The following is a 224,358-nucleotide window of genomic DNA, read 5'->3' as shown; positions in this document are numbered from 1 at the left end:
TTTTTCTGATCCGCGCCGGAAGCATATTTCTGAGCCATCTCAAGGGTCTTGTGCCCCGTCACCGATTGGATGTCGCGGATATCGACACCCGCATCGGCCATCTCCTTGGCTGCCGTGTAGCGCCACCCGTGGGGCACCAACCTGTCATCCCCATCCTTGACGCCAATCGCTTCGCGCACGTTCTCTACGGCCTTCTGCACCTGCCGCTTGCCAAGCGGTTCGGTCGCGTTCTTGGCAAGAATGTGCTTTCCGCGCCGGGGAAGCCCAGCAAGATAGGCCTGCAATCGCGCCGGGCAGTAAACGTCGATCTTAGCGCCCGTCTTTTGCTGAACGACCGACATATATTCACCGTCAAAATCATCCCACTTCATCGCTACGCAATCCCCGAGCCGCTGGCCCGTGCCGATCGCAAGTTCATAGATTGTCCGAGCGACCGACAGACCATGATCTTCACAGTGCTGCTCATATGCTTCCAACGTGGCTGCAGGCCACGCTTTATAAGAGCCGCCCTTGAGCTTGCGGATGTTTGCCACTGGATTGCGGTCAACCCACTCAAGATCCATTGCCCGCTGCAGGAGGATCGACAGCACAGCGATCCGCTCGTTAGCCTTTGACCAAGTGTCTTTAAGCTCATCTCGCACACGCAGCGCATCGGCTCGCTTGAAGTGCCGCACATCCTTTGAACCATTTTTCTCACGGATATCTTCGCAATGACGGCGATAGTTCTTCTTTGTGTCATCGCCCAATTCCTTAAACTCGGCACTGGAATAGTAACTGACGATCAGCGCTTCCCACGTAGTTTTGACGATCCGCTTGCTCTTCCCGTTACGAATAGCCCAGTATTTCAGGGCGAATTCCTCGGTATCTGGGTCGTCAGGCAACCTCTCCCGGAACTTGCCCTTGCGAAAATAGATGTAGGTTCTGCCCTTGACGGTCTTGATTTCGAGATAAGGAAGATTGGGGCGCTTCATACCACAAACGCCTCCGGCTCAATTTTGCTGTCCGTCAGGACCGCCTCGATCTCGGCCACCACCCAGAGGGTGTGCTTTCCTAGCTGGATCGGCGGTGGGAGTGCGCCTTGTTCGACGAGAAACAGGAACTCCCTAACAGTCATCGACAACATCCGCGCCGCGCCTTTCGCCTCTACGGCGAGCCTGTCGAGTTTGACCATAACTGACCTCACTCGGTTTTGGCAGCGGACTTGTCGAGGACAGGCTTTCGTTGCTGCGGCTCGACCATGCGGGCGTTCAGAAACTCATCCATCGCCCCGTCTGGCACGAAGTACAGTCCACCAATCTTCACATGACGAAGTTGCCTCGTTGAGATCAGCGACCGGACACGGCGTTCAGGCCAGCCGAGGCGTTGCGCCAGCTCCTTTGGGGTCTCCAGATTATTTTGCATGGCGAATCCTCGAAAAATCGTAGACTATTTACAGAAATCGAGACGAATCCAATTGGAAATGTATCGCCTCGAATTTAAGGTACACAATTCGATACTGGATGCAAGTCTAATGACAATTGCGAAGCGACTCGCCCATTTCCGAAAAAGCCTTGGCAAAACACAGATCCCCTTTGCGGAGGAACTCGGCGTCTCGCAATCGGCGTACAAAAACTATGAACGCGAGGCGACCGAACTGCCGATCAGCCTCGCGGTCAAACTGTGCCAGGACTACGACCTGTCGGCGGAATGGCTGCTGCTTGGGCGGGCGGGCATGACCACCAAGATGACGGACGACATCATCGAAAGTGCCGTTGTGGTGACGCGTGAATTCCTGACCGAACACGGGTTGGACGTGCCGCCGGAAAAAGAGGCGAAGATTGTCCGATACCTGGTTCGCAAGATGTCCGAGACGGGCAAGCTGAACCCGGCGGAATGTGAAGAAATTATCAGATTGGCAATTTGAAGAGAGGCTTATGCCCACACCGGAAGAAATAAGACAAGTCATGCGCGAGGCTCTTGAACGGCAGCGCGCACAGGTGCTTGCAACGATGTCGGCCAGTGATCAGCGCCTTGTGAACATTGCACCCAAGCCAGAGTTGGAAAATGCACGGGCCAAGGCGCGGTCGGCATTCCGCAACGCGTTGTTTTGGCCCATGGCGCAGGCCAGCGCGGCAGGTGCCGTTATGGGCTACGCCTTCGTCCTCGCCGCACTGGCCAGCTTGAGCGGCCATGCCCCCAATCCACTAACAGCCCTCGTCGCGTCCGTCAGCGGGCTTGTCGCCCTGCTGTCGCTGGCGCAATTTGCATATCTGATCCACAATCGATAACGACCCGGCGCAGCCACGCCCAAGAATGAAAGAGCAGACCTCATGCCCACCCTACGCTGGTTGACCCGAGACGACGATGTGCGCGCCGCTGAGAAGGTGCCTTACCGCCTGTTGGAGGAGGCCGCTGAGCTGGGCTATGGTGACCGGGATGCGGGCAATATGCTGATCCAGGGCGATAACCTTGAGGCGTTGAAGGCGCTTTTGCCCTATTACGCGGGTCAGGTGAAATGCATCTATATCGACCCGCCCTATAACACCGGATCGGCCTTCGAGCATTACGACGACAATCTGGAGCATTCGCAATGGTTGGCCATGATGTGGCCCCGGCTGGAGCTGCTGAGGGAGTTGCTGGCCGAGGATGGCTCGATCTGGGTGAGCATTGATGACCGGGAAGGGCATTACCTTAAGGTCATCATGGATGAGGTGTTCGGGCGTGGGAATTTTGTAGCTAATGTCATCTGGCAAAAGAAGTATGCACCTGCAAACGACGCAATTTGGCTAAGCGACAACCACGATCATTTGATGGGTTTTGCGAAATCTAAGGCGATTTGGCGACCTAATAAACTCGCGAGAAGCGAGAAATCGAACGCAGCCTACAAAAATCCGGATGACGATCCAAGAGGCCCATGGAAGGCGGGCGACTATACCTGTGCGAAATCGTCCGAGGAACGTCCCAACTTATATTATCCTGTCACCAATCCTTTTACTGGTGAAGAGATTTGGCCCAAAACTACGCGTGTCTGGGGCTATGGCAAAGACGAATATGAGCGTCACGCAAAAGAGAATCGTCTATGGTGGGGCAAGACCGGCAAGAACAAGGTGCCTGCTTACAAGCGCTTTTTGTCAGACGTCGAAGATGACGGCGCTGTGCCCCAAACCATTTGGCTTTGGGGTGATGTGGGGCATACCCAAGATGGACGAAAAGAGCAGATTGCGCTGAATGCGAAGCCATTCGGGACACCTAAGCCCGAGAGGCTTCTGGAACGCATCATGGAGATGACTACCAGCCCGGGCGACCTCGTGCTCGACAGCTTCCTTGGCTCCGGCACCACTGCCGCCGTCGCCCAGAAAATGAACCGCCGCTATATCGGGATCGAGATGGGGGATCATGCCGTCACCCATTGCGCGCCGCGTCTGCAAAAGGTGATCGACGGCGAGCAGGGCGGGATTTCCAAGGTCCAGAACTGGCAAGGCGGCGGTGGCTTCCGTTTCTACCGCCTCGGCCCTCCGGTCTTTACCGAAGATGGTCAGATCCAGCCCGATATCCGCTTTCCCGTGCTGGCCGCCCATATCTGGTTCGCCGAAACCGGCAGTCCGTGGTCAGAGCCGAAGCCCCTCAGCCCCTTCCTTGGGGCGCAGGAGGGCCGGGGCTATGCCCTGCTCTACAACGGTATTCTTGGCGACAAATCGGTTTCGGGCGGCAACGTCCTGACCCGCAAGACGCTGGCCGTGATCCGCGCGGCACAGGGCGATTTTACCGGCCCGCTGACCGTCTATGGCGAGCGCACGGCGCTGTCCGAGGCGACCTTGAAAGCCGAACAGATCGAATTCAAACAAACCCCATATGATGTGAAGGCCCGCAGATGAAGCTCAAGCAGTATCAAAAGGAGTCCCTGAAAACGCTGCGCCGGTTCTTTGAGGAGGCCCGCATCACCGGCCCGAAACCGGCCTATGAGGCATTGACGGCAGAACCGGAGCTGGCGAAACGGCTCAAGGGCTACGCGGCGGGTTACAAGCCGATCAAGGCCCTGCCAGAGGTGCCCTATGTCTGTCTGCGTCTGCCTACGGGCGGCGGCAAGACGATCCTCGCGGCGCATTCCATTACCGTGGCGAAGGATGCCTGGGTGGAAAAGGATTTCCCACTGGTGCTGTGGCTGGTGCCGACGAACACGATCCGTATCCAGACCGCAGAAGCACTGAAAAACCCGCGCCACCCGTACCGGCAGGTGCTGGATGAGGCCTTCGAGGGCCGCGTGCGGGTGTTCGACATTGGTGATTTCACCCAGATCACGCCGCATGACCTGCGCTCGAACCTCTGTGTCGTGGTCGGCACGATCCAGACGCTTCGGGTGACCAACACGGATGGGCGCAAAGTTTATGCCCATCACGAGATGCTGGAGGGGCATTTCAGCACCGTGTCGCCCAACACGCCGGGGCTTGAGCGGACTGAGGTCGACGGGACGGGGGGCATCCGGTTCAGCTTTGCCAACCTGATGCATCTGCACCGCCCGCTCGTGATCATGGACGAGGCGCACAAGGCGGGCACGAACCTCAGCCAGGATGTCTATGAGCGCATCAACCCGAGCGCGTGCATCGAATTCACCGCAACGCCTAAGGGGTTCAACAACATCCTTCATTCCGTGACAGCGCAGGAGTTGAAGGATGAAGAGATGATCAAGATGCCGGTGGTGCTGGACGAGGCGGAAACCTGGCAGGGGGCGGTAAACTCAGCCATTTTGAAACGCGCCGAGTTGCAGGAGTACGCCGATCTGGACCGGGAGGGCTATATCCGGCCCATCGTACTGTTTCAGGCCCAGAAGAAGGGCGAAGAGGTCACGGTCGATGTGCTGAAACAGCATCTGATCGACAATGAGAATATTGATCCGGTCAAGATCGCCGTGGCGACCGGCGCGCAACGTGATCTGGACGGGATCGACCTGTTCAAGCCCGATTGCCCGATTGAATATGTCATTACCATCGAGGCTCTGAAAGAAGGCTGGGATTGTTCCTTTGCCTATGTGTTCTGCTCGCTGGCCAATATCCGCAGCTCGACCGATGCCGAACAGCTTCTGGGCCGGGTGCTACGGATGCCCTATGCCACGAAACGCAAGGAACCGGCGCTGAACAAGTCCTACGCCAAGCTGGTGTCGAAGCATTTCTCCGAGGCCGCTGTCAGTCTGCGCGACAAGCTGGTCGATATGGGGTTCGAAGAGGGCGAAGCGGAAGACAATATCGAGGCAGAGCAGCCGGGGCTTGATGACGGGCTGTTCGGACGGCAAACCCGGCCGCGTCCGACGATGACGGTGGAGCTGGACGCCTCCGAGGCGGAGCGCAAGGAGATCGGAGGTGTCGCGCCAGGCAAGATCACGGTGTCGGCGGGAGATGACGGCAAGACCCGGATCGAGTTCACCGGCGTGCCCAAGCCCAAGGATGAAAAGCGACTGTTCAAGACGGCCCCTGAGCGCCTGCATGGCGTGCTGCGTGAGAAACTGGATGCGTTCAAGGCGCAGCACGCCGACGATCTGGCTCCCGCCCATCTTGGTGAAGAATTCACCGTGCCGCGCCTGATGGCGCATGTGCAGGGTGAGCTGGTCTTTGGCGATACCGATATCCTGATGGAATATCACGATTGGTCGCTGGCCAATTACCCGGCGCGACTGACCAAGGCAGAGTTCGATATTGTCGAGACGACCAACACCTTCGAGATCGATCTAGACGGCAACCACCTGTCAATCTCGGCGGCGGACAGTTCCGAGCAGCTTTCCCTGGACATCGACGTAGACGACTGGACGCCGAACTCGCTGGTGCGCTGGCTGGACGGTAAGGTGCGCGACCCATGGATCGGACAGGCGGAGCTTCTGGCCTGGCTGAACGATGTCGTCACCCATCTAAACCGCGACCGTGATATCCCCCTATCGCAGCTGATGCGCTGCAAGTTCATCCTGGCGCGCAAGTTGAACGAGAAGATCAGGGGGTTCCGCCAGATGGAGCGCGACAAGGTTTACCAGATGAACCTGTTCGGCCCCGAGGCGCGTGTCGAGGTGTCGTTCGATGACGGCATCCGCTTCTTCGACGAGATGTATTTCGACGTGCCGAAGTATCGGGGCATGTACAAGTTCAACCGGCACTTCATGGGACCGGACGAAGTGCCGACCTTCGACAGCAAGGATGGCGGCGAAGAGGTCAAATGCGCCTTGGCGCTAGATGCCTTGCCGGGCCTGAAATACTGGACCCGCAACGTCAGCAGGCATCCAAACTCGTTCTCGCTGCCGACCTCAACCGACAAGTTCTACCCGGATTTCGTGGCCGTCATGGAGGATGGCCATCTCTTGGTGGTCGAATACAAGGGCAAGCAGTTGTCTCCGGAAGAAAGCCGCGACAGCCGCGAGAAGGAGCTGATCGGCCAGCAGTGGGCCAAGGCGTCAGGGGGCAAGGCTGTCTTCGTTATGGCGACGATGGAACGCGGCGATCCGAAGGAGGTACGGGTGCAAGTGATGGCGGCTTTAGGGAGATAGGGCGGAATGCGGACATTCGCCGCGTCTTGACTGAAAGTCTCCATTCGGAAGCAAAGCGGGCGTTCAGCGCCCCGTTCCCTTATTTATGTGAAAGCGCTGATAGGCACCGGCCGCCGAGCAGCAAAGTTAGTGGCATTTATTCACCTCGTACCAAGCATCAACTGTAGCTTTCAGTGTCTTGAGGAGGGGAAAAGCTATTCTGCTATTGGTACACATTGAACAGGCCTCCGATGGCGAATGCTATAACCAAAAACGCGAGCATGCGCTGGATATACAACACTGAAATCACCCAGGCACTGGTTTGAGTGCGCGCTCTGTAGGGGCGGTCGCCGCTGGTCGCCGGAGAATTAAATACTTCGTCGAGCACTAGCGTTGGAACTGTTCTGTCCAGACTATAAAACACGCATTTGTTGAGTGCTTCCCACAATTTGGGTCGATGCAGTTTTCCATCTTGTTTTCTAAGCATCAGAATCTGGTCCAGCAGTAAGACTGCGAAACCGGCCAGCCAAAGGCCAAGCAAGTAGAACACCGCTCGATAGGTCTCATAACCGTACCGTGTAAGCGCGCGACCCAAACCGTAAATGACTTTTGTTGCTCTTTCGTTCGTGGCAGCTCGATAGTGATCGTTTTGTTCGATCGCGATTTTTCGCGACAGGTCGAATAATCCCAGTCGTTGCAGGGAGTTTCGGACGATAGCGTAGGTTTCCGCGTTATACTCCGCGGTTGAGTAAAACTCCGGGGATTGGCGCAGCGCGGGGAGAAGACTGTCAAATAAGAAGGCATCGTAGAGCTTCGCGTCCCTTGAATTTTGTTTTATAATCTCTTCCAGATTTACAGGGATCAAGGCACCATCCCTCATACCGGTAGAAGACTCATCTTGGGCGCTGGCAATTTGGAAGAAGCCAATATCAGCTCCCGTTACATCCAAGAATGGGCGCTTTCCCGCTCCGTTTTTTCCAAAATAGTCCTTCGGTAAAAGAATTGAGCCGATCGTCGCTTGGCGGAAATTGAGATAGGCATTTTCCGAAATTTTACTGAGGGCGTGTACCATGGTTAAGCTGCCGATCTTGGCGCGATTCAATATCAATTGATGGCTGATTTCTACATTGATTTGTGCGATTTCTATTTGGCTTTCTTCTAGATGAAGAACGCCAAATCGATTTTCTAGGTTTGCACAGTGTTCCGCAGATTTTGAAACGGAACGGGTATTGCTTTCGGCATCGCTTTCTTCTTGCTGATCGCCCTTTTCATTCGCGCTATCCATGTCCTCGGCGCCGGTCGACGTTTGAGGTTTATAGTGCGTGTAAAGTTTGGGGGAGTGTAGGCCACCGAAGTACGCACCTTTAGCATTTACGCGATCCAACCAAACAACTTCGTCGTTGCGAACGTCCGTCATGTAGACCGGACCTGACACCTTTACGCATGTAAATCTCAGGTGACCCGTTTGAGCATTGGAAAAATCAAGAAATTCTGTCTCAAGGTCACCTAGGTTTAATTGAAGTTGTGAGCGCAGATGCGGCGCCTCGATGCGCGCGATTTTGGCGATTTCACCGTCCTCACCGCCAAGCTGAATTGCATCGATGTTAGCGTACCAAAAAGATAGAGTCTCATCGATGTTGAAATTGTCTAGAAATAATTGTGAAGCTTTAGCTCCCCACAAGTTCATAGTGCCGGATATGTGGCCACGGTTGATCCTAATGACGCTTGACGTTGTTTTTCTCAGGCGGATGTCGTGAAATCCGGTGATGTCCGAGAGGCTGATTTCTTCCTCCACGTCCGCATCATACATGTTTAGAATTGGAAAGCTGCTATCATCTTCTTCGGTCCTTTCCGGTCTTACTCCGGTAATTTTCTCAAGATCGAATCCTCGAGCTTTTGCGGAGGACAAATAGACAGCTTGCCCGACCCGTGTGTTCGATATTTCCACATCGTACTCGGTCTTCGAGCCCTCCAAGTCCAAAGAGCAAATGGAGCTGTCTCGCATCGTGAACCATTCGAAATGTGCGTTTTCGATGGATAATCTAGCGCCCAACTGTTGGCCTGTTTGCGCGTCCTCTCCTGCACATAAGGATTGGTCTTGGGTTGGATCGCCGAACGAGTGAGGGTCGAAATCTGAAAGTTTTTTGATAAGATACTGCTGAATGCCCGTGACACCTCGGATGTAAACCGTGCTTGCTTTGAGGTTGTCTGAATTCAGAAAACCCATTTGGGTCTCGGTCACGCTGAAGTTCATAGGCGATGCCTTGTTCTCATCGACATCAAACCGTTCTGAATTCAAGTCATGAACTATCGATCTAGATACTTCAATCTCATTGAAGTTGCTTGGTAGAAAGAAAATTGAGCCACTAACAACACCATGGATTTCAATGGACGGAATAACTATCCCACTTTCCGTTAGATCGATGTTTATGGCCAAATTTTTAAAACTAAGAGTTTTGGGGGCGGTTCCGTAGAGTGCCGAATATTGTGCCAAAACTCGCGATAAAAATTCGTCATTGGCATAAAGCCCTATCGTGGGTGTGCTTTCCAATAATTGGACTAGCAGCTTTTCCGCGCCTAACGGTTCTACGTTACGACATTCAAACTCATGTCCCGAATCCGGCCTATCGCACACATATTCATACACGGCCCTATTCGGATCAACTCGCTGGGGGAGACCGAGGTAGTTCTGATCAGAATCGGTCTGATCCTCTAGCCGTTCAGCGTCGCTGAAGTGGTAGATACCGGCGGGTATGCCCATTTCCAAATATTCGGCTGTTGGAAGTTGTGAAATCCAGTTTTGAGCAAAAGTTCTAAATTTTGAAAGCTGTTCGGGAGCTTGCAAAATCTCTGATACCGCGCCGAACTGGTTGCCCGAGATCTCCAGGCGGGAAGACTCGAATAGATACCCATCTCTTTTGAGTAAATCACAACTATCAACCGCAAATGAGAAAATTGACTTCGCTTCCGCATAGTGCTTAACCATCGAGCCAAGTGCCTTTAGAGCAGGATGGTCGCCTTCTTCCACGCTGTCCCATATGTTTGAAATGGGGCTGAATACGGCCGGGATATCACTTGAATTTAACGTCCATCGGCTACCGTTATACACTCGACCCATGACCGCACCAGCAACCAATGCAAGATCCTCTTCAGCAGCTTCGAATTCTCCCGTTAAGACGTCACAGTACTCATTCAAATAAGCAGGGTTGTTCGGCTTCGGATCGATTTCTTCCAGCTTTGAAAAGATATTCAAGTATAGCGCTCGGCTGAAATGGTAAGCACCGAAATTCTGTGAATTATTGGGTGTGGATTGTTCGGCTGAAAGATATTCAAGTTCTTCTACGGGCCAATTCCACTCATCGGCTGAAACTTGAACGGCCACAAGCAAAGCAGACAGAATCCCAAAGAGTAGGCGATAGAGTTTTTTCGAATGTCTCAAAGTACTGATCCAACAATTGTAATGTTTGGATTTTGCCCCCACTCTCGATTCTGTAAAAGTGAAAATGTTGGACTTTGTGACGTGCTGCCGAAAGTGTGCCTCTGAAAGTGGTCCACCAACTAGAATAGATCATCCCTCAAATTGAGGTACCCCTAGTTTCCCAATAACCTGCCTGCTTCAGTTTCTGCTGGCTAATCTCGAAGTCAATTAGCAAAAGCATGCCGACGTGGACGAGCGAACGCTTCTCTGACGCCGCGTTGCAGTGAGAAACTTGAGCCCGAAAGGCGGCTTAGGGTATCAAATTCGACGAAAAATAAGGGCGAATTCCGGCCATTCGCTGCAAGCGCAAGATTTTCATCCGCACTCCCACAAAGCAGACTTTACTCTCACCGGGCGCATTGCACCAAATCAACTCAAACGCTTACTCTGGGCTGAACAGAGTCCCAAGCCCAATGAGGTCACCATGCCGGTTGATGAAACTGCAATACGCCAATGGGCCGGCCGCCACGAATGCCGTAGCAACCTACCAATACTTATTCGTCGCCTGATTGGAGAGACCGCGAAATCCCTTGTCTCGATGCGCTTTCCCGGAAACGAGGCGGTCGATTTGCCTGGGCTTGACGGTCAAGTTGAATGTGAAGCCGCTACTGTTTGGGTGCCGGAAGGTAGAAGCGTATGGGAAATGGGTTGTAATGTAGACCCTCGAAGTAAAGCCGATGGTGATTATCTAAAGAGAACTGACTCAACGCCGAAAGACCAGCGAGAGAATAGCGCATTCGTCTTCGTGACGCCGAGGAGGTGGAACGGAAAAGAAGACTGGCTTGAAGAGCGTCGTGGTGAAGGCGCTTGGGCGACCGTTGAGGCGTTCGACGCCATAGACCTTGAAACTTGGCTGGAAGAAGCGCCTGCGACGGCCCGTTGGCTGGGTGAAAAGCTGGGTGTCACCTGGCCTGGGCTGAAGACACCTCACGAATGGTGGAATAGTTGGGCGACAGCTTCGGTGCCGCCATTGTCCATCAAGCTTGTTTCTTCTAGGCGACACAACGAGCAGAGCGTGTTGTTGCAGAAGCTTCGTGACCGAGAGCCGATAGTCCCGGTTCAAGCTGACGATAGACGGGAGGCCGTTGCATTTGTCGTTGCGACGATGATCGAAGCCGATGCCCTCGATCTCCTCGATAAGACAGTTATTGCCACATCTCGCGATGTCAGAATTCCTACGAGCGCAAACCACCTTATTGTCGTTGCGGATGTCGAAGATGGGGAGGAGCTAGACTTTGGTGATCGACGAAATTTGACGATTGTCCGTGCCTATTCCAAGGGGCGTTTAGACGTCAGGGAGGCGTTGCTGCTTTCGCACGTGCCCTCAGAAACCTTTCGCGCTGAACTTGAGAGCATGGGGCTATCGCGTGATGACGCGGACAACCTCTCCATCAAAGTTGGCCATTCTGTTCCTGTATTGCGGCGTCAGCTCTCCGATGATCCTGAGGTTCGGCGGCCTAGTTGGGTTAGAGATCGCGCAGCGGCAAAAAGTGTTCTCCCGTTTGCAGTGGCAGGCTCTTGGGTCGAGCGCGAGAACCTGGATGATAGCACAATTTTACAGCTATTAGGTGATTTTCGGGATGGTGAAGTAGATACAGTTCGAGACGAACTGCTCGCTCTGAACGACGCACCAATTGCGCGCTATGGGCATGTGAATGTCGTTGTATCACAAATCGACGCGCTTTTTGCCGTAGGGCATTACATAAGTAGAGACGATTTGGACCGCTTCTTTCAACTCTTGCCGGAGTTGCTGGGCGATAGAGACCCCGCCTTAGACCTACCTCAAGATCAGTGGTACATGGCCAATGTTTTGGGGCACGCGCGAAGTTTTTCGGGAGCCCTGCTTTCCGGTCTCGGCGACGCGTTGTGCATTCTATCCGTTCATGGTGCAGAAATCTGCGGTGACAGGTTGGAAGTTGATCTCGCATACCGTGCTGGGGAAGTCGTTAGGTCCCTAATGCAAGGTGCAGATGAAGAACGTTGGCTTTCCATCCGGGGGCATTTGCGTGCATTGGCGGAGGCATCGCCATCTGCGTTCCTAGATTGCCTCGAAGCTGAGCTTAGAGAGCCGGAACCGGCCATACGCGCCATTATGGGAACCACTGAAGGCATCGTAAGCGGTGAGTGCTTACGGACAAATTTGCTTTGGGCGCTTGAGCTTTTGGCCTGGCATCCAGTTCACTTTTCACGTGTTGCAAAGATAGTCTTTGGGCTTCGCCGTTTGGAGGTGGAAGACAATGTTTCGAACTCGCCGAAATTAACGGCCCGTGCGCTGTTCAGAGCTTGGTTGCCTGCCACCGCTCTTAGCGCCACGGAAAGGACGACTGTCTTACGGCGCTTGTCTGCACAGTTCCGCCACCCTGTGATGGACGTCTGCATCTCTCTTCTTCCAGGAGGTGGTCCAAATTTCGCGTCACGCACCGCGAGGCCGCAATGGCGAGCATTGGATGCAGAAGTGCCGTCACCGACAGATGCGGATGTCCGCGCATCGGCGGTTGAAGCCAGCCGCCTGCTACTGGACATGGCTCCCTTTGATCAGGTGGAACTTGAACGGCTGTTGGAAATTGCGACACGTCTTCATCCTGATGACCTGACTCGGTTAGTAGTCGAAGTCGAGAACTGGTCAAAGACAGCAACCGATGAGGACAAAGCCGATCTTCGGCACAACCTTCGTCGGCGCGATGTTCTTCGCGCATATCAGGACGGAAAAGAAGACGAACAATTAGCAGCAGCGCTTAGACGTATGGAAGAGGTGTTGACCCCTCAGTCGCCGACTGCTCGCCACCGTTGGCTGTTTGAAAGCTCCCACGTTGAGTGGCGCGCTCTGGTGGAAGACGATGAAAATGGGCGCTTGTCATGGCAGGAGAAAAACGAACTTGTCGAAGAACGCCGCAGAAACTCTATCGCTGAAATAAGGGAGCAATTGGGAGATCAAGCCGTTCTTCCGTTTGCGCTTAGCGTGAAGCAACCCGACCTGGTAGCTCTAGTCTTGGTACCGCAAGATGCGGCAATGGAAACGTCGACCCACTGGGTCTCGGCTGCGCTGCGCACCGAGGAAAATGATCAGTCCAATGCTTTCCTGCGGCAACTGCTTTCGAGTGCAGGGTGGGTCGACCTTGCCGCCGTGGCCGATAGCCTGAAGGAACAAGGAGCTCTTGAAGGTAAAGCGGTCCGCCAGAGGTTTGCGGAACACCTTCCGGGGCGTTCAGTCGGCTGGAAAGTCGCGGAAAGCCTCGGGGATGATGTTGCGGCTGCCTTCTGGAATTCGGCATCAATTCGTATCTGGAGTGACACCCCATCCGACGAAGTAGAATACGCCGTTACAAAGCTTCTCGAATACCAGAGGCCGAGATCCGCATTCTCAGCCGTTTGTTTGTGGAAACACAAAATCTCAGCCACCCATTGGGTGGATGCCCTGCAAGCAATTGCTCGCGGAGAGGAGCTGGATGGGCCGCTTCCAAGCTCTTACGAGTTAGATGAAGTATTTAAGTTCCTTCATGAAGACGAAGCTATAACTAATGCTCAAATCGCCAACCTAGAACTGCCCTTCGTCAAACTTTTGTGCCCACACGGCCATCGAGATAACGAACGAACGCTGGCATTGCACCGAGAGCTTGCTCGTGACCCCAATCTCTTTGCTGAGCTACTTTGCTGGCGTTACCGTCGTCGGGATGGTGCAGATGAACCGGAGCGAGAAGAGCTTTCTGCAGAGAAAAAAGAGTTCTTAGCCGACTTAGCATACCATTCGCTTCAGGGGTGGAATGCTGTTCCTGGTACCGACGAGGATGGTGAAGTTTCATCTGATCAATTCAACGCCTGGATGGAAAGTGCATTTCAACTTGCTAGAGATGCTGACCGCAAGGAATTCGCCGAAACCCATCTAGGAGCCCTGCTCGCGCGGATGGCGAGGAGACGGCCCTGGGACGACTGGTTGCCAGATGTCATCTTGGACTGCCTAGATGGCTCTGAATCTGCTGGACTAAGGGAGCGGTTCTGTATGGGGGTTCGCAATGCGCGTGGTGTAACGATGCGCAGCCCGTATGATGGCGGAGCGCAAGAACGCAGGCTTGCCGAGCGTTATCGAGAGCTTGCTGCTAGATATGGAAACTCCCACCCCCGTTTGTCGGAAAGCCTCATATCAATTGCTGAAGGGTATGAATGGGATGCCCGTCGAGAAGACGAGCAGGCCGCTGTGGGTGAGCGCTGGCACCCTTGATATGGATGTACGCTTTCGAGAGTAGCGCTGCAGCATTTTGATGCTAGGGTAATGGTCTAGTTTGGGCCGAAGTAGCCTTCGCTCAGGGATTATCACCAGAGCAAGGTTACGATAGTTTTGCGATCAGCAAGTTTGAGGGATGATACTGATAAGATGACCGAATTGACCTTTGATCGAAATCAAGCCGAAGAGGCCATCGACCGTGTGAAAGCCGAAGGGCTAGCTTGGCTGTATGAAAATTATCCCAAGCCAAATGGGCAGATGCGAAAGTCCAGTACCGGCTTCTTAATGCATGAAGGTGTGGCTTACCCTGTGAAGCCATTAGGTCGTCTTGCTAATGAGCTCGCCGGAAATCCCATGACCGATAACCCTATCACAAACGTTTTTCGAAAGTACTTCGAGAAACTTGGGTTTCAACTGATCGAAAATGCGAGCAACGAGGCTGAGATCGCAGCAGAGCGGCAACGCAGACTAGCCGAAGTCTGGCAGCGGCCACGGCAAGCTAAGTTTCGACGTGAGGTATTCGAGATGTTTGGTGCGCGTTGTCTGATTTCTGGATGCGAGACCTTGGCAGTATTGGAGGCCGCGCACATAATACCTGTATCTTGCGGTGGTGGGGATGAGGCTTGGAATGGTATCCCTCTCCGCGCAGACCTACATCGACTATTTGACGCTGGAAGCATTATTCTTGATGCTGAAAACTGGAGGATCAGCATCGAAGAAACTGCGCGCAAGGACTACGGCATTTACAACGGAAATAGTTTCTCTGAGCTCATCTCAAAGATTGAATTGAAGCCAGAGGTTGCAACGGCACTAAAGAAGCGGATGAGCTTGAAATCTGCGGTAAAGTGAACGGCTGCTTTGCGTAAGCTGCAATGCTGCATTTTGGGCTATGGGCAATGGCGGCTATGGGCCGTTCACGTCATCCCGCACTGAACAGTTCCGCCACAGGCACCTCGAGCGCCTCGGCGATCCTCAGGATCGTCTTAAGACCCGGATTCCGTTCCCCGCGTTCAATCCCGCTGATATAGGTTCGGTCAAGCTCCACGGTCAGGGCAAAGCCTTCCTGTGAATAGCCCTGTGCCTTGCGCAGCTCGCGCAGGCGCTTCCCGAAATCCTCGACTGTATCATGCACCCAGTTCCGCACGCGCAACATCGTCTAGGATCATACGACCATCGCATCCAATCGCTCTCACGATCTGGACGAATTCGACGACCTCCACCTTCCGTTCACCGTTCTCGTATTTGGCTACGAAGGACTGAGGCCGTTCGAGGCGGTCTGCTAACTCGGTCTGTGTCAGCCCTGCGTTCAGTCGTGCCTGTTTCAGCGCCGCCATGAGGGCCAAGTGGCCCGGACTGCGCAAGGTTCTTCCCATCATTTGAACTCCGAATAAATCCGGAATTCGGATAATCCCGCTTGAGAATTATCCCATTTTGGGTTATTTTCTGATTGCCCGCGCAGGCTGATGCGGGTTGCATATTTCTGTGGAGAATTTGAAGACGTGAAGAGATTTGTAGTCGCCGCCCTCACCGTATTCCTGCCCCTTTCCGTCCACGCCCAAGATCACCTGACCGAAACGCTCACCCCTGAGCCGCGCCCTTACCCCTACGCCATCCTCGATATTCAGCCGGGTGCGGAGGCGATGGAGGCGGCCAGCATGTTCGGCGAGAGGATGATGCTGGTCCTCGTGCCCGAACAGGTCGCTCTGCGGGTCGAGAATGGCGAGGGGCGCGCCTTTGCCCTGACCTTCGACCAGAAGCTGGTAACGCAAGGCGTGGGGCTGCACACCCGCATGGGCCGCGATCCCTATACCGAGATCACCGCCACGCTGGCGACCGAGGCCATGGGAGGGCGGGTGCTGCAAATCCGGCGCACGATGCGCGAGCCGAATGAGAACCTGCCAGAGCCTGCCGCGCTGATCGCGCAGTTGGAGGAGCGCTACGGCCCGCCGTCGCAACGCACGGCTTATGGTGCGACCTGGGCGTGGGGAGATGAGGGCTTTATTCCCGATCTTGACGGTCAGCCGCTGCACGAGATCACGACAGTTGACCGCTTTGGTTCCCGCAAGACGACGCAGTATCGGCCCTGTTCAGGCGGTTTCAGTGGCGATGCCGAGTACCGTTTCCGCCAGCACCGCGAAACGCAGATCATGCCGGGGTGCACAGCGCTGTTCTCGGTCGGCTTCAACGGTGGCGCGCAGAATTCGACAATCAGCTTTTCGCTGACCGATTTCGACCTGATCCGCCAGCATGTGGCCGAGGTGGACCGTCAGATCATGGAAGCGCTGACGGACGACACGCCGGTCGCGCCCGCCGATATGGATCTGTGACACCATGACCGACACTGCATCTGAGACCCAGACCTGCCCGTTTTGCTACACCGAGATGGACGTTCGGGCAGATGTTTGCCCCAACTGTCTGGCCACCAAGGACACGACACCCGAATGGGCCAAGCGCCTGAAAGTCTACTGGTCGGCGGCTGTCGTCATATTCATAGGGCTTGCGCTGACGTTCATAGACGGCAAGAGCATGAACTGGTGGGGGATGCCTTTTGTGGGCGTGGGCGTCTTCTTCCTGCTCAAGGCCCGCAAGGTAGACGTCTCGGATGTGATTTGGCACCGCAAGGAATAGGATAGCCCTCTTATGGAAACTCACTGGACCGACAGCCCAGATCACAAAGCCGACCGTAAGGAACTGGCCGACCTTTGCGACCGCCTCCGCACTCCGGCAGAAGACGCACGGCTTGCCGAGTTGAAGGCACGGGTGCGAAACTGGGCGCAGCTCAATCAGGCCGCAGAGGAGTTCGTGAACGGCGCGCCATGAACGGCTGTGCTCGCGCTTAGAACTCCATCTGTTGCCACTTAGGACCGATATGTCGAAAGCAAACCTCAGCAAACCATTCCGGGTGAAATGCACGCTCTGCGGCACCATTGCGGAAAGCTGGCACTACGCGGACAAAGCACCGAAAGGGGCGACGAAGGGCATGGCATCTTGTAAGTGCGGCAACATCACCGTCGATAACCTGGGCTATAAGAACCTCGGACGGGTTTTCGAGAAGCAACCAGGCACAGCAGAAGGCGTGGAGTGATCCGCTATTCTCCGCATCTGGTGCGGAGAATAGGCCCCATAATCTCCGCAACCTGCCCAAGAGGATTACAAGTCGAAACTGGCGACCCGTGCCCGAATGCCATTTGCGAGAACCTCGGCCAGCGCGGAGGGGAAGCCCTTGGGCAGCGTGGCCTGCGCTTCTGCCAGCGCCCCCTCCACACGCCCCGAAACCTCTGCCAACACCTCCTCCGCCAGCGCTACGCCGAACCCTGCCGCCTTGGCGGCTTGCAGAAAGTGACGCGGCACCACCTCATTGATCCGATAATGCCCCTCCACCGCCATAGCGAGGCGCATCCGGTTCTGGCGGATTTGACCGTCATCAACGGCCTTCTCAGCGCTCAGCACATCGTAGAGCGGCGTCATGCGGAAGCCGCCAGGACGCAGTGCGATGCTGAAATTCTTGGCGTGGCCGTCCGTCGCGCCCAAAAGCCAGAACAGCACCTGTGCGCGGAAGAAGGCGCGTTGATCGGCCAGCGCGTCATCGCTGCCTGCCAGCAGGCCGATGCCCTCGGTGATCCCCGGCCCGCCGTCCATCTGGTATTTCTGGCTGGGCGGTACCGAAAGCGCCTGACAAAAATCCTCCTGCGGCAGGCGGATCAAGCGCCCGTCAGCGGTCCAGCGCCGGTCAAACCGTGTCACCACAAGGCTGCGCACATCCTCGAAATCGACGATCTCGACCTCGGCCACATCCGCCCCCATGGCGCGGCAGAAGCTCATACAGAAGAATTCGTTTTCAACGCTATCCGACAGGTTGATCCCGTTCGGCATCACGCCAAGCTGGGTTTTCAGGATATGGGTTGTGGGCGTCAGGCCCGAGGGCCGGACCCATTCGCCGTTGTGGTGTAGCAGCGCAGTTTTCTCCTGCGCGCCCGCGATGGAAATGCGGAAATCGTCGTCCTCGTCGAGTCCAAGCGGGGCGCTCGCCAGATTGCGCAGCAGGGTGGCGATCTGGGCGTCCGTCACCGGCTCCCCCTCCAGCCCGACTGCCTCGGGCACCTCACCTGAGACGAATTGCAACGCCCCCACACAGTCGCGCCCAATCTTCTCCAGCATGTTCCAGGCATCGGTGCCGCCCGCGCGCACCCGCGCAGCCACGCGCTCGCGGATCGCCTGATTGTCGGGCAGAAGGTTTTCCAGATAGGCGATGACCGGCGCACCCTGATGTGCCTCTTCGCGCAGGGGCAGCGACAGCGAGATCGGCATGGCATGTTCCCACTCCAGCCAACCCGGATCATAGGCAAAGCTGATCGCGCCGGAGCTGGCAAGGCGCAGATGCCCCACCAGACGTCCGTTCAAAAGCACCTGCATCGTGCCGCTCCGTCCGCGTTTTGCCATCAGAAGATGTCCTCAATCTCGACCGCGCCGCCGCGTTCGACTAGTCGGAACTCCAGCCCGAGCGCGGCCATGACTGCCAAGAGCGTTGAAAGCTTGGTGCCCGCATCGCCGTTTTCCAGCGACGAAATCGTCGCCACGCGCAGATTGGTGCGCGCGCTGATATCGCCCTGCGTCCAGCCACGCGCCTTGCGCGCGCGCCGGATCGCTTCACCGATCTGTTCGGCAGTTCTGGCTGAGAGGTCCATGATGCGGCTCCTTTTACGGCAGAGCGTAAATCAAAGAGAATTACGCTTCAACGTAAATTTATGATATTTACGCTAGACCGTAATTTCATATTCAGGTAAATAGAGACAGCGATAGCGATACTTAACATCCGCTAGTCCTCCTGCACCACGCGAAACATCCGCCCATTGTAGCGAGCAAGATCCGACAGGCCGGGGGCGCTCCAGCGCGCGATGGTTTCGCCCTGCGGCACCACGATCACCACACGGTTGCGGTAGGGGACCAAATCGAATCCTATTTGCCGTCGCAGGTCTGCAAAGTGTTCCAGATCGGCGCGCGCTGCATCGCGGTCGGCACCGAGCTGCGCCAAATCGGCACCAATTGCCTCGATCTCGGCGGTCAGCACGGTCTCACGGCTAGCCAACCGATCTTCGAGAGCTTGCAAAGCAGCTTCGCCTTCGGCCCGCGCCTCGGCAATCTCCCCGGTGTTCTCGGTACGGATACGGACTGCCTCGGTTCGCGCTTCATCGACCATACGGCTTGCAAGCGCCCCAGCGAGTGCCAAGACCAAAGCTCCGACGAGGGCGACCAAAACGACACCAACAGTCACTCGGCGGCGAAGGGTCGCGATCCTTCGGCTTGCAGCTTCGACAGCCTCCGAAAGGGTTTGCCGGGCAGCGTCCAGTTCCGCGAGCTTGCTTCGGGCCTCGGTCAACCCCTCATTCAGCTGCGCAAAATCATCCGCAGCCGTGGCGCGGGCCTCCGCTTTTTGCCGCCGTATCCTCGCAAGACGCTCATCAAGTTCATTCATGGCTGATGACTCGGCTCTTGGCGAAACGCTGCTTTCACCGGCTCTGCAATTTGCTCAGATACCTCCTTCTCTTCGGGAGGCGACAGCCGTTCGCAGAGCTGTGTCCACGCATCATGCAGAACCTGCATCGTGTCTTTGACCAACTCAATAAGATTGAGCTTCTTCGCCCGCTCCCGAAGATCATCATCGCGGGTGATCCAGACTCTCGGGTCGGCGGGATCTGGACGCACAGAACCATCAAGCACCCCAAGAAATAGCTCCAGAACAACGTGCGCGGCCTCTTTCGCCGCATTGAGCAGCGCGTCAGCCCGATCTTGGTTGAGCTGCGCCTGTGCATCACGCAGGCGGCGGGCTTCCCGTTCCGCCTCCTGCCGGGCGCGGTGAAGGTCGGCGCGTTCCGCTTCGCGCTGTTGCCGATGCAGGGCCTCAAGCTCCTCCTGCTTTTGGTGAAGGCGTTGCTGAATACGCGCTTCGGCATTCTCTGCATCCCACGCGGCCTGCTGGCGCAGACGCTGCGCCTCTACACGATCCGCTTCCGCCTCTTCCAGCGACTGATCCGCCAGGTCGAGCTTTTCCGCGATCTCCTCCACCTTGGCGTCCAGTGACCGCTCCAAATCATCTTCCGCATCGAAAACATCTTCCAGCCGCTCGTCGATCTGTTGACTGATGCGCGCAGTCAGCTTTGCTGCATCTTTCCGCGCCTTCCATTGCTGCCGACTAAGACGTTCGCGTTTCGGCCCAGTTCTCGTTAGACCAGCTGGCAAGCCGACTTTCGCATAATAGCCATCCTGCAAGTCACGCCCTGTTTCTTTGTAGGCGCGATTGCCCAGCTTCACCGCTTCCTTCGCGCTCTGACCATTGACCTTCGCCAACGCCTCAGTCTCTTCCTTGGCCTTCCAAGCAGGGTTCAACCGCCGCGCCATGCAATCCGGATCGTCCAGAGGCAGGATGAATGCGTGAAGATGGGGGTGTTCCTCGTCTACATGTTCAACGACGGAAACCAATCGCTCGCCGAACTGGTCGCGTAGCCACTTCAAGTTCAGGTCGATCCACCGCTCATATGCCATGCGATCGGGCGAACCTTCTGCTACCTGTCCGGTCAGAAGCGGATACGACGCGACCGCCGTCAACAGCGTGTGTCGGTCTTTTCGAATGCCGCGATTGGCAGTCTTTCCGTTCGCCAGTTTGACTTCGATGATGCGGGACTGGACCATCGCGTCGTGCTTTTCTTGCACCTCATCCGGCGCCACGCCAAAGATGATTTTGGGAGACCTCGGACTATCGACATGTGTTGAATATTCTGGTTGCCGGGCAGCCTCACCAAGTATCTGAAGCACCGACTGACCAGCGGGATTTGCTTTCCGCGAATAGGATTGGATGTGGAGAAACTGAGGCCCAGACATCGTCAAAAAACCTCGTTCGAAGAAACATAATATGGACCGACTATTGAGTTGATAAACAACTCGTCGGGCAAGGCGCTGCGCCCCTGCACCCAGCTAGCGGCTATGCCGCCGGTCCCACCGGGACCGAAGCCGCCTGTGACGGCTGCAAATCTATTCCTTCGCCAGCCATATGAGGGGCGCTTCGGAAGAGATTTGCGAAGGAGACTATGGGAGATAGCTGCTAAGCGATCTTCACCAGCCACCGATGTGCACCATTTCCCCGTCGATTCCGCCCAGAGGTTCGCGGCGCGGACGAAGGACTTGAAGTAGCCTTTACTCATGCTGCGGACCTCGATTGGGGCTGTCCAAAGCCGGTAGCCAGAAGGTTTGCCCGAAACACAGGCCAATCCGCACGTCGCCATGGTGGCTGAGCACAAGGCAAGAGATATCCTCTCTGACCTTCCCGTTTGATCTCCTCGACCAGCCGATTCAGGTCGCGCCCAAACATTTTACTGCAAAACTCTCGCCAGCATTTCCCAGCCCATGAAGACTGCGCAACGAACACGGGAGATGCGGGGCCGCGCGGCGGGGCGGATGGCTTGCCATCCCGCCGATCCGGCCCGCCCGCGCTTTTTTGTTCAAAGGATTGTTCTTTATAGGAAGGCTCGCCCATGACCCCTTTTTCGGGCACATATGACCCCTTTTCCTGCGCCTGAAGGCTCGGCTGTGAACCCTTTTTCCGGTGACGGAACGGAATGATTTTGCAGGGGGATTTCAGCAGGTAGCGGGTGAAGTTTCCGGCCCCACGCCCCTCGGTACGATCTAGCCAGCCCAAAGCGACCAACTCGCGGATCGCCCGCTTGATTGTCGCAATGGACAGCTTCAGATACTCCGCCAGCGTTGTCAGCGCGGGACAAATCTTGCCCGTCTCGTCATTGGCGAATTCAATCGCCAAGGCGGCTGCGACATTTTTCGTCGATGCGGCCACCTCTGGCAGTTGGAGCACAGCCTTGAGCCATTCGTAACGGTTGAGGTCAGCCATGGCACCCTCCCGTCATAGCAAAGGTTGCAGGGGCAGCCCGAGGCGTGATAACCTCATAGGCACACAGGATGCTTTTCCAAGAGCATTGAACCCCGATTGCGCCTGCCAGCGCGTCGGGGTTTTTCTTTGATCCATCCCCAAGCTGGCGTTTCGCAGGTTCACAAGGCGTTCTGCCTATGTCCTGCGAAACTTTTTCGCTAAGTGTTTGAATGTCCGAATTATTCTTCAAATTTAGGTTCTGGCGCCGCAAGGCGTGGGGGTTCAAGTCCCTCCACCCGCACCATCTTTAATTGGCCTACCGCGCGGAGCGCTACTTGAGGCCAGTTCCGGTTTGAGAATTTTCCTCTCACCTGCACCAATGGCTCTTTGCGAAAGCAAAGATGCCGACGTCCTCGGAATATGAGCATGCGGCATTCGTTTCGGAGAAACGATGAGAGCATTTGGGGCTAAGCTTTGCCTCTCCCCTCCACCGGCAGCTCTTGCACAAGAAGATGCGGGGTGTTTTCTTTCCACATCTCAGGCCTCGCCCAAAGAGAGGCGTAAATACAGGCGGAATAGCCTTGCACGATAGGGATTCTGCCCCTAGAAGAGCGTCTGATTTATCAGGTCGCGGTCCAGCGGCCAAAAGAGACGTAAGAACGTAAAAAGGACGCCAAGATGCAGGTCACCGAGACCCTGAACGAAGGTCTGAAGCGCGGCTATCAGATCACCATCACCGCCGCTGAGCTCGACGAGAAAGTCAACACCAAGCTCAAGGAAGCCCAACCCGAAGTCGAAATGAAGGGTTTCCGCAAAGGCAAAGTGCCGATGGCGCTCCTGAAAAAACAATTCGGCCAGCGTGTTCTTGGCGAAGCCATGCAGGAAGCTGTCGATGGCGCGATGAACGATCACTTCGAAGCCTCTGGCGACAAACCGGCGATGCAGCCGAATGTCACCATGGAAGGCGGCGAAGAGTGGAAAGAGGGCGACGATGTCATCGTCACCATGACCTACGAAGCCCTGCCGCAGATCCCGGAATCCGACCTCTCCACCGTGACGCTCGAGAAACTCGTCGTCAAAGCGGGCGAAGATGAGATCGAAGACGCTCTGAAAAACCTCGCGGCCACCGCGCAGAACTTCGAAGACAAAGACGGCGAAGCGGCCGATGGCGACCAAGTCGTGATCGACTTCCTCGGCAAGGTCGACGGCGAAGCCTTCGACGGCGGTGCTGCTGAAGACTACCCGCTGGTGCTGGGCTCCGGCTCCTTCATCCCGGGCTTCGAAGAGCAGCTCGTGGGCCTGAAAGCGGGCGACGAGAAGGACGTCGAAGTGAAATTCCCCGAGGAATACGGCGCAGAGAACCTGGCTGGCAAAGACGCCGTCTTCGAATGCAAAGTCAAAGCGGTCAAAGCCCCGGCTGACTCCGCCATCGACGACGAGCTGGCCAAGAAATTCGGCGCCGAAGATCTCGCCTCCCTGAAAGGTCAGATCGCGGAACGTCTCGAGGCCGAATACGCCGGTGCCGCCCGCGCAGTGATGAAGCGTGGCCTGCTGGACCAGCTCGACGCTGTCGTGTCCTTCGACCTGCCGCCGTCCCTGGTGGAAGCCGAAGCGAAACAGATCGCGCACCAGCTGTGGCACGAGGAAAACCCGGACGTGCACGGTCACGATCACCCGGAAATCGAGGTGAGCGATGAGCACAACACGCTGGCCGAACGCCGCGTGCGCCTTGGCCTTCTGCTCGCCGACATCGGTCAGAAGCAAGAGATCCAGGTGACCGACGCCGAGTTCACCCAAGCGGTCATGACGCAGGCGCGTCAATACCCGGGCCAGGAGCGTCAGTTCTTTGAATTCGTTCAGCAAAACCCGCAGATGCGTCAGCAGATTCAGGCTCCGCTGTTTGAGGACAAAGTGGTCGATTATATCGCCGAAAACGCTCAACTGACCGAGAAAGAAGTCTCGAAAGAAGAGCTGGAAAAAGCCGTCGAGAGCCTCGACGACGAATAAGGCCCGAAGGCGGGCCAGCCCATTTTGGGGTGGCCTGCAAGAGAGGCATCTCGCGATTTGAGCGAGGGACAGAGGGCCGCTTCGGAAACGAGGCGGCCTTTTTATTGCTGTGAGGTCTTGAAAAATAAAATTATCTTACCGATCTAAATTGACATCACATTTTTTGATTTTATTTCGGGGGGAATAATGGGAAGAAGACCGCGATATGGCAGCAATATCCCTTTAGCGCGACGCCTATTAGAAGAGGTTGCTTCTGACTTGCGCGCAGAGGGAGAGGATACTTACGCTGATCGTATCGATGATATTGTAGATGCGTATATGACTCGTCGAAGTTCTTCTCGACGAACAAGTCCCCGACATCCCGCTCCTCGACCAGATCAAGTTGAAGCTGTTCTGCGATTGGCCCAGCACACACGTTTGTCTCAGCAAGAAATAGCGGATGCTGTGGACCTCAATCCGGGACGTGTATCTGAAATTTTAGGTGGTTTGAGAGGGATGAATGGAGATGTTCTCTAGGCTTAACTCCTGAGCCCCGTCTCGTACAAAAGCCCCTGTTTCTTGGCCTCATAATAATACCCACGCGCGTACCAGCCCATGGCGCTGTCGATGTCGCCGCCGGACACAAGGTAGGCGCCGCGCAGGTATTTGCCGGCGTATTCGAGGTTCACATTCGGGTCCAAGAGCTCTTCGGCCGCACCTCGGTGGCCCATGGTGCGGGCGGTTTGCGGCAGGATTTGCAGCAGACCCCAATAGGGGCCGTTGCGCGCCCAGGGGCGGTGGGTGCTTTCACGCACCGCCTGACGGTGGATCAACTCGCGCGGAATCTCGTAATGGTCGGCCCATTTGTTGATCAGCGCCCGCAGTTCCGGCGTCTCATTGGGGTAGAGCGGCGGGTCGAAAGGGCGGTTGCGCGAGACTTCGGCTTTGTTGCCACAGGCGGCGAGGGCGAGGGGGGCAAGCAGGAAAAAACGACGCGTCACCGACGGCATAGGAAGGCTCCAAAAAATTTTGCTCAAATCACCATGGATCACCGGGCAGGCCAAGCAAATAGCGCGCCCGGTGATCTGGTTTGGCGGAAATACGCTCAATTCGGCAAGGGTTAAAGCGTTCCGCCAAAAACCTGAGACCCAGATTTTGGCGGAGCGCTGTGCAAAATATACGCGTTGCACGCGCCTCGCCTTTATTTGATGTCTCACGTTAAAGGCGTGACGCTTTAGCCGACGACTTTGTAGCCGCGGCCCTGAAGGCAGCGGATGACCACGTCGCGGCGGGCATCGCCGACCTTTTCCTGAACGCTCAAGGCGCCGACCAAAGCGCCAGCCGCGGCGCCGCCAAGCGCGCCTTCAAGCTCATTGTCATTGCTGTCATCGACTGCGCCCAACACACCGCCGATGGCTGCGCCCCCGATGGCGGCGCCGGTGATGTCGTCGGCTTTGTAGTTGGCGGCGATGGATTTGCACTGCGCCAGATCGGTTTCATAGCCTGCGGGTTTTGGGCCGTCGAAGAGGTAAGGCTCGTTCATCGGGCGGTCGCAGGCCGCGAGCAGGCCAAGGGTGATGGCGAAGAGCGGGAGGGTTTTGTGGAAGGTCATGTCATATCCTTTTGAGTCGCTTCTTTGGCTGGGGATAAAACGCGACTTGTTATGAATCAAGAAAAATGTTTTATGAAAAACATAAAACTATTTTCGCATCGCGAAATGATCTCATCTGTGGTAGATCATCGCGGACAGTCAGGAGAGAGAGATGCAGAGTTTTGCGCGCGTGATGATGTTGGCCTGCGCCCTGGTGACGGGGGCGGCGCTTTTGGGAGTGACGGTGTCGGTGCTCTTTGGCGATCCGGCGCCTTTGTTCGATATTCTTGGGCTGCCGGTGGAGATCGCGCCACCGCCCATGCCGATCCTGATCGGGGCGTTTGTCTTATTCGCAGTTCTGGCGCTCTGCCTGTTGTCGGCGCTTTGGGCGATGCATCGGGTGCTGGCGGCGGCGCGTCATCGGGATTTTGACGGGCTGACCGGGGCGCTGAGCCGTACGGGGCGTGATTTGATCGGCTTTTGGGCCGTTTTTGCCATATTGTCCTATGTCTATCCGTTTGCGATGGTCTGGAACGTGCCACAGGCGGAGCGTCCGGAGATCGAGTGGTTCCCGATTGATTTGGATGCGATCATCTTGGTGATCGGCATCGTTCTGATCGCGCTGGCCGGGGCGTTTCGTCAGGCGGCGGAGATCGAGCGGGAAAACAAAGAATTCTTTTGAGGGCAGGGTGAGATGGCGATTGAGATCACGCTCGACATGATGTTGGTGAAGCGCAAACTGTCGTCACGCGAGGTGGCGCAGGCGATCGGGCTGTCCGAGACCAACCTGTCGCTGTTCAAATCCGGCAAGGTGAAAGGTGTGCGATTTCAGTCGCTTGATGCGCTGTGCAAGGTGCTGGACTGTCAGCCCGGCGATATTCTGCGCTATGTGCCGGATGATGAGGGGGCGTGAGTGCCCGCGTTTTCCGAGCGACATTGGACAAAGAAAAAGCCCCGCTGAGCGGGGCTTTTTGAATTTTGCAACGGAAAGAAGATTACTCTTCTTCGGCCTCTGCTTCGACAGCTTCGGCCAGATCGTCGTCGTCGGACGCGGCGGAGCCGATGTCGTCGAACAGTTCAGCGATCTCGAATTCGGCCTGGGCTTCGGCTTCGGCGGCGAGCTCCTGAATGGATTTGCCTTCGGCCTGAAGTTCGGCTTCCTCGGTGGAGCGGGCGACGTTCAGGATGATCGTGGCTTCGACTTCCGGGTGCAGGATGACGTGCAGCTCGTGCAGGCCAAGCTCTTTGATCGGGGCTTTCAGAGCGACCTGTTTGCGGTCGACGGTGAAGCCGTTCTCGGTGGCGGCGTCTGCGGCGTCACGGGGCGTGACGGAGCCGTAGAGAGCACCAGCGTCGGAGGCGGAGCGAATCACGACGAACTTTTGACCGTCGAGGGTCGCAGCCAGAGCTTCGGCCTCTTTCTTGGTCTCGAGGTTACGGGCCTCGAGCTGCGCTTTTTGCGCTTCGAAAGCTTTGATGTTTGCCTGAGAGGCACGCAGCGCTTTTTCCTGCGGCAGCAGGAAGTTGCGGGCGTAGCCGTCTTTGACGGACACAACATCGCCCATTTGGCCGAGTTTGGCCACGCGTTCGAGAAGGATAACTTGCATGTGCTTACTCCTTACTTCACGGCGTAGGGCAGCAGGGCGAGGAAGCGAGCGCGTTTGATGGCACGGGCCAGCTCACGCTGTTTCTTCGCAGAGACTGCGGTGATGCGGGACGGGACGATTTTGCCGCGCTCGGAGATGTAGCGCTGCAGAAGACGGGTGTCTTTGTAATCGATCGCGGGTGCATTGTCGCCGGAGAACGGGCAGACTTTGCGGCGGCGGAAAAACGGTTTAGCGGCCATAGGTTAGGTCCTTTCCAAACAAGATCAGTTGCGACGCGGACGGCGCTCTTCGCGGTCGTCACGTTTCTGCATTTGCACGGAGGGGCCTTCCTCGTGGGCGTCGACCTTGATGGTCAGGACGCGCATCACGTCGTCATGCAGACGCATCAGGCGTTCCATTTCCTGCACGGCTTCCGACGGGGCGTCGGTGCGCAGGTAGGCGTAGTGGCCCTTGCGGTTTTTGTTGATCTTGTAGGCCATCGTTTTGACGCCCCAGTACTCGTGCTCGACGAGTTTCCCGCCGTTGTCGGCGAGGACGGTGCCAAAATGTTCGATGAGACCTTCGGCCTGCGCGTTGGAAAGGTCCTGACGCGCAATGAAGACATGCTCGTAAAGCGGCATGGGTGCTCCAATCATGTTCAAGCGCATTTCATAGGACGGGCATTTGACCTTCCGCGGCCCGACCACGAGAGACTGCGCGGTTCATAAGTGTCTTGCGAAAGGATGTGCCCTTATACGCATTTGAGCCTTTGGTTCAAGGACAAACTCGGGCTTTCTCGGTGGGCTGACGCAAGGGGAAGGGCGCGTCGCAAGAAATCACCGTATGTGGGCCACATTCCCGCCCATATTAACCAACATTACAACCTTTGGATGAGATGACGACAAGGGATGAAGGCAATGACACCGTCTTCAGATTTGGCTTCCGGACAGAAGCAAGACGCGGGCGCGCAACGCCAGATCACACAGGACAAAGGTACCATCTATCGCCGCGAAACGGCATGGGGCTATAGCCTGTCGCAGCAGGACGGGCTTTGCACCGTGCGGGCGCGTGCGGAGCTTGGCCTGCGTGTGTTGTCGTTTCTGGCCTTTTTGGCGATGGCCGGTCTTTGGCTTTGGCCCGGGGCGAGTTTCGCGCTTGGGCTTTTGGGCATCAAGATGGGGCTGTCGATTTTCCTTGGCGTCTTCGGGTTAACCCTTGGCTATCTGGCGGAGCGGGGCCTTTATCGCGAAGTTCAGGTTGATCTGCAGCGCCATCAGCTTCGGGTCGTCTGGTTGAACCGGCGTGATGACGCGCGGCTGAATACGGTGATCGGCTTTGACGAGATCGGATCGGTGTTCGTGCGGCGCAGCCCGGTGCCGGGGCGGACGACACATCTGGATGTGCGGTTTGGCGCGCAAGGCGAGATCGAGACTCTGTTCGAGGGCCAGGAAGAGGTGCTGCGCGAGCTCTGGTACGATCTGAATACGGATTTGCGCGCCGAGCCCTCGGTGTCTGTGACGCCGGTCAAGACCGCGGAGATGCGCCGCCGTCCTTTGTCGCGCAATGCGGCTGTCAAACCGCTGCCCCGCGCGCTGCGCTGATCTTGCGACCTATCGCATGTGGCGCTCCCACTCTGCGGAGGCGGCAGGTAAAGTGACCTTGGGTCCATGATGGGTCCCAGTCTGGCTCATGTCGGGCTTGCCGCCTGCGCGCGAGACCGTTAGACCCGTCTGCAACATTGAGACAGCTGGAGGGGCGAGCATGACGCGCGCATTCGTTTTCCCGGGGCAGGGCGCCCAAACCATCGGCATGGGCAAGGCTCTGGCCGAGGCCTATCCTGCGGCGAAAGCCGTGTTCGACGAGGTGGATGAGGCCTTGGGCGAAAGCCTGTCCTCGCTGATCTGGGAGGGCGAGATCGAGACGCTGACGCTCACCCAAAACGCCCAGCCAGCGCTGATGGCGACCTCTTTGGCGGCGATGCGGGCGCTGGAGGCCGAAGGCTTTGCGGTGACCGATGCGGCGTTCGTCGCAGGGCACTCCTTGGGTGAATATTCCGCTTTGGCGGCGGCGGGCGCGATCTCTGTGGCGGACACCGCCCGGCTTTTGCGCACCCGTGGCGAAGCGATGCAAAAAGCTGTGCCGGTGGGTGTCGGCGCCATGGCGGCTTTGCTGGGCCTGGATTTCGCGACCGTGAAAGAGGTGGCGGAAGAGGCGGCTCAAGGTGAGGTGTGCCAAGCCGCGAATGACAACGATCCGGGGCAGGTTGTGGTCTCTGGTCACAAGGCCGCCGTCGAACGCGCCGTCGAGATCGCCAAGGAAAAGGGCGCGAAACGTGCCGTGCTTTTGCCGGTGTCTGCGCCCTTCCACTGCGCGCTGATGGGGCCTGCGGCGGATGTGATGGCCGAGGCCTTGGACGATGTGGAGATTAACACGCCCGCCGTGCCTTTGGTGGCCAATGTGCGGGCCTCTGCCGTGACCGATCCGGCTTTGATCCGTGCCTTGTTGGTCGAACAGGTGACCGGGTCGGTGCGCTGGCGCGAATCCGTGGCCTATATGGTGGCGGAAGGTGTCACCGAGATGTGGGAAATTGGCGCGGGCAAGGCTCTGTCGGGCATGGTGCGGCGGATTGAAAAATCCATCGCTTGCAGTGCGGTGGGCACGCCTGAGGACATCGCGAAGCTGAAAGGGTAAGGGCTCTGCCCTCACCGCGCCCATGGGCGCGGTTCACCCGGGATATTTATGGACAAAAGAAGTGGTAAGCTTCGGAGGAATTGGAAATGTTTGATCTGACTGGTAAAAATGCGCTGATCACAGGCGCGTCCGGCGGCATCGGCGGCGCGATTGCCAAGGCGCTTTATGATGCGGGTGCGACTGTGGCGCTGTCTGGGACGCGCGTGGAGCCTCTGGAGGCGCTGGCTGCGGAGCTGGGGGAGCGCGCGCATGTGCTGCCGTGCAACCTGTCCGACAAGGAAGCCGTCGAGGCGCTGCCGAAACAGGCCGCTGAAGTGATGGGCTCGGTCGATATTCTGGTGAACAACGCGGGTATCACGCGCGACAACCTGTTCATGCGGATGTCCGATGACGAGTGGGAGAGCGTGCTGAACGTGAACCTGACTTCGACGATGCGGCTCTGTAAAGGCGTGCTGCGCGGGATGATGAAGGCGCGTTGGGGACGGATCGTGAATATTTCCTCGATCGTCGGCGCGACCGGCAACCCGGGGCAGGGCAACTATGCCGCCTCGAAAGCGGGCATGGTCGGCATGTCGAAATCGCTGGCCTATGAGGTCGCAACGCGCGGCATCACGGTGAACTGCGTGGCGCCGGGGTTCATTGCGACGGCGATGACCGACAAGCTGACGATTGATCAGAAAGAGAAGATCAACGCCCAGATCCCGAGCGCACGTATGGGCACGCCGGAAGAGATCGCGGCGGCTGTGGTGTATCTGGCCTCGCAAGAGGCGGGCTACACGACCGGCACGACGCTGCATGTGAATGGCGGGATGGCTATGCTCTGAGCGCATAAGGCCTTTTCGGACGTGGCGTCACAAAACATTTGCCACCGGGGAGGATTGTGCTATGAGCAGCGCAGATTGAGCACGGGCGATTTCACGCCGGTGGGCATGTGGGAGTTTAGGGTTGAAACGATCCTGTGGCGCCTGCATGTAGAAAGAGTGGTCCGAGCGGCCAGAGCTGAAAGCGGGCAACGGGCCCCAAACTGTGAGGAAAGAACATGAGCGACATCGCAGATCGCGTGAAAAAGATCGTTGTCGAGCACCTCGACGTTGAAGAAGACAAAGTGACGGAAACCGCGTCCTTCATCGACGATCTGGGCGCAGACAGCCTCGACACCGTCGAGCTGGTCATGGCATTCGAAGAAGAGTTCGGCATCGAGATCCCGGATGACGCAGCCGAGACCATCCAGACCTTCGGCGACGCGGTGAAGTTCATCACCGAAGCCTCCTGATCCGACCCTTATGGGGTTAGGGTGCCCACCAGCGCCCGATCAGAGACAGAATTTCAAACGGCGCGGTCCTTCGGGCGGCGCCGTTTTCTTTTGGCCGTTTCTTTGCCTGTCAGGCGGCCGCTTCGGGCGGCTCCTGCCTGGCCGTTTCAATATCCTCCCGGTCCGGGTCCGGTTCATCCGGCTCAAAAGCCTCTTCGTCGGAGCGCGCAGTGTCCTGTTGCACTGCGTCCTGTTGCAATGCGGGTTTGGAGCCCTCGGGGGCATAGGATGAGAGCGGAATGTCCAGACCCATTTGTCGCGCTTCTTCGCGTTCGGCGGCGATTTGTGCGGCGTAGGGGCCTAGGAGCGACCGCATTTCCAACTCGGACAGGCTTCGGTCGAACTTCACGCCGACAAAGTGATTGTTGCGCCAGATCACCTTGGCTTTGCGCTCGACCGGGCCGCAAGTGAGTTTGATTTTCTGTCGAATGGACAGGTTGAGATCGGTTTCGATTTTCGCACCGATCTGACTGATGTCGAGATATTCGCCGATGACGGGCACGATTCCATCGAAAACGATCACGGGCAAACTGCAGGGGTAGCGAATGGCGCGGCGCTGCACGATGCCATAGCGCATCCAGACCCAAGAGGTGATGGCGGTGATAAAGGTGAAAATCCCAAGGACGAAAGCGACGTTGCCCGAGGGGCTGAGGGCCACGGTGTCTCTTTCCTGAGCCGGAAAGGTCTGAGGGCGGAATTCGTCGAAATTCGTTGGATCAACGGGCTCAGGCGTGTGTTCTGCCTCTTCCTCCGGGGTGAGCAGGGAAATCATTTCGTCGACGCCGCCCGTTAGACGCGCCATGAAACTTTGTTCATCTTCTTCTGCGGCATTGAGGTGGTCGGGGGCAGTCGGATCGCAAGGTACGGCGGTGAGGTAGCGTTCGAGATTGCTTGCCTGAGCGCTAAAACGCGGATCCGAACCATAGCGTTCGGCCATTTCGGGCCAGTTTCCGGCATGTAAATCAAGGAGATGGCGGCGCGAGGAGATATAGTCCATCAGCGCTTTTTCGTTCTGACCCAGATCGGCCTCGCGGATTTGTTTCAAAAGTCGGTCGCGGTCGTAACGCTCCATTTCGGTGCGAAATTGCCGGGCGGCTTCGTGTTCGGAGGCGCTGCCAAGTGCGGCGACATAGGAATTGGCGCTGTCATTGAGCGAGGTGAGCCAGTCTTCGAGCCCGCAGGACGGATCGGCCCGGGCCATGTTCGGAAGGGCCACGCAAATCGCACCGACCAGTGCCGCAAAACAGAGGCGTAAGATGCCGAACAGGGGGAGGTGACGCGGTGGCATTGGTCTTTCAGTCGGTTGCAAGTCCCACTTGATTACCGCACAAGCCTCAATATCTGGTTACCATCCGCCGAATTGGTGGCAAAGCTCGTCTCGGACTTCCATCGCCGGGCGGAGCCGTGTAAGAAAACGCAGACGAAAAATGAGGGGGCACGGATGCGCCGAGTAGTTGTCACTGGACTTGGAATGGTTTCGCCGCTGGCGTGCGGTGTGGAGGAAACATGGAGCCGTCTTTTGGACGGCCAATCGGCGGCTGGCACGATCCAGCGGTTTGACGCGAGCCATTTGGCGACCGATTACGCCTGTGAGGTGAAATTCGGCGACGGGACCGACGGGACGTTCAATCCCGAGGACTGGATGTCGAACAAAGAGCGCAAGAAAGTGGATGATTTCATCCTCTTCGGCATTGCGGCGGCGGAACAGGCGCTGACGGATGCGGATTGGAAACCGGAAGATGAGGAAGATCGTCTGCGCACCGGGGTTTTGATCGGGTCCGGTATCGGCGGTCTGTCTTCGATTGCAGATGCGGCGGTGCTTTTGAAAGAAAAAGGCCCGCGTCGGATTTCTCCGTTCTTTATTCCGGGCTCGTTGATCAACCTGATCTCCGGTCAGGTGTCGATCCGCTACGGCTTTAAGGGCCCGAACCACGCCGTTGTGACGGCCTGTTCGACGGGGGCACACGCGATTGGCGATGCTTCGCGTCTCATCGGCTATGGCGATGCCGACGTGATGGTCGCGGGCGGTGCGGAAGCGGCGATTTGCGAGTTGGGCATTGCGGGCTTCAACGCCTGTAAAGCCTTGTCCACAAAGCGTAAAGACGATCCGAGCCACGCCTCGAGGCCCTATGATGACGACCGCGATGGCTTCGTCATGGGCGAGGGCGCAGGTGTTGTCGTGCTCGAGGAATACGAACACGCCAAGGCGCGCGGCGCGAAGATTTACGCCGAGGTCGTGGGCTATGGCCTGTCGGGCGATGCCTATCACATCACGGCGCCGTCCGAGGATGGCGATGGCGGTTTCCGCGCGATGCAGGCCGCTCTGGCGCGTGCTGGGATCGAGCCGTCGGACATCGACTACATCAACGCGCATGGCACCTCGACCATGGCCGACACGATCGAACTGGCCGCCGTCGAACGCCTCTTGGGTGATGCGGCACCGAAAGCCACGATGTCGTCCACGAAATCCTCCATCGGCCACCTTTTGGGCGCGGCTGGGGCGGTTGAGGCGATCTTCTGCGTGCTGGCGATCCGCGATCAGGTGGCGCCGCCGACGATCAACCTCGATAACCCCGCCGTGGAACCGAAACTCGATCTGGCCCCCAACGCCAAACGCGAGCGCGAGATCAATGTGGCGCTGTCGAACTCCTTCGGCTTTGGCGGCACCAACGCCTCTCTGGTTCTGAAAAAGGTGGACGGCTGAGATGTGGCGATCCATCGCCTCCAACGCGCTGACCCTCTTCATCGTCGCCCTCGTCGCATTGGCGGGGGTGATTGCTTGGGGCAAGCGCGAATTTGTTGCACAAGGTCCGCTCGATCAGGCGATCTGTTTGCGCGTGCCGTCGGGCTCGACCATGCGGCGTGTGTCGGAAAATCTGTCCGATCAAGGCGCGATTTCCAGCCCGCATATTTTCCGCATCGGTGCCGAGTATAGCGAGAAATCTCAAGAGCTTAAGGCCGGGTCTTTCCTCGTTGAGGAAGGCGCTTCCATGGCGGAGATCATCGATCAGATCACCCGTGGCGGCGCGTCGACCTGTGGCACCGAAGTGGTCTATCGCATCGGTGTGAACCGTGCCGAAATTCAGGTGCGCGAGCTGGATCCGCAGACCGGCAGCTATGTCGAGACCGCCGAATTCGACCCCATCGCAGAGAGCGACGAGGTGCAGGAGGTTCCGGCGGAATACAGCAAGGTGCGCGCCGAAGCGGACACGCGCTACCGCGTGTTGGTGGCCGAGGGCACGACCGTGTGGCGCGTCGTCGAAAGCCTCAAGGCGGCGGATTTCATGACCGGCTCTGTCGAGGCGGACGAGATGCCCGCAGAGGGCATGTTGGCGCCCGACAGCTATGAAGTGCGCGAAGGTTCTGACGTGGACGATCTGATCGCCCGCATGGAAGCGGCGCAGCAGCAGCGGATCGACACGGTCTGGGCGACGCGGGTCGAGGGCCTGCCGTTTGACACGCCGGAAGAGATGTTGACCATGGCCTCGATCATTGAAAAGGAAACCGGGCTGGCGGAAGAACGCCGTCAGGTGGCTTCTGTGTTCGAGAACCGTCTGCGTCGTGGTATGCGGCTTCAGACGGACCCGACGGTGATTTACGGCGTGACCAATGGCGTCGGCGTTCTGGGCCGTGGTTTGCGTCAGTCTGAGCTGCAATCGAACAGCCCTTACAACACCTATGTGATCGAGGGTATGCCGCCGGGTCCGATTGCGAACCCGGGGCTTGAGGCGATGCAGGCAGCGGTGAACCCGGATGAGACACCCTATCTGTTCTTTGTGGCGGATGGCACGGGCGGGCATGCCTTTGCCGAGACCCTGGTGGAGCATAACGCCAATGTCGCCAAATGGCGCGAGATCGAAGCCGAACGCGCAAGCCAGTAAGGCATTGATATGATATGGAAAGGGCGCGGCGAGGCTGCGCCCTTTTGCTTTTTAAAGCGTTTCTCAAAAACTTGAGGTACTCAATTTTTGAGAAGCGGAGCAATATCAATTCAGTGTGGCAACGTTTTTCGCTCAAACTGATTCAGATTAAACGAAAAACGCTTTAAGGACGAGACGATGGACACCATTGCCATTATTGCCATGACGCTTTTGATGGCGGGGGTGTTGAGCTGGCCACGGCTGGCGGGTGCGCCTCTTTGGAAAGCGACAATGACGCCCTTGGCCTCGATCATCGGGTCGGGGTTTCTGGTGCTGGGGCCTATTCTGGCGGAGGCTTATGGCGCCTGGACGCCGCTGGCAATGGCGCTTTTGTGTCTCGTGGCCTATGCAATCGGCGCTGCGGTGCGGTTCAATATCGCGGCTATGGAAGGGCGCGGACATGACGCGCTGAGCGGTCGGCTCGAACATCTGGCCTCTTGGGTCTTGTCCTTCGCCTATGTGATTTCGGTGGCCTATTACCTCAACCTTTTGGGCGCCTTTGCCGTCAGTCTGACGCCATGGGACACGGCATTCGCCGCACGTCTGGTGACGACTGCGGTGTTTGGTGTGATCCTGATCACCGGCTGGACCAAAGGGTTTTCGGCGCTGGAGCGTTTGGAGCAGGTGTCTGTCGGGCTGAAACTGTCGATCATTGCCGGGCTTTTGGTCGGCTTGGCGTGGTTTTTCGCGGAGAAATCCAGCGGCAATACGTTGATCGTCACACCCGCGAGCCTGACGGGATGGCCTGCGCTGAGCCTGTTGTTCGGGCTCCTGGTCACGGTACAAGGGTTCGAGACTTCGCGCTATCTGGGCGAGGAATATGACGCCAAGACCCGCATCCGCTCGATGCGCATCGCGCAATGGGTCTCGACGGCGATCTACATGACCTACGTGCTGCTCATGGCCTATGTGTTTCGCCCGGAACAGATCTTGACCTCTGAAACGGCGATCATCGACATGATGCGTATCGTCGCACCCGTGTTGCCGATGATGCTGGTGCTCGCGGCCCTGGCTGCGCAATTCTCGGCGGCTGTGGCGGACACTTCCGGTGCGGGCGGGCTGGTCGAGGAACTGACCAAAGGCCGCGTGCCGGTGAAGATCGGCTATGCCGGGCTGGTCGCTTTGGGCCTCTTGATCACCTGGGGCCTCGACGTGTTCCAGATCATCTCTTGGGCGTCCAAGGCCTTTGCCGCCTATTACACGGTGCAGGGCGCCATCGCGGTGGTGCTGGCACGCCGTGCTGGCAAATCAGCCATCCACATCGCTTTTTTCGCCGCCGTGACCGGAATCGCGGCGATGGTGACCCTGTTCGGCACAGCCGTCGAATAGGTTTCCTTTGTGGGAAAAATACTCCCGCCGGAGGCGCTACAGCAGGCCTTCGGTCTGGATATGCACCACGGCGCCGCAATGTTTGCAGTGGGTCGCATCCGCGTCATGCAGCATGAGCCCGCAGCTTTCGCATTCGTAGCGCACTTTGGTGGGGCGAAAGAGCACTTGGGCGAGGCGCAGGAACAGTGTGACACCAAAGAACATCACGGCGATGGAGACCAGTCGCCCTGTGGTGCCGGGCAGGGTGATGTCACCAAACCCGGTGGTGGTCAGCGTCGTGACGGTGAAATAGAGCGCATCCGCGTAGTTGCGGATATGTTCGTTGTGGCCGTGCTCCAACGCGTAGATCAGCCCGGTGGTGACAAAAATAAAGACCAGAAGGTTGATCGCGGCGACGATGACCTCTTCGTGTTTGCGGAAGAGTTTGAAGTCCTGCCGCAGCCGGTTCATCAGCTGATAGGTGTGTAAGAGCCTGAGCGTGCGCAGGATGCGCAGGAAACCGAGACCTTCGCCCGCGAGCGGCGCCAGAAAGGAGACCATGGCGATGACATCGGCGATGGTCGCGGGGCGGGTCAGGTAATGGAGCTTGCGGTCCGAGACGTAGACCCGCGCGGAAAAATCCAGAAGGATCAGAAAGCCGAAGACCAGATCGGTGATCTCGACCCAGAGCGGGTGGGCGAAGAAAGAGGTGACGATGACGAAGAGGACGGTCACCAGATCGAAGGCCAAAAGCGCGTAGCGAAAGACATGCGCGTGATCGCTATCGCCCTCATAGAGCGCGTGGAGCTTGGCGTGAAGGGCGCTGGCCATGATTTTCCTCATCCCTGTTCCTTTTGGTGATGCGCAAAATTCACCGCGATTTCAAGAGGGAACGGCGCTCAGCCCCGGTTGCAAAAGGTTAACGCACTCTGAAACCCGCTGCCCGTGCGCAGGCTTTAACCAATTTTACGGGTTTTGCCGCAGGGTGGTCTGGCTGGAAAGCGTGGGGGATGAGGCGAAAGGGACCTGAGGGGGTCCTGGACGGGTCATCAAAGTGCTGAGGGGCACCGAAAACCTCGCGTTTCTCGTGCGGAGAACACTCAAGCATGAGAGGCGAAGACAATGAAAGTGACTTCATCTGTGGGGGATGAACACGGGCTCGACAATCTGGTGAAGATTGCCGACCAAAGCGTGCTCCGGGCGATCGGGGCCGTCAACGAGGCCATTATCGGGGTGCAGGCCGGAGATCCGGAGGCGGCGAAGGACATCGCCAAGCACATGGCGGATCTCAACAAGGCGCTGAACACCTCATTCGACGAAAGGAAACGTCTCGATGAGCACAAACGCAAAAGCGGAGAGCTCGGCGGCGGAGAGATCGACTTTGACGCCGCCAAATCTGAGATCCTTGATCGGCTGGCTCGCCTCAGAGCCACCAGAGACACAGCGTGAGTTTCTGGACACATTGGGGGAGGGGGCGCTTACGGCGCTCCCTTACCTGTTCGAGGCCTGGGCGCTGGATCATCAATTGCCGCCGGAAGGCGACTGGCGCACATGGGTGATCATGGGCGGGCGCGGCGCGGGCAAGACGCGGGCGGGGTCTGAATGGGTCCGGTCGATGGTCGAGGGCAGCCGGGCGACGCAACCGGGTCGCGCGAAACGGGTGGCTTTGATCGGCGAGACCTATGATCAGGCGCGCGAGGTGATGGTGTTTGGCGACAGTGGCATTTTGGCCTGTTCGTCGCCAGACAGGCGTCCGACATGGGTGGCCACGCGGCGGACATTGGTGTGGCCCAACGGCGCGGAGGCCACCGTGTTTTCCGGCAATGACCCGGAGGCTTTGCGCGGCCCGCAATTCGACGCGGCCTGGGTCGATGAACTGGCGAAATGGCGCAAGCCGCAGGAGGCCTGGGACATGCTGCAATTCGGGCTGCGGCTCGGGGATGACCCGCGCGCGGTGGTGACGACCACGCCGAGGAATGTGGCGATTTTGAAAGCGCTTCTGGAGCGCAGTTCTACTGTGACAACCCATGCGCCGACCGAGGCGAACGCAGCCAATCTGGCGGCGTCCTTCCTCGAAGAGGTGAAGACGCGTTACGCGGGCACACGTCTGGGGCGGCAGGAATTGGATGGTGTGCTCTTGGACGAAGAAGAGGGCGCGCTGTGGTCTTTGGCGCGGATCGAGGCTGCACGGGTGCAAGACGTGCCGGTGCTGGATCGCATCGTCGTGGCGGTGGACCCGCCGGTGACGGGGCACAAGGGCTCGGATGAGTGCGGGATTGTCGTGGTCGGCGCGGTGACCAAGGGCGATCCGAAAGATTGGTGCGCCTATGTGTTGGAGGACGCGACGGTGTCGGCCTCGTCGCCCACGGTCTGGGCCGAGGCGGCGATCAACGCGCTGAAGACTTGGGAGGCGGATAAGATCGTGGCGGAGGTGAACCAGGGCGGCGATCTGGTGGAAACCGTGATCCGACAGATCGACCCTCTGGTGCCCTATAAATCGGTACGGGCCACGCGTGGCAAAGCGGCGCGGGCGGAGCCGGTGGCCGCACTCTACGATCAGGGGCGGGTATCCCCGGTCAATCCGTGGTCTATGGTATCACCGGGCGCGTTCTCTCCGACATCACCGGCACCGGGCTCACGGGCTTTTCGCTGGGTGTGGCGGCCTCTTCGAACCGCTACGGGTCAGGTCTTTCGCTCTCACAAGGCAGCTGGCTGCGCGGTCTCACCGGCACGCCTTTGACCTATTACGCCTCCGAGGACCTGATCCTCACCGGCGAGGGCGGTGATTTCGACGCGGGCGGGGTGATCCGCCTCGCCATCCATTGCGTGCAATTCTCGCTGCCCTCCGAATAACCTTCTCTCGATCACAACCAATCACATCCCCCGCTGTGCAACACTGGCGGGGGCTTTTGCATGTTCACACTCTTGCGCTTTTGAATTCGGAACTATCTATAGTAAGCTCTGAAAAAAGAGGACAAGCGCATGGCCAAGACCCGCACCACCTTGAAAGAACTCGATCCCGTCTGGAGCCAGGTTGTCTCCGAGGCGCGGCAAGCCGTCGAGGCCGAGCCTCTCTTGGGTGGGTTGGTCCATGCCTGTATCCTGCATCACGAGACTTTGGAGGATGCGCTGGCCTACCGGATCGCGCAGAAACTTGCCTCTCCCGAGATGTCCGAACAGCTCATCCGCGAGATCGCCGACGACGCCTATTCGGGCGATCCGATGCTCTCCGAGGCCGCGCGTGCCGACATCGCCGCCGTTTACGACCGCGACCCGGCCTGCCATCGCTATATCCAGCCTTTGCTCTATTTCAAAGGCTTCCAGGCGATCCAGGCGCATCGCGTCTCCAATTGGCTCTGGCGCGAAGGGCGTCGCGATCTGGCCTATTTCTTTCAGATGCGCATGTCCGAGCAATTCTCCGTCGACATTCACCCCGCCTGCCGCATCGGCAAGGGGCTGTTCCTCGATCACGCCCATGCGCTGGTCTTTGGCGAAACGGCCGTGATCGGCGACAATGTCTCGATCCTGCATTCCGTGACGCTTGGCGGCACCGGCAAAGAGGACGAGGACCGTCACCCGAAAATTGGCGACGGCGTCCTGATCGGTGCGGGCGCCAAGGTGCTGGGCAATATCAAGATCGGCGACTGCTCGCGCGTGGCCGCTGGCTCCGTGGTGCTGGCCGATGTGCCGCATTGCACGACCGTTGCGGGGGTCCCCGCCAAAGTCGTGGGCGAGGCGGGCTGTTCCCAGCCATCGATTTCAATGAACCAACTGATCGGCGCGCGCGGCGAAAAGGCCTGACCCGTGCTCTTCGGGTTTAATGTGACGGCGTTCCGCGCTCAAGGGGCGCGCAGATCAGCCGGGCTTTCGGTGGCAAGAGATCGGCCAGAACCTTGCGGCTTTTGATCTCGATCCCAACCAGTTCCATTCCGATCCGTTCGCAATGGACGGCACTGAATTCCGCAAGCTGATACCGCCCTTGCTCATCGCTGTGCCACATCGGCCCCTCGAATAGACGCTGCCCCTCTGCGCCTGCTTTGGACCGCATGAGCGGCCCCATCGGATTGGGCGAGACCGCCACAAGCCCTGCGTAACAAAGACCGGCTCCGAAAACAGCGCCCAGTACAAATTTCAACATCCAATGACCCCTTAAGCAAAAGGCCCCGCGCATGCAGGGCCTTTCGTATCTCTATGATATAGCTTGCGATTACGCCAGCATCGCCACCGGATTTTCCAGATTTTCGACAATGGCTTTGAGCAGTTCTGCCCCAAGCGCGCCGTCGATCACGCGGTGATCCACAGACATGGTAACGGACATCACGGTTGCGACCTTGATCTCGCCATCCTCGCCGATCACCGGTTTCTTGACCCCGGTGCCGACCGCCAGAATACCGGCGTGTGGCGGGTTCACGATGGCGTCGAAATTGTCGATGCCGAACATGCCGAGGTTGGAAATCGCGAAAGAGCCGCCCTGATACTCATGCGGCGCAAGCTTGCGGTCGCGGGCACGATGCGCGAGGTCTTTCATCTCTTTCGACAGAGCCGAGAGTGACTTCATGTCGGCGTCTTTCAGCACCGGCGTGAACAGCCCGCCCTCGATCGCGACCGCGACGGCCACGTCAGAGGCTTTCATCTGCAACACGCGATCACCGGCCCACACGGCATTGGCCGTCGGGACCTCTTGCAGCGCGTTGGCCACGGCCTTGATGATGAAATCATTGACCGACAGCTTCACACCCTTGCCGGTGAGCTGGTGGTTCAGCTCGGCGCGGAATTTCATCAGCGCATCGAGCTGAATGTCGCGGCGCAGGTAGAAATGCGGGATGGTTTGCTTGGCTTCCGTGAGACGCGCGGCGATGGTTTTGCGCATGCCGTCGAGTTTGATTTCCTCGTACTCGCGGCCCTCGTACATCTTCGCGACCATATCCGCAGACGGGCCAGCAGGCGCCGCTGCGGCGGCAGCCGGGGATGGAGCGGCCGCTTTCGGCGCTTCGGCTTTCGGCGCGGCTGTGGCGTTTTCCACATCTGCTTTCACGATGCGGCCTTTCGGACCGGAGCCCGCAATCGCAGACAGATCGAGACCTTTCTGAGCGGCGATGCGACGCGCCAGCGGCGAGGCAAAGATACGCTCGCCAGAGGCCGCTTTGGGTGCTGCCGGGGCAGGGGCCGCAGCCGCTGCGGGCGCCGGAGCCGCCGCTTCGGCTTTCGGCGCTTCTTCCGCCGCCGGAGCGGGCGCAGAGGAACCGACGTTCTCGGCGGCAGAGGCGTCTTCGCCTTCTTCCAAAAGCACCGCAATCGGCGCGTTCACTTTCACGCCCTCGGTGCCCTCCGCCACGAGGATTTTCCCCATGACACCTTCGTCCACGGCTTCGAATTCCATCGTCGCCTTGTCGGTCTCGATCTCTGCGATCACATCGCCGGAGGAAATCTCATCCCCCTCTTTCACGAGCCATTTCGCCAGCGTCCCTTCCTCCATCGTCGGAGACAGCGCGGGCATCAAAAGTTCAATAGCCATAACGGGTTCTCCTTAGCGGTAGGTGACTTCTTTGCAGGCGGCCACGACGTCGTCGGTGGTCACCAGCGCGAGTTTTTCGAGGTTGGCGGCGTAGGGCATCGGCACGTCTTTACCGGCACAGTTGATCACCGGCGCGTCGAGATAGTCAAACGCCCGCTGCATGATCACAGACGAGATGTGGTTGCCGATGGATCCGACCGGCCACCCCTCTTCGACGGTCACACAGCGGTTGGTCTTCATCACGGAGGCCAACACGGTGTCATAGTCGATCGGGCGGAGCGTCCGCAGGTCGATGACCTCGGCGGAGATGCCTTCCTCAGAGAGCTTATCCGCGGCTTCCAAAGCATAGGTCATGCCGATGCCGAAGGAGACGATGGTCACATCCGTGCCTTCGCGCCAGACGCGCGCCTTGCCGAAGGGGATGGTGAAATCTTCGAGATCCGGCACCTCAAAGGATTTGCCGTAGAGAATCTCGTTCTCGAGGAAGATCACCGGGTTCGGGTCGCGGATCGCGGTTTTCATCAGGCCTTTATAGTCGGCAGCCGAGTAGGGCATGACCACTTTCAGACCGGGGATCATCGCGTACCAGGCGGCGTAGTCTTGGGAGTGCTGCGCACCCACGCGGGCGGCGGCGCCGTTCGGACCCCGGAACACCATCGGAGCACCCATCTGACCGCCGGACATGTAAAGCGTCTTGGCGGCGGAGTTGATCAGGTGGTCGATGGCCTGCATCGCGAAGTTGAAGGTCATGAATTCGACGATGGGTTTCAGCCCGCCGAACGCAGCCCCCGTGGCAATGCCCGCAAAGCCGTGCTCGGTGATCGGCGTGTCGATCACGCGTTTCGAACCAAACTCGTCCAGCATGCCTTGGGAGATTTTGTAAGCGCCTTGGTATTCGGCGACCTCTTCCCCCATGAGGAAGACGGTCTCGTCGCGGCGCATCTCTTCGGCCATGGCGTCGCGCAGTGCTTCGCGCACGGTCTGGGTCTTCATCGGTGTGCCTTCCGGGAAATCCGGGGAGGCTTTGGAGACCACTTCGACCGGAGCCGCAGGTTTGGCGGCGGCGGGGGCGCTGTCATGTGTGGCGTCTGCCTCAGCAGGCGTGTCCTCTTTGGGGGCAGGGGCCGCGATGTCGTCCGCGCTCTCGCCCTCTTCCACGAGCACCGCGATCACCTCGTTGACCTTCACACCCTCGGTGCCTTCGGCCACGAGGATCTTGCCAACGATCCCTTCGTCCACGGCTTCGAATTCCATCGTCGCCTTGTCGGTTTCAATTTCCGCGATGATGTCGCCGGAGGAGACGGTGTCGCCCTCTTTGACGAGCCATTTCGCGAGCGTGCCTTCTTCCATCGTCGGAGAAAGGGCGGGCATCAAAAGTTCGGTTGCCATTGTGTCGTTCTCCCCGGATCAGGCGGTGTGCTGCGGAATTTCGTCCGCGTAGATGTCGGTCCAAAGCTCGTCGAGCGCCGGTTCCGGGCTTTCTTTCGCGAATTCTGCGGAGGCGTTGACGACGGACTTGATGTCCTTGTCGATGGCCTTCAGATCGTCCTCGGTCGCGTGGTTGCCGGTCAAAAGGATCGACCGCACGGCCTCGATCGGGTCGCGTTCCTCGCGCATTTTCTGCACTTCTTCGCGGGTCCGGTATTTCGCCGGGTCGGACATGGAGTGACCCCGGTAGCGGTAGGTTTTAACCTCAAGGATATACGGCCCTTTGCCCGCGCGGCAGTGGGCCACGGCGCGCTCACCGGCCTCTTTCACGGCCAGAACGTCCATGCCGTCCACTTCCTCGCCTTCGATCCCATAAGCCGCGCCGCGTTCCCACAAGGACGGCGATTTGGTCGAACGGGCCACCGAGGTGCCCATGGCGTATTGGTTGTTTTCGATGACGAAAATCACCGGCAGGTCCCAAAGCTCGGCCATGTTGTAGGTCTCATAGACCTGGCCCTGGTTGGCCGCGCCATCGCCGAAATAGGCGAAGGTCACATTGTCATTGCCTTTGTATTTATCGGAAAACGCCAGACCGGCGCCGATTGGCACCTGTGCGCCGACGATGCCGTGACCGCCGTAGAAATGCTTCTCTTTCGAGAACATATGCATCGAGCCGCCCTTGCCTTTGGAATAGCCGCCCTCGCGGCCCGTCAGCTCGGCCATCACGCCGTTCGGGTCCATGCCGCAGGCGAGCATATGCCCGTGATCGCGATAAGAGGTCACGCGTTTGTCACCCTCTTTCGCGGCGGCTTCGAGACCGACCACAACGGCCTCCTGACCGATATAAAGGTGACAGAACCCGCCGATGAGGCCCATGCCATAAAGCTGGCCGGCTTTTTCCTCGAAACGACGGATCAAAAGCATGTCTTTGTAATAGGCAAGAAGCTCGTCTTTAGAGACGTTGGCTTGGCTTGCTGGTTTGGATGGTGATTTCCGGGGTGCCATGCGGCCTCCTCCTCCAAGGTTCGCAGCGAATAGTTTAGCGTTAAACTATATGATAAAGGAGGTGAGCCGTGATTGCACGGATTTTCTGATATGCACTGTGGGAGGCAGCTATGCGTTTTGGGAATGGCGGGTGCCTTTGTGATTCAAATTGCACCAACCTTGGTCATTTCCGCTTTTGCGCGACGTCTTGGGGCGATAGTTCTTCTTGGAAGGAAACTGTTTTTTGAATGCCGATTTGATATCTGTGTCCGCGACGCTGGGGCAATCATGATTGGGGGTAAGGAATGACAATTGTTGAGGCCGTGAAGGTCGGGTTTCGGAAATATTTCGTCTTCTCGGGGCGTGCCACGCGCGAAGAGTTTTGGAAATTCATCCTTGGTCTTTTTCTTATCTCTATTGTGGTCTCTGTCGCCGATGTAATCATTTTTGGACCGGTGACCGAGACTAGTCTCGTCGTAAGCACGTCATCGAAAGGGATGTCCCAGAGTTTTCAGACGAAGACGCTATATGGTGCTGGCCCGATTTCAAACTTGTTCGGCCCTGTGGTGCTCATCCCATGGCTTGCGGCCATAAGCAGGCGGCTGCATGATACTGGTCGCGCCGCTTGGCACCTTGCTTTGATCGCTGGAGTGATGATTGCTTTGACGAGCATCACGTTCTTCGGGTTCCTTACCGATGTGCCGATCCCGGACGAGATCCTGGCGGCAAATCTGGGGCTCTCTGAAACGGTGCGTGTTCCGCAGCCGCCGGGTATTCTCATCATTTTCTTAATGCTCGGGTGCTTCGGTGCCGTCATCCTCGGTATCGTCTGGCTCGCCCGAGATGGGGAGCGCAAAGACAATCGTTATGGCCCAAGCCCTGTAGAGGGCGGGGCCTGAGGACGCCTCAGGGTGTCACCTGCAATACCCCAACTGCGCCTCATAACGCGCCGCCCGTGTCGCCACCCCATCCGCCACGTTCAACAACCACGTCTTGCCGTTATGCGAGCCGCGCCGGTAGCCCGTGCGGCCTTCGTGATAGGCCAGATAGCTGTTGCGGGCGTCGGAATTCGAAATCCCCAATGCGGCGTTGTTGGTCGAGACATACCAGCCAATGAAATCGGTGGCGTCGCGGATGTTGCTGCGGCTGGCACCGGCGCGGCCCGGGCCGTTGCGGTAGTCGTCCCACGTGCCGTCGAGCGCCTGCGCATAGCCCCGCGCGGAGCTGGCCCGACCTTTCGGGATGATGAACAAGACATAGCGTTTCGGCGGGCGGGCGGTCGCGCGGAAGGTGGATTCCTGATAGATCAGAGCCATTTGCACATGCACTGGCACACCCCATTTGCGCGCGGAGGCCTCAAGCGCCCGTTGGTAATGCGGGCGCTCGCGGAAGATCGCACAGGCATCCTCGGGGTTCGCGGGCGCGCCGCCACGGCCGCCGCCACAGGCGGACAACGCCACAAGCCCGGCGCCGCCCAAAATCATCCGGCGGCGGGTCATATAGGATAGGGTGTCATTGACGCTTTGTGTCATCTTTTGCCTTTCGGGCAGGGGATGGTGTCAGCGGATCACAATTTCATCGGCGCGCAGATAGCCTAAAACATCGCGCGCTTGCTCATCCAAAAGGTCCAGATCGAGATAGCTGTCGGACAGGCGCAGCGTCTTGTTGCGCATCACGGCCAGCTCTTCGTCCAGTTTGCCGCTCACCGCTTGCAACTCGGACAATTCTGCCTCGATCTGCAAGCGGCGAAACAGCCCGTATTCCCCTTGCACGGAGGCAAAGGTGAAATAGCCACCGAGGGTGACCATCACGCCGACGTACAGAAGCACGGTCAGCGACGGGCGTTTGCGCGGATGAGCCATGATAGGCTTCTTACCTTTTTGTATGAAAGATGCCCGACCGGGGTCAGGTCACCTGAACTGCCTCACGGGGCGTTCTCTTTGGCGGAACCCCTCCGTGCTCTTCTTATGCCACAGGCGATTCGGCCTGTGAATCCCAAAAACGAATCATCTGCAAAAAAATGCTGAAACGGAATGTGCGCGGCCCTTGCGCACGTTCTCGTTAATGCGTTTTTCGTTTGATCTGACTCAGATTGAGCGAAAAACGTTGCCACGCTGAATGGATAGTGCTGCGTTTCTCAAAAATTGCGTGCCTCAAGTTTTTTGAGAAACGCTTTATTCTGCGGGCATCGGCTGCGCTGCAACTTCTGCCTTTCGCGCAGGCGTTTGACGTTGCGCGGTCTTCTGAATGTCGCCCATCCAGGCCACGGCAATGAGGATCAGCGCGCCCAAGGGCATGAGCGCCCATCCGAGCCAATCGGCCCCCGCGTAATAGCCCATGATCACATGGTTGAAGAGCGCGAGCACCGTACCTGCCGCGAACACCAAAAGGCCCTGACGCCCTAAGAGCCGCAAGAATGACAGCGCTTTCGACCCGGTCAGACGCGTCACCCAAGGCAGGCAGGACAACACATAGGCCAGCGCCAGAGCATGGGTCATGCGGGGCAGGGCGAGGAAAGTCTTGTCATGCGACACCATGTTGAACGGCAGGCCGGCCTTGCCCAGAACCGCCATCTGATGGTTCATGAACGGCCCGAACCCCGGCACATAGCGCCAGGCCAGCACCACAGCGAGCCAACCGGTCGCGAGCCAAAAGAGCCACGGCGTTTTCGGCACGAACCGCTCGCCCCGACGCAGGAAAATCCCGGTCAAAAGCCCGACGACAAAGATGAATTGCCAAGCGACAGGGTTGAAAAACCAGCCGCCCGGATTGGGATAATTCGGCAGGTTGATCCGCCAAATCCCCGCCGCCAGCCAGAGCGCGGCCGAGAGCCCCAAGAGCAGCATCGGCCGCCAGAGCCCCAAGAGGATCATCAAGGGGCCACAGAACAACAGCACCGAATAGGCGGGCAGGATGTTCACATAGCCCAGCTGATGCCCCAGCAACGGAATGCCGATCAACGCCTCGGCGGTGTTGTTGAACACTTGCCTAAGGTTGATCTTGGTCAGCAACTCATCCACACCGAACCAGGTGGCGCCCGCGGCAAAGATCGCGATGGCCAGAGAGGTCAACAGGATTTGCACGAGATAAAGCGTCCATGAGCGTTTCCACATCGGTGCCACGGCCTGCCACAGGCCTTTGTCGTGACGGGCTTGAAACCGGCCGGTGTAGGCCAGGCCAGCGGCGACGCCCGACATGATGAAAAACGCCTCCGCCGCATCGGAAAAGCCGATGTTGCGCACGGTGAGATATTCAAAGGGATTGTGCGGCGAATGATCGACGAAGATCATCAAGAGCGCCAGCCCGCGAAACGCGTCGATCCGCGGATCGCGCGGGCGTTTCACCGGCTGGGCCAACTCATTCGGCACCGCGATGTCATGCCGGGACATGGGTCGCCTCCGGGCTTGCCACATCTGCGCGCGGCTCCGCCTGCCAACGGCCAAGGATCTCGCGATAGCTGCGGATCACCGGGGCGGGGCGGCGCTCTTCGGGCACCAGAAACAGGGCATGTGTGAGCGGACGCGAGGTCCATGCGATCAGGAAAGGTGCTGCCAGCATCGGCAAGCAGACCGGCAGGAGCCAAAGCGTCAGATCGGGCGCCACACGGGCCACCAAAGCCAGCGCCGCGCCGCCTGTAAGCATGATCCAAAGCCCGGCGCGGAAGCCTTCCATCAAGCTCAAAGCGCCTTCGCCGCGTTGGTTGGCGGGCCAGCCGCCATCGCGGCCGGAGAGCACCTGAAGCACCGCCTTGGTCTGATACATCAGCATCAAAGGCGCAATCAGCGAGGACAGCAAAATCTCGGCCACAACGGAAAAGCCCGCACGAACAGAGCCGCCAAACCGCGCGGTGCGCCGCGTGCCCGAGGCCTCATAGAGAATGGCGAATTTCGGCAGGATCAAAAGCCCCATGATGCCGACGATCAGCGCGGTGATTTCCTTGGTCCGGTCGTCCGGGAAGACCGGAAACAGCATATGTGGCTCCGGGAAATAATTCGGCACGGGGGCCAGGATCGTCGCCACCACGGAGGTGATCAGAAAGGCGGCCCAGAGCACGGAGACGAGATAGGCAAAAATGCCCTGCAAGAACACGAACCGCGACCAACCGGCGATGCCGGGAGACAGCAGAAGTCGCGAATGTTGCAGGTTGCCCTGACACCAGCGGCGGTCGCGTTTGGCGTAGGACAGGATGTTCTCCGGGCCTTCCTCGAAGGAACCGCTGATGGTGTGATCGACTTGCACGCGCCAGCCACCGCGCGCCAAAAGGGCGGCCTCGACATAGTCATGGCTCAGGATATGGCCACCGAAGGGCGGCGGACCGGCCAGTTCCGGTAGGGCGCAGCTTTCGGCAAAGGCATTGACCCGCACCATGGCGTTATGGCCCCAAAATGGGCCTGTGTTGCCCTGAAGACGCTCAAGGCCACGGGTGAAGATCGGGCTGTGAAAGCTTGCGGCGAATTGCATGGCGCGGCCAAAGAACGACCGCGCGCCGATGATTTTCGGCAGGGTTTGCAAGAGGCCAAGCTTCGGGTCGGCCTGCATCTTGGCGGCCATCTCGCGCACGGCGCGGCCCTCCATCAGGCTATCGGCATCGAGGATCAGCGCGAAATCATAGGCGCCGCCGGAGCGCCGGATGAACTCTTCGATATTGCCCGCTTTGCGGCCCCGGTTGTCGTCGCGTCGACGATAGAAAATCCGACCCTCGCCATGTGTCTCGCGGATCAGACGCAGATAGGTCTGACGCTCCAAAAGTGCGGAGTCTTCGTTGCGGGTGTCGGACAGGATTGCGATGTCGGAGGCCAAGCCTTCGGCTTGGATCGAACGATCCATCGCCGCGATGCGGGCAAAGGTCGTCACCGGGTCCTCGTTGCAGATCGGCACCAAGACGACGAGACGCGGGGCAGGGGATTGCAGCTCCGGCGCAGGGCGGCGTTTGCCAACGCGCGGCGCGAGGCCGACGAAAGACAGCGTCGCCCCCCAGGCGAGCCAGGCGGTGGTGACAAAGATCAACACCCCGCGCACCACGTCCCAGACATCGACGCCGTCCTGAATGGCGGCATCGGCCAAAAGCGTCGAGGCCACAAGTGCCGCCAAGAGGGCGAAACTCAGGGCCAGCGTGCGGATCAGCTTGGTGCGGGCATCAGCGGGCAGGGCCCTGCGCGCGGCCTTGCGAGGCGAAGATGACATGATCTGCTCTCTCGGCCTCAAACGGCTTTGCCGGGCAGGATCAGGCGCAGAAGGCGCGGCCATTCGGCCCGCCGGCTGTCGCGTTCAAGCACCTGGCGCGGCATCTCAAGCGGCGCCTCGGGCGGCAACCAGTCCTGTGCCGCATCGAGATGTGCGTCGGTGTTCATATCTTTGCCCATATCCAATTCGGTCTGTTGAGAAGATCGCGTCAAAGTCAGTCCCTCATCCATTGGTAAAGCCAGGTTTCTGTTAATGTCTGTCCATAACCCGTCAGGGCGGCTTTAAGTTCCGCAACATTTCCGGGCTCGGTTTTCGCCTCGATCACCAGACGCCAGATATCGGTGCCGCTGACCTTGCTGACAATGGCCTGCGTGATCTCGCCGCGGCCGCTGCTGACCTGCGGGACCAACACGGCATCGGCGGGCAGCGAGGACAGAATGCCACCCTCGAAATCAATCACGAATTTGCGGGTGTCGCTTTTTTGTTCGACGCCGGCCACGCCGCCTTCGCCCACACGGGTGCGCAGGATCCGGGCGCGATCGACGCTGCGATCGCCGATCGGCGACATGCCCCAATGCAGGCGGTAAGCGTACTCAAGGGCCGCACCCTTTTCCATTTTGCCCTCGGGCACCCAGAAGGCGACGATATTGTCATTGCCCTCAAGTTTCGACGGAATCTCCACCAGACGCACGGTGCCCTTGCCCCAGTCGCCAATCGGTTCGACCATCAAGGACGGGCGGCGTTCGTAATGCGCCTGCGCGTCGAGGTAATCGTCGAAATCCCGGCTGCGCTGGATAAGACCGAAAGACAGCGGGTTCTCTGCGCCCAGATAAGAACTCGCCAAACGCGGCGGGTTGTTCAAAGCGCGCAGGAAGGTCTCGCCACCGCGCGTGTTGAGCACGAGATATTCGCTGTCATGCACCGAGGCGCGGAAATCGTCGAAGCCGCGCGGATCGGCGCCGCCGAAGAGATACATCGAGGTCAGAGGCGCAATGCCGATCTGGTCGGTTTTCTCGCGCAGGAACAGCCGCGCGGTGACCTCCATCTCCGTGTCCTCACCGGGGGTGATGACGAAACGGTAGGCACCGGTCACGGATTTGCTGTCCAGCGCGGCATAAACCGTGATCGTATTGGCGCCCGGCATCGGGCGTTCGATCCAGAAATCGGTAAAGCGCGGGAATTCCTCGCCGCCCTGCATGGCGGTGTTGACCGCGAGGCCCCGCGCCGAGAGGCCATAGACCGTGCCGCGACCCAAGGCGCGGAAATAGCTTGCGCCCAGGAATGCGATCAGCTCGTCGAAGACATCGGCGCGGTTGAGGGGGTTGTGCAGACGAAAGCCCGCAACCCCCGGCATCGGCGTGTCCTCGGGGATTTTCTCGCTGACATTGCCGCCATATTCGAAATCATGGGTGGTGAAGTCCATCGGCTGGGCACGGCCCTCCTTGATCTCGAAAATATGCACCGGCTCTTTGAACAGCCATCCGAGGTGGAAAGCGTGCAGGCGGAATTCCTGACCCTCGTCCTGCCAGCGGGCATGGTCGGGGCGGAAGCGGATGCGTTGGTAGGCGTCGTAATCGAGACCTGCGAGTGCGCCCTCGATCTTTTCCGCCTCTTGCCAATTCTCACCGGCCGCTTTGCGCATTTCCTCAGAGAGCGCGTCAAAGCTAAAGGGCGGGAACTCGGGGGCGGCGGGTTCTGCGGGGGCAGGCTCCACAACAGGGGCCTCTGTCGGGGTTTCGGTTGCGGGGGCTTCGGCCTCTTGCGCCATCAGCCAAGAGGGCATCACCGCGGAGAGGGCAACAGAGCCGGCCATGGCCGAGAGGAACCGGCGGCGGCGCAGATTGTCAGGGGGCGTTTCAAGGGTTGCGGCGGAACCGGCGGGAATCGTCAAACTGGCACTCCGTGATGTCAGGGTCTGGAGGGTAAATAAGGCGTCAATTTTGCTGTGCAGCAGAAAATGCCAATCATAGGGTGTCTCTGGCGGAATACTGCTTAATGCGGGCGGAATTCCTCCTAATCTCAACGCCTTTTGACCTTTTTTGTCCATCGCGCAAGTGGGATTCTGCGCGCAGGATGCGGATTTACGCTGATGAAACGGCGAAGTGATTTCGCAAATGCAGCATATATGTTCGTAAAAGTGTTACATGGTTTTTCCGACCGGGTTCCAGTGAGCAAATGCACATATCTTTCCCACCCCTTTCGGGCTTGTGGTGGGATTTCCATGGCGCGACTCACCTTGGCCTCGCGGCTGAATACACGCGAAAAGGGCGCCCCCGATGAGGGACGCCCTAAACTTTGGAGTGACGCGCGGATCAGCCGGCGATGGAGGCCGCGTGGATGCTGTCCACGGCGGCTTTCAGCGTGGCGTCGAATTCCGCGTCGCTTTGTTTGGCGTTCAGGCCTTCCGACAGAGCACGCGAGAAAGACGCGATCATGCCGGTGTTTTTCGACAGAATGTCATTGGCTTCATCGCGACCATACCCGCCGGACAGAGCCACGACTTTCAACACACGCGGGTGATCGACCAGCGGTTTGTAGAAGTTGGCCTCACTCGGCAGGGAGAGTTTCAGCATGACCTGTTTGCTCTCGTCCATGGCGTCGAGATGCTTGAGGATTTCTTCGCGCAGGAGGACTTCGGCTTCGGCCTTGTCGGCGATGGTGATGGTCACTTCCGGCTCAAGGATCGGCATGAGGCCCGCTTTGATCACCTGTTCGCCGATTTCGAATTGCTGGTCGACGACGGCTTTGATGCCTTCCGGATTGGCGGCGTTGATCACCGAACGCTCTTTGGTGCCGAAGACCTTGAGCTTGGCGGCGCGGGCCAGAAGATCGTCGAGACCCGGCATGGGTTTCATCAGCTGAACGCCATTGGCCTCAGCTTCCAGACCCTTGTCGATCTTGAGAAACGGCACCACGCCTTTGTCTTCCCAGAGGAACAAAGAGGTCGGTTTGCCGCCGACTTCACGGTCCATGGTCATCTCAAAAAGGATCGCGCCGATCACCTTGTCGCCCGTGAAGGACGGCGATTGGATGATGCGCGAACGCATGGCGTGCACCATGTCGAACATTTCTTCGTCGCCGGAATATTCGCTTTCCTCGACGCCGTAGAGTTTGAGCGCCTTGGGCGTGGAGCCCCCCGATTGGTCAAGTGCTGCGATAAAGCCTTGGCCTTCGCCCATTTTGGCGGTCATTTCTTGAATAGACATCTCATTCCTCTTCTTGGCCTCTTTTGGACTCAAATCCCCCTCGGTCCCGAGGGCTTTCAGTTCTCACCCACCGAGTTACCTTGCCCGGCGGACTGTCGCAATCTTGGTGGCGCTAACGTTCTGGACTCTCTTACAGGTAGCGCTCACAGGTCTTGTCGGATGGCAGGCTACGCCGCTTTTCCCGGCAGCGTCTTGATGCAGCGCAAATCGCCTCACGGGGGGGGCAGAAATGAAAAGGCCCGCCAGATCCGGCGGGCCTTGAACGCTTAGCCGAGGGCCACAACCCCGGGCAATTCCTTGCCCTCCATCCATTCGAGGAAAGCGCCGCCTGCGGTCGAGATATAGGTGAAATCCGCGCCATGGCCCGAGGCGTTGATCGAGGCCACCGTGTCGCCGCCGCCCGCCACGGACACCAAAGCGCCTGCCTTGGTCTGTTCTGCGATCTTCTCGATCATCGCGAAGGTGCCTTTGCCAAAGGGCTCAAGCTCGAACACTCCGAGCGGGCCGTTCATGATCAAGGTCTTGGCGCCTGCGATGATCTCGCTGATGCGTTCGACCGATTTCGGCCCCGCATCGAAAATCATCGCATCCGCCGGGCATTCCGTCACCGGCACAACCTCGTTTTCGGCATTGGCTTTGAACTCGCGGGCGATGACGACATCGACCGGCAGCACGATCTCGCATCCGGCCTCATCGGCCTTCTTGATGATCTCGCGCGCGGTGTCGGCCAGATCATGCTCACAAAGCGATTTGCCCACATCGACGCCCTCGGCGGCCAAAAACGTGTTCGCCATGCCGCCGCCGATCACCAGGTAGTCGACCTTGCGCACCAGATTGCCCAGAAGATCGAGCTTGGTCGAGACTTTCGCGCCACCGACCACGGCCACGACCGGGCGTTCGGGGGTGGAAAGCGCGGCTTCGAGCGCGGAAAGCTCGGCTTGCATCAATCGACCGGCGCAGGAAGGCAGGAGTTTCGCGACACCCTCGGTCGAGCCATGCGCACGGTGCGCCGCAGAAAAGGCGTCGTTGACATAGACATCCCCCAGAGCGGCGAGAGAGGCGGCGAATTGGCCGTCGTTCTTGGTTTCGCCCTCATGGAAGCGGGTGTTTTCCAACAGCAAGACTTCGCCTTCGCCAAGCTCCGCCACACCCTCTTTTGCCGGACCGCCGATGCAGTCGCTCGCAAATTTCACCGGCACGCCCAGCACGTCGGAGACGGCGTCCTTGATCAGTCCAAGGCTCATCTCCGGCACAACCTGACCTTTCGGACGTCCGAAATGCGCCAAAAGCACAGGCTTGCCGCCTTTTTCCAGAATATCGTCGATCGTCGGTTTGATCCGCTCGATCCGGGTGGCGTCGGTCACCTTGCCGTCGGCCACGGGCACGTTGATGTCCACACGGGTCAGCACGACCTTGCCGGCGAGATCCATATCATCGAGGGTTTTCCAAGCCATAGCAATCGATCCTTTCGGGGGAGGGTTTGGCATCTGACACTTGTTTGAACCCTGATCACCGCTTCGTCAACCGCCGTGAGCCGTGCGGGCACAGATGGGCGGGCTTGCGACGAGTTCGGCCTTTCCCTTGTCCCCCGCGCAGATTAAACTGCGCAAAATTTCGACCGTCTCATGCACGGTTTTCTATTCGGAGGAGCCACTCATGGCCGACATCAAAGACCCTGAAAACACGATCATCGTCACGCTGGACAGCGGCGAGGTGGTCATAGAGCTTCTGCCCGACATCGCGCCCAAACATTGCGAGCGGATGAAAGAACTGGCGCGCTCCGGCGCCTATGACGGCGTGGTCTTCCACCGTGTGATCGACGGGTTCATGGCGCAGACGGGTGACGTGAAATTCGGCAACCAGAACAAAGACTTCGAGCTGCGTCGTGCGGGCACTGGCGGTTCCGATCTGCCGGATCTTCCGGCCGAGTTCTCCGGCATTCCGCATGATCGCGGCACCATCGGGGCGGCGCGGGCGCAAAACCCGAACTCCGCCAACTCGCAGTTCTTCATCAACTTCTCCGACAACCACTTCCTCAACCGTCAGTACACGGTCTATGGCCGCGTGATCTCCGGCATGGAATTTGTCGACAAGATCACCCGTGGCGAGCCGCCGATGTATCCTGATGCGATGATCTCCATGAAGGTGGCCGCCGATGCTTAAGTCGCTCACCCTGATCGCCGCTTTGGTGGCGGGTCCGGCCTTCGCGACCGGTCTCGACATCACCGTCTCGGGCGAGGCCAATGGTGTCGTCCATATCGACCTCTTCGACGATGTCGCTCCGGGCCACGTCGCGCAGATCACGAAACTCGCCTCTGAGGGCGCCTATGACAATGTCGTGTTCCACCGCGTGATCGATGGCTTCATGGCGCAGACTGGCGACGTGCAATATGGCAAGATGGGTGCGGCCGATTTCTCGATGCAGATGGCCGGGCGTGGAGGCTCCACCTATCCCGATCTGAAGGCAGAGTTCTCCGACCAGTCCTTTGATGCCGGCGTCGTCGGCATGGCCCGCAGCCAGAACCCGAACTCCGCCAATGCGCAGTTCTTCATCATGTTCGCGCCGGCGCCGCATCTCGACGGTCAATACACCGTGGTCGGCAAGGTGACGTCGGGCATGGATGTGGTCAATCAGATCAAACGCGGCACTGGCCCGAACGGCGCCGTCATCGGTGAGCCGGATGTGATGACCTCCGTCACCGTGACCGACTGATATGGCATAAAGCGTTTTTCGTTTAGTCTGTTTCAGATTGAGCGAAAAACGTTGCCGCACTGAATTGATATTGCTGCGTTTCTCAAAAATTGAGTGCCTCAAGTTTTTGAGAAACGCTTTAATGAATAGGAAAGGGCGCTCATCAGCGCCCTTTTTCATGTCTGCATATCGGATTTAAAACTCGAAGCGCACCGCCGCAGAGGCCAATCCATCCCCCGCGCCATAGCCGCCCGACAGGTCCAAAGAGGTCGATCCGCGCAGGTAAATATTCGCCCCCAAAAGCGCCACGCCGTCCTCGGGCTCTTCAAACGGGACAGAGACCAATTCTGTCAGGGACAGCCGATCCGTCACTTGGTGGCGATAGGCCAGTTCTACCGCGGCGGGGGCGTCATTGGCCTCATTGTAGGACAACGTGCCGGACATCTCTCCCGCGCCCAATTCATAGCGGCCTTGCAGTTTCGCATTGGCATCATTGGTGTCGCCATCGACATATTCCAGCGCCACCTCGACCTGCCACGCGCCGCTCTGCCAGCCGCCGCCAAGCCCCAGAACCGTGGCGTCATACTCGTCGACATAATGCAGCGAGGTCGCCACACCTGCGGCCTGATAGCTCACACCATAGGGCAGGTATTCGCCTTCGGTGATCGTGCCGTCGGTCAGCCGGCTAAACCCCGTGCCGGTGCGCCTCAGCGCCTCCGGCAGCATCACATCAGAGATCAGCGGACGGGCGAATTGGTCGTAGGCCGGACGCGGATTGCCGATCTCGAACCGCGCGCCGGAGCTGAGGCTATAGCTCAACGCCGCATAGGTCTCGTGCTCGCGCCCCAGGGTGCCAAAAGCCCCGAATGTCAGCCCCAGTCCGTCCCAAGCGGTCGTCCATGTGCCGTCGCCGCCCAGCCAGGCGTCTTGCCCCTCAACCGTCGAGGCACCTAGCGCGATCCAGCCGTCGCCGGTGATCCATTGGCTCGCGTCAAAGGACTGCGCCTGCACCGTGCTGGCGAGGCCGATCAGGGCGCCGGTCAAGGCAAGGGGGAGGAAAGCGACTCTCTTCATACGTGTATTCTGCGCCTGAAAACGGAAAAAATCCATGAAGATCAGTGCATTTTAATATCACAAAACCGCGCAGAGGCTGCGCGGCTTTGGATCATCTCGTGATTTGGAGCCGTTTCTAGCCCTTGCAGACCACCAAAGCGTGGCGTTTTTTGCCCGCCGACAGCTTCATCGGCTCCTTGAGCATATCAGCGGTCACCAGAAGGCCCGCATCCTTGTGATCTTCGTCATTCACCTTGGCGCCGCCCTCGGCAAACAGGCGTTTCGCCGCTTTGCCACTGTCGGCGAGACCGGATTTGACGAACAATTGCACGATGGAAATGCCGTCGCCGATGTCCGATGCCGCCAGGTCCACGGTCGGAAGGTCATCGCCCACGCCGCCTTTCTCAAACACCTCGCGCGCGGTGGCCTCGGCGGCCTGCGCAGCCTCGGCGCCATGCAAAAGCGTGGTGACCTCATTGGCGAGAATGATCTTGGCTTCGTTGATCTCTGAACCCTCAAGTGCGCCGAGACGCTCGCACTCTTCGACCGGCAGATCGGTGTAGAGCTTGAGGAAGCGGCCGGTGTCGGCATCCGTCGTGTTGCGCCAGAACTGCCAGAACTCATAGGGCGAGAGCATCTCGGAGTTGAGCCAAACGGCACCGCCTTGGGATTTGCCCATCTTGCGCCCGTCCGAGGTGGTCAAAAGTGGCGTGGTCAGCCCGTAGATTTCATTGTCCAGCACACGACGCGTCAGGTCGATGCCGTTGACGATATTGCCCCACTGATCCGAGCCGCCCATCTGCAAGAGACAGTCGTAGCGGCGGTTCAGCTCCAGGAAGTCATAGGCCTGCAAAATCATGTAGTTGAATTCGAGGAAGGACAGCGATTGCTCGCGGTCCAGACGCGATTTCACGGATTCAAAGGACAGCATCCGGTTGACCGAGAAATGCCGCCCGATGTCGCGCAGGAAATCGAGGTAGTTCAGGCTGTCGAGCCATTCGGCGTTGTTGCGCATGAGCGCAAGATTATTTTGCCCTACCGCTTCGCTACTTGAGGGCGTGTTGCCTGCGTCTGCGTAGTCCAGATAGCGATCGAACACCTGCTGCATGCCTGCGATGTTCTCGTCGATCTGCTCCGGTCCCAACAGAGGGCGCTCGTCGGAGCGGAAAGAGGGGTCGCCCACTTTCGTGGTGCCGCCGCCCATGAGCGTGATCGGCTTGTTGCCGGTCTTCTGGAACCAGCGCAGCAGCATGATGTTCAACAGATGCCCGACGTGCAGCGATTTGGCCGTCGCGTCATAGCCGATATAGGCGGTCACCATCCCCTTGTTCAGCGCGTCGTCCAGCTCTTGCAAATTGGTGCAATCGGCCAAGAACCCGCGCTCAATGATCACGCGCAGGAATTCCGATTTGGGATGGTAGGTCATCTGTCACATTTTCCGTTCAAAGGGTCAGCGCGGCCTGATATATCGGGCTGCGCGTCAAAGGGAAAGAGTGTGATGAGCCGTCAGGGTAAGAAGTCTCCGATCTGGGCCGCCGGATGTATGTCCGGCACGTCATTGGACGGGGTGGATGTGGCACTTTTGAACACCGATGGTGTCGAGATTTTCGACTTCGGCGAAAGCACGTTTCGTGGCTATTCGGAGACGGAACAAGAGATGTTCCGCGCGGAGCTTGGCACCTGGCAGGCGTCACATGAGCTGACCGAGCTGATCGAGACGGCCCATGCCGAGGCCTTGTCCGGGCTTGAGGGCTTTGAGTTGATCGGCTTTCATGGCCAGACCTTGAACCACGCCCCCGATGAGGGCCGGACCTATCAGGCGGGCGACGGCGCGGTTTTGGCCGAGGTCACGGGCGTGCCGGTGGTCTGGGATTTCAGGTCCGCAGATGTCGAGATGGGCGGGCAGGGCGCGCCTTTGGCGCCCTTCTACCATCACGCTTTGGCGCGCTATATCGGGGCGGAGGCGCCGGTCGCCTTTCTCAATCTCGGCGGCGTCGGCAATCTCACTTGGGTCGATCCCTCTGTGGAGGACCCGGCAGCGCCCGGCGCTTTGCTGGCGTTTGACACTGGCCCCGCGAATGCGCCGGTGAACGATCTGATGCGTGCGCGCCGGGGCGAGACCCATGATGCGGACGGTGCATTGGCGGCAAAAGGCGTGCCGGATATGGAGATCGTCGCCAAGGGTCTTGAGCATCCCTATTTCTACAAAATGCCGCCGAAATCTCTGGACCGAAACGATTTTCACGGCGTTCTCGAGGCCGCCCTACCGCTGTCCGACGCCGATGCTGCTGCCACTCTGACCGCCTTTGCCGCGGCTTCGGTCGCGCGCGCCATGGACCATTGTCCGGAGCCGCCGACGGCGCTCTATGTCACCGGCGGCGGGCGTCACAATGCGACGCTGATGGCGATGATTGCGGCGGGGGTGGATTGTCCGGTGCTGCCGGTCGAAGAGGTGGCGCTCGATGGCGATATGCTGGAGGCGCAGGCCTTTGCCTATCTCGCAGTGCGGGTCATCTACGGGATGCCGACCTCTGCGCCGATGACGACTGGCGTGCGAGCCGCGATCGGGGGCGGGCGCATTTCGCGCCCTGATCTGGCCAAGGCCTGAAGCGTTAAAATGGGAGGAGAACAAGACCCGGCAGCTTGCGAGGTGCAACTCCGCCGGGTCCAAAACTCAAAACAATGGGAAAACGTGTGGTCACTGGTTCCCCCCCCGACACTGGTTAACGCGCTCAAGTTAACCCAACGTCAGTTTTAAGCCAGTCTGGAAAACCTTACCATTTTGCCAAATCTGTGGGGAAAAATGCGACAGTATTCCCCGTAACCCGAAATTATCTTCGCCTTGGCCCTAATCAGCTGCGCGGAATCTCAAAATCAGCAGCGGCCAGTTCAAAGCCTTCAAACCGGAAGCCCGGCGAGACCGTACAGCCGACCAGCGTCCAGTCTCCGGTCGTCTTGGCCGCCTGCCAATGATGCGGCGGCACAATGAGTTGGGGCGCTTCTCCGGCCTGTAAATTTGGCCCAAGGATCAAATCCCGCGCCGGGCCGTCTTCCGTCTCCGACAGAGACAGAACCAAAGGCGCGCCCGCGTAGTAATGCCAAATCTCGGTCGCATCGACCCGGTGCCAATGGCTTCGCTCGCCCGCCTTGAGCAGGAAATAGATACAGGTTCCCGTGGCCCGCGCATCGCCTTCGGTCTCGGCGATCCAGGTTTGCCGATAGTGCCCGCCTTCGGGGTGGGGCGTCAGGTTCAGCTTTGCGATGATCTCGTCTGCGGACATTTCTTTTGTCATGATTTCAGATATTTACCTCGTTTTCGCTCACGCATTTGCACATTTAGGACAGTTTTTCAGGAACCATTCCGGCGAGGCCGACGTTGACCCCACAGAAATAAGATCAACGGGAGACTTCCATGTCCAAGAAAATCCTTTTGGCGATGGCCTTTGCCGCGCCCGCACTCGCCGCTTGTCAGATGAGCAACACCGACATGAGCACCGGCGTCGGCGCTGCTGCCGGTGCTGGTCTGGGCTACATCACCGCCGATGCGCTGGGCTCCAGTGACGAATGGACCGTTCTGGCCACGCTGGGTGGCGCTGCTGCCGGCGCTCTGGTCGCCAAGGATGCGAGCGCTGCGACCTGTGCCTATTCGAACGGCGACGGCACCTATTACACGGCGAAATGCCCGTAAGATGCCGGGCACAAGTTGCCTCATGAGTTTGTAAAGTGACCAGTGCTCAGGTTTCTTGTACAGAGTGTTTGTTTTCGAAGGCCTCGCAATATTGCGGGGCCTTTTGCCTTTAAAGCGTTTCTAAAAAACTCGGGGCACTCAATTTTTGAGAAACGGAGCAATATCAATTCAGTGTGGCAACGTTTTTCGCTCAATCTGAGTCAGATTAAACGAAAAACGCTTAGATCATCGGGATCTGCGGTGCGGCCGTCTCCGCCAGCGGGCCATTCATGCGCGGATCGTCCATCACCTCGATGGCGCGGGCGTAGGGGGTAAAGCCTGAGCGGATGTAGAACCCCACGGCCTGCGGGCTGTCCAGCGTACAGGTGTGGACGAAGAACCGCTTGATCGGGCGCGCAAACGCCTTGTCCAGCGCATGTTCCATCAACCACCGCCCGGTGCCGCCGCCGATCAGGCTTTCGTCCAACCCGAAAAACGCCAACTCGGTGTTCTCGGGGTCGCGGAAATCAAGTTCCAATAGGCCAAGGTCCGCGCCGTCTTTGCGCACGGAATAGACCTCGACATTCGGGTCGGTCAGGATTGCGGCAAGCGCGTCATCCGCCATATACATCCGTGAAAACCAAAGCCAATCCTCGCCGACACGTCGATAAAGCGCGCGATACCACTCGAGACCGGGCGCCTCATGGCGGATCAACTCCAAGCCCGGCTGCGCCGGCGCAGGTCGTGGGGCAGGTCGGGAGACCATTTCGAGGTAGGTGACAATGGCGGCGAGCTTGCCGGAGGGCAGCTCGTGGAGGCCATCTTCGAGCGGGCTGGAGAGGGGGCTGGAGAGGGAGGTCTTGATCATTGATGGAAAGTGACGCAGCCGAGCGGGATTTACAAGCTGGCAGCATCGTGATGCACGCGTTTTTCTGACTGTGTTATAGGTGGCATAGGCAAAAAAGGACCCAGATATGAAATCCTTCACTCTTTCGATCGCTCTGGGAATGTCGCTGTTGTTTTCTGCGCAAATGGGCGTTTCCCAAACCATGGATCATACGCATGGCGCGGATGGCACTGGCCACGATGAAGTGACTATGCCCGGACTGCGCGGTGGTGACGCCACGCTGCAGGAAAGTGCCGAGCTGGAGGTGATGTTCCGGAATTTCACCACGCTCTCGCGCGAGGTCGAAAACCTGCCGAACGGCATTCGCACCGTGACACGGTCTTCGGACCCGGAAGTGATGGATGCGCTGGTGAGCCATGTGGTCGGCATGTCGGCACGGGTAGATGAAGGGCGCGATCCGCAGATCATGATCCAATCCCCGACGCTGGACATTTTCTTCGACCGCACCGGCGCGATCGAAACGGAGATTGAGGTGACGGACGCGGGAATCGTTGTGGTGCAAACCTCGGATGACCCGGAGATTGTCACCGCGCTTAATGTTCATGCCGCCGAGGTCTCTGACATGGCTGCCCGCGGCATGGTGCCAGTGCATGAGCGGATGATGAAGCAGGCGCAGGAGGGGTGAGCTTATTTGGCGATAAAGCTGCCGGAAGCGTCACGCAGGAACTGCAAGGAAGTGCGGTTTTCCATCAAGATGTCCAACATACTGTCATCCCTATTCAACACGATGCCCAAAGCCACATAGGCCATATCTTCTGGTCGCGTATCTTTCGTACCGAAGAGAAATAGCCCCGTATCCTGAATGTTCGTGTCGGGATCTGGCGCGCGCGGTTCGCGCCTCTCTATGCGCTGGACCGTATCCTTGCCATCTATAATATCCTTCGCGACATGACAGCGTGCGAAATATGCCCCATGCGCGACGGGGTCCTCGTCTTCGAGACGCAAAGGGTCCACGTCAATGATATGATAGTCTTGAAATTGAATTGTGTCGTGGAGTTGAATGGCGCGCAGACCGACTGGAACATTGCTTAATCTTCCAGTCCAACCACGATCATCGCGTCTGTCTACTTCGACCCACATACGTTCGACATCGTAAGCATCCCCGCCTGTACCCTCGAAGATAAGCTTGACGCAGTCTCCGATTTCAACACTTGCAAGTGTATCGCTTGAGGGGATGTTGAAGGTGTAAGGGGCCTCTTCACGGATTGGGCGCGGGTCAATCAGTGTCCAGCCGGGACGCCTAAAGCGTCGGATCAGAGAAGATAGGAAATCAAACATGAAAAAACTCCGGGCGAATGCTCCCGGAGTCTCTCATCTCTATGGCATAAATGTGGCGGTACGCTCACTTCCTCAAAATCGCCGTCCCGGCATATTCTGCCGTCGCGCCCAGTTGTTCCTCGATGCGGATCAGCTGGTTGTATTTCGCCATCCTGTCGGAGCGCGACATGGAGCCGGTTTTGATTTGGCCGCAGTTGGTGGCAACCGCAAGGTCCGCAATCGTCGCGTCCTCGGTCTCGCCGGAGCGGTGCGACATCACGTTGGTGTAGCGCGCGCGGTGGGCCATATCGACGGCTTTGAGCGTCTCGGAGAGCGATCCGATCTGGTTCACTTTGACCAGCATGGAGTTGGCCACGCCTTGCTCGATGCCAGAGGCCAGACGCTCCGGGTTGGTCACGAAGAGATCGTCGCCCACGAGTTGGACTTTATCGCCGAGTTTGTCGGTCAAAAGCTTCCACCCGGCCCAGTCGTCCTCGGCCATGCCGTCTTCGATCGAGATGATCGGGTAGTCGTTGCACAGCTCGACGAGGTAGTCGGCGTTTTCCTCAGAGGTGAGCGATTTGCCCTCGCCCTTCATCTCGTATTTGCCGCCCTCGTAATATTCGGTCGAGGCGCAATCGAGCGCGAGGTAGATGTCTTCGCCCGGTTTGTAGCCGGCTTTCTCGATGGCGGAGAGCACGAAATCCAGCGCTTCGCGGGTGGACGAGATGTTCGGGGCAAAGCCGCCCTCGTCGCCGATGCCGGTGTTGTAACCGGCGGCGGAGAGCTCTTTTTTCAGTGTGTGAAACACTTCGGAGCCCATGCGGATCGCTTCTTTCACATTCGCGGCCGAGACCGGCATGATCATGAATTCCTGAAAGTCGATCGGGTTGTCGGCATGCTCACCGCCGTTGATGATGTTCATCATAGGCACCGGCAGAACGCGGGCGGCGGAGCCACCGACGTAGCGGTAGAGCGGCAGGGCGGAGTAATCCGCAGCAGCTTTGGCCGCAGCCAGCGAGACGCCGAGAATGGCGTTGGCGCCAAGGCGGCCTTTGTTCGGCGTGCCGTCCAGCTCGATCATCACGGCGTCGAGGGCTTCTTGCTCGGTGGCGTCCATGCCGACGAGGGCTTCGGCAATCTCACCGTTCACGGCGGCGACGGCTTCCAAAACGCCTTTGCCCAGATAGCGGGACTTGTCACCGTCGCGCTTTTCCACGGCTTCATGCGCACCGGTCGAGGCGCCCGACGGCACGGCAGCGCGGCCCATGGTGCCGTCTTCAAGGATGACGTCCACTTCCACGGTCGGATTGCCGCGGCTGTCGAGAATTTCGCGACCGATGATGTCGATGATGGTGCTCATGGCGTAGTCCCTTTTCAATTTGGTGGGCAATTCGGTTGGCGGGCCAGTTGCCTGTTTGATACCAGCCGGGGCGGGTAGGTCAACAACCCATGCGCTAACATTGGCCAACTCTTTGAAAACGACGCTTTCTAAAGCGGGGTTAAATCCGGCGTTATATCCCGGGCGCTTCGAGATCTGTCCTCAAAGTGTCACGATCCAGCCGCGCCAATCTGCGTTCGCGCAGGAAGCTGTAAAGCCCGGAGGCGATGATCAGCGCGGAGCCGAGATAGGTCATCAGATCGGGCCGCTCGCCAAAGACCAGGATGCCCCCGATCATGGTAAAGATCAGGCGGGTGTAGCGAAACGGCGTGACGGCGGAGGCATCGCCAAGCCGCATGCCCGCGACGATCAATGCATAGCCCAAAACGCCGCCGGAAATCGCCACAAGCGTCATGGCGAGAAGCGACGGCGTATAGGGCACGAGGCTTTCGCCGGACATCCACAGAGTGAACAGCGCGGCGGGGAGGACGGCGAGGAAGGCCTGAAACGACACCACAGATGACGGCACGGCGACGTCGATCACACGGGTCATCAGATCGCGTGCAGCGACGGCCGCCACGGTGACGAGCACCCAGAGCACCTGCGGTTCAAAAGCCGAGAGGCCGGGGCGAATGATCATCAAGACGCCCGCAAAGCCCACCGCAATCGCGCTCCACCGCCGCCAGCCGACGCGCTCGCCCAGAAACAGCGCCGCGCCCAGCGTGACCACCAAAGGCATGGATTGGAACACGGCGCCGACGGTGGAAATGTCGACCCGCGAGAGTGCGGTGACAAAAGCGACAGAGGCCACGGCTTCGGTCGCGGCGCGCAACAGGACCATCAGACGCCAGTTGCGGGCCGCAAGGATCGGATCACGGCGCAGCAAAGCCCAGACCAGAAAGGCGCTGGCCCCACCCAAAGCGACCACCACAAGCACCTGTCCCACCGGCACACGCGTGGAGAGCTGTTTGATGAACATGTCCTCCACGGTGAAAAAGGCCATGGAGCCGATGATCATGAGAATGGCGCGCAAATTGTGCATAAGGGGTCCCGAGTGTTTTCCCGAAGCTTGCCCTGTCGCGAGGACAGGCGGCAAGCTCTGTGACGCCCACAAAGCTGCAGACGGGGGAGGGCGAAACCACTCACCCCCAGGTCGCGATGCGTTCACCCTTTCTTGCGCACCCCGTAAAGCTCAAGGCGATGGCCTTTGAGATCGAACCCCAGTCGCTCCGCGATTTTCTCCTGCAACGCTTCGATCTCCGGGTCGACGAATTCGATGACCTGCCCGGTCTCCATGTCGATCAGATGATCGTGATGCGCCCGATCCGCCGGCTCGTACCGCGCGCGGCCGTCGCCGAATTCGAGCTTGTCCAAAATGCCGCGCTCTTCGAACAGCTTCACCGTGCGGTACACCGTGGCCAGCGAAATTTTCGGGTCCTTGGCGGAGGCGCGGGCGTAAAGTTCCTCGACATCCGGATGATCCGCCGCCTCTTCGAGCACAGAGGCGATGACGCGGCGTTGCTCGGTCAGGCGCAGGCCCTTGGCCTCGCAACGCATCAGGATCGTGTCTGTCATGAGGGCTCCGGCTCTGGTGTTCGACCCAAAGGTAAAAAAACGGGCCGGATTGGTCCAGCCCGCTTTTGCGACTTACTCGCAATTGTTGGTTCGCGCTTTTGGGGGTGGGCGTTCGAGTCTCATTTGACCATGCTCAGAACCATCTTGTCGAAGACCCGATGCGGCAGCAGGCGGCGCAGGACGTAGAGCAGGTTTGCATATTTCCCGGCGCGATAGATCGTTTTGGGATGTCTGGCCGAGATGGCTTTGGAAATCGCTTTCGAGACGGTGCCGGGCGCCGATTGGGCCTGGGCGTCTGCATTGCGCAGCCCATCGTAGAGCGGCTTATAGGCGGGTTCTTTTTCGTTGCGAGTCAACTCTTTGGTCAGAACCTCGGAAAAGCCGGTGTCGATCAGCCCGGGTGCGATCAGCACCATCTGGATGCCCTTGTCCTCAACCTCCAGCCGCAGGGCGTTGGTGAAGCCTTCGACAAAGAATTTGGTGCCGTGATACCAGGCGCCCAAAGGCGTGTGGATCGTGCCGCCGATGGAGGAGATGTTGAGGATCCGCCCCGCTTGCTGTGCGCGCATATGCGGCAGGACCAATTGTGTCATGCGGGCCAGCCCCATGATGTTGACCTCCAATTGGCGGCGTCCGGTCTCCATCGGAATATCCTCGACCGCGCCATAGGTGGCGTAGCCCGCGTTGTTGATCAGCACGTCGATCCGGCCTTCGGCCTCGATCACCTGCTGGACGGCGGCAACCATGCTGGCGTCTTCGGTGACATCGAGGGCAAGCGTATGCCCGCCCGCCTCGATGAGGGGGGCCATGGCCTCCACCCGCCGGGCGGCGCCATAGACGATGTGGCCCTCGCGGATCAGATCGAGCGCGCTTTGTTGGCCGATGCCGGACGAGGCGCCGGTGATCAGGATCACTTTCGGCGCCGACCTTTTCGGCCCTGTGGCGTGATGCGAGGTTGTCATGAGGGACCTTTCTTTGACTTCTGGGCGTGGGATATGCAACAAGGTTGTCATGTAAATGACCGCCAGTCACTAAATTAATGACCGTCGGTCATTTGTAAAGGGAGATCGGCGCGAATCCGGGAAGTGAAGTCACATGTCTTTGAGGGAAAACAAAAAAAGAGCCAGAACAGCGGAGGAGAAAACTGACCGGCGGTCAGTTGTCCTGTCGGCGGCGCGTGAGATGATTGCCGAATCCGGGTTCGAGAGCGTCACCATGTCCGGCCTTGCGAAACGCGCGGGCCTCGCCAAGGGCACGCTCTATCTCTATGTGAAAACCAAGGAAGAGGTCTTTGCTCTGCTGTTTGTCGAGGGGCTGAGCGGTTATGTCGACGCGCTTTTGCCTCATGTCGGAGAGGATGAGGCATTGATCCGGGCGATGTCGATGGAAGCGCGCGAGAATGCGCTGTTCCTGCCGTTGATGGCGCGGCTCACCACGATCATCGAAGCCAACCTGTCGCGCGAGGCTTTGATCCGCACGAAACGCGCAGTCGGGGCGCAGGCCGCACGTCTGACGACCGAAATGGCCACCGAGCGCGCGATGGGCAGTGGCGAGGCCTTCGATCTGGTGCATGCCTTGTTCGTGGCTCTGCAAGGCGCGGCACAACTCTCCGTCGCACGGCCCGCGTTTTTCGACGAGTTGCCGGAAGATGTGAAACAGGTTTACGGCGCCTCTGAGCCCGACGCGGCCTTTGTCACCGCTGCGCGCTTGATCCTCAAAGGTGCCGCTGACGCAAGCGCCTAAACCCCATTTAAACGAGCAGAGTGCCCTCCATCATGCGGATCGCTTGACCGCCGATGGTGACGCCTTCGGGGGTGGCATGGACCGAGATTCGCGAGGGACGCCCCATGTCGTCGCCTTGGTGAATTGTCATGGTGATGTCGCCGCCGTCGCGCTCCTGAAAGAGCCGCCCAAGGGCCGCCGCCGCAGACCCCGTCGCGGGATCTTCGGGAATGTCGTCGAGCGGTGCAAACATGCGCATGTGAACCGTGTCGCCATCGCGCCAATAGGGCACTTGGGCAAAGTCGAGGCCCATCGGGTAGCGCGCATGGCCCTCGCGGAAACTGGCGATGTCGCACGTGATGCGTGCCAAAGCCGCGCGCGAGGTCAGTTCCGTGAAGGTGAACGCGAGCCCCATCCCCGCCATGACAGGCGCGGATGCAAGCTCGCTCTCAGCCAATCCCAGCGCTTTGGCCACCAGAGCCGCTTCAGGATGCGCGAGGGTCTCAAGCGGCTGCGTGGCGGTGAATTCGGCTTTGCCACCTGCGGCTGTCGCGGTGATCAACCCGACCTTCAACTCAAGCCGCAACTCCGGCCCATAGCCCATCTCAGAGAGCGCCACGGCCGCACCGATGGTGGGATGCCCCGCAAAAGGCACCTCCATCGTCGGCGTGAAAATCCTGAGCCGCGCGGTGTTCCCCGCCTCCTCGGGCGGATAGAGAAACACCGTCTCCGAATAGTTGAATTCGCGCGCGATCTTTTGCAGCTGCTCTTCGGGCAGGGGGGCCGCCTCGGGCACCACGGCCAGAGGATTGCCGCCAAAGGCGCGATCGGTGAAGACGTCATAGGTCAGGTATTTCGTCATACATCCAACTCCGGTTCAGGGCCGACACGTTTCGCGACGGCGGCGACGGTGAGACCCTGGACGATGATGGAGAAGACCACCACGATATAGGTTGCCGTCAGGATCAGCGGTTTCCATTCGCTGTCGGGCAAGGAGAGGGCGAGGGCGACGGAAATCCCGCCTTTGAGCCCGCCCCAGGTCATGATCGGGATGGTGCCTTTCGAGAAATCCGAGAAGGGTTTGAGCATCAGAACCGGGATCGCCACCGCCGTGAGCCGCGCGACGAGTGCCAAAACGATGGCCATAAGGCCGGCGATGACGGAAGAGGTTTCGAAAGCGATGGCGAAGACCTCGAAGCCGATCATCAGGAAGAGGAGGGCGTTCAGGATCTCGTCGATCATCTTCCAGAAGGCATCGACATAGCGGCGGGTTTCTTCGGACATGCCGTATCTCGCGCCCACATCGCCGATCAAAAGCCCGGCGCAGACCGCCATGATCGGGGCGGAGACATGCAGCGCGACCGCCAGCTCATAGCCACCGAACGCGAGCCCCAAGGTGATCAGCACCTCAAGCGCATAGTCGTCAATGAGGCGCATCACGCGGAAGGTCAGCCAACCGAGAATAAGACCCAACAAAGCACCGCCGATGGCCTCTTGGGCAAAGAGCCAAAGCGCGCCTTCGACGGCATTCTCACTCCCATGCGTATCGCCGTGCCCCGTGCCCGCAAAGGCCAGGCCAACCAGCACCAGATAGACCACATAGCCCACGCCATCGTTGAACAGGCTCTCGCCCGCGATCTTGGTCTCAAGGCTTTTCGGCAGAGACGCCTGCCGCAACACGCCCAGAACCGCCACCGGATCGGTCGGCGAAATCAGCGCCCCGAAGGTCAGCGCGATCAACAAGGGCATGCCGGTCAGCCAGCTAAAGCCTGCGCCCACCACGGCGGTGGACAGAGCCACGCCCAAGGTTGCCATGAGAAACACCGGCCTCCATTGCGCGCGAAGATCGGAGACCTTCACATGCAACGCGCCTGCAAAGAGCAACAGCCCCAACATGCCCTCCAACAGCGTGTCGGAGAAATCAAAGGCCAGAACCTCGGCGCGGATGGTCTCTTCGACCTGCGAGGCGGGGTAGATGACGTCGAGGCCGATCACCGCGAGAGAGGCAATGAGCGCCACGACGAGAATGCCGATGGAGGAGGGGAGTTTCAAAAACAGATAATTGATCGCCCCGAAGGCGCCGGCGAGCACGATCAGAAGCGAGGTGATTTGCAGAAGGGTCATGGGAATGCCTCGAGAGGGAACCGTAAAAATCGTCTTGGGTCGGGTTTAAAACGATTTCTCGACAAGCGCACCACAGATTATCGCATACCGCATTCGCAGAGACGACATGATACCGTGGAAACTTCCCGTCAGATCAGGGACTTGTCAGGGCCTTGTCTGGCGCAAATCGGCCCAGATCGGCAAATGGTCGGACGCTTGGCGCGACAACACCGTCTCCGCCACGCCCGCGTCGCGCATTTCTAACGCGGGGGTAAAGGCGACGCGGTCCAGCGCGGCCATCGGGCGCGAGGCGTGAAACGAGCGTCCCGGCGCGTGGATGTCAAAGGCGTCACGTAACGGATCGAGGCCCTGCGTGCGCGACCATTCGTTGAAATCGCCCAAGATGACGGTGGGGCGGTCGTCGAGTTTGGCCAGATGCGCACGAATGGCGTGAAGCTGTTTCTGCCGCGAGCTGCGCAACAGGCCCAGATGCACCCCCACGACGCGCAGGTTTGGCAGATCCACCGCCACCGATCCACGCGGCTCCAACCCCGGCAGATCGAAACGATGCACCGCCTCGACCAAGGCCCCTTTGCGCACCAAAATCGCATTGCCATGCCAGCCGACGGAGACCGGCGAGGTGTTGACGGGCAGGGCGGTGAACTCTGTATGCGTGTCGATCATCCGAGACGGCAGCGCGGCGGGGCGCGGCCCCAACCGCAGATCGGCCTCTTGCAGCGCAATGACGTCTGCCTCAAGGCTGTTGATCACATCCAACACCCGCCCCGGCGCACGCTTGCCATCCGTGCCTTTGCATTTGCGCAGATTATATGAGGCGAGGCGCAGCGCGCCGGTTTCCACTTTCGGTATCATCCGGTTAACATAGGCATTCAACAACAGGATTTCACCATGTCTGCCAAAGAGACCTTGCAAGAGCTGATGACCAAGGCCCGCGCCCAGCCCTTGGTGATGCGCCTCGTCTGGGTGGCGCTTTTGGCGGAATTCGTCGCGGGCCTCGTGGCGTCCCGCTACACCTCGTCCTTCATCGCGCTGGGCACATTCGGGCTGACGCTCGTGCCGATGTTTTTTGCGCGTCGCTTTCACATTTACATCCCGCGCTCCTTCATGGCGGGGATTGTGCTCTTCATCTTCGCGACGCTGTTTCTGGGCGAGGTGGGCGATTTCTACAATCGCTATTGGTGGTGGGACGTGGTGCTGCACGGCGGTTCGGCACTGGGCTTTGGCCTTGTGGGCTTCATCGCGATTTTCATGCTGTTCCAAGGCGACCGTTATGCCGCGCCCCCTTGGGCGATGGGGCTTTTCGCCTTTTGTTTTGCGATGTCCATCGGTGCGATTTGGGAGATTTTCGAATATACCATGGATCAGGCGTTCGGCACGAATATGCAGAAATCCGGCCTTCAGGACACGATGTGGGACCTGATCGTCGATGCGGGCGGCGGCCTTGTGGGGGCAGTGTCCGGCGCGATCTACGTGGCCTTTGATCGCAATACCCTCTTTGCCAGCCTGATCCGCGATTTCATCACCCGCAACAAGCGGTTGTTCGGGAAATATCGCTCGAAGTGAGAGATCACGTTCCGCAGAACGTCTTGTGCACCACCTGATCCTCTCTCGGCGGATGCGTCAAATCCTCATCGTCTTTCGCCAGTTCGAAAGGAGTGCTCAGCACCCGCGCCAGCCGCGCCGCCTTGCTTTCATCGCCCTCAAGTGCGGCTTGAATCGCCTCTTCGATCCGATGATTGCGCGGGATGACGGCGGGGCTGGTCTTGGCGATGATCTCTTGCCAATTCTCAGAACGCCGTGCCTCCCAACGCGGCACCCAGGCGTCAAACGCCGCCCGATCCAGCATCCAGTCGCGTGCGGAGCCATCCAGCAAACCTCTGAAGGTGTTGGTGAAATCCGCACCGTCCTTGGCCATCAGTCCCAAGAGGTCCTGAATGAGCGTCAAATCCGCCTCACTCGGATCGGAAATCCCAAGCTTTGCGCCAAACACCCTACGCCACTGGGCCTGATAGGCCTCGGGGAAGGCATTCAAAACCTCGGTCAACGCATCAATCGCCTTATGCTGCCCGCCGAGCTCCTCTTCCATTTGCGGCACGAAACAAGACCCAAGCTGCGCCAGATTCCAATGCGCCATGGAGGGCTGTTGCTCATAGGCATAGCGCCCGAATTGGTCGATGGAACTGTAAACCGCCTTGGGGGAATAGCCGTCGATGAAGGCGCAGGGACCGTAATCAATCGTCTCGCCCGACACCGCCATATTGTCCGTGTTCATCACCCCGTGGACAAAGCCCAGCCCCATCCATGTCGCGATCAACCGCGCCTGCGCTTTGACGATTTCTGCGTAAAGCTCGAGCGTATCTTTGGCCTTCGGGTAATGCCGCGCGCGGACGTGGTCGGTCAAAATCTTGACAGAGGCCTCATCGCCGCGTGCCGTGAAATATTGAAACGTGCCAACCCGGATGTGACTGGACGCAATGCGCACCAAAAGCCCGCCGGGATAGGCGCGCTCACGCTGCACCCGCCCGCCGGTCCGAAGCGCCGCCAAGGCGCGCGTCGTCGGCACTCCCGCCGCATGCATGAACTCGCTGACGATATATTCGCGCAGCACCGGCCCGATCCACGCCCGCCCGTCGCCATTGCGCGAATACGGCGTCCGACCCGCGCCTTTGAGGTGAATGTCGAACCGGCCATCCTCTGTGACCACCTCGCCCAAAAGCACCGCGCGCCCGTCGCCCAGCTGCGGCGACCAGCCGCCGAACTGATGCCCGGCATAGACCTGTGCAATCGGATCGGCGCCCTCGGGGATAACATTGCCCGCAAGCATCGGCGCATCCCAGTCGGATACACCCAAGGTCTCCGCCAAAGGCGCATTCCAAAGCATGACTTCGGGTGCGGGCGATAGCTCCGGCGCGATCCTGGTGTGAAACTCTTTCGGCAGGCGGGCATAGGAATTGTCAAACTGGGTCATAGCCTCAATGTAATCCGTTTCCTTTGCTGGCCAAATACTCATTGAAGGCGGCGGACACGCTCCGTCAATAGATCAAAGAACCCATCCGCATCCGCATCTCCCATGAACATCGCATTCTTGGGCCGATCCGTGACGCCCCACCAATCGGCGACGGTCATGCCACGGGTCAGTTTCGACTGGGTTTCGATCTCGACATTGATGAAACGCCCGGAAAACAGTTCCGGCTTGATCAGATAGGCGATCACCGTCGGATCGTGCAAAGGGCCACCCTGCGAGCCGTATTTCTCGATGTCGAAACGCTCAAAAAAGTCGAGCCAGCCTGCGACCACTTCGCCCAGGTGAGTGCCAAACTCCTTGAACGCCTGCAAACGCGGCGCGGTGACCAGCACTTTATGCGTACAATCCAGCGGCATCACCGTCAGTTTGACGCCAGATTTAAACACAATATCCGCCGCTTCCGGGTCGACGTAGATGTTGAATTCGGCGGCGGGGGTGATGTTTCCGACTTCGAAATAGGCGCCGCCCATCAGGACGATTTCCTGCACCCGCTCGACAATATCCGGCGCTTTTTCAAAGGCGGTCGCGATGTTGGTCAAAGGCCCCATCGGGCAAAGCGTCACCGTGCCGGGGGCCTCGCGGCGCAGCGTTTCGATGATGAAATCCACGCCGTGCTGCTTTTGCAAAGGCATCGTCGGCGTCGGCAATTCGATCCCGTCGAGGCCGGTTTTGCCGTGCACATGTTCGGCGGTCACCAGCGTGTGTGCCAGCGGCCGATCACAGCCCGCGAAGACCAAGACATCCGGACGCCCGGCGACTTCGCAGATTTTGCGCGCATTCTCGGAGGTGCGCTCGATCGGCACATTCCCGGCGACCGCGACGATGCCCAAAAGGTCGATCTCCTCGGGCGAGCCAAGCGCCAGAAGGATCGCCATGGCGTCATCCTGTCCGGGGTCCGTGTCGATGATGATTTTGCGCGGAAAGTCCGACATAGGCGTGCCTTTTACTGGGTGGTCAAAGGCGTAGCATGCTCCGGGCAAAACGGGATGTAAAGCCGATCAGACCACCTTGGCGCCAGACTTAGCGGCGCACTTGGCGCGCGCCGTCTGCCCCACGCACAATCACCGTGCGAATGCCCGCGATGTCCGTGTTCGACAAAGATTTCGCCGCCGTGATCTGACGCTGCGCCGGGCTGAGGGCGGGCACCGTCTCAGAGGGCGCACGCAGGCGGAAATCGAAGACCAAAGTGTCGGCGCGATCAGAGGGTGCGGCGACCAGTTCGGCGTCATAATAGCCTGCAGAGGGCAGGGCGGCGGTGGCGGTTACGATGGCGCCGGAGGCGGATTTGACCATCTGCAACTCAATGATCTGAGGTGCCAGCGGGCGGGTGTCGACAAAGACCGGATAGCCTTTGCGCGGCGCAAGGGTTCTCAGCACCGTGACGTTCTGGCCATTTTCATCCACGGCAACGGCTTCGGATTTGCCGAACCAGTTGAGCGGGTTGAACCGCGACTCTCTCACCGTGGCGCAGCCCGCCAACAGGGACAGAACCAGCCCCGAAATGATCACCTGACGCCGCATCGGCTTCTCCCTTACACGCTCGTGGTCCTTCGTTGCCCAAGGGCTACCCGAAAAGCCCCCTGTTGAAAAGCCCGCGTTGTGTCTCCGCGCCGAAAACGCGAGGGTCAGAGCGGTGGACTGGACCTTTGCCGGGCAAGGGCTTATGTGATTTGCGAGAGCAAAACCGAGGAGCTGATCATGGCGCAAGAGTCCTTCGAAGAGATTGTCGAGACCTTTGAGTTTCTGGACGATTGGGAGGATCGCTATCGCCATGTGATCGAGATGGGCAAGGCCTTTCCGCCCTTGGACGATGCCTTCAAAGTTCCCGCGACAAAGGTCGAAGGCTGCGCCTCGCAGGTCTGGCTGGTGCCCACCGTCGAGGATGGCGCATTCGACTTCCAGGGCGCCTCGGATGCGATGATCGTGCAGGGTTTGATCGCCATTTTGCACGAATTGTTCGCCGGGCTTGCGGTTTCTGAGGTGCTTGCCACGGATGCCCATGCCGAGCTTGCCCGTCTGGGCCTCGACGAACATCTGTCGTCGCAGCGCTCCAACGGGTTGCGCGCCATGGTCGAACGCATCATGGAGACCGCGCAGAAAGCGGCCTGAGGATGGCAGAGTTCAAGCTCCCCACGTGATCCCCTCTTGGCAAGTGTTCTCTTTTTGTTCATGTTTGAGGCATGAGCCACGAATCCAGAGTCTCCTCCGATCTTTCGAGTGATTTCTTCAGCGACACGCTGCCTTTGGGGCTGGTGCCCAAGGCGCGTGGCAGCACGTCAAACGCCACAGGGCGGTTTGAAAAACTGGCCCGCGAAACCTTCATCGACGGTTGGGACGCGGAGCTTGAGCAAAGCGTGATGCGCACCACCACGGTGGACGAGCGCCCGCGCAAGATCATCACCCGCAACGACAGTCCAGACATTCCGTTCGACCGTTCGATCAACCCCTATCGCGGTTGCGAACACGGCTGTTCCTATTGTTTCGCCCGTCCGAGCCACGCCTATCTCGGCCTGTCGCCGGGGCTGGATTTCGAAACTCGGCTGACGCGCAAACTCGGCGCGGCGGAGGTCCTGCGGCGCGAACTCGCGGCCAAAAGCTATGAGGTCGCGCCGATTGCCATGGGCACAAACACCGACCCCTATCAGCCGATCGAGGCGCGCGACCGCATCATGCGCAGCATTCTCGAGGTGCTCTCAGAGCACAATCACCCGGTGACCATCGTCACCAAGGGCACCTTGATCGAGCGCGACATCGACATTCTGGCGCCGATGGCCGCGAAAGGTCTTGTGCATGTCGGGGTGTCCGTGACCACGCTCGGCTCGCGCCTGTCGCGTCAGTTGGAACCCCGCGCGCCGGTGCCGGCGCGGCGGCTGAAAACCATCCGCGCGCTGTCGGAGGCGGGCATTCCCGTCCGCGTCATGGTCGCGCCGGTTATTCCTGCGCTCACCGATCACGAGTTGGAGGCGATCCTTGCCGCTGCTGCCACCCATGGGGCCAAAGCGGCGGCCTATATCATGCTGCGCTTGCCTCTGGAGGTCGCGCCCTTGTTCGAAGAGTGGCTCGACACCCATGTGCCCGACCGCGCCGCGCGGGTGATGAACCGGGTGCGTGAGCTGCGCGGCGGCAAGGCCAATGACAGCACCTTCGGCAAGCGGATGCGCGGCGAAGGCGAATGGGCGGAGCTGATGTCGAAACGCTTCGAAATCGCGCTGAGCCGCGCCGGGCTCACGCGGCAGGGGACAAAACTGCGCACGGATCTCTTTGCCGTGCCGCCCAAACCGGGGGATCAGCTGAGCCTGTTTTAAAACGCGTCCTCGGCCGTATCTGCGTCGACAGCGAAGGGGCCAAGGGCTGCTACGACCTGTTCGAGTGTCGGCCTCGGTCCTTTGGGGCGGCTTTCGAGTGCCTGTTTCATGGCGTTGAGATGCGCGGGACGTGTGCCGCAGCACCCTCCGATGATCCGCGCGCCTGCATCGCGCGCGAGACAGGCGTAATCGGCCATCATCTCGGGCGTGATGTCGTAATGCAGCTGCCCGTCGATCACCTGCGGCAGGCCTGCGTTGGCCTTGGCCACGATGGGGCATTCGGGCGCGCGGGCCGTCAGGTCCAGAATGCTGCGCACCACAGCGGATGGCCCCGCGCCGCAATTCGCGCCATAGGCCAAAGGCGGATGCGCCATCGTGTCCACCAGAGTGGAAAGCTGTGCCGGGGTGACGCCCATCATGGTCGCGCTGCCCGTGTCGAAACTCATCGTCCCGATCCAAGGCAGCCCCGCTTTGCGGGCGCCTTCTGCGGCGGCGCTCAACTCATCGAGCGAAGACATGGTTTCGATCCAGGCCACGTCGGCGCCACCGGCTTTCAGCGCTTGCGCCTGATTGAAAAACATTTCGGTGGCGGCCGCCTGGGAGAGCGTGCCCATCGGGGCCAAAATCTCTCCCGTCGGCCCCATCGTCCCGGCGACGACCACCGGGCGTGTGGCGGTGTCGGCGGCTTGGCGGGTCAGCTCGGCAGCGGTTTTGTTGAACTCAAAGACCTGAGCTTCTGCGCCCATATGTTTCAGCCGTGCCGAGGTGCCGCCAAAGGAGTTGGTCAGAAGAATGTCGGCGCCTGCGGCGATGGCTTCTTTGTGTAACGTCAGGACGCACTCGGGTCTGTCGAAAGTCCACATCTCCGGCGCCGTGCCACGCGGGAGGCCCATGTCATAGAGCCCCGTCGCCATTGCGCCATCGGCCAAAAGCCAATCACGGGCGCTCAGAAGTTGGCTCAGCGTGGTGTCAGTCTGCGTATCGGGCACGAGTTCGGGCATGCGGCCTCCGGCAAAGGTAATGTCTGACGTCCTAAAACTTTTTCGGCCAAGTGGCAAAGCGGATGGGCGACAGCAGGCTCAGTTGCGGCGCAGTTTGAGGGCCCTCGTGACCCGCAGCGTCGGGTGGGTGGCCGAGCGGGCGGCTTTCATCGGGTTGGCGGTCACTTTCGGCGGCGGGGCTGTCACGCGACGCAGGATGTCCATGCCTGCCACGGTGAGGGCCAGCCGCGAAGGTGCCGCCAGATAAAGCGTTTCCCACTGCGGCGCGAAGGCCGATTTGAAACGGCGCAGACCGGCGGCCCCGGAGCGGGACAGAAATTTCTGACGCAGCCAGCGGGTCAGGGCATTGCGATCTTCGCCTTGCCACGGCACGGCGGCCAAGGACAGGCGCGGCACGCCCTGTTTGCGGGCGGCTTCAATCGCTTTGACGATCAAAAGCTGGATCGTGCCATCGGGCGCGGCCTCGCCGGTGCGCATCAGGTCGAGCGTCATCTCATTGCGGCTTTCATGGAAGCTCACGAAGGCCACGAGGTTGGTGCCTTGCCAGGCCAGGAACACGCGCTGACAGGAAATGTAATCGCGATCATAGGTGCCCATGGAGAACCCGCGTTCCTGACCGCGCATCGCGAGCCATTCGGCGGCCACACGGTCCATTTGGTCCAGAGGCAATTCACGGGCGCCTTCGGTGACGCGAATGCGGCCCTCTTCGGCCTTGCGCAAAACACGTCTCAATTGGCGTGTTTTGGAGCCTTCGAGACTAAACTCAGCCGGGATGAGCCAGGCTTCTTCGGCGGTGGGCAGCACTTGCCAGCCCGCGCGGCGGGCGGAGGCGGCCATGCGGGCGCCGCATTTGTAGATCGCAGGCATGCGGTAGCGCCGGGTGGCGGCACGCGACAGCGCATCTCGGGTTTGCGCCGGACAATGCGCAGCCAGTGGGTCGGACAGCATGACCAGCGACTGACCGATCGGAGATGCAAGCCCCAGCGCCGTGCCATCGGCGGCAGACAGTAGAGAGAAGTCGCGGGTGCGCAAAAGCCCGGCCTCGGCGCGGGGGGCTGCAAAAATTTGCACTTCGAGTTGCGGCGACAGGTAGGGCGAGGAGGAGGTTTTCACCAGATGCGGCTCGCGGGCGAGATTGCAGCGCCGGGGACCACGCAGGATGAACAGCGCGGAAATCGCCGCCGGCACCCCGTAGTAGACCAGGCGAAAGGCGACCACGGCGCCCAAGAGCGGCTCGAGCGGAATCGCAGGCAGGAGGGACGCCAGAGTGGCCTCGAAGGGACCAACGCCGCCGGGGGTCGAACTGATGAGACCGGCGCCGAGAGAGAAGAGATAGGCCGACACCGTGTGGCCCAGTGGCAGCAGCAGGTGATCGGGCAAAAGCACATAAAGCGCGAGGCCGGCACAGATCGTGTCGATGGCGGCGAGGCCCACGACGGTGACCATGGTCTTGATCGAGGGCCAAGGCAGGCGAACCAACGCGCGCGGCGGGTAGATCGAGAGGGCGGCCAGCGTGAGGAAAAGCGCGATGGCACCGGTCGCGAGTGTTTTCATCCAAGGCACCTCGGGCTGAAACACCAAAAGCGCCATGGCGGCGATCACCGCCCAGCCCATGAGAAAGGACAAGGCGACAGCGCCGGAGAGGCGCGCGGCCTGCCAGAGCGTCAGTTCGGGCAGCATGCGCCAGCGGATGAGCGTGCCGGTGAGCGCGCCAAAGCCCAAAGCCTGCGACAGGCCAATGGCGACGATGCCGGAACTGCGGGCGGAACTGTCGGAAATGCCGGTTCCGAGCTGAGCGTGCAGCACCCGGTCATATTGGCCGACGGCCCAGAAACTGGCGAGCGTGGCCAATCCTGCCAGCCCCCACTGACCGGGGGTGACGGTGGCGACGGTGGCGAACACCGCTTTCATGTCGAGATGCGCGACTTTCTCCCACAAAAGCCAGGCGAAAAACACCATGACGGCCAATGGCACCATCTGTTTTCCGAGGAGTTTATGCAGGCCTTTGCGGTCGCCTTGACGATCCGAGAGCGCAGGTTTTGCGCGGGATTTTCGACCGGGAGACGGCGGTATCAGGGCGGCGGAGCGTTTGAGGCTGTCCTCAATCTCGATCTGGCTTTGTCGCATCGGATTCGCTCCTTCGGGCCTGTTGGCTCCTTGAACGGAGCCCTGTTGCTCAACACCTTTGGAGGCGTGCCTTGAGAAGCACACATGTCTTGCAGCGCTGAGGTGGTGTTGAGAGCCTTAAGCGCATTTTCCCAATATTCGATTAAAGCCTGCCGGCGCGGGTCATTTCGGGACCTGTCGACAGGGCTTTGGCGCGACCGGAAGCTTTGCGGGGGCGTCTTATCGGATATTGGGGGGGATGTATCAGAACAAGGCCCGCATTCGCAATGCAGGCCTCTCAAGGCGTCACGTTTGAGTGACGCGATCAGGATGGAACCGTGATGCCGCTACGGAAAAGCGCTCAGCTTTCCGTCATCTCGGATTTGGCTGCGCTCAGGAAACCGCTGTAAAGCTCGCGCAGCTGTTGCATGTTCACGGCGGCGCCCAAGTCTTCGGCCACTTTGGTGAGCACATCCTCGTAACCGGCCTCTTTCATGTCGGCGCGGATCACGTCCTTGATATAATCGTCAAGCTCCGCAGGCGTTTTGCCGAGCTTCTCGGCGGCCCAGATGGCGAGCTTTTTGTTGGCGCGCGATTCGATGCGGAATTGAGTTGCGGAGTCGTGGGCATATTTGCTTTCAAACGCCGCTTCGCGTTCGTCAAAGGTGGTCATGGCGGGCTCCTCCTCAGTCAACCTTTGGTTAAGATTATGCCCTCTGCGCCGCGGTCGGACAAGGAGATAGATCAAGGTTTCGTTTAAATTATAGGCGAGATTGAAACGGGATTGCGGGCAGGAGGGGAGGGCGCGCACATGTGTCATAATTCCGTCTCACGCGGGTCGGGCCACCTTGCCCCGAAGGCCGCCTTGCCCTAAAGAGCGCATTTGAAGTGGCCGGTCGCATCGATTCCCGGCCCCACCAGCTTTTGGAGGCCCCATGGCGCGCCGCAAGAAAATCTACGAAGGCAAAGCGAAAACGCTCTACGAAGGTCCGGAACCGGGCACTTTGGTGCAGTATTTCAAGGATGACGCCACCGCGTTCAACGCCGAGAAAAAGGCGACGATCGAGGGCAAGGGCGTTCTCAACAACCGCCTGTCCGAGTTTTTCATGACCGGCCTGACGTCTCTGGGCATCCCGAACCACTTTATCAAGCGTCTGAACATGCGCGAGCAGCTGATCCGCCAGTGCGAGATCATCCCGCTCGAAGTCATCGTGCGCAATTATGCCGCCGGGTCCATGGCGAAACGTTTGGGTCTCGAAGAAGGCATGCGCCTGCCGCGGCCCATTATCGAGTTCTCCTATAAGGACGACGCTCTGGGCGATCCGCTGGTGCCGGAAGAATACATCATCGCCTTCGGCTGGGCCTCCCAGCAGGATATGGATGACATTGTGGCGCTGGCGCTGCGTGTGAACGACTATATGTCCGGTGTGATGTATGGCGTGGGCATCAAGCTGATCGACTTCAAAATCGAGATCGGGCGCGTTTGGGATGGCGATTTCATGCGGCTGATCGTGGCCGATGAAATCAGCCCCGACTCCTGCCGCCTCTGGGACATCGAAAGCGGGCAGAAGCTCGACAAGGATGTGTTCCGCCGCGATCTCGGCTCGCTGACCGATGCCTACACGGAAGTGGCGCGCCGTCTGGGCGTGTTGCCGACGAATGGCCCGATCGGCGACAAGCCGACGCTGATCAACTGAACTTTCAAAGACTGCCCGAAAGAGGATAAACCCATGAAAGCCCGCGTTTTTGTCATGCTGAAAAACGGTGTTCTGGACCCCCAAGGCGCCGCCGTGCAACACGCGCTGGGTGCGCTTGGTTTTGACGGCGTGAACGAAGTTCGCCAAGGCAAGGTGATCGAGCTCGATCTCGCCGATGGCACCACGGAAGCCTCGATCAACGAGATGTGCGAAAAGCTTCTCGCCAACACGGTGATCGAAAGCTACCGGGTCGAATTGCTCTGATCCGCAAGGCGGTTTGAACATTTTAAAGACGCCCGTCAGAGTTTTGGCGGGCGTTTTTCGTTCCGTATCACTTTGCACAAGTTCCGGTTCGCCAGCGGCGTCCTGCTCCGCTTATCTCAGGAGAGATAAACAGGAGCTTTCGCGATGAATTTTCAAGGACTTCCCACCCTCACGGCCCATGCCTATCGACTGGGCAAACCCGATGCCAATGGGCAAGCGCCCGAGCATGTGCTGAACCCTTATGAGGCGGCGCCCTGTCGGCATTGCCTGCGCAATATCCCCAAGGGCCACGGCATGTTGATTTGCGCGCATCGACCTTTTGAGACCCGCAATCCCTATGCGGAAACCGGTCCGATTTTCCTCTGTGCCGCCCATTGCGCGCCCTATCGGGGTGAGGGCTTGCCGGAGGTTCTGACCACGTCTCCAGACTATTTGATCAAGGGCTATTCCATGGACGAGCGCATCGTCTACGGCACCGGGCGGGTGACGCCACAGGCTGAGATTGAAAGCTATTGCGCGGCGCTTCTGGCGCGCGACGAGATCGCCTTCGTCGACATCCGATCCGCGCGCAACAATTGCTGGCAGGTGCGGGTGACGCGATAAGCGGGGTTTGCAGGGGCGCGGCACTGTCCTATGAGAGGGGTGTTTCTCTGTTTCAGATCAAAAGGTTTCCCAATGTTTTCTTCGCTCCAATTGTCCACCGCTGTGCTGACACTTTCCGTTGTTCAGCTCATGTCGCCTGAGAGGGCGAGCGCCCAAGAGGTCGCGCGGTTTCACCACAAGCAATGGCAGGCGGAATGCGGGCCGGACTATTGCGCGCTGACCCCGCGCGCGCATCCGATCCTGTCGCTGGCGCGGGGCCATGACCGTGGGAATTGGGTCCTGAGTCTGCGCAATCGCGAGATGCTGGAGCAGGGGGCGATCCAGATCGACGGGGCCGCGCTGGACCTGCCCGAAGATGTTGAGATCACTTTCCCGGAGGCGCTGCTCGACGGCAACACGCTTGAGATCGTTTACGCCGCCGAAGGCTTTAGCGAAGGCGTGTCTTTGGCGGGGATCAAGGCGGCGCTGCTTTGGGCCGAAGATCAACAGGGCCGCATCGGGGATCGCAAGCTGACGCTGCACCAACCCGATTGGGCGGCCTTGCAGGATGAGGCGCGCAAGATCACCGAGGAGATCTGCGACGGCCCCTTGCCCGGCGTGTTCGACAAGGAAGGTGCCCCGCAAGTGATCGAAGGCCACCCGGAGCTGCGCGTGCTGTCGCAACTCTGTTGGACGGCGGCCTATAATGTCGGCTCTCAGGTCTATCTTTTGGGGCCGGACCTCGATGGCGTGGATGCTGTGCGCAGTGCGGCAGTGGATGAGCATGGCAAAGCGGTGCCGGAACTGGCGCTTTGGGGGATTCAGGGCGACACGCACATGCTCGACAGTTTCTACAAGGGGCGGGGCCTTGGCGATTGTTTCACCCAGGAAAGCTATCGCTTCGACGGGTTTGCCTACGTGCTGGAGCGCCGCGTGGTCGATGACGCCTGTGACCAGAAAATCATCCCTCTGGTCGATTGGCCCGAATAACCTGTCCCGAATGACAAAGCGCGTTGCGGGCTTTGGGGCACGCGAAGAGTCTTGAACAGGCGAGGGACAACGCGTATCAGGCGCATAAACCGCCCTCACAGGAGTCCCGCCCGATGAAAGCCGCCGTTCTGCAATTCCCTGGTTCCAACTGTGACCGCGACATGGCCATGGCGCTGAAACAGGCGGGCGCCGATGTCACCATGGTCTGGCACAAAGAGGCCGATCTTCCGGCCGGTATCGATGTGATCGGGGTTCCGGGCGGCTTTTCCTATGGCGACTACCTGCGCTGTGGAGCGATTGCGGCCAATTCGCCGATCACGAAGGCGCTCAAGGCCCACGTTGAACGTGGCGGCTATGCCTTTGGCATCTGCAACGGCTTTCAGGTCCTGACCGAAGCGCGGCTGTTGCCGGGCGCTCTTTTGCGCAACGCCGGTCTGAAATACATCTGCCGCACCGTGGGTCTGGCGGTCGAGACCACCGACAGCCCCTATACCTCGGCTTACGCCCAAGGCCAGCACATCGGCATCCCGATTGCCCACCATGATGGCAATTTCACCGCCGACGAGGACACGCTCGACCGGCTTGAGGGCGAGGGCCTTGTGGCGTTCCGCTATCTCGACAACCCGAACGGCTCCAAGCGCAACATCGCGGGCATCCTGTCGGATAACCGCCGTGTGCTTGGCATGATGCCGCACCCGGAACGGGCTGCCGAGGCTGCGCATGGCAATGAAGACGGCAAGGCTTTCTTCACCTCGCTGCTCGATGCGGTGGTTTCCGCCTGATCTGAGGCTGAAATTTGATGAATTTTAAACGCGCTCATTCGGGCGCGTTTTTTGCTATTATGTGGCTACAGAGTGTTAGTGTGATTGAAAGCTTGCTGTCTCTCAGCACATTCTCCGTGACTCTTAAGGAAAGAGCCAATGTTAAAAGATCAAAATAATCAAAACGATAGTCTTGTCGTAATACCTTCCTATAACGTTGAAATGCAAATTCCGGCTCAAGAGATTGTAAATGGCATACGGGATTTAACTCAGGCCATCGCGGCTTTTAGCTTGCGTTTGGAAGTTGAATTGGAGCCCTTCAAGGACGTTACGAAAGGCGTAGCTAAGGCTTGGTTGTCTCGACAGCAGGACTTGGAATCTACGCTAGAAAAGCTCAAACCTTTGTTCGTCGCGCTATTTCAGCATTCTGAAGCTAAAAAGCCGTTGCAAGAGCATGGGATATTGCCTCATCTCTCAACCCCATGGGATCGATTTAATCCGGAGTCTCCTGAACTCTTTCCCTCAGACGTAATGCATTATTACTCTACAGAATGGGACCGGGTAGGAGACGTCTTTAGGGCGAATGTTGAAACCTACGAGATAAGTGAAGATGCCAAGGCGGATTTCAGATCTGCGTTAAAATGTCACGAGACAGGATTGTATCGTTCATCTGTTTTGACGCTATTGCCGTCTGCTGAGATGGAATTCAGGCGGGCGTTTAAGATTGATCCTAAAGAGCAGGCCGCGAGTCTAAAAGAGCTACGCGATGCGGTAGGGAAGTTGCCGATCGGGCGAGTGATCGGCCCCGTTGCTTTATTCGATTTGTTCAAAACTCTTAACGAGCACATGTATGAGCACGTAAATTCGCCTGACGATATAGGGCGGTTTTTGTCTGATCCTATCCCCAATCGACATGCAGCCATACATGGGCATGTTAGATACGATTCTGAGTTGAACAGTCTAAATGCTCTCATTATGGCGGATTATATATTCTTTCTGATCAGCCAGTTGTCGAAGCTTGTCGAGGCGTCGGAGTAGATTTGTGCATTTGTATTCGATGAAGGTGGCGTGAAAGCGCCATACTTTGCAGGAAATAGAGCAAGAATTTGCTCAAAACGCTCCCGCGAGGGGGCGTTTCTGCGTTTTGGGTCGATGGCTTCCCCTTGCGGGGGGCGCCCGCGCCCGCGTAATCTCGTGCGCATGAGTGATGTTGGGGGAAAATCTGACGCGGGAAGATCCCGCACCATTGGCTGGACCGGGCGTCTGGCTCTGGTCGGTTTTGTCATGGCCGCGATTGGCGTGGTCTGGGTGTCGAACCTTCTGCTGACAGAACGCTATACCACCGTGACCCGCAACCGCGCCGAGGTGCGTCAGGCGCTTTACGCCGGCAACCTGATGAGCGAATTGCAGCGAAACTCCATCGTGCCGACGCTTTTGTCACGCGACCCGGTGCTGGTCGGCGCGCTCACCTCGAATGATTTTCGGCAGACCTCGCAACACCTGATCACCTATGTCGATGAAATCGGCGCCGCGGGGATCACGCTTTTGGATGAAACGGGTCGGGTGGTCGCGGCCACGGATCGCGCGCTTTTGGGCACCAACAACCGTCAAAGCCCGAATTTCGTTGATGCTTTGCGCTCCAACGATACAATTTTCAAGGCGCTGCAACTGGACAATGGCGCCTATGAGTTCAGCTATTCGCGCCGCATTGATGTGAACAGCTCGCTCGCGGGTGTGATCGTCGTCAAAGTCGATCTCGCCAAGTTCGAGAAAAGCTGGGCGGGGATTTCGGATGCGGTGATCGTGGTCAATTCCGAGGGCAATATCATCCTCTCGACCGAACCGCGCTGGCGCTCGAAATCCGAAGGCGAGGCTTTGGCCACCCGCGATGCGCCCACCGCCATCGAGCGCGCCTTTCAACTGACGACGGATTGGTCGCCGGACCCGAATGAGACCTATCTGGGCGGCGAGGCGGTGATGCGTCTGGAGAGCCGCATTCCGTTTCGCGGCTGGCGGATGACCTCGTTTACCACCTACGCCTCGGTGCGCGAGCGGGTGAACGGGTTTCTGGCGCTTGAGATCATGGGCTTTGCCATTCTTCTCTCCGGCGCCTTCTACATGACCTCGCGCCGCGCCGTGTCGCGGGCGGGTCTTTTTCAGCGCGAAAGCGCCGAGTTGCGCCAGTTGAACGCGGCCCTGCAACGGGAGATCGCCGAGCGCAAACGGGCGGAGAAAAGTCTTGAGGTCGCCGAACAGACCTTGGCACAATCGTCGAAACTGGCCGTGCTGGGCGAGATGTCGGCGGCGGTCAGCCACGAGTTGAACCAGCCTCTGGCCGCGATGAAAACCTATCTCGCAGGCGCGCGGCTGTTGATCAAACGCAAGCGTTCCGAGGAGGCTTTGGCCTCTTTCGGCCGCATCGACGATCTGATCGAACGCATGGGCGCGATCACCAAACAGTTGAAATCCTACGCCCGCAAAGGCTCGGATCAATTGCAGGAGATCGACCTGCGCGATTGCGTGTCCTCGGCGCTCTCGATGATGGAGCCGCAATTCCGTCAGGGTGCCGTCGAGATCGTCAAAAGCCTGCCGCCCGAACCCGTCATGGTCGATGGCGACCGGGTGCGGTTGGAGCAGGTCTTGGTGAACCTGTTGCGCAACGCTTTTGACGCCAGCAAAGCCTCGGACGAGCCGCAGATCGAGATCATGGTTACCGGCGGTGTTTTGGGCGGCACTCAAGCAAGCGTGACCGTGCGTGACAATGGCACGGGGATCGAAAACCTCGACGATCTGTTCGAGCCTTTCTACACCACCAAGGCGCCGGGCGACGGGGTGGGGCTTGGCCTTGCGATCTCGTCGGGGATCGTGGCCGAACTGGGCGGGCGTCTGATGGCGCGCAACCGGCCCACGGGGGGCGCGGCCTTTGAAATGGTGCTGCCGCTGTCGCGCGAGGCGCAGCATGCGGCGGAATAAACGACAGAATTTTGGGAACCAAACGGGTCTCTGAGACGTTTGGTTCATTGCCCACAAAGCTGGGCCACAAGAAAAAGGAAGAACACCCATGGCGACGGCAATGAAAATCGCGATCGTCGATGACGAACAGGACATGCGCCAATCCATCAGCCAATGGCTGGCGCTCTCTGGTTTTGACACGGAGACATTCTCCAGCGCGGAAGATGCGGTCAAATCCTTGGGCCCCGATTATCCGGGCGTGGTCATCACTGACATCAAAATGCCCGGCATGGACGGCATGCAGTTTCTCAAGAAGCTCATGAGCACGGACAGCGGGTTGCCGGTCATCATGATCACCGGCCACGGCGATGTGCCGATGGCGGTGGAGGCGATGCGGATCGGGGCGTTCGATTTTCTCGAAAAGCCGTTCAACCCGGATCGGATGACGGAGCTGGCGAAGAAAGCCACCAATGCGCGGCGTTTGACGCTCGACAACCGGATGCTGCGCCGCGAGCTGTCGGATGGCACCGGCATCATGAACAAATTGATTGGCGCGTCTCCTGTCATGGAGCGGCTGCGCGAGGACATTCTCGATCTGGGCCAGGCCGACGGGCATGTGTTGATCGACGGCGAGACGGGCACCGGCAAGACGCTTGTCGCCCACGCTTTGCACGCGGTCGGCACGCGGGCCTCGAAGAAATTCATCACCTTCGCCTGCGCGGGCCGCGATGAGGCCGATCTGACGCGGCGGCTGTTCGGGCCGGACCCGGATGGGCAGATTCAGCCGCTGATCGAAGAGGCCCGGGGCGGGACCTTGGTGCTTGAGGACATTGAGGCCATGCCGATGACGCTTCAGGCGCGTTTGCTCAAGTGGATCGACGAACAGGGCACGCCGCCCGAGACCCGGATCATCGCGATCTGTAACCTTCAAGAACAGGGGCGGACCTGCGAGTCTGCGCTGCGTCCCGACCTCTATTTCCGTCTCGCCGCGATGAAAATCACCACGCCGCCGCTGCGCTCTCGCGGTGAGGACATTTTGCTCCTGTTCACCCAATTGAGCCAGCAGTTCGCCGAAGAATACGGCTGTGACGCGCCGGAGGTTTCCGCCCAAGAAGCCGCCCAATTGTTGCAGGCGCCGTGGCCGGGCAACATCCGTCAGTTGATCAATGTCGCCGAACGCTCCGTGCTGCAAAGCCGTCGTGGATCGGGGTCGATCACCTCGCTTCTCTTGTCGGAAAGCGACGCCCCGGAACAGCAGACGATGACCACCGAGGGCAAGCCTTTGAAGGAATATGTCGAGGCCTTCGAGCGCATGTTGATCGACAACACGATGCGCCGCCACAAAGGCTCGATCGTGGCGGTGATGGACGAGCTCTGCCTGCCGCGCCGGACGCTGAATGAGAAAATGGCCAAATACGGGTTGCAACGCTCGGATTATCTCTGAGCCGCGCGGGTAAACATTTAACCCCGTACACATCAAAAAGGCGCCCCGAACCGGGGCGCCTTTCTCATATCTGAGCGAGGGAGCCTCAGATGTGGTCTGCCACCCATTTCGCATAGGCTTCGAGCCAGGATTTGAGGAAATCCTCGGTGCCTTCGGTGACGATCTTGCCGTCTTCGTCAAAGAGGTTCCACAGGTTGCCGATATAGGCCTCGGGCTGTTGCATGGCGGGCATGTTGAGGAAGACCAGAGGCTGGCGCAGGTGGTGATTGGCGCCAAAGCCACCGAGGCCCGAGGGGCTTGCGGTCACGATGCCGGCGGGCTTGCCGACCCAGGCGCTGTCGCCATAGGGACGCGAGCCGACATCCAGCGCGTTCTTGATCGCGGCGGGCATCGAGCGGTTGTATTCCGGGGTCACGAAAAGCACGCCGTCGGCGGCTTTGATCTCTTTGCGGAACCGCACCCAGGAGGCGGGCGGCGTGTCGGTGTCGAGGTCTTCGTTATAAAACGGCAGGTCGCCGATTTCGACGAAATCGAACTCAAGGCCCTCGGGGGCGATTTCGGTCAGGGCTTTGGCGAGCTTCAGGGTTTGGGAGTCCTTACGAAGCGAGCCAACGAGAACAGCGATACGAGTCATGGTACATCCTTTCGGGGCATGCGCAGGGTTCTGCGCATTTATGCTTGTGCTTGACGATGAATGTAGTGTTGTGAGCGCAAATAAACAGTGAAACTTATGTGCAGCGCAGAACCAATTCCCTGTCTGACTGCACATAGGAAAGCTTTGGCTGTTCGCGGGTGAAAAGATTTCGTTAAGCGGTTTTGTGCTATTTCATGCGGCGAAACGTCTTTCGACCCGGCTTTCAAGCGCGAACTCAGGGCGAACTTGGGGCGAAAATGTCGTTTCCATGAATTTGCGTGTTGTCTAAAGGCACATGCATCACTACTGATATAAGAACGCAGGTCCGCTTGGTGGCATTCCCGCCCCGGAAACCGCGTGAGAAAGATTCGCTGTATGTGTGTGTTGGAGGCCCGGGGTCGCGAAAACGATCGACTGCAAGGCACCACCCGCAGAACAGACCGATACCGCCGCATGGAATGACAAAACCTCGGCACGAACCGTCCCGACAGTCCTTTAGAGGGCCCGCGGGATTCAAATGGGCGCAAGAGTGACAAAGATCACGCGATGCGCCGGAGAAGAAACGCGATGCAACGCGCACAGGCACGAAGAAACGCAGACACGGGGGCCCTTGGCCGTCGTCCGTTTGCGACCGCTGCCTTAGCCGATCCGCTCGCCCCAAAACATCACCCGCAAACCCGCGCCGCCTCTTTCAACAGGGGCGCGCCCGTAACGGGTGCCGGAAGACAAATTCAATGGCAAAGAAAATGCTCATCGACGCCACCCACGCGGAGGAAACCCGCGTTGTGGTGGTCGACGGAAACAAGGTCGAGGAATTCGACTTTGAATCGGAAAACAAACGCCAGCTCGCTGGCAACATCTACCTCGCAAAAGTAACGCGCGTCGAGCCGTCCTTGCAGGCGGCCTTCGTCGATTACGGCGGCAACCGCCACGGCTTTTTGGCCTTCTCCGAGATTCACCCGGATTACTACCAGATCCCGGTCGCCGACCGTGAGGCCTTGCTGGCAGAAGAACTGGCCTACGCCAAGGCGCTCGAAGAGGAAGAAGACAAACCCAAACGCTCCCGCCGCCGCCGCACGCGGTCGCGCTCGAAATCCGATGAGACCAAATCCGACGACGTGAAAGCGGAAGGGGTCAAGAGCGAGGATGCGGTGGAGACCAAAGAGGTCGATCTGCCCGCAGAGGATGGGTCTGAAGGCTCTGCACCCGTTTCTGGCCCCGTTGTTTCTGGCATGGATGTGATCGAGCCGGAGGCCTCTGAGGCGGACGCACTGATTGCAGACGAAAAGGGTGCAGAAGAGGCCGAAACGGAAGAGACCCCTGTCGAAGAGGGCACATCGCCGGCTTTCACCGTGCACGAGACGCCGGTCGAAGAACCGGAAGATGAGGCGAAAGACAGCGCCGAAACGGCGGATGAGACGTCCGAAGAGGGCGCGTCTGACGAAGAAACGGCTGAAAACGACACGGACTCGGAAGACGAAGACGACTCTGATGAGGACGACTCTGATGAGGAAGATGAGGCGGAAACCGCTTCGGAGAAAGACTCCTCCATCGAAAGCGTCGCCGACGACGACACCGACGAGGAAGTGCGCCCGAAACGCAAGCCGCGTCCGCGTCGCTATAAGATCCAGGAAGTCGTCAAAGTGCGTCAGGTCATGCTGGTGCAGGTCGTCAAGGAAGAGCGCGGCAACAAAGGCGCGGCTCTGACCACCTACCTGTCTCTGGCCGGTCGCTATTGTGTTCTGATGCCCAACACCGCGCGTGGCGGTGGCATTTCGCGCAAGATCACCAACGCCGCAGACCGCAAGAAACTCAAAGAGATCGCGGGCGAATTGGAAGTGCCGCAGGGCGCTGGCCTGATCATCCGCACGGCGGGCGCGCAGCGCACCAAGACGGAGATCAAACGCGATTACGACTATCTCAAACGGATGTGGGAACAGATCCGCGAGTTGACCCTCAAATCTGTCGCACCGGCGAAGATTTACGAGGAAGGCGATCTGATCAAACGCTCGATCCGCGACCTTTACAACAAGGACATCGACGAGGTCTTCGTCGAGGGCGAGATGGGCTATCGCGAGGCCAAGGACTTCATGAAAATGATCATGCCGTCCCACGCCAAGAACGTGAAACACTACGCCGATCAACTGCCGCTTTTTGCCCGCTATCAGGTGGAAAGCTACCTCGCCGGCATGTTCAACCCGACCGTGCAGCTCAAATCCGGCGGCTATATCGTGATCGACGTGACCGAAGCCTTGGTTGCAGTCGACGTGAACTCGGGCCGCGCCACGAAAGAGGGCTCGATCGAGGACACTGCGCTCAAGACCAACCTGGAGGCCGCCGAAGAGGTGGCGCGTCAGGCGCGTCTGCGTGACTTGGCCGGCCTGATCGTCATCGACTTCATCGACATGGAAGAGCGCCGCAACAACACGGCGGTCGAGAAACGTCTGAAAGACAAGCTGAAAACCGACCGCGCCCGCATCCAGGTGGGCCGCATTTCGGGCTTTGGCCTGTTAGAAATGTCGCGTCAGCGTCTGCGCCCCGGCATGCTCGAGGCCACGACCCAGCCCTGTGCGCATTGCCACGGCACTGGTCTCATTCGCTCCGACGACAACATGGCGCTTTCGATCCTGCGCCAGCTCGAAGAAGAGGGCACGCGCAAGCGTTCCCGCGAGGTGCTTTTGAAAGCGCCGGTGGCCATCGTCAACTATCTGATGAACCAGAAACGCGAAATGATCGCCCAGATCGAAGCGCGTTATGGCATGGCGATCCGCATCGAAGCCGATCCTTTCCTGATCTCGCCGGACTTCTCCATCGAGAAATTCAAAACCGCCACCCGCGTGGTGCCGGAGGTGAGCGCGACGGTGATTTCGGCCTCTGCCGATCTGATGTCGGATTACGAGGATGACGAGGCCGAGGATCAGGTCGAGGACGAGGTGAACGAGGCCGAAGACGGTGCCGCTGAGACAGTGGATGAGACCTCTGAGGATCAAAAGCCGAAGAAACGTCGTCGTCGTCGTCGTCGTCGCAAGTCGCGTGACGAGACTGGTGAAAACGGTGAGACTGGCTCCGAAGAGGGGGAAACCTCTGAGGGCGAGAGCTCTAAGGCTTCGGAGGCTCCGCAAGAGGCTGAGGCCGCTGAGGACGCGTCTACGTCTGAGGACACTCCGACCGAAGAGGCCCCGAAGAAACGCACCCGCAGCCGCCGCAAAAAGGCCGAGCCGGTCGAAGAGGTGGCATCTGAGGACGGTTCCGAGGCCGCAAACGAGACCACGGACGAGGCCGCTGAGGCGCCGATCGAAGAGAAGCCGAAGCGCACCCGCACGCGTCGCAAAAAGGTCGAGGAGCCTGTCGCAGAGGGCGCCGAGGCCGCCGCGGAAGAGGCGCCGAAGCCGAAGCGCAAGCGTCGCACCAAGGCGGAGATCGAGGCAGACAAGGCTGCGAAAGCTGCCGCTGAGGCGGAAAAGGTGGCGGCAGAGCAGCCGGCTGTTGAGGCGGCACCTGAGGTGGCTTCGCAAGAGGTAACGCCTGAGGCCATCCCTGAAGTTGCGCCCGAGGCAGTGGTGGAGGCTGAAGACACCCCGGTGGCCGAGGTGCCCGCGGTTGAGCCCGTGGTCGAGACTGCAGCTGAACCTGTGGCCGAAACAGTGGCCGAAACAGTGGCTGAGACATCCGTGGACATTGCGGAAGCGCCGGAAACCGCCGCAGAACCTGTTCAGGAACCTGCCAATGCGGAGGCCGAACCGGAAGCGGACAAGCCTAAACGCCGTGGCTGGTGGAGTCGCTGAAGCCGACTAAGAAAGACATGAAACGGCCGGGCACAGTCCCGGCCGTTTTCATTTGATGCGCCCTCAAACGAGAATGTGAGCCGCTGCGACAGTCACGACGCTGGCCAGATCGCCCGTCCTGTGGCATGAGCATGCCATGTTCGGAATTGATCTCTTTGACGCCACGCTTCTGCCCTCCATGCTCGTCGCCCTTGCGGCGGGGATGGTGTCGTTTCTCAGCCCCTGCGTCCTGCCCATCGTGCCGCCCTATCTGGCCTATATGTCCGGGATTTCCATGGGGGAACTCACGGGCGGCGGCAAGGCCTCGCGCAAGGCGATCCTGCCGGCCTTGATGTTCGTTTTGGGGCTGTCGACCGTGTTCCTGTTTATGGGCTTCACCGCCTCGGCCTTTGGGATGTTTTTCCTGAAAAATCAGATGCTTTTCGCCCGTATCTCAGGTGTGGTGATCATCATCCTGGGCCTGCATTTCCTGTCCGTCTTCCGCATCCCGATCCTCGACCGCGAAGCGCGGATCGACGCGGGTGACAAGGGCGGTACGGCCTTGGGCGCCTATGTTCTTGGTCTTGCTTTTGCCTTTGGTTGGACGCCCTGCATCGGGCCGCAATTGGGCGCGATCCTGTCGATGGCGGCCTCTGAGGGCTCCGTGTCGCGCGGCACCACGCTGTTGGCGACCTATGCCATCGGCCTCGGCCTGCCGTTCCTATTATCTGCGATTTTCATCACCCGCGCGGTCGGTCTGATGAACCGTCTCAAACGCCACATGGGGCTGATTGAGAAAATCATGGGCGGGCTTTTGTTGTGCGTGGGGCTTTTGATGGTCACCGGCGCCTTCTCGCGCCTGTCGTACTGGCTTTTGGAAACCTTCCCAGCGCTGAGCCAACTCGGTTAAAAGGGCTTAATTTCGCCCCAAACCCGCGCTAGTCTACCGAAAACGTTAAAGGTTTCGGGATGAGCGAGCAGGGTGCAGAGGTGAGGCGGCGGCGGGTGTTCTACATCCCCGGCTACGACCCCATTCCGCCACGGCGCTACCGCGAATTGTACCGCAAGGAAGGCGCGGCGCAGGCGGAGATATCCGGCTATTCCCTCAATCTCGCCCCGAAAAAGGGCCGCAATTTTGGCTGGTCCGTCCGTGGAGAGATCGACGGCGCGACGACCCAGAGCGAGATCGACGTCCTCGTCTGGTCCGACATCGTGCAAGACAGCATGGAGGCGGGGATTTTCCGCACCTATCTGATCCTCGCGCGGACCGCTTGGATCTACATCTCCACCGGCGCGCTGTCTCGCCTGATGAAGCTCAGGCGCGGGCCGGTGATCGCCGCACTTTACCCGATTGGCGTCCTGCTGGCGCAGCTTCTGATCGCACTCTTGCTGGTCTGGTCGATCACCTGGATCGCGGGTCTGATGGGGGCGGCTTGGATCGGTGCCGCGCTCGGCCTGATTGCGGGCTATTTGCTTTTGCGTTGGTTCAAGGCCAAAGACGGCAAGCTGTTCGCCTATTATCTGATGCATGATTACGGGTTTTCGGCGCGCTGGCGGGGGGCCAATCCACCGATGTTGGACGCCCGCATGGCAGAGTTTCGTGCCGAGATTGCCGAGGCATTGACGCAAGACTGGGACGAGATTTTGCTCGTTGGCCACAGCTCCGGCGCGCATCTGGGCGTGTCGATCCTGGCCGATCTGATCCGCGCGGGCGAGGTGCCCGAGGAAGGGCCCGCTCTGTCCTTTCTGACCCTCGGCCATGTCGTGCCGATGGTCTCTTACCTGCCGGAGGCCAAGGTGCTGCGCCGCGATCTGGCCTATCTCTCGACGCGCGATGAGATTTTTTGGCTTGATGTGACGGCGCCGGGGGATCCGTGCTCTTTCGCGCTCTGCGATCCGATCAAGGTTTCTGGCGTGGCGCCCGACGGGCAAAAATGGCCGCTGGTGATCTCGGCCGCTTTCACCCAGACTCTCAGCCCCGAAAAACAGGCCACCATGAAACGCCGTTTTTTCCGGCGGCATTTTCAGTATCTCTGTGCGTTCGATCGACCTGGTGACTACGATTATTTCAAAATCACCTCTGGCGGCGAAACCTTGGCGACGCGCTTTGGCGAGGCCGTGCCAAGCCCCTCGCGGATCGACACGCCGGCGAATAAATTCACGGCGATGGCCGAGGAGGGCGCAGAATGATCCCGCCAAAACCGACCCCGCGCCCGGAAAAAACCAGCCTGCGCAACTATGTCAAACTGTTCCGCAAGGACATTCTCTCGGCGCAACCGGCCAAGCTTTACCGTGCTTGGATGGCGGACTATAAGACGCCGTTTTTCCGCAGTTTTCTGGTCAATCAGCCTTCTTTGGTCAAACGCGTGCTCAATGAGGAGCCGATGAATTTCCCCAAATCGGGACGCGTTGCGGAGGGGCTGCGTCCACTTCTGGGCAATTCGGTGTTCCTGACCAATGGCGAGACGTGGCTGAAACAACGCCGCATCATCGACCCGGCCTTTGAGGGCGGGCGGCTCAAGGACACGTTTCCCGCGATGCTTGGGGCAGGGCAGGCGATGGTGGCGCAGCTGCAAGCCCAAGATGGCCCGCTCGACATTGAACCCTATGCCTCCGAGGGCGCGGCGGATGTGATTTTCCGCACGCTGTTCTCAATCCCGATCACCCATGACACCGCCTCGAAGGTCTTTGAGGAGTTCCAAGGCTATCAACGCGCCCAGCCTATTCTCAACATCGCCGCCTTCATCCCGCTGCCGAAATGGCTGCCGCGGTTTCATCGCAAGAGGACGCGCGACGGCGCCAAGGCGATCCGCAAGCTGATCACCGATCTGACCGCCAAGCGCATGGCGGAGATCTCGGCGGGGACCGCGCCGGATGATCTGGCGACGAAGATCATGACCACCGCCGATCCCGTAACCGGGGAACGATTCGACACTGACGAAATGGTCGACCAAGTGGCGATCTTTTTCCTCGCGGGGCATGAAACTTCGGCCACGGCACTGGCTTGGGCGCTTTGGCTTTTGGCGGCGAACCCGGAGGTTCAGGACCGTGTCGCGGCGGAGGCGCTGAGCCTGCCCGAGGAGCCGAGCTTCTCCGATCTGTCAAAACTGCGCTTTACCAAAGACGTCTTCCGCGAAACGCTCAGGCTCTACCCGCCGGTGCCGATGATGGTGCGGGAGGCGAAATGTCCGGTGCAGTTCCGCGCCCGCAATGTCCCGAAAGGCGCGCAGATCGTGCTCTCACCCTGGCACCTCGGGCGGCATGAGATTTTCTGGGACCGCCCCCATGAGTTCGACCCGGATCGGTTCAAGACCGAGAATGGCAAGACCTGTCTGCGCGATGCCTTCATTCCGTTTTCCTCCGGGCCAAGGGTCTGTACCGGCGCGGGCTTTGCTATGGTGGAGGGGCCTTTGTTCCTCGCACTTTTGTTGCGGGCGTTTCGGTTCGAGACGGTGTCGGACAAGACGCCCGTGCCCGTCGCGCATCTGACGGTGCGCTCTAAAGACGGCATCTGGTTAAAGATAACGCCACGGGAGGGCGCTTTTCGAGGGTGAAAATACGCGCGACGAAACGGTTCTGGGGAAACGCTTGTTCCGGCAAATTGCGAAATTATGGAACGGTCTCCCTGTCTCTCTGGCGCTGTCTTGAGTTTGCGGAATGCGCGTCCTACACATTCAGGGACTGCGAGATTTAAAGGATATACCCATGTCTGCTCCTTCTGCCCTGAAACGCGATATGATCGACAGCATCGGCAACACGCCTCTGATCCGGCTCAAAGGCCCGTCGGAGGAGACCGGCTGTGAGATCTACGGCAAGGCGGAATTCATGAACCCCGGCCAGTCGGTCAAAGACCGGGCAGCGCTCTTCATCATTCAGGATGCGCTGAAAAAAGGCACGCTGAAACCCGGCGGCACGATTGTCGAGGGCACGGCGGGCAACACCGGGATCGGTCTGGCGCTTGTCGGTTCCGCTTTGGGTTTTCGCACCGTGATCGTGATCCCGGAGACGCAGTCTCAGGAGAAAAAGGACATGATCCGGCTGGCGGGCGCGGAACTCGTCCAAGTGCCCGCCGCGCCCTATAAGAATCCGAACAATTACGTGCGCTATTCCGAACGTCTGGCCGCGAAACTTGCACAAAGCGAACCAAAGGGCGTGATTTGGGCCAATCAGTTCGACAACGTTGCGAACCGTCAGGCGCATATCGAAACCACCGGCCCGGAGATCTGGGATCAGACCGGCGGTAAGGTCGATGGCTTTATCTGCGCGGTGGGCTCCGGCGGGACCTTCGCGGGTGTCGGCATGGCGCTTCAGCCCAAAGGCGTGAAAATCGGTCTTGCCGATCCGATGGGGGCTGCGCTCTATAGCTACTACAAAACCGGCGAGCTGACATCCGAGGGCGGTTCGATCACCGAAGGCATCGGGCAGGGGCGGATCACCGCCAATCTCGAAGGCTTTACCCCGGATTTCGCCTATCAGATCCCGGACGAAGAGGCGCTTCCGGTCGTCTTCGACCTGTTGGAGCACGAAGGCCTCTGTGTCGGCGGCTCGTCCGGCATCAATGTCGCGGGCGCGATGCGCATGGCACGCGAGATGGGGCCGGGTCACACCATTGTAACGATCCTGTGCGACTACGGCACGCGCTACCAGTCGAAACTCTTTAACCCCGAGTTTCTCAAGGAAAAACAACTGCCGGTGCCGGAATGGCTTGACCGTGGACCGCGTGCTCTGCCTGACGTATATGAAGGAGCATGATCAGACAGTTCTTTCGCCGCTTTCTCTTGATTCTCGTTCTGGCGCTGCCGCTCTCTGCGGTGGCCCAAGACGGGGTGACCCCGGACTACAAAGAGTGGGACGGCGTGGCCACCGCTGCGGAAAAACAGATTTCCAAAGGCGACACGTCGAACGCCGATCTGGAGCAACTGCGTGAGGAGCTTGTCACCTGGCGCGAGAACTTCCTCTCTGCCGAGGGCAACAACGCCACCCGGATCGAGACGCTCAAGGCCCAGATCGAGGCCTTGGGAGCGGCGCCCGCCGAAGGCGAGTCGGAAAGCGCCGAGATCACTCAGCGGCGCCGGGAACTGAACAACCAGCTCGAGAGCGCACAGGCTCCGATCAAGGCCGCCGAAGAGGCCTATACCCGTGCCAACGGGCTGATCTCCGAAATTGACGCCGCGCTGACGGAACGCCAGGCCGATGAGCTGATGAGCCTCGGCCCCAGCCCGCTCAATCCGACGCTCTGGCCCGCCGCCTTTGGCGCGCTGGCGCAGACAGGCATGGCGGGCTGGACCTCCATCGTGGAAAACGCCGCCTCGCAAACCGGGCGCAGCACGCTGAAAACCAATGGCGCGATGATCGGCCTGTCGCTTTTGGTGGCGCTGATTTTCATCCTGCGTGGGCGGCATTGGTCGGAGAGCATCACCACCTGGGTGCGTCGCCGGGTCTCCGGTGAGGCGGGCAAGGGGGTGACGGGGTTCCTCGCCTCTTTGCTGCAAATTCTGATGCCGATGATCGGCTTGATCGCGATCCTTGTCGCAGCGACGCTGACGGGCGCTTTGGGGCCGCGTGCCAATGTGGTCATGGGCGCGATCCCGCAAATCGGGCTGGTGTATTTCTTCTGGCGCTGGATTGCCGGGCGCCTGTTTTACGCCACAGATTCGGAAGAACCGATCCTCGATCTGGGCGCTGTGCGCCGGGTCGAGGCGATGACCATGGGCGCTTTGGCGGGCATTATGTCGGTGCTCAACGAGGTGCTGATCCAGCTGGCGGAGATCGACGATTACAGCCCCGCGACCATGGCGGTGCTGACCTTTCCCCTGGTGTTGGTGGCGGGGTTTGCGCTGTTCCGGTTGGCGCGGATTTTGGCACCTGCAAAACACACCGCGTCTTCTGAGGACGAACAGTTCGAGATTGCCAACGAGGGTCAGGGCTTTGGCGCGCTGATCCTTCAAACCATCGCGCGCGTGGTGCTGATCGCCTCGATCATCGCTGTGTTGCTGGCCGCGACCGGCTATATGGAAGCGGCCAAGAGCATCGTCTTTCCGCTTTTGCGCTCACTGGGCCTGATGGGCTTTGTCGCGGTGCTGTCAAAGCTTTGCTACGATCTCTACGCCTTGGTGACGCGGCAACCGGAGGGCGCGAAGGACGCGCTCATTCCGGTCTTTGCCTCCTTCCTGATCGTGGTGGCGTCCCTGCCGTTCTTTGCGCTGATCTGGGGCATGCGCGAGGATCAGCTCCTGGAGCTTTGGGTGCAGATCAACGAAGGCGTGTCCTTGGGCGGGGTCACCATTTCGCCCGGTGTTTTCGTGACCTTCGTTATTGTTTTCATGATCGGTCTCGGGGCCACGCGGCTGTTCAAAGCCGCGCTCAAAAGCACTGTTTTGCCGAAGACCAAGCTCGACAAGGGCGGCCAGAATGCCATCGTGGCGGGCGCCGGATACCTCGGTGTGTTCCTTTCGGCGATCATCGCCATCGTCTCGGCGGGGATCGACCTTTCGGCGCTGGCGATTGTCGCGGGGGCGCTGTCTCTCGGCATCGGTTTCGGCCTTCAGAACATCGTGCAGAACTTTGTCTCCGGCATCATCCTGTTGATCGAGCGACCGATTTCCGAGGGCGACTGGATCGACGTGGGCAATGGCCAGATGGGCTTTGTGCGCGACATTTCCGTGCGCTCGACGCGGGTCGAGACCTTTGACAAGACCGACCTGATCGTGCCCAACGCCGATCTGATTTCCAACCAGGTGACGAACTACACCCGTGGCAATCTCATCGGACGGGTGATCGTGCCGGTGGGCGTCGCCTATGGCACGGACACGCGCAAGGTCGAGGCGATTTTGCAGGAGATTGCCGAGGATCAGCCAATGGTCGCGATGAACCCGGCGCCGCAGGTGTTGTTCCTGAATTTCGGCGCCGATGCGCTGGAGTTCGAGATCCGCGCGATCCTGCGCGATGTGACCTATATTCTGGCGGTGAAGAACGACATCAACCACGCGGTGGCGAAACGCTTTGCCGAGGAAGGTATCGAAATTCCCTTTGCGCAGCGCGACATCTGGCTGCGCAACCCGGAGGCGCTGTCGCCGAAACCGGCGGGGGCAGAGAATTTGCCGACCACCCAGAGCGACGCTGTCGAGACGTCGGAAACACCGAGCAAGGTCGATCCGCAGATGTTGGACGACAAGGATTTCGACAATGACGCAGAGAGCGACGGCGACGCGGAGGGGGACGTCACGTGACCGACTTGCTGTTTCGCGAAGACGCCTATCTGCAAGAGGCCGAGGCCAAGGTCCTGCGCCATACCTCCGAGGGCGGTGTGGTTCTGGACCGCACGATCTTCTATCCGACAGGGGGCGGCCAGCCCGGCGACAGCGGGCGGCTGGATTGGTCTGAGGGCGGCACCAAAGCTGGCCTGACGATTGCCACGACCGTGAAAGGCGCGCCCAATGCCGCCCGCGAGGAGATCGTCCTGATCCCCGCCGAACCCGCGCCCCTGCCGCCCATCGGCACCACGGTGACCCAGCGTCTCGACTGGATGCGTCGGCATCATCACATGCGCATCCACACCGCGCTGCATCTTTTGTCCGTCGTCTTGCCCTATCCGGTGACCGGGGGGGCGATCGGGGCGGAGAAAGGCCGGTTGGATTTCCAGATGCCGGAGCCCATCGCGGACAAACAGGCGCTAGAAGACGATCTCAATGCCTTGATCGAGCGCGATCTGGTGGTCTCCGAGGATTGGATCACGGATGAGGACCTCGCCGCCAACCCGGCCATCGTCAAGACCATGTCGGTCATGCCGCCGATGGGGCAGGCCCAGAATGAGGGGCGTGTGAGGTTGATCCGGATCGGACAGGGACGCGATCAGATCGACCTACAACCCTGCGGCGGAACCCATGTGGCGCGCACCTCGGAAATCGGTCGTATCCGCATCGGCAAACTCGAGAAAAAAGGCCGCGACAATCGCCGGGTGTCGATCCATCTGGATTGATCATATTGCATTGTTTTTATGGTGAAAAAGACGTTCGCCCTAGAGGTGCGTACATGCGTCGTCAAAAAACATTCATTTTCTGACAATCGGGGGGTTGCACCCCCCCTATGATCTCCACTATAGACGCCGGCGGAGAGGTGGCCGAGTGGTCGAAGGCGCACGCCTGGAAAGTGTGTAGGCGGGGAACCGTCTCGAGGGTTCGAATCCCTTCCTCTCCGCCATAACCCATCAGATTGTTGATGTCTGGATGTAGTGCCGCTCATAACCCTTTGAGGTTAGGGCGGTTTTTTCTTTTGTGGCCAGCATAAAACAACCCGCGCCACTTCGAAAGCCGCGCGGGTTTTGACAGTCTGTCAGGGGGCGTTACGCGCCGCGCATGATCATCCGGTAGCGCATCTGGTCAAAGATCACCGCAAGGATCAACAAGCTGCCCAGCAGCACCATTTGCATGTAGGAACTGACGCGGGCGATGTTCATGCCGTTTTGCACCATGACGATGAAAAACGCGCCCAAGACCACGTTCTGCACCCGCCCGATGCCGCCTCGCAAGGAGACCCCCGCGATGACACAGGCGGCGATGGATTCAAGCGCCATGGTGCCCCCGAGGTTGGCCTCGCCGCTTTCCACACGGGCGGTCAAAAGCACGCCGGTCAGCGCGGCGATCAGCGAACAGAGGACGTAGGCCAGAACCAGCGTCTTTTTGGTGTCGATGGCGGAGAGATGCGCGGCCTTGATGTTGCCGCCGACCGCATAGATGCGGGTGCCAAGTGTTGTGCGCGACATCATCAGCCACATCACGACGATACAGATCACCGCGATGAACACCGGCACGGGCACGCCGAACCATTTGCCGAAGCCGAAGGTGTCGCCAAAGGCAAAGGGCAGGCCGGAGATCGGGATGCCGCCGGTCATGAACAGCGCAAGCCCTGCACCCACGGAGGAGACGCCCAGCGTCATGATGAAGGGCGAGACCTCGAAATAGGCGACGCCCACACCGTTGATCAGCCCGACGATCAGCGCGACACAGCCGCCTGCGAGGATGCCGGTCGCGATGATCAGGAACACGCTGTCAAAGACGCCCGCGGCCCAGGTCATCGACAGGGCGGAGGCCACAGAGGTCAGCGCAATCGCGGTGCCGACCGACAGGTCGAACCCGCCGGAGACCAGCACCAGCATTTGTCCCAAGGAGACGAGCACCAGATAGACAGACTGGCGCGCGACATTCATCAGGTTCTGCCCGGTCAGGAATTTGTCGGACATAAAGGAGAACACCACAAGCGCGATGCCGAGAAAGAACGGCAAGACGCCCACACGGATGAACAGGGTTTTGATCGGATTGGCGCGCGGTGTGACCTGCGCCGGTGCGGTTGCATCGCTCATTGGACGGGCTCGCTTTCGGTGAAGAAATATTTCAGGACGGTGTCTTCGCTGGCCTCAGTGCGCGGCAGCTCTGCCGAGACCTGGCCATTGGCGAAGACAAGAATGCGGTGGGACAGGTTGATCGCTTCGGGCAGGTCGGAGGAGATCACGACCACGGCTTTTCCGGCCTCGGCCAGGGCCTTGATTTTCAGGTAAAGGGCGGCGCGGGTGCCCATATCGACGCCCACGGTGGGTTCGTCGAAGATGTAGACATCGGCCTCCTGGCCAAAGGCCTTGCCGAAGAGCACCTTTTGCTGATTGCCGCCCGAAAGCTGCGACACGCGCCGGGCGCGGTAGTCTTCGGGCAGCTCGACCCGCGTTGCAATCCCGGCCACTGTGTCACGCACCCTGCGCCAGTCGATCCAGCCGCGTTTGACGGGCGCACCGGAGGTCACGACATTGAGCGCAAGGTTCTCGTCCGAGGTCTTTGCCAGATCGAGCCCCTCGTGTTTGCGATCAGGCGACAGGTAATAGAGGCCTGCGCGGATGATCTCGCGCGTGGGCAACCTGGTGATGTCGTGACCGTTCAAGTGAACCGTGCCGGACCGCCGCGGACCCAAGCCCATCATGGCGCGGAAGAACCGCGATTTGCCACAGCCGACCAGACCCGCGACACCCAGAACCTCGCCTCGGCGCAGGCTGAGCGAAGAGGGGGCCACGCCGGGGGTGGCAAGCTCTGTGACCTCAAGCACCACGTCGCCGGGCGTCGTGGCAATAGTCGGATAAATGTCGGCAATCTGGCGTCCGGTCATCATTTCGACCAGTGCCGCCTCATCGGTGCCCGCCATTTCGACCGTGCCGATCTTGGCCCCGTCGCGCAGCACGGTGATGCGGTCGGCGATGCGTTTGAACTCCTGCATCCGGTGCGAAATATAGATGATGCCGACGCCTTTGGCCTTTTGCCTCTCGATGAAATGGAACAGGTGATCCACCTCGCGTTCGGTCAAGGAGGCGGTGGGCTCGTCGAGGATCAGCACTTTCAGATCGCCGTGAAACGCCTTGGAAATCTCAAGCATCTGCTGTTGCGCGCGCGACAGCGTCGAGACCCGCGCGGTGGGGGAGATCGGGAATCCCAGCTCGTCGAAAATCTCCTGTGCGCGGCGGCGCATCTCGGCATGATCGACCAAAATCCCCATGCGCGGTTCCTGTCCGAGAAACATGTTCTCGGCCACGGTGAGCGTGGGGATGAGGGAGAATTCCTGAAACACCGTGTAGACGCCATGCGCCTTGGCGCGGGCCACGGAGTCGAAGACCACCTCATGATGATCGAGGTAAATCTTGCCCTCGGAGGGCGTGTTGGCGCCGGCGAGCATGGAGATCAGAGTGGATTTTCCTGCGCCGTTTTCACCAAATAAAACATGCACTTCGCCCGCCATGAGATCGAAATCCACGCCATCGAGGGCACGCACGCCGGGGTAGGTCTTGGTCAGATTGTGGGTCGTGAGTAGAGGAAGAGTCATGGGGCCTCCTATCGGGTGAGGCAAGGGAACGGCCTCACCCGAATTGGTCTTCATATCAAAGAGGGATCAGGCGATCACTCGACGGAGAAGACGGGACGGAAGCCTTCCGGCGGCAAGATCGCATCGCGGGACAGATCGCCGATGGTGTCGCTGTCGACGACAAAGATCTTCGGCCCGACGTGTTTGACGTAGTCCTTGCCTTCGATGATCCGCACGGCTTGGTCCATCGCGATCCGGCCCTGAATGACCATGGAATCCGCCGGTGCTGCCGCGATCATGCCGCGTTGAATGCCAGTGTAGACGCCGGGGGTCATGTAAAAGGCCAAAAGGCCGATCTCATCCGTCAGACCGCGTTCGCGCAACAGACCCTGTGCGGCTTCGGCGGTGACGGCGGTGCCCGCGAGGTAGCTCACATCCGGGTCGGATTGCAGCACGTCTTCGACCAGTTTGAGCTGGGCTTCCTTGCCGGTGTCGCCGTAGCGCGGTTCCAGAACCTCGACGGCGGAGCCTTTGACAGCCTCCAGGAACCCGGAGTTCGCGGCCTCGACCCAACCGGCGCCGGCCGGACCGGGGAACCAGCCGACTTTCGCCGGATCGCTGCCCGCCGGGTGTTTCTCGGCCAGATATTTGCCGGTCTCAAAGCCCATCGTGTAGAAGGACACGAGAGATTTGGCGGAGATGTCGGGCGAGGAGACGCCGTTGATCACATCGATCACCGGGATGCCCTTGGCGGCGGTCTCTTTGATCACGTTGTTCAAGCCATCGTAAGAAATCGCGCCGATGATCACCGCGTCGGCGCCGGCTGCGACGCAATCCTCGATCTGGCTTACCTGTTTGGCAAGCTCGGTGTACCCGCCCGCCTCGACGAGGTTCATCTTGACACCGAGGCGCTTGGCTTCTTCTGCGACGCCATAATCGACACCCAGCCAATAGGCGTCTTTCATATGCGGGAAGGACACGCAGATGTCATAGGCCGCATCGGCTTTCTCAAGCGGCGTGTAAGTCACGGCGCTGGTGGTGCCGTCGGTCGAGAAGGCGGGGGTCACCTCTTCGGCCTCATAGGGATACCAGTCTTCGGCAAAGCCGGGAGCGGTGGCCAGCGCGGCAAGCGCCACGCCTGTCATCAGGGCGAGTTTCATGGATCTGACTCCTTGTTGGTTCATCAGGGAAGGCGGCTTTATGCCGCTTGTTATTGTGGTCTGGCTTTCGAGGTGGGGCCGAAGCCCCGGGAGGACGTCGGCCCCTCAGGAGAGGGACTGACGAATTTCTGAAATCATGGCTTTGCGGTCCGCGCGTGCGGCCAACGCCTCATCCATCTCGACGCGTTTGAATTTGACCGGCGTGTTGGGTTGCAACTGACCGATCAGGTCCATATCGGCGGAGATCACCGCGCCGAGGGTGAAATACCCGCCGCCTGAGACGGCATCGCGGTGCAACACGATGGGTTCAAGCCCGCCGGGCACCTGAATGGAGCCATAGGAATAACAGCCATCGACGATGTTCGACGGATCGGAACCTGCGCCGAAGGGCTGCGGACGGTCGACGAATTCCATCGGCTGACCGCCACGGAAGCGGTAGCCCATACGGTCGGCCTCGGGCGCGACCCCCCAATCGTCGTCAAAGAAGGCCTTTTGGCTCTTTTCCGTCAGGCGGTGCCAATAAAGCCCGGTCAGGACGCGCAATTCGGCCGGAGAGCCGGGGCGGCGGCGGAGCGCGTCGGGGACCACGCGTCCCTCCGCCACCACCGACCCGTCGCCGACAGGGATCACATCGCCTGCGGCAATGGCGCGGCCTTCAAAGCCACCCAGCGCGCCAATCGGATAGGTCGAGCGCGAGCCAAGTGCCGGGGGTGTGTCGATGCCGCCGGAGACCGCGATATAAATGCGCGCGCCGGTTTTCAGAAAACCGAAGGACAGCACCTGACCGGGTTTCACGGTGAAGGAGGTCCATGTCTCGCGCGGCTCACCATCAAGGAACATGGGCATCTCTGCGCCTGTCACGGCCACGCTCATCTCGGCGCCGAATTTGATCTCCGGCCCCATGAACACGGCTTCCAATCCCGCGGCCCCTTCGTCATTGCCGACGAGCATATTCGCGGCCCGAAACGCAAGGCGATCCATCGCGCCGCCTTCGGGAATGCCGAGGTGGAAATAGCCGGGGCGGCCAAGGTCCTGAATGGTCGTTGCAAGCCCGGGTTTGATGATCTCAAGCGTCATTGAGGGCCTCCATCAGCTTGGCGTTAAAGCCGGTCATGTCGTCGTTGAATGCATCGAGATCAAAGGCGACCTCGGCGATGCGCGGCGTGTAGGTGCCATCCTCGACCGCCTCGGTAATGCGGTCGTATTCGGCGCGATCAATGGGTTTCCATTTCACGATGTCGCCGGGTTTAAAGAAGACCATGAAGTCTTTGAGATAGCTGATCTTTTGCTCCGGATCGAAGATCGGCATCGGCGTGATGCCGAACATCTGATAGCCGCCCGCGCCGCGCACGGAATAGATGCAGGAGAAACAGCCACCATAGCCCACCGTCAGCTTCGGCGTGTCGGTGCGGGGGCGCAGGTATTTCGGCACTTCGAGCTGTTTGTCGCGCTCGACGAGTTGGTAGAGAAACGGCAGGCCGGAGACGAAGCCCACCATCGAGACGAACCACGGCTGGCTGTGATGCGCCTCGATGAAATCGGCGACCGTATCATAGCCGTTGATCCGCGCGGCATAATCGAGATCGCTTCCCGTCGGGTCTTGGTGGCGTTCGCGGAACCGCATCAGGGTCTCGTGAGTCCAGGGGTCCTCGTAATAGACAGGGATTTCGATGATCCGGGTGTCGAGGCGTTTTTCCTGCGCTTCGGCCTGATGTTCGAAGGCTTTGATCTTGTCCATCATCGCATCCGGCGCGATCACGTCGGGGTCGAACCGCACTTCGAAAGAGGCATTGGCGGGCAGGATCTCGGTCACGCCGGGAATATTCGCCTCGCGCACCATGTTCGAGAGAGAGAGCGCGATAAAGAAGGCGTCCAGCGACATTTCATCGTCGATCTCGACATAGATATGTTCGTCCCCGCCATATGTGTAACGCGTTTTCATGCGGCGTCTCCTTTGGTTGCGGACAGGTTTCCGGCCTCAAGCCAGGGCTCGAGCCATTGGGTGTGGAAGACGCCTTTGCGCACCTCCGGGTCGGCGGCCAGGGCCAGGTGCAGCGGCGCGGTGGTTTTCGTGCCGCCGATCTCCATGCTTTCGAGCGCCTCCACCAGCTTGTCGATGGTGGCCTCGCGGGTCTCGGCATGGACGATGACCTTGCCCAGCAAAGAGTCGTAGAAGGGCGGGATTTGATAGCCCTCGGAGAGGAAGTGATCAAAGCGCACGCCGTCGCCGGTCGGTTCCTTGAGCGTGGCCACGACACCGGGCCAAGGCATGAAATTCAGGAACGGGTCCTCGGCACAGAGGCGCACCTCGATGGCGTGGCCGGTCTTTTTGATCTCATTTTGGGTCATCGACAGTTTCGCACCACCGCAGACCTTGATCATTTCGGCGACAAGATCGACGCCGGTGACCATTTCGGTCACGGGGTGTTCGACCTGAATGCGGGTGTTCATCTCGATGAAGTAAAACTCATTCGCCGCCTCATCATAGAGATACTCAAGCGTCCCTGCGCCGCGATAGTTCACCGCTTTGGCCAGGGCCACGGCGGAGGCGCAGAGGCTTTCGCGGGTCTCGTCGTCGAGGCACATCGCGCCTGCTTCTTCCCAAACCTTCTGACGACGGCGTTGCAGCGAGCATTCGCGCTCATAGCAATGCACGGCCGTCTCGCCATCGCCCAGAATTTGCACCTCGATATGGCGCGGCGAGAGGATCGCACGTTCGATATAAAGCCCCCCGTCGCCAAAGGCGGCTTCGGCTTCGGCCTTGGCTTGTGGGGCCAGCGTTTTCAGCTCGGCTTCGTCTTTCGCGATGCGGATGCCGCGCCCACCGCCGCCTGCGGCGGCTTTGATCATCACCGGATAGCCGATCTTCTCGGCGACAGATACCGCCTCTGAGACATCAATGCGCCCGTCGGAGCCGGGGACGACCGGCACGCCAGCGGCCTCGGCGGCCTGACGCGCCGCCACCTTGTCACCCATGCGCTCGATCGTGTCGGCGGAGGGGCCGACGAAAATCAGACCGGCCTCTTCGACGGCGCGGGCGAAGGCCGGGCTTTCGGAGAGAAAGCCGTAGCCCGGATGGATCGCGTCCGCCTTGGTGGCTTTTGCGGCTTCCAGAATGGCCGGGATGTTGAGGTAGCTGTCTTTCGAGGGCGCGGGGCCGACGCAGATGGCCTCATCGGCAAGTTTGACGGCCAACATCTCCGTGTCCGCTTCGGAATGTGCCTGAATCGTGTGGATGCCGAGGGCTTTCGCGGCTTTCACCACGCGCACGGCGATCTCCCCACGGTTGGCGATGAACAGTCTTTCAATCGCCATGTCAGTCAAGCTCCGCCAAGACGGCGCCTGCGGTGACGGGGGTGGCGTCGTCGACGCTGTAGCCTTTGAAGGTGCCCGCGATGTCTGCGGTCACTGCGATGAAGGTTTTCATCACTTCGATCAGGCCGATCTGGTCGCCGACGGCCACCGCATCCCCGGGCGCCTTGAAGGGCGGCTCTTCGGGGGAGGGCTTGTGGTAAAAAGTGCCGGGGAGGGGGGACTGGATGTCGCTCATGATGTGGTTTCCCTGTTGTTTGGACCGCTTCACGCGGTCTCGAGCACGGCGGAGGCCGGTGCGATGTTGATCCCGTTCTCGGTGAGAGCGGCGCGAATGGCGCGCCCGATCTCAACCGCGCCGGGGGTGTCGGAATGGAAACAGATGGACTCGAACGCGATGTCGATATCTTTGCCGGTGACGGTGGTCACCTTGCCTTCGACGCAGGCACGCAAACATTTCTGGGCGATCTCTTCGGGATCGGGCCGCGACACGCGGCGGGTGAAGACGATGGACCCGTCGTCGCCATAGTCGCGGTCGGCGTAGAATTCCCGGATCACCGGCTGGCCCAAACGTTTGGCGACGTCGTAGGTTTTCGAGGTTCCCATGCAAAAGATCAAGAGATCGCCGCTGATCGCCGCCAGACTTTCGATCATGTGGCGCGACAGGTCTTCGTTGACGGCGGCCTCCATGTAGAGCGCGCCGTGGGGTTTGACGTGCTGAAGGCGAATGCCGTGACGACGCCCGAATTCGCGCACCGCGCCGACCTGATAGATGATGTCATTGACCAGCTCTTCGGGCGTGGTCTTGATGTAGCGGCGGCCAAAGCCCTGAAGATCGCGGTAGCCGGGATGCGCGCCGAGGCCGACGCCGTAGGTCTGCGCCAGTTTGATCACCCGATCCATGGAGTTCGGATCGCCGGCATGAAACCCGGCCGCGATATTGGCCGAGGAGATCAGAGCCATCAGCTCTTCATCGGGGGCGTCGCTCAGAACCCAATGCCCGAAGCCCTCTCCCATGTCGCAATTCAAATCGATGATCTTTCGCATGTTCGGTCCTTAATTTCTTTGGACCCATCCTCTGAAAAAAATCTTCCTGTTGTAAAATTCAAAATATTGTTTTTGCATTATCGAAAAATCAGAATGAAAGAGCGGCAAAGAGATCATCTGGAAATCGCTCAAAATAGGGATTTGGCGCAAAAATGGGCGAAATTGAAACGAAGTCGCCTGAAAGTTGTTCTGATTTAAAGATAATGCATATCTACAAATTCGAAATTTACGTTTCCGCGCTCCTGCGACAGGATGTTTCGGAATAAACCGCCGATGGTTATCGGAGACTCCGAACAGGGACAGCACCATGAATCTGCGTCAGTTGAAATATTTCATCGCCACCGCCGAGCTCGGTCAGGTCAGCCGCGCCGCCAGCGAGCTCAGGATTTCGCAAAGTTCGATCACCACCGCCGTGCGCGAGTTGGAGCAGGATCTCGATGCCATCCTGTTCGTCCGCACCGCACATGGCATGGAACTGACGCCGCCGGGGCGCGAGCTTTTGGGGGCGGCGCGCGAGATCATGGAAAAGGTCGAAATGGCACGCAATGTGGTGCAGGGGCATTCGGAGATCGAAGGCACGATCAACATTGCCGCGACCTATACGGTGATCGGATATTTCCTGCCCTTCCACCTCGACCGGCTCAAGCACAGGTTCCCCAAACTCGACATTCGTCTCAGCGAGTTGAACCGTGAGAGCATCGAAGAGGGGTTGATCACCAATCGCTTCGATATGGCGGTGCTTTTGACCTCGAACACGCAAAGCCCCGAATTGGACACGCAAACCCTGTTGCGTTCACCGCGCAGGCTGTGGGTGCCGCAAAACCACCCGCTGCAAATCAAAGGTCAGGCGCATTTCGAGGAGATCGCCGAGGAGGATTACATCATGCTGACGGTCGATGAGGCGGCGCATACCTCGATGAAATACTGGGGGCCGACGGGGTTGGTGCCGAAGGTCAAGCTGAGGACTTCTTCGACCGAAGCGGTGCGCTCTATGGTCGCCAACGGGCAGGGCGTGACGATCCTCTCCGATATGGTCTACAGGCCCTGGTCGCTTGAGGGGCGGCGGATCGGCACGGTGGTGGTGGATCGCGACATCCCGTCGATGGACGTTGGTCTGGCCTGGCGCAAGGGGCAGGAGTGGAGCGAGGCGACGCGGATGTTCTTTGACTATTTCAGCGAGGTGTTCCAGGCGCCGCAGATGGGGCCTTTGGGCTATCGGTCATGAGCGCAGATGAGAGGCGCAGGTTTTAAAACCGCGGCCATTGAACCAGAAAACGCCGACAAGGAAATATAGACTTTTCGGCAATGTCGGGCGATCCTCGTCTCTGTTAGGGTAAGACAGAAACAGGTGAAAAATGGTTTTCCGATGAACGATAAGCCCTCCATCCGCGTCGAAGGCGCCCTGCAAAACGCATTGATCATCGACGACCACCCGCTGTTTTGCGATGCCTTGTCGATGACCTTGAAAGCGGGGCTGGGCATCGAGCGGGTGCAGACCGCAGGCGCGCTCGAAGAGGCTTTGTCTGTGCTCGATGGGGGACTTGAGCCGGATGTGATCCTGCTCGATCTGAACCTCCCCGATGTGAACGGCCTCGATGGTCTTGTGCGGTTGATCAAGCTTTGCCCGCGCACGCCGGTGGTGATCGTGTCGTCGATGGCGGAGCCGCGCGTGGTGCGCTCGGCCATTCGTGTGGGGGCGGCGGGCTTTGTGCCGAAACATTCGCCGCGTGACGTGTTCCGCAAGGCCTTTGAGCATATCGCCAATGGCGAGATTTACGCCCCCGAGGGCGCGTTTTCCGAGAGCGATGCCAATATGCCGCTCAGTTCCGGCGAGGAGGCGCTCATTCGCCTGTCGCATCTGACGAAACAACAGGCGCGGATTTTGCAGCTGATCTGCGAAGGGCAGATGAACAAGCAAATCGCCTATGAGCTGTCCATCGCCGAGACCACGGTCAAGGCGCATGTGACCGCGATCATGCGCAAGCTGGGCGTGCAAAGCCGCACCCAGGCGGTGCTCATCGCGCAGGAAGCCAATTTCAACAGCCTCTTGCCTGACACCTGAGTTTGCGTCACCCTCACCTGAGGGAGGACATCATGAGACAACAGAACGCTGCGTTCGCTGCGGGCCTTGGCGCGCACTTTGGCTCAGGCTTTGGCACAGGCTCTGGACCGAGATTCGGGGACGATGCCCCCGTGGTGCGCTCGGCCGAGGTCGAGGCGCAGGACCCCGATGCCATCCGCAAGCTGGTGCAAAAGCTCGGCAAAGGCCCGTTTTCCATCGTCCTGATGTTCATCGCACCAAGTGTGGACCGCGTGGCTCTGGCGCGCCAGATCAAGGCCGAGGTGCCCTGGGGCCGGGTGATGGGCTGTTCGACGGCGGGTGAATTGACGGCGGAGGGCTATGACGAGGATAAAATCCTCGCGGTCGGCTTTCCGGTCGAACATTTCGGGGTGGAGACGATCCTCGTGCCCGAGCTCAAGACCTGCCTGTCGCAGGACCTGATGAGCGGCTTGATCCGCGCGCGGCAAATTCTGGCGCAACGTTACCCGCATTTCGAGCATGAATTCGCCATGCTTCTGGTCGATGGGCTGTCGGAGCGGGAAGACGCTTTGACTGCGGCGCTGTCTTCGGGGCTGGGGCCGGTGCCTCTGTTCGGCGGCTCGGCGGGCGACGGGGTGCGGTTCAAGGAAACCTTTCTGCTCAATGGCCGCCAGATCACCGAAAACGCCGCCATGCTGACGTTTTTCCGCACCCATTGCCCGGTGCGGGTGTTTTCCTGCGATCATTTTCAGGTCACCGAAAAACGCATGGTCGTGACCGAGGCCGAACCCGACACGCGTGTCGTCAAGGAGATCAACGCCGAACCTGCCGCAACGGAATATGCGCGTCTCATAGGTCAGGACCCGGCGGCTTTGAACGACCAGGTCTTCGCGGCGAACCCGGTGGTGGTGCAGGTCGGCGGCAAACACCATGTGCGCGCGATCAAAGCGGTGGAGCCCAATGGCGATATGTCGTTCTTTGCTGCGATCGATCAGGGGTTGGTGCTGACCTTGGCGGAACCCAAGGACATGGTGGGCCATCTGACCCGGACGCTCGACACGCTGGCGCGGCCCGCAGCACCTGAGATGGTTCTGGCCTTTGACTGCATCTTTCGTCGCGTCGAGGCCGAACAGACCCAAAGGAAGGCCGAAGTGTCCGCGCTGTTGCGAAAACACAAGGTGCGCGGGTTTTCCACCTACGGCGAACAGATCGGCGCGATCCATGTCAACCAGACTTTCACCGGCGTCGCGATCTATCCGCCGGGCACGGAGATGAGCGAGGGGGATCTGACCGCCTGTTCCGGGGCCACGCCCGCAGAGGGGGCGCCAAAATGACCCGCCCGTCCGATTTTGTCCTGAACCCCGCCGATAGCCCCGAGCGGTCGCGGGAAAAACTGTTGAAGATCGTCGATGTGCTGATGAGCCAGACGGAACAGCGCTCGAACGAGCACAGCGCCGCCTATGCCCAGTTTCAGCGCGCCGCCATGTTCGAGGAACAGGTCCGGCAGCGCACCGTCGATCTGGAATATGCGCTCGATCTGCTCAATGTGTCGAACGCGCGTCTGGCCGAGGCCAACCGCGATCTCGACACCGCGCGGCGCAACCTCGCCAATGCCATCGAGACGGTGCAGGACGGTTTTGCGCTGTTCGATTCAGACGACGTGCTGGTGATGTACAATTCGCGCTTCGCGAGCTTTTTGCCGGATGTGCGCGCTGCGCTTCATGAGGGGATCAGCTTTTCGAATTATGCCGAATTGGTCGGCCGGTCCAAACATCTCGATCTGACCGAAACGGACACCGCCTATGCCTGGGCCGAGCGCCGGGTCGAGCGGCACAAGGACCGCCATGTGGTGTTCAACATCCATGTCGAGGGTGACCGCTGGGTCCAGATTTCCGAACATCGCACCCGGGACGACGGCACGGTGATCCTGCAAACCGACGTCTCCGATCTGGTGCATGCCGAACGCGAAACCCGCGGGCGGATGCTCGACGATCAGGCCCAGATGATCCACGCCACCTTGGAGCATGTCTCTCTGGGTGTCTGCATCTTTGACAAGGACGCGCGGCTCGCGGGTTTTAACCAACGTCTCGGCTATCTCATGGGCCTGCCGATGTCGCATATGCGGATCGGCGCGCGGTTCGACACCATGTATCAGCGCGCCGAAACGGCTTTGACCCTGAACGACGGAATGACGCCCGAGGCCTTGCTCTCGTGGGTCTACGGTCAGGCGCCGCGTGTGCCGCTGACCTTCGAGCTCAAACATGTCGACAACCGCGTGCTGGTGGTCTCGGCCGAAGACCTGCCGGATGGCGGCTTCGTGATGTCCGTCACCGATGTGACGGCCGAGCGTCAGGCGGTGGAGGACCTCACGCGCGCCAACGAGACGCTCGAGGCGCGGGTGATGAGCCGGACGCTCGATCTTGAGGATGCGCTGGGCCGGGCGGAACGCGCCAATGCCGCGCGCTCGCGCTTTGTCGCCGCCGCCAGTCACGACCTGTTGCAGCCCCTGTCCGCCGCCAAGCTGTTTGTCGCCTCCGCCGAGGACGATGTGACAAGCCCGCTGGCGCGTGAAACCCTTGCCAAGGCGCAAAACGCGCTCGCCAGTGTGGAAAACATCCTCTCCGCGCTGCTCGATATTTCCAAATTGGAGGCCGGGCGCAAGGCGCTCGACATCATGCCGGTGCCCTTGGCGCCGATGCTGATGCAATTGCGCGAAGAATACCTGCCCGCCGCGCGCGCCAAGGGCATCGACCTGCGCGTTGTGCGCACCGATAAGATCGTCGAAAGCGACCCGACGTACCTCAGGCGGATTTTGCAGAACCTGATGTCCAACGCGATCCGCTACACCGAGGAGGGCCGGGTGCTTGTCGGCGCGCGGCACAAGCCGAACGGGCGTGTGCGCCTTGAGGTGCGCGACACCGGCCCCGGCATTCCCGAAGCCTCGCAACAGGCGATTTTTCAGGAATTTCATAGGCTTGGCACTTCGGCTTCGGCCTCTGTCGGCATGGGGCTCGGGCTGGCCATCGTGGACCGGGCCTGTGCGCAGCTGGGCCATCCGATCCATCTGCATAGCGCGCTGGGCAAGGGCACAGTGTTCGGCATTGATCTTGCCGTGACGCGCCATGTGGCGGCGCAGACGATCAGCACGTTCCAAACGCCAGCCACAGAGCCGGATCAGGCCTTTGGACTGATCGCGCTTTTGGTGGAAAACGACGCCGATGTGCGCCGCGCCATGACGCTTTTGCTCGAAAAATGGGGGCTTGCGGTGGTGGCGGTGGAAAGCGGCGAAGAGGCTCTGTCTCTCGTTGCGGAGTTGGATGTGGTGCCCGATCTCATGCTGGTCGATTATCAGCTTGGCGAGGGCATCGACGGCATCGAGGTGATCCGCCAGATGCGAGGTCTCTACGGTCCCATTCCGGCACGTCTGGTGACGGCGAACCGCTCCCCTGAGGTGGTGCAGCACAGCTCCGGCGCTGGCGTCAAAATCCTCTACAAACCTATCGCGCCGCAGGACCTAGAACGCTTTGTCATGGCGCCGCAGGACGAGGCGTGAGGGCGCGTGCATCGCTCGCCGTGTCGCCCCGCCACCGAGCCGCAGCACGTTCCCAGGGCTGGATCACCGCGATCTCGATCACCAGCATCACGGCCACGAAACTCAGCGCATAGGCCAGCACATAGGCAGTTTGGAAGTTTTGAAAATGCAGATGAATTTTGAAGCCTATCCCATTGGAACGGCCTAGAAATTCAACGACAAGCACGATCTTCCAGATCATCGCCAAGCCGTTCCTCCCTGCAATGGCGAGATAGGGCGCAAGCTGCGGCAACACGACGTGGCGCAGGTAGCGCGCGCGGGGCATCCGGTAGAGGCCCGCCATCTCGTCGAGCCGCCGATCCCGCGCAGCCGTTCCATCGCGCAGCGTCACCGTCACCTGCGCCAGTTTGTTGAGTGTGACGGCGGTGATCGCGGCCACCTCGTTGAGACCGATCCAGAGATAACAGAGCACGATGACCACCAGCGCGGGCAGGTTCAGAAACACCGTCACCCAAGGGTCAAACAGGCGATTGAGACGCGGCGACAGGCCAAGCAAAATCCCAAGGGCGGTGCCAAGCACCATGGCCGCCGTGAAGGACAGGATCACACGGGTGAGCGTCGCCTGCATCTGCGGCCAGAGCGTGCCCTTGGCGATCAGATCGACCAAAACCACCATGACTGCCATGGGCGACGGCAGGATCTCCGGGTCGGCTTTCACCCAGGCCGCAAAGGCCCAGAGCGCAACCAGTCCGCCCAAGGAAAGGGCGGTATAGCCTGCCGAATATCTCCGCGTCTTTTGCATGAACTCCTCCGGCCCTGACTGTAGCGCGGGCGGGGTCGCAGGGCGTGCTGGACTTTGGTCGTATTCGCCGCGCGCGCGGGCATTGTTAGCGTGACCAGATGCGCAGGCTCATTGTCTCATTCCGGGCGCTGATTTGGATCGTGCTCATCACCTTTCCCCTGTCGGTCGCCGCCGCCGGGCCGGAGCCTTTGCCGCGCGACGAGATCGCGAAATTGATTGTCCCGCCCTACGCCTTGGGCGAAGGCATCGACGAGCGGGGCGTCTATCAGCTTTTGAATTCCGGCGGCGCCGAAGTGGGCTATGTCTTCGAAACCGGCCCTCTTGCGCCTTTGCCAGGCTTCTCAGGTAAGCCGATCAACGCCTTGGTTCTTTTGGATAAATCTGGCGTCTTTATCGATGTGCGCTTGCTGTCGCAATATGAGCCGGTCTTTGTGTCGGGTCTTGGCGAAGCGCCGTTTCGCGAGTTTCTGGCGCAGTATCCTGGCCTCTCGATCACCCAAAGCCTCGTCGTCGGCGTGCCTTATGGCGCTGGCGGCGGCGGGTCCGATCTGGTCTATCTCGACGGCGTCACGAAGGCCACGGCCAGCGTGCGAATCGCGCATGAAAGTATCCTTGCTGCCACGCTGATCGTGGCCCGCGACAAGATGCAGGGGCTGGCGACATCCACGCCCGCGCGCCCCGATGCGGACGTCAATGAGGCGCTGAGCTGGGCCGATCTCGTGGACCAAGGCATCGCGCGGCGCCTCTTCGTCACCAACGCTGAGCTGGATGCTGGTTTTGCCGGTACGATTTGGGCCCATGATGACCAGGAGGCGCAGGCGGACCCGGAGGGCCGCTACCTCGATCTTTGGCTCGTCGACATCGGTGCGCCGTCGGTGGCGCGGGCGGTCCTGTCCCCGGGCACTTTCGATGAGGTACAGCGGTTTCTCGCGGTCTCGCCGGAGGCCGAGCCTCTGTTGGTCATGGACTACGGACGGCACGGCTTGGTGTCGGAAGACTTCGTGCGCAACACCGCGCCGGATCGGCTGTCTGCGGAGCAGGGCGGCTTTCCCGTGGCGCTGCGCGATGCCGACATCTGGGTCGAACTGGCCACCGATGTGCCCGAACCTGAGACCGCGATGATCCTGCGTGCCGATCGGCGTCTAGGGTTCGATCCGATCTCGGAGTGGGTGCTGCGGGTGCAGGCGGTGCGTGAACACGGCATGTTCCAACCAGAGATCGGCGACGCACATTTCGACCTCGCTTATAGCGCACCGGAGCGGTTTTACAGCGTGCCCGAGGTGCATAAACCGCTGCCCGGCTGGCTTGAGGCGGCGTTCAATCGCAAGGCCGATCTGATTGCTCTGGCGCTGTTCCTGACCACGCTTTTGGTGCTTGTCGGCCCCTTGATGCATCGCTTCGCCGCGCTTCGGCATTTCACCGCGCTGCGGCTTGGTATCCTTTGCGTTGTCATCGGATTTATCGGCTGGTGGGGACAGGGGCAGCTTTCAATCGTCACTGTGCTCGCCGTGCTGCGCGCCGCCATCGGGGACGGCAGTCTCTCGGTGCTGTTGTATGACCCGTTTTCTCTGATGATCTGGGCGGTGAGCCTCCTCGGCTTTGTGCTTTGGGGGCGGGGGCTGTTTTGTGGTTGGCTTTGTCCGTTTGGCGCGATGCAGGAGCTGTTGCACCATCTCGGCAAGGCTTTGGGGCTGCGCCAACGCGAGGCGTCGCCGCTCTGGGATCGACGGCTCAAGAAAGGCAAATACGTCGCGCTGGCGGGGTTGATCGCGGTGGCTTTCGTGGCCCCGGACCACGCCGAAAAAGCCGCCGAGATCGAGCCGTTCAAAACCGCTGTCACAGTCTATTTCCAGCGTGAATGGTATTATGTGGCCTATGCGCTGTTCCTCTTGGCCACGAGTGTGGTCTTTTTCAAAGGCTTCTGCCGCTATGTCTGCCCCTTGGGCGCTGTCATGGCGATTGGCGGGGTGCTCCGGGGCCGCGACTGGATCGCGCGCCGCAAAGAGTGTGGCAGCCCGTGCCAGCTCTGCCGTGTCAAATGCCGCTACGGGGCGATCAAGAAGACCGGAGAAATCCAATATGATGAATGTTTCCAATGTCTTGATTGCGTCAAAATCCATGACGATCCGACCCAATGCGTGCCTCTGATCTTGGCGGCGAAACGTCAGGGCAAACCTCAGGAGCGTGCCGCATGAGACTTTCTCGACGTCGGTTTGTCACGCTTTCAGCCTGTGCTTTGGCAACACCCGCATGGGCCACAACGGAACGTTGGAGGGGCCATGCCTTCGGCGCGGAGGTTTCGCTCGATCTGCGTGGACCGCGCGGGCTGGTCGAGGCGGATTTGCAAGCGGTGATTGCGCAAATCCGTGCCTTGGAGCGGCGCTTTTCGCTTTATGATCCGGCCTCCGATTTGTCGCGCCTCAATGCGCGTGGGAAGGGGACTCTGTCACCGGAGATGCGCGAGATTTTGCAGCTGTCACACCGGGTTCACGCCGCGACGGGCGGTCTCTTCGATCCGACGATTCAACCGCTCTGGGAGGCTTTGGCTCAGGGTGAAGATGTCCTGGCAGCGCAGGATCTGATCGGTCTGGATCGGGTCATGCTTGAGGCTGATCGCGTCAAGCTGGGCGAAGGGCAAAAGCTTAGCTTCAACGGCATTGCGCAGGGCTATGCGACGGATCGGATCGCAGCCCTTCTGGTGGCGCGCGGGTACAGTGAGGCGCTGATCAATATGGGGGAATTTGCGGCATTGGGCGGGCCGTTCCGGCTTGGTCTCGAAGACCCCCAAGCCGGACGTCTGGGCGCGCTTCACCTGAGCGCGGGGGCGATGGCCACTTCCAGCCCAACGGCGATGACGGTGGGCGGCGAGACCCATATCTTGCACCCCAAAGGCGGGGTGCCCATGTGGTCGACCGTGACCGTGGTCGCAAAAGGTGCCGGTAAGGCGGCGCTGGCGGATGCGGCCTCGACGGCCTTTTGCCTGATGTCGCGCTCAGACATAGAGACGGCCAAGCAAAAGCTCGGCCTGTCTCGGGTCTATTTGGTCGATGTCGCGGGCAATCTGAGCTCGCTGTGATCCTCACCGCTCGGGCGGCAAAAAGCTCAGCCCATGTTCGGCAAAGATCGCTTCGATCCGCCCATCCGCCAGCGCCTTTTCAATCGCGTAATCGACGGCATAGCCCAGATCGCGGTGCTGTTGGTTGACCGCCACACCCACGGACCAGCTGTTGCGCACCAGACCGGGCAGGGGCGGCTGATGCACGCCGAAGCCTTCCTCAAGACCCGCCTCGATCACCGCGAGCGGCGCCATGACCGCCATGGTCTCGCCCGCAGTCATACCCGCGACGGCGGCCTCGGGCGAGGGGTAGCGGTGGATTGCATCGCCCACCGATCCGCGCCCGACAGAGGTCAGGTAGAAATCCGACAGGCTGTCGTTTTCGACGGCCACCGTGTCAAAGCGGAAGTAGGCGGGCGTCGGAAGATCGTCCGGGTACTCCGCCTCGCTATAGCCGATGGCCAGCGCCTCGCCCGCATATTGCCCCGTGAAAACAACCTGTTCGATGCGACAGGTCAATTCGCTGTCATAGGGCACATGGAGCATGACGTCAGAGACGCGCCCGCCCACCGTGGCGCCTTTCCAGACGTAATTGCGCAGATCGGCATCGAGGGTCTCATCCGCCTGCACGAGGCGAAAGCGGGGCGTGACCCCCAGGTCTTCGGCGATGATCCGGCCGATTTCGACGTCGATGCCTTTGGCTTTGCCACCCTCTTCATAGGACCAGGGCGGGAACGCTTCGTAGAGGGCGAATTCGATCCAGCCCTCGTCGATGATGCGGTCGAACTCGCGGCCGACATCCTGCGAAAAGGTGTTCTGCGGTTTCGGGCCGGGGACGTAGTCCTCACAGCGCGCGAAGGCCGGCCCCGCGGAGGCGAGACCGGCCAGAAGACCCAAAAGAGGCCCAACTGTTCGAAGCGGCGTGCGCATGGTTTACTCCGCCGCAGAGAGGCCCACCGTCAGAAGATCGGCAGTGTGTTTCCACGTCGCGGGATCGTCGGTCATGTTGCGCGCGGCCTCGAAGGCCACGCTGTCGGCGACCGGCGCGCCGGATCCGGTTTCGACCTCGGCGGCGATGCTGGCAAGCTCTTCCTGCACCCCGGTCGGGTTTTCCACGTCCCCGGCCAAAAGGTGGTCACGAATTTCGATCAGACGCGTCATGTGATCGTCCAGCGCACCATCGTCGGGGCGGGTTTCGATATAGGTGCGGATCGCCCAAGCGGCTTTTTGACCCAGAAGTTCGCCAAAGGCAGGCATCTTGGTGATGCCGTTCTGGGTCATGCCGTGCTGGAAGCGCTCGACGAACCATTCGTCGCCATATTCCTCGGCCTCGAGATAGCGCAGATCGGGGGCCAGACCGCCCGACACAACGCCGAGGCCATGACAGCGCGCGCAGTTCTGGTTGTAGCCGGACGAGCCGATCTCAATCGCTTTGAGCCAGACCTCTTCGCCCGCTTCCTCAGCGCGGTAGGGGTTTTCGGTCAGCCACTCTTCGCCCACATCGGGCAGGGCATCGGTGTTCACCGGCTGCGGCGTCACATCGCCATGGGCGAAGGCGACGGTTGCGATTGCGGTCGTGAGTGCGGCGAGCAAAGCGGTGCGTTTAACAGCGTTTTTCATTGGGTCCTCCCATCGTTTTCCCATGAATATCTCTGCCGCGAAGGACAGCGCCATTAGACCTTGGTGCCACTGTCCGAATGGGCATGCGACTTTGGTCGTGGTTCGCCTCCGACCGTGTGCGGCATAGGGTTTTTCCAGGGAGGACGATGATGCTAAGGACTTGGTGTGCCATAGGAATTAGGGCCTGTGGGTTTATGGCCTGTCTCTCTGTGATGCCTGCCTCGGTTCGGGCGGAAGAGATCGAGATTTCAATCGGCTATCTGCGGCTTGAGACCCCGCCGCGTCCTGTGTTGTCGGGCCTCGACCCGATCCCGCCTGCGCGTGGCATCGAAGGCGCGGAACTGGCGCTCAAAGACAACCAGACAACGGGTGGGTTTCTGGGGCATCAGTATACGATGGATGTGGTGTCACTCGCGCCCGACGGCGATGTCGTCGCGGCGGCGCAGACGATGCTCGCTGGCCATGACCTCGTGTTGCTCGACATGTCGGCGGAGGCATTGCTCCAAGTGGTCGATCTGCCATCGGCGGGGGCGACTTTGCTGTTCAATGTCTCCTCCAAGGCGCCCAGCTTGCGCGACGGTGACTGCCGCGCCAATCTGTTTCACACCGTGCCGGAGCTGGGCATGGAAGCGGATGCCCTGATGCAGGTTCTGATGACCAAACGCTGGACCAGGCTGGCGCTGATCGAAGGGCCGAGTGCGGAAGACGCCGCCCTCGCGCGAAGTTACCGTGATGCCGCGCAGAAATTCGGCCTCAAGATTGTCTCAGAATCGCGCTGGTCCTTTGACACGGACCTGCGGCGTGCAGCGGCGCGCGAGGTGCCGTTGTTCACGCAAAAATTCAAGGCGCATGACGTTGTGTTGGTCGCCGACGCGCATGACGATTTCGCCCGCTACATCGAACACAACACATGGGAGCCGCGCCCGGTCGCGGGTGCCGTGGGACTGGTGGCGGAAGCCTGGGCGCCCGTCGTCGAACAATGGGGCGCGGCGCAGTTGCAAAGCCGGTTCGAAGACCTCGCGCAGCGCGACATGACGGCGGAGGATTACGCCGCCTGGGCCGCCGTGCGGGTGATCGGGGAGGCGGTGACGCGGACCGGATCGGCTGACCCTGCGGTGCTGCGCGACTACATCTTGTCGGACGGGTTTGAACTGGCGGCCTTCCAAGGCCGGCCCCTGAGTTTTCGCACTTGGAACGGCCAGATGCGGCAACCGATCCCGGTGGTGAACGCCCATGCACAGGTGGCCTCGGCCCCGCCGGAAGGGTTCGAACATGCTCGAAATCCGCTCGATACTTTGGGATTGGATCAGATGGAAAGTGACTGCCATGCCTTTGAAAACTAAAATGTCTGCCAGTCTTTTGGCCCTCGCGTTTGCTTTGCCCGTGCAAGCCTCAGAGATTTGGGTCAGCAATGAAAAAGACGACACGCTGTCGGTGATCGACATCGATACATTGGAGGTGGTGCGCATGATCGAGGTCGGCGAACGCCCGCGCGGCATCACCTTTAATTCCGATTACACGCGGCTCTATATCTGCGCCTCCGACAGCGATGCGGTGCAGGTGATGGATCCGGAGACGGGCGAGATTCTGCACGACCTGCCCTCAGGCGAGGACCCGGAGCAATTCGTGCTGCACCCCGATGACCGGCATCTCTGGATCGCCAATGAGGACGACGCGGTGACCACGGTTGTGGATGTCGAGACGCGCAAAGTGGTGACCCAGATCAACGTCGGTATCGAGCCCGAAGGCATGGCCGTGTCGCCCGATGGCAAGACGGTGATCACTACGTCGGAGACGACGAATATGGCGCATTGGATCGACACGGGCACGCATGAGATTTACGCCAACACGCTGGTCGATGCGCGGCCCCGTCATGCGGAATTTGTCAAAGATGGAAGCGAGCTTTGGGTGTCGTCGGAAATTGGCGGTACGATCACGGTGTTTGACACGACGGACCAAAGCGAGATCGGCAAAATTCACTTTGAAATTCAGGGCGTGCACCCGGATCTGATCCAACCCGTCGGCTTCGAACTGACGCCGGATCACAAGACCGCTTTCGTGGCACTTGGCCCGTCGAACCATGTCGCCGTCGTGAACACCGAGACGCTTGCGGTCGAGGAGTACATCCTCGTCGGGCGCCGGGTCTGGCACATGGCGTTTTCGCCGGATCACAGCCAGCTTTTCACCACCAACGGGGTGAGCGGCGATGTCACCGTGATCGACGTCGCCTCCCGCAAGCCGGTCAAGACCATCAAGGTGGGGCGGTTTCCTTGGGGCGCAGCCATGCGCCCGTAAATGGAGTGGGCGCAGCCGTGCGTCCCTGAACTCTTAGAAAGAGGCTTTTTCAATGCGTTACGCTCTACTCTTCACAGCTCTTCTCGCCGCCACATCCGCCTTCGCAGATGATGACGATGCCCCCAAATTCGGCCTCGCGGGCATCCTGTCGGCGAGTAATTCCGAAGACCTGCCGCCGATCATGTTGTCCGCTGGGCAGCCCTTGGCCGAAGCGCCGCTTAAGCTCAAATCCGGCACCTATTACGAGATCGAGATTGAGGCCGACGGCTCGCAAGAACTGGCGCTCGAAGGGGCCGGGTTCTTTCGGGCGATCTGGATCGATGAAATCGTGATCGAAGGTCTGGAAATCCGGCCATTGGGCATCGATAGCGTCGAATTCGATGAGGCGGGCACGATGGAGATCGGCTTTGTCGCCATCAAACCGGGCCGCTACGAGCTGCGCGTGCCACAATCCTCGGGCGATCTTCAGCGGTTGGAGATCACGATTGAATAAGGCGGGCGAATGAGCGGGCGAATGACCGGGTTAAGCGTCGAAAACATCACCCATGACTGGGGTGCGAAACGCGCGCTGGATGCGGTGAGTTTTACGGTCGCGCCGGGTCAGTTCTGCGCGCTTTTGGGGCCGAACGGGGCGGGGAAATCGACGCTTTTCGGACTTTTGACGCGGCTGTTCACGCCCCGCTCCGGGCAGATCGAGATTGCGGGGCATGATGTGTCCAGTGATCCGCTCGGCGCTCTGTCGAAAACCGGCGTGGTGTTTCAACAGCCGACGCTTGATCTCGATCTCTCGGTCTGGCGCAATATGCTCTATTTTGCGGGGTTGCATGGCATCACAGGCCGCGCGGCGCGGCTTGCGGCCTCCGAGGCCTTGGATCGTTTGGGCATGGAGGAACGCGCGAGCGAGCGGGTGCGGGAGTTGAACGGCGGGCATCGGCGGCGGCTGGAAATTGCCCGCGCGCTGATGCATCGGCCCGAGGTGTTGCTCTTGGACGAACCGACCGTGGGGCTGGATGCGCAGACCCGCAGCGATCTGGTCGCGCATGTCCATGGGCTGGCGCAGGACACGGGGTTGGCGGTGCTCTGGGCGACGCATTTGACCGATGAGATTTGGTCCGGGGATCGGCTTGTCGTTTTGCATCGTGGGCAGGTGTTGGAGCAGGGGCCAGTGCCTGTCACGGGGGCGGCTTTGACGGCGCATTTTCTGAGACTGACCGAAAGCGAGGGCGCATGAGACATGCCTTGGCTGCACTTAGGGTGATCTGCCACCGCGAGGCGCTGCGCTTTCTGGGCCAACGTGCGCGGATGCTGGCGGCGCTGGTGCGCCCGCTGGTGTGGCTCTTTGTCTTTGCGGCGGGCTTTCGTGCGGCTCTGGGCCTCTCGATCACGCCGCCCTATCAGACCTATATCACCTATGAGACCTATATCGTGCCGGGGCTCTGCGGCATGATTTTGCTGTTCAACGGCATGCAATCCTCGCTCTCTCTGGTGATGGACCGCGAGATGGGGACGATGCGGCTTTTGCTGACAGCGCCGCTGCCGCGCTGGTGGCTTTTGAGTTGCAAGCTGATCGCGGGGGCGCTGATTTCGGTGCTTCAAGCCTATGCGTTTCTTGCGATCTGCGCGCTCTACGGCATCACGTTTTCGCCTCTGGGCTATGTCGCGATCCTGCCGGCGCTGTTTCTCACCGCCCTCATGGTTGGCGCCTTGGGTATCGCTTTGTCGTCCACAATCAAACAGTTGGAGAATTTCGCAGGCGTGATGAATTTCGTCATCTTCCCGATGTTCTTCCTCTCCACCGCGCTCTATCCGCTTTGGAAAATGGCGGAGGCCTCCGCGCTTTTGGAGACGATCTGTCGCCTCAATCCGTTTTCCTACGGGGTCGAAAGCATCCGCTTTGCGCTTTATCTGACGCCCAATCCGCTGGCTTGGGGCGTCTGTCTCACGGCTTTGATCGTCTTCATGGCGCTTGCACTTTGGGGCTATGACCCGGCGAAGCGGATGATCGGGCGTAAGATCTGAATGTGCGACTTTGGTCGCAGGGCGGCTTGGACCTTTGTCCCATACGTGGCGGGCGTGACCTCTGGCATGCTGGGCACTGGGAGGACTGTCACATGAAACGCATTTGCCTTGGTCTGGCGCTGGTTTTGGCCGCGCCGCTCTTCGCCGAAGATTTACCTATGGAGCTTGGCCCCGACACCCATGTCGACGAGCAGGGCACGCTCAACCCGCATGAGATGTCGATGGCGCAGGTGATGGAGAACATCCGCGAGGGCGACACCGGCATGGTGATCTGTTCTCAGGGCTATCTGATCACCAAATCCGGGCGTCACGAGTTGGCGCGCGAGCTGTTTTCCAACTGTGCGGATGCGGGCTGGACCGGGGCGATGACCTGGATGAGCCAGCTCGATGACAACGGTCTGGGCGCGCCGCAAGATTTGGAGGCCGCAGCCGAGTGGAATCGCAAAGCGGCCGAGGCGGGCGATCCGGTGGGCAAGTTCAACCACGGGCTGGACCTGATGCGCGGCTGGGGCGTGGCGCGCGACGAAGAGGCGGGCCGGGCGCTTGTGGATGAGGCGGCCAATGATGGCCTGGCCGTGGCGCAGCGGTTGCAGCGCGCGGATTACGATCTCGACGAGGTGACGCCGGACGCCGATGAATGGCGCTATCTCAACCTGTTTTGACGCAAGACTACGACCAAAGTCGTAGAAGCCCCCCGACCAATGTCGGGGCCTTTTCTTGAGGCAGGTCAACCCTTTGGTGGGGGCTTCCGCGCGATGATCCCTCAAACAGTCGCGTAGGAGACATCCCCATGAAAGCCAAACATATCGCCGCATCCTTGATCCCCGTTGTATTTCCAGCGCTCTTTGCAACCGTTGCCTTTGCGGGCGAATATGACGCCATCAAAACCGCCGCTGGCGCGGAGTTTTTCGACAAGGAATGCCACCGCTGCCACTCCGTCGATGCCGACCGCGCGAGCTATGGCCCGCTTCTGACCGGCGTCGTGGGGCGTGAGGCGGGGACCTTTGAAGGTTACCCCTATTCCGAGGCGTTGAAGAATGCCGGGTTTGTCTGGACCAAGGGCGCGATCCGCGCCTGGATGGAGGACAACGACGCTTTGGTGCCGGGCACGAAAATGCGCCACGTGGGCGTGAGCGACCCAACCGTGCAGGATTTCATCGTCACCTATCTGGCGTCGATTTCAGACTGATTTAGGTCTCCGCGCGGAGCGTGGCAGGGTGGCCGTCGAGGCGCAGCACCCGATCCGCGAGCCGCGCGGCCTCCGTGCGATCATGGGTGACCAAAAGCGTCGTCGTGCCGTGCCGGGTGCGCAGCGTCTCGAACAGCTGCATCATCTCATCGGCCAGCTTTGGGTCGAGCGACACAAAGGCCTCGTCCATCAGCAACAGATCGGGCGAGGCGGCAAAGGCGCGGGCCAGTGCGAGGCGGCGCTGTTGGCCTAAAGACATCTGTTCGGGGAAATGATCGGCATGATCGGCGAGGCCGACGACGGTGAGCCAGTCGAGCGCCTGTGCCTTGGAAATCCCGGTGGTCAGGGTGAGGTTCTGCCAGGCCCTGCGCCAGGGCAAAAGCGTCGGGCTTTGAAACACAGCCGACAGCCGGGGCGGGCGGGTGATCTCGCCCTCATAGTCGCGGTGCAGCCCGGAGATGACCCGCAACAGCGTGGTTTTTCCGACCCCCGACGGGCCGGTCAGCGCAACGGTTTCGCCCGCACGGATGTCGAGCCTGATAGCCCCGAGGATGTGCGCCCCCCCGGCGGAAACAGAGCGCAGATCGAGGTGCAGCAAGGCGGCCTTCACAGGGAAAGCCGCTTTGAGCCTGTCCGAGAGGATGGACAGGTCATGTCTCATGAGGCCGGATCAAAGAAGGTGCCTGCGGGCAGGGTGGTCGCTTGGCCGACCAGATCTTCGCCGCCGAGTTTCGCCATGAGGGCCAGCATCTTGGCGGCGTCTTCTTCGGAGACCGGGCCCTCGGCGGGGATGCCCGCGATCCAACCGGCTTTCAAGGCCTCGAATTGCGCGTCGTTTTTGACGTTCATCCGCTCGCGCAACCGATCCCAAGCCGCGTCATCCGTGGCCAGAAGGTCCTTGGCCTGACGCGAGGCGGCGGCCAGACCTTTGACCACTTCGGGATGTTCGGACAACACGTCGCCCCGCACAACATAGCCCAAAAGCGGCGTGTCAGGGTTCAGACCCAAAGCCAGAGCGGCCTCAGAGGTGGAGGCCAGAAGGCGCATGCCGGAGGCCTCCATCTTGGCGCCGAAATGCCAGAAATTGATCGCCCCATCCAGCTCGCCCGAGAGCGCGGATTTGAAGATCAGCGGCGGCGCGCCGAACACCTGTTCGGTCTCAGAGGCGAGGTCCTGACCGGTCATTTGCTCGGCATAGGCGCGCAGGATCAGCCAGCTTTTGTCATTCGGCCCGCCCGCGATGCCAATCTTGCCACCTTCGAGATCGGCAAGGCTTTGCGCGGGGCTGTCTTTCGGCACGTAAAGCCCGCCGACGGCTTTGGAATAGGGGAGAAACACGTAGTCCTTGCCCTCGGCGCGTTGGGCGGCGACCCAGAGCCAATCGGCGACGATCATATCGACTTCGCCCGCCGCCAATGCCACGCGCGAAGCGGCGGCGCCCGCGACATCCATGGCCTCGAGGGTAAAGCCCTGCGCGGTGTCAAAGCCGTTGTGGCGGATGGTGTCGACCTCCCAGGCCACGGTGCCGGACATGTAAAGCGCGGCCTTGAGCGTCGGCAGGTCGTCGGCCTTGGCGGCCAGTGCGCCGGTCAGTGACATCGCCGCCGCCAGAGCGGCCAGTCCTTTGGTGAATTTCGTCATGTGCAGTCCTCCCTGACAAAAGAGCCTAGGTCGGGCGATGGGCGCGCGAAATACGACCAAAGGACAGGAGGGTCGCAGAAGGCCTACGACCAATGGCCAATATCCGCAGGATCGGCCCTGTCAATAATGGAAGGATATGAGCCGTGGTCCTTTCATACGTCAGGGGTGCGGTCTGCTATGGGAGGACTAAAATGAACAGGTTTGTAACGGCTGCGACGGCGGCCATCATGAGCTTTGGGCTTGCGGGCGGGGGTGTTGCCGGGGTCACCGAAGAAGACCTTTTGAACGACGCCACCACGCCGGGCGATGTGTTGACCAACGGCATGGGGCGCGATCTTCAGCGCTATTCGCCGCTCGATACGCTCAATAAGGACAACATCGAAAACCTTTTCCCGGCCTGGGCCTTCAGCTTTGGCGGTGAGAAACAACGCGGTCAGGAAACCCAGCCGCTGATTTACGACGGTGTCATGTATGTGACCGGATCCTATTCGCGGATGTATGCGATTGATCTGAAGACCGGCGAGGAGCTTTGGCAGTATGACGCCCGTCTGCCCGAAGGCATCTTGCCCTGCTGTGATGTGATCAACCGTGGAGGCGCGATTTATGGCGACAACATCTATTTCGGCACGCTGGATGCGCGCATCGTGGCGCTCGATCTCAAGACCGGCGATGTGAAATGGAACAAGAAAATCGCCAACTACAAAGAAGGCTATTCCTACACGGCCGCGCCCTTGATCGTGAACGGTCTGGTGATCACCGGCAACTCTGGCGGTGAATTCGGCATCGTCGGCGAAGTGCAGGCGCGGGACGCCGAAACCGGCGATCTCGTTTGGACCCGTCCGGTGATCGAGGGCCATATGGGCACGCTCAATGGCGAAGAATCGACCATGACGGGTGAGCTTAACGCCACTTGGCCGGGCGATATGTGGAAGACCGGCGGCGGTGCCACCTGGCTTGGCGGCTCTTATGATGCCGATACCGACACGCTCATCTTTGGCACGGGCAACCCCGCGCCGTGGAACTCGCATCTGCGCGATGCCGGAACGCCGAAGGACGACAATTCGGGCGACAACCTCTATGCCGCCTCGCGTCTGGGCATCGACCCGGCCACTGGCGAGATCAAATGGCATTTCCAAACCACGCCGCGCGAAGGCTGGGACTTTGACGGGGTGAACGAAGTGGTCGCTTTCACCGACAAAGACGGCAACAAACGCTACGCCACCGCCGACCGCAACGGGTTCTTCTACGTGCTGAACCGTGAAGACGGTGCTTTCGTCAACGCAACGCCGTTCGTGTCCAACATCACCTGGGCCGAGGGCATCGACGAGACGGGTCGTCCGATCTTTGTCGAGGACGCACGCCCGGGCAATCCTTTGGAGGCCGACAAGGGCGAAATGGTGTTCTCCGTGCCGTCCTTCCTGGGGGGCAAAAACTGGATGCCGATGGCGCACAGCCAGAAGACCGGGATGTTCTACGTGCCGTCGAACGAATGGGGCATGGACATCTGGAACGAGCCGATTTCCTACAAAAAAGGCGCGGCTTACCTGGGCGCTGGCTTTACCATCAAGCCCATTTTCGAGAGCCACATCGGGTCTTTGAAAGCCATCGAGCCGGAAACCGGCGACATCAAATGGGACTTCCAAAACGACGCACCGCTTTGGGGCGGGGTGATGACCACCGCGGGCGGCCTCGTGTTCTTTGGCACCCCGGAAGGTGAGTTCATTGCGTTGGATGACGAGACCGGTGAAAAGCTTTGGTCCTTCCAGACCGGGTCTGGGATTGTCGGTCAGCCGGTGACCTATGAGTTCGAAGGCGAGCAATATGTCACCATCGTCTCCGGCTGGGGCGGCGCGGTTCCGCTCTGGGGCGGGGAAGTGGCCAAAAAGGTCAACTACCTGAACCAAGGCGGCACGGTCTGGACCTTTAAACTGCCGAAACAGCTGGCCATGGCGAACTAAGGTGGCCAACTGAGATGACGAAACGAGAGTGATCTCTTTTGACATGGAAAATGCGCCCTGAGAGTCAGGGCGCATTTTTTATGTCGGTGAGGGGGCGTTGGAAATAGGCCTCGGTGATCAGCTCACGGTTCTCGGCAATCGCCTCTGCCGTGCTCGCCAACCGCACTTGCCCCTTGCGCAACACCACAAGTCTGAGGCCAGTTGCCGCGCCACTTCGACGAAGTGCCCCACTGGTCCTCCCCCACAGAAGGGGCCCACCGTACTATTTAGGAAAACGGCGGGCCAAGATGGCTCCGAGGCGGCACACGCCAGAAGAGAGTGTCACGAAGCTGCGGCAGCTCGCCGCGCATTTCGGCCTGCCTTACGTCTTCGCCTCGCATTTCGCGCCGGATATGCTTGAGGAGGCGCTGCATGTGTACCGGATCAACGTCTAGCCGTCAGACACTTTGGCCGAGCCCTATGCGGTGATGGCCGCCAGTGTCTGTGCCGCCGAGAGCGATGAGGAAGCGGCCTATCTGCGCACATCGCCGCTTCAGGCCTTCGCCAATATCGACACCAACAACCGGGGTAAATTGCCGAAACCCTCGCTCGAAGCCGTGGCCGACATGCGCTATCCGGTGCGCGCACAGGTGGATCGCATGCTGAGCTGTGCCGCCGTCGGCGGACCTGAGACGCTTGCGGCGCAGATTGAAGCGGTGTTCACCCGGTATCAGCCCGATGAGCTGATGGTGACGGGGATGATCCATGACCAGACCGCGCGCCTCCGCTCCTTCGAGATCGCGGCGGAGGTGATGCGCGGGCTGGTCTGACGCGGTTCAGCCGTGGCGCCGAAAATGCAGGCGCAAGACCAGCACGTAGCCGATCACCATGACAGCCGCCAAAGCGAACCAGGTCAAAGCATAACTCAAATGCGAGTTGCGGAACCTCACCACGGTTTTACCGCCACGCGGCCAACCGCGCGGGTCGGTCAGGTCCTGGTCGACGAAATAGGGGGCGGCGTCCGTGTAGTCCTTGGCCTCGGTGATCGAGCCGATGTCGCGGCGATACCAATTGCCGCCTTCGGGGTCGTTGTCGCGCGAAAACAGCCAGCCTTTGTCCTCAGAGAGGCGCAAGAGGCCTGTGACGGAGGTCTCGCCTGTGATGCGGGTGAAGTCGCCCGCGAGGGCGCGCTCTTGCGGGACAACGCCGCGGTTGACCATGACGATGGTGCCGTCCGCGCGCTCCAGAGGGGTCAGAACCCAATAACCGGGGCCGAAATCCGACGGCGTGTAGATCAGAACCTCGTCGTCATTGAGGAAGGTGCCGGTCAGGGTGACGCGGGTGTATTCGTCTTTTTCTGCCGTAATCAAGGGCCAGTCAGACGGGCCGGGGGCCGGGACGGGATCGGCGGCCAGACGTGTGTCGACCCGTTCGATCAAGTCGAGTTTCCACGCCAAACGCTTGACCTGCCAGATGCCGAGGCTGGTGAAACCGGCCAGTCCAATGGCGGCGATCAGGGTGGCGAGGATCAGTTTGGCGGAGAAGAAACGGGCAGGGCGCATATCGGGTTCCTTCGGGCAACCGGAGCTTTAATGGCAAACCGGGGCCACGTGGGCCCCGGCGTTTGGTGTGGTCAGAGAGGCGGGATCAGCCCTGTTGGGACTGAAGGCTTTGCATCTCTTCGAGCATCTGCTCCATGTCATGCATCGGCATCATGTTCTCGTTCATGTTGTGCATGACCCAAAGCGAGCCTGCCAGAACGATCACAAGTATGATCACCGCCAAGAGGGTGGCCATGAAAGTGCTGCCCTCTTCGGATGTCGTGTTGAGGTGCAGGAAGAACACCAGATGCACGATGATCTGAACGGCGCCCAGGCCCATGATGATGCCGACCAGCGCGGTACGGCTCATCTCGACCTCGGCCATGACGAGGTAGAAGGGGATGATGGTCAGGATCGCAGCAAGCGCGAAGCCGATCATCAGCTGGCCCATGGTGCCGTGGCCATGACTGGCGTGATCGCCGTGATGGTCGTCGTGGTGGGAATGCGTATCGGCAGACATCAGATCAACCTCACGAGATAGACAAAGGAAAACACGCCGATCCAGATCAGATCGAGGAAGTGCCAGAACATCGACAGCGTGCCGAGGCGACGCATGTTGGCGGTGGTCAACCCGTGGGCCTTGATCTGCGTCAGAAGCGTCACGAGCCAGATGATGCCGCCCGTCACGTGCAACCCGTGGGTGCCCACGAGCGCGAAGAAGGACGACAGGAAGGCCGAGCGATCCGGACCCGCACCGATGTGGATCAGGTGACGGAACTCATAAAGCTCCATCGCGATGAAGCCCGCGCCCAGAAGGCCGGTGATCACCAGCCACATCATCGTGCCGTCGCGTTTGCCCTTGTCGGCCTGAAGCATGGCGAGGCCGAAGGTGATCGAGGAGAACAGCAGCAAAGCCGTCTCGATGGCGACGAACCCAGGCTCGAACAGATCCTTCGGCCCCGGCCCGCCCGCGAACCCGCCGCCCAAGACGGCATAGGTCGCGAAAAGCGCACCGAAGATGATGCAGTCGCTCATCAGGTAAATCCAGAACCCGATGGGCGTGGGGCTGTCGTGATGCACCTCGTGGTCTGCGATGCTCACGCTTGCAGTTTGGGAGTGGCTCATGCGGCGGCTCCTTTGGCTTCGGTTGCGGCGACTTCATCGACGGGGATGTAATAGTCGCGTTTGTAGTTGAAGGTATGGGCAATCCCGAGGCCGAGCATGCCGACGAAAGCCAGGATGGCGAGCCACCAGATGTACCAGACCATGGCAAAGCCGAAGGCCAGAGCCAGCGCCGAAATCATCACACCTGTGGCGGTGCCTTTGGGCATGTGGATCGGTTTGTAGTTCTCCTTGGGCCAAGTGAAACCTTGCTTTTTCATGGTCCAGAACGCCTCCCGCCCGGTGATCTGAAGATCGAAGGGGAAGTTATACGGCGCGGGCGGAGATTGCGTGGCCCATTCCAGCGTGCGCGCATCCCAGGGGTCATTGCCGACGCGGTTCTCGTTGCGATCGCGGATCGAGACGTAGAAGTTCACGAAGGTCGAAATGATGCCCAGAAGGATCAGCACGGCACCGAAGGCGGCGACGATGAAGTAGGGCTGCCAGGCGGCATCCGGGTAGGCGTTCATCCGGCGGGTGACGCCCATGAGACCCAGCGCGTAGAGCGGCATGAACGCAAAGTAGAAGCCCACGAACCAGAACCAGAAGGTGCGTTTGCCCCATTTGTCGTTGAGTTTGAAGCCGAAGGCTTTCGGCCACCAGTAGGAGACCGCCGCATAGACGGCAAAGACGACGCCGCCGATGATCACATTGTGGAAGTGCGCGATCAGGAACAGCGTGTTGTGCAGTTGGAAGTCCACGGGTGGCACGGCCAGAAGCACACCGGTCATCCCACCGATGGTGAAGGTGATGAGAAAGCCAATGGTCCAGTACATCGGAACTTCGAGGCGCACGCGGCCTTTGTACATGGTGAAGAGCCAGTTGAAGATTTTCACACCGGTCGGCACGGCGATGATCATCGTGGTGATGCCGAAGAAGGTGTTCACACTCGCGCCGGAGCCCATGGTGAAGAAGTGGTGCAACCACACCACGAAGGACAGCACCATGATGCAGGCCGTGGCCCAAACCATCGTCTTGTAGCCAAAGATCGGCTTGCCGGAAAAGGTCGAGACGATCTCGGAGAAGACGCCGAAGCAGGGGATGATCAGGATGTAGACTTCCGGGTGACCCCAGATCCAGATCAGGTTGATGTACATCATCGCATTCCCACCGAAGTCATTGGTGAAGAAGTGGAAATCCGCGTAACGGTCGAGCGTCAGAAGCGCCAGAGTGGCGGTCAGCACCGGGAAGGCCACGACGATCAGCACGTTGGTGATCAGCGCGGTCCAGGTGAAGATCGGCATGTCCATCAGCTTCATACCCGGCGCGCGCATTTTCAGGATCGTGGCGATCAGGTTGATGCCCGACAGCGTGGTGCCGATACCTGCGATCTGAAGCGCCCAGAGATAGTAGTCCATCCCCGGTCCGGTCGAATAATTCGCCCCCGACAGAGGCGGGAAGGCCAGCCAGCCAACGCGGGCGAATTCCCCCACGAAGAGCGAGATGTTGACCAGAAGCGCGCCTGCAACCGTCATCCAGAAGGAGAAGTTGTTGAGAAACGGAAAGGCCACATCGCGCGCGCCGATCTGCATCGGCATGACGTAGTTCATGATGCCGGTGACAAAGGCCATGGCGACAAAGAAGATCATGATCACGCCGTGGGCGGTGAAGACCTGATCAAAGTGGTGCGGCGGCAGATAGCCTGCGGCTTCGCCTGCGGCCATGGCTTGTTGCGCGCGCATCATGAGGGCGTCGGCAAAGCCGCGGATCATCATGATGAAGCCCAGGATCATATACATGATGCCGATTTTCTTGTGATCGACCGAGGTCACCCAGTCGCGCCACAAGGGGCCCCAAAGCTTGAAATAGGTCATCAGAGCCAGAACCACGAGCCCGCCCAAGGCCACGCCTGCGAAGGTCGCGACCAGGATCGGTTCGTGATAGGGAATCCAGTCCAGCGTCAGCCGGCCGAAGATGGGCGAAAAGGTTTCCGCCGGTTGTGCGTTAGCCATTTTTTGTGTCCTCCGTGACTGCGAAGTCAGGTCCGCAGATCGCAGCCGGGTCATTCCAGAAGGCCTCGTGCAGGGCCTTCACCTCAATTTCAGGCAGGTCGATGAGATTGCCAAAACCGTCGATGGTGCGGGCGCGGTCATAGCTATAGGCCGCCGCATTCGGGATGCCCGCAAGGCCGCCGCCGCCCATTTCGTCCTGCATCATCATCTGACCCATGCAGACTTTGCCCTCTTCGACACACATCTCGACGATGCGGTCGAACAACCCGTCTTCGACGGAGGCATAGTAGCGCACCGGCTCGTCGATGGTCGGTTTCTCAAGCTCCAGATAGCTTGCGCGATCCAGCGCTGCACCATCGGTTTTGCGCTCTTCGATCCAGGCGTTGAAATCCTCGTCGGACATCGCCAGCGTGTCGAAGGTCATGTGCGAAAAACCAGGCCCCGAGTAATGCGCAGAACGGCCCGGGAAGGTGCCGGTTTCATCCGCGATCAGGTGCAGTTTCGTCTCCATGCCGGTCATCGAATAGACCATGCCGCCCAGAGCCGGGATCGACAGGGTGTTCATCACGGTCGAGGAGGTCAGCGAGAAATTCACCGGACGGCCCGCAGGGATCGCCAGCTCATTGACCGACGCCACGCCGTACTCGGGGTAGATGAACAGCCATTTCCAATCGAGCGACACCGCTTCGACCTCGATCGGCGCGCCGGCTTCGAGGTGATCGAGCGGGCGGTAGGGGTCGAGTTTGTGGGTGTAGTCGTAGGTGAACCAACCGAGGGCGATGATGATCAGGATCGGCACCCCCCAGATCGCCACTTCGATCTTGTTGGAATGTTCGAAGGTCGGATCGTAATCGGAGGTATCCTCGCGATCGGCGCGGTATTTTAGGGGGAAATACACCGCCATGATCAGAACGGGGATGATGACGATGAGCATGAGAAGGGTCGAGATGATCAACAGATTGCGCTGTTGGTCCCCAACCCAGCCCTGTGGCGAGAGTACATGATACTGACACCCGGACAGCGCAAAAGCGCCGGCGAGGGCCAGCAGGAGGGTCCTGAGTCTAAGCAATGTGCGTGCCTTTATTGTTGTCCGGCAGTCCCGGCGGCTCTTATTGGTCGCCGACACGCCGACCATGAGTTTGTGACGCCGGGGCTACGCCTGTTAGCGCTGAGTCACAAGCGCGACGGATTGACGCACTGCAGCATCGCCCAAGTTTTTCTGAGAGTTTTCACAAGGATTTGACGAAAAATCACGCGTACGTGTGGCTGTTATGCCTTCCGCAATTCTTTGGCGCACAGGATTTTATCACATGCGTGATTTGGAATGTGAACATGCGGCTGTAAAGGTAAAATATTCACCTTTGTTGATGTGTGAGGTTTGGGTAGTGTATCGACGTCTTGCAAACCGCGAAGATGAATTGTGGGCAAGGCGGCAAAGCGTCTCTATTTCTCAGGCATCTTCGCCACCACATCATTGCGACAAGAGCCTGAGGCTGTCAGGTTAAGATATCGTTGGTCGCTGACAGTTCCCGTCTGGAAGTGGCTGCTTTGGTCTGCTCTGACAGAACGCCACCGCGAAACAGCACCAGTTTAAAACGCTCAGGTTCTGTTCAAAGACAGCCCTGCCGTATGGCAGGCCTAAAACCAAGCAATTTCACCAGAGTCGTCCTCGGAGAGCGCAAAAGGCGCATCGATATTGTCGAACAGTTTATGTGCCAGATGCCTGAGGCGAATGACTTCGCTGAGGGGATCGATTTGCACGGTGGCGGTTTCCGCTTGAGCCGCGAGATGCCCCATGACGCGTTGCAGATCGTCAATGGTCTGGTGCAGGCGGTCAATCGCTTGCAAGCTGCGTTGAACCGCCGGGGAAAGCGATTTGGCTTCGGCAAGCGTTGGTCCCAAAGCGATCTGAACCTCTGCCGCAAGGATTACGAGCGCGACCATTTCGTCCTGGATGCGTTTGTTCAAAGTCCCGAGCGGGATGACCGCGGGCGCATTTGTGCCGCTCTCTTGCGGGGCGTGTTCAGCAAAGGCCTTCATCAGAGTTTGCCCACGATTGCTTCGATCGCCCCGCGCAGCCCGGCTGGATCGAATGGCTTTTTCAGAAAGTTGTTCATCCCAAGGCGTTTGCCCATATCGATAATTTCTCGATCTGCCCGCCCCGTGATCAGGAGAAAGCCGACACCTCTCGTCTGACCGTTGGAGCGCAGAGCGTGCAACAGCTGCAAACCATCCATCCCCGGCATGTTGTAATCCGAAATCACGAGATGCACTGGATAGGCCGCCAATTTTTGAAGAGCGGACGGCCCGTCCGCCGCGCTGGCGACATTTCGGATGCCATATGAATCCAAAGCGTTGGTGATAAGTCCGCGGCTCGTCGACATATCATCAACGACCATGACACGGAGTTGATCTCTAAGTGCCATTAGACGGGTCCTTTATTTTCGTGCGCACCGATCGGTGCGGGTGGCGAGGTGGTTTGTTTGGTTTTGTAGGTTGTGACGCCCGCGCTTTCGAAAAGCGGTGTGACGCTTTCGTTGAGACGTTCCGAATGCCCGAGCAACAGCCAGCCCCCTGGTTCCAGGATGTTGGCGTAGCGTTTGTACAATCGGATCTGCGTCTCTTCATCGAAGTAGATGACGACATTTCGGCAGAAGATCGCGTCGAATTTCCCCTTCATCGGCCAGTCTGCATGGAGATTGAGCTGGCGGAAAGAGACCATGTTTCGGACGTTGGGGTTGACCGTCAGGGTCTCCTCGCCATCCTGATGGCTTTTCGTAAAAAAACTCGCAATCGTCTGATCTGTCAGCCCTGTTGTCAAAGAGCCGAAATATTGGCCGCTTTTGGCGCGGGCAAGCACTTCGGGGTCAATGTCCGTTGCGAGAATCTTCACGTCCTTCTGCGCCAGCTCTGGCGCGGATTTCAGAAGAGTCATGGCAATAGAATAAGGCTCCTGACCATTGGAACAACCGGCCGACCAAATCCGCACTTTTCCACCATTCGCCAGTTTTTGTTTGAGGTGGGGAAGGATGGTGCCCGCAAGGTACTCGAAGTGGTGGTTTTCCCGAAAGAAATGCGACACGTTCGTCGTCAGTGCAGAAATGAAGTTGTTCATCTCTGTCCGGTCTCCCGAAGCTTCCAGAAAATCAAGATAATCTTCGAAGCTGGACATTTTGAGTGCCCGGAGCCGTCTCGTCAGACGAGACTTGACCATGGAAACTTTTGACGCAGCCAAAACGATCCCGGCTTCACGCGCCGCTATCGCTGCAATGCGTGAAAAGGCTCGATCAGAGATTGCGTTGGCCATTTTGGGGCGGCCATCTATGGGAGACAGTTCGCTCAAGCGACCTCCTCGCCCTGCGGGGGCATAACGGCTTCAAGGTCCAGAATACGGATCATGCGACCATCCACGATCGTGAGGGCCGAGACGAAGGTTCTCGCTTCATCAGCCGCGAGATCTGGCGGGGGCTGCATCTCTTCAGAAGGAATGGCGAGAATGTCGGATACGGCATCCACCATCAGGCCAGCTGTGCGTTCCCCCAGATCAACCACGATGATGACATTGCGCTCCGTATCTTCACCTGTTTGCAGACCGAGACGGGCTGCGAGATCAATGATTGGAAGCACCGTGCCGCGAAGGTTGATGACGCCTTTGACGAAAAAGGGTGCATGCGGCAGGGAGGTGGCTTTCGCCGAGCCACGGATTTCTCGAACGGACATGATGTCCACGGAGTAATCCTGACCGCCAACGCGGAAGGACAAGAGTTCGATCGAAGTGGAATCGGTCTGTTTTTCGGTGTCAGTCATGATCTTATCCTACGAGTGCTTGTTGTGGCTGGCGGACCCGTGTCCGCCCCGAAGCCTGACCCACCAAATCGGTCGGATCGAGAATGAGGGCGATTTGCCCGTCGCCCAGAATGGTGGCCGCGGCAATGCCTGGGACACGTCCATAGCTGCCTTCCAGGCCTTTGATGACGACCTGGCGTTGATCTTCGATCGCATCGACGGCGAGAGCGGCCCGGTTCCCGTCTTCCTGACCGATCAGGAGGACGATGCCGCCGACGTAGCTGTCTTGCGGTTTGCGGTAGCCAAGCTCTGCGCCAAGATCGAGGAGGGGAACGAAGCCGCCCCGAATCTGAACGACGTGGGTTTCCGGTCCGAGGGCTTTCAGATCGTCATCGGTCAATGTGAGGGTCTCAAGGATGGCATTGAGCGGCACAACGAGGGTTTCATCGGCCACGCGAACCACCATCCCGTCCAGAACGGCAAGGGTCAGAGGCAGGGAGATCGAGAAGGTGGTGCCTTTGCCCTCATGCGAGGTGATGCTGATCCGACCGCCAAGAGCCTGGATCGAGCTTTTGACCACATCCATCCCAACGCCGCGACCGGACAGGTTGGAAATTTCGGCAGCCGTCGAAAAACCGGGCAAGAACAACAAGTTGTCGATGTCGCTGTCGCTCAGTTGCGCATCGGCAGGGATCAATTCCTTTTCGATGGCCTTTTGCTTGACGCGTTCGCGGTTGATACCTGCGCCATCGTCGCTGACTTCGATGACGATACGACCGGAGCGGTGTTGGGCGGTCAGCGTGACATGGCCTTCGCGGCTCTTGCCACTTTCAAGACGTTTCTCGGTACTTTCAAGCCCATGATCGACGGCGTTTCGGATCATGTGGGTGAGCGGATCAGCAAGCCGTTCGATGACGGTCTTATCGACTTCGGTGTTTTCACCATCCGTATAGAGACGCACTTCCTTGCCGACGGAAGCAGAAGATTCCCGAACAATGCGACCCATGCGCTGGAACAGGGATTTGATCGGCTGAGCGCGGATCATCATCACGGATTCCTGGATGTCACGGGTCAGTTGAAGGAACTCTTCGAGGCCTGTGGAGACCGGAGAGTTGGGGGGCAGGCCGGCTTCAGTCACGGATTGGCTCAACATGGCCTGATTGATGACCAGCTCGCCGACGAGGTTCACGAGACGGTCGATCCGTTCCAGATCGACGCGGACGGTGGCACGAGGTTGCGTCGGTGTGCCGGTGGCTTTGGCTGGAACGGAGGGCGCGGTTTTCTCGTCTTTCGGGGCTGCGTCTATCGTGTCGTCATCAGAGCCGACAGGGAGCTTTGCAACAGGTGCTGGTTTTGGAGTGGGCGCGGGGGCTGCTTCGGTCGACACTTGGGGCTTTTGAGGGGCTGCGAGTGGTGCCGCTTCGGGGGCTGCGATTTCGACAGCTTGCTCAACGACGAGCGCCGGTGCCGGAGCAGGAGCGACCATGGCGCCGCCGCCGGTGAGAGGTTTGATTTCCAGCACACAAAGTCCGTCGACGAACTCAAAGACTTCACGCACCGCTTGTTCAGCTTCTTCGGTGTGAACGGTCAGATTCCAGGACAGATGACCTGTGTCCGGATCGAGCTGATCGAGGTCCGGCAGGTCGCCACAGTGGCAGGTGACCGAAATGTCGCCAAGATCCCGCAGGGCGCGGAACAGGTAGAGGGGTTCATTGCCAGACGCATAGAGCGCGTTCTCTGGTTTGAAATGGACTGTGAAACCTTTCGCGGTGCTTTCCATAGCCGCTTCTGCGACAGGGGCAGGCATGTCTGCAGGCAGTTCCAGAGACGGCAGAGTGTCCTCCGACGGATCTGCGGCGGGCAGAGCGCTCAGGTCGGGGAGATCCGGCAAGTCCGGTAAGCCACCACCGTCGCCAAAATCCAACGACAGGGTTGCAGGTGTGAAGTCGAGGACTTCCTCCTCTTCCTCTTCGAGGCCCACGAGCTTGTCGAGCTTTTCGAGAACCGGGCCGGTGACCGCGTCATCGACCTGTTCGTCATCCCGTGCTGCTCGCACGAGGTCACCCAGGATGTCGGCACAGGCGAAGAAGAGGCGAATGGCTTCTCCATCGGGATGGAACCGACCGGCGCGGACCTCGTCCATGGCGGTTTCGAACCGATGCGCAAAACGGACCAGATCATCCAGCCCAAAGGCGCCGGCGCCGCCTTTGATCGAGTGCACGGCGCGGAACACGATATTGATCGTTTCCGGGTCTGTGTCGCCATCATCCATGAGTTGGAGGCCATCCTGGAGGCTTTCCAGGAGTTCCTCGCATTCAATGAAGAAGGAGGCGCGGATTTCTGCCATCGGGTCGGACATAGTAAACCTCTTAACCAGCCACCATTTGCAGGGCTTTTACGAGTTTTGCCGGGTCGAACGGCTTGACGATCCAGCCGGTGGCACCGGCGGCGCGGGCTTTGGTCTTGAGCTCATCGGCGCTTTCGGTGGTCAGCACGAGAATGGGAATGCGGCTCCATTTCGACTCGGCACGCACTGCATCGATGAACCCGAAACCATCCATGCGCGGCATGTTGATGTCGGTGATGATGACGTCGGGTTCGATGTCTTCGAGGACTTCAAGGCCATGCACGCCGTCTTCGGCGAGATGGGCGGTGAAGCCGGCAGAAGAAAGAGCAAGATTGAGCATATCGCGCATGGTGCGGCTGTCATCGACAGCGAGAACTTCCAGGCTCATGTCCAAGCCTCCGTTTGGGTCAGGGTTTCAGGAGAAAAGCCAAAGAGGCTCAGAATATCGACGCAGCCATCGGAGGCATTCGTCACGCGGGTTTGTTTGCCCTGTGCGGTCCGTTGTTTGACGGTCGCAAGGATCACTTGCAGAGGGAGCGTGCCGAGGTGGCGCACGTTTCCTGCATCAATCACCAGCTCGTCATCGGTGATGGTCTTCAGTTCTTCCATGAGGGGCATCACGGACTGATAATCGAGCCGGTCGTGGAGTTGCACATGCGTTGTCATGTCCGTACTCCGAAATTTCGGCAGGGGTGAGGCATCTCAATATTTCCTTACATCTGCGGTCTCTCGAACTCTGTGTAAGGGGCAGGGAGTTAAAACGAGGTTACGTCGATCAAATTTTATTCGAGGCAAAAGAAAACGCCCCCGCCGAGGTGGCGGAGGCGCATTTGTTTCGCTTTTAGAATGTCTTACGGGTAGGTGTGATGCATGTGAGAGGCGCAACCGGTCAGCGCCGCATAGTCGTCTTCGATCACGGAAACCGAAAAATTCTTCATGAAACCGGCAAATCGGCCTTTGTCGCGGAAGGCCTCGTCAAAGCCGAAACGGTCGAGATAGGGCGCGATATGGCGCGCCACGCCGCCCACCAGATAGACCCCGCCGAAGGGCAGTTGCACCAGAGACAGGTTGCCCACGACAGTGCCGAGGATCTTGACGAAGAGCTGGGCTGCCGCCGTCGCGCGCGGATCGTCCTCCGCTTCGACCGAGGCCATGATCTCGGCGGCGGATTTCTCAAACGCGTCGCCCGCTTCGGTGCCCAAGAACAGGTAAACGCGCTCAAGGCCACGGCCGGAAAGCACATCTTCGACCGCCGGAAAGCCATGCGCGGTCTCGACGAACTGACAAAGCGCCAACTCATGTTCATTGCGGATCGGCAGGTTGGCGTGGCCGCATTCGGAGGGCGCCACGAGACGGCCCGCGCCGGTCTCGAAGACAGGCGCTGCATTGAACCCGGTGCCGATGCCGACCACGAGGCGCACGGCCTGGGGCGAGGCCTCAGGCCCGGTGATGATCGGGCGGATGTTGTCGGAACTGACAAGGCCCAAAGCATGGCCCTGGGCCTGAAGATCGTTGAGGATCGCCACATGTTCGGCCTGACAGGCGCGGCGCAGCGTGTCCTTGTCGATGGTCCAGTCGAGATTGGTCATCGTGCCGACGCCGTCGCGCACCGGACCCGCCACGGCAACACAGGCGCCTTTGCAATCCACATCGCCTTCTTCCGCGATATATTGCCGGAGCACGGTTTCGAGACCCGGAAACTTGCGGTTGGAATAGCGCCGGATCGTGTCGGGCAGGAGCGTCACCCCATCGGCCAGCGCCACGCGGGTGTTGGTCCCGCCGATGTCGGCCAGAAGGGTGAGGGTGTCTGCGGGGTGTTTGGGCATTTTCAGCTCCGTGCGATCATGTCTTTCAACATGTGATACGAGGCTTTGGGGGTGCGCTGCAACGTTTCAAAATCGACATGCACGATGCCGAAGCGCCGTTCATAGCCAAAAGCCCACTCATAGTTGTCCAAAAGCGACCAGTAGAAAAAGCCTTTGAGGTTCACGCCTTCGGCAATCGCCTGATGCATCGCGGCCATGTGATCGGTGATATAGGCGCAGCGTTCCGGGTCGTGCACCACGCCGTTTTTCATATGATCGTCCCAGGCCATGCCGTTTTCGGTCACCACGATCGGCAGATCGCCGACATAGCGGTCCTTGAGGTTGACCAAAAGCGCGCGCAGGCCCTCGGGACAAATCTCCCAGCCCATTTGCGTGGTGGCCAAGTGACCCTGCGCGGGTTTGGTATGGGGCCAGGGCGAGGCGGCGTCATGGGCGACCAGTTGGCGGAAATAATAGTTCACGCCGAGCCAGCCGATAGGCTGGGAAATCGCGGTCATATCGTCTTGCCAGCCTTTCGGCAGATGCGGCTCAAGGCCCGCGAGCGCCTCTTGCGGATAATGCCCCTTCGCGATGGCCTCGATGAACCAGCGATTGTTTGTGGCGTCCTGCGTGGCGGCGGCTTGGATGTCTTTCGGATCGTCGCTGGCGGGCTGGGTGTGTTCGAAATTGATCACGATGCCAAGGTTCTTGCGGCCCCGGTCGCGCAGCCGGGTCATGGCCTCGCCATGCGCCTTCAGGACATGATGCATGGCACGGGCGGCGGCGCGGATGTCGCGGCGGCCCGGCGCGTGATGGCCCAGGAAATGCGAGAGATAAGAAACGCACCAAGGTTCGTTGACCGTCGCCACCGTCGCCATGCGGTCGCCGATCTTATCGTCGATCACCTCGACAAAATCGCCGAACCAGAGATGCACGTCGGGGTTGGTCCAGCCGCCCAGATCGGCCAGAGCCGCGGGCATCTCCCAATGGTACAGCGTCAGATGCGGCTCAAGGCCACGTTCCAGAATGGCGTCGGTGAGCCGGTCGTAATAATCGAGGCCTTCGCGGTTCACGGCGCCGCGGCCTTCGGGGATCACCCGCGCCCAGCTGGTGGAAAAGCGATAGGCGTCGAAACCGCCGTCTTTCAACAGGTCCATGTCTTTGCCGTAGCGGTGGTACTGATCGCAGGCCAAAGCGCCGTCTTCCGCGCGCAGCACATTGCCGGGCGTGGCGGCGAAAGTGTCCCAATGCGTCGGGCCTGCGCCGCCGAATTTATGGCCCTCGACCTGATAGGCGGCGGTGGCGGCGCCAAAGAGAAAGCCGTTCGGAAAGTCTTTGCGGGTCAGGTTGGGGCGAGATGTCATGGGACCTCCTTGGCCTGGGTTTTCTGCGACGGATTCTACGGGCGTAGGTAGCGCTAACTTTTGTGCGCGGAGCGCCCCGGGGGACGCCCGCGATTGTCTCTTACATAGTCTTGAAGTCTTGGTCGAAGCAAGACCAAAGCGCTTTGGTTTTGCGGCGTCATAAAAATTTCTTGGGAAAAATCCGCGAGGTGGAAGAGAGACGTTTAGCTTTTGGGGGCCGGGCCGGTGGTGTGGCCGATGATCAATTCCGCATCCAAAAGCACGTGGCGCATCGGGCGTTTCGGATCAGAAATTTGTTCCATCAAAATCTCGGCGCAAATCCGTCCGGCCATGCGCACAGAGGACCGCGTGGCGGTGTAGATCGGCTCGGCCGCACCGTTGCGCAGATAGGACAGATCGTCGTCATGCACGATCAGCGACACATCTTTGCCAATCTTGAGGCCCGCAGTGTCGAGCGCCCGGCGCACACCGAAACCGACAATGATCGAAGAGGCCAGGATCGCGGTCGGAGGTTTGTGCAGTGCGAGCATCTCCAGCGTGGCGGAAAATCCGTATTCCTCTGTCATTTCAGAGGAATAGCAGAGTTCCTTGTGCTCTTTCAGTCCGGCGGAAATCAAGGCATCGCGATAGCCCTCGCGACGTTTTATGGCGAAATCCATATTCTCCAAGCCGTTCAAAAGCCCGATACGACGATGCCCCAGGTCGATCAGGAACTGGGTGGCGCGCTCGAAAGCGCGGGTGTTGTTCATATCGACCCAGGAATATTCGCTTTCCTCGGCAATGCCCGACCGGCCATGCACCACAAAGGGCATGCCGATCTCGCGCAACAGCGCGATGCGGGGATCGTTGGCCTTGGGGCCATGCACGATGACGCCATCGACCGAGCCTTTCGCGGCGATTTTTCGATAGGCCTCGGCCTCGGTTTTGTCGGGCACGATGGTGAGCATCATGTCGTAATTTTCGCGCGCATAAATCTCAGACGCGCCCGCGATGAAATCGGTGAACACCGGGTTCACCACCTCATGTTCGGTCGACAGCGGGATCACATGGCCCACCGTATGATTGCGCCCTGTGGCCAAGCCACGGGCGCGGATGTTGGGCGTGTAATTGTGCTGTTTTGCGGCTTTCATCACCTTGTCGCGGGTCACTTCGGACACTTCGGGATAGCCGTTCAGGGCCCGCGACACGGTGGTCTGGGACAGGCCCAGCAGGGTGGAAAGCTCTTTGAGGTTCATCTTGCGCCTTTTCTTGCATGCATTGTGTGCACGTTTTTCTTCATGCTAGCCGCGGCTTAGGGGGGCGGTAAAGCCCCTTCGGCCTTGCCTTGTGGGGGAGATGACCCGGATTGTCTTGCTGCTTTCGCCCCTCAAGCTGCCCCTCCAGACCGGGCGTATCAGTGTGATCGCAACGAGTTCCCATGCGCAAGCCTCTTAATCCTTGATCCGGGTCATTGACTCTGGCGTGCACATCGGCAAGGCTGGGGAAAAGCCAAAGCGCTTTGAGGTCTGGAGAACCATTTGATTTTCGGGCTGATAGCGCTAGGGTGGAGATGCCCATGTCAGGGTATGAAAACTGGGAGGTTTACATGAAAAAGACACTTTACTCCGGTGCCGCCACGCTCGCTTTGGTTGCGGGTGGTGCGCAGGCGCAGGATTTGACGATTGCCGGTCCGTGGATCGGCGCCGACCAGGAAATGGTCGAAAAGGTTTTGGACGTCTTCGAAGAGCAGAGCGGCCTTGACGTCGCCTATGTCGGCTCCGACAGTTTTGAACAGCAGATCGTGATTGATGCCGAAGCGGGCTCCGCGCCCAATGTCGCCGTTTTCCCGCAGCCGGGTCTGGCCGCCGATATGGCGCGCCGTGGGTTCCTGACGCCGCTGAGCGAGGGGACTGATGAATGGCTGAAAGAGAATTACGCGGCGGGCGAAAGCTGGACCGCCTTGGGGACATACACGGGCGAGGACGGTACGGATCACCTCTACGCCTTCCCCTATAAGATCGACGTGAAATCGCTGGTTTGGTACGTGCCGGAGAATTTCGAGGACGCGGGTTATGAGATCCCCGAAACCATGGAAGAGCTCAAAGCGCTGACCGAACAGATCGTCGCCGATGGCGAAACGCCGTGGTGCATCGGGCTGGGGTCGGGCGCTGCGACCGGCTGGCCGGCAACCGACTGGGTCGAAGACCTGATGCTGCGCACGCAGCCGCCCGAGGTTTATGACGGCTGGGTCACCAATGAGGTGAAATTCGACGACCCGCGCGTGGTTGAGGCCATCGAGGAATTCGGTTGGTTTGCCCGCAATGACGCTTTCGTCTCCGGCGGGTCAGGCTCCGTAGCGTCGACCGATTTCCGGGACAGCCCGAAAGGTCTCTTTGCCTCGCCGCCGCAATGCTACATGCATCACATGGCGTCCTTTATTCCGGCCTTCTTCCCCGAGGGTACGATGCTGGGCGAGGATGCGGATTTTTTCTACTTCCCGGCCTATGAGAGCAAAGACCTCGGCCAGCCGGTGCTGGGTGCGGGCACGCTTTGGGCGATCACCAACGACAGCCCCGAAGCGCAACAGTTCATGGAATTCCTGAAAACCACCGATGCGCATGAGGCTTGGATGAAACAGAAAGGCTTCCTGACGCCCTACAAGGCGGTGGACACCTCTGTCTTCTCCGACCCGACGTTGAAGAAAATGAACGACATCCTTCTGGGTGCGACGACCTTCCGCTTTGACGCCTCAGACCTGATGCCGGGTGGCGTGGGCGCCGGGTCCTTCTGGACGGGCATGGTCGATTACACCGGTGGCGAACCCGCCGAGGATGTGGCCAAAACCATCCAAGACTCTTGGGACGCTCTGAAATAAGCGCGTGATCTCTAAGACATCCCTCCGGGCCCCTGTTTCAGTCTGGGCCCGGAGGCTTTCGCGTCTTTGCATTTTACCGATCAGGTGAAACAGTCAGACCTCGAAAAGGGGCAGGGCGGCGCGCAAACGGACTGGGGTTTTGGTTGCACGGGCCTTGGTTGAGAGAAGGGGAAACAATATGCATCCGGCACTTCAGGGGCTTTTGACCATCGCCATCGGCGTGGGGGCCTGTATCGGTTATTTCTATTTTTCCAACATCATCCTCGACAAGGTGATTTTCCCCGCGCGCGGGGCCAATGCCGGTCGCAATATCAACCGCGCCAATCTGGTGCGGCCCTGGCTGTTTCTTTTGCCGGGGCTTGCCGCGCTCGGGCTTTATCTGGCCTATCCGGTGGTCGAGACGCTCCGGCTGTCTCTCACCGATCGCGATCTCGGCGGGGCCTATGTGGGGCTTGAGAATTACCGCAAAATGTCCGGCGATCCGAAATTCTGGGAAGCGATGCGCAACAACGCCTTCTGGCTTTTGGTTGTGCCTGCGATGTCCACCGCCTTCGGGCTTTTGGTGGCGCAACTCACCGACCGCATCCGCTGGGGCTCTATCGCCAAGTCCTTGATTTTCATGCCGATGGCGATCTCTTTCGTCGGCGCGGCGGTGATCTGGAAACTGGTTTATGACGCCCGGCCTCTGGGCACGGAGCAGATCGGCATCTTGAATGCGATCTATCTGGCTTTGGGGGGCGATCAGCCGATGAACTGGCTGACCATTCCGTTCTGGAACAACTTTTTCCTTATGGTGGTCTTGATCTGGATTCAGACCGGGTTCGCCATGGTGATCCTCTCAGCGGCTCTCAGGGGCGTGCCGGAAGAGACCATCGAGGCCGCGATCGTCGATGGCGCCAACCCGTTCCAGATTTTCTTTCGCATCAAAGTGCCGCAGATCATGGGCACCATCGTCGTGGTCTGGACCACGATCACCATCGTGGTGCTCAAGGTCTTCGACATCGTTTTTGCCATGACCAACGGGCAATGGGAGACGCAGGTGCTCGCCAACTATATGTACGACCAATTGTTCCGCGCCCGTGATTGGGGGGTCGGCTCTGCGGCGGCCATGGTGATCATGCTGTTGGTGACGCCTATTTTGGTGTGGAACGTCTACAACGCCCGCAAAGAGATGAAGTGAGGGGAGGGGATCATGGATAATATCGCCGGTAAGAAACCCGCCCTGATCTGGGCCACGCATATTTCGGTCCTTGTGCTCGTGTTCCTGTGGCTTTTCCCGACTGTCGGGCTGTTCGTCTCGTCGTTCCGCACCGCCGATCAGATCGCCAGCTCCGGCTGGTGGAAGGCGCTGTTTCCGCAGGAACAGAACACGATGATCCGCACCGCAAGCCCTGAGACGCAGCAGCAGATTGACGGCAATTACGTGATCGAAGGCAATCTTTTCGAAGAAGAGGGCGACGCGGCGGGTGAAATTTCCGCTTGGGGCACCTCGTCGCGCGACATTGCCGCCTACGGCCCCGGCGAAACCGCAGATCTGGGCGACGACGGCCAGTTGACCGTTGCGGCCAATGGCGACTATCGCCTTGTGAATGAGACGGAATTCTCGGGCCGTCGCGGTGAGCGCGTGTTCCTGACCGCGGTGACGCCGCCGTCCTTCACGTTCGACAACTACCGCACGGTTCTGTTCAACGGCCAGGCCACCGACAAGATGGGCAAGGCCTTTATCAACACCTTAACCGTCACCATCCCGGCGACCGTCATCCCGATCCTGATCGCGGCTTTCGCGGCCTATGCTTTGGCCTGGATGGATTTCCGGGGGCGGGCATTTCTGATTGCCGTGATCGTCGGGCTTTTGGTCGTGCCGCTGCAACTGGCGCTCATCCCGCTGTTGAGCTTCCATGGCGCCGTCGTCGAATGGTTCATTGCGCTTGTCGGTACGCCGATGGAGGACAACGCGCGCCGTTTTGCCGAAGTGGGTGCTTTGGGCCGAATGCTCGGTTTTGAACCCGGCGACACGATCAATTCCAAGGGCTATCTGGGCGTCTGGGCGGCGCATACCGGGTTCGGCCTGCCGCTCGCGATCTATCTCTTGCGCAACTACATGGTCGGCCTGCCGAAAGACATCATCGAGAACGCCCGCGTGGACGGCGCGACGGATTTCCAGATTTTCACAAAAATCATCCTGCCACTGTCTTTCCCCGCACTTGCGTCCTTCGCGATCTTCCAATTCCTCTGGACCTGGAACGATTTGCTCGTGGCGTTGGTTTTCCTGATCGACAGCTCCGGAGAAACCACCGTGATGACGCGGCAGATCGTCGAACTTCTGGGCACCCGTGGCGGCAATTGGGAAATCCTCGCCACCGCCGCTTTCGTGTCCATCGCCGTGCCGCTGACGGTGTTCTTCTTCATGCAGAAATATCTGGTGCGCGGCCTTCTGGCCGGTTCCGTTAAATAAACAAAATGAGTGAACCTATGACCGCAACTTCTTCCTCCCCTGCGCATTTCACCCGTGAAAAAGATTGGTGGCGTGGCGCCGTCATTTATCAGATCTACCCGCGCTCCTATCAGGACAGCAACGGCGATGGCATCGGCGATCTTTTGGGCATCGTGCAGCGTTTGCCCTATATCGCCTCGCTCGGCGTCGACGCGATCTGGATTTCGCCGTTCTTCACCTCGCCGATGAAGGACTTCGGCTATGATGTTTCGGATTATTGCGATGTCGACCCGATGTTCGGCTCTCTCGCGGATTTCGATGCGGTGATCGACACGGCGCATCAATATGGCGTCAAGGTGCTGATTGACCTCGTTCTCAGCCACACCTCCGACCAGCACCCGTGGTTCATCGAGAGCCGTGAGGACAAGACCAATCCGAAGGCCAACTGGTATGTCTGGGCGGATGCCAAACCCGATGGCACGCCGCCGAACAACTGGCTGTCGATCTTTGGCGGCTCGGCCTGGCAATGGGATGCGGGGCGGTTGCAGTACTACCTGCACAACTTCCTGACGTCGCAGCCCGATCTGAACTTCCACGAACCCGAGGTGCAAAAGGCGCTGTTGGATGTCGCCGAGTTCTGGCTACACCGTGGCGTGGATGGCTTCCGTCTCGACACGATCAACTTCTACACCCATGACGCCGAGCTGCGCGACAACCCGCCCTTGGCGCCCGAAGAGCGTCAGGCCAAGACCGCGCCTGCCGTGAACCCATATACGTGGCAAAACCACATCTATGACAAATCCCGGCCCGAGAACCTTGAGTTCCTGCGCAAACTGCGCGCCGTGATGGAGCCCTTCAACGCCGCCGCCGTCGGCGAGGTGGGCGACGACCAACGCGATCTGGAAATCCTCGGCGAATACACCGCGGGCGATGATCTCATGCATATGTGCTACGCCTTCGACCTTCTGTCCGGCGACACGCCGACGCCCGAGTATATCAAGAGCGTGATGGACAAGGTGGATGAGGTGGCCGCAGATGGGTGGGCCTGTTGGGCGTACTCAAACCACGACGTGGTGCGGCATATGTCGCGCTGGCACCTCGATCCGATGGGCGCGCGGGCCTTCACGACGCTGATGATGTGTCTGCGTGGCTCGACCTGTATCTATCAGGGCGAGGAGTTGGGCCTGCCGGAGGCGGAGCTGAAGTTCGAAGATCTGCAAGACCCCTACGGCATTCTGTTCTGGCCGGATTTCAAAGGCCGCGACGGCTGTCGCACGCCGATGGTCTGGGAACGCTCCCAGCATCACGGCGGCTTCTCCAGCGCGGGCCAGACCTGGTTGCCGGTGAGCGCGGATCACTATCCGCTGGCGGTCGCGCAGTCTGAATACGATCCGGGCGCGATCCTGCACCATTACCGCCGCGCGATTGCCTTCCGCCATGCGCATAAGGCGCTGATGACGGGGACGATGGAGGACATGCACGTCAACGGGCCGTGCCTGATTTTCACCCGCAAGAGTGACGAAGAAGAGCTGTTCTGTGCCTTCAACCTGTCCGATCAACCGACGAGCCTTGAGGCGCCGAAGGGCAATTGGCATCAGGTCGGCAGCGAATTGAATTCCGCCTCGCCGATGGAAGACGGCAAGCTGCATCTGGGGCCGTGGCAGCCCGCGATCATGCTGCGGTATAAAGTCTGAGAATTAGGGAGGGGAGAGAGGTCATGGCTGATCTGAAACTGGAAAATGTCGCCAAGGTTTATGGTGGCAAGGTTGAGGTCCTGAAGGACATCAATCTCGACATCGAGACCGGCGAGCTGATCGTCTTCGTCGGCCCGTCCGGCTGTGGCAAATCCACGCTTTTGCGCATGATCGCAGGGCTGGAGAAAATCTCCGGCGGCACGCTTGAGATCGACGGGGTGCGGGTCAACGACGTGCCCCCCGCGCAACGCGGCATCGCCATGGTGTTCCAGTCCTACGCGCTCTACCCGCATATGACGGTCTACGACAACATGGCCTTCTCCCTGAAACTCGCCAAGAAATCCAAGGACGAGATCAAGGAGGCGGTGATGCGCGCCGCTCATATCCTCCAACTCGAAGACTATCTCGACCGTCTGCCGAAGGCGCTTTCGGGCGGTCAGCGGCAACGCGTTGCCATCGGTCGGGCCATCGTGCGCGACCCGAAGGTCTATCTCTTCGATGAGCCTCTCTCCAACCTCGATGCAGCGCTGCGCGTCGCGACACGCCTTGAGATCGCCCAGCTCAAGGAAAGCATGCCCGACAGCACGATGATCTATGTGACCCACGATCAGGTCGAGGCGATGACCTTGGCAGACCGCATCGTGGTGCTGGCAAACAAAGGCATCGCGCAGGTCGGAAGCCCGCTCGAACTCTATGAGAAGCCCGACAATGAATTCGTCGCGCAATTCATCGGCTCGCCCTCGATGAACCTGATCCCCGGCGAGATCATCGAGACCGGCACGATGACCAAGGTCAAGCTCGACGGCGAAGGCATCGCCACCTCCGCGATCCCGACGACAGCCGCCGACATGGGCCGAAAGGTCAACATCGGCGTGCGCCCAGAGGACATGCATCTGGCCGAGGGCGAAGCGATCCTCGACGGTGTGGTCGATGTGGTCGAGGCGCTAGGCGAGGTAACCTTGCTCTATTTCGTCGCCGAACGCGGCCAAGAGCCTCTGATCGCCAAGCTCCCGGGCATCCATGCAGGGCTCAAAGGCCAGACGGTGAAACTCTCCGCGCCGCCGGAGAAGGTGCATTTGTTTGCCGATGGGCTGTCGATGCGACCGAAAGGGTGAGAACGACCGCGAAAGGTCGCCGCAAGGCGGCCTGCGCTCGACCGGGGGAGGCAGATCAGTCGAGCCGCCGCACCATGATCTGGTTGCCCTCGCCGCGTCTGGTTTCGAACAGTTTCAGAGAGGCGATCAATTCGCTGAGCTTGCGCTTGCCATAGCTGCGGGTATCGAAATCGGGTTGGGCGGCGGTGATATACTGACCGATTTGTCCCAGAGTCACCCATTCATCGTCCGAATTGATCGCATCCATGGCCCGGATCACCAGTTTGGTGGGATCCTCAAGCGGCGTTTCTGCGGCGGGGCTGACCTCTGCGACCTCTTCGGGCTTGCGCGGCTTGGCGACGGGTTTCACGGCCTCCGGCAGGAGGTTCTCGACATAGATGAAACGCTTGCAGGCCTTCACGAATGCGCCCGGTGTCTTGCGCATGCCCATGCCAAAAACATCGAGCCCCTGTTCGCGGATGCGACTGGCGAGCCGGGTGAAATCGCTGTCAGAGGAAATCAGAACGAACCCGTCGAACCGTCCGGAATGCAGAATATCCATGGCATCAATCACCAGAGCGATGTCCGAGGCGTTCTTGCCGGTGGTGTTGGCGAATTGCTGATGTGGGACGATTGCCAGAGCCGCCAGTTTTTCCTTGTTCCAGCCCTGCGGCGCGCCGCCTGCGAAATCGCCGTAAATCCGTCGGATGCTGGCCTCGCCGAGGGTGGCGATTTCCTCGAACATCGCCTCGGCATATTTGGCGGAGATGTTGTCGGCGTCGATCAGAACGGCAAGGAGGGGCGGTTTGGTCATATTGGGCATGGGGAAGGCCTTTCGCGGGCGCGGTTGCTCAAGCCATAGAACATTGCGGTTTCGAGGGCCAGTGCAGCCGCGACGTCGCGCCCCATGATGCGCCCCGATGAAATCCTTTCAACGGGCCGGGCAGGGTGGTATTCAACCTTCGAAATATATGTTTGAAGGCCAGATCCCATGTCCCAGACCCCGCCCCGCATCATGCCCAAACCCTTCAACGCGCCGCCGCAAGGCCTCTGGCGCGCCACGCCGCCGGCAATCTTTCCGCCGATCATGGGGCTTTTGGGGATGGGGCTTGCCTGGCGTCAGGCGGGCAATATCCTGCCCTCTGCGCCGAACTGGATCGGGGAAATGATCCTCGGCGCTGTGTCTTTGCTCTACATCTTCGCGGTGGTGGCCTATCTGGCCAAGGTCGCTCGTCGCCCCTCGGTGGTTGCCGATGACCTGCGCATCCTGCCCGGGCGCGCAGGCCTTGCCGCAGGGGCGGACGCGGGCTTTCTCTTTGCCGCTGTGCTGGTGCCCTATTCGACGGATGCGGCGAAAACCGTGCTGGTGCTCTCGCTTGTGGCGCTGACGATTGTGGCGGTCCTCACCATCCGCTCGCTTCTCATTGGCCCCACGGAGCAGCGCCGTGTGACGCCCGCCTGGCATCTGGCCTTTGTCGGCTACATCATCGCGCCCCTTTCCGCCGTGCCTTTGGGCTGGATCGGCCTGTCCCAGATCATCTTCGCCACGACCCTGCCGATTGCTGCCGCCGTCTGGATCATTTCCGCGATGCAATTCGCCCGCGCCGATGTGCCGCCGCCGCTGCGCCCGCTTTTGGCGATCCATATCGCGCCGGTCTCGCTTTTCGGCATCGTCGCCACGCTTTTGGGCTACACGACGCTTGCGCTGGCCTTCGCCTGGATCGGCGTGACCGCTCTGATCGTCTATCTCGGGGCCATCCGCTACCTCACCAAAGGCGATTTCTCTGCGCTCTGGGGCGCCTTCACCTTTCCGCTCGCGGCCTTCGCCAACCTGATGTTCGCCGCCGCCACGCTCAAGCCGATGCCGTTTCGCCTCATCGGCGGGCTGGAGCTGGTCGCGGCCACCCTGGTGATCACCTATATCGCCGTGAAAATCATGCAGCTCTGGACCCGTGGCAAACTGGCCAAAGCCACCAACGCCGCTGTTGTCTGACGGCTCTATTGCGTTTCCTTTGCTGCGAAAAATACTCAAAAAGGGCCGCCTCTCCCCAGAGGGCGGCCCTAAATCTTGCGTGACATCTCGGTGAAACCCACAAAACACCCTTTCCATTGTGGGACATCCATGCAATAGGGACGTGCCAAACCGTATCCCCCATGGAGAGACCTGATGGAGATTCGCGAGGCGCTTACCTTCGATGACGTATTGCTTGTTCCGGCTGCATCTTCCGTGCTGCCGTCAACGGCGGACACCAAGACCTTTGTGACGAAGGCCATTCAGCTGAACATCCCCCTGATGTCCTCTGCGATGGACACCGTGACAGAGGCCCGCATGGCCATCGCCATGGCGCAGGCCGGTGGCGTGGGGGTGATCCACAAGAACCTCGACGTGGAAAAGCAATCCATCGAGGTCCGCCGCGTCAAACGCTTTGAGAGCGGCATCGTCTACAACCCGGTGACGCTCACCGCGAACCAGACCATCGCGGACGCCAAGGCGCTTTGTGCCCAGTATAATTTCACCGGCTTCCCGGTGATTGACGAGACCCGCCGCGTGGTCGGCATCGTCACCAACCGCGACATGCGCTTTGCCACTTCCGACGACACGCCGGTGTCTCAGGTGATGACCTCGACCGATCTCGCCATTCTGCAAGAGCCCGCAGATCGCGACGAGGCAATCTCCCTGATGAAAGCCCGCCGGATCGAGAAGCTGCTCGTGACGGATGCCAAAGGCCACCTGACCGGTCTGTTGACGCTCAAAGACACCGAACAAGCCGTGCTGAACCCCTCGGCCTGCAAAGACAGCCTCGGCCGTCTGCGCGTGGCTGCCGCCACCTCCGTGGGCGATGCGGGCTTTGAACGCTCCGCCGCCTTGGTGGACGCGGGCGTTGACATCATCGTCATCGACACGGCACACGGCCATTCCCAAGGCGTGATCGACGCCGTGGCCCGCGCCAAGAAAGAGTTCGGCGACAACGTCCAGATCATCGCGGGCAACGTCGCCACCGGCGAGGCCACCAAGGCGCTGATCGGCGCGGGCGCGGATGCGGTCAAGGTCGGCATCGGGCCGGGGTCGATCTGCACCACCCGCATGGTCGCGGGCGTCGGCGTGCCGCAGTTGACCGCAATCATGGATTGCTCGAAAGCCGCTGGTGACGTGCCGGTGATTGCCGACGGCGGCATCAAATTCTCCGGCGATTTCGCCAAAGCCATTGCGGCGGGGGCCTCTGTTGCCATGGTCGGCTCGATGATTGCGGGCACGGATGAGTCTCCGGGCGAGGTGATCCTCTACCAGGGCCGGTCGTTCAAATCCTATCGCGGCATGGGCTCCTTGGGCGCCATGGCGCGCGGCTCTGCGGATCGGTATTTCCAAAAAGACGCCGCCTCCGACAAGCTCGTGCCCGAGGGCATCGAGGGTCAGGTGCCCTACAAAGGCCCCGTCGGCACCGTGCTGCACCAGATGGTTGGTGGTTTGCGTGCCGCCATGGGCTACACCGGCTGCGCGACTGTGGCGGAGATGAACACGAATTGTAACTTCACCAAGATCACCGGCGCGGGCCTCAAGGAATCTCACGTCCACGACGTGCAGATCACCCGCGAAAGCCCGAACTACCGGATCGGCTGAGCCGACCCGTATCAAAGAAACAACGACGGCGGCCTTCGGTCGCCGTTGCTTTTTGCACCAGACCCTGTTTTTGCTGAACCCATGACACCCGCTGCCCGCCTTTCCGCCGCCATAGAGATTCTCGACGATGTGCTGATCGGCGAGAATGCCGAACGTGTGTTGACCACCTGGGCGCGGGGGCATCGCTTCGCGGGCTCGAAAGACCGCGCGGCGATCCGCGATCTGGTCTTCGATGCGATCCGGTGCCTGCGCTCCTACGGCTGGTTGGGCGGTGCGGGGCAGGGACGGCCCTCGGCTCGGCAGGTGATGATCGGCGCTCTGCGCGCCGCTGGCACCGATCCCGACACGTTGTTTTGTACCGACCGCTTTGCGCCGCGTCCTTTGACGGACGAGGAGCGCGGGGCGGCTCCTGCGCTGGAGGATGCACCTTTGGGCGTGCGTCTCGACTGTCCGGACTGGCTTGTGCCGCTTTATAAAGAAACACTTGGCGAGACCACGGAAGAGGTGCTCGTGGGGATGCGTCAGCGCGCGGATGTGTATCTGCGGGTCAATGCCGCGAAATCGACGCTGGGCCATGCGTTGGAGCATCTCGCCAATGACGGCATCGAAGCGGTGCCGCATCCGCTCTCGGAAACCGCTTTAAAGGTCACCAAAGGGGCCCGCGCCGTGGCGCGGTCGCAGGCCTATCTGACCGGTCTCGTCGAGCTTCAGGATGCGGGCTCTCAGGCCATCATCGACGCGCTGCCGCTCGAAGACGGCATGTCGGTTCTGGATTATTGCGCGGGCGGCGGTGGCAAGTCTCTCGCCATGGGCGCGCGGGCCAAGCTCACTCTTACCGCCCATGATGTCGATCCCGCGCGGATGCAGGACATCGCGGCGCGGGCCGGGCGCGCAGGGCTCAAGATCACCACGGCGCGCAAATCCGAGCTGGCCGCAAGTTACGATCTGGTGCTTTGCGATGTGCCCTGTTCCGGCTCTGGCGCCTTTTCGCGTAGCCCGCAAGGGAAATGGGCCCTGACGCCCTCGCGGCTCACCCATCTCACCGCGATCCAATCCGATATTCTTGATGAGGTTGCGCCCATGGTGCGCCCGGGCGGCTGCCTTGCCTATGCGACCTGTTCGCTCTTTGAGGTGGAAAATGCCGCTCAGGTTTCGGCCTTTATGGCGCGGAATTCCGAGTTTCACTTGGAAAAACAGCGCCTGCTGAGTCCGCTTGAGGGCGGTGACGGGTTCTTTTATGCGGTTCTGCGCCGCAATGCCTGAGACTGTTTCCACTATGGAAACGGGAAAAATAAGTTAACAATACAACTTTACCGATAGTTCTTCACGTTTTATCGTGAAACGGACCGGGCATTAAAAGCACATTAACCAAACCGCTTCCACACTCGGTCTGAACGCACGGAGTTTTCAGATTCCGTTGACATATTTCCCGACGGCTGGGTCGGGCCATGATGAGACATGCCGGATTGCAACGGCAGGACAGACGCATAGTCAGGGGGGACGTGTGTACACCACGATGACCGCAGGCCCATTGTCGAAACAGGCCGGACGGCTGGCACCCTATAGTTTGGCGATTGCCTTGGGGGGCGCGGCTTTATGTGCCAGTGCCTTGGTAATTCCATTGCCGCGTCTTGGCGTCCTGGCCTTTGCGGCGGGGGCTGTGCTGCTTTGGGCGGCGCTGCTTGTAACGCTTCTGAGCTATCGCCAGAAACAGATGCGGCGCAGGCTTTATGCCGCGCTTTCCGCCTTTGTGGCCAATGATGCCGCGCCCTCTTTCACCACGGATTTGAATGGCGTGATCGGTTATGAGAACCGCGCGGCGGTGGCCCGTTTTGGCGGTCGCGGCGGCGAGACACTTTTGGGCGCGCTCGAGGACCTCTTCGCGGCGCCTGCCGCCACGCTCAGCCGCCTGCAATCGCGGGCGCTGGCCAAAGGGGCGGCGCGCGAAGACGTGGTGATGCGCCACGGGCATATGCGCCTCGCGGTGCATCTGATCGGCGAAGACGGCTTTCTGTGGCGGCTCGAAGATATGGCGGAGCGGGGCGGTGCGCTCGATGGCGATGTCATTTCCCTGCCCATGCTGACGATGAGCAAGAACAACACGATCCTCTATATGAACGAGCCATTGCGCCGCTTGATTGGCCATCGCGAAAAGGCGCTGGACCGGATGATCACCGATCTGCCGATCCGCCCCGGGGATGTGCATGTGCTGGCCGGGGTAGAAGGGCGGATTTATGCCCGTGTGGCTCAGTTCGAAAGTGGAGAGTCGGGGCGTAAAGAATTGTATTTCCTGCCGGAAACCACGCCCAATGTCGGGGAATGGGATGCCTTTGACGCGCTCCCCGTGGCGCTTTTGAAGGTGGCGGTCGATGGCCGGATTTTGCAGTCGAACCGGCATTCGCGCGAGTTGTTGTCGATCCCCTCGCATGATCAGCTGAGCCTTGGCGATCTGGTTGAGGGGCTGGGGCGTCCGGTGCAGGATTGGGTCACCGATGTGGCCATGGGGCGGGCGCGCAAACCCGAGTTCGTGCGCGCATCGCGGCCGCAAAATGATACCTTTTTGCAGATTACCCTCAATCGTGTGGAAGGCCAGAACAAACAGATCGAATTGATTGCCGTGCTGTCGGATGCGACCGAACTCAAGTCGCTTGAGGCGCAGTTCGTGCAGAGCCAGAAGATGCAGGCCATCGGTCAGCTCGCGGGCGGCGTGGCGCATGATTTCAACAATCTTTTGACCGCGATTTCAGGACATTGCGATCTTTTGTTGCTGCGTCACGACAAGGCGGACCCGGATTACAGCGATCTGGTGCAGATTCACCAAAACGCCAACCGTGCGGCCTCTCTCGTGGGTCAGCTCTTGGCATTTTCGCGCAAACAGACGCTGAAACCCGAGGTCATCGACCTGCGCGATACGCTGTCCGATCTGACCCATTTGCTGAACCGTCTGGTGGGCGAAAAGGTCACTCTGACGCTCAATCACGATGCCGGTCTTTTGCCGATCCGGGTCGATAAACGCCAGCTTGAGCAGGTGATCATGAACCTCGTGGTGAACGCGCGTGACGCGATGCCGGCGGGAGGAGAGATCAAGGTGGAAACCCGCAACGAGGTGCTGCGCGAGGGGTTTACCCGCGACCGGGCGACGCTTCCGGCGGGGGAATATGTCATGGTGACCGTGTCGGATCAGGGCGTCGGCATTCCGCCCGAGCGGCTTCAGAAAGTGTTCGAGCCGTTCTACACGACAAAGCGCACGGGCGAGGGCACGGGGCTTGGGCTGTCGACCGCCTACGGGATTATCAAACAGACGGGCGGGTTCATTTTTGTCGACAGTGTGGTGGGGTCAGGCACGGCCTTTACCATCTATCTCCCGGCCCATACGGCACGCGCTGAGGCGGTGGTCGAGGCGGCGAACAAGCCCTTGCCCGATGTCACGACCCAGGCCGAGCGCGGCTCTGGCGTGATCCTTCTGGTCGAGGACGAGGCGCCTGTGCGGGCCTTTGCCTCCCGCGCGCTGCGTCTGCGCGGCTACACGGTGATCGAGGCGGAGAATGCCGAGGAGGCATTGGAAACCTTGGAAGACGACAGCCTGCATATCGACGTTTTCGTCTCCGATGTGATTATGCCGGGGATGGATGGGCCAAGTTGGGTGTCTGAGGCGCTCAAGGAGCGTCCGGGGGTTAAGGTGGTCTTCGTCTCGGGCTATGCGGAGGATCATTTTTCTGAGCAGCAATCACGCATTCCGAATTCGACCTTCCTGCCAAAACCCTTCTCTTTGTCCGAACTGACCGCGACGGTGCAGGCGCAGTTTCATTGAGGGGAACTGCGTCAGTCGCAAAAATTATTTTGCCTTGCCGATTTTTAGCAACCTCTCGTTAACCAATCTTGCCTCACAGTGATTTTCGTAAATTTAAGTTGAAATGTTCTCTTTTTGTGCTCATAAAGATGAATGAGAACAAGAGGCGAACACGAGCTCCGCATAGGACCCCGCCCCGAACGCGCCAGAGATTGCGTGATGGACGCTTTGGAATGGGTGTGAAATAAGGAATTAAACAGATGGCAACGGCGACCAAAGATATGGCAAAGAACGACGGTAAACAGAACGGGGACAAGCAGAAGGCGCTCGACAGCGCGCTGGCCCAGATCGAGCGGCAATTTGGCAAAGGCTCGATCATGAAACTGGGCGCCGACAACCCGGTGCAGGAAATCGAAGCAACTTCGACGGGCTCTCTTGGGCTCGACATCGCGCTTGGCATCGGTGGCATCCCGAAGGGTCGTATCGTCGAGATTTACGGCCCGGAATCGTCGGGCAAAACCACGCTGACGCTCCATTGTGTGGCCGAAGAACAGAAAAAAGGCGGCGTTTGTGCCTTTGTGGACGCTGAGCACGCGCTCGACCCGATCTATGCGAAAAAACTCGGCGTCGATCTCGATGAGTTGCTGATTTCCCAGCCGGACACCGGCGAGCAAGCGCTTGAAATCGTGGACACTTTGGTGCGTTCCGGGGCTGTGAGCCTCGTCGTCGTCGACTCGGTCGCGGCGCTGACGCCGAAATCCGAGCTTGAAGGCGACATGGGCGACAGCTCTGTCGGTGTGCAAGCCCGTCTGATGTCTCAGGCGATGCGCAAGCTGACCGGCTCGATCAGCCGCTCGAAATGTACCGTGATCTTCATCAACCAAATCCGCATGAAAATCGGCGTGATGTTCGGGTCTCCCGAAACCACCACCGGCGGCAATGCGCTGAAATTCTACTCCTCCGTGCGTCTCGATATTCGCCGCATCGGTGCGATCAAGGATCGCGACGAGGTGGTCGGCTCCGAGACCCGCGTGAAAGTGGTGAAAAACAAGGTGGCGCCGCCGTTCAAACAGGTGGAATTCGACATCATGTATGGCGAAGGCATCTCGAAAACCGGCGAGCTTTTGGACCTCGGCGTCAAGGCCGGTGTCGTGGACAAATCCGGGGCCTGGTTCTCCTACGGCGACGAGCGTGTGGGGCAGGGCCGTGAGAATGCGAAACGCTACCTCAAGGACAACCCGCAGGTCGCGCTTGAGATCGAGGATAAAATCCGTGCGGCGCATGGTCTCGATTTCGATCTTGGCGATGATTTCGAAAAGGACGATTTGCTCGACGACGAGTGAGATCACCTCGACAGTCAGATATTAAAGCAAAGGGCCGACGCGTTTCGGCCCTTTTTGCTGTCGCGCGTTATGGACAGCCTCGCATGAGAACGGTAAACCGGCTTGAATGCCAAGAAAACCCGCAAGGACGCGCCCCACATGCCCAGCGTGAACGACATCCGCTCAACCTTTCTCAACTATTTTGAACGCAACGGTCACACCGTCGTGGACAGCTCGCCGCTGGTGCCGCGCAATGACCCGACCCTGATGTTCACCAACTCCGGGATGGTGCAGTTCAAGAACTGCTTCACCGGGTTGGAAAAACGCGATTACGTGCGGGCCACCACGGCGCAAAAATGTGTGCGCGCGGGCGGCAAACACAACGATCTGGACAACGTCGGCTACACGGCGCGGCACCACACGTTCTTTGAGATGCTCGGCAACTTTTCCTTTGGCGATTACTTCAAACATGAGGCGATCCCCTTTGCCTGGGAGCTGATCACCAAGGATTTCGACATCCCGAAGGACAAGCTCTACACCACCGTCTATCACACCGATGACGAGGCGTTCGAGATCTGGAAAAAGGTCGGCGTGCCGGAAGATCGGATCATTCGCATCGCCACCTCGGACAACTTCTGGCAGATGGGCGACACCGGGCCTTGTGGTCCCTGCACCGAGATTTTCTATGATCACGGCGATCACATCTGGGGCGGCCCTCCGGGCAGCCCGGAAGAGGACGGGGACCGTTTCATCGAGATCTGGAACCTCGTGTTCATGCAAAACGAACGCTTCGCTGACGGCACGATGACCGATCTCGACATGCAGTCGATCGACACCGGCATGGGGCTTGAGCGGATTTCGGCGCTGTTGCAGGGCTCGCACGACAACTACGACACCGACATGATGAAGGCGCTGATCGAAGCCTCGGCACATGCGACCTCTGTCGATCCCTATGGCGACAAGAACGTTCACCACCGGGTGATCGCGGATCACCTGCGTTCGACCTCTTTCCTCATTGCCGATGGCGTGATGCCGTCGAACGAGGGCCGCGGTTATGTGCTCCGCCGCATCATGCGTCGCGCCATGCGTCATGCGCATCTTCTGGGTGCGAAGGACCCGATCATGTACAAGCTGGTGCCGGAACTGGTGCGCCAGATGGGGGATGCCTATCCGGAGTTGCGGATTGGTCAGGCGATGATCGAAGAGACGCTGAAGCTCGAAGAAACCCGGTTCATCCAGACGCTGGATCGCGGGTTGAAACTGTTGGAAGATGAGTTGGTCGATCTGCCGGAGGGTGAAAAGCTTCCGGGCGAGGCGGCGTTCAAACTCTACGACACCTACGGTTTCCCGCTCGACCTGACCCAGGATGCGCTGCGCGAAAAAGGCGTCGAGGTTGACACCTCCGGCTTCGATAGCGCCATGGCCGAACAAAAAGCCAAGGCACGTGCCGCTTGGGCTGGCTCTGGCGAGGCCGCGGATGCGACCGTCTGGTACGACATCGCGGAAGACAAAGGCACCACGGAATTCTTGGGCTACGACACTGAGAAGGCCGAGGGCGAGATCGTGGCGCTCGTCAAAGACGGCGCGCGCGTGGACAGCGTCAAAGAGGGCGACACGGTGCAGATCGTGGTCAACCAGACGCCGTTTTATGGCGAATCTGGCGGTCAGGTCGGCGACACCGGCGTGATCCGCGTGGAAAAGTCCATCGCCAAAGTGACCGACACGAAAAAGGTCGCGGGCGTCTTTATCCATTTCGCCACCATCGAGTCTGGCGAGATCAAAGTCGGCGCATCGGCCGCTCTGGAAGTCGATCACGCCCGCCGTAGCGCCATCCGCGCCAACCACTCCGCGACGCACCTGTTGCACGAGGCGCTGCGCGAGGCTCTGGGCGATCACGTTGCTCAGCGCGGGTCGCTGAACGCGCCGGATCGTCTGCGGTTCGACTTCTCGCACGCGAAGGCCCTGAGCGCCGAGGAAATCGCTAAGGTCGAATCCGACATCAACCTCTACATCCGCCAGAACACGGGCGTCGAAACCCGGATCATGACGCCCGATGACGCGCGTGCTTTGGGCGCGCAGGCGCTCTTTGGCGAGAAATATGGCGAAGAGGTCCGCGTGGTCTCCATGGGCCATGCTGACACCGGCAAGGGCACCGATGGCCAGACCTATTCCATAGAGCTTTGCGGCGGCACCCACGTCAAACGCACGGGCGACATCGGCCTTTGTGTGATCCTGGGCGACAGCGCATCGTCGGCCGGTGTGCGTCGGATCGAGGCCCTCACCGGAGAGGCGGCTTTGGCGCATCTGGAGGCCGAAGCCAACCGTGCGGGCGAAATCGCCGCGCTGTTGAAAACCCCGGTCTCCGAGGTTGTGGAGCGTGTGAAATCCCTGTCGGACGAGCGCAAGCGCCTCGAACAGGAAGTCGCAAACCTCAAGCAACAGATCGCACTTGGTGGTGGCATGGGGGGCGGCGCCAAAGGCGGTGCCGAGGCCAAGGATGTGAACGGCATCCCCTTCCTCGCTCAGGCTCTCTCCGGCGTGTCCGGCAAGGACCTGCGCGGCTTGATCGATGCGCATAAAAACAACCTCGGCTCCGGCGTGATCCTGTTGATCGCCGAAGAGGACGGCAAAGTGGCGGTCGCTTGCGGCGTGACCGACGACCTGACGTCGAAAGTCTCCGCCGTGGACGTGCTCAAGGCCGCCGTGCCTGCGGTCGGTGGCAAAGGCGGCGGTGGCCGTCCCGACATGGCGCAGGGCGGGGGCAAGGACTTCGCTGGTGCTGACGCCGCAATTGAAGCCGCAGAAACCCTGTTGAAAGGATAAATCATGCCCGCACTCTGGATTGCCAACATCAAGGTCACCGACGAAGAAGCCTATGGCCGCTACGCCAAACTCGCAGGCCCCGCGATTGCCAAGCACGGTGGCACCTTCCTTGCGCGGGGCGGGCGCTATGTCCAGCTTGAGGGCAATGACCGCCCGCGCAACGTGGTGACACGTTTCGACAGCGTCGAAGCGGCTGTCGCCTGCTATAACAGCCCCGAATATCAGGAGGCGCTGAGCCACGCCAATGGCGCTTCCGAGCGGGACATCGTGGTGATCGAAACCACCGAGTGAGATCTCTCACAGTATTTGAAAGCGGCGCGGGGAAACCTCCGCGCCGTTTTTATTTGGAAAACGGGTTTTTCGGGCTGCGATCAAAGGACAGCGTGTTCGTGTTCTGATGCACCAGCTCCTCGATGGCATCGGTCAGATGCACTGTATCGATATGGTCATCGCCCGCCGCCACACGGATCAGATGCGCGCGGTGCAGCACATCGGTGTGCGTGTAGCCCAAAGGTGGCTCAAACCGATAGCTCGCAAGCTCGATCAACATCCCGTTCGGCTCGCGGAAATAGATGCTGTCCATGAACCCGCGATCCTTGACGCCCGAATGTTTCACCCCCCGCGCGTCGAGCCGGTCTACGACCTGATCGAAGGTGACTTTCGAGACATTGAACGCCAGATGGTGCAAAGACCCCGGTCCCTGGTCGATCCGGTGCCGTCCCGGTTTGCGCTCCTCGGAGGTGAACACCGTGATCAACCGCCCGTCGCCCGGATCGAAATAGAGATGGCCGTCCTCGGGCTTGTCGAGGTTGGGTTGCTCGAACACAAATGGCATGCCCAAGACACCCTCCCAAAAGTCGATGGTCGACTGGCGGTCGGCGCCGGTGATGGTGATGTGATGCACGCCCTGAGTTTGGATTTTACGCATGGCTTGTCTCCTTTGAGACCAGGATAGCGCAATCACCGTCAATCTCGAAGACCGACGCCCGCACAGACACTGCGCGCCAAAGCGAAAGGCCCGCCGGTGAGGGCGAGCCTTTGTTTTCATTGCAGCAGAAATACTCAGAAGACTTAAAGCGTTTTTCGTTTAATCTGACTCAGATTGAGCGGAAAACGTTGCCACACTGAATTGATATTGTTGCGTTTCTCAAAAATTGAGTGCCTCAAGCTTTTGAGAAACGCTTTAGATCTGAGCCGCCTTGGCGTTGCGCTTGCGCTCGTGCGGGTCGAGGTAGCGTTTGCGCAGGCGGATGCTCTCCGGCGTCACTTCGACCAGCTCGTCGTCATTGATGTAGGCAATCGCCTCTTCCAGAGACAGCGTCACCGGCGTCGTCAGGCGCACTGCGTCATCCGTGCCCGACGCACGCACGTTGGTGAGCTTCTTGCCTTTGAGCGGGTTCACTTCGAGATCGTTGTCGCGCGAATGCTCGCCGATGATCATGCCTTGGTAGACCTTGGCTTGCGCGCCGATGAACAGCTTGCCGCGCTCTTCCAGGTTCCACAGCGCATAGGCCACGGATTCACCGTCTTCCATGGAGATCAGAACGCCCTGACGGCGCCCCGGGATTGGGCCTTTGTAGGCCACCCAGCCGTGGAACACGCGGTTCAAAACGCCGGTGCCGCGGGTGTCGGTGAGGAATTCGCCGTGATAGCCGATGAGACCGCGCGAGGGCACATGCGCGATGATCCGCGTTTTGCCGTTCTGCTGTTTCATCTCGGTCAGATCGCCTTTGCGGGCACCCGTCAGTTTCTCGATCACGGCGCCGGAGTATTCGTCATCCACGTCGACCGTGACTTCCTCGACCGGCTCCATGCGTTTGCCGTCTTCTTCCTTCATGATCACCTGCGGGCGGGAGATCGACAGTTCGAACCCTTCGCGGCGCATGTTTTCAATCAGAACGCCCATCTGCAATTCGCCACGGCCGGAGACCTCAAAGGCCTCGCCGCCGGGGGTGTCCTTGACCTTGATCGCGACGTTGGTTTCGGCCTCTTTCATGAGACGATCCCGGATCACGCGAGACTGGACTTTCTTGCCTTCGCGACCGGCCAGCGGGCTGTCGTTGATGCCGAAGGTCACGGTGATGGTCGGCGGATCGATCGGCTGGGCCTCCAACGGCTCATCGACTTCGAGCGCACAGATCGTGTCGGACACGGTGGCTTTCGCCATGCCGGAAAGCGAGACGATGTCGCCTGCAATGGCTTCGTCGATCTCAGCCATGGCGAGACCACGGAAGGCCTGGATTTTCTTGACCTGGAATTGCTCGATTTTTTGGCCGTTGCGGGTCAGAGCCTGCACGGTGGCGCCGGCTTTGATCTTGCCGGTTTCGACGCGGCCCGTGAGAAGGCGACCAAGGAACGGATCCGCGCCCAGCGTGGTGGCGAGCATTTTGAACGGCTCGTCCTGATGCTTGAGCTGACGCGGAGCAGGGACGTGGTTCAGGATCAGGTTAAAGAGTGCATCGAGGTTCTTGCGCGGCCCGTCGAGTTCCGCATCGCACCAGCCGGAACGGCCGGAGGCATAGAGGTGCGGGAAGTCGAGCTGATCGTCGCTGGCATCCAGCGAGGCGAACAAATCGAAACATTCGTCCAGCGCACGGTCGGGCTCGGCGTCCGGTTTGTCGACCTTGTTCAGAACCACGATGGGGCGCAGGCCGAGAGCCAGCGCTTTCGAGGTCACGAATTTGGTTTGCGGCATCGGACCTTCGGCGGCGTCCACCAAAAGGACAACGCCGTCCACCATGGAGAGGATGCGTTCGACTTCGGCGCCAAAGTCGGCGTGGCCGGGCGTGTCGACGATGTTGATGCGATGACCTTTCCACTCGACCGAGGTGGCTTTCGCCAGAATGGTGATGCCGCGCTCACGCTCCAGATCGTTGGAGTCCATGGCGCGTTCGGTGGTGGCCTGGTTTTCGCGGTAAGTGCCCGACTGTTTCAGAAGCTCGTCCACGAGCGTGGTTTTGCCGTGGTCAACGTGGGCGATGATGGCGATATTGCGAAGATCCATAGGGTAGGGGTTTCCGTGGTGAAGATGAGTTGGCTTGCGCCTACCCCGGTCCGGGACAAAAAGCCAGACGTAAAACCGCATTTGGGCCGTTTTAGGCGGTTCGGGGCTGTTTCTGTGTGGTGTGCGATCTTTTGACGGGGAGCGATCCGTCATAATTTTCCCTTTGCAAAATCATGCGATATCCGATTTTGGGGCGCGACAAATCATCTCAACGATAAGGGACATGAGAGTGCAAGACCAAGAGTATCGCCCGGTGGTGTTTTCCGGGACCGCGCGCGAATATTTCGGCGTGTGGATCGTCAATCTTCTTTTGAGCATCGTCACATTGGGCATTTATTCGGCCTGGGCCAAGGTGCGCCGGTTGAAATATTTTCACCAACATACCGAGATCGAGGGCCGTCGCTTCGACTACCATGCCAGTGGCAAACAGATTTTCATCGGCCGCCTGATCGTCATCGCCGCCATTGTGGTGTTGCAGATCGTCACGACCGTTCTGCCGCCGCTGGGGATTTTGCTCTGGCTTGGCGTCTTGATCTACGTGCCGACGCTGATCAACAAAGCCTTCCGCTTCCGCGCCCGCATGACCTCCTGGTCGGGGCTGCGCTTTGATTTCGAGGGCAGCTATTGGGGCGCGTTGCGCACGCTGATCCTCTATCCGGTTCTGTCCCTGTTCACCCTCTATCTGACGCTGCCCTTCGTGATCCGCGCGCAGCACAGCTACACCACCAACAACCACCGCTTCGGGACGGCGAAATTCCATTTCGAAAGCCCCATCAGCCCGTTCTACAAGGCCTTCGTCTTTGCCGTCCTGTGGATGGCGGTGATCGGCGGGGTTGGCCTTTGGGCCATCGGCGCGGGCGATGTGTTCACCTCTCTGGCGATGGAAACCGCTGAGCCGACGCCGGAGATGATGATCCGTTTTGGCCTGATCTACGTGGTGGCTCTGGTGGCGATTGTGCCGATGGCCTTCATATATCAGGCCTTCCTGCGCAATGCCGTCTTTGCGGGCACCGAGTTGGAAGGCGGGCACAAGTTCCGTTCGACCATTTCCCCGGCGGGTCTTCTCTGGGTGGCCTTTTCTAACGCGTTCCTCGTGGTGATCTCCTTGGGTCTTCTGACCCCGCTCGCCCATATCCGCATGACGCGCTATCTGGCCGCGAACACATTTGTTGCGCCCAACGGCTCGCTCGATGACTTCATTGGTGGCGAGGTTCAGAAGACCTCGGCCATTGGGGACGCCTATGTCGATATCGAGGGCATCGACCTCGGCATGGCCATCTAAGCCATGGCGGAGAGCCACAGATCGGTTCGGGGGCAGGCCTATGCCCCCGGCACCTCCCGCCTCATCGCGGCGGAGTTGAAACGCAATGGCGTGGAGATTGTGCTGTGCGATGCTGCGGGCGAGATTTTAACCCGAGGCGCGCCCACCGCGCATGAAACCGGCCCCGCCGGACGCGATGTTTTGACATTTGCCGAAGGGATGCGGTTTGAGACGACGGACCGCGACGGCCTGCGCGCGCTTGGCGTGATTGCCTCAGACGGCTGGCTTGCCCATCTTGAGGGCTGGCATCCGCGTCTGGCGCTTGTGATTGTGGCCTGTCTTTTGGGCGCGGTGGCGATCTGGCGCTGGGGGCTGGACCTCTTGGTCTCGCTGGCGATCCTGGCCACGCCCGCGCCTATGGTCACAAGCATGGATCGCGGCAATATGTTGATGATCGACCGCACCATGGCCGAGGAGAGCGCTCTTTCTGAGGCGCGCCAAGCCGAAATTCGCGAGATTTTCGCCACGCTGAGCGCCGTTGCGCCGGAGGCCCCCTACGGGGCGTATACGCTTGAATTTCGCGACATTGACGAGATGGGGCCCAATGCCTTCGCACTGCCCGGCGGCACCATCGTGGTGACCGACGCTTTGGTCGAGCAATTCGGTGACGAGGACATCCTCGCGGGCGTCCTGGGGCATGAGATGGCCCATATCAGCGAACGCCATTCGCTGCGCCAGCTCTATCGCTCGCTGTCGGTCTATGTGCTGATCGGCATGATGGCGGGCGACGTGGGGCCGGTGTTGGAGGATTTGATCCTCGACGGCGGCGTGGTCCTGTCGCTGGCCTATTCGCGGGCGCATGAGCGCGTGGCGGATGACGTCGGCGTGCGCACGGCGGAGGCGGCGGGCTATGACGGTGCGGCGCTGGCCGGGTTCTTCGACGAGTTGGATCGCCGCTATGGCGGGCTTGCGCCGGAGTGGATGTCCACGCACCCGGACTCGGCGGAACGTGCGGCCCGCATTCGCGAGAGGCCATAACGGGCGGGCTTTGGCTCGCCTGAGATATTTCCGAGACCTTAATGTGTGGCCGTTTGAGAAAACAGATGGATCACCAGGACACCCGCGATGATCATCGACATGCCGAGGATCGCTGGGAAATCGAGCTTTTGCCCCAAAAACACCAGCCCGATCAGCGAAATCAGCACAATCCCAAGCCCCGACCAGACCGCATAGGCGATGCCGACCGGGACGGTCCTGAGCGTTTGCGACAGGAAGTAGAACGACAGCCCGTAGGACACGACGAGGATCAAAACGGGGATCAGCTTGGTGAATTGCTGGGACGCGGCCATGGCCGTGGTGCCGATCACCTCGAAACAGATCGCAAGGATGAGAAAGATGTATTGGGTCGGCATCGGTGGGCTCTTTTCGGATCAGACGTTGAGTTACATGGCGATGTAGCGGTCGCGGCGGTGGTTGATGGCGATCACGAGGTTGACGACCACGGCCCCCACCAAAGAGTAGACCACCAGCGGCAGCGGCATGATAAAGAAGGCGATGGCAAAGAGGCAGGCGTCAAAGGCCAGCTGGACATAGCCCGCTTTGACCCCGGTTGCGTCCTGAAGATAGAGCGCAAGGATGCCAAGGCCGCCCAGAGAACCACCGTGGCGAAAGATCGCCATGAGGCCTGCGCCGGTCATGAACCCAACCATGATCGCGCCGAACAAGGGTGTGATCGCCTCGAAAGAGATCATGGTCGGGAACCATTCGGACAGCACGGAGATCAGCGCGACATTGATAAAGGTCTTGACCACGAACACCTTGCCCATGCGTTTGTAGCCGAACCAGTAGAACGGCAGGTTCACCGCAAAAAACACCCAGCCAAAGGGCAGGCCGGAGACATAGGAAATCAACACGGCCAAGCCCGCCATCTGACCGGTGATCAGCCCCAAGGAGCGCAGCATCACAAGGGCAAAAGCACACATGGAGGTGCCGAAGATATAGCCCTGAAGGTCCTCGAACCATGTGTGTTTCTCGGGCTTTTGTGCGTCCGTCGGCATGATGTCCTCTTCGGTCAGGCGGTGGTGTCAGTCGGCGATATAGCGATCGCGGCGGTGATTGAAGGCGATCACACCGTTCAAAATCACCGCGCCCAAGAGCGAATACAGGACACGGCTCGGTTCGAAAAGGAAGAAGGCGACGGTAAAGAGCACAGCGTCAAAGCAGAGCTGCACAACGCCCGCGCGGATGCCGAAACGGTCTTGGGCATAAAGCGCGACGACCCCGAGACCGCCCAGCGAACCCTTGTGCCGAAACGTGCCCAAAAGTCCGTAGCCCGTGAGGATGCCAAAGGCGATGGTGCCGAAGAGCGGATCGAGGTGCGAAAACGTCATCCAATCCGGGATCACCGCCACGAGGATCGAGAGGATCGTCACGCAAATTGCTGATTTTATGGTGAATTCCTTGCCCATCCGAAACCATGCGAGGGCATAGAAGGGGATGTTGATCAGCCAGAAGACCCAGGAAAACGAATAGCCCGTCAGGTAGGAAATCACCAGGGCGAGGCCGGCGGTCTGGCCGGTGATGAACCCAAGCTGCGCAATGATCGTGAGCCCGATCGCGGTGGTGATCAGGGCGATGGAAAAGCCCTGCACATCCTCGAGGAGGCTGTGTTTCTGGGCGTCTTGGGGGATCGGCATGGGGGCTGGCATAGGGTAGATTTAGGACAGCTTTACTGACCTGTCCAGCGAAATGTGAGCGCCATCGGTGTCTGGATGTGACGTTCCCCGCACGTGCCAAAAAGAACGGCAAATGCTCCGTGAAGCGCTATTCGACCCAGAGTCTTTGCGCCTGAAACAGCACCAAGGTTTCGGCGAGTTGCGGCGCCGAGGAGGGCGCAGGCGACGCACTGGTCCGGCTCATCTGCGCCTCTTCGAGTTTGAAAAGCTGGGTCGAGAGGCGTTCGGTGTCCTGCCCATAGCGCTGTGCCAGAGCAAGCTCGGAGCGGGTCTTGGCGATCAGGTCGACCGGCGCATCGGCGTCGAAATCCTGATCGCCGATGCCGTAGACACTGCCGGAGGCCTCCATTTCCGCATGATAGGCCGCGCCTTGGCGTTCGAGCGACATGACGAAGCCCAGATCGTCAAAGCGTGCGGCTTTGAGATCGGCGGTGAGCGCGTCGATTTGGGTGGGCGTGATCTTGGTCAGGTCGTATTTGGCAAAGACATCCGCGGCTCCCCGGATGGTTTTGCGCGCGGCGGTGTTTTGCGTCGCGGTGGCGTTCTGCGCGTCGTTTTGAGCGGCACTTTTCTGGCCCTGCGCATCCGTTGCGACAGAAGAACCGCCTGCATCCTGTGCGGCGGTTTTCGAGTCTTGTGGATCCTGACGCAGGGTTGATTGCGCCCAAAGCTGTGCGGCAGAGGAAATCTGCATGATCGGGAAACCTTCTGTTCTCCGTTTGCAAAGAACATAGGGGCGCGAGGCTTAAGGCCAATATAACAAATAAAATTGCGCGGATTTTCGCCCGCGCAATCTGAGACTTATGGTTAATGAGGTGTGTTAGCCGATCAAAAGCGACAGGCCCATGAGCGTCGCCAAGGCGCCCAGGATACGCGGGCCATAGGGCAGCGCGCGGGCCATGAGTTGAGCGGCCAGAATGCCCGCAGCGTGCAGGGCTGCGGTTGCAATCACGAAGCCGATGCCGAAGCCGAGCGCATTGGCGGCGCCCAGTTCGGCGCCATGGGCATGGCCGTGGAACAGGCCGAACAGGGCCGCGATGGCCACGCCACCGGCGAGCGCTGGTTTGACGGCGAAGGTGGCCAAGAGCCCGATCAGGATCGCGGAGGCGAGGATCATCGGTTCGACGAAGGGCAGGCCCATGCCGAAGATGCCGCCGAAATAGCCCAGAGCCATGGCGCCGACAAAGCCCGCGGGCACGGCCCAGACGGCTTTTCCGCCGATCTGAAGCGCCCAGATGCCGACGGCAACCATGGCGATGATGTGATCGAGGCCGAAAAGCGGGTGGGACACGCCTGCCATGAAAGAGCCGTGCTGTTCGGGCGGCAGATGGGCAAGAGCGGGGCTGGCGGCGAGGGCGAAGAGGCCGGTCAGAAGATGTTTTTTCATAACTGTCCCTGAGAGTTATTCGTGAGTGTTGTCTGTGATCTGTCGAGGGCACCCCATGCGGGACGCTACTGATCCAGAGTGGCGAAGCGCTTTCAGACACGCAAGGGCCGGGGGCGCATTGCGGCAAAAAGAACACGCTTCCCCGAGGTCAGAAAAAAACCTTTGCCTGAAATTCGGGCGTCGGGCAGGATGTGCCCACTGAAACTGGCCACAATGGAGGGCGACATGACTGTTTATACGCAACGCACCCTTCGAGGACACGCCGGACGCGGACATATGCGCGCGGTTGGGGTTCAACGTGGTCAGGGAGCTTTTGACGCTCAACGATCTTAACAGATCTTTTTCCTGAAAACGCGCCTCTGCCGGTGTCTGTCTTCGTGATGGGCCGGTTTTTTTACCTGTGTTTGAGTGTCACACCAGATCACAGGCGGCGCGGCCCATAATCCTAAAAAATCTTATACAAGGCCGGCATTTGCCGGGCATTTCTCATGTTGGATGTTCTTCCTCCTGCGCCGCTCTCGTTGCGGCAACACGTGCAACCTTTGATCGAAAACCACGGCTTTTGGCCCGTCGTAAAGGCGGCCTTTGCCGCGCGGCGCACCCTGCGGCGGGAGGCAAAACTGGCCCGCAGCCTCGCGCATCTGAGCCCGCATCTGCGGCGCGACGTGGGTCTGCCGCCCGAGGCGCCTCCCGAGCGGAAGCATTCGCACTGGCTGCGCTAATAAAAAGGCCGATAAAAAAGGCCGGGGCGTGCGGGCCCCGGCCATCTATCGTGCAATGCTCTGGAAATCTTAGCCTGCCAGAGCCTTGTTCAGGTTCTCGTCGATTTTCTCCAGGAAGCCCATGGTGGTGAGCCAGGCCTGATCCGGGCCGACGAGAAGTGCGAGGTCTTTCGTCATGAAGCCGCTTTCGACCGTGTCGACGATGGTTTTTTCCAGCGTCGTGGCAAAGCGCATGAGCTGTTCGTTGCCGTCGAGTTTCGCGCGGTGCTTGAGGCCGCCGGTCCAGGCGTAGATCGAGGCGATCGAGTTGGTCGAAGTTGCCTCACCCGCCTGGTGCTGGCGATAGTGACGGGTCACGGTGCCGTGGGCGGCTTCGGCTTCGACGATCTTGCCATCGGGGGTCATGAGCTGCGAGGTCATCAGGCCCAGCGAGCCAAAGCCCTGCGCGACCGTGTCGGACTGCACGTCGCCGTCGTAGTTCTTACAGGCCCAGACGAATTTGCCGGACCATTTCATCGCACAGGCGACCATGTCGTCGATCAGGCGGTGTTCGTACCAGATGCCAGCCTTTTTGAAGGCCTCGGCGAATTCCTCATCGAACACTTCCTGGAAGATGTCTTTGAAACGGCCGTCATAGGCCTTGAGAATGGTGTTTTTGGTCGAGAGATACACCGGCCAGCCGAGGTTGAGGCCGTAGTTCAACGAGGCGCGGGCGAAATCGCGGATCGAGTCGTCGAGGTTGTACATCGCCTGATACACACCGGCGGAGGGGGCGTCATAGACGACTTTCTCGATCACCGTACCGTCTTCGCCCTCGAATTTCATCGTGAGCTGGCCCTTGCCGGGGAAGGTGAAATCGGTGGCTTTATATTGGTCGCCGAATGCGTGGCGGCCCACCACGATGGGATCGGTCCAGCCGGGCACGAGGCGCGGCACGTTTTTACAAATGATCGGCTGGCGGAACACCACGCCGCCCAGAATGTTGCGGATCGTGCCGTTGGGGGAGCGCCACATTTTCTTGAGGCCGAATTCCTCGACGCGCTGCTCATCCGGCGTGATGGTGGCGCATTTGACGGCGACGCCGACCTCTTTGGTCTTTTCAGCCGCATCGATGGTGATCTGATCTTCGGTCTCGTCGCGGCTCTCGATGCCCAGATCGTAATAGAGCAGATCGATGTCGAGATAGGGCAGGATGAGTTTCTTTTTGATGAAATCCCACATGATGCGGGTCATTTCATCGCCGTCCATTTCGACGATGGGGTTGTCTACCTTGATCTTGGTCATCTGGGGGAGCTCCATGAAAGGTCTGGAAAAGTGAGGGGTCTGGAAGAGTCGGGTTTGTTTTAGCGCAGTTCCGGGGAGAGTGAAATGCCTGTTGTATGCCATTGCATACATTTTTCGCCTTTTGGGATCGGACGCAAATAAAGGCCACGACTCTCAGGCCGTTGAGGCTTGGTATCACGGATGGATGTTTCAAATCTGCAACGACCTGTTTGCGGGCTGAAAATTTATTCTTGATAAAAATAGTAGGAATAGTTAGGAGCACCCTGAATGCTGGCTCCGATCCACAAAACGGAGTGACCAGGTAGCGACAGCCCCCAAGACGCAGCACCACGAAAATGCAAACCATGAGGGGGTTTCCATGACCACTTTGAACCGGCCCGTCGGGGTCCGTATGCGCCTGCAGTGCAGTGTCGCCATTCTCGTTTCCTGTTTTCCGATCACCGCAGTTGCGCAAGACATCACCGTTCTCGATACCATCGTGGTCGAGGGCAACACTGACGAGACCAGCGTCGAGACCCTGTCAGGCGGCGAGATCGCTGTCGTGGAGGGCGAGGCAATCGTCGACAGCTACACCGGCGATGTCGCAAGTGCGCTGCGCTCCGTGCCCGGCGTGTTCACGCGCTCGCCGGGGGATACCCCCTCTGTCGCTGTCAATATCAGGGGCATGCAGGGCCTTGGCCGCGTCAACACGATGATTGACGGCATCCCGCAGACCTTCCGCAATATGTCTGGCCATGCCGGGTCCTATGACGATCAGGTCTTTGTCGACCCGGGTCTCGTCGCGGGGGCGGATGTGGCCAAAGGCGCCGTCGCTGGGGCCGCGGGGCTGGGCGCGCTGGCGGGCGCCGCGAATTTCCGTACCATCGGCATAGATGACGTGCTGGGTGTCGGCCAACGCTCCGGCGGGATGCTGAAATTCAGCGCTGGCACCAACGGCTACGGCCCGCATGTGACGGCGGCGGGCGCGATGCAGGGCGATACGGCCACAGGCGGAGACTGGGGCGCGATGCTGGCGATCTCGGGCTATGAAAACGGGCAATATTCCGATGGCGATGGCACCAAATCGAGCGAATACACCGAAGACGAGCCGCGCACGATCCTCGCCAAGGCACGGTTCCGCCCAACGGATGCGCTTGAGATCAACCTGACCGCACAGGACTACAAGAACAAGATGTTCCCGGCGAACAGCTCTGGCTACATCTGGGACATGGAGCGCCAGAGCGTCTCCGCCGATCTGCGCTATAACCCCGCGAGTGAGCTGATCGACATCACGGCGAGTGCCTATTGGCAGGACTTCTCCTTTGACTTCCCGGAAGGCGAGGGGCGCAGCAGCACGGGCTCCTATATCGGGCGCGAGGGCACGGATATTTCCAAGGGCTTCTCCGTGTCGAACAGCAGCCGCGTCACGCCCGACCTGCGTCTGGATTACGGTCTGGCTTGGGCGAACAACGATTACGATGTGAACGAATTGGGTGGCAATAACGGCTCGGGCGAATTGGACAAGCTGGGTGCCTTCTTGCAGGCCAGCTACCAGATGGGCGCCTGGGATTTCGGGGCAGGGCTGCGCTATGACACATGGGAGTTGTCGGGGGAAATCCCCGAGACGGTGGGCGGCGTGACCTCTGTCGTGCCGCTGGACAATTCGGGCGAGGAGCTTTTGCCGAACCTGAGCGCGCGCTATCACCTCAGTGATGCGCTTTCGACCTATGCGTCCTACGCGCAAACCATGCGCGCGCCGACCGCGACCGAGATGTTCTACGGCGTCAATGGCAATGCCCACACGGGTGGCGGGTCGACCATTCACGTGAACCCGGAACTCGACTCGGAAAAGGCGGAGACCTTTGAGATCGGGGTGAACTACGCGTCCGAGCTCTACCATGTCTCGGCCTCGGCGTTTCAGTCCAATGTCGAGGATTTCATCGTCTTCGAGACCGACAGCGACAATGAAGTGCGGTTCATCAACATCCCGGGTGAAACCAAGCTGCGCGGCATCGAACTGGCCGGTGGTTTCGAGACGGAGCGCTTCTTTGGCACGCTCTCTGTCACGCTGTCGGACACGGATCAACCGGCCAGCCAGCAGGCAGGCGGTGGTCATGACCAATATGGCGAGCTTCCGGGGGAATATCTGACGCTTGATCTCGGGATGAAATTCCACGACGAGGACGGTCGTATCGGCGCGCGGATGCGCTATGTCGGCGACAGTGTCGTGGCGCGCTACACGAGCTTTTCGGACATGACGGCGACGATGATCGACAAACCGTCTTACACGCTCTTTGACCTCTACGGCTCATATGAGGTCAGCGAGAATGCCGAACTGTTCGCCAGCGTTGAGAACGTCTTTGACAAATACTACGTCGAAGCGAACTCCGGCGACACCAGCCTCGATGGCGGTATCGGCGGGCGTGGGCGCACCTTTACCCTCGGGGCGACCTTCCGGTTCTGAGTTGCGCCTCGGGGGATGCGTCTTGGCCTGTCCCTTTCGGGGCGGGCCGTTTTGTTTTGTACTCCGTGGCGCTATCCCGCGACGACCAGCCCGACGCCGTAGGCCACAAGCGCACAGACCCCGCCGACCAAAACCGTCTCGCTCACCGCACGCACCAGCCCGGCACGGGTGGCGACATGGCGCAAGATGCCCAGCAATGTGAGAGCGACGGCGGTGGCGGCCACGGCGGAGCCGAAGCGGATGTCAGCGGGCAGACCCAAAAGATAGGGCAGGATCGGGATTACGCCGAAGACCACGAAGGAAAGGAATGTGATCAGCGCACGGGGCCACAACAGGCCTTGCCCGGGGTCTTCCAGCCCTTCGACCTGCGAGAGCGTCATCTCTGCCATCAATCCCGGCGATTTTGCCGCCAGTGCCGCCATGGTGGTGGCGTCGAGCGTCGACAACCCGTGGCCTTGCAGATGCCTTGTGAGGGCGTCGACCTGTGCCGATGGGTTGTGTTGCAATTGCCTGTGTCTCAATGTCTTCATGTCGCGGGCGGCGCGGGCCGAGAGAAATTCGCCCAGGCCCATCGAGGTCGCATCTGCGAAGAGATTGGCCAGTCCGAAGACCAAGACCGCCAGAGCCGCGATTTCGCCGGTGCCGTCCGCATTGGCCCCCGCAAAGCCCGCGACGATGGCGAATGTGGTGACGATACCGTCATTGCCGCCATAGACGATTTGTTTCAGGTGATCGGTGAGGGGGGACCTTGCGAACATGCTGGGCTCTCGTGTTGGTTTATGCGAGAGCTTAGGCGAAAGCCCCGATTGATGCCAGATTTTCGACTGAAACGGAGGTTTTGCGCTCGGGGAGGGTGAATTTATTGGGGTAAAATAATACCTATTTTTTAAACCATTGTAATTGAACGATAAATCTAAAGTGTGGCCGCTTGACGTGGCGCGCGAAATGCTTAGAACACGCTCAATCGAATTCCTATCCCATAAGGGCTGAACCTATGAAAACCTTTTCCGCAACACCGGCGGACATCGACAAGAAATGGATCATCATCGACGCCGAAGGCGTGGTGCTGGGCCGTCTCGCCTCGATCGTCGCCATGCGTCTGCGTGGCAAGCACAAAGCCACCTTCACCCCGTCCATGGACATGGGTGACAATGTCATCGTGATCAACGCCGACAAAGTGCAACTGACCGGCAAAAAGCGCACCGACGAGCGTTTCTACTGGCACACCGGCCACCCGGGCGGCATCAAATCCCGCTCCATGGGTGAGCTGCTTGAGGGCAAATACCCCGAGCGCGTCGTGACCAAAGCCGTGCAGCGCATGCTGCCGGGCGGCAAACTGTCCCGTCAGCAAATGACCAACCTGCGCGTCTACGCCGGTGCCGAGCACCCGCATGAAGCTCAGAACCCCGAAGTTCTGGACGTGAAGTCCATGAACAAGAAAAACACCCGGAGCGCATAATCATGGCTGATGAAATCAAATCCCTCGACGAGCTGAACGCCGTCGCCGGTGGCGAAACCGTCGTCGAAGTTGCAGCTCCGCGTGAGCCCGTTCGTGACGAACTGGGCCGGTCCTACGCCACTGGCAAGCGTAAAGACGCTGTTGCCCGCGTTTGGATCAAGCCGGGCTCCGGCAAAGTCACCGTCAACGGCAAAGACATGTCTGTCTATTTTGCCCGTCCGGTGCTTCAGCTGATCGTGAAACAACCGGCTCAAATCGCTGGCGTCGAAGGCGAATTCGACGTGGTTGCCACCGTCAAAGGCGGCGGCCTCTCCGGTCAGGCCGGTGCTGTGAAACACGGCATCTCCAAAGCTCTGCAGCTCTACAACCCGGAACTGCGCGCCGCTCTGAAAGCCGCTGGCTTCCTGACCCGCGATAGCCGCGTCGTCGAGCGTAAGAAATTCGGTAAGCGCAAAGCGCGCCGGTCCTTCCAGTTCTCCAAGCGTTAATCGCTTACTGGATCCAAGATTTGGAAACCGCCACGGAGCACTCCGCTGGCGGTTTTCTCTTTTTTGGGCCTGTTTTCGCCCTTGGCAGCCTTGCTGCGCTGTTTCATAGTTTTATGAAACCCGAGAGGCCTGTCTTTTGCAAAATCCCTATTCAGATCTGCCGCCGCAGGCGTTTTGGAAAAGCGGCGTGGTCGAGACGGACAAACGTCACTGGCCAGAGATTTACGCCCCGGCCTTTGACATCGGCCCTCAGACGGCTGTCGCCACGGCCGGAAGCTGTTTTGCACAGCACATCGGCCGGTTTTTGCGCGGCGCCGGTGTCAATGTTCTGGATGTGGAACCTCGCCCGGAGAGCATGAGCGACGAGGAGGCCGCCCAGCGGGGCTATGGCCTCTATTCGGCGCGTTACGGCAATATCTACACGGCGCGACAGCTGCGGGAAGTGTTGGAGGATGCCTTTGAAATCTATGTGGATGAGCGCCATTTTCTGACCCGTGATGGTGCCTGGTTCGATGCGCTGCGCCCCGGTGTGGAGCCGGACGGCCATGCGACGCTTGAGGCGGCCATCGAGGCGCGGCGGGCGCATCTTTTGCAGGTGGTGGAGCTGGCGCAGGAGATGGAGGTGTTCATCTTTACGCTGGGTCTGACCGAAGGCTGGATCGACCGCGAAACGGGGCGTGTGCTGGCCATGGCACCCGGCGTGATTGCGGGCGACTATGACCCCGCGCGCTATGAGTTTCACAACTTCACCTATGACGAGATTTATGCCGATCTCCTTGAAATCCGAAAACTTTTGCGCGGCATTAACCCCAATGTGCAGCTGCTTTTGACGGTCTCGCCGGTGCCTTTGACCGGGACGGCCTCAAACCAGCATGTCTTGGCAGCAACGCAGTATTCAAAGTCGGTCCTGCGCGCGGTGGCGGGGGCCTTGGCAGACAAATACCCGACGGTGGACTACTTTCCCTCCTATGAGATCGTCACAACTTGGGCCGTCCCTGAGGCAGCTTTCGCGGCGAACCTGCGATCGGTCCGTCCCGAAATGGTAGAGGGTGTGATGGAGGTGTTTTTGACCGCGCATGGGTTGTCGGCGATAAGAATTTGAGGCGCTGCCTGTTTGGTGATCGAAGAAGTGGCACTTGCCATGAAATTGATCGTCGTGTTCGGATGTCCTTGGGAAACCCCTTGCAAATTTGATCAAAATCTTTTCAGGATCGACGCAAGTGACAGGGGATAGGGCCGGGATCGGCTCGGATATTGGGAAGGGAGCGAGCATGGCCGCGAGCGACAGGATACGTCGTTTTTTCCGGACAGAGCAGGGGATCGGGATGCTTTTGGTGTCCCCGACGGCGCTATATGCGCTCTTGCTTTTGGCCGTGCCCTTGATCGCGATTTTCGTGATTTCGTTTTGGACCCAGACCGGCGTGCGCGATTTCGACACCGCATTTACGCTGGCGAATTACAAAGAGGCGCTGACCGATCCGCTCTATCGCCAGCTTATGCTGCGCTCGCTGATGGTCTCGGGTCTGGTGACGCTGATCACCGTGGTGCTGGCCTTTCCGATTGCCTATTTCGTGTCCTTCGGGGTGAAGCCGGAGCATAAGTCGCTCTGGATTTTCCTGATCACCATCCCGTTCTGGACCTCATATCTGATCCGCGTGTTCCTCTGGAAAGTCATTCTCGGCTATAACGGGGTTCTTAACTCCGGTCTGAAACTCGTTGGTTTGATTGATGAACCTCTGTCCTTCATCCTTTACAACGTCAACGCCGTGATCATCACGCTGGCCCATGCCTATGCGCCTTTCGCGATCCTGCCGATCTTTGTCGCGCTGGAGAAAATCGACCGCTCGCTTTTGGAGGCCTCCCGCGATTTGGGCGAGAGCCGGACGATGACCTTTCTGCGTGTGACCCTGCCTCTGGCCGCGCCGGGCGTGGTGGCGGCCGTGTTGATCGTCTTCATCCCGACCATCGGTGATTACGTGACGCCGCGCCTCGTTGGCGGGCCGGGGGGCCTCATGATCGCCAATATGATCCAGACCCAATTCCTGCGCCTCAACAACGCGCCTTTGGGGGCCACTTTGGCGGTGCTCGCCATGCTGATTGTCGCGGTGATTGCCGTGGCCTTCCTGCTCCTCGGCAACCGCGCCGCAGGTGGGAAAAAAGGAGCGCGCAAATGAAATCGCTCAAGACCTATGCGGTGCTCTATCTCATCTTTCTCTACGCGCCGATCTTTCTGTTGCCGCTCTTCGCCTTCAACAGCTCGACGATCATCGCCTTTCCGCTGGAGAGTTTCACGACCGAGTGGTTCACCCAGCTTTTGACCCTTTCCGAGATGCATGGTGCGCTTTTGAACTCGCTCAAAATCGCCGTGACCTCCGCCGTTTTGGCGACCACTCTCGGCATCTTCGCCGCCATGGCCGTGTCGCGCTATAGCTTTCCCGGCCAAAAGGGCATCATGGGCTTCATCATGTTGCCTCTGGTGCTGCCGGAGATCATCGTGGCGGTGTCCTTGCTCATCGTCATCTTGCGCATGGGGTTCGACACCGGCGCATGGTCGGTGATCGCGGGGCACACGCTGATTTGCACGCCCTTTGCCATCGCGATCCTGCAATCGGCCTTCGCCGCATTGGACCCGTCGCTTGAAGAGGCGGCTTACGATTTGGGCGAGACGCCCGCCTCGACCTTCCGCCTCGTGACCCTGCCTTTGGTGATGCCGGGGATCATTTCGGCGCTGTTGATTTCCTTCACCATCTCGATGGACGAATTCATCATTGCCTTCTTCCTGACCGGCGCCGAGCCGACGTTGCCGGTCTATCTCTTCTCCATGCTGCGGTTCCCGAAACTGCTGCCTGCGGTGATGGCTTTGGGCACGATCCTCGTCGTCCTCTCCATCCTCCTGATCACAATCGCCGAATTTTTCCGCCGCCGGGGCGCCAAGCGCACGGGCAATGACACCGGGGGCTTTCTTTGACTATGGCTGACATGACTGCTGATAAACCTCTGATCTCTCTGCAAAACGTCAATAAACACTATGGCGACTATCACGCCTTGCGGAGCATCAATCTCGACATCAAACAGGGCGAATTCTTTTCGCTTTTGGGACCGTCGGGCTGTGGCAAGACCACCTTGTTGCGCACGATTGCGGGGTTTGAGGACTATGACACCGGCGCTGTGATGATCTCTGACCGGGACATGCGCGGTGTGCCCGCGAACAAACGCCCGACCAATATGGTGTTCCAGTCTTACGCGATTTTCCCGCATCTTTCGGTGATCGAAAACGTCGCCTTCGGGTTGCGCAAATCGAAGATGTCGAAGACCGACAAGATGCTGGCCGCCGAGGCCGCGTTGGAGATGGTCGGCCTCAAAGGCTACGGCCACCGCGCCGCCCATGCCCTGTCCGGCGGGCAACGACAGCGTGTCGCTTTGGCCCGCGCGCTGGTGTTGAAACCGAAGGTTTTGCTCTTGGACGAGCCGCTCTCCGCGCTGGACCGCAAGATGCGCGAACAGATGCAGGTGGAGCTGATCAAGCTGCAACGCGAGGTGGGCATCACCTTCATCCTCGTGACCCACGATCAGGAAGAGGCGCTTGTGATGTCCGACCGGATCGCGGTGATGTTCGAGGGCGAGATCGCGCAATGCGACGACCCCGAAATCCTGTATCGCAAGCCCAACTCGAAACGCGTGGCGGATTTCATCGGGGTGATGAACTTCCTGCCTGCGACGGTGCGCAAAGAGGGTGAGACTTATCTCGCCACGATTGCCGGGCTGGGCGAAACCGAGATCACCGAGGCGCAATGCCCGGGCGGCGTCCCTCTCCAGAATGACAACGGGGGCGAGGCCACCGTGGGCTTCCGCCCCGAGACCTTGACGCTGCTCTACGAAGGTCAGACTGCCACCCACCGCGAAGCTCCCGCCGTGGTGGATGAGGTCGTCTATTACGGTGACATGACCTATTACGACGTGCGGTTCGAGGGCGTTGAAAAGCCGGTGCGCATCTCGATGCGCAACATCTTTGGCCGCGATGTTCTGGGCGTCGGCACGCAGGTTCGTGTGAGCTGGTCGCCGGGCGCGCTGGTGGTGTTCGACCAGAGCGCCTGAGTTGGCTCAGCGCTGCAAGACCTTGGTTATAAACCCTGTCACGGCGCGTTCCAGATCGGGGATTTTGCCGGTGCCGAGCGTGCGGTTCACCTCGGCGTGACGATAGTCTGAGCCATCGAACAGGGTCGCATCCGCGCCATTCGCTCGCGCGTTGGTGACGAAATTCGACATCGCCGTCGCGTGCCCGTGGGCCCCTGAGGTGATCGCCAGAAGGGGCGGCAGGCTTTTGGCCAGATTGTAGGTGGGAGACAACGCGCCCCATTGGTCGCGGTCTTTGAACACGCTCGCGGTGCCAAAGGGCAGGTGGCCCTGATGAGCGCGCGCCAGGGTGATCAGATCGACCGCGCCGCTGTCATTGACGATGACGCCTGCGGGCAGTGGTCGCCACCCCGTGAGCGCCGCCATCGCGACCAAATGCGCACCTGCCGAGTGGCCCATGACGACCGTGCGTTCAGGCTTGGCGACATTGGCAAAACACCAATCCATCGCTTGCCGCACGGCTTTGATCTGGCCAGTGACGGGGGTTTTCGGCAGCGTCGGGTAGTCGATGGAGACGAAATCGAGACTCATGCTGGTGACCCAATCGGGTTTCGCGTCCACCGCCTTGCGCGAGCCTCTGCGCCACGATCCGCCATGGACATAGATCACCGCTCCGCGCGGTGTGGCGGCACGGTAGATATCGAGCTTGTCCGCGCCGTAGCTTTGGGTCTCGGGTTTGTCTGCGGCCAAAGCGGGCATAGGGCAGGCGGCGGCCAGAGCGCTCAAGAGAAAGTGGCGACGGGTTAGGTGAAACGTCTGCGGCATAAGGCCTCCTCACGTGTCTTGAGGAATCAACCCCAATCCGCGCAAGTATATGCCGATTCCGGTTTCCAAAAGGTCTTCGGGCGGGAAAGGCACCCGCGCGCCGGGCGTGCCACGGGCAAAGAGCTCGACCACGCCATGCGCCATGGCCCAGATATGCGCCGCGAACATTTGGGGCGGGGGGCGTTTGCCTTCTGGGATTTGTTCCGACAGTTGCGTGGCGGCGCGTTCCAACACGCCCAAGGCGCGCTCGGCGACGGCATGAAGTTCGGGCGAGCGCTGCATCGAAATGCCGCTTTCGAACATGGCGATGTAATGGCCGGGGTAGCGGCGAGCAAAGGCCAGATAGGCGCGCCCCACCGCCTCAAAGGACGCCAAGGCCGAGGGTTGGCCGGTGTCATAGGCATAGTCCAGAAGGTCGGCGAAGACCTCGAACCCTTGCCGGGCGATCTCGGCGATCAGGTCCTCGCGGCCTTCGAAATGGCGGTAGACGGCGGCGGGGGTGACGCCCGCGGTCTTGGCGGCCTCGGAAAGGGTGAACCCTGTCGGGCCCTTTTCCTCGATCAGCACAAGCGCCGCCTCGATCAGCGCCTGCCGCAGATTGCCGTGATGATAGCCGCGCTTGCTCATGCCTGTTCACTCATGCCTGTTCACTCTCGCGGGCTTACTCATCCTCGTCGCCGGTGATCAACAGGCTCGGCCCATCGACGATCTTGTCGTCGATCTCGCCGATGTTGTCCGCGTTTTTGCCCTTGTAGTCGATCTGACACAGGACCGAGCGAATGGCATTGAGCCGCGCGCGGTATTTGTCGTCCGAGCGGATCACGGTCCAAGGTGCATCTTTGGAATGGCTGCGCTCCATGGTCTCGGAAATCGCCGCCGTGTAGTCGTCCCAGCGCTTGAGCCCCTCGACGTCGATGGACGAGAGTTTCCACTGTTTCAGCACGTCCTGCTCGCGGGCCAGAAAGCGTTTGAGCTGTTCGGCGCGGCCGACGTTGAGCCAGATCTTGAAAAGTTGAATGCCCTCTGAGACCAGCATGTCCTCGAACTCCGGCAGCTGGTGAAAGAACTTTTCGCGCTCTTTGTCGGAGCAAAAGCCAAAGACCTTTTCCACCACGCCCCGGTTGTACCACGAGCGGTCGAAGAGCACGATTTCGCCCTTGGTCGGCAGGTGGTCGATGTAGCGCTGGAAATACCATTGCCCGGCCTCACGCTCGGTCGGTTTCGACAGCGCCACAACGCGGGCCGAGCGCGGGTTCAGGTTCTCGCGAAAGCGCTTGATCGTGCCGCCTTTGCCCGCCGCATCGCGGCCCTCGAAGACCACGACGATGCGCTTGCCGGTCTCGCGCACGTCAGAGAGCATCTTGACCAGCTCTCGCTGCAAAAGCTCCAACGCGTCCTTGTAGTCATCCTTTTTCATCCACTCGTCATAGGGAAAGGAGGGCGAGAGGATTTCTTTCTTGCTGCCGTCCTCGACCGCTTTGCGGATGGATTTGGGGGCGTCTTTCTCGAAATAACGGGAGATGGCGCCGTCAAAAGGCAGCTCGGAGGATTTATCGGTCATGGCGCATCGCTTTTTCCGTGTTAATCACCTTAACACTATGGGGTTTTTCAGCCCGGGTTGCAATGTGCGCCACTGCATGACGTTGCGCGTGACTTGGCGCGCGATCTGGCGCGTCTGACGGCCTCGACGACGGCCTCTGTCGCCACGTGATGCGGCATATGGCCGATGCCGTCCAGACGCGTGAGCACATTGGAAGCCACTTTGGCGTCAAAGGGCAGGGCGTGGATGTGGTCGGGAACAATCACGTCCGCCGTGCCATGCAGGCTCTCAATCGGCAGGGTCAGACCCGCGTAGCGCGGCACCATGGCGGCCATTTCGGCCTTCAAAGCAATGCGTTGGCGGGCGTTTTGACGGTGACGCGGCGGATAGATCGAGTTGCGGGGCTGGAAGTGATCGGCGTAGCCCTCGGGGACGTCCTGAGGGGCGAAAACCTCGGCCAATTGTTTGGCGATGATGCCGGGCGTGACCAACGCGTTGATCAGTTCGGAGGCCCACCAGCCGATGACAGGTTCGGCAAGCGTTCGGTGCAACAGCGGATGGCCGGTCTCCCAATCATGCGAGGGCGAAGAGACCAGAACCAAAGCCGCCAGATCGTCGGATTGCAGCGCCCATTCAAGCGCCACGGCGCCGCCATAGGACTGACCGAGGACGATTGCGGGGCGGCTGTCGAGGGTCTCGATCGCCTCGCGCAGGACGCGGGCCTGGGCGGCGAGGCTTTCGTCTTTGATGCGGGGGCTATGGCCAAAACCGGGCCGGTCGACGACATAGACGCAAAACTCTTGCGCAAGTGCGGGCGCGAGGCGGAAGGTCATGTCATAGGTCGAGCCGGACGCGCCGTGGATCAGGATCACGGGGGGAGCGTCACGCTGACCATGGGTCTCGACATGAATCACAGCGCCGGAGCGGGTTGTCACCAAATCGCCCCGGCGTCGTGTCTTGATGGCGCGCAGAGGACCGCGCCGCGCAGGCATCCCAAAGGGGTCTTCGTCCGGTCGCGGTGCCACCGATCAGCTCCCGATGTCTTCCAAACGATAGGGCGTGTCCTGATAGATCGCGTTGATCCAGTTGCCGTAGAGCAGATGCGCGTGGCTACGCCAGCGGTTCATCGGACGCAGCGACGGGTTGTCGTCCGGGAAGTAGTGTTTCGGCAGGATGATCTCTTTGCCCGCATCCACATCCCTTTGATATTCCTCGAACAAAGTGCCCGTGTCATATTCGAAATGGTTGAAGATATAGAGCGCACGATGCTCCGGGTCCTGCACCAGACAGGGGCCGGTCTCGTCCGATCCCAGGAGCGGCACAAGGTTAGGGACGGCATCAATCTCGGACTGGCGCATTTCGGTCCAGCGGCTCACGGGGATATAGCACAGGTCGGAGAAGCCGCGCAGATAGGGCGAGCTGGGGGCCAGGTTTTCCTGAAGGAACAGACCAAAGGCCTTATGGTCCAGATCGTATTTTTGCACGCCGTGGAAATAGTTGATCATCGCCATCCCGCCCCAGCAGACGCCGAAGGTGGAGAACACATGGCTCTGGGTCCAGTCGAACACCTCTTTGAGCTCGTCCCAATAGGTGACCTCCTCGAAGGGCAGGTGTTCGATCGGCGCGCCGGTGATGATCAGCCCGTCGAATTTCTCGCCGGAGGCTTTGACCTCGGAAAACGGCCGGTAGAATTGCTCCATATGCTCGGCTGCGGTGTTTTTGGTCTGATGTTCGCTCATGCGGATCAGCTGAAAGTCGATCTGCAGCGGCGTCGCGCCGATCAGACGGGCGAATTGGTTCTCCGTCTGGATTTTCTTTGGCATCAGATTGAGCAGAGCGATGCGGAGCGGGCGGATTTCCTGCGACTTTGCCCGGCCTTCGCCCATGACCATGACGCCCTCGGCGGAGAGCACGTCATAGGCGGGTAGGTTTTCGGGCAAGGTGATGGGCATTTTGAACGATCCTTTTAAGGCAGGGAGATTGATTTAGGCCTGTTGGGTGCGATTATCAAGCGCAGGTTTCTCAAGTGCGGTGGCGATGAGGGCGGAGAAGTCGTCGGGGCCGGTGATGCGCTTGACGTCCTCGTAGTCCAGCGTGATGCCCCAATTCTTCGCCATCGCCTCGTAACGCGGCTGGCGGTGATTGAGGGCACGGGCGTAGGTGTAGCGGATGAAATCGTCGGGGTTGACCTGATCCTCTGTGAGGTCTTTTTCCGTGAGATATTCGTCCCAGATCGCACTCAAGAAGGCGGGCTGGTACGCCATCGGTTTCGGGGCTTTGTCAAAGCGACGGATCAGCTCTTCGGTGTGGGCCTCGGAGCCTTTGAGCCACACGAGAAGCGCATTTTCAGAGAGCGCGCTCAGGATCGGGTCATTGGCGTCTTCGGGATCAACCCATTCACAGATCGAGCCCCCGGTGTCACAGACGAAATGCGGGTAGTCATAGAGTGTTTGCGCACGATTGATGAAATGGCTCGTGTCCATCAGAGCGGCTTTTTCGGCGGTTTCGAACAGGTCCTGACGGCGCTGGAATTCCGCGAAAGGAATGCCGCCTTGAGCCTCAGCCCCCGGTTTGCCGAGGAAATAGGAGACAGGCGCGAGATTGTCGAAGGTGATGTTCGACTTGATATAGATGCTGTCCGACAGGAATTGTTCGCGCAGGAACGGCTCGCGCATGGCGACTTTTTTCAGATTGTCGTCAATGGCTTCGCCCAGATACCGCGTGCCGATGCGGTAGTCGATCGAGTAGTGATACCACGCGCCCGTGTCGCGCAGCATGTTGGAGATCACGGTTTTCCCGAGACCCGACATGCCGAAAAGGATGAGGCGTTTGTGGGCCGCATCCTGCCACTCTGCCGCTGTGTCGTACTGCATCTGTCTGTTCCTGTTGGTCACGCCCTGTCGGTTGCAGGTGGTGGTGCCATGCCGCGCGCGGCCTCGCAAGTGTTATGCGGGGTTTTGGCCTCTCAGGCGGCTCAAAACCCGCCCATCGATCACCAAAAGCCCAAGCGCGATGAGTCCGAAGCCCAGATAGGCCTGAAGCGAAAGGCTTTCGCCCAATACGAGCGCGCCCAAGGCGATGGAGACGGGGGCGACGATGAGCGTGGTGAGCGAGGTGTTCCCGGCGCCTGCGAGTTGGATCACCTTGTAATAGATGATGTAGGTGAGGCTGGTGGACATCACGGCGAGATACAAGAGCGCGCCCCAGGTTTCGGGCAGGAGGGCCAGAGGCGGCGGACCATCGACCAAAAAGGCGGCGGGCAGGGCAAAAAGCGACGCGCCCGTGAGCATGCCCGCAGCGGCAACCTCGGGGCGCAGATCGGACAAGAGGATGCGCCCGACACAGTTCGACAGCCCGTAACACATGGTCGCCCCGATCATCGCCAACTGCCCCAAAGAGGTGAGATCAAAGGACCGAAGTGCCTCAAGGCCGATGATGATCACGATGCCCATGACGCCCAGGAGAACGCCGGTGCCCTTGCGTACCCCCAGTTTTTCATCGGCAAAGATGAGCGCGGCGAACAAGACGCCGAAAATGGCGGTGGAGGCGTTTAGAATGCCTGCGAGGCCTGAAGGGATGTGATGCTGCGCCCAGGAGATCAACAGGAAGGGCACGGCGGAGGTCAGGCAGCCGACAAGGATGAAACGCCAGAGATAGCGGGAGAAGGCGGGGAGGGGGAAGCCTTTGATCAGCACATAGCTCCAGAGCACCAGCGCCGCGATGGAGACCCGGCCCGCGACGATCCAGAACACCGGAAGCTCGCGGATCAGGATGGCGACCGAAAGAAAGGAACAGCCCCAAAGGCCGCCCATGGCGAAAAGCCCGGCCCAGGCTGCGGGCGGTATGGTTTTTTGTGGCGCCATGATGGTGGGTCCTTCTGTCACTCACGCCAAAATCGCGTGAGGGCGTCCGGCTGGCAAACCGGAAATTGTGCAAAACCCCATCACGGTTTCTGATGGAAGGGCGAGAAAATGAAAAAAGGCCCCGCAAGATGCGAGGCCTTTCTGAAAGTGTATGCGGTCGGATCAGAAGTGATGCGACAGTTTCAGGCCAAAGCCAAAGGCGGTGTTGTCCTCGAAGTCCGAAAAGATCGTGCCCGTGGTGGCGTCACCGATCCAGGCATAGCTGACACCGCCAGCAATCGCTGTCTGTTCGGTGATCTGGTACTTCAGGCCCGCGGTGACGGATTTATAGCCATCGGTGGGCGACAGGTTGCCGGCAAGCCCGCCGTTCGACTTCTCATAACCAACGGAGAGAGAGCCAGACCATTTCTCATTGAAACGGCGCCCGAGACCGAGGCTGTACGAGATCGTATCATTGTCATGGGTGACGAGGTCCGGGAAGTTCGCGGGCGAAATGTTGGTTTTCGTCCACTCAGCCCAACGCGCAGAGAACATCAGAAGCGTGTCGGCTGCGATCCCGGTCTGGAAATCGAAATTCACAGACTGCGGCATGATCACTTCCATCGGATTCACCAAAACGCCCACTTCGGTGGTGGTGAAGTCAATATCGATTTCCGAGTTGTAGGTCAGGCTCGCGCGCAGTGCGATGTCAGGAATTTCATAGCTGACCCCGAGAAGATACCCCATGTCCGTTTCGGTCGTGGTGTCCATGGTGTAGCTGTAATAGGGGATCGCCACTTCGCCGCTCGATTTGAGCACACGCAAACCGCCGTGGACCGCGAAGCGATCGTCGATTTTGTAGCGCAGCACACCTGTGAGGGCGACGCTGTCAACGACGGCGGTCGAACCGATGAACGGGTAGCCTGCGTCTGCACCACCGTAATCGACGTCTGCGCCAAAGGGTTGGTCGATGATGATCGCCATGGACAGTTTGTCGGACAGGTCGCGCTTATAGGCGCCGGCCATCTGCGTGAAGGACGGTGTCATATCTCCGGAGCTGGCGGAGCCCATGAACAGGCCGCTGACATCCGGGTTTACCGAGCCAAAGCTCAGCTCGACATAGGTGCCTGTCTCGAAAATCGGCGCAATGGATTGGCCGGAGCGATCCATGCCGCCCGCGAATGCGCCCGTAGAGCCGACCGCGAGTGAGGCGGCCAGAAGTGTTGTTGTTTTCATGATCTCCATCCCTGACGAGCACCGAGGCTCGCTTCGATCTAAATTGTTCGTATTGAGCGACTTTCCGCTCTTATTGTCCAATCAGCCTAAGCTGCGACAAAATTTCAAGCAATTCTGACGCCACGTCATGATGAAAACGAGGCGATCATGGCTTTTGTGCATCAACTTTGGGTGGAACGGGCGGAAATCCGACGGTTCTCGGCCAAGATGTTGATGTAATTGGCGGAAAAGATGATCGCAGCGCCCAGGAACACAAGCGCATCGAGGCTTTCGCCATAGAACATCATGCCGATGACGGCGATGATCGGCAGGCGCAGAAAGTCGATCGGCGTGACGATGGAGGCGGGCGCGAGAGACAGCGCGGTGGTCAGACAGAAATGCGCACCAAGCCCCGCGACCGCCACCACGGTGACCCAGGGCAGATCGATCAAGCGGGGCAGGGCCATGTCGCCGTCGGCCAGCGCGCAGACGAGGCCAAAGCCGAGCTGAAGCGTGACCATCCAGAACATGATGCCCAGGATCGTGACATTGGCCGTCAGCGTCAGCCGCTTGGTGAAAAGAGCCGAGGCGGCAAACCCCAGAGCACAGGCCATGGCGGCGAAGATACCGATGGACAGCCCGTCAGCGCCAAAGGGACGCGCGACGATCAGGATGCCCGTGAAGCCCATCATGGAGGTGAGTGCGCGCGTGGGCGTCATCTTTTCGCCCAGAAAAATCGTGGCGCCCAGTCCCACAAGGATCGGGTAGGAGAATTCGAGCGCAAAAAGCTGCGCCATGGGGATCAGTGTCAGGGCGTAGAGCCAGAGGTTTTGGCCTGCGAAATGGCCGAGGTTGCGGCCGATGTGCAGAGGCATGGCGGAGGGGCGGCACTCGCGCAGGCGGCCTTGGGTGACGGCGATGGTCAAGACGATCACGAGGCCGATCAAAGAGCGGTAGCCGAGGATTTCAAAGGTGTCGAGATGCGCGGAGAGCTTGCGGCCCGCCACCGCCATGGAGGAAAACCCCAAAAGCGCGCCGCTCATCCAGAGCGCGGCTTTGATCGGCTGGCTTTGCATACTCATTCGGAGAAACTCATGCGGCGCTTTTTTTGAAATTGCGCGCCATGTGATGAGTCACGCGCCACCAGTCGGAGCTCTGCGTGCGGTCCTGATGCGCGTCAAAGGCGCGGGCGTCGCGAAACACTTCGGTGACGTGAAATTCGGTGGGGCGCACCTCATCCTGCCAGAGGTCGAATTGCAGACAGCCTGGTTCGGCGCGCGACAGGCGGATGTGCTCGGGCAAAAGCGCCAAAACGTGATCCACCTCATCGGGCGCGCAGGTCATCGTGCCGGTCAAAAGAATTTTGGCCACCGGATCCTCCTCCTCGGTTCTTTCTCATAGCGAGGGGTGGCTTGGCTTGGCAAAGAAAAAGGCGCTCTCGCGGGGGAGAACGCCTTTGCATTTTTGTGGGAGCTTATTCCAGCTCGATCGTGCCCGGCGGTTTCGACGTGCAATCGTAGAACACGCGGTTCACGCCTTTGACCTCGTTGATGATCCGGGTGGAGGTTTCACCGAGGAATTCGTGGCTGAACGGGTAATAGTCCGCGGTCATGCCATCGACCGAGGTCACAGCCCGCAGCGCCAGCGCGTAGTCATAGGTGCGCCCATCGCCCATCACGCCCACGGTGCGCATCGGCAGGATGGCGGCGAAGGCTTGCCAGATGTCGTCGTAAAGGCCGTGCTTGCGAATCTGGTCGATGTAGACGGCGTCTGCTTTGCGCAGGATTTCGAGCTTATCGCGGGTGATCTCGCCGGGGCAACGGATCGCAAGACCCGGTCCGGGGAAGGGGTGACGCCCGATGAAGGAGGCAGGCAGGCCCAGCTCATGACCCAGCGCGCGCACCTCGTCCTTGAACAGCTCGCGGAGCGGTTCTACCAGTTTGAGACCCATTTTCTCGGGCAGGCCACCGACGTTGTGGTGCGATTTGATCGTCACCGACGGGCCGCCGGAGAAGGAGACGCTCTCGATCACATCGGGATAGAGCGTGCCTTGGGCCAGAAATTCCGCGCCTTCGATCTCATTGGCGTATTTCTGGAACACGTCGATGAAGAGCTTGCCAATGGTTTTGCGTTTGACCTCCGGGTCGGAGACGCCTTCGAGCGCATCGAGGAACAGATCCGATTCATCGGCGGCGATGAGGTTCAGGTTATAGTTGTCGCGGAACATGGTGACGACTTGCTCGGCCTCGTTGAGACGCAGCAACCCGTGATCCACGAAGACGCAGGTCAACTGATCGCCTATGGCTTCGTGCAGCAGGATCGCGGTGACCGAAGAGTCGACGCCGCCCGAAAGACCGCAGATGACTTTCTTGTCGCCGACCTGTTCGCGAATCTTCGCGATCATTTCCTCGCGGTAGGCGCCCATGGTCCAGTCGCCTTTGAAGCCTGCGATTTTCACGAAGTTCTCATAAAGCGTCGCGCCGTTCGGCGTGTGGTGCACTTCGGGGTGGAATTGCACGGCATAGAATCGGCGCTCGATGTCGGCGGTCATGGCGAAGGGCGCGCCCGGAGAGGTGCCGTAAACGTCAAAGCCCGGTGCAATCTCGGCGACGTGATCGCCGTGGGACATCCAGACCTGTTCGCGGCCAGAGGCGTCCAGGAACCAGCCGTTGAAGAAATCGGTGTGTTTGTCGGTCGGCGTCACATAGGCGCGTCCGAATTCGGCGGTGGCATGTTCGCCCGCCTCAACACGACCGCCCAGATCGTGCATCATCACCTGTTGGCCATAGCAGATGCCCAGAATAGGCACGCCCATCTCATAGGCCGCTTTCGGCGGACGGGGCGAGCCCTCGCGCATCACCGAATCCGGGCCGCCGGAAAAGATGATCGCTTTCGGGGCGAACTCTTTCAGCGAGGCATCGGTGACCTTCTGATAGGGGTGGATTTCGCAATAGACATTCAACTCGCGCAGACGCCGCGCGATGAGCTGCGTCACCTGAGAGCCGAAGTCGATGATGAGGAGGCGGTCATGGGATGTCTGGGTCATGACTTGCCTTTATGCGCGCGCGGGCTTTGAGGCAAGATGGATTCCCGCCTTCCTGTGCCTGTCCGGCTGGATGTCTGGCAAAATGGCATGAAAAAGCCCCCGGACTTTGGACCTGTGCCTGTGCAGAGGCGCCGGGGGCTTTGAAAGGGTGGCCGGATTTCAGGCGGCGTGTTGTTCGCTGGGCATCAGGCGGGCCTCGCCCATCAGGGCGATCAAAAGCTCAACGTGGCGTTTCACGTTATAGGTTGCGTCACCCGAACGGCGGGTTTCTTCGACTTTCGCCTCTTCCTCGATCAGCGCGGACAGGGACGGCTGGGCGAGGGGGCGGTGCTGGTGCGCATCACGCGCTTGAGGTCACGATTGCGGTTGTAGTCGTTCAGGCCAAAACGCGCGGCCCGGATCAAGAGACGGGGGCGGCGCAGGGCGTTGAGCAGGGTCGTGACATCATTCATGAGTTTTATCTCCTGTTGTGGTCTGCCGCGCTTCGGTCCTGTTGGGAGTGGACGAAAGCTTTGGCGTGACATGGTGTGCCGTCACATTGACGACGCATTGATGACACATTTGCACAACCTAAGCGTGTGTTGCGTATTGTTTCCGAATTGCGAACGCTTCTTTCCTCAAGTGTTTAGGAATAGGAAACAATACTGGACAAACGAGGCCAAAATTAACCTTTGGGTAACCAATGCAACCCATGGTTGAGGCAAGATTCGGGATAAATTTGGGGATATTTCGTGGATAAACGGTGGATAATTTGCTGAACCGCCGAAACGTCTGCCCCAAGTCTTAACCGTGTCACTAATGGAAACAATTTACAGAACTGCCGGGGGAAAGATGCTGGAATCAGGGAAGCCGACGATGAACCAAGGGGGGGGCAGGGGGGGGCGTCTGCCGAAATGGGTGCCTCAGGAAGCCAAACGCTATCTTGCACATACGGAAAGCGGAGACACGATCCGGGAGCTGGCGCGACAGGGGGGCTGTGCGCCCTCCACGGTGATGCGACAGGTCCGCAAACTTGAGCAAAAGCGCGACGATCCGTTGATCGACGAAGCCTTGGCCTCGCTCAGTCGTTTGTCTCCGAAAGAGACCGATCTCCAGCCTCTCGCCACCCGCCCGCTGCCCAAAGCCAAGGACATGGACACGATGACCGACAATACCCCGTTCGACGACCCCATGGGGTCCACCCCTCCGGATGACGCGACGATCCATCGCGAAGCGCGCCGCATCCTGCGCCGCCTGTCCGAGCCGGGGGCCTGTTTGGCGGTGGCGAAAGATATGGAAAAGGCCGTCGTGGTGCGCGATTTGCCGGACGGGCGCACCACGCGCACCGCCGTTCTGGATCGCCCGATCGCACAGGCGATGGCGCTCAAGGATTGGATCACGGCCAACGCCAAGGGCAAGATCACGCGCTATACGATCACCTCCGCGGGCCGCGCCGCGCTGCGTCGGTTTCTGGCAGAGGACGAATCCGCCCTTGCAGGGTTTGCCGAGGCCCCGGCGCGGTTCGGCGAGATGGACCCGGACTATGATTTCCGGGCGGAGTTCGATCAGGGCGAGAGCCGCAACAAACGCATTCGTTACAACACGGCGGAAAGCCCGGTCATGGTGCTGGCGCGTCGTCGCGACAAAGAAGGCGAGGCGTTTCTCTCGCCGGAACTCGTCGGCGCTGCGGAACGTCTGCGCGAAGATTTCGAACTGGCCCAGATGGGCGCTGGCAAAGAGCAGAATTGGGACCTCTACCTGACGGCGGGCGCGCAAAAGGATGTCGCGGGGAACGTCAATGGGTTCGGCCCCGATGCGGCCCGCGCGCGCGTTGGTGCGGCACTTCTGGACCTCGGGCCGGGGCTGGGCGATGTGGCGCTGCGGTGCTGTTGCTATCTCGAAGGCATGGAGCAGGCCGAAAAACGCATGGGCTGGTCGGCGCGCTCCGGCAAGATCGTGTTGCGCATCGCCTTGCAGCGGTTGAAGAAGCATTACGATGAGGCGGGGTATTCTAATCTGATTGGGTGAAATCCGGTCCGGGGCTGTGCCCCGGCAAACGCTCCAGTGGAGCGTTTGAGGATTTCACGGGCGAAGCCCCGGAGGAGCGCCGGTCTGGCCAGGGGCCAGATTGAGGGCTCCGCCCGTTTCGACCTCAAACGATCCCCCGGATCGTTTGCGAGACCGGTCAAAACCCAGTGGACCTTTCAAAGGCGCGAACGCCCTCGCACACTTGCGAGGGCTGGCCATCCCAATCCTTCACATTATTGCAATAAGTTGTCAGTGCAGTCTCATGTGATTAGATAAACTAATCCAAACTGAGGCCGACCCAATGCTCACACTCCGACAGATGACCTATTTCGTGGCCTTGGCCGAGCGGCGCAGCTTTTCGGCCGCGGCCGAGGCCGTGCATGTCACGCAGCCCGCTTTGTCTCAGCAAATCAAGGAGATGGAAGCCTCTCTCGGAACGCAGCTGGTCGAACGCCTGCCGCGCGACATACGGCTGACCCGCGCGGGGCAGGTGGTGTTGGAGCGGTGCCACGAAATTCTGGCCCTGACCCGCAACCTGGAGGCCGAGATTCGCCTGTCCAAAGGGCTCACCGGGCGGCTGACCCTTGGCGTAATCCCCACGATTGCCCCCTACCTCCTGCCGCGTGCGCTGACACGGATCAAGGCGGCGGCTTTGGATCTCGACATGCGGGTGCGCGAAGCGCAGACGGCGGAGCTGATCGCCATGGTGGCGGCGGGGCAACTCGACGCGGCGGTGATCGCGCTGCCCTATGAGACGCAAGGTCTGATGGCTGAGCCGCTGTTCACCGACCGCTTTCTGCTGGCGGGCTCGCAAGCGCGGATCGAGGCGCTCACGGCGCAAAGCGCGCCACGCCCGACCGACCTGTCGCCCGATACGCTTCTGTTGCTCGATGAGGGCCATTGTCTGGCCGATCAGGCGCTCGATGTCTGTGGCCTCAAGCGCACGCGGCAGACGGTGGACCTGGGCGCGTCGTCTCTGGCCACGCTCTGCGGATTGGTGGCGCAGGGCTTTGGCCTGACGTTCCTGCCGGAGATCGCGCTCTGTTCTGAGATGGCGGCGAGCCCCGATATGGCCGTGCTGCGTTTTCCCGAGCCGCAGCCCGAACGCACTGTGGCGCTGGTGCGGCGGCAATCGACGGAGGTGAAAAGCTGGTTCACGGAACTGGCCGCGCTTTTGTCGGAGGCGGGCGATGAGTTGATGGCCGAGGCGCGGGGGCGGGGATGACGAAGACTGACATGATAAAGGAAAAAGGCCCGACGCAAGCGCCGGATTTTTATGCCGGATTTCATATGAGCCATATGGAAATTTTAAACTTGATCGCGCTGGTGCTTTTCTTTGTCGCCAGTTCCTTGGTGTCTGCCGTCTTCCTAATATTCCTCGCTGCAGCGGTGATTTTTGCGGCGCTCGTTGCCCTCGATGGCGGTCCGTCTATAAAGGTTTGGGGCAAACGCCTTGTTTTCAATGGGATTTTGACTACGCGCGGAGAGGTGGCTCTTGATGACGTCACGCAGGTCTATGCGGCTCTCGGATATCGGCGCAGATGGTGCCTTTACCTGATGGCCGGAGAGAAGCAACTCGCGGTGCTGTCACTTTCCTCAATTGCGAATTCTGGAGTCGATGCCATGCGTATGGCGGCGAAACTGCGCGCCTATTTGGGTTTGAGTGCAGAGGAGGGCATGACGGACATCGCGCAGAAGATGACGACCAAGCTGACGCATTTGATGCTTGTGACGTTTTTGTTTGTTTTTGTTTTGTGTGGCGGCATGACGATTTTCATATTCCAGAGTTTACTCCAGCGCTAAAGCCATGCGTCTCGGGCATTCCCGGTATGCGACGGTATCCCGAAATCTCAAAATGCCGCAGATGCGAAAAGGCCCGCGAGGTTTCCCTGCGGGCCTTTCGTAATCGTTAGAGACGTGCGTCTTACGCGACGGCTTCGGCCTCTTCGCCTTTGAGCCACTTGAGCACGTTTTCCGGGGAGGAGACGCCATAGGGGTCTTCGCCATGGTTGTCGCACAGGCCCGGCTCTTCGAACCAGGCTTCGACCACACCGTCTTTGACGACGGCGGCATAACGCCAGGAGCGCAGGCCAAAGCCGAGGTTGTCTTTGCGCACCAGCATGCCAACGCGGCGGGTGAATTCGCCGGAGCCGTCCGGGATCACGCCAACGTTCTCAAGCTCTTGAGATTGCGCCCATTTGTTCATGACAAAGCTGTCGTTCACGGACATGCAGTAGATCGCGTCGATGCCTTCGGCTTTGAAGTCCTGGAAGCCTTTTTCAAAGCCCGGCAGCTGGTAGGTGGAGCAGGTCGGCGTGAAAGCGCCCGGCAGGGAGAACAGCACAACGCGCTTGCCGGCGAAGTAATCGGAGGTGGTTTTGTCTTCCCATTTGAACGGGTTGTCGCCACCGATGCTTTCGTCGCGCACACGGGTGTGGAAGGTCACTTCGGGGAGTTTGTAACCGGCTTTCATCATCTTGCTCCTTGGATCGCGCGCCCGTCGGAGAGGGGCGCTTCATTCTGTCGCAGACCTTTTAGAGCGATTCTAAAGCGCGTATCAATGCACTTGCAGCGAAACCGGCCTCGCCCCGGAAATCTGCGGATTTCACGAGACATTTGCGGGCAGGTTGCCTATATCGTGGTCCAAACCGAAAGCCCAAACGGAAAAGCATCCTGCCATGCGTGATCTCAAGATCCCCGACCAACGCCACCCCGAAAAGGCGCATCGTCCCGACAATGCCCAGCCGAAGAAACCGGATTGGATCCGGGTCAAGGCGCCCACGTCCAAGGGGTATATGGACACGCACAAGATCATGCGTGAGCATAAACTGGTGACCGTGTGCGAAGAGGCGGGGTGCCCGAACGCGGGCGAATGCTGGTCGCAGGGCCACGCCACCATGATGATCATGGGCGAGATTTGCACCCGTGGCTGTACCTTCTGCAACGTCGCCACTGGGCGCCCGGACGAGTTGGATGTCTTCGAGCCGGGGCGCGTGGCCGATGCGGTTCAGAAACTGGGTCTCAAGCACGTGGTGATCACCTCGGTGGACCGTGACGATTTGGAGGACGGGGGCGCGGAGCATTTCGCCATGACCATCCGCGCGGTGCGCAAGCGCTCTCCCGAGACCACGATCGAAATCCTGACTCCGGACTTTTTGAAATGCGATCCGAGCGCGTTGGAAACCGTCGTCGCGGCCAAGCCGGACGTGTTCAACCATAATCTCGAGACCGTGCCGGGCCTCTATCACGAGGTGCGTCCCGGCGCGCGCTACTTCCATTCTCTGCGTTTGTTGCAGCGGGTGAAAGAACTCGACCCGACCATGTTCACCAAATCCGGCATCATGGTGGGTCTGGGCGAGAAACGCCCCGAGGTGTTGCAAGTCATGGACGACATGCGCGCCGCCGACATCGACTTCATGACCATCGGGCAGTATCTTCAGCCGACCTCGAAACACCATGCGGTGGCCGAGTTCATCACGCCCGATGCCTTTAAAAGCTATGAGAAAGCCGCGATCAACAAGGGCTTTTTGATGGTCTCCGCCACGCCGCTGACGCGCTCGTCTTATCACGCGGGCGACGATTTTGCGCGCTTGCGGGAAAATCGTCTGGCAAAATTCGGTCAAGCCTAAGTGTCAGAACCCTTTGAAATTTTCCTCGGCACCCAGCCGGGGCTTGAACCCTATCTTCTCGCTGAGGCCGAAGAGGCCGGATTCCCGTCGCCGGTCGCCGTCGGCGGTGGTGTGACCTTTGAAGGCACGTGGGAAGACGTTTGGCGCGCCAACCTGACCCTGCGCTGTGCCGCACGCGTTCTGGCGCGGATCGGCAATTTCCGGGCGCTGCACCTGGCGCAGCTCGACAAGCGGGCGCGCAAATTCCCATGGGGCGAGGTGCTTCGACCCGATGTGCCGTTTCGGGTCGAGGTCGTCACCGGCAAGCGCAACAAAATCTATCACGCGGGCGCTGCGCAAGAGCGCATCGAGCGCGCCATCACGGAGGAACTGGGCGCGCCGGTCTCGCCCGAGGCCCTCGTGGTCCTGAAGGTGCGGATCGAGGACGATATGGTCATCCTCTCCGTCGACACCTCCGGCGAGGCGCTACACAAACGCGGGTTCAAGGCGGGCGTCGGCAAGGCCCCGATGCGCGAAACCATGGCGGCCTCTTTCCTGCGCGCCTGTGGGTATGACGGCGCTGAGCCGGTGCTGGACCCGATGTGCGGCTCCGGGACCTTTGTGATCGAGGCGGCGGAAATGGCGCGGGGGCTTTTGCCCGGCCGTGCGCGGTCCTTTGCCTTTGAGCATCTGGTGGGGTTTGACCCCGAGCCTCTGCAAAATTTCAAGACCCAGGCCCCCACATGGGACACGGATGTGCAGTTTTACGGCTCGGATCGCAATGTGAACGTTATTCGCATGGCAAAGGACAATGCCGAACGCGCGGGCGTGGCCGATCTGTGTCAGTTCAAACCTGTGTCTGTGTCGGAGATTGAGTGCCCCGAGGGCGCGCCGGGTCTGGTGATTGTCAACCCGCCTTACGGGGCCCGGATTGGCAAAAAGAAAGACCTTTACGCGCTTTACGGTGCTTTTGGCGAGGTGATGCGCGCGCGGTTTTCCGGCTGGCGTGTCGGCATGATCACCTCGGATGCGCAACTGGCCAAGGCGACGGGTCTGCCGTGGCTGCCAACCGGCGCGCCGGTGGCCCATGGCGGGTTGAAGGTCACGCTGTTCCAGACGGCGGCTTTGCCCTGAGCGTCAAACACACGGCAGATTCACAGCCGCAAAACCTGTGCGAAAATCGACCCTCATGTGATCTCTCTCAAGGCAGAGTGCACGACTCCCATGCTATATTCCACATATATCATTGGGAGGTAGTCAGATGCTGCACAGACCAAATTGGGACGATTATCGGTTCGTGCTTGCCGTGGCCCGCTCCGGGTCGGTCTCGGGGGCTGCGCGCGAGTTGGGGGTCAACCATGCCACCGTTTTGCGCCGCGTGGCGGCCATCGAGAAACGTCTGGGCGTTGAACTGTTCGAGAAATCCGTGCGCGGCTATGACATCGCGCCCGAAAAACTTCGGCTGATCGAAGCGGCGCGCGAGGTTGAGGCCGCCGTCGGCGCCGTCGAACGGCTGGCGCAGGTGGGGGAGGCGCCCTTGGCGGGTGTTATCCGCGTCACCTCGACCGACACATTCTGTCAGGCGGTCCTCCCGCATCTTCTGGCGCGGCTCTCGGAACATGCGCAAGACCTGTCCTTCGAGCTTTTGTCCACCAACAGCCACCTCGATCTGTCGCGGCTTCATGCCGATGTGACCGTGCGCCCGACCTACAAGCTGCCCGACGATCTGTTCGGCGATATGGCGACGCAGATGGCCTTTGGCTTTTACGCCGCCTCGGATGCGGTGCCCGAAGATCACTGGCTGGGCTTGACGGGCGGCATCGGGCGGTCTCATGCGGGGCAGAAGCTGCGCGAGGAACTTGAGCGGCGGCACGTCCTGTTCACCGCAGCCTCCGACAGTTTCCTCACACTCCGGGCCTTGGCCGAGGAAGGTATGGGGCGGGTGATGTTGCCAGTGTTTTTGGGCAATGCGTCGGGTAAGTTGCGTCGCATCCCGCCGCTTCTGGAGGTGCCCCCGGTGCCTGTGTTTGTGGCCTCGCATGTCGATTTGGCGGATGCGCCGCGTCTGCGTCAGGCGCGCTCGCGGATCGCCATGGCTTTGGAGGCCGAGGAAGATATGTTGATGGGGCTGGAGCGTACCACTCCGGCGTCCGAGCTTACTGAAGCCTGATCTTCGGTGTGCGCTCCATCTGCATCCAGTCGGGCAGGCCGATAGTTTTCTCGACCGCATAGAGCGCGAGGCAGGCGGCTATAATCGCAAAGACGAGCTTCACCCGCTTCGCAGACGGCGGGTGTTGCGCCCAGCGTTTGGCGCGCAGCATCCAGCGCATCTGGTTCACAGGTCTGTCCCTGCGTCTTCGTCCTCGAACACCACAGAGCCGATGTAGGGCAGGTTGCGGTTGGCCTGGGCAAAGTCGATGCCGTACCCCACGACGAAAGCGTCGGGAATCTCAAAGCCGGTCCAGGTCGCCTTGAGATCGACCTCGCGTCGCGCCGGTTTGTCCAAGAGCGCGATGGTTTCGATCTTTCGGGGATTGCGCGAGTGCAAAAGTTTCATGACGGCGGACAGCGTATGCCCGGTGTCGACGATGTCCTCGACCACCAAAACATCGCGGCCTTCGATGGGACCGCGCAGGTCTTTGAGGATTTTCACCTCACGCGAGGATTCGGTGCCGCTGCCGTAGGAGGAGGCCTCGAGAAAATCGACCTCGACATTCATCTCCAACTCGCGCACCAGATCGGCAATAAAGACAAACGAGCCGCGCAACAGGCCCACAACCACCAATTTGTCGGTGTCCTTGTAATCGCGTCTGATCTCTTTCGCGAGGTCCTCGATCCGGGCGGCGATCGCCTTGGCCGAGATCATGACATCGATGTGATAGGGTCGCTGCGTCATCGTGTTCCCTCTTTTGGCCCCTTGAAACCCGGTTTGAACCCTTGCTTTTTCGGGTTCAGCCATAGATGTATCAGGCAAGGAAAACATAGACCAGAGACCATGCCGACGCACCAGGAAACAAAGCACATGCCGTTCAGCGCCGATCAGATGTACGCGCTGGTGGCCGATGTCGAAAGCTACCCGAAATTCCTGCCGTGGAATGCCGCGGCACGTATCCGCTCGCGCAGCGATATGGGCGATCACGAGCTGATGCTCGCCGATCTGGTGATTTCCTTTAAGGTGTTTCGCGAAAAATTCGGATCAAAGGTGAAACTCTATTCCGAAGAGCGCCGCATCGACACCGAATATCTCGACGGCCCGTTTCGCTATATGAAAAGCTGGTGGCACTTCACCCCCGCCGAAGATGGCGGCTGTGACGTCGAATTCTTTGTCGATTTCGAGTTCAAGAACGCCATCCTGCAAAGTGTGATCGGCATGGTGTTCAACGACGCCATGCAACGCATTGTGCGGGCGTTTGAACGCCGGGCGGCGGAGCTTTATGGGTAAGGCTCAGAACAATCTGACCGTAAAAATCACCGTCATCACCACGCCCACCAGGACGATAAACTGCTTGAGCCGTGCGGTGTTCTTGATGCGCCGCGCGTAATGCGCGCCCAAGAAACCGCCCGCAATCATCGCGGCGGCCAGCACGGCGGCGAAGTCCCAGGCGATCACCCCCGCCAGCACATAGGTCACGGCGGAGACCAGCGACAAAAGCACCGACAAAGCGTTCTTCAGCCCGTTCATCGCATGCAAATCGGTAAAGCCGATGAGGCCCAGAACCGCCAAAAGCATGATCCCCAGCCCGCCGTTGAAATAACCGCCATAGACGGAGACAGCGAAGAGTGCGACAGCGGCTCCCAGAGGCCCCAACATCTCGCGCGCAAAGAGCCGTTTGATCATATGCGGTCCACCCGCGAACAGCACGGTCGCCAGAGCCATCAACGCAGGCACCACCACCAGAAACGTGTCATTGGGCGTGATCAGCAATAGCAGCGCGCCCATCACGCCGCCCAAGGCCGCAATCGCGATCATCCGCGCGGCGGGCATGGTTGCGGTGGTGTGCAGGTCGCGCCGGTAGGCCCAGACGCTTGAGACATAGCCGGGCAGAGCGGTGAGCGTGGCGGTGGCATTGGCGGAGACCGGTGGCACTCCGGCCAGGATCAGCGCGGGCAGGGTCAGAAACGTCCCGCCACCCGCAACGGCATTGAGCGCGCCGCCCGCGAGCCCTGCGAGGATCACCAAAATCGTGTCGAACATGAGTCCTCCCAAACCCCGTGTTTGTGCTTAGGCGTTTTTACGCCCCAAGCGCTTTTTGCAGCATCTCCAAGGCTGTAACGATGGTGGCGCTGCGCACGCCTGCGCGGCCAAGCGGCCCGAAGTCGACGGTCTTCACCACGGTCACATGCCCCTCATAGGACAACCCGAAACACACCCGGCCTTCGGGTTTGTGCTCCGACCCGCCGGGGCCTGCAATGCCCGTGACCGCGACGGCGATCTGCGCGGCTGAGCGGTTCACGGCACCCTCGGCCATCTCGCGGGCCACCTGTTCAGAAACCGCACCGTATTGTGCCAGAGTGACCGGCGAGACGCCCAGCATCTCGCGTTTCGCGGTGTTGGAATAGGTGATAAAGCCGCGCTCCACCACGTCCGACGAGCCCGCCACTTCGGTCAGGCTGCCGATGATCATGCCGCCGGTACAGCTTTCTGCCGTGGCGATCATCACGCCCTTGGCGCGCGCCGCCGCCAGCGTCGCTTCGGCCAGCTCATAGGGGATGGCAGTGGCGAGCGCGGTCATCGCATCAGGACCCCATGATAGAGCCCCGCCATGACCACCACGACAATGGCCGCAAACACACCCGCGATCACATCGTCCAGCATCACACCCAAAGCATCGCCGCGCCGGTCGGCCCAGCCGATGGGGCCGGGTTTCCAGATGTCGAAGAGGCGGAATGCGATGAACGCCGTGGGCCAGGCGGGCCAAAGCGCGGTCGAGGGCGCGCCGGCCATCGCCGAACCGATGGAGACCGGAATAAGCGCGATCCACATGCCGACCAACTCGTCGATGACAATCTCGGATGGGTCGTGATTGTCGGAGCCGCGGGTCATTTCGCCCGTGGCCCAAAGCCCCGCGATGAACATCACGACGGTGCCGATCAACACGCCCGGAACGCCCAGGGTTTCATGCAAAATCCAGAACAAAGGCACGGCCGCCGCCGAGCCCCAGGTGCCGGGGCCGGGGCGCATATATCCGACACGGGCCATGGTCGCGATGAGTTCGGCGAAAGGGTTCATGTCTTTCTCTCCTTCGGGGTCAGATTAGCGGCGGATCAGGGCAACGGTGGCCAGAGAGGCGATGCCTTCCTCGCGCCCGGTAAAGCCCAGCCGCTCAGAGGTGGTCGCCTTGACCGAGACTTTTTCGACATCGACGCCCATGATCTCGGCAAGTGCTTCGCGCATGGCCTGAGCATGCGGCCCCACCTTGGGGCGCTCACAAACGACTGTCACGTCGCAATTCATCAGCTCATAGCCCATCTCACGCGCCAATCCGATGGCATGGCGCAGGAAAATATGGCTCTCGGCGCCTTTCCATTGCGGGTCAGAGGGGGGGAAATGCTGGCCGATGTCGCCGCGCGCCAGAGCGCCGTAAATCGCATCGGTCAAGGCATGCATGCCGACATCGGCGTCGGAATGGCCCTGAAGGCTGCGGCCATGCGGGACTTTGACGCCGCAGAGCCAGACGTGATCGCCCGCTCCGAACCGGTGCACGTCGTAGCCGTTGCCAACTCGCATATCCATCTGTGTCGTCTCCTGTTCCTGCTGGCGCAAAAGCGCATCCGCCCGGGCGAAATCCTCCGGGTGGGTGATTTTGAAATTCTCTTCCGCGCCGCGCGTGATCGCCACTTTGATGCCGGCTGCGCGGGCCACTTCGACATCGTCGGCGGCGTCGCCCTCATGCGTTCTGTGCGCGGCCAGAATCGCCTCGAACGCGAAGCCCTGCGGCGTCTGCGCGCGAAACAAACCGCTGCGATCCTGCGTGCCCTCCACGAAATTGCCCGTTTCGGAGGCATCCTGAGAGATCGCCCCACGCCAAAGCGCATCCGTCACAGCAAGTGCGGGGGCGGCGCCTTGGTGCTGATTGAGGGCGTCTTTCACTCCTTTGATCACGGTCTCAGGCACCAAGGCCCGCGCCGCGTCATGGATCAGTACCTTGTCGATGCCATGCCCGACAAGCGCCTCAAGTCCCGCCCGCACAGAGGCCGCACGTGTCGCGCCGCCGGGCACAAGTATCACGTTTTCAAGGCTTTGCGCGAGGTCCAGATCGTCCGGGTGATGCACCACGACGATTTGATCGGCCTGCGTCCGAAACCGCGCGACGGTGTGGTCGATCACCCGCATGGACGCCTCAGCGCCCCCGAGCATCTGCCATTGCTTCGGCAGTGTCCCGCCCGCGCGGGTGCCGCGTCCGGCGGCAACGATGATGACGGCAGTTTTTGTCATGCGACTTGGGATAAGCGTTGGCGCGCGCCCTTGCAATGCGCTGTTTTTGACTGTTTGATTGATTAAACTTTGTGCGATTGTCGTTTTCCGCTCTTTTTTTGCTCGAAAGTCCCGCGCGACCCTTTGCGACTCGCATCTTTGGGCGCTACCTCTGGTCGAAATGCTTAAGGATTAATCGCTTGCCCGTTCGTTTGGCGCAACTCACACTGGACCCTCCCGTGTTTCTGGCCCCTATGGCCGGGATCACCGATCTGCCATTCCGAACGCTGGTTTCCAGCTTTGGAGCGGGGCTTGTGGTGTCCGAGATGGTCGCCTCACATGACATGATCAACGCCCGGCCCGGCACCCGCGAAAAGGCGGAACTGGGGTTTGGTATTGAGAACACCGCCGTGCAGCTTGCAGGCCGCGAAGCCGAGCCTATGGGCTTGGCCGCGAAGATCGCCGAAGACAGCGGTGCGCGGATCATCGACATCAATATGGGGTGCCCCGCGAAAAAGGTGGTCTCCGGCTATTCCGGCTCGGCCCTGATGCGCGATCTCGATCATGCCTTGACGCTCATTAAGGCGGTGGTGGCGGCGGTCTCTGTGCCGGTGACGCTGAAAACCCGGCTGGGTTGGGACGATGCGCTGTTGAATGCGCCGGAGCTTGCCAAACGCGCCGAAGACGCGGGCATTCAGATGATCACCATCCATGGCCGCACGCGGTGCCAGTTCTACAAGGGGCGCGCCGATTGGGCGGCGATCCGTGCGGTGAAAGAGGCGGTGTCGATCCCGGTGATCGCCAATGGCGACATCACCTCGCCCGAGACCGCGCAGGAGGCGCTCACGCAATCGGGCGCCGATGGCGTGATGATCGGGCGCGGTGCGCAAGGCCAGCCCTGGGTTCTGGCGCAGGTCGCGGCGAACCTCACGGGCCAGCCGGAGCCCGCGCGTCCCGAGGGCAAGGATTTCGCCGATATGGTCGCCGGACATTATGAGGCCGGTGTTGCCTTCTATGGCACGGACCTGGGCGGGCGCGTGATGCGCAAGCATCTGGGCTGGTATATGGACACCGCAGGCACGCCGCCCGTGCTGCGCAAACGCGTGTTGACTGAAAAGACGCCTGAGGCCGTGCTGGCGCTCTTGCCCGAGGCGCTCAGCGGCGCGTTTCCCGGAACAAAAGCCGATACAGAAGGATATGCCGCATGACGGATGCGCGGTTCGATATGCTCTGGCCGTCGCTGCCAGTGCCTGCGGTGATGATCGACGCGACGAATCTGATCAATGAGGTGAATTCCTCGGCGGAGCTGTTTTTGAACGCCTCCGCGCGCACCCTGATGGGCGTGCCGGTGTTCGACAAACTCGCCATCGACGCGCCGCTCGAAGAGGCTTTCGCCCGCGTGCGTCGCGACGATTCGCCTTTGTTTATCAACAATGTCGATGTCTCCGGCGGCAACGCCGCACCCGTGCAGTGCAACATCCAGATCGCGCCTTTGCAGGGCATGGACAACTGGCTGATCCTGTTGATGGAGCCGCGCCAGATCGCCGACCGGCTGGGCCGCGCGCATCAGGTGAAAACCTCCGCGCGTTCGGCGATCGGCATGGCGGAAATGCTGGCGCATGAGATCAAGAACCCGCTGGCGGGCATCACCGGTGCCGCACAATTGCTCTCAATGAGCCTCAGCCCCGAAGATTTGGAACTGACCGATCTGATCGTCGCCGAAAGCCGCCGGATCGTGGCGCTTTTGGAGCAGGTCGAGCAATTCGGCAACCTGCGCCCGCCCGCGAAACGCGCGATCAACATTCACGACCTTTTGGACCGCGCCCGCAAATCTGCCGAGCTGTCCTACGGCGCGAATATGAAATTCATCGAGGAATTCGACCCCTCGCTGCCGCCGACCTTTGTCGATGGCGATCAGCTTTTGCAGGTCTTCCTGAACCTGATCAAGAACGCCTCCGAGGCCGCCGGCAAAGAGGGCGGTGTGATCCGCCTGCGCACCTTTTACGACCTGTCGCTGCGGCTGCGGCGCAAGGACGGCACCGGCGGCGCGCTGCCGCTTCAGGTCGAGATCATCGACGACGGCCCCGGCCTTCCGCCGGAGATCGCATCGGATATTTTCGAACCCTTCGTGTCGGGCCGCGAGAACGGCACGGGGCTGGGCCTCGCGCTGGTGTCCAAGATCATTTCGGACCACGAGGGTTGGATTTCGGTCGACTCGACGCCGGGCAAGACCGTGTTCCGAATTTCGCTCCCGGTTGCACCCCGCGATGCAACATCCTCGACGTGAGTGCGATGATCTGGGCATGATGTGTAATAAAACTGTGAAGAACCCCGTTAAAAAGGGGATGCGCGACGGACAGGGGACAGCCTCGGTCCTGTTGCGGAACTGACAAGGAGAGAAAAACATGGATGGCACGATCCTCGTCGCTGATGACGACCGCACGATCCGCACCGTTCTGACCCAGGCGCTGACCCGCGCCGGATGCAAGGTCCACGCGACCTCGTCTCTGGTCACGCTGATGCGATGGGTCGAGGAGGGGAAGGGCGATCTGGTGATCTCCGATGTGATGATGCCCGATGGCAATGGGTTGGAGGCGCTGCCGAAAATCGCCGAGCTGCGGCCCGGTCTTCCGGTCATCGTGATCTCGGCGCAGAACACCATCATGACGGCGATTCAGGCGGCGGAGGCCGAGGCCTTCGATTACCTGCCGAAACCTTTCGATCTGCCCGATCTGATGAAACGCGCCGCGAAAGCCTTGGAGGTCAAACGCCGCGCCAACCCGGCGCCGTCGAATGCCAAAGCGCCCTCCGAGGGACCGAAAGAGGATCTGCCGCTGGTGGGACGTACGCCTGCGATGCAGACGCTGTATCGCCTTGTCGCCCGCGTGATGAACACCGATCTTCCGGTGCTGATCACTGGCGAGAGTGGCACGGGGAAATCGCTCATCGCCCGCGCGATCCATGATTTCTCCGACCGACGCACATTGCCCTTCGTGGTGGTCTCCGCCGCCGATCTGGCGACGATGGAAGGCCCGGCTGCGGTGATCTCAAAGGCCAAGAATGGCTCGATCCTGTTCGATGAGGTCGGCGATCTCGACGAAGAGGCCCAGGCCCGCATCGTGCGGATGCTCGACAGTTTCACCGACAACGGCCCGCGCATCATGGCCAGTTCTCAGGCCAATCTGGCCGCGAAAATGGAAAGCGGCGCCTTCCGTCAGGACCTGTTTTACCGTCTGGGTGGCGTGACGATTTCCGTGCCGTCGCTGCGTGAGCGCGTCGATGACATCCCGCTTCTGGCGGAGTTCTTCCTGTCGAAGGCCGAACGCGACGGCTTGTCCGCGCGTCGCTTCTCGCATGAGGCGATGGAACTGGTTCGCGCCTACAGCTGGCCGGGCAACGTGCGGCAGTTGGAAAACACCATCCGCCGGTTGATCGTAACCTCTCCCGAAGAGGAAATCACCCGGATCGAAGTGGAAACCGTTTTGGGCAACCAACCCGCGATGGAACCGCTGCAGGGTGGCTCCGAGGGCGAAAAACTGTCCTCTTCCGTGGCGAAACACCTGCGCCGCTATTTCGACCTGCATGGCGGTGTCTTGCCGCCACCGGGGCTCTATCAGCGGATTTTGAAGGAGGTCGAGGGGCCTTTGATCGAAATCGCGCTCGATGCGGTCGGCGGAAATCAGGCCAAATGTGCCGATCTGCTTGGCATCAACCGCAATACCTTGCGTAAAAAGATCAATGATCTCGATATTCAGGTGACACGCCGCCGCAAGTTGATGTAAAAAGGCCACATCCGTGGTGATTTGGGCGCAGTGATGCGGAAAGCACGCAGCTGCGACCAGATTGCAACGGATGTCCGTGCTTTGCGTCTTGGTCATGCTATTGGTCCAACCCGCGCAAGAGGGCAGGACCAAGAGCAGGATAAAGACGAGGCGCGACGTGGCCAAAACGCTGGCGGATAAAGCCCTGGCACAACGGATCGGACGGCAGAGCTGGCAACGCCTGACGCGGCTACGGCGTCAGCGCCGGTTGCAGAATGCCGCGACGCTCGCGGTGTTCATTCTCGGCCCGGTTCTGGCGATTCTGACTTTCCTCGTCTTGGGGCCTTTGGATCATGGCCCGGCCTCGACCATGCTGCGCTCGGTGCTTTTGGCCGATGTGGTCTATGTCATTCTGGTCGCGGGGCTGGTGGCGCAACGCATCGCGCGCGTCATCGCCGCCCGGCGGGCGCATTCCGAAGGTTCGCGGCTCCACCTTCGTCTCTCCGGCGCTTTCGTGCTTTTGGCGCTGATCCCGACCGTCATGGTGGCGATCTTCGCCGTGGTGACGGTGAATTTCGGCCTCGAAGGCTGGTTCTCCGACCGGGTCCGCAGTGTGGTGGGCTCCTCTTTGGAGGCTGCAAAAGCCTATGAGGACGAGCACCACGATGGCCTCACCGAGGACACCCGCGCGCTTGCGAATTTTATCATCGACCGCCGCCGTCAGGTGACGATCCTGCCAGATGGGGCGCTCAGACAGGTGCTCAATCAGGGGCAGGGCCTCATCCAACGGGGCCTGCGCGAAGCCTATGTGATCGACCGGGCGGGCGACATCAAAGCCCGCGGAGATCGCTCCTATCTCTTTGATTATGAACAGCCCTCCGAGGCCGATCTGGTGCGCGCCGAAAGCGGTGAGCTGGTGTTGATCGACGATTGGGATCAAAACGAATCCCGCGCGCTTCAGCGGCTTGCCGGGTTTTCGGATCGCTATCTCTATGTGACCCGCGATGTGGACGGCAAAATCCTCAATCTCCTGGACGAGACGCAGGACAGCATCGCACTTTACAACCAGTTGGAAAGCGACCGTGGGCGGCTGTTGTTCGAATTCGGGCTTTTGTATATCGGTTTTGCCATCATCCTCATTCTGGCGGCGACCTGGCTCGGCCTTTGGTTTGCCGAACGCCTCGCGCGGCCCATCGGGCGGCTGGCTGGGGCGGCGCAGAAGGTGGGCGAGGGCGATCTGTCTGTGCGTGTGCCTGAGGAAGAGGGCCAAGACGAAATCGCCACGCTGGGCCGTGTGTTCAACCAGATGACCGGGCAGGTGAAACTGCAACGCGACGAGCTTTTGGATCGCAACGAACAGATCGACCAGCGCCGCCGCCTGTTCGATTCTGTGCTGTCGTCGGTGACGGCAGGGGTCGTGGGTCTGGACGCCGAGGGCCGTGTGACGCTTTTGAACCGCTCGGCGCAGGCGTTGTTGAGCCTTGGCGACCGTGATGTGACGGGCGAGGCGCTGGCCGTGGTGGTGCCGGAATTCGGGCCCTTGCTGGACGTATTGCGCGCGGGCAATCGCGAGGTGGCGCAAGAAGAGTTGCGGCTCATTCGCTCTGGCGCGCAGGAAAGCCTTTTGGTGCGCATCGCCACGCGGCGCGACGTCGAGGGGCGGCTTGAGGGCTATGTGGTGGCCTTTGACGATGTGACCGATCTGGTGAGTGCCCAACGTCTGGCCGCCTGGGGCGATGTGGCGCGGCGCATTGCGCATGAGATCAAGAATCCGCTGACCCCCATTCAATTGTCTGCCGAACGCATCCTGCGCAAATTCGGCCGCGGCCTCGATGAGGAGGCGCGGGCGGATCTTGAGCAATATACCTCCGTCATCGTGCGCCAGACTGGCGATTTGCGGCGCATCGTGGACGAATTCTCGAAATTCGCCCGGATGCCAAGCCCGGAACGGCGGGAACACGACTTGGTCGAGCTGGTGAAAGGCGCGGTGCTGTTGCAGCAAAACGCGTTGCCGGATATGCGGGTGCGCGCCGAGATCGAACCGGATCACGCCTGGGCCGAGGTGGATGCGACGATGATCGGCCAGGCCTTTACGAACCTGATCAAGAACGCTGGGGAGGCCATTGAATCCCAGTTGGAAAATGGATTCCAGGCGGACTATGAACCGACCGTGCGCGTGGCGATGCGGCGCGAGGAAAATGAGGCGGTGGTGACGATCACGGACAATGGCATTGGCCTTCCCGAAGATCGTTCGCGCCTCTTTGAACCCTATGTGACGACGCGCGAGAAAGGCACCGGGCTGGGCCTGCCGATCGTCAAGAAAATCATCGAGGAACATGGCGGGACGCTGACGCTCACGGATGGTGAGCCGATTGATCCTTCGGGGCGGATCGGCGCCTGTGCCACCATTCGTCTCGCCCTCATTGAGGTGGTGAATAAAGATGAAAAACAAGAGCTTGCAGTGTAATGATGAAGTCTGGAGTGAACCATGTCTGATATTCTGATCGTCGACGATGAACGCGATATTCGCGAATTGATCGGAGATATTTTGCAGGACGAAGGCTTTGAGACGCGGCTGGCGGCCAATTCCGACGACTGCATGAAGGCAATCGATGACGCGGTGCCGGCGCTGATGATCCTCGACATCTGGCTCAAGGACAGCGACATGGACGGGATCGACATCCTCAAACATGTCAAACGCGAGCACCCCGAGGTGCCGATCATCATCATTTCTGGCCACGGCAACATCGAGATCGCGGTGGCGGCGATCAAACAGGGCGCTTACGATTTCATCGAGAAGCCGTTCAACATCGACCAGCTCATGGTGGTGATCACCCGCGCGATGGAGACCTCGCGTCTTCGGCGCGAAAACGCCACGCTGAAACGCTCGGGGTCGGGCGATGTCGAGATGATCGGCGTCTCCACCGCCTTCAAACAGCTCAAACTCAATCTGGAAAAAGTGACCAAATCCAATGGCCGCGTCATGCTGACGGGCGGCGCGGGCGTGGGCAAGGAAGTGGCGGCGCGGTTCATTCATGCGGGGTCCGACCGCAACGACGCGCCTTTCGTCTCCGTGTCCTCGGCCAATATCGAACCCGACCGGATGGAAGAGGTGCTGTTCGGACGCGAAAGCCCGGAGCGCGGCATCGAGAAAGGCCTGTTGGAAGAGGCCAACGGCGGCGTGATTTATTTCGACGAGGTGGCGGATATGCCGCCGGGCACCCAGTCGAAAATCCTGCGCGTGTTGGTCGATCAACGCTTCACGCGGGTCGGCGGCACGGCGCAGGTCTCCGTCGATCTGCGGGTGATCTCCTCGACCTCGCGCGACCTGACGATGGAGATTGCGAACGGGACTTTCCGCGAGGAGCTCTATCACCGGCTGAACGTGGTGCCGATCGAGGTGCCAGCGCTCGAAAAACGCCGCGAGGACATCCCGGAACTCGCCGGGTATTTCATCGAGAAACTGAACCGCGAACAGGGCCTGCCGCAGCGCGCGCTGACGGAAGACGCCGCCGCGATGCTTCAGACCATGGCTTGGCCGGGCAATGTGCGCCAGCTCAAGAATGTGATCGAACGCGTGCTGATCCTCGGCGACAGCACGGGCGACATCGAGGTCTCTGAGCTGCCGTCCGAGGAGGGTGGGCGCGAAGACGACGGGCGGGCGGTTCTGTCGCCTGCGATTGCGACGCTGCCTCTGCGCGAGGCGCGCGAGCTGTTCGAGCGTGAGTACCTTCTGACCCAGATCAATCGCTTCGGCGGCAATATCTCCCGCACCGCGACGTTTGTGGGCATGGAGCGCTCGGCGCTGCACCGCAAGCTCAAATCCCTGGGCGTTGTGACCGGCAACAAACAAGGCGGCCGCGTGGCCTACGTCTCGGAAGAGGCGGAGTAACGGCTGTTGACGGCCCGAAATGACGTGACAGCCGCGTTGACGCCTTCGCCGTTAAGTGCGAAGGCTGGGGCGAAGCAATAAAGGTGATGCGATGAAAGTCATCATTTGCGGCGCGGGCCAGGTCGGCTGGCAGATCGCCAAACAACTCTCTTCCGAGAAAAACGACGTCACCGTCGTGGACAACAACCCGGCGCTGGTGCGCCGCGCGACCGACACATTGGACGTGCAAGGGATTGAAGGCTTCGCCTCCTATCCGGACGTCTTGGAGCGGGCGGGCGCGCGGGACGCCGATATGGTGATCGCTGCGACCTATTCCGACGAGGTCAATATGGTCACCTGTCAGGTGGCGCATTCGGTGTTCGGCGTGCCGCGCAAAATCGCGCGTCTGAGGGCGCAGAGCTATCTGACCGCGATCTATTCCGATCTCTACCGCCGCGATCACCTGCCGATCGATGTGGTGATCTCGCCCGAAAAAGAGGTGGCCGAGGCCGCGTTGCGGCGTTTGGCGGCCCCTGCGGCCTTTGACACGCAGGCCTTTCTGGCGGGCGGCGTACAGCTTATGGGTATCCTGCTCGAAGAGGACTGCCCGGTGCTCAACACCTCCCTGCGCGAGCTGTCGGATCTCTTCTCGACGCTCCGGGCCATCGTCGTCGGCGTGCGTCGCGAGGGGCGGTTGTTCGCCCCCGAACCCAATGATCAGCTCTTTGCCAAAGACGAGGTCTATGTTTTCGCCCATTCCGACGACCTGACCCGGACGCTGGAGATTTTCGGCAAAACCCATGCCAAACAGGACCGCGTGGTTATTCTGGGGGGCGGTAACGTCGGCCTCGCTGTGGCGCAGGCATTGGAGACCCGCACCGAGCGCGTGCGCGCCAAGATCATCGAGAAAGACCGCAAGACCGCCGAGAAAGCCGCCGACAGTCTGGAGCGCACGATTGTGCTCAATGGCGATGCGCTGGATCAGGAGCTTTTGGCAGAGGCGGGCATCACCCGCGCCGATGCCGCGCTGTGCGTGACGGATGACGACAAGGTCAACATGCTCGCCGCCGTGCGCGCGAAACAACGCGGCGCGAAGATGGCGATCTGTCTGGTGAACGACCCGACGCTGGTGCCGATCCTCAACGCGCTCGACATCGACGCCTATATCAACCCGCGCGCCACCACCGTGTCCTCGATCCTGCGCCACATCCGCCACGGGCGGGTGCGCAATGTCTATTCGGTGGGCGATGGCGAGGCGGAGGTGATCGAGGCGCAAGTGCTCTCGACCTCGCCGATCTCCGGCAAGCCGATCCGTGACATCGACTTCCCCGAAGGCGTGCTCGTCGGCGCGATCTCCAAGGGCGGCAAATACATCAAGCCGACCGGCGAAACCCGCATCGACGAGGGCGATGTGATCACCATCTTCTCGCTCCGGGACGACGTGCCCGAGGTCGAGCGTCTGTTGCAAGTGTCGATCGATTACTTCTGATGAACCGCTTCTCGCGCATGCCATTTTTTGTCCAGCTGATGCTGGTGAGCGGGGGCGCGATGCTGGTCCCGGCGATCTATGCCATGGTGCTGCGCGAATGGGACGATGCGCGGGCGTTCTTCTATGCGGCGGTGCTGTTTTCCTCGCTCGCGGGGTTCATCGCCATCGCCCGGTTTCGTCCCGAGGCGACCGAAGATCGCGAGAGCCTCAAGGACCGCGACCGGGAGGGGCGAAATCAGCTTTTGACCCTTTTGGGCACCTATACCGCGCTGCCGCTGATCCTGGCTGTGCCTTTCTCGGAGGCCACGAAAGACACCACCTATTTCAACGCCTATTTCGAGATGGTCTCGGCGCTCACCACCACCGGCGCGACGCTGTTTGACGATCCGGCGCGGCTGTCGCGGCCCGTGCATCTCTGGACCGCTCTGGTGGGCTGGCTGGGGGGGCTTTTTGCCTGGGTCACGGCGGTGGCGGTGCTGGCGCCTTTGAATCTTGGCGGCTTTGAGGTCATCTCCTCGCGCGGGGTCGGGCAAAGCGAAGTGCGCGCGTCTCAGATCACCCGTGTCGCCGCCGCGCCTGAGCGCCTTGCGCGGTTTACCGTCAAGCTGTTCCCGATCTATCTTGGCCTTACGCTGGCGCTGTGGTTTGCGCTCTCGATGATCGGCTCGAACCCCTATGTGGCGATCTGCCACGCCATGTCCGTGATGGCCACCTCCGGCATTTCGCCCGTCGGCGGGCTGACCGAGGCGGGCACCGGGTTTATCGGCGAAGTTCTGGTCTTTGCCTTCCTGTTCCTCGCGCTGTCGCGCAAGACCTTCACCGCCGATCAGGCCCGCACCGGCGCGCCGCCCCTCTGGCGCGACCCGGAGATGAAGATCGGCCTCGCGCTCATCATCGTCGTGCCGCTTTTGCTGTTCCTGCGCCATTGGGTGGCGGTGCTGGAGGTGTCCGGCGACTGGACCTTTACCCGGGCGCTGTCGTCTCTTTGGGGGGGCACTTTCATGGTGCTGTCCTTCCTCTCCACTGCGGGTTTCGAGAGCCTCGGCTGGGAGGAGGCGCGGCTCTGGTCCGGGCTTCAGGCGCCGGGGGTGTTGCTTATGGGGCTGGCGATTTTCGGCGGTGGCGTGGCGACCACGGCGGGCGGTGTCAAACTGCTCCGGCTCTACGCTCTGGTGCGCCACGGCGAACGCGAGATCGAAAAGCTGATCTCTCCCAACTCTGTGGGGGGCGCGGGCGCCAATGCCCGGCGCATCCGGCGCGAAGGCGCCTATGTGGCCTGGGTCTATTTCATGGTCTTCGCCTTCACCATTGCGGCCGTCATGATGCTTTTGTCCTTGTTCGGGCTGCATTTTCAGGAGGCGGCGGTGTTCACCATTTCCGCACTCACGACCACGGGACCTCTGGCCAATGTGGTGGGCGATGTGCCCTTGAGCTACGCGAGCCTTGGGGATGCGGAAAAGATGATCCTGGCGGCCACCATGGTGCTCGGGCGTCTCGAGATGTTGGCGATCATCGCGCTTTTGAACCCGGAATTCTGGCGGCGGTGATCCGCCCTTCCCGGAATGTTAGCGTCCCGAGTGACGTAAATTTGTGTCGTCTTTTCCATAGCCGCGACACAAGAGTGGGGAATTTCAGGCGCTTATCTTGACATTCGGGTGAATCTGCGGCGAGGTGTCCTCAAGTGCTGTCGCCCGAGGGACAGTTCGCATCATAAAGCGCAAGAAAAAGGCAAAGATCATGGCCGCCGACAAACAGAACCTCCAGGACGCCTTCCTCAATCACGTTCGCAAGACCAAAGTGCCCGTCACGATCTTTTTGATCAACGGCGTGAAACTTCAGGGTGTGATCACCTGGTTCGACAACTTCTGCGTCCTTCTGCGCCGCGACGGCCAATCGCAGCTCGTGTACAAACACGCGATCTCGACGATCATGCCGGCTCAGCCGATCAATCTTTACGACGGCGAAGAGGCGTAATTTCAGCCCTCTTGCAATCCGTCCAGTCAGATATAAGTGACGTTAAGACATATCGGCACCTGTCGTAGGACGGCGGGTGCTTTCTCGCGTTTAAAGGAGCGGCATTTGGCCGAACTATACGAACATGACGTGAAGCAGACCCGTGCCTGGGTGCTTCATCCCGACATCACCTCCGACCGGGACCGCCGCGAACCGCAGGCGGGGTTGGAGGAAGCCGTGGCGCTGGCCGCCGCTTTGCCCGATCTCGAAGTGGTCGGTTCCGAGATCGTGCGCTTGCCGAAAATCCAGCCCGGCTATCTTTTCGGCTCCGGCAAGATCGAAGAGCTGAAACAGCGGATCAAAGCCGCAGAGGTCGAACTTGTGCTGATCGACGGCCCGGTGACCCCGGTGCAGCAGCGCAATTTGGAAAAGGAATGGAAGGTCAAACTTCTCGACCGGACGGGACTTATCCTCGAAATCTTCTCTGATCGTGCGCGCACCCGCGAGGGCGTGTTGCAGGTCGAAATGGCGGCCCTCACTTACCAACGCACGCGATTGGTCCGCGCCTGGACCCACCTTGAGCGGCAACGCGGCGGTTTGGGCTTTGTCGGCGGTCCCGGCGAGACCCAGATCGAGGCCGACCGCCGTGCCATCGACGAACAGCTCGTGCGCCTGCGCCGTCAGTTGGAGAAGGTGGTGAAAACCCGCGAGCTGCATCGCGCCTCGCGTGCGAAAGTACCGTTCCCGATTGTCGCGCTGGTGGGCTACACCAACGCCGGGAAATCGACGTTTTTCAATACGGTGACGGGCGCCGATGTCTTCGCCAAAGACATGCTTTTTGCGACGCTCGACCCGACCATGCGCCAGCTGGTGATCGAAAACGCCCACGGTGGGGACCGCGAGATCATCCTGTCGGACACGGTGGGGTTCATCTCCAACCTGCCGACGCAACTCGTGGCCGCCTTCCGCGCGACGCTCGAAGAGGTGCTGGACGCCGATCTGATCCTCCACGTTCGCGACATCGCCGCCGAGGAGACCGAGGAACAGAAAGACGATGTTCTGAAAATTCTCTCCGATCTGGGCATCAAGGAAGACGCCCCGATGTTCGAGGTCTGGAACAAGATCGACCTTTTGGACCCTGAAGCCCACGCCGCCCGGATGGAGCGCGCGGGGCAGGAAGAGGGCATCTTCGCGATCTCCGCGGTGACGGGCGAGGGCGTGCCGCAGCTTTTGTCGGCGATTTCCGGGTTTTTCGAAGAAGACAAGATTGAACGCGATCTCGTCCTGCCCTATTCCGAGGGCAAGAAACGGGCCTGGCTCTTTGAGGAGGGTGTGGTCTTGAGCGAGGAGATGGCCGAGGACGGCTATCAGCTCAAGGTGCTCTGGACCCCGCGTCAGGAAAAGCAATTTCGGGAGATGTGAGATGAGCAAAGCGCAGGCAGCCAAGACGGCCAAATCCAAGACGGGCAAAGAGAAGTCTGGCAAGGCAAAACCGGCGACAAAGGCAGCGACGGATGGCAAGCCGCAGAAGCGTCTGTTCATGATGCTGTTCGAGGCCACGGCCGGCGCCAAAACCGGCCTGCGCATGGGCGGGCGTCACGCCATCATGGTCTTCATGGTCGCCAGCGAACAACGCCCGGCGATTGCCAAAGCCTTCAAGGGGCTTGAGGCCACTGGCTGGTCCGGCATGGAGATGAAAAAAGGCGAAGACATCACCGGGCGCCCGCGTCTGAAAGACAAGGCTTTGGACGCCTCGGCGCTGAAAGCCATGCAAAAGGGCGCGGCCTTTCTGGTCTACAAGGATGAGATCAAAGGCCAGGCGTGAGGTTCAGATAACCCGCGCCGGGTTCCCCACGACCCGCGCGCCCGGCGCCACGTCTTTGGTCACCACAGAGCCCGCCCCCACGATGGCGCCATCGCCAATTGTAACCCCCGGCAAGATGATCGCGGCTCCGCCGATCCAGACATCTTTGCCAATGGTGACGGGCAGGGCGCGTTCGATCAGCTGCCCGCGCAGCACCGGATCGCGGTGGTGATCGGCGCAGTAGATTTGTGTGCGCGGTCCGATCATCGTGTTTGCCCCGATCTCGACCCGCGCGCTGTCCAGAACGACACAGCCGACATTCAGAAAGGCGCCGTCGCCCAGAAAGAGGTTCTCGCCATACAACAGGTGAAACTGCCCCTCGATCCGCGCGGTCTCGGGCGCGGCCCCCAGCAAAGCGCGCAGCTCCGGGTGGATGTCGCCGCGCTCTGAGGGCAGCGCCATATTGTGGCGGTGAACTGCGTCAAAGACCTTTGTCCGGCGCGCATCTAAGTCGGGGTCCATGCAGCAATACCAGTCGCCCGCGCGCATTTTATCCCATTCTGAGGTCATTCCTCTGGCACCAGATGCGTGATGCCGACACCGGCGGCGCGCGCCAGCTCCGGGTCGAGGCTCATCGGCACATATTCGCCGCGCCGCCACAGCTCGCCCAGATCGTCATAGTGACGGCTCAAAGGATGGCCGGACTGGCCGGTGGCGGTGATGAAGACCGAACTGTCGGGATCGGCAAAGTCATAGACCCCGCGATAGGCCGCGCCATGGACGTTCGCGAAAGGCTCCGGCCCATCGCCCGCCGTCACGCCCCGCATCAGCGTGTTGTCGCCGCCGGAGGTCGATTGCCGGATGTTCACCACCCATTTCAGCAAAGGCACATCGCCCAGCACCGGATGATCGTGATGCGCCATATGGGCATCCCCCCAACGCAGGCTCTCAAGATTGGTTGAGTAATGCTCGCCGATCCACAAAAGCGCATCGTCCAGCGATTGCCGCGCGATGTCGGTACAGGTCTCGACCGGTGCCGATTGGATCACATCGCACCAGGCCGACGCACCGCCGATGTCGCGGTAAACACGCTCGATAAAGATCGGATCGACATGGGTGAACTCACGCGCCAGCGGCCCGATCTCGTCGCGGATCAAACGGTCCTGAAGCGCACGCATCCAGGCATAGTAAATCAGCGGCTCCGGCAGATGTTCGTTCATCTCGCCATTCCACTCGGCCAACAACGTCAGCGCACGTTGGCGTTGGCGCTCGGGCGTGCCTTCGGGCGCGGCCTCGCCGGTGAACCAGAGATCGGCGCCGACCAGCGGCAAGAGGTTGCGCGCGGCGGCGGAGACCACGTCGTTTTGCACTTCGATGAAACTGTCGCGGGTGTGGACCTCGCGCGATTGCATCAGGCGCTGCCAGCGCTGAATGCGTTGGGTGTCGCCCCAATGGTAGGACAGGTGGTCGGGGAAGGGGGCATCCACCGTCTTGTTGTTGGTGTTGCCGATGATGCCGTCTCGCGCGGCGGTGAAGAGTGGCAGATCGTCGAAATCGCGCCAGCCCTGCCAACGGTCGGCCTCAAGCCATCCGGGCGAGGGGATGCGGCCTTTGGATTGATGCAGCGCATCGCGCAGCGGCGCGCGCCCGATGACCTTCATCTGCACCCGGTCGGGGTCCGCCATGGCGAGGTTGAGCGCGGGGGCGGCGAAATCGCGGGCGGCGACCATGGCCTGCGTCAGCGTCGTCGCGTGGTTGAGCGCAATCACCGCCGACATCGAGCGATCATCGGGCACAAGCGCGGTCCAGGCCACAGAGACCAGATGCCCCGGCGGGGTGATCGTGTCGACGTCAAAGGCGGTTTTGGGCAGGATCGGGCCGTTCTCGGACCACTCGAGCGTCAAGGTGACCGGGTCTGCGTCCTTGATCTGGACAATCGAGGGGCGGCTGCGCAGCGGTTTGTAGCCCTCGGGCGTCAGAACCTCGCCCGGCGCCTCGGGGTTTTGTTTCTCGATGTAGAGATCGGCGTCATCGACATAGGCCGCCGTGATGCCCCAGCCGAAACTCTCATGTCGGCCCGAAACGATGGCGGGAACGCCCGGGACAGAGGCGCCGATCACGCCGCCGGTGCTCAGTTGCAGCCGCGCCAGATACCAGGCGCCGGGGGCGGAGAAATTCAGATGCGGGTCATTGGCCAAAAGCGTGGCGCCGGTGGCCGAACGCCCCGGTCCTGCGGCCCAGACGTTGGAAGCGCCCGCAAGGCCGGATTTCGGGAAAGGCGACAGGGCATATTGCGTGCCAGAGGGGGCCACGCCCGGCTGCGCCTCGGGGAAAAGCGCGGCGTAGGACGGCAAAAGTCCAAGCCCCGTCCCGGGTGCGTCCGGCATGAGATCGCGCAGGCGCTCTTGCGGCAACAACAGAGAGGCTCGCGCCCGCAGCACTTCGTTCGGGATTTGATCCGAGAGCTGCACGGCGACGAGTTTCAGAATCGCGATGGAATCGGCGGGCTGCCAATAGGCGATCTCGGAGGGGAAGAGAAAGAACTCCGGCGCGCCGCGTCCCAATGCGCCCTCGTTCACCTCTTTGATCCAGGCGTTCACCCCGCGGGCATAGGCCTCGAGCGCGGCGGTGGCCTCGGGGCTTTGCACCTGCGCGGATTGCCGCGCGGCCTCGTAAAGGCCGAGACGCCGCATCAACTCATCGGTCTTCAAAGTGCGCTCGCCGAACATCTCCGACAACCGGCCTTGGGCTGTGCGCCGCAGAAGCATCATCTGGAACAACCGGTCCTGCGCATGGGCGAACCCCAACCCGTAATAGACATCCTCATCCGTGGCGCCGAAAATATGCGGCACGTTGGCGTTGTCGCGCGCGATTTCCACCGGCGCGCTGATGTCCGCGACCTCATAGTCGGCGTTGTAATCGGGCAAAGAGCGCGCGGCGAGCCAATAGGTCAGCCAGATCGCCAGAACGGTCAAAAGAACGAGACCTGAGACGATCTTGAGCAGCAAAGAGAAAATCCGGGCCATGAGGGGGCGGTCCTGTCAGATGTGCGCGAATGCATGTTGACGCCGCGCCGCGAGCGGCTACGGTTTCGGCCGTTAAACCACATCGACGCGCGAGGGAAAAGCCATGGTGCAACACGGAACAAAAGCTGCATTTTTGGGGCTTGGGGTCATGGGATACCCGATGGCGGGGCATCTCGCCGCGAAAGGCCATGCGGTGACGGTCTACAACCGCACCACCGCGAAAGCCGAAAGCTGGGCCAAAGAGCACGGTGGCGGATTTGCCGTGACCCCGCGCGAGGCGGCAGAGGGGGCCGAGTTCGTGATGGCCTGTGTTGGCAATGACGACGACCTACGCGCTGTCTGCCTCGGTCCCGACGGGGCGTTTGCGGGCATGAAGCCCGGCGCGATCTTTGTCGATCACACCACCGTTTCGGCTAAAGTGACCCGCGAGCTGGCCGTACACGCCGCAGAGGCCGGGATCGGCTATGTCGACGCACCTGTGTCGGGCGGGCAGGCAGGCGCTGAAAACGGCGTGCTCTCCGTCATGTGCGGCGGCGCAGAGGGCGATTACGCCAAGGCCGAGCCGGTGATGGCCGCCTACGGCAAGATCGTCAAACGTCTGGGCGAGGTCGGCATGGGGCAGACCGCCAAGATGTGCAACCAGATCTGCATCGCGGGGCTGGTGCAAGGGCTCTCCGAGGCGCTTCTGCTCGCGGAAAAATCCGGCCTCGATGGCGAGGCTTTGGTCGATGTGATCTCCGGCGGCGCGGCGGGAAGCTGGCAAATGGTCAACCGCCACAAGACCATGCTGGCGGGTGAGTATGAACACGGCTTTGCCGTCGATTGGATGCGCAAGGATCTGGCGATCTGTCTTGAGGCGGGCGAGGACACCGGCACGCCCTTGCCGGTCACGGCGCTGGTCGATCAGTTCTACAAGGATGTGCAGAGCATGGGCGGCGGGCGTTGGGACACCTCAAGCCTCATGGCGCGGCTCAAGGCTTTTGGCTGAGCTCTGAATGAGTATTTTCGGCAGCAAAGGAAACAGCGTCCGAAAAGAGCGGGGTGAGGTTTCCTTTGCTGTCTAAATACTCAAGCGGCTCTTTCCCTGAGCGCGTCGGCTCTGTTATAAGGCCTTTCGATCAAAAGGACGCGTAGACTCATGGCTGGTGACAAAAAGAAACCCGGGGCGACATCGGGACGCGGCGCGCGGGATTTGCGCGTCAAGGTGAAGTCGGCGCGGGGGCGCAAGCTGTCTTCGACGCTTTGGCTCGAACGACAGCTCAACGATCCCTATGTGAAACGTGCCCGTGACGAGGGCTATCGGGGCCGCGCGGCCTTTAAAATCATGGAGATCGACGACAAGTTCCGCTTTCTCGTGCCCGGCGCGCGGGTGGTCGATCTCGGCTGTGCGCCCGGCGGTTGGTGTCAGGTGGCGGTGAAGCGGGTGAACGCTTTGGGCGAGAAGTCCGGCAAAAAGATCGGCACCATTTTAGGTGTCGATTTGCAGGAGGTCGAGCCGATCGCAGGGACCGAGATTCACCAGCTCGATTTCATGGAAGACGATGCGGATCAAAAGGTGAAGGATTGGCTCGGCGGTGAGGCCGATGTGGTGATGTCCGACATGGCGGCGGCCTCGTCGGGTCACAAACAGACGGATCACCTGCGCATCATGGCGCTCTGCGAGGCGGCGGCCTATCTGGCTTTTGATGTGCTGTCTCCGGGCGGAACTTTCGTGGCCAAGGTTTTGGCGGGCGGCGCCGAGGGGGATTTGCAGAAACTCCTCAAGCAGAAATTCGAGAAGGTGCAGCATTTCAAACCGCCCTCGTCGCGCTCTGACAGTTCCGAGAAATTCGTCGTCGCGACAGGGTTCCGCGGCTGATGGAGCTGCGGCTGGGCTGTGGGGCGCTGAAACTGCGCTTTGAGGCTGAGGTCGGCAATATTCACAGTCTTATGCTCAACGGTCGCGAGATTTTCCACACGGCGCATTGGGTCGGTACGCCTTTGGCGGCTGAGGCTTCGAGCGTGGTGGATGCGCATCTGGCGGGGGATTTTCTGGCCGCGCCTTTTGGTACCTCTGATGTTGTAGAAGACCCGCCGCATGGCTGGACGGCCAATTCGACGTGGCGTCTGATGTCGCGTGCGGAGAATGACGATCTTGCCCGGATGAAGCTGGTGTTGGAGCGGCCAGTGATGGGCGCGCAGATCACCAAGGAGATCATGCTCTATGCCGATCAGCCGGTGCTGTATCAGCGTCATGAGATCACGGGTGGGTCAAAAGAAGAGGGCGCGGGGCTCACCTTTGCGCATCACCCGATGCTCCGCGTCTCCCCCGGCGATTTGATTGCAAGTTCACCAAAACGTGCGGCGCTGACCTCGGACGCGCCGTTGGAAGCGGCGCATATTTTGGCCTATCCGGGGCGCAGCACCGATGTGACGCAATTCCCGTCGCGGGATGGGGGCAGGGTGGATTTGAGCCACTATCCGCATCACACGGGGCACGAGGATTTCGTCACGCTGGTCGAAGAGGACGTGGATGGTCTCGGCTGGACCGCCGTGTCGCGGGCGCGGGAGCGCGACATCGTGGTGTTTGTCAAAGACAGCCGTGTCATGCCCATCACCATGCTCTGGATGTCGAACGGCGGGCGTGACTATGCGCCTTGGGACGGGCGGCATGACGGCGTTTTGGGCGTCGAGGATGGCTGTGCGGCAGGGGCCGAGGGACACAGGGCTGCGCTTGGCGACAATGCCGTGGCGCGGGAGGGCGTGAGGACCGTGCTTACGTTGGAAGAGGGCCGCACTCATGTGTTGTGTCATGCCACGGTGGTGCTGGAGCAGCCCGAGGGTTGGCAGGGCGTTGAGGCTATCTCCTTCGAAGATCACGAGATGATCGTCGCGGGGCAAAACGGCGAAATCCTGCGCGTGCCTTTCGAGACCTCTCATTTCTTTATCTGAAATATACCTTTCTGATCCAGATCAACGTCACGGCAATTTGACGCCCTGTAACGTGCCGGACATCCGCACGCGCCTTTAGCCTCAGATGGAGACCATCAGCCATGCGTTTGACGATCCGAACCAACCTCGCCATGCGCGTGCTCATGGCCTGTGCCGTGAACGAGGGCCATATGGTGCGCCGTGCGGGCATCGCCAAGGTCGCGAATGCCTCGGAAAACCATCTGGCGCAGGTCGTGCATCTTTTGGCCAATGAAGGTTATATCGAGACCACGCGCGGACGGGCGGGCGGCATCGTTTTGGCGCGCAAACCCGACGAGATCACCATCGGTCAGGTGTTTCGGCATTTCGAGGCGCATGTGCCCTTTGCCGAATGTTTCGCGGCGCATGACAACACCTGCCCGCTTCAGGCTGTGTGTCGTTTGCGTCTGGCGCTGTCGGCGGCTCTGGAAGCCTTTTACAAGGTGCTCGACGATATGACGCTGGCCGATCTGGTGGCGGACAATGCGGGGCTTGAGGCGCTGTTGAACCTGCCGCACCCGGATATGATGATGCCGCAGGAGGGCTGTAACGGCACGGGGCTGAACTGAGATTTACGACCTGCCGCCTCTGAGGTGCGGCTGGTCCGGTTCCTTGAGCGCGAGGATCATGAGCGCGGCAAGTCCCAGGCAAATCGGCACGGCAGAGAGCGCCAGCGCGTGGTTGCCGCCCGTGAGGTCCAAAAGCCAGCCGACCAGCGGTTGAAACACCAAGGCCGCGCCGATCCCGATCATGTTCACGAAAGCGGTGACCGTACCGACCGTACTTTGATCCTGGCCCTCTTTCGCCATGGCAAAGGTCAGCATCTGCGCGCCGCAAAACAGTCCACCGAGGAAGAGCGCAGCGGAGATCAGCACCATGTTGCTGCTGCCCCCCAATATGACCCAGCCCCAGAACAGCGTGGCCGCCACAGCGCCCGCGAAAACGATCCATTTGCGATGTCCCAAAGCGTCCGAGACAGCGCCCCAAAGCACCGATCCTGCCGCCATGCCCCAGAACACCATGGAGACGGCGGTCTCGGCGGAGACGGCAGAAAGGGCGTGATCGGCGATCAGCTCTTCGTTGCCCCAAAGCCCGCCATAGACGTTGATCGGCATGTAGATCAGCGCGCCCACGAGGGACAAAAGCCAGACCTGCGGGCTTTTGATCACCTGTTTCAAAGGCCCGATCGGATTGGGATGGGTGTCGGTGTCGCCCGCCGAGGGCGCTTCGCGGTAGAAGAACAATGCGAGCACGAAAAGCGTGCCGCCGGTGATCCCGATGCCGATGAAGGACGGGCGCCAGCCTGCGGTCTCTGTGAGAGAGGTGAGCCAGACGACGCCAATCGCGGTGCCCAACATGCCGACCGCATTGACGAGGCCCGACAGCAAGGCAAACCGCGCGGGCGCGAACCAATGATTCACCACGTACAGCGCGCCGACAAAGGCGAAAGACGCGCCGAGGCCGGTCATCAACCGCCCGAGGGAGGCGATCACCACATTGGGCGCAAGGCCCATGAGCGCCATCCCGCCGGCGCAGAACGCAATGGCCGGAACCACAAAGCGCCGCGCCCCCCAGCGGTCGAGCAACAGCCCGACCACGATCTGCATCGGGGCGTAAACCCAGAAAAACAGAGAGGAAAATACGCCGAGACCTGCTTTGGTCAGATCAAGATCCTGCGTGATCGCCGTGGTCGCGGTGGAGGGCGCAATGCGGGAGATGAATTCGAAGAGGAAAAACAACGTCGCCAGCGCAAAGGCCGCGGGGGCTTTCCAGCTTGTGCTTTGTCTTGTGCTCCGTCCTGTGCTCCGTGGTGTGTCGGTCATGCGCGCCTCTCCTGTGTCACACATGTGTTTGGGATATTGTGCGGAGGGGCGCAAGGGGGAGGCTCTTGTCATATGCATCGAATGTCAGGTTGGAGCCCATACTGCCAGATGCTGCGGTGGCCACCAATGTCCGCAAATAGGATTATGGTAACGTGTTGAACTGTTACTGCAACGCGATGTAGAAATTGACAGGTTCCATTTACAGGTCGGGATTGCCGACCAGAATCCATGAAAAAAGAAATTAATGCACCGACTGAGGTTGTTGCCAATTTTGATAACTGGCAATCGCCTAGGAGAGGTGCAGCAAATCCTGAAAATCAAACGAACGTAGTATGGTCTTGGCTCGCAAAAACAAGAGCCTGGCCCAAGGCGGCGCAGGAGGCTGCGGGTGCCGGTGAAAAGAAATCACCAGGTTGGTGTTTTGATCGCTTCGGACAGTCTGAAACTGAACTCGCGGACGGGTCCGTGGTTTACATCGGCGGAGAGCACGAGGATCACTACGATCCGGACTTCTTCATTTACAATGATGTCGTGGTATTACGGCCAGACGGGTCATCCGAATTCTACGGTTATCCGACCGAGGTTTT

Annotated in this window: 216 protein-coding genes, 1 tRNA gene and 1 pseudogene (2 of these 218 running past the window's edge); 109 read left to right on the top strand and 109 right to left on the bottom strand. The window is 60.1% G+C overall.

Translation table 11 applies throughout. The features are described 5' to 3' along the window. The 3 genes in view from xerC to HCZ23_RS05875 are tightly spaced (at most 8 nt apart) and all read right to left on the bottom strand, a layout consistent with a single transcriptional unit that may run on beyond the window. Positions 1 to 971 carry the 5' portion of a tyrosine recombinase XerC gene (xerC, locus tag HCZ23_RS05885; RefSeq protein WP_167600760.1) on the bottom strand. The gene continues 127 nt to the left of window position 1, outside the view, so 971 of the gene's 1,098 nt are visible here — the first part of the coding sequence; its start codon is at positions 969 to 971; its stop codon lies beyond the left edge, outside the window. After that, on the bottom strand, positions 968 to 1,171 hold the full coding sequence (locus HCZ23_RS05880) for a hypothetical protein (RefSeq protein WP_167600759.1): 204 nt from the start codon (positions 1,169 to 1,171) through the stop codon (positions 968 to 970). The genes xerC and HCZ23_RS05880 overlap by 4 nt, the downstream gene beginning before the upstream one ends. A gap of 8 nt (positions 1,172 to 1,179) precedes the next feature. Next, complete coding sequence (locus HCZ23_RS05875) at positions 1,180 to 1,401, bottom strand: helix-turn-helix domain-containing protein (protein ID WP_175580874.1); 222 nt, start codon at positions 1,399 to 1,401, stop codon at positions 1,180 to 1,182. 58 nt (positions 1,402 to 1,459) lie between these two features. On the opposite strand from HCZ23_RS05875, the gene HCZ23_RS05870 reads away from it, so the two are divergent. The 4 genes from HCZ23_RS05870 to HCZ23_RS05855 all read left to right on the top strand — a co-directional run bounded on the left by HCZ23_RS05870 (position 1,460) and on the right by HCZ23_RS05855 (position 6,502). Further along, entirely contained in the window at positions 1,460 to 1,903 is a 444-nt protein-coding gene (locus tag HCZ23_RS05870; protein ID WP_167600758.1) for a helix-turn-helix domain-containing protein, read from the top strand. A gap of 10 nt (positions 1,904 to 1,913) precedes the next feature. Continuing rightward, positions 1,914 to 2,267: a hypothetical protein gene (locus tag HCZ23_RS05865; protein WP_167600757.1), complete on the top strand. Its 354-nt coding sequence runs from the start codon at positions 1,914 to 1,916 to the stop codon at positions 2,265 to 2,267. Between the two features lie 159 nt (positions 2,268 to 2,426). Further along, positions 2,427 to 3,854, top strand: a complete 1,428-nt coding sequence (locus tag HCZ23_RS05860; protein WP_254869942.1) for a site-specific DNA-methyltransferase — start codon at positions 2,427 to 2,429, stop codon at positions 3,852 to 3,854. Next, positions 3,851 to 6,502: a DEAD/DEAH box helicase gene (locus HCZ23_RS05855; protein WP_167600755.1), complete on the top strand. Its 2,652-nt coding sequence runs from the start codon at positions 3,851 to 3,853 to the stop codon at positions 6,500 to 6,502. The genes HCZ23_RS05860 and HCZ23_RS05855 overlap by 4 nt, the downstream gene beginning before the upstream one ends. Positions 6,503 to 6,704: 202 nt before the next feature. Here HCZ23_RS05855 and HCZ23_RS05850 read toward each other — a convergent pair whose 3' ends face one another. Continuing rightward, the gene (locus HCZ23_RS05850; protein WP_167600754.1) at positions 6,705 to 9,920 is read right to left on the bottom strand and encodes a hypothetical protein; all 3,216 of its coding nucleotides are present in this window, start codon (positions 9,918 to 9,920) and stop codon (positions 6,705 to 6,707) included. A gap of 271 nt (positions 9,921 to 10,191) precedes the next feature. Here HCZ23_RS05850 and HCZ23_RS05845 point away from each other — a divergent pair, with 271 nt between their 5' ends. Together HCZ23_RS05845 and HCZ23_RS05840 are read left to right on the top strand one after the other, a co-directional pair. Further along, on the top strand, positions 10,192 to 14,175 hold the full coding sequence (locus HCZ23_RS05845; RefSeq protein WP_254869941.1) for a hypothetical protein: 3,984 nt from the start codon (positions 10,192 to 10,194) through the stop codon (positions 14,173 to 14,175). Between the two features lie 153 nt (positions 14,176 to 14,328). Further along, positions 14,329 to 15,027, top strand: a complete 699-nt coding sequence (locus tag HCZ23_RS05840; protein ID WP_167600753.1) for an HNH endonuclease — start codon at positions 14,329 to 14,331, stop codon at positions 15,025 to 15,027. A gap of 70 nt (positions 15,028 to 15,097) precedes the next feature. Here HCZ23_RS05840 and HCZ23_RS05835 read toward each other — a convergent pair whose 3' ends face one another. Together HCZ23_RS05835 and HCZ23_RS05830 are read right to left on the bottom strand one after the other, a co-directional pair. Continuing rightward, a complete protein-coding gene (locus HCZ23_RS05835; protein ID WP_368487301.1) occupies positions 15,098 to 15,310 on the bottom strand; it encodes a helix-turn-helix domain-containing protein in 213 nt (70 codons plus the stop codon). Further along, entirely contained in the window at positions 15,303 to 15,551 is a 249-nt protein-coding gene (locus tag HCZ23_RS05830) for a helix-turn-helix domain-containing protein (RefSeq protein WP_096807176.1), read from the bottom strand. The genes HCZ23_RS05835 and HCZ23_RS05830 overlap by 8 nt, the downstream gene beginning before the upstream one ends. A 126-nt stretch (positions 15,552 to 15,677) precedes the next feature. On the opposite strand from HCZ23_RS05830, the gene HCZ23_RS05825 reads away from it, so the two are divergent. Genes HCZ23_RS05825 through HCZ23_RS05810 form a run of 4 tightly spaced genes read left to right on the top strand, consistent with a single transcriptional unit; the run spans position 15,678 to position 17,263 of the window. Further along, complete coding sequence (locus HCZ23_RS05825; RefSeq protein WP_167600751.1) at positions 15,678 to 16,505, top strand: hypothetical protein; 828 nt, start codon at positions 15,678 to 15,680, stop codon at positions 16,503 to 16,505. Between the two features lie 4 nt (positions 16,506 to 16,509). Then, entirely contained in the window at positions 16,510 to 16,806 is a 297-nt protein-coding gene (locus tag HCZ23_RS05820) for a hypothetical protein (protein ID WP_167600750.1), read from the top strand. A gap of 12 nt (positions 16,807 to 16,818) precedes the next feature. Next, complete coding sequence (locus HCZ23_RS05815) at positions 16,819 to 16,998, top strand: hypothetical protein (protein WP_167600749.1); 180 nt, start codon at positions 16,819 to 16,821, stop codon at positions 16,996 to 16,998. 49 nt (positions 16,999 to 17,047) lie between these two features. Then, positions 17,048 to 17,263 carry a hypothetical protein gene (locus HCZ23_RS05810; RefSeq protein WP_167600748.1) on the top strand — a complete coding sequence of 72 codons (216 nt, stop codon included), beginning with the start codon at positions 17,048 to 17,050 and terminating at the stop codon, positions 17,261 to 17,263. Positions 17,264 to 17,328: 65 nt separating this feature from the next. On the opposite strand, the gene HCZ23_RS05805 is transcribed toward HCZ23_RS05810, so the two are convergent. The 5 genes from HCZ23_RS05805 to HCZ23_RS05785 all read right to left on the bottom strand — a co-directional run bounded on the left by HCZ23_RS05805 (position 17,329) and on the right by HCZ23_RS05785 (position 22,075). Further along, the gene (locus tag HCZ23_RS05805) at positions 17,329 to 18,618 is read right to left on the bottom strand and encodes a type II toxin-antitoxin system HipA family toxin (RefSeq protein ID WP_167600747.1); all 1,290 of its coding nucleotides are present in this window, start codon (positions 18,616 to 18,618) and stop codon (positions 17,329 to 17,331) included. Then, positions 18,618 to 18,863, bottom strand: a complete 246-nt coding sequence (locus HCZ23_RS05800) for a helix-turn-helix domain-containing protein (RefSeq protein ID WP_167600746.1) — start codon at positions 18,861 to 18,863, stop codon at positions 18,618 to 18,620. The genes HCZ23_RS05805 and HCZ23_RS05800 overlap by 1 nt, the downstream gene beginning before the upstream one ends. 131 nt (positions 18,864 to 18,994) lie before the next feature. Continuing rightward, positions 18,995 to 19,651 (bottom strand): hypothetical protein, encoded by a 657-nt coding sequence (locus tag HCZ23_RS05795; protein ID WP_167600745.1) that lies wholly within the window; start codon positions 19,649 to 19,651, stop codon positions 18,995 to 18,997. After that, on the bottom strand, positions 19,648 to 20,901 hold the full coding sequence (locus HCZ23_RS05790) for a plasmid recombination protein (protein WP_167600744.1): 1,254 nt from the start codon (positions 20,899 to 20,901) through the stop codon (positions 19,648 to 19,650). Before HCZ23_RS05790 ends, HCZ23_RS05795 begins: the two co-directional genes overlap by 4 nt. Before the next feature lie 469 nt (positions 20,902 to 21,370). Beyond that, on the bottom strand, positions 21,371 to 22,075 hold the full coding sequence (locus tag HCZ23_RS05785) for a helix-turn-helix domain-containing protein (RefSeq protein WP_167600743.1): 705 nt from the start codon (positions 22,073 to 22,075) through the stop codon (positions 21,371 to 21,373). Between the two features lie 657 nt (positions 22,076 to 22,732). Between HCZ23_RS05785 and tig the strand changes: the two genes are divergently transcribed. Continuing rightward, a complete protein-coding gene (gene tig / locus HCZ23_RS05780; protein WP_167600742.1) occupies positions 22,733 to 24,061 on the top strand; it encodes a trigger factor in 1,329 nt (442 codons plus the stop codon). A 518-nt stretch (positions 24,062 to 24,579) separates the two neighbouring features. Here tig and HCZ23_RS05775 read toward each other — a convergent pair. Together HCZ23_RS05775 and HCZ23_RS05770 are read right to left on the bottom strand one after the other, a co-directional pair. Beyond that, the gene (locus tag HCZ23_RS05775; protein WP_167600741.1) at positions 24,580 to 25,050 is read right to left on the bottom strand and encodes a lytic transglycosylase domain-containing protein; all 471 of its coding nucleotides are present in this window, start codon (positions 25,048 to 25,050) and stop codon (positions 24,580 to 24,582) included. 224 nt (positions 25,051 to 25,274) lie between these two features. Then, complete coding sequence (locus HCZ23_RS05770) at positions 25,275 to 25,652, bottom strand: glycine zipper 2TM domain-containing protein (protein WP_167600740.1); 378 nt, start codon at positions 25,650 to 25,652, stop codon at positions 25,275 to 25,277. 151 nt (positions 25,653 to 25,803) lie between these two features. On the opposite strand from HCZ23_RS05770, the gene HCZ23_RS05765 reads away from it, so the two are divergent. Both HCZ23_RS05765 and HCZ23_RS05760 read left to right on the top strand, forming a co-directional pair. Next, a complete protein-coding gene (locus HCZ23_RS05765) occupies positions 25,804 to 26,313 on the top strand; it encodes a hypothetical protein (protein WP_167600739.1) in 510 nt (169 codons plus the stop codon). Between the two features lie 12 nt (positions 26,314 to 26,325). Continuing rightward, positions 26,326 to 26,544, top strand: a complete 219-nt coding sequence (locus tag HCZ23_RS05760; protein WP_167600738.1) for a helix-turn-helix transcriptional regulator — start codon at positions 26,326 to 26,328, stop codon at positions 26,542 to 26,544. 82 nt (positions 26,545 to 26,626) lie between these two features. On the opposite strand, the gene rplI is transcribed toward HCZ23_RS05760, so the two are convergent. Genes rplI through rpsF form a run of 3 tightly spaced genes read right to left on the bottom strand, consistent with a single transcriptional unit; the run spans position 26,627 to position 27,858 of the window. Beyond that, a complete protein-coding gene (rplI, locus tag HCZ23_RS05755; protein WP_167600737.1) occupies positions 26,627 to 27,238 on the bottom strand; it encodes a 50S ribosomal protein L9 in 612 nt (203 codons plus the stop codon). An 11-nt stretch (positions 27,239 to 27,249) separates the two neighbouring features. Continuing rightward, on the bottom strand, positions 27,250 to 27,477 hold the full coding sequence (gene rpsR / locus HCZ23_RS05750) for a 30S ribosomal protein S18 (RefSeq protein ID WP_005852865.1): 228 nt from the start codon (positions 27,475 to 27,477) through the stop codon (positions 27,250 to 27,252). A gap of 24 nt (positions 27,478 to 27,501) precedes the next feature. Continuing rightward, on the bottom strand, positions 27,502 to 27,858 hold the full coding sequence (gene rpsF / locus HCZ23_RS05745) for a 30S ribosomal protein S6 (protein WP_167600842.1): 357 nt from the start codon (positions 27,856 to 27,858) through the stop codon (positions 27,502 to 27,504). 276 nt (positions 27,859 to 28,134) lie between these two features. Here rpsF and HCZ23_RS05740 point away from each other — a divergent pair, with 276 nt between their 5' ends. The 4 genes from HCZ23_RS05740 to HCZ23_RS05725 all read left to right on the top strand — a co-directional run bounded on the left by HCZ23_RS05740 (position 28,135) and on the right by HCZ23_RS05725 (position 31,181). Continuing rightward, positions 28,135 to 28,818 (top strand): hypothetical protein, encoded by a 684-nt coding sequence (locus tag HCZ23_RS05740; protein ID WP_167600736.1) that lies wholly within the window; start codon positions 28,135 to 28,137, stop codon positions 28,816 to 28,818. 160 nt (positions 28,819 to 28,978) lie between these two features. Further along, a complete protein-coding gene (gene fabD, locus HCZ23_RS05735; RefSeq protein ID WP_167600735.1) occupies positions 28,979 to 29,908 on the top strand; it encodes an ACP S-malonyltransferase in 930 nt (309 codons plus the stop codon). A gap of 86 nt (positions 29,909 to 29,994) precedes the next feature. After that, positions 29,995 to 30,732 (top strand): 3-oxoacyl-[acyl-carrier-protein] reductase, encoded by a 738-nt coding sequence (gene fabG / locus HCZ23_RS05730; RefSeq protein WP_167600734.1) that lies wholly within the window; start codon positions 29,995 to 29,997, stop codon positions 30,730 to 30,732. A gap of 215 nt (positions 30,733 to 30,947) precedes the next feature. Further along, positions 30,948 to 31,181, top strand: a complete 234-nt coding sequence (locus HCZ23_RS05725) for an acyl carrier protein (protein WP_009571390.1) — start codon at positions 30,948 to 30,950, stop codon at positions 31,179 to 31,181. A gap of 109 nt (positions 31,182 to 31,290) precedes the next feature. Here HCZ23_RS05725 and HCZ23_RS05720 read toward each other — a convergent pair whose 3' ends face one another. Further along, positions 31,291 to 32,508, bottom strand: coding sequence for a PilZ domain-containing protein (locus HCZ23_RS05720; protein WP_167600733.1), 1,218 nt, complete (start codon positions 32,506 to 32,508; stop codon positions 31,291 to 31,293). A gap of 153 nt (positions 32,509 to 32,661) precedes the next feature. Between HCZ23_RS05720 and fabF the strand changes: the two genes are divergently transcribed. From fabF to HCZ23_RS05705, 3 genes are all read left to right on the top strand, one after another. After that, positions 32,662 to 33,924: a beta-ketoacyl-ACP synthase II gene (gene fabF / locus HCZ23_RS05715; protein WP_167600732.1), complete on the top strand. Its 1,263-nt coding sequence runs from the start codon at positions 32,662 to 32,664 to the stop codon at positions 33,922 to 33,924. Position 33,925: 1 nt separating this feature from the next. Beyond that, the gene (gene mltG / locus HCZ23_RS05710) at positions 33,926 to 35,101 is read left to right on the top strand and encodes an endolytic transglycosylase MltG (RefSeq protein ID WP_167600731.1); all 1,176 of its coding nucleotides are present in this window, start codon (positions 33,926 to 33,928) and stop codon (positions 35,099 to 35,101) included. 177 nt (positions 35,102 to 35,278) lie between these two features. Further along, the gene (locus HCZ23_RS05705; RefSeq protein WP_167600730.1) at positions 35,279 to 36,469 is read left to right on the top strand and encodes an APC family permease; all 1,191 of its coding nucleotides are present in this window, start codon (positions 35,279 to 35,281) and stop codon (positions 36,467 to 36,469) included. A gap of 36 nt (positions 36,470 to 36,505) precedes the next feature. Here the strand turns inward: HCZ23_RS05705 and HCZ23_RS05700 are convergent, their stop codons facing one another. Beyond that, positions 36,506 to 37,279: a potassium channel family protein gene (locus HCZ23_RS05700; protein ID WP_167600729.1), complete on the bottom strand. Its 774-nt coding sequence runs from the start codon at positions 37,277 to 37,279 to the stop codon at positions 36,506 to 36,508. Positions 37,280 to 37,570: 291 nt separating this feature from the next. Between HCZ23_RS05700 and HCZ23_RS05695 the strand changes: the two genes are divergently transcribed. The 3 genes from HCZ23_RS05695 to cysE all read left to right on the top strand — a co-directional run bounded on the left by HCZ23_RS05695 (position 37,571) and on the right by cysE (position 40,249). After that, complete coding sequence (locus tag HCZ23_RS05695; protein WP_167600728.1) at positions 37,571 to 37,897, top strand: hypothetical protein; 327 nt, start codon at positions 37,571 to 37,573, stop codon at positions 37,895 to 37,897. Next, positions 37,845 to 39,188 (top strand): DNA-packaging protein, encoded by a 1,344-nt coding sequence (locus tag HCZ23_RS05690; protein ID WP_167600841.1) that lies wholly within the window; start codon positions 37,845 to 37,847, stop codon positions 39,186 to 39,188. The genes HCZ23_RS05695 and HCZ23_RS05690 overlap by 53 nt, the downstream gene beginning before the upstream one ends. 242 nt (positions 39,189 to 39,430) lie before the next feature. Beyond that, entirely contained in the window at positions 39,431 to 40,249 is an 819-nt protein-coding gene (gene cysE / locus HCZ23_RS05685) for a serine O-acetyltransferase (RefSeq protein ID WP_167600727.1), read from the top strand. 16 nt (positions 40,250 to 40,265) lie between these two features. On the opposite strand, the gene HCZ23_RS05680 is transcribed toward cysE, so the two are convergent. From HCZ23_RS05680 to pdhA, 4 genes are all read right to left on the bottom strand, one after another. Continuing rightward, a complete protein-coding gene (locus HCZ23_RS05680) occupies positions 40,266 to 40,586 on the bottom strand; it encodes a hypothetical protein (RefSeq protein WP_167600726.1) in 321 nt (106 codons plus the stop codon). A 69-nt stretch (positions 40,587 to 40,655) separates the two neighbouring features. Next, positions 40,656 to 41,963 (bottom strand): pyruvate dehydrogenase complex dihydrolipoamide acetyltransferase, encoded by a 1,308-nt coding sequence (locus tag HCZ23_RS05675; protein WP_167600725.1) that lies wholly within the window; start codon positions 41,961 to 41,963, stop codon positions 40,656 to 40,658. Between the two features lie 12 nt (positions 41,964 to 41,975). After that, positions 41,976 to 43,352: a pyruvate dehydrogenase complex E1 component subunit beta gene (locus tag HCZ23_RS05670; protein ID WP_167600724.1), complete on the bottom strand. Its 1,377-nt coding sequence runs from the start codon at positions 43,350 to 43,352 to the stop codon at positions 41,976 to 41,978. Between the two features lie 18 nt (positions 43,353 to 43,370). Then, entirely contained in the window at positions 43,371 to 44,396 is a 1,026-nt protein-coding gene (gene pdhA / locus HCZ23_RS05665) for a pyruvate dehydrogenase (acetyl-transferring) E1 component subunit alpha (RefSeq protein WP_167600723.1), read from the bottom strand. A 284-nt stretch (positions 44,397 to 44,680) separates the two neighbouring features. Between pdhA and HCZ23_RS05660 the strand changes: the two genes are divergently transcribed. After that, the gene (locus HCZ23_RS05660; protein WP_167600722.1) at positions 44,681 to 45,274 is read left to right on the top strand and encodes a DUF805 domain-containing protein; all 594 of its coding nucleotides are present in this window, start codon (positions 44,681 to 44,683) and stop codon (positions 45,272 to 45,274) included. A gap of 15 nt (positions 45,275 to 45,289) precedes the next feature. On the opposite strand, the gene HCZ23_RS05655 is transcribed toward HCZ23_RS05660, so the two are convergent. The 8 genes from HCZ23_RS05655 to pgk form a co-directional block, all read right to left on the bottom strand. Further along, on the bottom strand, positions 45,290 to 45,874 hold the full coding sequence (locus HCZ23_RS05655; RefSeq protein ID WP_167600840.1) for a lytic transglycosylase: 585 nt from the start codon (positions 45,872 to 45,874) through the stop codon (positions 45,290 to 45,292). A gap of 60 nt (positions 45,875 to 45,934) precedes the next feature. Beyond that, a complete protein-coding gene (locus tag HCZ23_RS05650; RefSeq protein ID WP_167600721.1) occupies positions 45,935 to 46,237 on the bottom strand; it encodes a septum formation initiator family protein in 303 nt (100 codons plus the stop codon). 312 nt (positions 46,238 to 46,549) lie between these two features. Next, positions 46,550 to 47,764 carry an OpgC family protein gene (locus tag HCZ23_RS05645; RefSeq protein ID WP_167600720.1) on the bottom strand — a complete coding sequence of 405 codons (1,215 nt, stop codon included), beginning with the start codon at positions 47,762 to 47,764 and terminating at the stop codon, positions 46,550 to 46,552. Beyond that, entirely contained in the window at positions 47,751 to 49,559 is a 1,809-nt protein-coding gene (mdoH, locus tag HCZ23_RS05640) for a glucans biosynthesis glucosyltransferase MdoH (protein WP_167600719.1), read from the bottom strand. The genes HCZ23_RS05645 and mdoH overlap by 14 nt, the downstream gene beginning before the upstream one ends. Before the next feature lie 17 nt (positions 49,560 to 49,576). Next, on the bottom strand, positions 49,577 to 49,726 hold the full coding sequence (locus HCZ23_RS05635) for a hypothetical protein (protein ID WP_167600718.1): 150 nt from the start codon (positions 49,724 to 49,726) through the stop codon (positions 49,577 to 49,579). A 47-nt stretch (positions 49,727 to 49,773) separates the two neighbouring features. Next, positions 49,774 to 51,372, bottom strand: coding sequence for a glucan biosynthesis protein (locus tag HCZ23_RS05630; protein WP_167600839.1), 1,599 nt, complete (start codon positions 51,370 to 51,372; stop codon positions 49,774 to 49,776). 499 nt (positions 51,373 to 51,871) lie between these two features. After that, a complete protein-coding gene (locus HCZ23_RS05625; protein WP_167600717.1) occupies positions 51,872 to 52,765 on the bottom strand; it encodes a fructose bisphosphate aldolase in 894 nt (297 codons plus the stop codon). A 266-nt stretch (positions 52,766 to 53,031) separates the two neighbouring features. Further along, the gene (pgk, locus tag HCZ23_RS05620; RefSeq protein ID WP_167600716.1) at positions 53,032 to 54,219 is read right to left on the bottom strand and encodes a phosphoglycerate kinase; all 1,188 of its coding nucleotides are present in this window, start codon (positions 54,217 to 54,219) and stop codon (positions 53,032 to 53,034) included. A 202-nt stretch (positions 54,220 to 54,421) separates the two neighbouring features. Here pgk and HCZ23_RS05615 point away from each other — a divergent pair, with 202 nt between their 5' ends. After that, complete coding sequence (locus HCZ23_RS05615; RefSeq protein WP_167600715.1) at positions 54,422 to 54,928, top strand: peptidylprolyl isomerase; 507 nt, start codon at positions 54,422 to 54,424, stop codon at positions 54,926 to 54,928. Beyond that, positions 54,921 to 55,478, top strand: a complete 558-nt coding sequence (locus HCZ23_RS05610; protein WP_167600714.1) for a peptidylprolyl isomerase — start codon at positions 54,921 to 54,923, stop codon at positions 55,476 to 55,478. Before HCZ23_RS05615 ends, HCZ23_RS05610 begins: the two co-directional genes overlap by 8 nt. Positions 55,479 to 55,652: 174 nt before the next feature. Here the strand turns inward: HCZ23_RS05610 and HCZ23_RS05605 are convergent, their stop codons facing one another. Both HCZ23_RS05605 and tyrS read right to left on the bottom strand, forming a co-directional pair. Then, positions 55,653 to 56,501, bottom strand: coding sequence for a hypothetical protein (locus HCZ23_RS05605; RefSeq protein ID WP_167600713.1), 849 nt, complete (start codon positions 56,499 to 56,501; stop codon positions 55,653 to 55,655). Between the two features lie 145 nt (positions 56,502 to 56,646). Beyond that, complete coding sequence (gene tyrS, locus HCZ23_RS05600) at positions 56,647 to 57,936, bottom strand: tyrosine--tRNA ligase (protein ID WP_167600712.1); 1,290 nt, start codon at positions 57,934 to 57,936, stop codon at positions 56,647 to 56,649. Between the two features lie 72 nt (positions 57,937 to 58,008). On the opposite strand from tyrS, the gene HCZ23_RS05595 reads away from it, so the two are divergent. After that, the gene (locus HCZ23_RS05595; protein ID WP_167600711.1) at positions 58,009 to 59,118 is read left to right on the top strand and encodes an anhydro-N-acetylmuramic acid kinase; all 1,110 of its coding nucleotides are present in this window, start codon (positions 58,009 to 58,011) and stop codon (positions 59,116 to 59,118) included. Positions 59,119 to 59,362: 244 nt separating this feature from the next. On the opposite strand, the gene HCZ23_RS05590 is transcribed toward HCZ23_RS05595, so the two are convergent. Beyond that, entirely contained in the window at positions 59,363 to 59,791 is a 429-nt protein-coding gene (locus tag HCZ23_RS05590) for a cupin domain-containing protein (RefSeq protein ID WP_167600710.1), read from the bottom strand. Positions 59,792 to 59,922: 131 nt separating this feature from the next. Between HCZ23_RS05590 and HCZ23_RS05585 the strand changes: the two genes are divergently transcribed. Continuing rightward, on the top strand, positions 59,923 to 60,198 hold the full coding sequence (locus HCZ23_RS05585) for a glucose-6-phosphate isomerase (protein ID WP_167600709.1): 276 nt from the start codon (positions 59,923 to 59,925) through the stop codon (positions 60,196 to 60,198). A gap of 220 nt (positions 60,199 to 60,418) precedes the next feature. Here HCZ23_RS05585 and HCZ23_RS05580 read toward each other — a convergent pair whose 3' ends face one another. Beyond that, positions 60,419 to 61,045 carry a GNAT family N-acetyltransferase gene (locus tag HCZ23_RS05580; RefSeq protein WP_167600708.1) on the bottom strand — a complete coding sequence of 209 codons (627 nt, stop codon included), beginning with the start codon at positions 61,043 to 61,045 and terminating at the stop codon, positions 60,419 to 60,421. A gap of 106 nt (positions 61,046 to 61,151) precedes the next feature. Here HCZ23_RS05580 and HCZ23_RS05575 point away from each other — a divergent pair, with 106 nt between their 5' ends. Further along, complete coding sequence (locus HCZ23_RS05575; RefSeq protein WP_254869939.1) at positions 61,152 to 61,709, top strand: hypothetical protein; 558 nt, start codon at positions 61,152 to 61,154, stop codon at positions 61,707 to 61,709. A 2-nt stretch (positions 61,710 to 61,711) separates the two neighbouring features. Here the strand turns inward: HCZ23_RS05575 and HCZ23_RS05570 are convergent, their stop codons facing one another. The 5 genes from HCZ23_RS05570 to HCZ23_RS05550 form a co-directional block, all read right to left on the bottom strand. Continuing rightward, on the bottom strand, positions 61,712 to 62,362 hold the full coding sequence (locus HCZ23_RS05570; protein ID WP_167600707.1) for a DUF2314 domain-containing protein: 651 nt from the start codon (positions 62,360 to 62,362) through the stop codon (positions 61,712 to 61,714). Positions 62,363 to 62,426: 64 nt separating this feature from the next. Then, on the bottom strand, positions 62,427 to 63,704 hold the full coding sequence (gene eno, locus HCZ23_RS05565) for a phosphopyruvate hydratase (protein ID WP_167600706.1): 1,278 nt from the start codon (positions 63,702 to 63,704) through the stop codon (positions 62,427 to 62,429). Positions 63,705 to 63,855: 151 nt separating this feature from the next. Beyond that, a complete protein-coding gene (locus HCZ23_RS05560) occupies positions 63,856 to 64,764 on the bottom strand; it encodes a DMT family transporter (protein ID WP_167600705.1) in 909 nt (302 codons plus the stop codon). 122 nt (positions 64,765 to 64,886) lie between these two features. Further along, positions 64,887 to 65,297: a Fur family transcriptional regulator gene (locus tag HCZ23_RS05555; RefSeq protein ID WP_167600704.1), complete on the bottom strand. Its 411-nt coding sequence runs from the start codon at positions 65,295 to 65,297 to the stop codon at positions 64,887 to 64,889. Between the two features lie 119 nt (positions 65,298 to 65,416). Next, positions 65,417 to 66,259 carry an oxidoreductase gene (locus HCZ23_RS05550; RefSeq protein WP_167600703.1) on the bottom strand — a complete coding sequence of 281 codons (843 nt, stop codon included), beginning with the start codon at positions 66,257 to 66,259 and terminating at the stop codon, positions 65,417 to 65,419. A 133-nt stretch (positions 66,260 to 66,392) separates the two neighbouring features. Between HCZ23_RS05550 and HCZ23_RS05545 the strand changes: the two genes are divergently transcribed. Next, positions 66,393 to 67,040, top strand: coding sequence for a TetR/AcrR family transcriptional regulator (locus tag HCZ23_RS05545; protein ID WP_303048526.1), 648 nt, complete (start codon positions 66,393 to 66,395; stop codon positions 67,038 to 67,040). A 7-nt stretch (positions 67,041 to 67,047) separates the two neighbouring features. Here the strand turns inward: HCZ23_RS05545 and HCZ23_RS05540 are convergent, their stop codons facing one another. From HCZ23_RS05540 to HCZ23_RS05530, 3 genes are all read right to left on the bottom strand, one after another. Further along, complete coding sequence (locus HCZ23_RS05540) at positions 67,048 to 67,881, bottom strand: PhzF family phenazine biosynthesis protein (protein WP_167600702.1); 834 nt, start codon at positions 67,879 to 67,881, stop codon at positions 67,048 to 67,050. After that, positions 67,878 to 69,143, bottom strand: a complete 1,266-nt coding sequence (locus HCZ23_RS05535) for a sodium:proton antiporter (RefSeq protein ID WP_167600701.1) — start codon at positions 69,141 to 69,143, stop codon at positions 67,878 to 67,880. The genes HCZ23_RS05540 and HCZ23_RS05535 overlap by 4 nt, the downstream gene beginning before the upstream one ends. A gap of 144 nt (positions 69,144 to 69,287) precedes the next feature. Beyond that, complete coding sequence (locus HCZ23_RS05530; protein WP_167600700.1) at positions 69,288 to 69,995, bottom strand: endonuclease/exonuclease/phosphatase family protein; 708 nt, start codon at positions 69,993 to 69,995, stop codon at positions 69,288 to 69,290. Positions 69,996 to 70,031: 36 nt separating this feature from the next. Between HCZ23_RS05530 and HCZ23_RS05525 the strand changes: the two genes are divergently transcribed. Next, the gene (locus HCZ23_RS05525) at positions 70,032 to 70,706 is read left to right on the top strand and encodes a hypothetical protein (RefSeq protein WP_254869938.1); all 675 of its coding nucleotides are present in this window, start codon (positions 70,032 to 70,034) and stop codon (positions 70,704 to 70,706) included. A gap of 4 nt (positions 70,707 to 70,710) precedes the next feature. On the opposite strand, the gene HCZ23_RS05520 is transcribed toward HCZ23_RS05525, so the two are convergent. The 3 genes from HCZ23_RS05520 to HCZ23_RS05510 form a co-directional block, all read right to left on the bottom strand. Further along, entirely contained in the window at positions 70,711 to 72,111 is a 1,401-nt protein-coding gene (locus HCZ23_RS05520; protein WP_167600699.1) for a YdiU family protein, read from the bottom strand. 38 nt (positions 72,112 to 72,149) lie between these two features. Next, positions 72,150 to 73,100 (bottom strand): nucleoside hydrolase, encoded by a 951-nt coding sequence (locus HCZ23_RS05515; RefSeq protein WP_167600698.1) that lies wholly within the window; start codon positions 73,098 to 73,100, stop codon positions 72,150 to 72,152. 88 nt (positions 73,101 to 73,188) lie between these two features. Continuing rightward, on the bottom strand, positions 73,189 to 73,689 hold the full coding sequence (locus tag HCZ23_RS05510; RefSeq protein WP_167600697.1) for a hypothetical protein: 501 nt from the start codon (positions 73,687 to 73,689) through the stop codon (positions 73,189 to 73,191). Between the two features lie 177 nt (positions 73,690 to 73,866). Here HCZ23_RS05510 and HCZ23_RS05505 point away from each other — a divergent pair, with 177 nt between their 5' ends. Together HCZ23_RS05505 and HCZ23_RS05500 are read left to right on the top strand one after the other, a co-directional pair. Next, the gene (locus tag HCZ23_RS05505) at positions 73,867 to 74,277 is read left to right on the top strand and encodes a SufE family protein (protein ID WP_167600696.1); all 411 of its coding nucleotides are present in this window, start codon (positions 73,867 to 73,869) and stop codon (positions 74,275 to 74,277) included. Positions 74,278 to 74,348: 71 nt separating this feature from the next. Beyond that, on the top strand, positions 74,349 to 75,473 hold the full coding sequence (locus HCZ23_RS05500; protein ID WP_167600695.1) for a PA0069 family radical SAM protein: 1,125 nt from the start codon (positions 74,349 to 74,351) through the stop codon (positions 75,471 to 75,473). On the opposite strand, the gene bmt is transcribed toward HCZ23_RS05500, so the two are convergent. The 3 genes from bmt to HCZ23_RS05485 form a co-directional block, all read right to left on the bottom strand. Continuing rightward, positions 75,470 to 76,474, bottom strand: a complete 1,005-nt coding sequence (bmt, locus tag HCZ23_RS05495) for a betaine--homocysteine S-methyltransferase (RefSeq protein ID WP_167600694.1) — start codon at positions 76,472 to 76,474, stop codon at positions 75,470 to 75,472. The genes HCZ23_RS05500 and bmt overlap by 4 nt on opposite strands. A gap of 78 nt (positions 76,475 to 76,552) precedes the next feature. Continuing rightward, positions 76,553 to 78,601 (bottom strand): phosphatidylglycerol lysyltransferase domain-containing protein, encoded by a 2,049-nt coding sequence (locus tag HCZ23_RS05490; RefSeq protein WP_167600693.1) that lies wholly within the window; start codon positions 78,599 to 78,601, stop codon positions 76,553 to 76,555. Positions 78,602 to 78,941: 340 nt separating this feature from the next. Next, positions 78,942 to 79,253, bottom strand: a complete 312-nt coding sequence (locus tag HCZ23_RS05485; RefSeq protein WP_167600692.1) for a DUF1476 domain-containing protein — start codon at positions 79,251 to 79,253, stop codon at positions 78,942 to 78,944. A 262-nt stretch (positions 79,254 to 79,515) separates the two neighbouring features. On the opposite strand from HCZ23_RS05485, the gene purC reads away from it, so the two are divergent. From purC to HCZ23_RS05445, 8 genes are all read left to right on the top strand, one after another. Beyond that, on the top strand, positions 79,516 to 80,277 hold the full coding sequence (purC, locus tag HCZ23_RS05480) for a phosphoribosylaminoimidazolesuccinocarboxamide synthase (protein ID WP_167600691.1): 762 nt from the start codon (positions 79,516 to 79,518) through the stop codon (positions 80,275 to 80,277). Between the two features lie 33 nt (positions 80,278 to 80,310). Next, entirely contained in the window at positions 80,311 to 80,541 is a 231-nt protein-coding gene (purS, locus tag HCZ23_RS05475) for a phosphoribosylformylglycinamidine synthase subunit PurS (RefSeq protein ID WP_167600690.1), read from the top strand. A 144-nt stretch (positions 80,542 to 80,685) separates the two neighbouring features. After that, positions 80,686 to 81,144: a DUF1203 domain-containing protein gene (locus HCZ23_RS05470; protein ID WP_167600689.1), complete on the top strand. Its 459-nt coding sequence runs from the start codon at positions 80,686 to 80,688 to the stop codon at positions 81,142 to 81,144. Between the two features lie 72 nt (positions 81,145 to 81,216). Beyond that, entirely contained in the window at positions 81,217 to 82,113 is an 897-nt protein-coding gene (locus tag HCZ23_RS05465; protein WP_167600688.1) for a DUF1176 domain-containing protein, read from the top strand. 113 nt (positions 82,114 to 82,226) lie between these two features. Then, entirely contained in the window at positions 82,227 to 82,895 is a 669-nt protein-coding gene (purQ, locus tag HCZ23_RS05460) for a phosphoribosylformylglycinamidine synthase subunit PurQ (RefSeq protein ID WP_167600687.1), read from the top strand. Positions 82,896 to 83,033: 138 nt separating this feature from the next. Further along, positions 83,034 to 83,912 carry a hypothetical protein gene (locus HCZ23_RS05455; protein ID WP_167600686.1) on the top strand — a complete coding sequence of 293 codons (879 nt, stop codon included), beginning with the start codon at positions 83,034 to 83,036 and terminating at the stop codon, positions 83,910 to 83,912. A 162-nt stretch (positions 83,913 to 84,074) separates the two neighbouring features. Beyond that, complete coding sequence (locus tag HCZ23_RS05450; RefSeq protein ID WP_167600685.1) at positions 84,075 to 85,847, top strand: ATP-binding protein; 1,773 nt, start codon at positions 84,075 to 84,077, stop codon at positions 85,845 to 85,847. Positions 85,848 to 85,935: 88 nt separating this feature from the next. Beyond that, the gene (locus HCZ23_RS05445; RefSeq protein ID WP_167600684.1) at positions 85,936 to 87,270 is read left to right on the top strand and encodes a sigma-54 dependent transcriptional regulator; all 1,335 of its coding nucleotides are present in this window, start codon (positions 85,936 to 85,938) and stop codon (positions 87,268 to 87,270) included. An 85-nt stretch (positions 87,271 to 87,355) separates the two neighbouring features. Here HCZ23_RS05445 and HCZ23_RS05440 read toward each other — a convergent pair whose 3' ends face one another. Beyond that, entirely contained in the window at positions 87,356 to 87,904 is a 549-nt protein-coding gene (locus HCZ23_RS05440) for an NADPH-dependent FMN reductase (protein ID WP_167600683.1), read from the bottom strand. Positions 87,905 to 88,638: 734 nt separating this feature from the next. On the opposite strand from HCZ23_RS05440, the gene HCZ23_RS05435 reads away from it, so the two are divergent. From HCZ23_RS05435 to HCZ23_RS05400, 8 genes are all read left to right on the top strand, one after another. After that, entirely contained in the window at positions 88,639 to 91,689 is a 3,051-nt protein-coding gene (locus HCZ23_RS05435; protein ID WP_167600682.1) for a ribonuclease E/G, read from the top strand. 136 nt (positions 91,690 to 91,825) lie between these two features. Continuing rightward, entirely contained in the window at positions 91,826 to 92,578 is a 753-nt protein-coding gene (locus HCZ23_RS05430) for a cytochrome c biogenesis CcdA family protein (RefSeq protein WP_167600681.1), read from the top strand. A gap of 59 nt (positions 92,579 to 92,637) precedes the next feature. Next, positions 92,638 to 93,858: a hypothetical protein gene (locus HCZ23_RS05425; RefSeq protein ID WP_167600680.1), complete on the top strand. Its 1,221-nt coding sequence runs from the start codon at positions 92,638 to 92,640 to the stop codon at positions 93,856 to 93,858. Further along, positions 93,855 to 95,222 (top strand): cytochrome P450, encoded by a 1,368-nt coding sequence (locus HCZ23_RS05420; protein ID WP_167600679.1) that lies wholly within the window; start codon positions 93,855 to 93,857, stop codon positions 95,220 to 95,222. Before HCZ23_RS05425 ends, HCZ23_RS05420 begins: the two co-directional genes overlap by 4 nt. Before the next feature lie 151 nt (positions 95,223 to 95,373). Beyond that, positions 95,374 to 96,420 carry a cysteine synthase A gene (locus HCZ23_RS05415; protein WP_167600678.1) on the top strand — a complete coding sequence of 349 codons (1,047 nt, stop codon included), beginning with the start codon at positions 95,374 to 95,376 and terminating at the stop codon, positions 96,418 to 96,420. Beyond that, positions 96,417 to 98,897: a DUF3772 domain-containing protein gene (locus HCZ23_RS05410; RefSeq protein WP_167600677.1), complete on the top strand. Its 2,481-nt coding sequence runs from the start codon at positions 96,417 to 96,419 to the stop codon at positions 98,895 to 98,897. The genes HCZ23_RS05415 and HCZ23_RS05410 overlap by 4 nt, the downstream gene beginning before the upstream one ends. After that, positions 98,894 to 99,646 carry an alanyl-tRNA editing protein gene (locus HCZ23_RS05405; RefSeq protein WP_167600676.1) on the top strand — a complete coding sequence of 251 codons (753 nt, stop codon included), beginning with the start codon at positions 98,894 to 98,896 and terminating at the stop codon, positions 99,644 to 99,646. The genes HCZ23_RS05410 and HCZ23_RS05405 overlap by 4 nt, the downstream gene beginning before the upstream one ends. 131 nt (positions 99,647 to 99,777) lie before the next feature. After that, positions 99,778 to 99,867: transfer RNA gene (locus HCZ23_RS05400), tRNA-Ser, on the top strand. Positions 99,868 to 100,009: 142 nt separating this feature from the next. Here the strand turns inward: HCZ23_RS05400 and HCZ23_RS05395 are convergent. The 8 genes from HCZ23_RS05395 to HCZ23_RS05360 all read right to left on the bottom strand — a co-directional run bounded on the left by HCZ23_RS05395 (position 100,010) and on the right by HCZ23_RS05360 (position 108,023). Then, entirely contained in the window at positions 100,010 to 101,026 is a 1,017-nt protein-coding gene (locus HCZ23_RS05395; RefSeq protein WP_167600675.1) for an ABC transporter permease, read from the bottom strand. Further along, entirely contained in the window at positions 101,023 to 102,525 is a 1,503-nt protein-coding gene (locus tag HCZ23_RS05390) for a sugar ABC transporter ATP-binding protein (protein ID WP_167600674.1), read from the bottom strand. The genes HCZ23_RS05395 and HCZ23_RS05390 overlap by 4 nt, the downstream gene beginning before the upstream one ends. Positions 102,526 to 102,599: 74 nt before the next feature. Then, positions 102,600 to 103,664 carry a TMAO reductase system periplasmic protein TorT gene (torT, locus tag HCZ23_RS05385; protein ID WP_167600673.1) on the bottom strand — a complete coding sequence of 355 codons (1,065 nt, stop codon included), beginning with the start codon at positions 103,662 to 103,664 and terminating at the stop codon, positions 102,600 to 102,602. Positions 103,665 to 103,769: 105 nt separating this feature from the next. After that, positions 103,770 to 104,741, bottom strand: a complete 972-nt coding sequence (locus tag HCZ23_RS05380) for a biotin-dependent carboxyltransferase family protein (protein WP_167600672.1) — start codon at positions 104,739 to 104,741, stop codon at positions 103,770 to 103,772. After that, the gene (locus tag HCZ23_RS05375; RefSeq protein WP_167600671.1) at positions 104,731 to 105,606 is read right to left on the bottom strand and encodes an allophanate hydrolase subunit 1; all 876 of its coding nucleotides are present in this window, start codon (positions 105,604 to 105,606) and stop codon (positions 104,731 to 104,733) included. The genes HCZ23_RS05380 and HCZ23_RS05375 overlap by 11 nt, the downstream gene beginning before the upstream one ends. Beyond that, complete coding sequence (locus HCZ23_RS05370) at positions 105,603 to 106,979, bottom strand: acetyl-CoA carboxylase biotin carboxylase subunit (RefSeq protein WP_167600670.1); 1,377 nt, start codon at positions 106,977 to 106,979, stop codon at positions 105,603 to 105,605. The genes HCZ23_RS05375 and HCZ23_RS05370 overlap by 4 nt, the downstream gene beginning before the upstream one ends. A gap of 1 nt (position 106,980) precedes the next feature. Next, positions 106,981 to 107,214, bottom strand: coding sequence for an acetyl-CoA carboxylase (locus HCZ23_RS05365; protein ID WP_167600669.1), 234 nt, complete (start codon positions 107,212 to 107,214; stop codon positions 106,981 to 106,983). A gap of 29 nt (positions 107,215 to 107,243) precedes the next feature. Next, the gene (locus HCZ23_RS05360; protein ID WP_167600668.1) at positions 107,244 to 108,023 is read right to left on the bottom strand and encodes a 5-oxoprolinase subunit PxpA; all 780 of its coding nucleotides are present in this window, start codon (positions 108,021 to 108,023) and stop codon (positions 107,244 to 107,246) included. Between the two features lie 307 nt (positions 108,024 to 108,330). Between HCZ23_RS05360 and HCZ23_RS05355 the strand changes: the two genes are divergently transcribed. From HCZ23_RS05355 to HCZ23_RS05340, 4 genes are all read left to right on the top strand, one after another. After that, positions 108,331 to 109,248 (top strand): LysR family transcriptional regulator, encoded by a 918-nt coding sequence (locus tag HCZ23_RS05355; RefSeq protein ID WP_167600667.1) that lies wholly within the window; start codon positions 108,331 to 108,333, stop codon positions 109,246 to 109,248. A gap of 141 nt (positions 109,249 to 109,389) precedes the next feature. After that, positions 109,390 to 110,085, top strand: coding sequence for a response regulator transcription factor (locus HCZ23_RS05350; protein ID WP_167600666.1), 696 nt, complete (start codon positions 109,390 to 109,392; stop codon positions 110,083 to 110,085). A 32-nt stretch (positions 110,086 to 110,117) separates the two neighbouring features. Then, positions 110,118 to 111,398 carry an FIST N-terminal domain-containing protein gene (locus HCZ23_RS05345; protein WP_167600665.1) on the top strand — a complete coding sequence of 427 codons (1,281 nt, stop codon included), beginning with the start codon at positions 110,118 to 110,120 and terminating at the stop codon, positions 111,396 to 111,398. Continuing rightward, a complete protein-coding gene (locus tag HCZ23_RS05340; protein WP_167600664.1) occupies positions 111,395 to 113,617 on the top strand; it encodes a PAS-domain containing protein in 2,223 nt (740 codons plus the stop codon). Before HCZ23_RS05345 ends, HCZ23_RS05340 begins: the two co-directional genes overlap by 4 nt. On the opposite strand, the gene HCZ23_RS05335 is transcribed toward HCZ23_RS05340, so the two are convergent. Then, positions 113,592 to 114,398 carry an ABC transporter permease gene (locus HCZ23_RS05335; RefSeq protein ID WP_167600663.1) on the bottom strand — a complete coding sequence of 269 codons (807 nt, stop codon included), beginning with the start codon at positions 114,396 to 114,398 and terminating at the stop codon, positions 113,592 to 113,594. The two genes, HCZ23_RS05340 and HCZ23_RS05335, sit on opposite strands and share 26 nt — an antisense overlap. Positions 114,399 to 114,496: 98 nt before the next feature. On the opposite strand from HCZ23_RS05335, the gene HCZ23_RS05330 reads away from it, so the two are divergent. Beyond that, positions 114,497 to 116,593 (top strand): 4Fe-4S binding protein, encoded by a 2,097-nt coding sequence (locus HCZ23_RS05330; RefSeq protein WP_167600662.1) that lies wholly within the window; start codon positions 114,497 to 114,499, stop codon positions 116,591 to 116,593. After that, the gene (locus HCZ23_RS05325) at positions 116,590 to 117,474 is read left to right on the top strand and encodes an FAD:protein FMN transferase (RefSeq protein ID WP_167600661.1); all 885 of its coding nucleotides are present in this window, start codon (positions 116,590 to 116,592) and stop codon (positions 117,472 to 117,474) included. Before HCZ23_RS05330 ends, HCZ23_RS05325 begins: the two co-directional genes overlap by 4 nt. A 3-nt stretch (positions 117,475 to 117,477) precedes the next feature. Here the strand turns inward: HCZ23_RS05325 and HCZ23_RS05320 are convergent, their stop codons facing one another. Beyond that, positions 117,478 to 118,383 (bottom strand): ABC transporter substrate-binding protein, encoded by a 906-nt coding sequence (locus tag HCZ23_RS05320; protein ID WP_175580872.1) that lies wholly within the window; start codon positions 118,381 to 118,383, stop codon positions 117,478 to 117,480. Positions 118,384 to 118,386: 3 nt separating this feature from the next. Continuing rightward, positions 118,387 to 119,073 (bottom strand): cytochrome c-550 PedF, encoded by a 687-nt coding sequence (gene pedF / locus HCZ23_RS05315; RefSeq protein WP_167600660.1) that lies wholly within the window; start codon positions 119,071 to 119,073, stop codon positions 118,387 to 118,389. Between the two features lie 194 nt (positions 119,074 to 119,267). Here pedF and HCZ23_RS05310 point away from each other — a divergent pair, with 194 nt between their 5' ends. The 7 genes from HCZ23_RS05310 (at position 119,268) to HCZ23_RS05280 (ending at position 124,576) form a co-directional block, all read left to right on the top strand. After that, positions 119,268 to 120,416 (top strand): ABC transporter substrate-binding protein, encoded by a 1,149-nt coding sequence (locus HCZ23_RS05310; RefSeq protein WP_167600834.1) that lies wholly within the window; start codon positions 119,268 to 119,270, stop codon positions 120,414 to 120,416. A 1-nt stretch (position 120,417) separates the two neighbouring features. Continuing rightward, complete coding sequence (locus HCZ23_RS05305; RefSeq protein WP_167600659.1) at positions 120,418 to 121,368, top strand: YVTN family beta-propeller repeat protein; 951 nt, start codon at positions 120,418 to 120,420, stop codon at positions 121,366 to 121,368. A 52-nt stretch (positions 121,369 to 121,420) separates the two neighbouring features. After that, entirely contained in the window at positions 121,421 to 121,861 is a 441-nt protein-coding gene (locus HCZ23_RS05300) for a hypothetical protein (RefSeq protein WP_167600658.1), read from the top strand. 21 nt (positions 121,862 to 121,882) lie between these two features. Beyond that, entirely contained in the window at positions 121,883 to 122,599 is a 717-nt protein-coding gene (locus tag HCZ23_RS05295) for an ABC transporter ATP-binding protein (protein ID WP_167600657.1), read from the top strand. Next, a complete protein-coding gene (locus HCZ23_RS05290; protein WP_167600656.1) occupies positions 122,596 to 123,387 on the top strand; it encodes an ABC transporter permease in 792 nt (263 codons plus the stop codon). The genes HCZ23_RS05295 and HCZ23_RS05290 overlap by 4 nt, the downstream gene beginning before the upstream one ends. A 92-nt stretch (positions 123,388 to 123,479) precedes the next feature. Then, positions 123,480 to 124,049 (top strand): tetratricopeptide repeat protein, encoded by a 570-nt coding sequence (locus HCZ23_RS05285; RefSeq protein WP_167600655.1) that lies wholly within the window; start codon positions 123,480 to 123,482, stop codon positions 124,047 to 124,049. Between the two features lie 128 nt (positions 124,050 to 124,177). Beyond that, entirely contained in the window at positions 124,178 to 124,576 is a 399-nt protein-coding gene (locus HCZ23_RS05280) for a cytochrome c family protein (RefSeq protein ID WP_167600654.1), read from the top strand. 1 nt (position 124,577) lies between these two features. Here the strand turns inward: HCZ23_RS05280 and HCZ23_RS05275 are convergent, their stop codons facing one another. Together HCZ23_RS05275 and HCZ23_RS05270 are read right to left on the bottom strand one after the other, a co-directional pair. Next, positions 124,578 to 125,237 (bottom strand): ATP-binding cassette domain-containing protein, encoded by a 660-nt coding sequence (locus HCZ23_RS05275; protein WP_167600653.1) that lies wholly within the window; start codon positions 125,235 to 125,237, stop codon positions 124,578 to 124,580. Beyond that, positions 125,234 to 126,217 (bottom strand): ABC transporter substrate-binding protein, encoded by a 984-nt coding sequence (locus tag HCZ23_RS05270; protein ID WP_167600652.1) that lies wholly within the window; start codon positions 126,215 to 126,217, stop codon positions 125,234 to 125,236. The genes HCZ23_RS05275 and HCZ23_RS05270 overlap by 4 nt, the downstream gene beginning before the upstream one ends. 191 nt (positions 126,218 to 126,408) lie before the next feature. Here HCZ23_RS05270 and HCZ23_RS05265 point away from each other — a divergent pair, with 191 nt between their 5' ends. The 3 genes from HCZ23_RS05265 to HCZ23_RS05255 all read left to right on the top strand — a co-directional run bounded on the left by HCZ23_RS05265 (position 126,409) and on the right by HCZ23_RS05255 (position 128,984). Continuing rightward, positions 126,409 to 128,175 (top strand): PQQ-dependent methanol/ethanol family dehydrogenase, encoded by a 1,767-nt coding sequence (locus tag HCZ23_RS05265; RefSeq protein WP_167600651.1) that lies wholly within the window; start codon positions 126,409 to 126,411, stop codon positions 128,173 to 128,175. 287 nt (positions 128,176 to 128,462) lie between these two features. Continuing rightward, the gene (locus HCZ23_RS05260) at positions 128,463 to 128,609 is read left to right on the top strand and encodes a hypothetical protein (protein ID WP_167600650.1); all 147 of its coding nucleotides are present in this window, start codon (positions 128,463 to 128,465) and stop codon (positions 128,607 to 128,609) included. A 12-nt stretch (positions 128,610 to 128,621) separates the two neighbouring features. After that, positions 128,622 to 128,984, top strand: a complete 363-nt coding sequence (locus tag HCZ23_RS05255; protein ID WP_167600649.1) for a hypothetical protein — start codon at positions 128,622 to 128,624, stop codon at positions 128,982 to 128,984. Between the two features lie 6 nt (positions 128,985 to 128,990). Here the strand turns inward: HCZ23_RS05255 and HCZ23_RS05250 are convergent, their stop codons facing one another. The 15 genes from HCZ23_RS05250 to HCZ23_RS05180 all read right to left on the bottom strand — a co-directional run bounded on the left by HCZ23_RS05250 (position 128,991) and on the right by HCZ23_RS05180 (position 143,345). Next, on the bottom strand, positions 128,991 to 129,716 hold the full coding sequence (locus tag HCZ23_RS05250; protein ID WP_167600648.1) for an SURF1 family protein: 726 nt from the start codon (positions 129,714 to 129,716) through the stop codon (positions 128,991 to 128,993). Positions 129,717 to 129,801: 85 nt separating this feature from the next. Then, positions 129,802 to 130,215, bottom strand: coding sequence for a cytochrome o ubiquinol oxidase subunit IV (cyoD, locus tag HCZ23_RS05245; RefSeq protein WP_167600647.1), 414 nt, complete (start codon positions 130,213 to 130,215; stop codon positions 129,802 to 129,804). Next, positions 130,215 to 130,820 (bottom strand): cytochrome o ubiquinol oxidase subunit III, encoded by a 606-nt coding sequence (gene cyoC / locus HCZ23_RS05240; RefSeq protein ID WP_167600646.1) that lies wholly within the window; start codon positions 130,818 to 130,820, stop codon positions 130,215 to 130,217. Before cyoC ends, cyoD begins: the two co-directional genes overlap by 1 nt. After that, positions 130,817 to 132,808 carry a cytochrome o ubiquinol oxidase subunit I gene (gene cyoB, locus HCZ23_RS05235; protein WP_167600645.1) on the bottom strand — a complete coding sequence of 664 codons (1,992 nt, stop codon included), beginning with the start codon at positions 132,806 to 132,808 and terminating at the stop codon, positions 130,817 to 130,819. Before cyoB ends, cyoC begins: the two co-directional genes overlap by 4 nt. Beyond that, a complete protein-coding gene (gene cyoA, locus HCZ23_RS05230; protein WP_254869937.1) occupies positions 132,801 to 133,877 on the bottom strand; it encodes a ubiquinol oxidase subunit II in 1,077 nt (358 codons plus the stop codon). The genes cyoB and cyoA overlap by 8 nt, the downstream gene beginning before the upstream one ends. Positions 133,878 to 134,446: 569 nt before the next feature. Continuing rightward, complete coding sequence (locus tag HCZ23_RS05225; RefSeq protein WP_167600643.1) at positions 134,447 to 134,848, bottom strand: hypothetical protein; 402 nt, start codon at positions 134,846 to 134,848, stop codon at positions 134,447 to 134,449. Then, a complete protein-coding gene (locus HCZ23_RS05220) occupies positions 134,848 to 135,234 on the bottom strand; it encodes a response regulator (protein ID WP_167600642.1) in 387 nt (128 codons plus the stop codon). Before HCZ23_RS05220 ends, HCZ23_RS05225 begins: the two co-directional genes overlap by 1 nt. Continuing rightward, positions 135,234 to 136,151, bottom strand: coding sequence for a protein-glutamate O-methyltransferase CheR (locus HCZ23_RS05215; RefSeq protein WP_167600641.1), 918 nt, complete (start codon positions 136,149 to 136,151; stop codon positions 135,234 to 135,236). The genes HCZ23_RS05220 and HCZ23_RS05215 overlap by 1 nt, the downstream gene beginning before the upstream one ends. Beyond that, a complete protein-coding gene (locus tag HCZ23_RS05210; RefSeq protein WP_167600640.1) occupies positions 136,148 to 136,615 on the bottom strand; it encodes a chemotaxis protein CheW in 468 nt (155 codons plus the stop codon). The genes HCZ23_RS05215 and HCZ23_RS05210 overlap by 4 nt, the downstream gene beginning before the upstream one ends. Positions 136,616 to 136,619: 4 nt before the next feature. Then, on the bottom strand, positions 136,620 to 138,953 hold the full coding sequence (locus HCZ23_RS05205; RefSeq protein ID WP_167600639.1) for a chemotaxis protein CheA: 2,334 nt from the start codon (positions 138,951 to 138,953) through the stop codon (positions 136,620 to 136,622). 10 nt (positions 138,954 to 138,963) lie between these two features. Beyond that, positions 138,964 to 139,329, bottom strand: coding sequence for a response regulator (locus tag HCZ23_RS05200; RefSeq protein WP_167600638.1), 366 nt, complete (start codon positions 139,327 to 139,329; stop codon positions 138,964 to 138,966). Continuing rightward, positions 139,326 to 139,607 carry an STAS domain-containing protein gene (locus tag HCZ23_RS05195; RefSeq protein ID WP_167600637.1) on the bottom strand — a complete coding sequence of 94 codons (282 nt, stop codon included), beginning with the start codon at positions 139,605 to 139,607 and terminating at the stop codon, positions 139,326 to 139,328. Before HCZ23_RS05195 ends, HCZ23_RS05200 begins: the two co-directional genes overlap by 4 nt. Before the next feature lie 185 nt (positions 139,608 to 139,792). Further along, a complete protein-coding gene (locus HCZ23_RS05190; protein ID WP_167600636.1) occupies positions 139,793 to 140,767 on the bottom strand; it encodes a glucokinase in 975 nt (324 codons plus the stop codon). 2 nt (positions 140,768 to 140,769) lie between these two features. Beyond that, the gene (locus HCZ23_RS05185; protein WP_167600635.1) at positions 140,770 to 142,110 is read right to left on the bottom strand and encodes a GH1 family beta-glucosidase; all 1,341 of its coding nucleotides are present in this window, start codon (positions 142,108 to 142,110) and stop codon (positions 140,770 to 140,772) included. A 203-nt stretch (positions 142,111 to 142,313) separates the two neighbouring features. After that, positions 142,314 to 143,345: a LacI family DNA-binding transcriptional regulator gene (locus HCZ23_RS05180; protein ID WP_167600634.1), complete on the bottom strand. Its 1,032-nt coding sequence runs from the start codon at positions 143,343 to 143,345 to the stop codon at positions 142,314 to 142,316. A 350-nt stretch (positions 143,346 to 143,695) separates the two neighbouring features. On the opposite strand from HCZ23_RS05180, the gene HCZ23_RS05175 reads away from it, so the two are divergent. The 5 genes from HCZ23_RS05175 (at position 143,696) to HCZ23_RS05155 (ending at position 150,207) form a co-directional block, all read left to right on the top strand. Beyond that, positions 143,696 to 144,964 (top strand): ABC transporter substrate-binding protein, encoded by a 1,269-nt coding sequence (locus HCZ23_RS05175; protein WP_167600633.1) that lies wholly within the window; start codon positions 143,696 to 143,698, stop codon positions 144,962 to 144,964. Positions 144,965 to 145,142: 178 nt separating this feature from the next. Beyond that, complete coding sequence (locus HCZ23_RS05170; RefSeq protein ID WP_167600632.1) at positions 145,143 to 146,144, top strand: carbohydrate ABC transporter permease; 1,002 nt, start codon at positions 145,143 to 145,145, stop codon at positions 146,142 to 146,144. A gap of 12 nt (positions 146,145 to 146,156) precedes the next feature. Next, a complete protein-coding gene (locus HCZ23_RS05165; protein ID WP_167600631.1) occupies positions 146,157 to 147,419 on the top strand; it encodes a carbohydrate ABC transporter permease in 1,263 nt (420 codons plus the stop codon). 17 nt (positions 147,420 to 147,436) lie between these two features. Continuing rightward, positions 147,437 to 149,092 carry an alpha-glucosidase gene (locus HCZ23_RS05160; protein ID WP_167600630.1) on the top strand — a complete coding sequence of 552 codons (1,656 nt, stop codon included), beginning with the start codon at positions 147,437 to 147,439 and terminating at the stop codon, positions 149,090 to 149,092. A gap of 23 nt (positions 149,093 to 149,115) precedes the next feature. After that, entirely contained in the window at positions 149,116 to 150,207 is a 1,092-nt protein-coding gene (locus tag HCZ23_RS05155; RefSeq protein ID WP_167600629.1) for an ABC transporter ATP-binding protein, read from the top strand. Positions 150,208 to 150,262: 55 nt separating this feature from the next. Here HCZ23_RS05155 and HCZ23_RS05150 read toward each other — a convergent pair whose 3' ends face one another. After that, on the bottom strand, positions 150,263 to 151,009 hold the full coding sequence (locus HCZ23_RS05150) for an NYN domain-containing protein (protein ID WP_167600628.1): 747 nt from the start codon (positions 151,007 to 151,009) through the stop codon (positions 150,263 to 150,265). 168 nt (positions 151,010 to 151,177) lie between these two features. Here HCZ23_RS05150 and HCZ23_RS05145 point away from each other — a divergent pair, with 168 nt between their 5' ends. The 7 genes from HCZ23_RS05145 (at position 151,178) to HCZ23_RS05115 (ending at position 162,031) form a co-directional block, all read left to right on the top strand. After that, a complete protein-coding gene (locus HCZ23_RS05145) occupies positions 151,178 to 152,179 on the top strand; it encodes a tellurium resistance protein (RefSeq protein WP_167600627.1) in 1,002 nt (333 codons plus the stop codon). Positions 152,180 to 152,353: 174 nt separating this feature from the next. Next, positions 152,354 to 153,805 carry an IMP dehydrogenase gene (gene guaB / locus HCZ23_RS05140; RefSeq protein WP_167600626.1) on the top strand — a complete coding sequence of 484 codons (1,452 nt, stop codon included), beginning with the start codon at positions 152,354 to 152,356 and terminating at the stop codon, positions 153,803 to 153,805. A gap of 81 nt (positions 153,806 to 153,886) precedes the next feature. Beyond that, the gene (locus HCZ23_RS05135; protein WP_167600625.1) at positions 153,887 to 155,068 is read left to right on the top strand and encodes an RsmB/NOP family class I SAM-dependent RNA methyltransferase; all 1,182 of its coding nucleotides are present in this window, start codon (positions 153,887 to 153,889) and stop codon (positions 155,066 to 155,068) included. Between the two features lie 253 nt (positions 155,069 to 155,321). After that, on the top strand, positions 155,322 to 157,616 hold the full coding sequence (locus HCZ23_RS05130; RefSeq protein ID WP_167600833.1) for an ATP-binding protein: 2,295 nt from the start codon (positions 155,322 to 155,324) through the stop codon (positions 157,614 to 157,616). A gap of 239 nt (positions 157,617 to 157,855) precedes the next feature. Next, positions 157,856 to 158,938, top strand: a complete 1,083-nt coding sequence (recA, locus tag HCZ23_RS05125) for a recombinase RecA (RefSeq protein WP_303048525.1) — start codon at positions 157,856 to 157,858, stop codon at positions 158,936 to 158,938. A 138-nt stretch (positions 158,939 to 159,076) separates the two neighbouring features. Next, a complete protein-coding gene (alaS, locus tag HCZ23_RS05120) occupies positions 159,077 to 161,740 on the top strand; it encodes an alanine--tRNA ligase (RefSeq protein ID WP_167600624.1) in 2,664 nt (887 codons plus the stop codon). A gap of 3 nt (positions 161,741 to 161,743) precedes the next feature. Beyond that, a complete protein-coding gene (locus HCZ23_RS05115; protein WP_066704933.1) occupies positions 161,744 to 162,031 on the top strand; it encodes a DUF1330 domain-containing protein in 288 nt (95 codons plus the stop codon). Between the two features lie 49 nt (positions 162,032 to 162,080). Here the strand turns inward: HCZ23_RS05115 and HCZ23_RS05110 are convergent, their stop codons facing one another. Both HCZ23_RS05110 and typA read right to left on the bottom strand, forming a co-directional pair. After that, a complete protein-coding gene (locus tag HCZ23_RS05110) occupies positions 162,081 to 162,668 on the bottom strand; it encodes a VOC family protein (protein WP_167600623.1) in 588 nt (195 codons plus the stop codon). A gap of 255 nt (positions 162,669 to 162,923) precedes the next feature. Then, the gene (typA, locus tag HCZ23_RS05105; RefSeq protein ID WP_167600622.1) at positions 162,924 to 164,744 is read right to left on the bottom strand and encodes a translational GTPase TypA; all 1,821 of its coding nucleotides are present in this window, start codon (positions 164,742 to 164,744) and stop codon (positions 162,924 to 162,926) included. 223 nt (positions 164,745 to 164,967) lie between these two features. On the opposite strand from typA, the gene HCZ23_RS05100 reads away from it, so the two are divergent. Together HCZ23_RS05100 and HCZ23_RS05095 are read left to right on the top strand one after the other, a co-directional pair. Further along, positions 164,968 to 166,026 (top strand): YjgN family protein, encoded by a 1,059-nt coding sequence (locus tag HCZ23_RS05100; protein ID WP_217703126.1) that lies wholly within the window; start codon positions 164,968 to 164,970, stop codon positions 166,024 to 166,026. A gap of 3 nt (positions 166,027 to 166,029) precedes the next feature. Then, positions 166,030 to 167,043: a M48 family metallopeptidase gene (locus tag HCZ23_RS05095; protein WP_167600620.1), complete on the top strand. Its 1,014-nt coding sequence runs from the start codon at positions 166,030 to 166,032 to the stop codon at positions 167,041 to 167,043. Positions 167,044 to 167,081: 38 nt separating this feature from the next. Here HCZ23_RS05095 and HCZ23_RS05090 read toward each other — a convergent pair whose 3' ends face one another. The 5 genes from HCZ23_RS05090 to HCZ23_RS05070 form a co-directional block, all read right to left on the bottom strand. Continuing rightward, positions 167,082 to 167,417: a multidrug efflux SMR transporter gene (locus tag HCZ23_RS05090; protein ID WP_167600619.1), complete on the bottom strand. Its 336-nt coding sequence runs from the start codon at positions 167,415 to 167,417 to the stop codon at positions 167,082 to 167,084. Between the two features lie 30 nt (positions 167,418 to 167,447). Further along, positions 167,448 to 168,062, bottom strand: coding sequence for a YitT family protein (locus HCZ23_RS05085; RefSeq protein ID WP_167600618.1), 615 nt, complete (start codon positions 168,060 to 168,062; stop codon positions 167,448 to 167,450). 27 nt (positions 168,063 to 168,089) lie between these two features. Beyond that, entirely contained in the window at positions 168,090 to 168,713 is a 624-nt protein-coding gene (locus HCZ23_RS05080; RefSeq protein ID WP_167600617.1) for a YitT family protein, read from the bottom strand. A gap of 115 nt (positions 168,714 to 168,828) precedes the next feature. Then, positions 168,829 to 169,434, bottom strand: a complete 606-nt coding sequence (locus HCZ23_RS05075) for a hypothetical protein (protein ID WP_167600616.1) — start codon at positions 169,432 to 169,434, stop codon at positions 168,829 to 168,831. A gap of 126 nt (positions 169,435 to 169,560) precedes the next feature. Then, on the bottom strand, positions 169,561 to 170,127 hold the full coding sequence (locus HCZ23_RS05070) for a HupE/UreJ family protein (RefSeq protein WP_167600615.1): 567 nt from the start codon (positions 170,125 to 170,127) through the stop codon (positions 169,561 to 169,563). 488 nt (positions 170,128 to 170,615) lie between these two features. On the opposite strand from HCZ23_RS05070, the gene HCZ23_RS05065 reads away from it, so the two are divergent. Continuing rightward, complete coding sequence (locus HCZ23_RS05065) at positions 170,616 to 170,849, top strand: hypothetical protein (protein ID WP_167600614.1); 234 nt, start codon at positions 170,616 to 170,618, stop codon at positions 170,847 to 170,849. 69 nt (positions 170,850 to 170,918) lie between these two features. On the opposite strand, the gene HCZ23_RS05060 is transcribed toward HCZ23_RS05065, so the two are convergent. Continuing rightward, the gene (locus HCZ23_RS05060; RefSeq protein ID WP_167600613.1) at positions 170,919 to 172,133 is read right to left on the bottom strand and encodes an NADP-dependent isocitrate dehydrogenase; all 1,215 of its coding nucleotides are present in this window, start codon (positions 172,131 to 172,133) and stop codon (positions 170,919 to 170,921) included. 358 nt (positions 172,134 to 172,491) lie between these two features. Here HCZ23_RS05060 and HCZ23_RS05055 point away from each other — a divergent pair, with 358 nt between their 5' ends. Continuing rightward, positions 172,492 to 174,576: a TonB-dependent receptor gene (locus HCZ23_RS05055; RefSeq protein WP_167600612.1), complete on the top strand. Its 2,085-nt coding sequence runs from the start codon at positions 172,492 to 172,494 to the stop codon at positions 174,574 to 174,576. A gap of 71 nt (positions 174,577 to 174,647) precedes the next feature. Here the strand turns inward: HCZ23_RS05055 and HCZ23_RS05050 are convergent, their stop codons facing one another. Beyond that, complete coding sequence (locus tag HCZ23_RS05050; RefSeq protein ID WP_167600611.1) at positions 174,648 to 175,334, bottom strand: VIT1/CCC1 transporter family protein; 687 nt, start codon at positions 175,332 to 175,334, stop codon at positions 174,648 to 174,650. Between the two features lie 236 nt (positions 175,335 to 175,570). Between HCZ23_RS05050 and rplM the strand changes: the two genes are divergently transcribed. The 6 genes from rplM (at position 175,571) to HCZ23_RS05020 (ending at position 180,618) form a co-directional block, all read left to right on the top strand. Beyond that, on the top strand, positions 175,571 to 176,035 hold the full coding sequence (rplM, locus tag HCZ23_RS05045) for a 50S ribosomal protein L13 (protein ID WP_167600610.1): 465 nt from the start codon (positions 175,571 to 175,573) through the stop codon (positions 176,033 to 176,035). Positions 176,036 to 176,037: 2 nt separating this feature from the next. Continuing rightward, on the top strand, positions 176,038 to 176,523 hold the full coding sequence (rpsI, locus tag HCZ23_RS05040) for a 30S ribosomal protein S9 (RefSeq protein WP_167600609.1): 486 nt from the start codon (positions 176,038 to 176,040) through the stop codon (positions 176,521 to 176,523). Between the two features lie 187 nt (positions 176,524 to 176,710). Then, complete coding sequence (locus HCZ23_RS05035; protein ID WP_167600608.1) at positions 176,711 to 177,625, top strand: GSCFA domain-containing protein; 915 nt, start codon at positions 176,711 to 176,713, stop codon at positions 177,623 to 177,625. 169 nt (positions 177,626 to 177,794) lie between these two features. Next, positions 177,795 to 178,697 carry an ABC transporter permease gene (locus HCZ23_RS05030; protein WP_167600607.1) on the top strand — a complete coding sequence of 301 codons (903 nt, stop codon included), beginning with the start codon at positions 177,795 to 177,797 and terminating at the stop codon, positions 178,695 to 178,697. Beyond that, positions 178,694 to 179,491: an ABC transporter permease gene (locus HCZ23_RS05025; protein ID WP_167600606.1), complete on the top strand. Its 798-nt coding sequence runs from the start codon at positions 178,694 to 178,696 to the stop codon at positions 179,489 to 179,491. Before HCZ23_RS05030 ends, HCZ23_RS05025 begins: the two co-directional genes overlap by 4 nt. Positions 179,492 to 179,502: 11 nt before the next feature. Further along, complete coding sequence (locus HCZ23_RS05020) at positions 179,503 to 180,618, top strand: ABC transporter ATP-binding protein (protein ID WP_167600605.1); 1,116 nt, start codon at positions 179,503 to 179,505, stop codon at positions 180,616 to 180,618. A 6-nt stretch (positions 180,619 to 180,624) separates the two neighbouring features. Here the strand turns inward: HCZ23_RS05020 and HCZ23_RS05015 are convergent, their stop codons facing one another. From HCZ23_RS05015 to HCZ23_RS04960, 12 genes and pseudogenes are all read right to left on the bottom strand, one after another. Beyond that, on the bottom strand, positions 180,625 to 181,422 hold the full coding sequence (locus HCZ23_RS05015; protein WP_167600604.1) for an alpha/beta hydrolase: 798 nt from the start codon (positions 181,420 to 181,422) through the stop codon (positions 180,625 to 180,627). Between the two features lie 9 nt (positions 181,423 to 181,431). After that, entirely contained in the window at positions 181,432 to 182,049 is a 618-nt protein-coding gene (locus tag HCZ23_RS05010; protein ID WP_167600603.1) for a TetR/AcrR family transcriptional regulator, read from the bottom strand. A 34-nt stretch (positions 182,050 to 182,083) separates the two neighbouring features. Beyond that, positions 182,084 to 182,983 (bottom strand): polyphosphate kinase 2, encoded by a 900-nt coding sequence (ppk2, locus tag HCZ23_RS05005; protein WP_167600602.1) that lies wholly within the window; start codon positions 182,981 to 182,983, stop codon positions 182,084 to 182,086. Between the two features lie 47 nt (positions 182,984 to 183,030). Further along, a complete protein-coding gene (locus HCZ23_RS05000; RefSeq protein ID WP_167600601.1) occupies positions 183,031 to 183,987 on the bottom strand; it encodes an alpha/beta fold hydrolase in 957 nt (318 codons plus the stop codon). 3 nt (positions 183,988 to 183,990) lie between these two features. Further along, positions 183,991 to 184,914 carry a homoserine O-succinyltransferase gene (metA, locus tag HCZ23_RS04995; protein ID WP_167600600.1) on the bottom strand — a complete coding sequence of 308 codons (924 nt, stop codon included), beginning with the start codon at positions 184,912 to 184,914 and terminating at the stop codon, positions 183,991 to 183,993. Between the two features lie 33 nt (positions 184,915 to 184,947). Further along, positions 184,948 to 185,835 carry an ATPase gene (locus tag HCZ23_RS04990; RefSeq protein ID WP_167600599.1) on the bottom strand — a complete coding sequence of 296 codons (888 nt, stop codon included), beginning with the start codon at positions 185,833 to 185,835 and terminating at the stop codon, positions 184,948 to 184,950. A gap of 72 nt (positions 185,836 to 185,907) precedes the next feature. Continuing rightward, the gene (locus tag HCZ23_RS04985) at positions 185,908 to 186,825 is read right to left on the bottom strand and encodes a DMT family transporter (protein ID WP_167600598.1); all 918 of its coding nucleotides are present in this window, start codon (positions 186,823 to 186,825) and stop codon (positions 185,908 to 185,910) included. Positions 186,826 to 186,987: 162 nt separating this feature from the next. Continuing rightward, positions 186,988 to 188,040, bottom strand: coding sequence for an OmpP1/FadL family transporter (locus tag HCZ23_RS04980; RefSeq protein WP_167600597.1), 1,053 nt, complete (start codon positions 188,038 to 188,040; stop codon positions 186,988 to 186,990). Positions 188,041 to 188,201: 161 nt separating this feature from the next. Further along, positions 188,202 to 189,101 (bottom strand): DMT family transporter, encoded by a 900-nt coding sequence (locus tag HCZ23_RS04975; RefSeq protein ID WP_167600596.1) that lies wholly within the window; start codon positions 189,099 to 189,101, stop codon positions 188,202 to 188,204. A 10-nt stretch (positions 189,102 to 189,111) separates the two neighbouring features. Continuing rightward, positions 189,112 to 189,390: a putative quinol monooxygenase gene (locus HCZ23_RS04970; protein WP_368487296.1), complete on the bottom strand. Its 279-nt coding sequence runs from the start codon at positions 189,388 to 189,390 to the stop codon at positions 189,112 to 189,114. Between the two features lie 103 nt (positions 189,391 to 189,493). Continuing rightward, on the bottom strand, positions 189,494 to 191,065 hold the full coding sequence (gene guaA / locus HCZ23_RS04965) for a glutamine-hydrolyzing GMP synthase (RefSeq protein WP_167600595.1): 1,572 nt from the start codon (positions 191,063 to 191,065) through the stop codon (positions 189,494 to 189,496). Positions 191,066 to 191,224: 159 nt separating this feature from the next. Then, a pseudogene (locus tag HCZ23_RS04960) lies at positions 191,225 to 191,517 on the bottom strand (DUF6477 family protein). A gap of 379 nt (positions 191,518 to 191,896) precedes the next feature. Here HCZ23_RS04960 and HCZ23_RS04955 point away from each other — a divergent pair. From HCZ23_RS04955 to HCZ23_RS04945, 3 genes are all read left to right on the top strand, one after another. Next, on the top strand, positions 191,897 to 193,072 hold the full coding sequence (locus HCZ23_RS04955) for a DUF6456 domain-containing protein (protein ID WP_254869934.1): 1,176 nt from the start codon (positions 191,897 to 191,899) through the stop codon (positions 193,070 to 193,072). Between the two features lie 301 nt (positions 193,073 to 193,373). Beyond that, on the top strand, positions 193,374 to 194,297 hold the full coding sequence (locus HCZ23_RS04950; protein WP_167600594.1) for a hydrogen peroxide-inducible genes activator: 924 nt from the start codon (positions 193,374 to 193,376) through the stop codon (positions 194,295 to 194,297). Next, the gene (locus HCZ23_RS04945) at positions 194,294 to 194,875 is read left to right on the top strand and encodes a hypothetical protein (protein WP_167600593.1); all 582 of its coding nucleotides are present in this window, start codon (positions 194,294 to 194,296) and stop codon (positions 194,873 to 194,875) included. The genes HCZ23_RS04950 and HCZ23_RS04945 overlap by 4 nt, the downstream gene beginning before the upstream one ends. Positions 194,876 to 194,996: 121 nt before the next feature. Here the strand turns inward: HCZ23_RS04945 and HCZ23_RS04940 are convergent, their stop codons facing one another. Further along, positions 194,997 to 195,545 carry a peroxiredoxin gene (locus tag HCZ23_RS04940; RefSeq protein WP_167600592.1) on the bottom strand — a complete coding sequence of 183 codons (549 nt, stop codon included), beginning with the start codon at positions 195,543 to 195,545 and terminating at the stop codon, positions 194,997 to 194,999. Positions 195,546 to 195,750: 205 nt separating this feature from the next. Between HCZ23_RS04940 and lipA the strand changes: the two genes are divergently transcribed. From lipA to HCZ23_RS04925, 3 genes are all read left to right on the top strand, one after another. Further along, positions 195,751 to 196,701: a lipoyl synthase gene (lipA, locus tag HCZ23_RS04935; RefSeq protein ID WP_167600591.1), complete on the top strand. Its 951-nt coding sequence runs from the start codon at positions 195,751 to 195,753 to the stop codon at positions 196,699 to 196,701. Further along, positions 196,702 to 197,814: a class I SAM-dependent RNA methyltransferase gene (locus HCZ23_RS04930; protein ID WP_167600590.1), complete on the top strand. Its 1,113-nt coding sequence runs from the start codon at positions 196,702 to 196,704 to the stop codon at positions 197,812 to 197,814. It begins immediately after the preceding gene. A gap of 127 nt (positions 197,815 to 197,941) precedes the next feature. Then, the gene (locus HCZ23_RS04925; protein WP_167600589.1) at positions 197,942 to 198,850 is read left to right on the top strand and encodes a LysR family transcriptional regulator; all 909 of its coding nucleotides are present in this window, start codon (positions 197,942 to 197,944) and stop codon (positions 198,848 to 198,850) included. On the opposite strand, the gene HCZ23_RS04920 is transcribed toward HCZ23_RS04925, so the two are convergent. Next, positions 198,837 to 199,019, bottom strand: coding sequence for a hypothetical protein (locus HCZ23_RS04920; protein ID WP_167600588.1), 183 nt, complete (start codon positions 199,017 to 199,019; stop codon positions 198,837 to 198,839). The genes HCZ23_RS04925 and HCZ23_RS04920 overlap by 14 nt on opposite strands. After that, positions 199,016 to 199,576 carry a hypoxanthine phosphoribosyltransferase gene (gene hpt / locus HCZ23_RS04915; protein ID WP_167600587.1) on the bottom strand — a complete coding sequence of 187 codons (561 nt, stop codon included), beginning with the start codon at positions 199,574 to 199,576 and terminating at the stop codon, positions 199,016 to 199,018. Before hpt ends, HCZ23_RS04920 begins: the two co-directional genes overlap by 4 nt. 99 nt (positions 199,577 to 199,675) lie before the next feature. On the opposite strand from hpt, the gene HCZ23_RS04910 reads away from it, so the two are divergent. Further along, complete coding sequence (locus HCZ23_RS04910) at positions 199,676 to 200,122, top strand: type II toxin-antitoxin system RatA family toxin (protein ID WP_167600586.1); 447 nt, start codon at positions 199,676 to 199,678, stop codon at positions 200,120 to 200,122. A gap of 3 nt (positions 200,123 to 200,125) precedes the next feature. Here HCZ23_RS04910 and HCZ23_RS04905 read toward each other — a convergent pair whose 3' ends face one another. From HCZ23_RS04905 to HCZ23_RS04890, 4 genes are read right to left on the bottom strand one after another with little or no spacing between them, the layout of a single operon-like run. Next, positions 200,126 to 200,875: a sulfite exporter TauE/SafE family protein gene (locus HCZ23_RS04905; RefSeq protein ID WP_167600585.1), complete on the bottom strand. Its 750-nt coding sequence runs from the start codon at positions 200,873 to 200,875 to the stop codon at positions 200,126 to 200,128. 37 nt (positions 200,876 to 200,912) lie between these two features. Beyond that, on the bottom strand, positions 200,913 to 201,413 hold the full coding sequence (locus HCZ23_RS04900) for a CinA family protein (RefSeq protein ID WP_167600584.1): 501 nt from the start codon (positions 201,411 to 201,413) through the stop codon (positions 200,913 to 200,915). Further along, positions 201,410 to 201,910 (bottom strand): phosphatidylglycerophosphatase A, encoded by a 501-nt coding sequence (locus HCZ23_RS04895; protein WP_167600583.1) that lies wholly within the window; start codon positions 201,908 to 201,910, stop codon positions 201,410 to 201,412. The genes HCZ23_RS04900 and HCZ23_RS04895 overlap by 4 nt, the downstream gene beginning before the upstream one ends. A gap of 24 nt (positions 201,911 to 201,934) precedes the next feature. Then, on the bottom strand, positions 201,935 to 203,116 hold the full coding sequence (locus tag HCZ23_RS04890) for a bifunctional 2-C-methyl-D-erythritol 4-phosphate cytidylyltransferase/2-C-methyl-D-erythritol 2,4-cyclodiphosphate synthase (RefSeq protein ID WP_167600582.1): 1,182 nt from the start codon (positions 203,114 to 203,116) through the stop codon (positions 201,935 to 201,937). Positions 203,117 to 203,295: 179 nt separating this feature from the next. On the opposite strand from HCZ23_RS04890, the gene dusB reads away from it, so the two are divergent. From dusB to HCZ23_RS04840, 10 genes are all read left to right on the top strand, one after another. Then, positions 203,296 to 204,303: a tRNA dihydrouridine synthase DusB gene (gene dusB, locus HCZ23_RS04885; protein WP_167600581.1), complete on the top strand. Its 1,008-nt coding sequence runs from the start codon at positions 203,296 to 203,298 to the stop codon at positions 204,301 to 204,303. Further along, positions 204,300 to 205,382: a nitrogen regulation protein NR(II) gene (locus HCZ23_RS04880; protein ID WP_167600580.1), complete on the top strand. Its 1,083-nt coding sequence runs from the start codon at positions 204,300 to 204,302 to the stop codon at positions 205,380 to 205,382. Before dusB ends, HCZ23_RS04880 begins: the two co-directional genes overlap by 4 nt. A gap of 118 nt (positions 205,383 to 205,500) precedes the next feature. Beyond that, positions 205,501 to 206,877, top strand: coding sequence for a sigma-54 dependent transcriptional regulator (locus tag HCZ23_RS04875; RefSeq protein ID WP_167600579.1), 1,377 nt, complete (start codon positions 205,501 to 205,503; stop codon positions 206,875 to 206,877). A gap of 196 nt (positions 206,878 to 207,073) precedes the next feature. Continuing rightward, the gene (locus tag HCZ23_RS04870) at positions 207,074 to 209,323 is read left to right on the top strand and encodes a PAS domain-containing sensor histidine kinase (RefSeq protein WP_167600829.1); all 2,250 of its coding nucleotides are present in this window, start codon (positions 207,074 to 207,076) and stop codon (positions 209,321 to 209,323) included. A gap of 21 nt (positions 209,324 to 209,344) precedes the next feature. Beyond that, a complete protein-coding gene (locus HCZ23_RS04865) occupies positions 209,345 to 210,748 on the top strand; it encodes a sigma-54 dependent transcriptional regulator (protein ID WP_167600578.1) in 1,404 nt (467 codons plus the stop codon). A 91-nt stretch (positions 210,749 to 210,839) separates the two neighbouring features. Then, positions 210,840 to 212,216 carry a Trk system potassium transporter TrkA gene (gene trkA, locus HCZ23_RS04860; RefSeq protein ID WP_167600577.1) on the top strand — a complete coding sequence of 459 codons (1,377 nt, stop codon included), beginning with the start codon at positions 210,840 to 210,842 and terminating at the stop codon, positions 212,214 to 212,216. Positions 212,217 to 212,233: 17 nt separating this feature from the next. Next, the gene (locus HCZ23_RS04855) at positions 212,234 to 213,763 is read left to right on the top strand and encodes a TrkH family potassium uptake protein (protein ID WP_254869933.1); all 1,530 of its coding nucleotides are present in this window, start codon (positions 212,234 to 212,236) and stop codon (positions 213,761 to 213,763) included. Between the two features lie 190 nt (positions 213,764 to 213,953). Continuing rightward, positions 213,954 to 214,190, top strand: a complete 237-nt coding sequence (hfq, locus tag HCZ23_RS04850; RefSeq protein ID WP_066603845.1) for an RNA chaperone Hfq — start codon at positions 213,954 to 213,956, stop codon at positions 214,188 to 214,190. Between the two features lie 105 nt (positions 214,191 to 214,295). Continuing rightward, positions 214,296 to 215,591: a GTPase HflX gene (hflX, locus tag HCZ23_RS04845; protein WP_167600575.1), complete on the top strand. Its 1,296-nt coding sequence runs from the start codon at positions 214,296 to 214,298 to the stop codon at positions 215,589 to 215,591. 1 nt (position 215,592) lies between these two features. Beyond that, complete coding sequence (locus HCZ23_RS04840; RefSeq protein ID WP_167600574.1) at positions 215,593 to 215,994, top strand: hypothetical protein; 402 nt, start codon at positions 215,593 to 215,595, stop codon at positions 215,992 to 215,994. A 3-nt stretch (positions 215,995 to 215,997) separates the two neighbouring features. Here HCZ23_RS04840 and HCZ23_RS04835 read toward each other — a convergent pair whose 3' ends face one another. Further along, positions 215,998 to 216,543, bottom strand: a complete 546-nt coding sequence (locus tag HCZ23_RS04835; protein ID WP_167600573.1) for a sugar O-acetyltransferase — start codon at positions 216,541 to 216,543, stop codon at positions 215,998 to 216,000. Further along, entirely contained in the window at positions 216,540 to 218,999 is a 2,460-nt protein-coding gene (locus HCZ23_RS04830) for a penicillin acylase family protein (RefSeq protein WP_167600572.1), read from the bottom strand. Before HCZ23_RS04830 ends, HCZ23_RS04835 begins: the two co-directional genes overlap by 4 nt. 103 nt (positions 219,000 to 219,102) lie before the next feature. Between HCZ23_RS04830 and HCZ23_RS04825 the strand changes: the two genes are divergently transcribed. The 4 genes from HCZ23_RS04825 to HCZ23_RS04810 all read left to right on the top strand — a co-directional run bounded on the left by HCZ23_RS04825 (position 219,103) and on the right by HCZ23_RS04810 (position 222,517). Next, complete coding sequence (locus tag HCZ23_RS04825) at positions 219,103 to 219,987, top strand: NAD(P)-dependent oxidoreductase (protein ID WP_167600571.1); 885 nt, start codon at positions 219,103 to 219,105, stop codon at positions 219,985 to 219,987. Between the two features lie 150 nt (positions 219,988 to 220,137). Further along, complete coding sequence (locus tag HCZ23_RS04820) at positions 220,138 to 220,857, top strand: RlmE family RNA methyltransferase (RefSeq protein WP_167600570.1); 720 nt, start codon at positions 220,138 to 220,140, stop codon at positions 220,855 to 220,857. Continuing rightward, the gene (locus HCZ23_RS04815; protein WP_167600569.1) at positions 220,857 to 221,930 is read left to right on the top strand and encodes a hypothetical protein; all 1,074 of its coding nucleotides are present in this window, start codon (positions 220,857 to 220,859) and stop codon (positions 221,928 to 221,930) included. The genes HCZ23_RS04820 and HCZ23_RS04815 overlap by 1 nt, the downstream gene beginning before the upstream one ends. 101 nt (positions 221,931 to 222,031) lie before the next feature. Beyond that, a complete protein-coding gene (locus HCZ23_RS04810) occupies positions 222,032 to 222,517 on the top strand; it encodes an Rrf2 family transcriptional regulator (RefSeq protein ID WP_167600568.1) in 486 nt (161 codons plus the stop codon). 3 nt (positions 222,518 to 222,520) lie between these two features. On the opposite strand, the gene HCZ23_RS04805 is transcribed toward HCZ23_RS04810, so the two are convergent. Further along, a complete protein-coding gene (locus HCZ23_RS04805; RefSeq protein ID WP_167600567.1) occupies positions 222,521 to 223,771 on the bottom strand; it encodes an MFS transporter in 1,251 nt (416 codons plus the stop codon). 228 nt (positions 223,772 to 223,999) lie between these two features. Here HCZ23_RS04805 and HCZ23_RS04800 point away from each other — a divergent pair, with 228 nt between their 5' ends. After that, a protein-coding gene (locus tag HCZ23_RS04800) for a hypothetical protein (protein WP_167600566.1) crosses the window boundary here: on the top strand, positions 224,000 to 224,358 show its beginning. Its footprint extends 736 nt past the window's final position; only the first 359 of its 1,095 coding nucleotides appear in the window; its start codon is at positions 224,000 to 224,002; its stop codon lies off the right edge, out of view.

It is taken from the genome of Celeribacter sp. HF31 (genome assembly GCF_011806455.1).
Lineage (GTDB): Bacteria > Pseudomonadota > Alphaproteobacteria > Rhodobacterales > Rhodobacteraceae > Celeribacter.
Note: the sequence above shows the minus strand (reverse complement) of the source record. Positions and strands in the feature narration are given on the sequence as shown.

What these genes read in the sequence shown, in the direction of transcription:
- HCZ23_RS05015 (WP_167600604.1), bottom strand. Translation starts at nt 181,422, where the DNA reads ATGCCGCAGACGTTTCACCTAACCCGTCGCCACTTTCTCTTGAGCGCT.
- HCZ23_RS05410 (WP_167600677.1), top strand. Translation starts at nt 96,417, where the DNA reads ATGATCAGACAGTTCTTTCGCCGCTTTCTCTTGATTCTCGTTCTGGCG.
- HCZ23_RS05520 (WP_167600699.1), bottom strand. Translation starts at nt 72,111, where the DNA reads ATGACCCAGTTTGACAATTCCTATGCCCGCCTGCCGAAAGAGTTTCAC.
- torT (WP_167600673.1), bottom strand. Translation starts at nt 103,664, where the DNA reads ATGAAACTCGCCCTGATGACAGGCGTGGCGCTTGCCGCGCTGGCCACC.
- HCZ23_RS05465 (WP_167600688.1), top strand. Translation starts at nt 81,217, where the DNA reads ATGTTTTCTTCGCTCCAATTGTCCACCGCTGTGCTGACACTTTCCGTT.
- HCZ23_RS04955 (WP_254869934.1), top strand. Translation starts at nt 191,897, where the DNA reads ATGCTGGAATCAGGGAAGCCGACGATGAACCAAGGGGGGGGCAGGGGG.
- HCZ23_RS05090 (WP_167600619.1), bottom strand. Translation starts at nt 167,417, where the DNA reads ATGCCGACCCAATACATCTTTCTCATCCTTGCGATCTGTTTCGAGGTG.
- HCZ23_RS04840 (WP_167600574.1), top strand. Translation starts at nt 215,593, where the DNA reads ATGAGCAAAGCGCAGGCAGCCAAGACGGCCAAATCCAAGACGGGCAAA.
- HCZ23_RS05770 (WP_167600740.1), bottom strand. Translation starts at nt 25,652, where the DNA reads ATGACCTTCCACAAAACCCTCCCGCTCTTCGCCATCACCCTTGGCCTG.
- HCZ23_RS05135 (WP_167600625.1), top strand. Translation starts at nt 153,887, where the DNA reads ATGACACCCGCTGCCCGCCTTTCCGCCGCCATAGAGATTCTCGACGAT.
- HCZ23_RS05415 (WP_167600678.1), top strand. Translation starts at nt 95,374, where the DNA reads ATGTCTGCTCCTTCTGCCCTGAAACGCGATATGATCGACAGCATCGGC.
- HCZ23_RS05355 (WP_167600667.1), top strand. Translation starts at nt 108,331, where the DNA reads ATGAATCTGCGTCAGTTGAAATATTTCATCGCCACCGCCGAGCTCGGT.
- HCZ23_RS05395 (WP_167600675.1), bottom strand. Translation starts at nt 101,026, where the DNA reads ATGAGCGATGCAACCGCACCGGCGCAGGTCACACCGCGCGCCAATCCG.
- HCZ23_RS05025 (WP_167600606.1), top strand. Translation starts at nt 178,694, where the DNA reads ATGAAATCGCTCAAGACCTATGCGGTGCTCTATCTCATCTTTCTCTAC.
- HCZ23_RS05370 (WP_167600670.1), bottom strand. Translation starts at nt 106,979, where the DNA reads ATGGCGATTGAAAGACTGTTCATCGCCAACCGTGGGGAGATCGCCGTG.
- HCZ23_RS05795 (WP_167600745.1), bottom strand. Translation starts at nt 19,651, where the DNA reads ATGAATGAACTTGATGAGCGTCTTGCGAGGATACGGCGGCAAAAAGCG.
- HCZ23_RS05875 (WP_175580874.1), bottom strand. Translation starts at nt 1,401, where the DNA reads ATGCAAAATAATCTGGAGACCCCAAAGGAGCTGGCGCAACGCCTCGGC.
- cyoC (WP_167600646.1), bottom strand. Translation starts at nt 130,820, where the DNA reads ATGAGCCACTCCCAAACTGCAAGCGTGAGCATCGCAGACCACGAGGTG.
- mltG (WP_167600731.1), top strand. Translation starts at nt 33,926, where the DNA reads ATGTGGCGATCCATCGCCTCCAACGCGCTGACCCTCTTCATCGTCGCC.
- HCZ23_RS05150 (WP_167600628.1), bottom strand. Translation starts at nt 151,009, where the DNA reads ATGCCCAATATGACCAAACCGCCCCTCCTTGCCGTTCTGATCGACGCC.
- HCZ23_RS05505 (WP_167600696.1), top strand. Translation starts at nt 73,867, where the DNA reads ATGGCGCAAGAGTCCTTCGAAGAGATTGTCGAGACCTTTGAGTTTCTG.
- HCZ23_RS04945 (WP_167600593.1), top strand. Translation starts at nt 194,294, where the DNA reads ATGACGAAGACTGACATGATAAAGGAAAAAGGCCCGACGCAAGCGCCG.
- HCZ23_RS04825 (WP_167600571.1), top strand. Translation starts at nt 219,103, where the DNA reads ATGGTGCAACACGGAACAAAAGCTGCATTTTTGGGGCTTGGGGTCATG.
- HCZ23_RS05170 (WP_167600632.1), top strand. Translation starts at nt 145,143, where the DNA reads ATGCATCCGGCACTTCAGGGGCTTTTGACCATCGCCATCGGCGTGGGG.
- guaB (WP_167600626.1), top strand. Translation starts at nt 152,354, where the DNA reads ATGGAGATTCGCGAGGCGCTTACCTTCGATGACGTATTGCTTGTTCCG.
- HCZ23_RS05325 (WP_167600661.1), top strand. Translation starts at nt 116,590, where the DNA reads ATGAGACTTTCTCGACGTCGGTTTGTCACGCTTTCAGCCTGTGCTTTG.
- HCZ23_RS05335 (WP_167600663.1), bottom strand. Translation starts at nt 114,398, where the DNA reads ATGCAAAAGACGCGGAGATATTCGGCAGGCTATACCGCCCTTTCCTTG.
- HCZ23_RS05420 (WP_167600679.1), top strand. Translation starts at nt 93,855, where the DNA reads ATGATCCCGCCAAAACCGACCCCGCGCCCGGAAAAAACCAGCCTGCGC.
- HCZ23_RS05805 (WP_167600747.1), bottom strand. Translation starts at nt 18,618, where the DNA reads ATGGCAAAACGCGGACGGAGCGGCACGATGCAGGTGCTTTTGAACGGA.
- HCZ23_RS05020 (WP_167600605.1), top strand. Translation starts at nt 179,503, where the DNA reads ATGACTGCTGATAAACCTCTGATCTCTCTGCAAAACGTCAATAAACAC.
- HCZ23_RS05200 (WP_167600638.1), bottom strand. Translation starts at nt 139,329, where the DNA reads ATGAGCCTGGAAGTTCTCGCTGTCGATGACAGCCGCACCATGCGCGAT.
- rplM (WP_167600610.1), top strand. Translation starts at nt 175,571, where the DNA reads ATGAAAACCTTTTCCGCAACACCGGCGGACATCGACAAGAAATGGATC.
- HCZ23_RS05580 (WP_167600708.1), bottom strand. Translation starts at nt 61,045, where the DNA reads ATGATCAAGACCTCCCTCTCCAGCCCCCTCTCCAGCCCGCTCGAAGAT.
- HCZ23_RS05210 (WP_167600640.1), bottom strand. Translation starts at nt 136,615, where the DNA reads ATGACTGACACCGAAAAACAGACCGATTCCACTTCGATCGAACTCTTG.
- HCZ23_RS05525 (WP_254869938.1), top strand. Translation starts at nt 70,032, where the DNA reads ATGTCTGCCAAAGAGACCTTGCAAGAGCTGATGACCAAGGCCCGCGCC.
- purC (WP_167600691.1), top strand. Translation starts at nt 79,516, where the DNA reads ATGGCGCGCCGCAAGAAAATCTACGAAGGCAAAGCGAAAACGCTCTAC.
- HCZ23_RS04865 (WP_167600578.1), top strand. Translation starts at nt 209,345, where the DNA reads ATGTCTGATATTCTGATCGTCGACGATGAACGCGATATTCGCGAATTG.
- ppk2 (WP_167600602.1), bottom strand. Translation starts at nt 182,983, where the DNA reads ATGACCGATAAATCCTCCGAGCTGCCTTTTGACGGCGCCATCTCCCGT.
- HCZ23_RS05625 (WP_167600717.1), bottom strand. Translation starts at nt 52,765, where the DNA reads ATGTCTATTCAAGAAATGACCGCCAAAATGGGCGAAGGCCAAGGCTTT.
- HCZ23_RS05095 (WP_167600620.1), top strand. Translation starts at nt 166,030, where the DNA reads ATGGCGGAGAGCCACAGATCGGTTCGGGGGCAGGCCTATGCCCCCGGC.
- HCZ23_RS04925 (WP_167600589.1), top strand. Translation starts at nt 197,942, where the DNA reads ATGCTGCACAGACCAAATTGGGACGATTATCGGTTCGTGCTTGCCGTG.
- metA (WP_167600600.1), bottom strand. Translation starts at nt 184,914, where the DNA reads ATGCCCATCACCTTGCCCGAAAACCTACCCGCCTATGACGTGCTCTCC.
- HCZ23_RS04900 (WP_167600584.1), bottom strand. Translation starts at nt 201,413, where the DNA reads ATGACCGCGCTCGCCACTGCCATCCCCTATGAGCTGGCCGAAGCGACG.
- HCZ23_RS05725 (WP_009571390.1), top strand. Translation starts at nt 30,948, where the DNA reads ATGAGCGACATCGCAGATCGCGTGAAAAAGATCGTTGTCGAGCACCTC.
- HCZ23_RS05645 (WP_167600720.1), bottom strand. Translation starts at nt 47,764, where the DNA reads ATGTCCCGGCATGACATCGCGGTGCCGAATGAGTTGGCCCAGCCGGTG.
- hpt (WP_167600587.1), bottom strand. Translation starts at nt 199,576, where the DNA reads ATGACGCAGCGACCCTATCACATCGATGTCATGATCTCGGCCAAGGCG.
- HCZ23_RS05675 (WP_167600725.1), bottom strand. Translation starts at nt 41,963, where the DNA reads ATGGCTATTGAACTTTTGATGCCCGCGCTGTCTCCGACGATGGAGGAA.
- HCZ23_RS05260 (WP_167600650.1), top strand. Translation starts at nt 128,463, where the DNA reads ATGGCTCCGAGGCGGCACACGCCAGAAGAGAGTGTCACGAAGCTGCGG.
- HCZ23_RS05660 (WP_167600722.1), top strand. Translation starts at nt 44,681, where the DNA reads ATGACAATTGTTGAGGCCGTGAAGGTCGGGTTTCGGAAATATTTCGTC.
- HCZ23_RS05175 (WP_167600633.1), top strand. Translation starts at nt 143,696, where the DNA reads ATGAAAAAGACACTTTACTCCGGTGCCGCCACGCTCGCTTTGGTTGCG.
- rpsI (WP_167600609.1), top strand. Translation starts at nt 176,038, where the DNA reads ATGGCTGATGAAATCAAATCCCTCGACGAGCTGAACGCCGTCGCCGGT.
- HCZ23_RS05060 (WP_167600613.1), bottom strand. Translation starts at nt 172,133, where the DNA reads ATGACCAAGATCAAGGTAGACAACCCCATCGTCGAAATGGACGGCGAT.
- HCZ23_RS05535 (WP_167600701.1), bottom strand. Translation starts at nt 69,143, where the DNA reads ATGACCCTTCTGCAAATCACCTCGCTTCTGATCGTGCTCGCCGGCGCC.
- guaA (WP_167600595.1), bottom strand. Translation starts at nt 191,065, where the DNA reads ATGACCCAGACATCCCATGACCGCCTCCTCATCATCGACTTCGGCTCT.
- eno (WP_167600706.1), bottom strand. Translation starts at nt 63,704, where the DNA reads ATGAGCACCATCATCGACATCATCGGTCGCGAAATTCTCGACAGCCGC.
- HCZ23_RS05860 (WP_254869942.1), top strand. Translation starts at nt 2,427, where the DNA reads ATGCTGATCCAGGGCGATAACCTTGAGGCGTTGAAGGCGCTTTTGCCC.
- fabD (WP_167600735.1), top strand. Translation starts at nt 28,979, where the DNA reads ATGACGCGCGCATTCGTTTTCCCGGGGCAGGGCGCCCAAACCATCGGC.
- HCZ23_RS05100 (WP_217703126.1), top strand. Translation starts at nt 164,968, where the DNA reads ATGAGAGTGCAAGACCAAGAGTATCGCCCGGTGGTGTTTTCCGGGACC.
- HCZ23_RS05490 (WP_167600693.1), bottom strand. Translation starts at nt 78,601, where the DNA reads ATGCGACAAAGCCAGATCGAGATTGAGGACAGCCTCAAACGCTCCGCC.
- HCZ23_RS04810 (WP_167600568.1), top strand. Translation starts at nt 222,032, where the DNA reads ATGCGTTTGACGATCCGAACCAACCTCGCCATGCGCGTGCTCATGGCC.
- HCZ23_RS05555 (WP_167600704.1), bottom strand. Translation starts at nt 65,297, where the DNA reads ATGACAGACACGATCCTGATGCGTTGCGAGGCCAAGGGCCTGCGCCTG.
- HCZ23_RS05820 (WP_167600750.1), top strand. Translation starts at nt 16,510, where the DNA reads ATGACCGACACTGCATCTGAGACCCAGACCTGCCCGTTTTGCTACACC.
- HCZ23_RS05320 (WP_175580872.1), bottom strand. Translation starts at nt 118,383, where the DNA reads ATGCGCACGCCGCTTCGAACAGTTGGGCCTCTTTTGGGTCTTCTGGCC.
- HCZ23_RS05130 (WP_167600833.1), top strand. Translation starts at nt 155,322, where the DNA reads ATGACCGCAGGCCCATTGTCGAAACAGGCCGGACGGCTGGCACCCTAT.
- pgk (WP_167600716.1), bottom strand. Translation starts at nt 54,219, where the DNA reads ATGGCTTGGAAAACCCTCGATGATATGGATCTCGCCGGCAAGGTCGTG.
- HCZ23_RS04980 (WP_167600597.1), bottom strand. Translation starts at nt 188,040, where the DNA reads ATGAAAACAACAACACTTCTGGCCGCCTCACTCGCGGTCGGCTCTACG.
- HCZ23_RS05740 (WP_167600736.1), top strand. Translation starts at nt 28,135, where the DNA reads ATGACACCGTCTTCAGATTTGGCTTCCGGACAGAAGCAAGACGCGGGC.
- HCZ23_RS05360 (WP_167600668.1), bottom strand. Translation starts at nt 108,023, where the DNA reads ATGCGAAAGATCATCGATTTGAATTGCGACATGGGAGAGGGCTTCGGG.
- HCZ23_RS04855 (WP_254869933.1), top strand. Translation starts at nt 212,234, where the DNA reads ATGCCATTTTTTGTCCAGCTGATGCTGGTGAGCGGGGGCGCGATGCTG.
- purS (WP_167600690.1), top strand. Translation starts at nt 80,311, where the DNA reads ATGAAAGCCCGCGTTTTTGTCATGCTGAAAAACGGTGTTCTGGACCCC.
- HCZ23_RS05155 (WP_167600629.1), top strand. Translation starts at nt 149,116, where the DNA reads ATGGCTGATCTGAAACTGGAAAATGTCGCCAAGGTTTATGGTGGCAAG.
- HCZ23_RS05220 (WP_167600642.1), bottom strand. Translation starts at nt 135,234, where the DNA reads ATGGCACTTAGAGATCAACTCCGTGTCATGGTCGTTGATGATATGTCG.
- HCZ23_RS05270 (WP_167600652.1), bottom strand. Translation starts at nt 126,217, where the DNA reads ATGACGAAATTCACCAAAGGACTGGCCGCTCTGGCGGCGGCGATGTCA.
- HCZ23_RS04880 (WP_167600580.1), top strand. Translation starts at nt 204,300, where the DNA reads ATGACGGATGCGCGGTTCGATATGCTCTGGCCGTCGCTGCCAGTGCCT.
- HCZ23_RS05300 (WP_167600658.1), top strand. Translation starts at nt 121,421, where the DNA reads ATGCGTTACGCTCTACTCTTCACAGCTCTTCTCGCCGCCACATCCGCC.
- HCZ23_RS05800 (WP_167600746.1), bottom strand. Translation starts at nt 18,863, where the DNA reads ATGGACCTCTCAGCCAGAACTGCCGAACAGATCGGTGAAGCGATCCGG.
- HCZ23_RS05840 (WP_167600753.1), top strand. Translation starts at nt 14,329, where the DNA reads ATGACCGAATTGACCTTTGATCGAAATCAAGCCGAAGAGGCCATCGAC.
- HCZ23_RS05515 (WP_167600698.1), bottom strand. Translation starts at nt 73,100, where the DNA reads ATGTCGGACTTTCCGCGCAAAATCATCATCGACACGGACCCCGGACAG.
- HCZ23_RS05815 (WP_167600749.1), top strand. Translation starts at nt 16,819, where the DNA reads ATGGAAACTCACTGGACCGACAGCCCAGATCACAAAGCCGACCGTAAG.
- HCZ23_RS05445 (WP_167600684.1), top strand. Translation starts at nt 85,936, where the DNA reads ATGGCGACGGCAATGAAAATCGCGATCGTCGATGACGAACAGGACATG.
- HCZ23_RS05280 (WP_167600654.1), top strand. Translation starts at nt 124,178, where the DNA reads ATGAAAGCCAAACATATCGCCGCATCCTTGATCCCCGTTGTATTTCCA.
- HCZ23_RS05540 (WP_167600702.1), bottom strand. Translation starts at nt 67,881, where the DNA reads ATGACGAAATACCTGACCTATGACGTCTTCACCGATCGCGCCTTTGGC.
- HCZ23_RS05590 (WP_167600710.1), bottom strand. Translation starts at nt 59,791, where the DNA reads ATGTCCGCAGACGAGATCATCGCAAAGCTGAACCTGACGCCCCACCCC.
- HCZ23_RS05185 (WP_167600635.1), bottom strand. Translation starts at nt 142,110, where the DNA reads ATGACATCTCGCCCCAACCTGACCCGCAAAGACTTTCCGAACGGCTTT.
- HCZ23_RS05595 (WP_167600711.1), top strand. Translation starts at nt 58,009, where the DNA reads ATGAGCCGTCAGGGTAAGAAGTCTCCGATCTGGGCCGCCGGATGTATG.
- HCZ23_RS05530 (WP_167600700.1), bottom strand. Translation starts at nt 69,995, where the DNA reads ATGATACCGAAAGTGGAAACCGGCGCGCTGCGCCTCGCCTCATATAAT.
- HCZ23_RS05775 (WP_167600741.1), bottom strand. Translation starts at nt 25,050, where the DNA reads ATGCCGTCGGTGACGCGTCGTTTTTTCCTGCTTGCCCCCCTCGCCCTC.
- HCZ23_RS05115 (WP_066704933.1), top strand. Translation starts at nt 161,744, where the DNA reads ATGCCCGCACTCTGGATTGCCAACATCAAGGTCACCGACGAAGAAGCC.
- HCZ23_RS05070 (WP_167600615.1), bottom strand. Translation starts at nt 170,127, where the DNA reads ATGAAAAAACATCTTCTGACCGGCCTCTTCGCCCTCGCCGCCAGCCCC.
- HCZ23_RS04820 (WP_167600570.1), top strand. Translation starts at nt 220,138, where the DNA reads ATGGCTGGTGACAAAAAGAAACCCGGGGCGACATCGGGACGCGGCGCG.
- HCZ23_RS05080 (WP_167600617.1), bottom strand. Translation starts at nt 168,713, where the DNA reads ATGCCAGCCCCCATGCCGATCCCCCAAGACGCCCAGAAACACAGCCTC.
- cyoD (WP_167600647.1), bottom strand. Translation starts at nt 130,215, where the DNA reads ATGTCTGCCGATACGCATTCCCACCACGACGACCATCACGGCGATCAC.
- HCZ23_RS05680 (WP_167600726.1), bottom strand. Translation starts at nt 40,586, where the DNA reads ATGTTGAAATTTGTACTGGGCGCTGTTTTCGGAGCCGGTCTTTGTTAC.
- HCZ23_RS05345 (WP_167600665.1), top strand. Translation starts at nt 110,118, where the DNA reads ATGAGACAACAGAACGCTGCGTTCGCTGCGGGCCTTGGCGCGCACTTT.
- purQ (WP_167600687.1), top strand. Translation starts at nt 82,227, where the DNA reads ATGAAAGCCGCCGTTCTGCAATTCCCTGGTTCCAACTGTGACCGCGAC.
- rplI (WP_167600737.1), bottom strand. Translation starts at nt 27,238, where the DNA reads ATGCAAGTTATCCTTCTCGAACGCGTGGCCAAACTCGGCCAAATGGGC.
- HCZ23_RS05225 (WP_167600643.1), bottom strand. Translation starts at nt 134,848, where the DNA reads ATGAAGGCCTTTGCTGAACACGCCCCGCAAGAGAGCGGCACAAATGCG.
- HCZ23_RS05575 (WP_254869939.1), top strand. Translation starts at nt 61,152, where the DNA reads ATGAAATCCTTCACTCTTTCGATCGCTCTGGGAATGTCGCTGTTGTTT.
- HCZ23_RS05180 (WP_167600634.1), bottom strand. Translation starts at nt 143,345, where the DNA reads ATGAACCTCAAAGAGCTTTCCACCCTGCTGGGCCTGTCCCAGACCACC.
- alaS (WP_167600624.1), top strand. Translation starts at nt 159,077, where the DNA reads ATGCCCAGCGTGAACGACATCCGCTCAACCTTTCTCAACTATTTTGAA.
- HCZ23_RS05485 (WP_167600692.1), bottom strand. Translation starts at nt 79,253, where the DNA reads ATGACCACCTTTGACGAACGCGAAGCGGCGTTTGAAAGCAAATATGCC.
- HCZ23_RS05145 (WP_167600627.1), top strand. Translation starts at nt 151,178, where the DNA reads ATGTCCCAGACCCCGCCCCGCATCATGCCCAAACCCTTCAACGCGCCG.
- tyrS (WP_167600712.1), bottom strand. Translation starts at nt 57,936, where the DNA reads ATGACCTACCATCCCAAATCGGAATTCCTGCGCGTGATCATTGAGCGC.
- HCZ23_RS05865 (WP_167600757.1), top strand. Translation starts at nt 1,914, where the DNA reads ATGCCCACACCGGAAGAAATAAGACAAGTCATGCGCGAGGCTCTTGAA.
- HCZ23_RS04975 (WP_167600596.1), bottom strand. Translation starts at nt 189,101, where the DNA reads ATGAGTATGCAAAGCCAGCCGATCAAAGCCGCGCTCTGGATGAGCGGC.
- recA (WP_303048525.1), top strand. Translation starts at nt 157,856, where the DNA reads ATGGCAACGGCGACCAAAGATATGGCAAAGAACGACGGTAAACAGAAC.
- hfq (WP_066603845.1), top strand. Translation starts at nt 213,954, where the DNA reads ATGGCCGCCGACAAACAGAACCTCCAGGACGCCTTCCTCAATCACGTT.
- HCZ23_RS05695 (WP_167600728.1), top strand. Translation starts at nt 37,571, where the DNA reads ATGAAAGTGACTTCATCTGTGGGGGATGAACACGGGCTCGACAATCTG.
- HCZ23_RS05160 (WP_167600630.1), top strand. Translation starts at nt 147,437, where the DNA reads ATGACCGCAACTTCTTCCTCCCCTGCGCATTTCACCCGTGAAAAAGAT.
- HCZ23_RS05065 (WP_167600614.1), top strand. Translation starts at nt 170,616, where the DNA reads ATGTTGGATGTTCTTCCTCCTGCGCCGCTCTCGTTGCGGCAACACGTG.
- HCZ23_RS04910 (WP_167600586.1), top strand. Translation starts at nt 199,676, where the DNA reads ATGCCGACGCACCAGGAAACAAAGCACATGCCGTTCAGCGCCGATCAG.
- HCZ23_RS05310 (WP_167600834.1), top strand. Translation starts at nt 119,268, where the DNA reads ATGGCCTGTCTCTCTGTGATGCCTGCCTCGGTTCGGGCGGAAGAGATC.
- HCZ23_RS05455 (WP_167600686.1), top strand. Translation starts at nt 83,034, where the DNA reads ATGTTAAAAGATCAAAATAATCAAAACGATAGTCTTGTCGTAATACCT.
- bmt (WP_167600694.1), bottom strand. Translation starts at nt 76,474, where the DNA reads ATGCCCGAACTCGTGCCCGATACGCAGACTGACACCACGCTGAGCCAA.
- HCZ23_RS05655 (WP_167600840.1), bottom strand. Translation starts at nt 45,874, where the DNA reads ATGACCCGCCGCCGGATGATTTTGGGCGGCGCCGGGCTTGTGGCGTTG.
- HCZ23_RS05510 (WP_167600697.1), bottom strand. Translation starts at nt 73,689, where the DNA reads ATGCGGCGTCAGGTGATCATTTCGGGGCTGGTTCTGTCCCTGTTGGCG.
- HCZ23_RS05295 (WP_167600657.1), top strand. Translation starts at nt 121,883, where the DNA reads ATGACCGGGTTAAGCGTCGAAAACATCACCCATGACTGGGGTGCGAAA.
- HCZ23_RS05010 (WP_167600603.1), bottom strand. Translation starts at nt 182,049, where the DNA reads ATGAGCAAGCGCGGCTATCATCACGGCAATCTGCGGCAGGCGCTGATC.
- HCZ23_RS05545 (WP_303048526.1), top strand. Translation starts at nt 66,393, where the DNA reads ATGTCTTTGAGGGAAAACAAAAAAAGAGCCAGAACAGCGGAGGAGAAA.
- HCZ23_RS05720 (WP_167600733.1), bottom strand. Translation starts at nt 32,508, where the DNA reads ATGCCACCGCGTCACCTCCCCCTGTTCGGCATCTTACGCCTCTGTTTT.
- HCZ23_RS05265 (WP_167600651.1), top strand. Translation starts at nt 126,409, where the DNA reads ATGAACAGGTTTGTAACGGCTGCGACGGCGGCCATCATGAGCTTTGGG.
- HCZ23_RS05470 (WP_167600689.1), top strand. Translation starts at nt 80,686, where the DNA reads ATGAATTTTCAAGGACTTCCCACCCTCACGGCCCATGCCTATCGACTG.
- HCZ23_RS05110 (WP_167600623.1), bottom strand. Translation starts at nt 162,668, where the DNA reads ATGCGTAAAATCCAAACTCAGGGCGTGCATCACATCACCATCACCGGC.
- HCZ23_RS04815 (WP_167600569.1), top strand. Translation starts at nt 220,857, where the DNA reads ATGGAGCTGCGGCTGGGCTGTGGGGCGCTGAAACTGCGCTTTGAGGCT.
- HCZ23_RS05570 (WP_167600707.1), bottom strand. Translation starts at nt 62,362, where the DNA reads ATGTTTGATTTCCTATCTTCTCTGATCCGACGCTTTAGGCGTCCCGGC.
- HCZ23_RS05670 (WP_167600724.1), bottom strand. Translation starts at nt 43,352, where the DNA reads ATGGCAACCGAACTTTTGATGCCCGCCCTTTCTCCGACGATGGAAGAA.
- HCZ23_RS05765 (WP_167600739.1), top strand. Translation starts at nt 25,804, where the DNA reads ATGCAGAGTTTTGCGCGCGTGATGATGTTGGCCTGCGCCCTGGTGACG.
- HCZ23_RS05275 (WP_167600653.1), bottom strand. Translation starts at nt 125,237, where the DNA reads ATGAGACATGACCTGTCCATCCTCTCGGACAGGCTCAAAGCGGCTTTC.
- HCZ23_RS05880 (WP_167600759.1), bottom strand. Translation starts at nt 1,171, where the DNA reads ATGGTCAAACTCGACAGGCTCGCCGTAGAGGCGAAAGGCGCGGCGCGG.
- fabG (WP_167600734.1), top strand. Translation starts at nt 29,995, where the DNA reads ATGTTTGATCTGACTGGTAAAAATGCGCTGATCACAGGCGCGTCCGGC.
- HCZ23_RS04990 (WP_167600599.1), bottom strand. Translation starts at nt 185,835, where the DNA reads ATGCAGTACGACACAGCGGCAGAGTGGCAGGATGCGGCCCACAAACGC.
- HCZ23_RS05285 (WP_167600655.1), top strand. Translation starts at nt 123,480, where the DNA reads ATGAAACGCATTTGCCTTGGTCTGGCGCTGGTTTTGGCCGCGCCGCTC.
- HCZ23_RS05450 (WP_167600685.1), top strand. Translation starts at nt 84,075, where the DNA reads ATGAGTGATGTTGGGGGAAAATCTGACGCGGGAAGATCCCGCACCATT.
- HCZ23_RS05610 (WP_167600714.1), top strand. Translation starts at nt 54,921, where the DNA reads ATGCTTAAGTCGCTCACCCTGATCGCCGCTTTGGTGGCGGGTCCGGCC.
- lipA (WP_167600591.1), top strand. Translation starts at nt 195,751, where the DNA reads ATGCGTGATCTCAAGATCCCCGACCAACGCCACCCCGAAAAGGCGCAT.
- cysE (WP_167600727.1), top strand. Translation starts at nt 39,431, where the DNA reads ATGGCCAAGACCCGCACCACCTTGAAAGAACTCGATCCCGTCTGGAGC.
- HCZ23_RS05190 (WP_167600636.1), bottom strand. Translation starts at nt 140,767, where the DNA reads ATGCCCAAACACCCCGCAGACACCCTCACCCTTCTGGCCGACATCGGC.
- rpsF (WP_167600842.1), bottom strand. Translation starts at nt 27,858, where the DNA reads ATGCCGCTTTACGAGCATGTCTTCATTGCGCGTCAGGACCTTTCCAAC.
- HCZ23_RS05250 (WP_167600648.1), bottom strand. Translation starts at nt 129,716, where the DNA reads ATGCGCCCTGCCCGTTTCTTCTCCGCCAAACTGATCCTCGCCACCCTG.
- HCZ23_RS04950 (WP_167600594.1), top strand. Translation starts at nt 193,374, where the DNA reads ATGCTCACACTCCGACAGATGACCTATTTCGTGGCCTTGGCCGAGCGG.
- HCZ23_RS05870 (WP_167600758.1), top strand. Translation starts at nt 1,460, where the DNA reads ATGTATCGCCTCGAATTTAAGGTACACAATTCGATACTGGATGCAAGT.
- HCZ23_RS05290 (WP_167600656.1), top strand. Translation starts at nt 122,596, where the DNA reads ATGAGACATGCCTTGGCTGCACTTAGGGTGATCTGCCACCGCGAGGCG.
- HCZ23_RS05760 (WP_167600738.1), top strand. Translation starts at nt 26,326, where the DNA reads ATGGCGATTGAGATCACGCTCGACATGATGTTGGTGAAGCGCAAACTG.
- HCZ23_RS04830 (WP_167600572.1), bottom strand. Translation starts at nt 218,999, where the DNA reads ATGGCCCGGATTTTCTCTTTGCTGCTCAAGATCGTCTCAGGTCTCGTT.
- HCZ23_RS05700 (WP_167600729.1), bottom strand. Translation starts at nt 37,279, where the DNA reads ATGGCCAGCGCCCTTCACGCCAAGCTCCACGCGCTCTATGAGGGCGAT.
- cyoB (WP_167600645.1), bottom strand. Translation starts at nt 132,808, where the DNA reads ATGGCTAACGCACAACCGGCGGAAACCTTTTCGCCCATCTTCGGCCGG.
- HCZ23_RS04805 (WP_167600567.1), bottom strand. Translation starts at nt 223,771, where the DNA reads ATGACCGACACACCACGGAGCACAGGACGGAGCACAAGACAAAGCACA.
- HCZ23_RS04890 (WP_167600582.1), bottom strand. Translation starts at nt 203,116, where the DNA reads ATGACAAAAACTGCCGTCATCATCGTTGCCGCCGGACGCGGCACCCGC.
- HCZ23_RS05195 (WP_167600637.1), bottom strand. Translation starts at nt 139,607, where the DNA reads ATGACAACGCATGTGCAACTCCACGACCGGCTCGATTATCAGTCCGTG.
- tig (WP_167600742.1), top strand. Translation starts at nt 22,733, where the DNA reads ATGCAGGTCACCGAGACCCTGAACGAAGGTCTGAAGCGCGGCTATCAG.
- HCZ23_RS05165 (WP_167600631.1), top strand. Translation starts at nt 146,157, where the DNA reads ATGGATAATATCGCCGGTAAGAAACCCGCCCTGATCTGGGCCACGCAT.
- HCZ23_RS05440 (WP_167600683.1), bottom strand. Translation starts at nt 87,904, where the DNA reads ATGACTCGTATCGCTGTTCTCGTTGGCTCGCTTCGTAAGGACTCCCAA.
- HCZ23_RS04895 (WP_167600583.1), bottom strand. Translation starts at nt 201,910, where the DNA reads ATGAACCCTTTCGCCGAACTCATCGCGACCATGGCCCGTGTCGGATAT.
- HCZ23_RS05435 (WP_167600682.1), top strand. Translation starts at nt 88,639, where the DNA reads ATGGCAAAGAAAATGCTCATCGACGCCACCCACGCGGAGGAAACCCGC.
- HCZ23_RS05340 (WP_167600664.1), top strand. Translation starts at nt 111,395, where the DNA reads ATGACCCGCCCGTCCGATTTTGTCCTGAACCCCGCCGATAGCCCCGAG.
- HCZ23_RS05055 (WP_167600612.1), top strand. Translation starts at nt 172,492, where the DNA reads ATGACCACTTTGAACCGGCCCGTCGGGGTCCGTATGCGCCTGCAGTGC.
- HCZ23_RS05365 (WP_167600669.1), bottom strand. Translation starts at nt 107,214, where the DNA reads ATGAGCGACATCCAGTCCCCCCTCCCCGGCACTTTTTACCACAAGCCC.
- HCZ23_RS05585 (WP_167600709.1), top strand. Translation starts at nt 59,923, where the DNA reads ATGTCCAAGAAAATCCTTTTGGCGATGGCCTTTGCCGCGCCCGCACTC.
- HCZ23_RS04835 (WP_167600573.1), bottom strand. Translation starts at nt 216,543, where the DNA reads ATGACCTCAGAATGGGATAAAATGCGCGCGGGCGACTGGTATTGCTGC.
- HCZ23_RS05550 (WP_167600703.1), bottom strand. Translation starts at nt 66,259, where the DNA reads ATGACAACCTCGCATCACGCCACAGGGCCGAAAAGGTCGGCGCCGAAA.
- HCZ23_RS05705 (WP_167600730.1), top strand. Translation starts at nt 35,279, where the DNA reads ATGGACACCATTGCCATTATTGCCATGACGCTTTTGATGGCGGGGGTG.
- HCZ23_RS05030 (WP_167600607.1), top strand. Translation starts at nt 177,795, where the DNA reads ATGGCCGCGAGCGACAGGATACGTCGTTTTTTCCGGACAGAGCAGGGG.
- HCZ23_RS05050 (WP_167600611.1), bottom strand. Translation starts at nt 175,334, where the DNA reads ATGTTCGCAAGGTCCCCCCTCACCGATCACCTGAAACAAATCGTCTAT.
- HCZ23_RS05075 (WP_167600616.1), bottom strand. Translation starts at nt 169,434, where the DNA reads ATGCAGATTTCCTCTGCCGCACAGCTTTGGGCGCAATCAACCCTGCGT.
- pdhA (WP_167600723.1), bottom strand. Translation starts at nt 44,396, where the DNA reads ATGGCACCCCGGAAATCACCATCCAAACCAGCAAGCCAAGCCAACGTC.
- HCZ23_RS05855 (WP_167600755.1), top strand. Translation starts at nt 3,851, where the DNA reads ATGAAGCTCAAGCAGTATCAAAAGGAGTCCCTGAAAACGCTGCGCCGG.
- HCZ23_RS04985 (WP_167600598.1), bottom strand. Translation starts at nt 186,825, where the DNA reads ATGGCGCCACAAAAAACCATACCGCCCGCAGCCTGGGCCGGGCTTTTC.
- HCZ23_RS05560 (WP_167600705.1), bottom strand. Translation starts at nt 64,764, where the DNA reads ATGCACAATTTGCGCGCCATTCTCATGATCATCGGCTCCATGGCCTTT.
- rpsR (WP_005852865.1), bottom strand. Translation starts at nt 27,477, where the DNA reads ATGGCCGCTAAACCGTTTTTCCGCCGCCGCAAAGTCTGCCCGTTCTCC.
- HCZ23_RS05500 (WP_167600695.1), top strand. Translation starts at nt 74,349, where the DNA reads ATGAGCCACGAATCCAGAGTCTCCTCCGATCTTTCGAGTGATTTCTTC.
- fabF (WP_167600732.1), top strand. Translation starts at nt 32,662, where the DNA reads ATGCGCCGAGTAGTTGTCACTGGACTTGGAATGGTTTCGCCGCTGGCG.
- HCZ23_RS04940 (WP_167600592.1), bottom strand. Translation starts at nt 195,545, where the DNA reads ATGAAAGCCGGTTACAAACTCCCCGAAGTGACCTTCCACACCCGTGTG.
- mdoH (WP_167600719.1), bottom strand. Translation starts at nt 49,559, where the DNA reads ATGTCATCTTCGCCTCGCAAGGCCGCGCGCAGGGCCCTGCCCGCTGAT.
- HCZ23_RS05425 (WP_167600680.1), top strand. Translation starts at nt 92,638, where the DNA reads ATGAGCGAGCAGGGTGCAGAGGTGAGGCGGCGGCGGGTGTTCTACATC.
- trkA (WP_167600577.1), top strand. Translation starts at nt 210,840, where the DNA reads ATGAAAGTCATCATTTGCGGCGCGGGCCAGGTCGGCTGGCAGATCGCC.
- HCZ23_RS04905 (WP_167600585.1), bottom strand. Translation starts at nt 200,875, where the DNA reads ATGTTCGACACGATTTTGGTGATCCTCGCAGGGCTCGCGGGCGGCGCG.
- HCZ23_RS05630 (WP_167600839.1), bottom strand. Translation starts at nt 51,372, where the DNA reads ATGGCCGGCTCTGTTGCCCTCTCCGCGGTGATGCCCTCTTGGCTGATG.
- HCZ23_RS05430 (WP_167600681.1), top strand. Translation starts at nt 91,826, where the DNA reads ATGTTCGGAATTGATCTCTTTGACGCCACGCTTCTGCCCTCCATGCTC.
- typA (WP_167600622.1), bottom strand. Translation starts at nt 164,744, where the DNA reads ATGGATCTTCGCAATATCGCCATCATCGCCCACGTTGACCACGGCAAA.
- HCZ23_RS05785 (WP_167600743.1), bottom strand. Translation starts at nt 22,075, where the DNA reads ATGGCTGACCTCAACCGTTACGAATGGCTCAAGGCTGTGCTCCAACTG.
- HCZ23_RS05380 (WP_167600672.1), bottom strand. Translation starts at nt 104,741, where the DNA reads ATGACGCTTGAGATCATCAAACCCGGGCTTGCAACGACCATTCAGGAC.
- HCZ23_RS05390 (WP_167600674.1), bottom strand. Translation starts at nt 102,525, where the DNA reads ATGACTCTTCCTCTACTCACGACCCACAATCTGACCAAGACCTACCCC.
- HCZ23_RS05375 (WP_167600671.1), bottom strand. Translation starts at nt 105,606, where the DNA reads ATGAAAACGCGTTACACATATGGCGGGGACGAACATATCTATGTCGAG.
- HCZ23_RS05205 (WP_167600639.1), bottom strand. Translation starts at nt 138,953, where the DNA reads ATGTCCGACCCGATGGCAGAAATCCGCGCCTCCTTCTTCATTGAATGC.
- HCZ23_RS05305 (WP_167600659.1), top strand. Translation starts at nt 120,418, where the DNA reads ATGTCTGCCAGTCTTTTGGCCCTCGCGTTTGCTTTGCCCGTGCAAGCC.
- HCZ23_RS05615 (WP_167600715.1), top strand. Translation starts at nt 54,422, where the DNA reads ATGGCCGACATCAAAGACCCTGAAAACACGATCATCGTCACGCTGGAC.
- HCZ23_RS05830 (WP_096807176.1), bottom strand. Translation starts at nt 15,551, where the DNA reads ATGGGAAGAACCTTGCGCAGTCCGGGCCACTTGGCCCTCATGGCGGCG.
- HCZ23_RS05635 (WP_167600718.1), bottom strand. Translation starts at nt 49,726, where the DNA reads ATGAACACCGACGCACATCTCGATGCGGCACAGGACTGGTTGCCGCCC.
- HCZ23_RS05085 (WP_167600618.1), bottom strand. Translation starts at nt 168,062, where the DNA reads ATGCCGACGGACGCACAAAAGCCCGAGAAACACACATGGTTCGAGGAC.
- HCZ23_RS05350 (WP_167600666.1), top strand. Translation starts at nt 109,390, where the DNA reads ATGAACGATAAGCCCTCCATCCGCGTCGAAGGCGCCCTGCAAAACGCA.
- pedF (WP_167600660.1), bottom strand. Translation starts at nt 119,073, where the DNA reads ATGAAAAACGCTGTTAAACGCACCGCTTTGCTCGCCGCACTCACGACC.
- HCZ23_RS04875 (WP_167600579.1), top strand. Translation starts at nt 205,501, where the DNA reads ATGGATGGCACGATCCTCGTCGCTGATGACGACCGCACGATCCGCACC.
- HCZ23_RS05650 (WP_167600721.1), bottom strand. Translation starts at nt 46,237, where the DNA reads ATGGCTCATCCGCGCAAACGCCCGTCGCTGACCGTGCTTCTGTACGTC.
- HCZ23_RS05810 (WP_167600748.1), top strand. Translation starts at nt 17,048, where the DNA reads ATGTCGAAAGCAAACCTCAGCAAACCATTCCGGGTGAAATGCACGCTC.
- HCZ23_RS05330 (WP_167600662.1), top strand. Translation starts at nt 114,497, where the DNA reads ATGCGCAGGCTCATTGTCTCATTCCGGGCGCTGATTTGGATCGTGCTC.